Raw genomic sequence first — 214,022 nt, 5'->3', positions numbered from 1 at the left:
CGACCCGAGTACGTCCAGTACACGGGTCAGGGCCCGGCACGCCGAGAGCACGCACCTGACGCCGCGGGGCCGCCCTCCGGGCGACGGCGGGAATGCGACGACAGGGCCTAGGCGGATCATGGGCACACCTGACCGATCGGCGCAATGGATTCACTCGTGCGAGTGAAGTGGTGCATGCTTCGGCTTGGCCGTGCCGGGCAGCGCGCCATCCAGGAAAGGGGGGACACCGACCGAGCCTGGAGGACGCCGTGCCCGAGGGGACCGACAACGGATACGCCACCCCGGAGCGAGGCCGTGACGAGACGGCGGACGAGCGTGCCGACCGGCGCTGGGGCGAACTCATCCAGGAGGTGCGGGTCGCCCAGACCGGGGTGCAGATCCTCTTCGGCTTCCTGCTCACCGTCGTGTTCACCCCGCGCTACACCCAGCTCGCGCAGACCGAGCAGACCATCTACATCGTGACGGTCGTCCTCGGCGCCGCCGCCACCGGCGCCCTCATCGGCCCCGTCTCCTTCCACCGGATCGTCGCCGGCCGGCGCATCAAACCGGCGGCCGTGCTCTGGGCGGCCCGGCTGACCGTGGTCGGCCTGATCCTGCTGCTCGCCACGATGACCGCCGCACTGCTGCTGATCCTGCGGGTGGCCACCGACGACGGCTATGTGCCCTGGCTGGTGGCGTGCGTACTCGTCTGGTACCTGCTCTGCTGGTTCGCGCTGCCGGCCTGGATCCGCCACCGTCACGCCGGCGGGTGACGTCCACGACTGGCGCGAATGGTGGTGTTGCCGCTGAGGCAGGTGGTGCGCCAGCGTGACCTGCCATGGACCCTGACCACAGCAGTCCCGCCCCGCCCCTGACCCGCCGTCAACTCCTCGCCGCCACGGGCGCCGCAGCTGTCCTCGGCGCCGCGGCCACACCGACCCCCGCCGCCGCCCGAGAACGCGCCGCCACCGCCGCCGGCCCCGCCCTCACCTTCACCCGGGCCACCAACGGCTCGGCCACCCTCGCACCCGGCGGCGGCCCCCTGATCGCCGAAATCCAGAGTGGGCTGTGGTCCCTGCCCCGGGGCGGCGGCAAGGCGGTCCCCCTCACCCCGGCGGGACTGGAACCCAACCGGCCCACCTGTTCCCCGGACGGCTCCCTTGTCGCCTTCTGCGCCTACCGGGGCGGCGGCTTCCACCTGTGGACCATGCGCCCCGACGGCTCCGGCCTGCGACAGCGCACCCACGGCCCCTGGGACGACCGGGGCCCGGCCTGGTCGCCCGACGGCACCCGGCTCGCCTTCGGCTCCGAACGCGGTGGCGACCCCGTCACGGGCAGCCCCTACCGGGTCCACGTCCTCGACCTCGCCACCGGCGACATCACCCGCGTCACCGGTCTCTCCGGCCAGGACGGCCCCCTCCAGGACGGCGCCTGGGAGGACTTCGACCCCACCTGGTCACCCGACGGCACCCGACTGCTGTTCGTCCGCGCCAAGGTCGTCACCTCCGCCACCGGCACCGGCACCGGCGTCGAGTCCCGGACCATCGCAGCCGTCGCCGCCGACGGCAGCGGACCGGTCACCGTCGAACACACCGAGATCGAGGCCGCGCAGGTCATGACGCCCGCCCTCGCCCCCGACGGCCGCCGCCTCGCCTACCTGCGCACCACCGCCTCACCCAACGGTTCGTGCACCCTCGTCGTCGACGGCGCGCCGGTCCGCGTCACCGGCGACATCGCACCCGTGCCGCCGCGCTGGACACCCGACGGGGCCCTGCTGATCACCCTGGACGGACAGTTCACCCTGCTGCGCCCCGACCACCCCGACAGGCCCGACACCATCCCCTTCGAGGGGGTGCTCCCGGTCGACCGGCCGCGCTACCGCGTCAAGGAGTACGACCTCGGGGAGGCCCGGGTCCGGCCCGTGCGCGGCATCCACCTGCCCGCCCTGTCGCCCGACGGGCGGAGCGTCGCGTTCGCCGCCCTCAACGCGCTCTGGCTGGCCGGGACATCCGGCGGCCGCCCCCCGAAGCGGCTGCGGACGTCCCCGCCGACCCGCTACCTGCTCGCGCCCTCCTGGGCACCCGACGGACGGTCCCTCGTCTACGCCGACGACCGCGACGGCCTGCTCGGCGTGTACCGCCACGACCTCGCCACCGGCGAGGAGACCGCCCTCGCCACCGGCGGCCGTGTCATGCCCGCCCTCTCGCCCGACGGCCGGCGGCTGGCCTGCCTCGACCTGACCGGGCGCCTCGTCGTCCGCGACCTCGCGAGCGGCGGGGAACGCGTCCTGGCCACCCCCCTCGGCGGGGGCGGACTGCCCGGCAGGCCGTCATGGTCGCCCGACGGGAGGTACCTCGCCCTGTGCGACCGCAACCGTCTCGGCGCCCGCTTCCGGGAGGGTTACAACCTCATCCGCGTCGTCGACACCACGACCGGCGCCGACCGGCTGCACGCCGTCGCCCCGCACACCTCCATCGCCGACCGCTACGACTCCGGGCCCGTCTGGTCGCCCGACGGCCGCTGGATGGCCGTGATCGTCGAGTCCGCGCTGTGCCTGCTGCCCGTCGCACCCGACGGCACCCCGCGCGGTGAACCGCGCACCCTCACCACCGAACCCGCCGACCACCCCACCTGGTCCGGCGACTCCAGGACCCTCCTCCATCTCTCCGGCGCCCGTCTGCGTCTCCTCGACATCGCCGACGGCCACGCCCGCACCGTCCGCGTGCCCCTCGACCGCCACCGGACCACGCCCGCCGACACGGTCGTCCACGCCGGGCGGCTCTGGGACGGCACCGGCGACACCGTCCGGGAGGACGTCGACATCGTCGTCCGCGGCGGCCGTGTCACCGCCGTCGAACCTCACCGGGCCGGCCGCCGGGCCGCCCTCCACCGGGTCGACGCCTCCACCCACACCGTGCTCCCCGGCCTGTGGGACACCCACACCCACCCCTGGCACAGCACCTACGGCAGCCGCCAGGCCGCCGGGCAACTCACCTACGGCGTGACCACCGCCGTCTCCCTCGGCGGCTTCGCCTACGAACAGGTCCGCATCCGCGAGGAGGTCGCCGCCGGACGGCTCGCGGGACCCCGGCTGCTCACCACCGGTGAACTCCTCGACGGCGCGCGCGTCGCCTACAGCATGGGACGCGCCCACCGGACGAGGCCGGGCCTCAGGCGCTCCCTGGAACGGGGCGCCGCCCTCGACTGGGACTTCGTCAAGACCTACGTCCGGGCGCCCGCCTGGGTGATGAGCGAGGCGGCCCGCTTCGCCCACGAACGGCTCGGCGTGCGCACGGGAAGCCATCTGCTGTCACCCGGCGTCCAGCTCGGCCAGGATCTGACCACCCACCTCCAGGCCACCCAGCGCGCCGAGTTCGGGCACGCCATCACCACCACCGGCCGCGCCCACCAGGACGTGGAGGAGATCTACAGCGCCCAGGGCGTCGGCTTCTCCCTCATCGCCACACCCTTCACCGCGGCCCCGCTGCTCGGCGCGGACCCCTCCCTCGCCGACGATCCGCGGGTCACCGTCGTGATGCCCCCCTGGGACGCCGTCTTCGTACGGCAGTCCGCGGGCACCCCGCCGACGCCCGCCCAGCTCGCCGCGCTGCGCACCGAGACCGACGTCTACCGGCGGATCCTCGCGGCCGGCGGTCTGGTGGCCCTCGGTACCGACCAGCCGCTCGGCCCCGTCGGTCTCTTCCTCCACCTCGCCCTGCGCGCCCTGCACGAGGGAGGTCTGAGCCCCGCCGAGACCCTGCGCACGGCGACCGTCATGCCGGCCCGGCTGTTCGGTCTCGACGACCACCTCGGCACCGTCGAGCCGGGCAGACTCGCCGATCTGACCGTCGTCGACGGCGACCCCTTCACCGACTTCGCCAGCCTCGTGCGGACGGTGGCGGTCCTGCGGGGCGGCACCCACCACACCACCGAGGACCTGGTGGCCGCGTACCGGCCGACCGCACGCCGGGCGAGGGCCGCCGAGAGCGAGGCGCACTGGCTGGAGGTGGGCCGGCTGATGCGCAGGGACGGATGCTGCGACGCCCACTGAACGACCACGGTGCCGGGCGCCCGGACGGACGGTGTGGTCAAGCGCCCTGCCCGGCAGGCCAGGTGACCCGCACCAGTGCCGCGGGCGTCACAACCCGAAGCGTCGTGACCATGCGTCGATGTCCGCCGGGGTCGTGTTGCCCCCGCACACGACCAGGCCGATGCGGGCCCCCTCGCCGACCCGGTCCACGACCTGCCGGGCGGCCGGCAACAGACAGCCGGCGGCGGGTTCCGCCCACACCTTGGCGTGCTCGGCGAGGTCGAGGACACCGCGGACCGCCTCGGCGTCCGGCACGACGAGGACGTCCTCCACGAGCGCGGACACATGGTCGTACGTGAGACGGGAGGCGGAGGGCGCGCTGAGCGTGGTGACGACCGAGGAGAGATCGACGGTGACGGGCCCGCCCGCCGCCAGGGCCTCGCTCATACAGGTGGCACCCCCGGTCTCCACGCCCCAGACGCGGACCTCCGGGCGCAGCGCCCTGAACGCGGCGGCGACACCGGAGATCAGACCACCGCCGCCGATGCTGACGAGCACGTCCGTCACCCGCCCGGCGTCTCCCAGGGCCCCGGTGTCCTCGGCGAACTCCAGGCCGACGGTGCCCTGACCGGCGATCACCACTTCGTCGTCGAACGGATGGACGAGGGTGAGGCCCTCCGCCCGCATCCGCTCCGTGAGCGCGAACGCCTCCGCCATGCCGTCGGTGAGCCGCAGCGACGCGCCGGACGCCTCGACGAGGTCCGTGGACCGCCTGGGCGCCGTCCGGGACATCACCACGGTCGCCTTGATGTGCAGGGCCGCAGCCATGTGGGCCAGGGCGATGCCGTGGTTGCCGCCGCTCACCGCGATCACGCCGGCGGCCCGCTCCGCCTCGGTCAGCGACAGCAGCTTCGCGGTGGCGCCGCGGGCCTTGAAGGAGCCGGTGCGCTGGAGCAGCTCCAGCTTGGCGGTCACCGGTACGCCGAGGAGCTCGCCGAGCCCCGGGCTCGGTACCGTCGGTGTCCGCACGACATGATCCGCTATCCGCTCGGCCGCCGCCCGGATCTCGGAGATCCCGATCAACTCACCCACCCCGTTCCACGATGCGTGTCCGCCCCCGGCCGGGCCGACATACTGCCCCCGACCTTGATCCAGGATGGCACCGAGGTCAAGCGAGGTCGGGCGGCCGGGCCGTGGGCCGATCGCGGATCAGTAGGGTGGGCCCGGTACGGGCTTCGCACCAGGGCCCGGGGGGAGGCCGCCGTGTTGTTCGGGACGCGGACCGGATTCGGTCTGGAGTTCCCCGTCGAGCGGGACCCGGGGCTGGTGTGCGTCGATGTCTTCGTGGGCGGGCTCCATGTGAACACGTGGGACAACGCGTTCTACCCGCCCCTGCTGGTCAAGAAGTTGAGGGACGAGCTGAGCCGCTTTCGCGCGCCGACCGCGCCGCCGACGGGCTTCACCTCGCCCGCGGAGTCCTTCCGCATCGCCGAGGAGTGGCTGTACGGCGACGCCGGTACCGTGACCCGCTCCGGGGCGGATACGGAGGCGGGGGAGCGCCTCGCACGGTGGGAGTTCCTGGAGTGGGGCGAGTGCACGGACCAGGTGACGGCGTTCGCGTTCCCTGACGGAGACCAGGTGCACCTGGCCTGCCGGGTACGGGACGGCGGCGAGGCTCGTGGCGTCGAGGCCCGGTGCGACCCGACGGTGGTGTCGGTGAGCCGCACGGCGCTCGTCGAGACGCTGGAACGCGGCCTCGTCGTGGCCGAACGGGAGTGGGCCGCCCGGCTCGCCGCCACCAGTCCCCGCGGCCGCCGATGAGGCGCGCGTCCGAGCCGCCCGGCGCCCGCTCGGCTCACCCCAGGTGCCGCGCCCAGTCCGACGGCACGCGGCCCGCGGGCCCCGGTGCCGGCTGGTCCGCCGGGTGGCTGTGGGGTGGTGCCAGGTCGGGGCCCGACTCGTACATCTCGGACGTCTCGTAGTTCCAGAACCATGTCTCGCCGGGCTCGTAGCTCTGGACGAAGGGGTGCCCGGCGGCCGAGGCGTGCGCGGTGGCGTGCTTGGCGGGGGAGGAGTCGCAGCAGCCGATGTGCCCGCACTGGGCGCAGCGCCGCAGGTGGAACCACCAGCCGCCGGCGGCGTCGCACTCCACGCAGCCGTCCCCGCTCGGCGGTACGGCGGGATCGATCCCGGCAGGCAGGCTCATGACGTCTCCTCGGGCGCGTCGGATCCGGGCGCGTCGGTCTCGGGGGCGAGGGTGAGGTCGAGGTCCGGCGCGGGCGCCGTCAGCGGCAGGAACACCTGGAAGCGGGTGTCACCGGGTTCCGAGTGGACGTCGATGTGCCCGTGGTGCTTGTTGACGACGATCCGCCAGGAGATGTCGAGGCCCAGCCCGGTGCCCTGACCGACGGGCTTGGTGGTGAAGAACGGGTCGAAGATCCGGCCGCGGATGGCGGCCGGGATGCCCGGTCCCGTGTCCCGGAACTCGACGAGCAGCTGGTCGCGCTCGTCGCGGGCCGTGCGTACCGTCAGCGTGCCCTCGCCGCCGGTGTCGTTGATCGCCGCGACCGCGTTGTCGATGAGGTTCGTCCACACCTGGTTCAGCTCGCCCGGGTAGGCGGGGATCCTCGGCAGTGCGCGGTCGTACTCCTTCACCACCCGGATGCGCTCCCCGATCTTCCCCGACAGCATCAGCAGCGTGCTGTCGAGCAGTTCGTGCACATCGGCGTTCTGGTACGGGGCCCGGTCCAGCTGCGAGTACTGCTTCGCCGCGTCGACGAGCCGGCTGATCCGGGTCGTGGAGTCCTCGATCTCGTTCATCAGCAGCTCGGTCTCGACCGTGTAGTTGAGCCAGCGCACCGCCCCTTCGAGGGTGTGCTCGTCCACGGCCGTCGCGACCCGGTCCAGCCACGTGGTGTCGAGCCCGGCCTGCACGAAGTTCGGGGCGAGCTGCCAGCCGCCCGCGATGCCGTGGTCGTCGAGCCAGTCCGTCAGCTCGTCCTCCCGGTCGGCCGCCTCCAGGGGGCTGAGCGCAGTCGCCTTGGCGACCTGCTCGGCGGTCCGCTCCTGCAGCTCGACCAGCGACTCCAGGGTCTCGCGCCGGAACGGCCCCGAGGCGATGGCGCCAAGCTTGTGCCGCATCGCGGCCACCCGCTCCCGCAGCGCGGAGGTGGCCCGGACGGCCGCCGCGGCCGGGTTGTTCAGCTCATGGGTGAGTCCCGCCGACAGCGACCCGAGCGCCAGCAGCCGCTCCCGCTGACCGATGGTGCGCTGGGTGTTCTGACCGCCGAAGAACAGCCCCTCCAGCAGATGCACGGCCATGGGGAACCACTCGCGCATGATCTCCGCGAACGAGGCGGAGGGCAGGATGAAGAACCGCGACGGCTCGATGACCCGCATCGACCCCTTGTAGCGGGCCTGGTCGGCCTGGTCGCCCAGATACGCCTGGAACGCGCCCGCGTACACCCCGCGCTGCGAGGTGCGGTTGAGTTCCACGTCGTCGTCGCCGACCTGCCGCGACATCACCAGCGTGCCCTCCAGGAGCACGAAGAAGCAGGTCGCGGGCTCGCCCTCGCGGTAGACCCAGCCGGGTTCGAACCGCTCGACCCGGCCTTCGCGGCACAGCCGGTCCAACTGCTCGGGCGACAGCTTCTCGAACAGGAACAGGGTGCCGAGCTCCGCCCGGTCACAGGCCAGCGGCTGCCCGCTCACGACGGCACCCCAGGCGCCCGGGCGGTGCTCATGACTGCTCCAGATAACGGTGCACGAGCATGACGGCCATCGCTCCCTCTCCCACGGCGGACGCGACCCGCTTCGCGGACTCGTACCGGGCGTCCCCGGCGACGAACACGCCGGGCACATTGGTCTCCAGGTGGTACGGCGGCCGGTCCAGCTCCCATCCGGGTGGCGGACTCCCGTCCGCGGTCATGTCGGGCCCGGCCAGGATGAAGCCGCGCTCGTCGCGCAGGACCGTGCCGTCCAGCCAGTCCGTCAGCGGCTCGGCGCCGATGAACACGAACATCCACTGCGCGTCCACCAGTTCCTCGTGCCCGCTCGCGAGGTCCCTGAGCGTGAGCCGCTCCAGCTGGTTGGCGCCGTGCGCGGCCTCCACGACCGTGCCGGTGCGCACGAAGATGTTGGGGGTCTGAGCGAGCTGCTGGATCAGGTAGTGCGACATGGACGCCGTCAGCGACTCTCCGCGGACGAGGAGCGTCACCGACTTGGCGCCGCGGGACAGGTACATCGCGGCCTGCCCCGCCGAGTTCGCGCCGCCCACGATGTACACGTCGTGCCCCTGGCAGGCGGCGGCCTCGGTGAGGGCCGAGCCGTAGAACACCCCGCAGCCGTTGAGGTCGGAGCAGCCCGGCGCGTCGAGCTGCCGGTACGACACACCGGTCGCCAGGATCACGCTGTGCGCGGCGACCACGGAGCCGTCCGAGAACCGGATCGTGCGCGCCGCCCCGTTCACCTCCAGACCGCTGACCTCGCGGGCGGTGAGGATCTCCGCGCCGAACTTGGCGGCCTGCCGCCGGGCCCGGTCCGTGAGCTGGGCGCCCGACACCCCGTCGGGGAACCCGAGGTAGTTCTCGATGCGTGAACTCTGCCCCGCCTGGCCCCCGGTCGCCGACCGCTCGACGAGCAGGGTCCGCAGCCCTTCCGACGCCCCGTACACGGCCGCGCCCAGCCCGGCGGGGCCGCCGCCGATGACGACCAGGTCGTAGAACTCCTCGGCGGGTGTCGTCGCCAGCCCGACCCGCTCCGCCAGCTCCTGGTCCTCCGGCGCCACCAGCGGCGTACCGTCGGGGGTGACCACGAGCGGCAGCCGTCGCCCGTCCGCGCCGGCCGCGGCGAGCAGCCGTCGCCCCTCCGGCTCGTCGGACGAGAACCAGCGGTACGGCACCTGGTTGCGGGCCAGGAACTCCCGGACGCCCGAGGACCGCGCCGACCAGCGGTGCCCGACCACCTTCGTCGTGCCGACACGGGTCCGGTCGGCCGCCCGCCACGCCTGCAGCAGATCGTCCAGGACCGGATAGAGCTTCTCCTCCGGCGGGTCCCACGGCTTGAGCAGATAGTGGTCGAGGTCGATCACATTGATCGCGTCGATGGCCGCGCTGGTGTCGGCGTACGCGGTGAGCAGCACCCGGCGCGCCCCCGGATACACGTCCAGGGCCTGTTCCAGGAACTCGATGCCGTTCATCTGCGGCATCCGGTAGTCGGCCAGGACGACCGCCACCTGGTCCCCGCGCAGCTTCAGCTCCCGCAGTGCCTCCAGGGCCGCCTCGCCGGACTCGGCCCGCACGATGCGGTACGACTCGCCGTAGCGCCGTCGCAGATCCCGGGCCACCGCACGAGACACCCCCGGATCGTCATCCACGGTGAGGATCACGTTGCGCGCCGGGCCGACCGTCTGAGTCATATGCCTCCCACCCCGAACCAATCCACTCATCGTATGTTCGGATGTTCGGATTCGCTCGGTTTCGTGGGCGCGGCCCCGGCTCGCCGACCGCCCCTCAGGTCGTGCGTCCCGAGAGCACGCAGAACTCGTTGCCCTCGGGGTCCATGAGCACGACCCAGGTCTCGTCGCCCTGCCCGACGTCCGCGTGCCGGGCGCCGAGGGCGAGGAGCCGGGACACCTCCGCCGCCTGGTCCACGGGGCGGAAGTCGAGGTGCAGCCGGTTCTTCACGGTCTTGGCCTCCCGGACCGGGGTGAACAGCAGCCCCGGCAGGCGGTCGGGCTCCGGACGGATCTCGTACTCCTCGGGCGAGTCGTTCACGACCACCCACCCGAGCGCCTCGGCCCACCAGCGCCCGAGGGCCACCGGGTCGGCGGCGTCCACCACTACCTGCTCCCAGTTCAGGTCCATGCCGCGAGGGTAGTGAAGACTGGGCCCGTCAGCCTGATGAGACGAAGAAAGGTGGCCGATGTCGACGCGCCCGATCACCGCCGCAGTGGACGGTACGCCCGAGAGCCTCGCCGCACTGGCGTGGGCCGGCCGGGAGGCCGTACGCCGGGACGTACCGCTGCGGGTGGTGCACGCCTGGCAGTGGCAGCCGCACGAGGCGATCACCGTGGACCGGGACGGACAGGCCGGATGGGCGCGGGACGCGCTCGCCGAGGCCGTCCGCGGCGTCACCGGGCGGCACCCGGGCCTGGAGGTCTCGACGGACCTGGTCGAGGGGCCGCCGGTGGAGTCCCTGACCGCCGCGGCGGAGCACGCCGAGTCCCTGGTGCTCGGCTCGCGCGGCCACGGGGCGGTGGTCGGCTTCCTCCTCGGCTCCGTCGGACAGCAGGTCCTCGTCGACTCTCCGCGTCCCGTCGTGTTCGTCCGCGCGGGCGACGAGCCCTCCGCGGAGGCCGCCGGACGCGAGGTCGTCGTCGGCCAGCACGGCTCACCCGAGGACAGCGCCGCCACCCTGCGGTTCGCGTTCGAGACCGCGGCGGCCCGGGGCGCCACCCTGCGCGTCGTCCGCGCCTGGACGCTGCCGCCGCTGTACGCGTACAGCCCCGGCTCGCTGAAGCTGCTCGACGAGGCGGGCGGCCTCGAACCGTACGAGAAGAAGGCGCTGGCCGCCGCGCTCCAGCCGTGGCGCGAGCGCTTCCCCGGCGTACCGGTCACCGAACACGTCGAGATCGGCAGCGCCGGTCAGGTGCTGCTCTCCGTCGCCGGGCACGCCCAGCTGATGGTCGTGGGCCGCCGGGCCCGCCGCACGGCCGTCGGCGCCCGCATCGGCTCGGTGGCCCACGGCGTCCTCCACCACGCCCCGTGCCCGGTGGCGGTGGTCCCGCACGGGACGAGCGCCCAGGGGTGAGCCTCACATCGGCGTGACGTCGTCCACCGGCGGCGGCAGCACCGCGCGGGCCTTCGGCAGGACGTTGTCGATGTAGTCCTTCACGGCGATGTCCAGCCCGATGTCGTGCTGCGCCCGCTCCGACAGATACCAGCGGTGCTCCAGCAACTGGTGGTAGATCTCCGCCGGGTCCATCGAGCCGCGCAGCTCCGGCGGCACGGCCCGCACGGTCGGACGGAACACCTCGCGGACCCAGCGGTGGGCCAGCACCTCGGGGCGGGCGCCGAGGGGATCACCGGGGGCGTAGTCGTCCTGGGTGGCCATCCAGCTCTCCAGGTCGGTCAGCAGCCGGCGGGCCTGGTTCTCCTCGGTGTCCAGGCCCGTCAGCCGCAGCAGCTGCCGCTGGTGGTGACCCGCGTCCACCACCTTCGGCACGAAGGTGACCGTGTCGCCGTTGGAGGAGTGCTCGATCTGCATCTCGGCCACGTCGAAGCCCAGGTCGTTCAGCCGGCGGATCCGGCGCTCGATGTAGTGGTACTTCCCGGCCGGGTACACCGAGGTGCGCGTCAGCTCCTGCCACAGCCTGCGGTAGCGGGAGCAGATCTCGTTGCCGAAGTCGATCGGGTCGACCGACGGGTGCAGCGCCCCGGACGCCTCCAGGTCCAGCAGCTCCCCGCTGATGTTCACCCGGGCCAGGTCGAGGTCGTACTCCCGCTGCCCGGTACTCAGCTGCGGGTGCAGATCGCCGGTCTCGGCGTCCACCAGATACGCGGCGTACGCGCCCGCGTCCCGCCGGAACAGGGTGTTGGACAGCGAGCAGTCGCCCCACGCGAACCCGGTCAGGTGCAGCCGCACCAGCAGCACGGCCAGCGCGTCCATCAGCCGGTGCATCGTCGCCGGACGCATGGTCGTCTCGAACATCGAGCGGTACGGCATCGAACCCCCGAGGTGCCGGGTGATCAGCACCGGCTCCAGCGGATCGCCGGCGTCGTCGGTGCGGCCGGTGACCACGCCGAGGGCGTCCACGGCGGGGATGCCGAGCCGGTCCAGGTCCCGCAGCAGCTGGTACTCGCGCAGCGCGGGCCGCTCGGCGAGTTCCTTGACGGCGATCACCTCGTCGCCGGCCCGGGCGTAGCGCACGACGTGCCGGGAGATACCGCGGGGGAGCGGTACCAGGTGGTGCTCGGGCCACTCCTCCAGGGGCAGGTGCCAGGGCAGTTCGAGGAGCAGCGCGGGGTGTTCCGGATTGGTGGCGCTGATCTGCAGTGCCATGGGTCCTCTGCCTTCGTCTCACGGTCGTACGGGTGCGCGCGGTCGGGCGGAGTACCGCCCCCGCCGGAGCATCTCCGCATCTGAGGGACCGTTTCGTCAACAGAGAGTGAAGCAGAGACGTACACCGGCGGCACGGGCGGACGCGGCAGACGGCCCCCTCGTCACCGGCGGGGGCGGCGGAAGACGTCGTCGGCGTCGTCCCAGCCGGGCAGGTCCTCCGCCACCGAGCGGCGGGCGGCCCGCGCCGAGGTCGCGTACATCGCCTCGATCTCCGCCGCGTACCGCTGCACGATCGCGTCGCGGCGCAGCTTCATCGACGGCGTCAACATGCCGTTGGCGAGGTCGAACGGCTCGGGGAGGATACGGAAGACCCGGATGGACTCCGAGCGCGACACCGTGCTGTTCGCGGCGGCGATCGCCCGCAGCACCTCCTGCCGCAGCGCGTTCTCCTCCCGGGCCTCCGGGCCCATCAGTTCGTTCGCGGGGCCCAGCGCGCCCCGCCAGTGCGCGAGGAACTCCGGGTCGAGCGTGATCAGCGCGCCCACGCAGGGCCGGTTGTCGCCCACGACCACCGCCTGGTGGATCAGCGGGTGCATCCGCAGCTGCTCCTCCAGCGGCGCCGGGGCCACGCCCTTGCCGCCGCTGGTGATGACGATGTCCTTCTTCCGCCCGGTGATCGACAGATAGCCCTCGGAGTCCAGCCGCCCGATGTCCCCGGTGGACAGCCAGCCGTCCTGGAGAGCGGCCCGGGTGCCGGCCTCGTCGTTGACGTACCCCTGGAACACCGACGGTCCGTTGACCAGGATCTCCCCGTCCCGCGCCACTCGGATCTCGGTGCCCGGCAGCGGCCGGCCGACGGTGCCGAACTTCTCCCGGCCCACGGGCTGCGCGGTGATGCCCCCGGCGGTCTCCGTCAGGCCGTACCCGTCGTGCACGAGGATCCCGATACCGGCGTAGAACAGCGCGAGATCACGGTTGAGGGGAGAGCCGCCGGAACAGCCGCCGCGCACCCGGCCGCCGAGCGCGGCACGCAACTTGCGGTACACCGTCTTGTCGTAGAACGCGTGCTGGAGCCTCAGATCCATGCCGGGACCCGGCCCCGACGCGAGGCGCTGCCGCTCGGCGGCGAGCGCGTAGTCCTGCGCGGTGCGCACCGCGCGCTCGAACACGGCGCCCCGGCCCGCCTGCTGGGCCTTGCGCAGGAAGTTCTTGTAGATCTTCTCGAAGACGTAGGGCACGCCGTACAGGAACGTGGGCCGGAACGACAGCAGCGCCGCCGACAGCGCCCCCTCGCTCAGCTCCGGCTCATGGCCGAGCAGCATCCCGCCCCGCAGGCACATCCCCTGGATCATCAGGCCGTAGACATGGGAGAACGGCAGGAACGCGAGGATCGCCGGCTGCTCCCCGGGCGCCGCCGCGGTGTGCCGCCACCCGGCGAGCAGCACGTCGCAGGGGCTCGCGAGACTCCGGTGGGACAACGCGCAGCCCTTGGGGTGACCGGTCGTGCCGGAGGTGTAGGCGATCACCGCCGTCGAGTCGGGCATCACGAGGCGGCGCAACGAGTCCACCGTCGCGTCCGGCACGTCCCGGCCGGCGTCCACCAGCTGCGGCAGCGCGTCGGCGTCCAGTTGCCACACATGGCGCAGCAGCGGCAGCTCGGCGCACACCGAGCCGACGGTCATCACGCCCTGCTCGTCCTCCACGACCACGCCCACACAGGCCGCGTCCCGCAGGATCCACTCCACCTGGTCACGCGACGACGTCGGATAGATCGGCACGATCTCCGCGCCCACCGACCACAGCGCGACACCGAGCACCGTCCACTCGTAACGGGTCCGCGCCATCACGGCCACCCGGTTGCCCGGCCGGATCCCGGCGGCGACCAGCCCCTTGGCCAGGCTCACCACCTCGTCCCGCACCTCCGCCGAGCCGAGCGGCGTCCAGGTGCCCGGTGCGGCGGGGTCGCGGCGCGCGATCTGCGGCAGCGCGGGATCGCGTTGCGCCGTCTCGAACAGTGAGTCGGCGAGCCCCCCGGCCATGACCGGGGCCGCCGACGGAGCAAGGCCGAACGTGCTCATGCGCTGCTCCCCAGACCTTCCCTGCGCGCGATCCCGCCGACGGTGCGGCGACGGCGGTGATCGAACGTAGCGTACGGCGCCGACACACGCGCACGGAATGGAGAAGTCGTCGCCATGTGACGGAACGGGCGCGGCGCCCGCGCACCTCCGCACAACGGGCGGCGGACGTGATGTACGGCACGTGGGGGACCCCCGCCCGGACCCCTCGGCGGGAATCGTCGCTGCACACGGCTTGATCACGTCTGACCGGCGGTGATGGCCTCATCCGGCATCCCCCGCGGGTGTGGCACTGTGGTGCGCGCGAGCGCGGGAGTCGTCCCGCCGGCGTGGAGAGGTGGACGGTGCGCGAGCCCAACGTGATCGGGGACTGGCAGGAGTACGACGGCGACCTGGCCGGCCTGCGCGTGCGCGTCCACGGCCTGGAACGCGCCGAACCGCCGCGGGGCGGCGACGACGCCGCCGAGGGCCTGACGTACTTCCGGTTCCGGGTGACCGTGGAGAACCGCGGCACCGGCCACGTCGGCCTCCACCTGGAGGACGGGCAGCTCGACATCCGCACCGGCCCCGACGGCGAGAGCGCCTTCCTGGACTGGCGAAACTCCACGTTCATCGAGGGCTTCGACCTCTACCCGCTGCGCCGTGCCACGGCCGTCCTGTACGCCGCCGCCCCCGAGGCGCAGCTCCTCCAGCTCGACATCCAGGTCCAGCTCCGGGCCGACGAGGAGTGGACCGAGCGCTATCTGTGGTCCGGCGGCATCGGCGTCGACGAGGACCTCCTCGACCCGGCCTCCGGCACCGTCCGGGACAGCCTCGCCGGGCAGATCAGCGCGTTCCTCCACGAGGAGGCGGAGCGGGGCGCGGGCTGACCCTGCTGCGCTACCGCGTGCCGAGGCGGGCCTCGGGGGTCGGTATCCGTTCGAGGACGCCGCCCGCGAACACGTCGTACAGCGGCAGCGTCTCCAGATGGACGTAGCCGATGTGGCAGTCGCACACGGCCAGCGGGCAGAGGCGGGGCGCGAGGGCCGCACGGTAGGAGCCGTCGTACAGGTTGCCGAGCTCGTCCCGGACGAAGTGGCACCGTCTGACGGTCCCGTCACCGTCGACCGACACCACCGTCGAACCGGTACGGCACGCGCGGCCCCCCGACCGGTGCGGATGGCGGCTGAACGGGAACAACGGGTCCACGTCGGTCCAGAGCGCCGCCTCCTCGTCGGTGTAGGTGCGGCCTTCGGCGGCGTTCACCCACAGGTACACCTCCGCCGGCAGCTCCGCGCGCAGCCTGCGGGCCTCCGCCAGATGGTCCGGCAGCCCCACGATCCCCACACTGAAGCGGACCCCCATCGCGGTGAGCCGCCGGGTCTTGCCGAGGAAGCGCTCGTACGGTGTCTGACCCGGGTGGTACGTGCACCACAGCGCCACGGTGTCCCGGTCGGCCTGAGCCAGCCACTCCGTGCGGCAGCTGAGGTTCGTCTGGATCGCCACCCGGTCGATGTGCGGCTCGTGGGACAGCTCGACCAGTGCCCGCCGGTACCAGGACCGCGTCAGTCCCTCCCCCCACGGGGTGAAGAGCAGCGAGAGCCGGTCGCCGGTCTGCGCGCGCGCCCAGCCGGTGAACCGGTCCAGCGCCGCGCGGTCGGCCCGCAACTGCTCGGTCGTGTCGCGGCGCTTGGCGAACGGGCAGTAGGGGCAGTCGTAGTCGCACGAGGCGAGCGGGCCCCGGTACAGGAGGGTCAGGTCCATGGCGGCCGTCACTTCAGCTCGTAGTCGGCCATCGCGGCCCGAACGGCGGGGGAGAAGAAGTCGGGACCGATGGCGTCCGAGTGCGCCAGCCCCTCGTCGGACAGCTTCAGCATGTCCCCGCCCGTTTCGACGAGCCAGCCGCGCGCGGCCAGCCGCTCCAGCTCCACCGGGAAGTCGTCGTGCGGATCGGAGCCGAACCGCCGCCGGTAGTCGGCCACCGGCAACCCCTGCGCCTGGAGCAGCGACTGCAGCAGATGACGCCGCCGCGCCTCGTCCTCGTCGACCTCGCGGCCGTGCACGGCCCGCCCGAAGTCCTCCGTGGCGGTGTAGTCGTCGATGATCCCCCGGATCTCCCGCATGGCCACCGCGTAGTCGAAGGAGTAGTGCAGCCTCGACGTGTACGAACGGGCACCGCAGCCCAGGCCGATCATGCCGTCGGTCTGGCAGGCGTAGTCGTCCGGGCCCTGCGGCGGCGCGTCCGCGCGGCGGAACATCCGCATGGAGACCTGCTCGTACCCCTGGGCGAGCAGATGGTCGCGGCCCTCCCGGTAGCGGCGCAGCCGGGCCTCGTCCCAGTCGCGGTCCGCGATCGCGGGGTCGGCGTGCCGGCCCAGACCCGTCAGCGGCCGTACGTACAGCGGGTACAGATAGATCTCCTCGGGCCGCCAGGCGAGGGCCGAGTCCAGGGAGAGCCGCCAACTGGCCGCCGTCTGCCCGTCGATGCCGTAGATCAGGTCGATGTTGAGGACGGGGATGCCGGTGTCGCGGACGCGGGACAGCGCCGCCTCCACATCGGCACGCCGCTGCGGTCGTACGGCCGCGCGCGCCTCCTCCTCGACGAAGCTCTGCACCCCGAGGCTCAGCCGTGTCGTGCCCCGTGCGGCCAGCACGGACAGCCGGTCGGCCGTCGCCGTGGCGGGGGACGCCTCCACCGACAGCGGGACGGCCCGCAGGTCCGCGCCCATGTGCCGCTCGGCGATGTCGCAGAGCCGCTCCAGCTCGGCGGCCTCCAGGAAGGTCGGGGTACCACCGCCGAACGCGGCGTTCGCGAACCGTACCGGCTCCGTGTCGCCGAGCGCCTCCCGGACAGTGATCGCCTGCCGCTCCAGAGCGTCGAGGTAGCGCCCGGTCAGCCCGTCCGGGGCGCCGATCCGCGTGAACAGGTTGCAGAAGCCGCAGCGCACCTCGCAGAACGGTATGTGCGCGTACAGCGACAGGGCCGCCTTCGGCTCGCCCGCCCACAGGTCGGAAAGGAGCGGCCGGTCCGGGAGCCTCCGGTAGGCCGTCTTGTGCGGATAGGCGTACACGTAGTGCTGGTACGGGCGAACGGGGGGCGCGGTCACGGTCGCGGTCATGCGGACGGCTCCAGGAAGAAGTGGCTGTACGGGACGGTCCACACGGCCTCGTGGCCCAGCCGGTGCCCGGTGTAACCGTCGTCGCCGTACGTCGTCCCGTGGTCGGAGCAGACGACGGCGAAGCAGCGGCGCCGCGCACTCATGGCGGCGAACAGCCGTCCGATGTGCCGGTCGACGTACTCCAGGGCCGCCGCGTGCGTGGCCAGGCTGTCGCCCGCCTCGCGGGTGGCGCCCGGCAGGTGGAACCAGTTCGGCTGGTGCAGTGCCGAGACGTTCAGGAACAGGAACAGCCGCTGCTCCGGCGGCAGTCCCGCCACCACCTCCTCGGCGCGGGTCACCTGGGCCTCGAAGGACGTCGGGGAGGCGACGGAGAACTCCGGCTCCCAGTGGCTCTCCTGGAACAGGTTTGGCAGGACGCTGCCGAGCGCCCCCTGCTTGTTGAAGAACCCGACACCGCCGACGCACACCGTGCGGTAGCCGCGCTCGGCGAGCGCCGACACCAGGTCGGGGCCGTCGAACACGAAGGTATGGCCGGCGGTCGTCTCACTCCCGGCGAACCGGCTCGCGAACAGGCGGGGGTGCGGTCCCGGAGCCGCCGGGGTCGGCAGGAAGCCCGCGAACATCGCCTGGTGCGAGGCGTAGGTGAAGCTGCCGGGCGCGTGCCGCTTCTCCCAGACGCCGCCGGGCAGACGGGCGGTCAGGTTCGGCAGCCGGCCGGCGGCGGCGAGCTCCACCGCCACGTCGTACCGCAGGGTGTCGAGGGTGACCAGCAGCAGGTCGTCCCGGCCCACCACCTCGTTCATGTCGGGCGCCGGCTCGGCGTCGGCTGCGGGCAGCCGGGTGGGCAGGGCCGTTTCAGAAGGGTGCATGGTCTTTCCTCGCCTGGGGGTGGTGCGTGAGCGCCGACGGCGTCCGGTCCCGTACGGCCGCGATCTGCGCCGTGTAGGTGTCCAGGCCCTCCGCCGGGCCGCCCGGCAGGCCGGTCAGCCGGGGCAGCAGATCGCCGAAGGCGTTGACCTCGCCGACGGCGAAGCGGCGCCAGCCGATGGCCGGGAGCAGATCCACGCCGACGCTCAGGGTGCCCGGGAAGCAGGCGGCCGCCCGCTCGCAGATGTCGAGGGCCTGGCGCCAGCGGTCGCCCGCCGCGTCGACGACCGACGTCAGATCGCCCCGCGCGCCGCCGAGGTGGAGATTGGTCATGGGGAAGCGGCTGGTGCGGACCACGGCGTGGGTGGCCCGGCCCGCCACGACCAGCACGCGCAGATCGGCGGACCTGCCCTGCGCGGACGCCTTCGGCAGCCACCGCTCGATGTGCAGCCCGTCGGGTGCGAGCGCGTCGACGATCCCCGCGATGTCGCGTTCGTCGGTGTACCGGCGCACCCGCAGCGAGTTGTGCAGCCGGAGCGGGGCGCGCAGCCGGCCGTCCGCCGCCACCTCTACGGAGGTGGTCGCCCTGATCCGGCCGCTCGCCGACGACTCGACGGCCAGTACACCGGACGCCGACGAGCCGTGCGCCGGCTTCACGAAGACACGCGGCATGCCGTGCTCCCGCATCACCGCCCGTACGTCGTCCCAGCCGCGCACCGCCCTGGAACCCCCCGAGGTGGGCGAAGGCGGCACCGGGACACCCGCCGAGTCCAGCCGGGCGTGGCACAGCCGCTTGTCGAACAGCACCGCCAGCTCCGCCGGATCGTCCAGCCGCAGCCCGCCCCGCAACGACCCGACGGCGTCGAGGAAGCGTCCGTACCAGGTGGCCGAGCCCTCCACGCGCGTCGGATCGTCGACGCCCCGCAGCAGCCGGTCCACCTCGGCGTTCTCACCCGGCGAGTCCAGCCGCACGATCTCGTCGTCGGCGAACGCGTGGCCGCCGTCGCGCAGGACGTCCCGCCACTCGACGATCCGCGGCGTCCCCACGCCCGCGGCCTCGGCCGCCTGGACGAACAGCGCGACCCGGCGGTTCTCGCCGTTGCCGACGACCGCCCACCTGAACGGGCCCGCGCCCGCACCCCACCGACCGGACACACCGGCCCCCCTCACTTCGATCCCCCGAAACCCCGTGCCCCGCTCCGTTACTCGCCCACCGCGACGAAGCGCCAGACCGTGCCGTCGTCGTCCTCGTCGGAGTCCGCGTCGTCCGGGTCGACGTCGACCTGGACGCCCTCGGCCTCCAGGGAGTCGCGCAGGCGGTCGCGTATCGCTGAGCTGAGGTAGTTGTGGTGCAGGTCCAGCGTGGTGAGGTGGGTCAGCGGCTGCCCGGTGAGCAGCGCGGTCGCGCCGTCGTCGGTGAGCACGCCCATCGACACGTCGAGGACGTCGAGGCGGGCCACCACCGGGGCGGCGGCCAGCGCCCCGCAGATGTCGTCCTGTATCTCGCTGTTGCGCAGCGCCAGGTGCTTGAGGGCGGGCAGCCGGGTGCCCGCCAGGATGGGTGCCAGGTCGGCCACCTCGGAGTCACCGCCGTACTCGGAGGTGCCGAGCCACAGGTCGAGGTGGACGAGGGCCGGCAGATCACTCGCCGCCACACCGCGCACCGCCTCCGCGGGCATGCCGCCGGTCTCGACGGTCAGCTTCCGCAGCCGCTCATGGCGCAGCGCCGGGAAGACGAGGCCCTGACCGCCGCGCACACCGAACTCCTCCAGCTCCGTGAAGGCTTCGAGCAGCGGGCCGACGTCACCCTGGTTGATCCAGGAGATCTCGCACTCCTCCATCACGATGTCGCCGAGGAACAGCGCGCGCAGCGCGGGCAGCCGGTCCTTCGCCGCGACCAGGGCCTCGATCACCTGCTCGGGCCCGCTGTCGTACGCCTCGCTCCACGCGCCCACGACCAGCGCCCGCACCCTGGTGGTGTCGATCGCGGACAGGAACCGCGCGAACGCGTCCTCCCACGCCTCTTCGCTGTCGTACGTGTCCACGGCGACGGACCAGGCCACCTCGCCCGGAGCGGGCAGTTGACCGGTGCCCTCGGGTCCCTTCACCGAGTCGGGGAACTGGACGACGGGCAGGTCGTGGAACTCCCGCAAGTGGCTTCCGATGGTCATGTGTGCCCGCCCCTTCGTTCCATGTCGGTGGGCAGGATCCGGGCCCGTGCGCGGATCCCCCCGTTGCTCCCCGGGGCGCGCACGGCGCCGTCGGTAGGGGAGTTCTACCAAGCCCCTCTGACAACGCGGACAGCGGACCCCTCTCCTTGTGGACCAGGACCGTGAACAGGGGCTGACGCAGGCCGCGTCCGGGGCGATTGTCAGTGCCTGCCTCTACGGTCCCTTCCATCCGGAGCACAGCGAGTGCCCCGACGGGAGGGAGACCCATGTACCGGCAAGGAGACGTCCTCATCGTGCCGCTGGCGGAGACGGCCGTGCCCGACACGGCGCGTGACGCCGCGTCGGAACCGCGCGACGGACGGGGCCGGCTCGTTCTCGCCCTCGGCGAGGTCACCGGGCACGCCCACGCCGTCGTCGGCCCCGGCCGCCTGATCCGCGAGACGAACGCCTTCGGACCGATGCTGCTGCACGTCCCGGAGGGCGCCCGGGTCGTCCACGAGGAGCACGCCCCCATCTCCCTGCCGAAGGGCTGGTACCGGGTCGTCCGCCAGCGCGAGTACGTGCCGGGCTCGGTGCGGATCGTCGCCGACTGAACCGCGGCGGCGCAGGGGCAGGGCACAGGACATCGGGATCTGACGTGACATCCAGGAGGAACGGCGTGACGGAGCGGACGAATTGGCGTGCGGTGGCGGCGGGCACGGGGGCCGGCGACAGGGCACGGGCCGAGGCGGGCGTACGGCTCGCCTACCGGCGGGCCGGGCTGCCGGAGCCCGAGCGGATCGTGTGGGCCCGCTCGCCGCTGGAGGCGGTGCGCCTGCTGTCGGGCGCACCGGCCGAGAACGGCGAGGCGCTGACCGGCACCGGGCCGAGCGTCCGGGACGCCGTCCGCAACCGCCCGATCGCCGCAGCGCGCGACCTGCTGCACACCCGGCTGGGCCCGGCGGGCTGGAGCGACCACTGGCGGGCGACCGGCGCGGACCTGTGGGAGACCACCCTCCCGCTGGTGGACCGCGTCCGCACCGGCGTCGTCGAGGCGCTGGCCCCGTCCCCGTCGGAGGGCGGCCGCAAGGAGGAGAGCCGTCTTCGCCTCCTCCTGCTGGACGCGGTCCTCGGACAGCACGACGCGGCCTGGCTCCGCGCCTTCGACGACCCGACCGGAGCGGCCCCGGCCGACGGCCTCGACCGCCTCGACGGGCTCGCCGAGGTCGCCCGTACGGCGGGCTGGTGGTGGCCGTACGAGAAGGTCGCGGTCGTCGCCGAGCGTCCCACCGAGCTGCACCGGGACGAGGCGGGCCGACTGGACCGGGGCGACGGTCCCGCGCTCGCCTACTCCGACGGCTTCGCCCTGCACGCCTGGCGCGGCCTGCCCGTGCCGGGCGAGTTCCTCGACTCCCTGGCCGCCTTGACGCCCGAGCGGATCCGCGACGAGGAGAACGCCGAGCTGCGCCGCGTCATGCTGGAGCACTACGGCTACGACCGCTACCTGGAGGAGTCCGGGGCGAAGCCGGTGCACCGCGACGGGACGGGCGTGCTCTGGCGCGTGGAACTGCCCGGCGACGAGGACGTGGTGATGGTGGAGGTCGTCAACTCCACCCCGGAGCCCGACGGCACGAGCCGCACCTACTGGCTCCGGGTGCCGCCCACGACCCGCACGGCCCGCGAGGGAGTGGCCTGGACGTTCGGGCTCACCGAGGAGGAGTACGAGCCGCTGCGCCAGACCTGAGCGTGCCGTGCGGCTCCGGCCGGCCGCCCCCGGTCACTCGAACCGTGAAATGTCGCCCGCTCCCTTGCGGACGATCTCCGCCTCGCCGCTGGAGAAGTCGATCACGGTGGTCGGCTCGGTTCCGCAGTCCCCGGAGTCCACCACGGCGTCGACCTGGTGGTCGAGCCGCTCCTTGATCTCCCAGCCCTGCGTCAGCGGCTCCTCCTCGTCGGGGAGCAGCAGGGTGCTGGAGACCAGCGGCTCACCCAGCTCCGCGAGCAGGGCCTGGGCCACCCGGTGGTCGGGGATGCGCACACCGACGGTTCGCTTCTTCGGGTGGAGCAGCTTGCGCGGCACCTCCCGGGTGGCGGGGAGGATGAACGTGTAGCTGCCGGGCGTCGACGCCTTCACGGCGCGGAACACGTCGTTGTCGACGTGTACGAACTGGCCGAGCTGCGCGAAGTTCTGGCAGACGAGGGTGAAGTGGTGGCGGTCGTCGAGGCGGCGGATCGTACGGATCCGCTCGATGCCGTCACGGCTGCCCAACTGGCAGCCCAGCGCGAAACACGAGTCCGTCGGATAGACGATGAGCCCGCCCTGACGGATGGTCTCGGCCACCTGACCGATGGCGCGCGGCTGGGGGTTGTCGGGGTGCACGTCGATGTACTTGGCCATCTGCCGAGCTTATGCCTCCGCGGGGCCCGTCAGCGGACCCGCCGGGCCAGGACCTGTCCCGGCCAGGTGTCCCACAGGAACGGCTCGGTGGGCGTGAAGCCGTTGCGCTCGTAGAACGCGACCAGTTCACCCCCGCCGCCCGCCCAGCAGTCGACACGCAGCAGTTCCACACCGGCCCGCCGGGTCTCCTCGACGGCGTGGGCGAGCAGGGCGGCCCCGATGCCCCGGCCGGCTCGGCGCCGGTCGGAGACCAGCAGCCGGACGTACACCTCGGGCTCGTCGGCCGGCGCGATCGGCATGTGCGGGCTTGGCCCCGAGTCGAGGACCATCGCGCCGACGAGAGTGCCGTCCAGCTCCGCGATGTGCGGGGCGTTCTCCGTCATGTACCGCTCGATCCGCTCCGGCCCGTCGGGCCGTCGCGAGTACGGAATGGTGCCCCACTGCTCGGTGTTGCCCCGGGCGTTCATCCAGGCCACGGCCCCGTCGAGCAGATCCAGCACGGCCGGCGCGTCGGCGAGGCCACCCGGCCGTATCAGCAGTTCGTCAGTCAAGTCGTCCACACCGCAGAAGCTTAGACACTCGGACTTCACCGCCGCGCACCCGTTTTCACGAGGGCCGCCGACCGCCCTTTTCGGGGGGGCGCGGGGAACTGCGCGACCGGCCACGGAACATCCGCAGCCGATCCACGACCCACAGTCCCCTGCCCCCGCTCCCCGGTGGAGACCTACGCGCCGCTCTCCCGCAGCATGTCCTCACGCTCGACGATCTTCACGCGCTCGCGGCCCTGCGGCTCGCCCAGCGCCTTCTCGGCGGCGTCCAGCTTGTACCAGCCCTCCCACGTCGTGAAGCGCACCTCGCGCTCCGCGAGGAAGGCGTCCACGGCCTCCGGGGCGGGGGCGGCGGGCTCGTGCAGACGGCCGTTGGCGAAGTCGTCCAGCAGGTTGGAGACCGTCTCGTTGGCGTCGCCCTTGGTGTGCCCGATGAGGCCGACGGGGCCGCGCCGGATCCAGCCGGTGACGTACGTCGACTGGAGGTGCTCGCCGGTCTCCTGGATGACCCGGCCGCCCTCGTCCGGCACCGTGCCCGACTCGAGGTCCCAGGGCAGCTTGGGCAGCTTGTCGGAGAGGTAACCGACCGCGCGGTAGACCGCGGTGACGTCCCAGTCCTTGAACTCGCCCGTGCCCTTGACGTTGCCGGTGCCGTCGAGGGCGGTGCGCTCGGTGCGCAGGCCGACGACCTTGCCGTCCTCGCCGAGGATCTCGGTGGGGGACTCGAAGAAGTGCAGGAACAGCTTGTGCGGACGCTCGCCGATGTCGCGGATCGCCCAGTTCTCCAGGGTCTTGGCGACCATGTCGGCCTGCTTGTTGCCGCGCCGGGTCGCGATCGAGCCCTCGTCGTAGTCGATGTCCTCGGGGTCGACGATGACCTCGATGGTGGGGGAGTGGTCCAGTTCCCGCAGCTCCATCGGGGAGAACTTCGCCTGCGCCGGGCCGCGGCGGCCGAAGACATGGATCTCCAGCGCCTTGTTGGCCTTCAGCCCCTCGTAGACGTTCGGCGGGATCTCCGTCGGCAGCAGCTCGTCGGCCGTCTTGGCGAGGACGCGGGCCACGTCGAGCGCGACGTTGCCGACGCCGAGGACGGCGACCTTCTCGGCCTCCAGCGGCCAGGTGCGCGGGACGTCCGGGTGGCCGTCGTACCAGGAGACGAAGTCGGCCGCGCCGTACGAGCCGTCGAGGTCGATGCCGGGGATGTCGAGCGCCCGGTCGGCCGTGGCGCCCGTGGAGAAGATCACGGCGTCGTAGAAGGCACGCAGGTCGTCGAGGTTGATGTCCGACGGGTAGTCGACGTTGCCGAAGAGGCGGATCTGCGGCTTGTCCAGCACCTGGTGCAGGGCCGTGATGATGCCCTTGATGCGGGGGTGGTCGGGGGCCACGCCGTAGCGGATCAGTCCGAACGGGGCGGGCATCCGCTCGAAGAGGTCGATGGAGACACCGGGCTCGGCGGCAACGCCGGACTTCAGCAGCGCGTCGGCGGCGTAGATACCGGCCGGGCCGGCTCCGACAATGGCTACCCGCAGCGGGCGGGGCATGGTGAGGTTCCCTTCGAGCGGAGACAAGCGACTCGACGGCAACCCTAAACTAAGGCAACCCTTACCTGGTACGCGGGTCGGGTCTATGACCTCATAAGGCGATCTTATGGCATCAGGGTGACCCGGCGGACATCCGAGCGGACGTCTGAGCGGTGCTCGACCAAGGCCATGGCCATGGATGTGGACGCGATGTGTTTGCCCGCGCGGTGAACGGCAACGCGGATTCCATGAGCCGAACCAACAACGACACCAACGAGAGCACTTCGTCCGCCGAGACGGCCGCCGCCAAGGCGCGCCGGACCGCCGGCAAGGCGACCGCCCCGGCCACCGGGACCGCACAGAAGGCCGCCGACAAGGCGGGTGACACCGCGTCAGCCGCCAAGAACGGGGCCGGACGTGCGGCCGACACCGCGAACAGCGCCGTGCACAGCGCGGTCAAGGGTGTCGAGGTGGGCCGCCAGGCGGTCGTCCAGGCTTCCGGTCAGGTGGCCGCCACCGCCAAGACGGCGGTGACCGTCCTCGCCCAGCGCAAGCTCGTCGCCGCGGGCGTGGGCGCGGGGCTGACCGCGCTGACCGCCGCCTCCTACCTGGCCGGACGCCGGTCGGAACGCCATGTGCACGGCCCGCTGACCCGGCTCACCGGCGGACGCATCTGACCGCCACCCGCACAACGCGGTACGACGCCGCACTCCGCGGCGCAAAGCCGCACTACGCGGCATGACGCCGCACCCCGCGGCAGGCCGCGGTACGACGCCCGGGAGGCAGCGGGAGCGCTGCCTCCCGGGCGTCTGCACGACTCCGGCGCCTGCGCCGGGCGGTCGGACCTACCAGCGGCCCTCGACCTGGTCCTTGATCCGCCGGTCGTACAGGTCGCGGATCGCGGTGATCGTCTCGTCGGAGAGCGCCGGCAGCGCGGCCGCCGCCGCGTTCGCCCGCGCCTGCTCCGGCGTGCGGGCGCCCGGGATCACGGTGGTGACACCCGGCAGCTGGATGATCCAGCGCAGCGCCAGCTGGGCCGGGGTGAAGCCCTCGGGCGCCAGCCCGGCGAACTCCACCGCGGCCTCGACACCCGTCTCGTAGTCGACACCCGAGAAGGTCTCGCCCTGGTCGAAGGACTCGCCGTGCCGGTTGTACGTGCGGTGGTCGTTCTCGGCGAAGACCGTGTCCTTGGTGTACTTGCCCGACAGCAGCCCCGACGCCAGCGGCACCCGCGCGATGATCGCGACGCCCGCCTTCTCGGCCGCCGGGAGCACCTCCAGGAGCGGCTTCATCCGGAACGGGTTGAGGATGATCTGCACGCTCGCCACGTTCGGCCGGGCGATCGCCGTCAGCGCCTCCGCGCAGGTCTCCACGCTGACGCCGTACGCGGCGATGCGCTCCTCCTCGACGAGGGTGTCGAGCGCGTCGAACACCTCGTCCGAGGAGTAGACGGGTGTGGGCGGGCAGTGCAGTTGCACCAGGTCGAGACGGTCCACGCCGAGATTGCGGCGGGAACGGTCGTTCCAGGCCCGGAAGTTGTCCAGGACGTAGTTCTCGGGGATCTGCTCGACACGACGGCCCATCTTCGTCGCGACGAACACATGCAGGTCCTGCCGGCTGCGCAGGAACGTGGCGATGGTCTGCTCGCTGCGGCCGTCGCCGTAGACGTCGGCGGTGTCGAAGAAGGTCACCCCCGCCTCGGCCGCCGCCTCCAATACGGACAGGGCCTCCGTGTCGTCGACGTCTCCCCAGTCGGCGCCCAGCTGCCATGTACCGAGCCCGACCACGGACGCGTGCTGACCCGACCTACCGAATGCGCGTTCTTCCATGCGATCAGTGTGTCATCAGTTCCCCCTGCTCAGTGCGGGAAGGCACGCGGTAGGCGTCCCCCGAGCGGTGCCCACTGGACGGTCTCGGATTTCCCGCGCGAACGATCGTGACGAGGGGCCGTGCGGCCGGTTACCGTACCGGGCAGTAACCGGAGCGCATCCAGGAGGCCCCCATGCCGCAGCTCGAAGTCGCCGGAGCGAGCCTGACGTACGACGACGAGAGCCCTCGCGACGGCGACGGGGTGCCCCTGGTGTTCATCCACGGCTGGACGGCGAACCGCCACCGCTGGGACCACCAACTCGCCCACTTCTCCGAGAAGCGCCGGGTGATCCGGCTGGACCTGCGCGGGCACGGCGAGAGCACCGGCGCCGGGGTACGCACCATCGCGGAACTGGCCGACGACGTGCTGGCGCTGCTCGACCATCTCGAGGTCGAGCGGTTCGTCCTCGTCGGCCACTCCATGGGCGGCATGATCTCCCAGACCATCGCCCTCGCCCACCCCGACCGGGTGGAGCGCCTGGTGCTGGTCAACTCCATCGGCCGGATGACCTACAGCCGCGGCCGGGGCCTGCTCATGGCCGTCTCGACGCGGGTCCCGTTCAAACTCTTCGTCGCCGCCAACATCCAGCGCGCCTTCGCCCCGGGCTATCCGCGCGAGGAGATCCGCGAGTACATCCGCGCCTCCTCGGCGACCCCCCGCGAGGTGGTCATGACCCTGTACGGCGCCATGCGCGCCTTCGACGTCCTGGACCGGCTCGGCGAGATCAGGGTCCCCACCCTCCTCGTCCACGGCTACCACGACATCCAGCTGCCCGTCTCCCAGATGCTGCGCATGGCGAAGGCGTACCCGGACGCCGAGGTGCGCATCCTGGACGCCGGCCACGAGCTCCCCGTCGAGAAGCCGGCCGAACTGACCGCCACGCTGGACCGCTTCCTCACCGGAGCCCGCGTCTGACGCCCCCGTCTCGCCGCCCGCACCCGTGGGCGGCGAGACGCCCTGCGTGAACGGCCGTGCTCACACCGCCGGGCGCGACCGCGAGGGTCCCCGGCCCCGCAGACCGCCGAGCGACCGCAGCCACCTCGGTACCGCACCCACCACGGCCCTCGTCCTCGACAGCCGACCGATGTCCTCGGCGAGGGACAGCGCGGCCCCGGTCCACGCGAAGCCGAAGGACCACACCGACAGCCACTCGCACAGGTAGAGGGGCGTGATCGGCCAGTCCTCGCCGACACCGGTGGCGGCGGCCGCGCCGGCCAGCGCCATGAACACGAGGATCAGCACCCCGGCCGCCAGATACGGCCGCCGGACGTACGACCGGTCCTTGATGCCGGGCGCCCAGTACATCAGGAGACAGAACCCCGCCATCGACGCCAACAGCCCGACGGCGAACACCAGATGGAACACGGAGACCGTCAGCTGCCGGGGGTCCGCACCGGTACCGGGCGCCGTGGGGAAGAGGGCGACCCCGAGCGCGCAGCACCCGGCGATCGTGCCCATCACGTCGTTCAGCCGGTTGAAGCGGTAGATGACCAGGAACGTGCCGAGCGCGCAGAGGCTGCCCACGAAGACGTCCCGTGTGCTGGTGTGGTAGGCGCCGCTCATCGATCCGGGCCACACGTCGTCGAGGTCGCGGCCGTCCAGCAGCGCGGCGATCCCGTTGCCGAGCGGCAGCGCCAGGGGCAGCAGGACACCGATGATCCCGACCCCGAGGCGCAGCCTCATGACCGTGCGCGCGTCCTGATCGCGCTGTGCTGCCGCCACCCGGTCCCGCAGGGGCACGGGGGCGGTCCCGTCCGTGCTCACGGGCCACCTCCTCACCGAAAGGCGCCAGGCGAAGGGCTGTCCCGCCGTGCCCGCCCCCGGACGATGACCGGAAGCGGCCGAACGTAAACCCGAACACGGCCGGTGAGTTCGGTCGCTCAGCTGGTCAACTGGCGTTCGGCGGTGGCGAGTACCTCCGTCACACGCAGACCGAACGCAGCGTCGCACGGATGGGGCCGGCCGCCGCGGGCCGCGGCCAGCAGGGCGTCACCGGCCCGCACCAGCGCCGGTACGACACCTCCCTCGTCGGACGGGGGCAGGACGGTCGCCCCCGTCCGGCCACGGAACTCGGCGGTCGCCCCCGAGGCCGCGGGCGGCGCGGACAGGCTGAGCGTCACCGTGCTCGACGCCCCACCGGTGTGTCCGAGGACCAGATGGACCGTGTCCTTCGCCCCGCGTACGGCGGTGACCTGGTCGACGTCCCCGAGCACCGGCAGCAGCACCGACAGGGCGTGCGGGCCGACATCCCACAGGGCGCCTTTCTCCCGCCGCCACGGCGACGCCGCGAACGGGCTGTCGCTGTCGCCGTCGAACAGCGAGCCCAGCCACTCCGCGCGGGCAGTGAACCAGCCGCCGGTGGCGGCCTGCTCGGTGATCCACGCCTCGATCGCGGTCTGGAAGCGGGCGGTGAAGAAGACCACCGAGGCCACCTGGGCCCGCTCGACGGCCTCGACGACGGCCCGGCCCTCCGTGACGTCCGTGGCGAGCGGCTTGTCGAGCAGCAGATGACAGCCGGCCCGCGCGGCCCGCACCGCGAGCGGCGCCTGGACCGACGGCGGCAGGGCGACGGCGACCGCGTCCACATCGGCGAACAGCGCGTCCACGTCCTCGTACACCGGCAGCCCGCCGTGCCGGTCGGCGAGCGCCCTGGCCGCCTCCGGGCGCCGGCCCCACACCCCGGCGAGATCCAGCTCCCCGTGCGTGCTCAGCGCGGGGGCGTAGGCCATCTGCGCCCACGGTCCTGTTCCGAGCAGTCCGATACGCATGCCGTTGTCTCTCCTCGACGCGATGTGATCCGTGCCCCCTGCGGTCCGGTACCCGGGTGCCTCAGGGCAGTGCCTGCTCGGTCCAGATGGTCTTGCCGGTGGGGGAGTAGCGGGTGCCCCAGCGCTGGGTGAGCTGGGCGATCAGATAGAGGCCGCGGCCGCCCTCGTCGGTCGTCGCCGCGTACCGCAGATGCGGGGAGGTGTGACTGCCGTCCGTGACCTCGCAGATGAGGGTGCGGTCGTGGATCAGCCGGACGCGGATGGGCCCGCTGCCGTACCGGATGGCGTTGGTGACCAGTTCGCTGAGGATCAGCTCCGTGGTGAACACCAGGTCGTCCAGCCCCCATTCGGCCAGCTTCCGCGTGGCGTCCGCCCGGCACCGGCCGACCGCCGCCGGCTCGGCGGGCACGTCCCACTCGACGACCCGGCCGGCGTCCAGCGCCCGAGTCCGGGCGACGATCAGCGCGATGTCGTCGCTCGCGCGGCTCGGCGGCAGCGCGGCGAGCACGGCCCGGCACGTGCCCTGCGGTGAGGTGTCTGCCCCGGCCAGCGCCGAGCGCAGCAGTTCCAGACCGTCGTCGATGTCCCGGCCCCGGTCCTCCACGAGCCCGTCGGTGTACAGCACCAGCCGGCTGCCCTCGTCGAGGTCCAGCTCGGCCGTCTCGAACGGCAGACCGCCGAGCCCGAGCGGAGGACCGGCCGGTACGTCCGGGAAGTCGACCCGGCCGTCGGGGCGGGCCACCGCGGGCGGCGGGTGACCGGCCCTGGCGACGGTGCAGCGCCGTGACACCGGGTCGTAGATCGCGTACAGGCAGGTGGCGCCCGTGATCGGGGCGGAGCCGTCCTCCGCCTCGTCCTGGTCGATCCGGCTGACCATCTCGTCGAGCAGCCCGAGGATGTCGTCGGGTGGGAGGTCCAGCGCGGAGAAGTTGTGCACGGCGGTCCGCAGCCGCCCCATCGTGGCCGCCGCGTGCAGCCCGTGCCCGACGACGTCGCCGACCACGACCGCGACCCGGCTGCCCGACAGCGGCAGCACGTCGAACCAGTCGCCGCCCACTCCGGCCTGCGCGGGCAGATACCGGTAGGCGACCTCCAACGCGCTCTGCTCGGGCAGGCTGCGCGGCAGCAGACTGCGCTGCAGCGTCACCGCCATGGTGTGCTCGCGCGTGTAGCGCCGCGCGTTGTCGATGGAGACCGCCGCCCGGGCGACGAGTTCCTCGGCGAAGGCCAGATCCTCCTGGTCGAACGGCTCGGGCTTCTGCGAGCGCCAGAAGTTGGCGACACCCATCACCAGGGGCCCCACCCGCAGCGGCACCGTGATCAGCGAGTGGATGCCGTACTCGACGACCTGCGCCGACCGCTCCAGGTCCTGTGCCTGCCAGCCGGGCGACCTGCTGAGATCGGTCTCCAGGATCGAGTGGCCGCTCTCGATGCTGCGGGCCTGCGGGGAGGAGGCGACCAGGTCGATCTTCTCGCCCACGTTGTACAGGGGGGCGTCCTTGCGGATCCCGCTGAACGCCGTGCGCCGCAGGGTGGTGACCATCTCCGGTTCGTCCCCGCTGAGGGCCGCGGGCGCCAGGTCCACCGTCACGAAGTCCGCGAACCGGGGGACGGCCACCTCGGCCAGCTCCTCGGCGGTGCGGGTCACGTCCAGACTCGTGCCGACGCCCACCCCGGCGTCGTACAGCAGCTTCAGCCGGCCCCGCGCGGACTCCGCCCGGCCCGACAGGGCGCGCAGCTCGGTGGAGTCACGGAGTGTGGCGACGCTGCCGGACGGCTCGCCCTGGAGATCGGTGGGCCGCTGGTTGACCGCGAGCAGCCGGTCGCCCACCAGGTGCACCTCGTCGTTGGCGACCCGGCCCGAGGCCAGCAGGTCCGCCATGTGCGCTTCCAGGCCCAGGGTCGAGACGTCCTGCCCCTCGGCGTTCGCGGGCAGGTCCAGCAGGCGGTGCGCCTCGTCGTTGGCGAGGAGCAGCCGGCCCCCGCCACCGACGATCATCACGCCCTCCCGCACGGCGTGCAGCACGGCGTCGTGGTGCTCGTACATGCGTGTCATCTCGGACGGGCCGAGGCCATGGGTCTGCCGCAGCAGTCGCCTGCTGACCAGCGCCGTGCCCGCCGTGGCCAGCGCGAGCGCGGCGGCCGCCGCGGCCAGGACGAGCGGCAGCTGCTGCTCGGCGACCCCGCCCACCTTCTCGGTCGTGATCCCGGCCGACACCAGGCCCACGACCTTCCCGTCCGCGTCCTTGACCGGCACCACGGCCTGGACGAGCGGCCCCAGGGTCCCGGTGATGTCCTCGGTGAAGGACTCGCCCTTCAGCGCCGGTTCGAGGGTGCCGACGAACTTCTTGCCGATACGGTCGGGCTTCGGGTGGGTGTAGCGGATGCCGTCGGTGTTCATCACGACGATGAAGTCCACCCCCGACTGGATCCGCGCGGCCTCCGCCCTCGGCTGGAGCACCGCCGTCGGATCCTCGGAACTCAGCGCCTCCCGGGTGCCGGGCGCGTTGGCGAACGTCTCGGCCACGGCGAGCGACCGGTTGTGCGCTTCCTTGGTGCTGTCGTGCCGGACCTGGAGAACCAGCGCCACCACGGCCGAGACGACCAGCACCAGCACGATCACGACCTGCAGCAGGAACACCTGTCCGGCGACACTGCGTCCGCTCAGCGACGACCGCAGTCCCGTGAGGGGCCGCCACCGGGATCCCTCGGCATCGGCGGCGGATCCGTGCGGTACCCGCCGGGCGCCGTCGTCCCGGCCCTGCGCGCGCCGGCCATGGGGACGGCGGGTCGACTGAGCGCGGGATCGACCCAGGAGACGGACCATGTGCCCATGTCTACACTGCCCCGCGCCCGGAGGCGAGAGGGGGTCACACCCTGTGACCGGCGTTCCCGCCGACCGTAGGGCCGACCACGCGTCCGGCACGGCCGCGAGCGCCTCCGACATGCCGATTCCCATGAGTTTCCTGTGAATCCGTGAGTCGCTTGAACACACCGGCGTTCGGCTCCGTATAGGGCGGGGGTTTTATATGCCCGGACCGACCACGACGTTGTAGGAGTCACCGTGGGACGCACCACAAGGCGCAGACGCCCGACAGGAGCACGGCGGGCGACCTCCGCCGCGATCGCGCTGATCTTGGGCGGAGGCGGGCTCGTGGCCGCGAACGTCTACGCGTCGGCCACCGAGGACGGCGGCACCGAGGAGTCCGGCCAGTGGGCCAACTCCGCCGCCGCGACGATCGACTGCCCGGATGTCGGCAGTGAGCTGACCGACGTGCCCGAGGGCGCCCGGGGGGACGTGGACAACGAACTCGCCGCGCTCGACGGGCAGATAGCCGAGGCGTACCAGCGGCTGCAGAACTCCGCGCAGGCCCAGCGACAGGACGGCGGGTTCGCGGAGAACGCCATCATGAACCCGCTGAAGGAGAAGCGGGCCGCGACGATCGAGCGCATCGCGATCGCCATCGACCGCGTTGGGGACCGCCCGGACGGGCTCGACTTGCTCGCCGCCTGCACGTTGCGCGAAACCGGCAACGAGAACGGGGGCGGCCAGGGCGGCGGCGACCAGAACGGCGACGGCGACGGCCAGGGCCAGGGCGATCAGCAGGGCCAGCAGGGGCAGCAGGGCAACGGCGGCCAGGCCGGCAACGGCCCGGTGGCCGGCGACTTCGCCGACATCACCTCCGTCCAGCCGGGCGGACAGGGCGCGGCCCGGGGGCAGGACGCCTCCCAGGGCTCCTTCACCACCGCCTGCGGGGTGAACGCGAACGGCGTGTTCAACTCGGACAACGTCATCGTCGCCCCCGGCGTCAGCAACGGCGCCCACCACTTCCACGACTACGTCGGCAACCAGGCCAACAACGCCTTCGCCAGCGACGAGGCCCTCGCGGCCGCCGAGACCAGCTGCGAGAACCAGGACGACAAGTCCTCCTACTTCTGGCCGGTGCTGCGTCTGCAGAACGGCACCGTCGAGCAGGACGCCAACTCGCCCGGCGGCGGTATCGAGGGCAACGCCGGTGAGATCGTCACCCCCAAGGAGGTCACCATGACCTTCGTGGGCAGTCCTCGGGGCGAGGTCACCGAGATGCCGCGGTTGCTGCGCATCATCACCGGCGACGCCAAGGCGTTCGTCAACGGCCCGGCCAACGCCAACGCGTCCTGGAGCTGCACCGGGTTCGAGGACCGGCAGCTGAAGGACAAGTACCCGCTCTGCCCCGACGGCAGCGACGTGGTCCGGACGTTCAAGTTCCAGAGCTGCTGGGACGGCCGCAACATCGACAGCGCCAACCACCGCACGCACGTGGCCTTCGCCGCCGCCGACGGCAGCTGCCCCGGCGGTTTCCGGGCCATCCCGCAGCTCGTCCAGCGCATCGTCTACGACGTCGACGCGCCGAGCCTCCAGGACGGCGGCCGCACGACCCCGCTGTTCGCGGTCGACTCCTTCCCCGAGCAGGTCCACAAGCCGATCACCGACCACGGCGACTTCATCAACGTCTTCGACGAGGGCCTGATGCGCGAGATGGTCGACTGCATCAACGAGGGCCGCGAGTGCGACGCGGCGGACCTCGACGGCGACCAGGGCAACGGCGACGCCGGTGGCGACCAGGGCCAGGGCCAGGACGGCGAACAGCCCGGCGGCGACCAGGGCGACGGCGGCGACCAGAACCAGGACGGCGGCCAGGACCAGGGTCAGGACCAGGGCAAGCCGGGCAACCAGGAGGACCAGAACCAGGGTCAGGACCAGAACCAGGACCAGGACCAGGGCCAGGACGAGGACCAGGACCAGGACCAGAACCAGGGCGAGAAGGGCGACGTGGGCGAGCCCACCGACAAGACGGACGCGCCCGAGTCGGACACGCCCAAGACCCTCGTCTCGCCCAAGGCGACCCAGCGCGGAAAGGACGGCGGCGACAACAAGGCCGGGAACACGGGCGACGACCAGGCCGACGACCAGGGTGACGCGGCCGCCGATCAGACCCCGGCGGGGAACATCCCCTCGGCCGCGGGCGCCGGTCAGGCCGACGCCCAGGGGTCGCAGGGCTCCACGGGCTCCCAGTCGGCCACGGGCGACCTCGCCGACACCGGCGCCGAGATGTGGCCGGCCGCCCTCGGCGGTGTCCTCGCCCTCTCCGGTGTCGTCCTGCTCCGCCGAGTGCGCCGCGGCGCGATCCGCTGACGCGGCGCCGCTGACACCGCCGTCCGCCCCTCCGCCGTCACCGGGACCCGGTCACGGCGGAGGGGCGGGGTCACGGCCACCGGAACCCCCGGCGCGGCGGTGGTCACGAAAGCTCATCGATCTTCCTCGGGCGACCGGAATCGGCTGTCGCGCCATCTGGTTTCAGCCGTACACTGACAATTCGTAGGCATGCGGGTGAAGTTGACGGGGGGATCCGACATGTCCGGAGACCAGTACGGTCCATACGGAACGAGAGACCAGGACGGCTGGAGCCACAGCTACGTCGTCCCGCCGATGCCGTCCGCTCCGCCGCCCGGCCCGGCGGACCCCTGGCGCGCCGTCGGCGTGGGCCTGCTCAACCTCAGCGGTCTCGGCCTCGGTTACGCCCTCGTCCGCCGCCCCCTGCTGACGCTGCTGTGCTGGGTGGCCACCGGCATCCTGCTCTTCACGGTGTTGCCCGCCGACCCCGACGGCGTGTCCGGCACGACCCTCGTCGTCTACGGCCTGTTCCTCGTCCTCACCGCCGTCCACGGCGCCATGGTCGGCCTGCGCAACCGCCTGGTGTGGCCCGCGCGGTCGCCGCTCGCGATCGCGCTCGGCGTCCTGCTCCTCGGCGTCCCCGTCGCCGGCTCGCTGCTGTACGAGAGCGCGCGGGACGAGGCCACCGAGCAGATGCTCCTGGACCGCCTCGACACCGCCGACGACCTCGTGCGCAAGGCGTCCGGCGAGTCCTTCAGCACCACCCAGTCCGAGTACCGCAGGGCCCTGAGCGCCTACGACGACCTCAGCACCGACCACCCCGGCTCCCGGGCGGCCGAGAAGGTCCCGGACCGGCTGAAGACGTTCTACACGACGGTCGGCGCGCCCTACGAGGAGCAGGAGTACTGCGACGCGATCGCCCCGCTCGAGTACCTGCGCACGGTCCCGCAGACGGTGGGCAAGAAGGACCTCGGCTCCCTGACCACCTGGCCCGACGACCGGCTCGCGACGTCGCTGTACGAGTGCGCCTCCGGCACCCTCGCGAGCGGCGCCGGCGACTGGACCGACCACTTCCGCGACCTGCTGAACGAGTTCCCCGACTCGGAGCAGGCGGCGAAGGTCGAGCCCGAGGTCAAGACGGCCGTCGACAAGGCGATCAAGGCCGTGGGCGGCGACGACCCGTGCACCGCCGTGCAGCAGCTGGAGTCCCTCAGCCTCCAGGTCAAGGGCCTGCCCGGTGAGATGGCGGGCGTCGACAAGGCCCTCGCCGACCACGCCGCCCGCGCCGACCGGTCCGCGTCCACCGGTGTCTACGCCTGCGGTGTGTCCCAGTACGAGGACGGCGAGTTCGCCGACGCGGTGACCTCGATGAACGACTTCGTCAAGGCCAACAAGAAGCACAAGAACGCACCCCGCGCGAAGAAGATCGCGATAGCGGCCGAGATCGCGCAGGAGGTGCCGGCGGCGGGCAAGAAGCTGCCCACGACCCGCACCGGCGGCAGCATCACCGTCACCGTCAAGAACGACAGCCCCGACGAGATCCAGGTCATGTACACCGGCCCGGTGACCGGCACCTTCACCCTCAAGGGCTGCGGTGGCTGCACCAGCTACGACTGGAGCCGCACCCTCGACCGCAACTTCAAACCGTGCAGCGGCGGCAAGAACTACCCGCAGCGCACGATCACCCTCCCGGTCGGCACCACGTACTTCCTGCACAAGCCGAAGGGCGGCACGTCCTCCAGCCCCGCCTCGGACACCGCCAAGCTGCAGTCGGGCTACATCTACACCGAGTGCGCCTACGTGACCACGGGTCTCGGCATCAACTCGTGAGACGACGCGGGCGGTCGGGCGGCAGACCGGACGGCCGGCGGGGGCGGACTCAGCCGCCCCTGCGGCCCTCCACCCAGGAGGCCACGTCGTCGAGGTCCTTGGCGACGGCCCTGCGCACCGCACGGGCACCGACCCCGCCCAGCACCTTGGCCAGCAGACCGGCCACGGCACCGGTGGGCACCGCCGTGAACGTCATCCGGACGGTCGTCGCCGCGGGGCCGTCGCCCCGCAGCTCCCACTCGGAGACGTAGTGGGAGCCATGGGAGGCGGCCTCCACCACGAAGCGCTCCGGGGGTTCGCTGACGGTCACGTCCATCTCCTCGGTGGCGTCCCTGCCGAACATGCGGCGGGTCTCCCGCCACCGCGTGCCCACCCCGAACACCCCGCCGGTGAGGACCTCCACCCTGACGACCCCGCTCAGCATCCGCTCCATGCCGGCGAGGTCCGTCAGGGCCTCCCACACCCGCCCCTGCGACGCGGCCACCCGCCGCTCCACGACGACACTCCCGCTGGTCATGACCCCATGAAAACACCGGGCCCCGACAACCGCCCCAGGACGACGGCCGGCGCCCCCGTCCGGAGCACCCCCCTGCCCCCGAACTGAGGAGAAGCCGATGACCGAACGTCCCGAGGGTGCCCCGGCCGGCCCCCAGCCGCAGGACCAGCCGTCCGCGACCCCGTCCGGAGCGTCCGGCCCGCCCGGACAGCCCGGTCCGGAGCACCACGCGCAGCCCCAGCAGCCCGCACCGCACCAGACGCCCACGCAGACCCAGCTCCCGTCGGCGCCGAGCGCCTACCCGTACCCCCACCCCCAGTCGCCCGCCGGCTTCGGCCCTCCCGCCGCCTCCCCGCCCCCGCAGCAGAACCCCTACGGACAGCCGCAGCCCGCCGGCTACCCGCCCGCCGGCTACCCGATGGCCCCGCCGGCCCCCGGCTCGGGCGGCGCCGGGCGCGCCGTCCTCTGGGCGGTCCTGGGCGCGGTGGTCGCCTCCGCCGCATGGGCGGGAGGCGTCTTCCTCCTCGGCCGCGACGACGAGGCGGACCTGCGCGGCTACGAGGTCAAGTCGGAGCTGTGCCGGGAGGTGGACTACTCCTCGTTCAAGGACGAGTACCCGGAGGAGGACTCGAGCCCCGTGAACCAGTCCCTGGAGCACGAGGCCCTCGACCAGAGCTATTGCAGCCTCTCCCTGAAGAAGTCCTCCGCCTCCACCCTCTCCGACGCGTACTTCTCCGTGGAGCTGGAGCTGCACAAGAAGAGCGACCCGGGTCCCGAGTTCACCGCCCGGTGGGCCGAGTACGACCAGCGGTACAAGGACTACGAGGTGGAGAGGGTCAGCGGCTTCGGCGACGAGGCGTACCTGGTCACCGAGGACACCACCTCCGGCGACGACAGCAGCGGCAGCCGCTCGGCCACGCTCGCGGTGCGCGACGGGTGGGTGACGTACGAGATGAGCTGGAGCGCGTACGCGTCGTCCTACGACGACGACGTCACCCTGCCGGAGGTGGAGGAGGTCGCCGACTGGCTCAAGACCGACACCACCGCGACGTTGGAGAACCTCAGGGAGATCGACGGGGTGTAGCCCGGGAACGGCGGAACGCGGCGGAGGCGGGGGCGCGAACGCCCCCGCCTCCTTTCCCTCTCACCCTCACCCGGATCAGTCACCGGCGGACTTGGCGTACTCCTTGGCCATCTGCCCGGCGAAGTCGTAGACCACGCACTGCTCGTCGCCCACGACCCAGGCGTCATGGCCCGGCGGACAGACGAAGACGTCGCCCGGTCCCACTTCGCTCTCGCCGCCGTCGTTGTCCATGCGGATGTGCATGCGCCCCTGGGCGATGTAGCCGTTGTGGTGGACCTCGCAGCTGTCCGTGCCCGCGATCGGCGCGATCGACTCCGACCAGCGCCATCCCGGTTCGAAGACACCCACGGCGAAGTCGAGCCCCGTGAGGTGGACGGCTTCGAGGTGCCCCCGCGGGAAGTCCCGGCGTTCATCCGGCTTCTCGACCGTCTTGATCTCCAGCATGGCGGCTCCTTCCGTTCCGTCCCACCTCCCCATCGTCCGCCCGTCAAGCCGGGCCCGCCATCCGGGGGAACGGTGGTGCAGGAGATGCCCGGGTGATGGGAGGGCCGTCTAATGAGGGTCGGAGATCGTCGCAGGGAGAGAGATGCGCGCACGGCGTTCGCACCGCAGGGGCGGGGCCACGGGCAGGGCGACCGGTCTGCGGAGGCTCGGTGAGTGGTGCGCCCGGCACTTCGTGATCGTCATCGTCGCCTGGCTGGTGCTGCTGGCCGCACTCCAGGTCGTCAACCGCTCGTTCGGCGGCGACTACTCGGACAACTTCTCCCTCTCCGGCGTGCAGTCCCAGAAGGGCTTGGACGTATTGAAGGAGCACGATCCCGAGGCCGGCGGGTACAGCAGCCAGATCGTCGTCCACGACAAGGACAAGGCGCTGACCCAGCTCGGCTCCCAGATGTCCGACACGGTCGACGACCTGCAGAAACTGCCCCATGTGCTGTCGGTCCAGAACCCGCTCACCACGGCCTCCTCCCAGTCGTCCGACCAGTCGAGCCAGTCGAGTCAGTCGGACCAGTCGAAGCAGCCGAACGTCGGTCCGCTGTCCTCCGACCAGAAGACCGCGTACATCACCATCCGCTTCGACGTACAGCCGTCGACGCTCCAGGACAGCTACCTCCACGGTGTGGACGACTCCGTGCAGCCGCTGCGGTCGGCCGGCGCGGAGGTCGAGTACGGCGGTCCGCTCGGCGAACTGGCCCGGCCGGCCGCCGACGACCGGGTGAGCGAACTCATCGGCTTCGCGGTGGCGATCGTCGTCCTGCTGATCGGTTTCGGCAGTGTCATCGCGGCCGGTCTGCCCCTGGTGACCGCCCTGCTCAGCGTGATCGGCGGCCTTGCCTGCCTCGGCCTGCTGGCCGCCGCCTTCACCTTCGCGACGGTCTCCCCGACCCTGGCCACCATGATCGGCATCGGCGTCGGCATCGACTACGCGCTGTTCCTCATCACCCGCCACCGGCAGGCCCTGATGGACGGCGCCGACCCGGTGCGTGCCGCCGGCCGTGCCGCCGCGACCAGCGGCCACGCCGTCCTCGTCTCCGGCTGCACGGTGATCGTCGCCCTCGCCGGGCTGTACGCGTCCGGCGTGAGCTTCATCGGAAAGCTGGGGCTCGCCGCCGCGACGACCGTCGTCTCCGCGATCGCCGGCGCCCTCACCCTGCTCCCCGCACTGCTCGGCCTCATCGGCCGACGCATCGACCGCTACCACGTGCGCCGCCCCGTCGCGGAGACCGGCGTCCGGGAGGGCGAGGAGATCACCGGGACCTGGCACCGCTACGCCCAGCGCGTGGAGCGCCGCCCGTGGTGGTTCCTGTCGGCCGGTGTGGTGACCGTGGGGATCCTCGCGATCCCCGTCCTCTCCATGCAGCTCGGCCACATCGGCGACGGCGCCGACCCCACCTCCTTCACCGACCGGCGCGCCTACGACCTGATGACCGACGCCTTCGGGCCCGGCTCCAACGGTCCCCTCACCGTCGTCGTCGACCAGACGTCCGTCCCGTCCTCCGACCGGCAGTCGTTGCAGAGCACCGTGCAGAAGGACCTCGACGACGTGAAGGGCGCGTACGCGGTCACCCCGCTGACCCCCACCCAGGACGGGGACGTCCTGGTCGGCACGGTCTACTCCGAGCAGTCCCCGCAGAACGCGGACACCACGGACCTGGTGAACCGCCTCGTCGACGACACCCTGCCGGCCGCCGTCTCCGGCACCAGGGCCGAGGGGTATGTCACCGGCACCACGGCGTCCCAGGTCGACTTCCGCGACATCGTGGCGAGCCGGCTGGTCGTCATCATCGCCGTGGTCGTCGCCCTCGCCTTCCTGATCATCCTCGCCGTCTTCCGGGGCCCGCTCGTCGCGCTGAAGGCGGCGGTCCTCAACATCCTCTCCATCGGGGCCTCCTACGGCGTGGTCGTCGCCGTCTTCCAATGGGGCTGGGGCGGCCCCGCCCTGGGCGTCAACGGCAAGGTGCCCATCGAGAGCTATGTCCCGATGATGATGTTCGCCATCATCTTCGGTCTGAGCATGGACTACGAGATCTTCCTCCTGTCCCGTGTCCACGAGGTCTGGCAGCGCACCGGTGACGCCCGTGGCGCCGTCGCCCACGCCCTGGAGATCACCGCGCGCGTCATCACCTGCGCCGCCCTCATCATGGTCAGCGTGTTCGCCGCGTTCGTCGTGAGCGACAACATCGTGGTGAAGATGCTGGGTCTCGGCCTCGCCGTGAGCGTCCTGATCGACGCGACGGTCGTCCGCCTGCTGATGGTCCCCGCCGTGATGACGCTGCTCGGCCGTCACGCCTGGTGGACCCCCCGGTGGCTGGACCGCGTGCTCCCGCACATCGACGCGGAGGGGGAGACGGCCAAGCGGCCGGCCCCCGTGAAGCGGGGACCGACCGCCTGACCGATCTGTCGCAGAGTGAGGTGTCGCTCTGTCAGAAGGTCAGCTTCCAGCTGTTGATGTAACCGGTGTCGAGGCTCGCCACGTCCTGGACGCGCAGCTTCCAGGTGCCCGCGGCGGTCTCGGAGGACGCGTCCACCGTGTACGTCGCGACCACGTCGTCGGCCGAGTCCGAGGACGAGGAGTTCTTCAGCCGGTACTCCGTGCCGTCCGGGGCGACGAGGTCGATGACCAGGTCACCGCGCCAGGTGTGGACGATGTTCACGTCCACGGTGAGCGGGTTGGACGCGGCCCCCGCCCGGTTGACGTTGATCGGGGACTCGACGGTGGAGTTGTCGGGGATCTGGTAGTCGGCGGTGTTCTCGAACACCGACTGGTTCCCCTCCTCGTCCACCCGCCAGGCGAAGCTCGCCTTCCCGGTCTTGTCGGCCGCGTCCGTCACGGTGACGGTCGGCGTCCAGTTCCCGGCCGTGGTCGGGGTGCCCGAGATGCGTCCCGTGGCCGCGTCGATGGAGAGCCCGTCCGGCAGACCGGTGGCCGCGTACGACAGGGCACCGGCGTTGGTGGACGACGCCTGGACGTCCAGGGTGACCGCCTGCCCGGTCAGGCTGTACTGCGCGGCCGGCGGAACGACCGTCACCCCGTCGAGGATCCGGGACCCGACGTTGATCGCGGCCCAGGCGTTGGCGGTGTTGTTGTACGTCGGCGAGCCGAGCCCGTACAGGTCGGCGGCCGCGCGCAGGGTGTAGGTGCGCGCGGCGGCGTAGTTGGTCGCGGACACCATGTACGTGGTGAGCGCCCGGAACCAGATCTTCTCGGCGGCCTCCCGGCCTATCGGCGTCACCGGCAGCCCGTCGAAGGTCGGCGAGTCGTAGGAGACGCCGTTGACGACCTTCGCGCCGCTGCCCTCGGAGGCCAGGTAGAACCAGTGGTTGGCCGGGCCCGAGGAGTAGTGCACGTCGATGTTGCCGAGCGTGGAGGACCAGTAGTCCCGCGAGGAGCCGTCCTTGCTGGGCTTGTCCATGTAACGCAGCGGCGTGCCGTCGCCGTTGATGTTGATCTTCTCGCCGACCAGGTAGTCCCCGACGTCCTCGCTGTTGCCGGCGGCGAACTCCACGGCGGCGGCGAAGATGTCGGAGGTCGCCTCGTTCAACCCGCCCGACTCACCGCTGTAGACGAGGTTGGCGGTGACCGACGTCAGACCGTGCGTCATCTCGTGCGCGGCCACGTCGATGGAGGTGAGCGGGTTGGCGTTGCCCGACCCGTCGCCGTACGTCATGCAGAAGCAGCCGTCCTGCCAGAACGCGTTGACGTAGTTGTTGCCGTAGTGGACCCGGCTGTACGGGGCGACGCCGTCGTTGCGCAGGCCGTTGCGGCCGTGCACGTTCTTGTAGTAGTCCCAGGTCAGCGCCGCGCCGTAGTGGGCGTCCGCGCCGGCCGTCTCCAGGTTGCCGGTGGTCCCGTCGCCCCAGATGTCGTCGGAGCCGCTGAACAGGGTGCCGGTGCCGGACGAGCCGCGGTTGAGGTTGTACGTGCGGTGGTTGCCGCGGTCCGCGTCGGTCAGCGTGTACGACGACCCCGACTGGCTGGTGCCGAGCGTCACCGAGCCGCTGTAGCGGGTGTTGCCCGTGCCGGTGTGCACGGCCTCGTAGTCGAACAGCTTCTTGCCGGTCTGCGCGTCGGTGATGACGTGCAGCTCGCTCGGGGTGTCGTCGTGCTGGAACCCGCTGACGACGGTCTCGTAGGCGAGGGTCGGCCTGCCCTTGGCGGCCCAGACGACCTTGCGGACGCTGTCCGCCTCGGTCTTGGCGGAGCCCTCCTCCTTGGCCGCCTTGAGCGCCTGCTTCTCCGCCGCGGCCCTGCTGACCTCGGCGCTGAGGTCCGACACCTTCAACTGGGGCTTGTAGTTGCGGGTGACGCTCTCGATCGCGCCCGACTTCGACGCGTGGACGATGAGGTCGCCGCCGAGGACGGGCAGCCCGGCGTAGGTGCGCTCATAGCGGGTGTGCACGGTGCCGTCGGCGTCCTTGACGACGTCACGGACCCGCAGCTCCTCCTTGCCGCCCAGGTCGAGGCGGTCGGCGGTGCTGTCCGTGGCCTTCTCGGCCTTGCGGATGAGGGTCTCGCGCTGAGCGGGGGTCAGCTTCGCGGGCAGGGACCCGCGGTCGAGCTTGGCGGCCGCGGGACGGGCGGTGCCTTCGCCGCCGTCGCCACGGGCACTGGCGGGACCGCCGGGTACCGCCACCGCGAGCATCGCTGCCGCGACGACGACTGTGGCGAGGGCCGTTGTACGTCTGTGGGGGGTGGATCTCACGCGAACTCCTTTGCTGCGGCCGACGTTGGACGAACGGCCGTACGAAGGACCCGGCGCACGGATGGGGCGCCGGGTGGTGCAGGAAGAGCTGCGATGCGGGTGCGCGTGCTCCGTTGTGAGACGGAGTGGGCACAGAGTGACAGACGTGAACCGCTTATGTCAGGGGCATATCAAGTCTTTGGCCGGAAAGTGTTCGATTATCGAGTGGTCGTCGACGGGCTGACCACGGCCGACGTCCCATCGGCCCGGAAAGCGTTCGAGTGTCAGTCGTGGACCGGGGGCGGCTGCGGGCCGTCCTCCAGGGACTCCCCGTTCATGAGATGGGCGCGCAACCACTGCTCGGTGTGGTTCACATGCATCAGCGCGGCGGCGTGACTGAGCACGGCGTCACGGGTCGACAGGGCGTCGAAGATCGCCTCGTGCTCCGCGAGGGTCCGGCCCGATGCCTGGTCGTCGACGAGACCGCGCCAGATACGGGCGCGCAGCGTCCGGCCCGAGATGCCCTCCAGCAGGGTGAGCAGCGTCTCGTTGCCCGTGGCCGAGACGACGGCCCGGTGGAACGCCGCGTCGTGCGCGTTCAGCCGCTCGACGTCGTCGCGCGCCGCACGCATGGCGTCCAGGTGCCGCTTCACCTCCGCCAACTGCTCGTCGGTGATCCGGGTGGCGGCCAGGGAGGTGGCCACCGGTTCGAGGAGCCGGCGCACCTCCATCAGGTCCAGCAGCGCCGCCGAGTCGCCCTGGAGCAGCTCCACCGCGCCACCGAGACCTTCGAGCAGCAGGCTGGGCTGGAGGCTGGTCACATAGGTGCCGTCCCCCCGGCGCACCTCCAGGACACGGGCGACGGCGAGCGCCTTGACGGCCTCGCGCGCCAGGTTCCGGGAGAGGCCCAGCTGGGCCGCCAGCTCCGGTTCCGGCGGCAGCTTCGAGCCGGGCGGCAGCGCACCCGTCCGAATCAGATCACGGATCTGCTCAATCGCCTTGTCCGTCAGAGACAACGCCCACCCCTTCCGTCGCCGGAGTGTGCTCCGCGCTGTTCGGCGTGGGAACGTCCGGTCTGATCAGTCCCCGGGTGCGGAGGTCCTCCCAGAGACCGTCGGGCACGCCCCGACGGTAGAGGTCCACGTTGCGCCTGACCTGCTCCTCGTCCCTCATTCCCAGGGTGACGTTGATGATACTGGGATGGCTGAAGGGGAAGGCGATCGCGGCGGCGGGCAGCGTCGTACCGTGACGCTCGCAGACCTCGGCGATCTCCCGGGCCCGGTCGACCAGCTCCGGCGGGGCGTCGGCGTAGTCGTACTTCATGCCGGGGGCCGGGCGGTCCTCGGAGAGCAGTCCCGAGTTGAACACACCGACGGCGACCACGCTCTTGCCCAGCTCCCGCGCGGCGGGCAGCACGTCGTCCAGCGCTGACTGGTCGAGGAGGGTGTAGCGCCCGGCGAGCATGACGACGTCGGCGGCGGTCTCGCGCAGGAAGCGGGCGAGCATCGCCGACTGGTTCATACCGGCGCCGATCGCGCCGATGACTCCCTGGTCGCGCAGGTCGGCGAGGGCGGGCATGGCCTCGTCGGCGGCCTGCCGCCAGTGGTCGTCGGGGTCGTGCAGATAGACGATGTCGAGCCGGTCGAGACCGGTGCGCGCCAGGGTGTCCTCGAGGGAGCGGAGCACGCCGTCGCGGCTGAAGTCCCACTGCCGGCGCAGATCGTCCCGGACGACGAACCCCTCGCTGTCGACGCCCCGGGGCCGCTCGTTGGGCACGAGCAGCCGGCCCACCTTGGAGGAGACGACGTACCGCTCGCGGGGAAGGTGCCGCAGGGCGGCCCCCAGCCGCCGTTCGGACAGACCGAGCCCGTAGTGGGGCGCGGTGTCGAAGTAGCGGATGCCGCCGGCGAGGGCCGCCGCGACGGCGGCATCGGCGTCCTGGACCGGTGTGACCCGGTAGAGATTGCCGATGACGGAGGCACCGAAGCCCAGCTCGGTGACCTCGACGGAGGTGGGGGCGATCGTCCGGTCGCGCACGACGTGCTCCTGGGCGGTGAAGAGTGAATACGGGCGGTGAAGGGGAGCAGGGCGTTCGGGTCAGCGCCGGACGGCGGCGGAGCCACCGGCCATGAGCGCTTCGACCTCCGCGAGCGAGGCCATGGACACATCGCCCGGCGTGGTCATGACGAGCGCCCCGTGCGCCGTGCCGTAGGCGAGGGCGCGCTCCAGACGGACGGCGGTGAGCGGGCCGCCGAACGGTTCCGCACCGGTCACGCCGGAACGGCCGGCGAGCCGCTCGGCGGGCGGGGGCGGGGACAGCAGTCCGTGGATCAGACCGGCGGCGAAGGCGTCGCCGGAGCCGATGCGGTCCAGCACCTGCAGCCCGGGCAGGTCGGGGCCGGCCACGAAGCCGGTCGACGGCGACCAGGCAGCCGAGGACCAGTCGTTCACGCCCGCCGACGGTACCGCGCGCAGGGTCGTGGCCAGGACCCGCGCCGACGGCAGCAGTCCGGCCACCTCGGCGAGCGCGTCGGCCACCTCGTCCCGGCGGACCCGCACCGCTCCCGGGTACGGCCCGGCCAGACCGAGGGCCCCCACCACCACGTCGGCGTGCCGGGCGAGCCGCAGATCGACCTCGCGGGCCCGCCCGGCGCCGCCGCGGTCCGCCCAGAGGCTGGGCCGGTAGTTGGGGTCGTAGGAGACGGTGACCCCATGGCGGCGGGCGGCGGCCATGGCCTCGTCGGCGACATCGGCGGTGGTGTCGGACAGGCCCGCGAAGATGCCGCCCGTGTGGAACCACCGGGGACCGGAGGCGAACAGCGCGTCCCAGTCGATGTCGCCCGCGCGCAGCCGGGACACGGCCGTGTGCGCGCGGTCGCTGACGCCGAGGGCGCCCCGGATGCCGAAGCCGCGCTCGACGAAGTTCAGCCCGTTGCGGGCGGCGCGTCCGATGCCGTCGTCGGCCGCCCAGCGGATGAGCGAGGTGTCGACGCCGCCCTGGAGGATCAGATCCTCCACGAGCCGGCCCACCGCGTTGTCGGCGAGGGCGGTGACGACGGCCGTCCGCAGTCCGAAACAGCGGCGCAGCCCCCGTACGACGTTGTACTCTCCGCCACCCTCCCACACCTGGAAGGTGCGGGCGGTGCGGATGCGCCCCTCGCCCGGGTCCAGGCGCAGCATCACCTCGCCCAGGGCCACCACGTCGATCACGGGGCACCCCGTTCCACGGCCTCGGCGGTCAGCCGGCGTATTCCGTCGAAGTCGCGGCGCTCCAGCTGATCGGGGGTGGCCATCCAGCTGCCGCCGACGGCGAGGACCGCGGGGTGTGCCAGGTAGCCGGTCAGCCGGTCGAGGCCGATGCCGCCGGTCGGCACAAAGCGCGCCCCGGGGAACGGGGCGGCCAGCGCACGCAGCAGCGCGCTCCCGCCGAGCGGCTCGGCCGGGAACAGCTTGACGGTGTCGAGGCCCGCCTTCAGGGCGCGCATCAGTTCCGTCGCCGTGGCGATGCCCGGTACGACGGGCACTCCCAGCGCGCGGCAGCGCCCGACGACCTCCTCGTCGAGCCCGGGGGACACCACGAAACGCGCCCCGGCCAGCACCGCCCGCTCCGCCTGCTCGGCGGTGAGCACCGTCCCCGCGCCGACGACCAGACCGCCGTGGGCCGCCATCGTCCTCAGGACCTCTTCGGCGTCCGGCGTACGGAAGGTGACCTCGGCGCACCGGGCGCCGCCCGCGGTGAGCGCGTCGGCCAGGGGGCCGGCGGTGGCGGGGTCGGGCACGGTCAGCACCGGCAGGATCCGGCAGCCGTCGAGCACGGTCGCCGGGTCGTGACCGTTCATCGACCCAGCCATCCGCCGTCAACGGGCAGGATCGTGCCGTGCACATAGGCGGCGGCGTCCGACGCCAGGAACACCGTGGCGCCCGCGAGGTCGTCGGCGTCGCCCCACCGCCCCGCCGGGATGCGGTCCAGGATCGCCCTGCTGCGTGCCGGGTCGTCGCGCAGGGCCTGGGTGTTGTCGGTGGCGATGTAGCCCGGCGCGATGGCGTTGACGTTGACGCCGTGCGGCGCCCACTCGTTGGCGAGTGCCTTGGTGAGCCCGGCGATGCCGTGCTTGGCGGCGGTGTAGCCGGGGACGGTGATGCCGCCCTGGAAGCTGAGCAGCGACGCCGTGAAGACGATCTTGCCCCGGCCGCGGGCCACCATCGCCGCTCCCACCGCCCGGGTCAGCGCGAACTGGGCGCTCAGATTGATCTGGAGCACCGACTCCCAGTCGTCGTCGGGGTGTTCGGCGGCCGGGGCCCGGCGGATGGTGCCCGCGTTGTTGATCAGGATGTCCACGGGCCGCTCCCGCCCCGCGAGTTCCGCCCCCAGGGCGCGGACGGCCTCGGGGTCGGCGAAGTCGGTGCGGATCGCCTCGAACGTACGGCCCGCGGCGGTCACGTCCTTCTCCACCGCGCTTCCGGACTCCTCCAGTGAGGCGCTCACACCGACGACGTCCGCGCCGGCCTCGGCGAGGGCGCGTGCCATGGCCCGGCCGATGCCCCGGCGGGCGCCGGTGACGACGGCGAGTCGGCCGGTGAGGTCGAAGGGGTTCATGCGGTGGCTCCGTGGGTGGTGTCGGTGCAGTCGAGGAGGATCTTCATCACGTCGGCGCCGTTCTCCAGTGCGGCGAAGGCGGTGGGCGCCTGGGTGAGGGGGACGATCCTGCTGATCAGGTGGTGGGCGGGGACGGTGCCGTCGGCGACGAGGGTGACGGCCTTCTCGAAGTCGGAGCGGTGGTACAGGCGGGCGCCGACGAGGGTGAGCTCGCGCCAGAAGAAACGGTGCAGGTTCACCTCGCGGGGGCGGGGGTGGATGGCGACCAGGCAGAGCCGTCCGCGTGCGCCCAGGACGTCGACGGCGGTGTCCATGCCGCCCGCGGCGCCGGAGACCTCGAAGGCGACGTCGGCGCCCGCGCCCGCGGTCCAGCTGTCGGTCAGGGCGGCGATGTCGTCGGTGGCCGGGTCCCAGACGGCCAGCCCACACTGCTCGGCCAGGGTACGGCGGTGGGCGTTCAGCTCGATCACCCGTACGTCGGCGCCCGCAGCCCGGGCGACCAGGGCGATCAGCATGCCGACGGGGCCGCCGCCGACCACGACGACGTTCTCGCCTTCGGAGACCTCGGCCCGGCCGACGTCGTGGACGGCGACGGCGGTGGGTTCGACGAGTGCGGCCCGGTCGAGGGGGAGGGTGGGGGGCAGGCGGACGAGGGTGGTGGCGGGTACGGTCCAGCGCTGTTGCATCGCGCCGGGGGAGTCGATGCCGATGAAGTCCAGATGCCGGCAGATGTGCTGGTGACCGGCTCGGCAGGCGGGGCAGGTGTCGTCCCAGCGCAGGGGCATCACGGTGACCGCGTCGCCCGGCGCCCAGCCCTCCACGCCCGGGCCGACGCGCAGGATCCGGCCGGACATCTCATGGCCCAGGACGGCGGGTGCGGCGACGCGGGTGTCCATGTCGCCGTGGAAGATGTGCAGATCGGTGCCGCAGATCCCGACGAAGGCGGGGGCCAGCTCCACCTCGCCGGGTCCCGGCGGGACACTCGGTGCGGGGGCGGTGTCCAGGGTGCGGGCGGCCGTGTAACGGACGGCGATGGTCATGGTGTTCCCGAAGTTTCTACGGCGCGGACGCCGATGGTGAGCAGCAGGTTGGCGTAGGTGCGGACATCGGCGGTGACGACGGCGAGGGCCAGGTCGGGGGAGCGGGCGGCGTCGTAGAACGCGAACCGGTCGAGTGCCTCCACCGGGGCCGGTGCCAGACGGGCCCGGTACTCGGCGACGGCCGGCGGTTCCGGTTCGCCGTCGGGCGGCACCATCACCTGGGCCGACTCCACCGGCAGCGCGGTGAGCAGGACGTCGAGGACGGTGGTGACGTCCAGCAGACCGGGGGCCAGGTTGAGATGGACGGTCCTGGCGCGGTCGCCGGTGGCGGTGCTCGCCGGGTAGTGGCCGTCGGCGAGCAGGACGCGGGCGCCGTGACCGGCGCCGGCCAGCGCTTCGAGGATGCCGGGGTGCAGCAGCTCGGTCAGGAGCACGGTGTTCCCTCCCTTCTGTCGAGGGTCGGCGGTGGGGTGGGCGTCGGCGGGGGAGGGGCGTCAGGCACGGGCCGTCCAGACCGGGCCGTCGGGGTAGGCGTACTCCTTCAGCGAGGCGGGGTGCATCTGTGCGCTCAGCCCGGGAAGGTCCGGCGCGAGATAGTGACCGCCCTCGATGCGGACCGGGTCGACGAAGTGCTCGTGCAGATGGTCGACGTACTCGATGACGCGGTCCTCGGTCGTGCCGGAGACGGCGACGTAGTCGAACATCGACAGGTGCTGGACCATCTCGCACAGGCCCACCCCGCCCGCGTGGGGGCAGACCGGCACGCCGAACTTGGCGGCGAGCAGCAGGATCGCGATGTTCTCGTTGACGCCGCCGACGCGGGCGGAGTCGATCTGCACGATGTCGACGGCCTCCGCCTGCAACAGCTGCTTGAAGACGACCCGGTTGGCGATGTGCTCGCCGGTGGCGACCTTGATGGGGCCGACCGCCCTGCGGACGGCGGCGTGGCCGAGGATGTCGTCGGGGGAGGTGGGTTCCTCGATCCAGTACGGCTGGTAGGGCGCCAGGGCGCGCATCCAGTCGATCGCCTCCTGGACGTCCCAGCGCTGGTTGGCGTCCACCGCGACACGGATGCCGTCGCCGACCGTCTCACGGGCGGTGCGCATGCGCCGTACGTCGTCCGCCAGGTCCGCGCCGACCTTCAGCTTGATCTGGGTGAAGCCGTCGGCGACCGCCTCGCGCGCCAGACGGGCCAGCTTCTCGTCGGAGTAGCCGAGCCATCCGGGGGTGGTGGTGTAAGCGGGGTAGCCGCGCTCCAGCAGGCCGGCGATCCGCTCCTGGCGGCCCGGCTCGGCGCGGCGCAGGATCTCCAGGGCCTCGGCGGGGGTGAGCGCGTCGGACAGCCAGCGGAAGTCGACCTGGGCGACCAGCTCCTCCGGTGACATCTCGGCGAGGAAGCGCCACACGGGTTTCCCGGCCCGCTTGGCGGCGAGGTCCCAGGCGGCGTTGACGACGGCTCCGGTGGCCATGTGGATGGCGCCCTTCTCCGGGCCCAGCCACCGCAGTTGGGGATCGTGGACGAGGGTGCGGGCGAAGGCTCCGAGATCGCCGCAGACCTCCTCGACGGACAGGCCCACCACATGGGGTGCGAGTGCCGCGATGGCGGCGGCCTGCACGTCGTTGCCCCGGCCGGTGGTGAAGGCCAGGGCGTGGCCTTCCAGGCCGTCACCGGCGTCGGTGCGCAGGACGACGTAGGCCGCGGAGTAGTCGGGCTCGGGGTTCATGGCGTCCGAGCCGTCGAGGTGTTCGGAGGTGGGGAACCGCACGTCCAGGACGTCCAGCGCGGTGATGCGGGCGGATGAGGGCACGGGGGAGGACATGACGGCAACTCCTGTGAGGGGCAAGGGACTTGCTTCCCTTGCGACGAGACGGAACACGACTGGGTCGGGCGGCCGGCGACGGCCGCCGGGTTCACTCCTGGACCTTGCCGCCGGTGATGCGGGAGATGGCGAGGGCGACCAGGATGATCAGGCCGTTCAGGGCGCCGATCCACTGGGCGGGCACGCCGGCCAGGGTGAGCACGTTCTGGATCATGAAGAGCAGGAGGATGCCGCTGAACGCGCCGAACATGGTGCCCTTGCCGCCGTTGAGGCTGATGCCGCCGATGACGGCGGCGGCGAAGACGGTGAAGATATAGCCGTTGCCCTGCGCGGACGCGACGGAGGCGAGGCGCCCGGAGAGCATCAGCCCGGCGAGCGCGGCGAGCAGACTGCCGGTGACGATGACGATCCACAGCACCCGGTCGGTGCGGATGCCCGCCGCCTTGGCCGCGTCGACGTTCCCGCCGATGGCGTACAGCGACCGGCCGAAGCCGGTCCAGCCGAGTACGACGATCGCGACGGCGAACAGCACCAGACAGATCCAGATCGACGCGGGGACACCGAACCATTCGGCGGTGCCGAGGTAGAGCATCGACTCGGGCAGCTGGAAGAAGGTCTGGCCGCCGGAGATGCCGGTGAGGATGCCGCGCAGCACGATCAGCATGCCCAGGGTGACGATGAAGCCGTTCAGCCCGAACCGGATGATCAGCAGGGCGTTGACCACGCCGATGAGGGCGCCGACGGCGAGGGTGACGGGCACGGCCCAGGCGCCGGGGAGCAGTCCGAGCCCGTGGCCGGCGCCGGTGGGCACCACCAGCCAGGCCGCGACACCGGGCGCGAGACCCATGGTGGACTCCAGCGACAGGTCCATCTTCTTGACGATCAGGATCATCGTCTGGGCGAGGACCAGCAGCGCCATCTCGGACATCGTCTGGAGGACGTTGACGAGGTTGTCGGCCTGGAGGAAGACGGGGTTGACGATCTGTCCGACGATCGCGATGACCACGATGGCCGGGACCAGCGCGAGATCGCGCATCCTGGCCAGGGGGATCCGGCCGCCGAGCAGGGCGGTACGCCTGGCCCGTGGCGTGGTCGCGGCGGACTCCGCGAGGACGGTCTCCGGCAGCACGTCAGGCATGCAGGTCCACTCCTTCCATCGCGGCCACGAGTTCGTGGTCGTGCCAGCCGCGGGCGATCTCTGAGGTCACTCGGCCCTGGAACATCACCAGGACCCGGTCGCACATGCGCAGGTCGTCGAGTTCGTCGGAGGCGATGAGCACTCCGGTGCCGGTCTGTGCGGTCTCCTCGACCTTGCCGAGGAGGAACTCCTTGGAGCGCACGTCCACGCCCGCGGTCGGATTGATCAGCACCAGCAGCCGGGGATCGTCGGCGAGGGCGCGCGCCATGACGACCTTCTGCTGGTTGCCCCCGGACAGGGCGGAGACGGGCAGTTCGGGGCCCGGCGTCTTGATCGCCAGCTTCTCGATCATGGCCTCGGCGAGCCGGTCGCGTCGCACACGGCTCAGGAACCCGCCCCGGCCCAGCCGCTCGGGCACCGACAGGGTGGCGTTGTCGGCGACCGACATGTCCGGCACGAGACCCTGGTGGTGCCGGTCCTGGGGGACGAACCCGGCGCCGGCCGCGAGCGCCGCGGGCACACTGCCCGGCCGGGGCCGGCTCCCGGCGATCTCCACCTCACCCGCCCGCGCCGCCCGCAGCCCCACCACCGTCTCGGCGACCTCCGTACGCCCGCTGCCCGCGGCGCCCGCCAGCCCCACGATCTCGCCGGCCCCGACCCTGAGGGTGACGTCGTCGTAGCCGTCGCCCCGCAGGGCGCGGAGGCTCAGCGCGGCCGGGGCGGGGGCGTCGAGGGTGCCGGCCCGTTCCGCGCGCCGGTCGGTCGCCGCCTCGCCGGTCATGGCGGCGACGAGGTCGCCCCGGGCGAGGTCGGCGACGGGCGCCGTCACGATGTGCCGGGCGTCGCGGAACACGGTCACCATGTCGCAGATCTCGTAGATCTCCTGGAGGTGGTGGCTGATGAAGAGGAAGGTGACGCCCTGGCGTTGCAGGTCCCTGATCCGGCCGAAGAGACGGTTGATGGCCGCCCCGTCGAGCTGGGCGGTCGGCTCGTCGAGGACGATGAACCGCGCCCCGAAGGACAGCGCCCGGGCGATCTCCACGAACTGCCGCTGCTCCACGCTCAGTTCCCCGGCCGGGGTCTGCGGGTCGACGTCCACCGACCAGGTCGACAGCAGCTCCTGCGCCCGGCGACGGGTCGCCTGCCAGCTGATGAGCCGGCCGCGGGCCCGGTCGTGCCGGTTCAGGAAGAGGTTCTCGGCGACCGTCAGGGTGGGGATGATGGTCGACTTCTGGTAGACGCAGGCCACCTCGCGCCGCCAGGCGTCCCGGTCACTGAGCCGGGGGGCGGGCCGGCCGCCGAAGGTCACCGTTCCTTCGTCGGGGGCCTGAAGACCCGTGAGGACCGACACCAGGGTCGACTTGCCGGCTCCGTTGCGGCCGACGAGGGCGTGGGTCTCGCCGGGCCTGATGGTGATCCCGGCGCCGTCGAGGGCCACGGTGGGGCCGAATCGTTTGACTATGCCCGCCGCTTCGACGACGGGCGGGCCCTGCTGGGTCCGTCCGTCGTCCGCCGGGGCGGGCGCGGGGCTGACTGTCCGTTCCCCGTCGCTCATCACAACCGCCTTGTGTCGGTTAGCCGTTGGTGACTGGCAGGGCAGGTCAGCCGAGGTTGTTGCCCCACAGGGACGTGTCGTCGCTCTTGACGCTGGGCACGCCGCCGTAGGTGCCGCCGTCGGCGGTGACGAGCGGTGCGGAGAGCTGGTCCTCCAGCAGACCGTCACGGACCTGGATGATGGTGCTGTCGTGGTCGGTCCTGCCGGGCTTGAACGTCTTCCCGTCGATCGCCGCCTTGAGGTAGAACAGGGCGTACTTGGCGTAGAGGTCGGCCGGCTGGGAGACCGTGGCGTCGATCTTCCCGGCGGCGATGGACTTCAGCTCCTCGGGAATGCCGTCGTTGGACACGACGAACACGTGCTTCTTGTCCTTCGGGTCGACCAGCAGGCCCTTCTGCTTGAGGAGCTGGAGGGTGCCGGACAGGGCGAAGCTGGACTGCATGTAGACACCCTTGATGTCGGGGTGCTGGGTCAGCCGGGTCTGCAGCTTCTGCGCGGCGACCGCGCCGTCCCAGTTGGTGGCCTCGCCGAACACCTTGATGTCCGGGTAGTTCTTCTTCATGCAGTCGTTGAACGCCTCGGTGCGGTCACGTCCGTTGATGGAGGAGAGGTCGCCCTGGAGCATGACGACCTTGCCCTTGCCGCCCAGCTTCGTGCCCAGGTACTGGCAGGCCTTCTCGCCGTAGGCGCGGTTGTCGGCCCGCACCACCATGAACACCTTGCCGCTGTCGGGGCGGGTGTCGACCGTGACGACGGGAATCTTCTTCGCCTCCAGTTGCGCCAGCGTCGGCGCGATGGCGGCGGTGTCCTGGGGGGCCATCGCGAGACCCTTGACGCCCTGGCTGATGAAGGTCTGCGCGTTGGCGGTGAGCTTGGCGACGTCGTTCTGCGAGTTGGTGGTCTTCAGGTCCAGGCCCAGCTCCTTGGCGTACTCCGGCGTGTACTTGATGTACGAGTTCCAGAAGTCGGTGTCGGAGCGCGGGTAGTCGACGCCGACGAGCGGCTTGTCGCCCGACGACGCGGTGGTGGAGCCGCTGCCGCAGGCGCTGAGCAGCGCCAGGGCGGACAGGGCGGAGACGGTCGAACAGAGGACGGTTCTGAGTCTCATGGGGCTTCCCTCGCGCTGGTCCCGGAGTGGAGAGTAGAGATGGGATGTCTTTATAGGCGCGTCATGAGTCTGCTGTCTAGTCCTCGGCGCAACTCGGCGCAAAGTGCCAGCTAGGCGGTGCGTGTGGGTGAGAGGAGGGGGTTGCGGGCCCTAGATCCATCCCATCAATCCGGTGGCGGAGGGCCGCCGTCAGGAGATGGGATGGGGGCACGTCGAGAAGGGCCGGCGGACGCCCCCGCGCCGCCGCGGGCGGAGGGGCCGTCCCCTTCTCGGTGAACGCCACGACGAGCAGGCCCCCGGCGGAGCGGGCCGGGGGCCTGTCATGAGGATGTCGAGATCAGCGGGTCGTCCCGGTGTCCGCGAGGCCCCGGGGCGCGTCCGGCCTCGACGCGGTCAGCGGTCCGTGGCGACCCGCTGCGCGGTGGGCGTGCCGCCCATCGTGGTCAGCGTCGACCGGTACGCCTGCTTCTTGTTGCCGCCACGGTCGAACAGCAGCGGGTTCTCCCCGCTGCGCCAGGAGTCGCTGTCACGGATGCCCCACACCGTGATGCCGGTGCAGCGCGCCACGTTCAGACACGCCCTGACCGTGTTGGCGTACGCGTTCGGCGGGGCCTGCGCGATGTCCAGCTCGGTGATCTGCACGTCCACTCCGAGAGCGGCGAAGTTCGACAGCGTCGTCTGGAAGCTGCCGGGAGGGCCGCCGGCACCGAAGTGGGACTGGAGACCCACGCAGTCGATGGGCACACCGCGCGCCTTGAAGTCACGCACCATGCGGTAGACGCCCTGCGTCTTCGCGGCGTTCCAGTCCTCGATGTTGTAGTCGTTGTAGCAGAGCTTGGCCGACGGGTCGGCGGCCCGGGCCGTGCGGAACGCCGTCTCGATGAAGCCGGTGCCCAGCACGTCACGGAAGACCGAACTGCGCATCTGACCGCTGCCGCCGTCGGCGAAGGCCTCGTTGACCACGTCCCAGGAGTGGATGCGGCCCTTGTAGCGGTTCGCCACTGTGGTGATGTGGTTGTTCATCACGCCGCGCAGCGTGTTCGCGTCCCTGATGGCCTTGACCCAGTCGGGCAGCTGGGAGTGCCACACCAGGGTGTGACCGCGGACCTTCTGGCCGCGGGAGACCGCGCGGTTCACGATCTGGTCGGCGGAGCCGAAGGTGAACTGGCCGCGGTTGCGCTCGGTCGCGTCCCACTTCATCTCGTTCTCGGGGGTGACCTGGTTGAACTCCCGGTCCAGGATGCCGGTGTACTGGCCGTCCCCGAGACGGCCGGCGGCCACGGCTGTGCCGAAGTACCGCCCGGACTGGGCGGCCTGGGCCCCCAGCGTGCTGGCCCTGGGCGCGTCCGGTGCGCGCTCGGCGCCGTTCGCGGTGCCGGGTGTCACCAGGGCGACCACGGCCGCCACGCCCAACACCGAGGCCCGGCGTCGGCCCGGTCGTTTCAACGGCTTCATCGTTTCTCCTCGTACGGTCGGGTGCGGGTGCGGGTGATGGTGATGCGGGTGCGGAGACCTCACGGTGTGGACAGCTCGAACCGTGTGACGCGGACCGCGCCGCCCAGCGCCTGTGTGGCGTGGTTGAAGAGGGCGAACCGGTAGCCCATGAAGAAGCGCCAGTCGTTGCCCATCGTGAAGGTGGGACCCAGGCGGGTGAAGGTGACACCGTCGGTGCTGTAGGAGAAGGTGGCGGGCCGGGGCGCTCCGGGACGGATGTCGGCGTTCGCCCGCAGCCAGACGCGACCCCCGGGCGCGTTCGCGCTCGCCCTCTCCACGCCCCTCCCCGTCGTGTTCCAACTGCCGTCCATGGTCAGCCCGTCCACCATCACGAGCCGGGTCACGCCGCCGTCGCGCTTGAGCCCGATCCACGCGGAGGAGTCCCGCAGCAGCGCGAGTCCGGCCCGGTCGCCGTCGCGCATCGCCGAGTGGTCGAGCAGGACGGTCGCCGTCGAGGTCGGGCCCTGGATGCGGTGCGTGAGGGTGTTGCGCGCCCAGTACAGGTCGTTGGTGACCGTCGCCGTGCGCAGGGTCAGGCCGTTGTTCACCGACCACTTGGTGTTGTCCGGGTTGTGGTTCCACTCCCACTTCGGTTTGAGGGTCGTCCCGTCGAAGGTGTCCACGCCGATCATCGGGGTGACCTGGCGGGGCGGGGCGGGCACCACCGGGGCCGGATACGAGGTGCCCCACGCGCCGTTCACCAGTTGCACCACGGGCCAGCCGTCCGAGGTCCAGGTGATGGGCGCCAGCGCCGGTACCCGGCCGCCGGGGTAGGCGTCCACGAACGCCAGGTAGTACCAGGCGCCGCTCTGCGTCCGCACCAGCCCGCCCTGGTGCGGGACGCCCCCGCCGGGGATCGGCCCGCGCAGGTCGAGGAGGACCTGGCGCATGGTGTACGGACCGAAGGGGCCGCTGGACGACTTGAGGATGTACTGGCCGTTCGCGGGGCGGGTCAGGAAGATGTAGTACTGCCCGTTGATCTTGTAGAAGCGGGCGCCCTCCAGGGTGCCGACGCTCGACGGTGTCGTGAACACCTGCTGGGTCCGCACCTGGGTGCGGCCGTCGGGCGAGAGCTGCGCCACGTTGATCGTGGTGTTCCCGTACGCCACGTACAGGGTGTCGTCGGTGTCCACGAGCAGCCCGGCGTCGTAGTACGGCGTGTTGATCGTGGTGTGCCTGGTCCACGGCCCCTCGACGGCGGTGGCCGTGTAGATGTACGTCCTGGCGAAGTCGATCTGGCCGAGCCAGTAGAAGGTCCCGTTGCTCGGCCGGTGGGCCAGCGACGACGCCCAGATCCCGCGGACGTATCCCCGGCCGCCGTTCAGGTCGTACTTGGCGCCGAAGTCGAGGCTCGGCACGGAGTGGCCGGCGATCTCCCAGTTCACCAGGTCGTAGGAGCGCAGCACGGGGGCGCCCGGCGAGTAGTGCATCGTCGACGCCGAGGCGTAGTACGTGTCGCCGACGCGGATGACGTCGATGTCGGCGAAGTCCTGCCAGACGACCGGGTTGGTGAAGTTGGCCGCCGCGCCGTCCGGTGCCTCGGCGGCGACCGAGGGGGACGGTCCGACCAGCGGGAGGAAGGCGCCCGACGCCAGACCGGCGGCCGCGGTCAGCGCTTGACGACGGCCCCAATGGTGACGAGGGCATGACATATCCATGTCGGTCTCCTTGTGCGGCCGGGCCGGTGCGGACGGTGGGGGAACCGTGTGGGCCGGGGAGCGGGGGGTGGTGCCGGGTCGATGTGCGTTCGCAATATCGAACATCAGACGACTCATCGAGCACTCTGGATGATAGGAGCGCCAAGAAACGAGTCAAGACCTCTCGCATGATTCGGATTTGATCACGAAATATTTCGCTTGATCAGCGGTTGGAATCGGCCAGGAGTGGCGGGTGGTGCGTCTGTCGTGAGCTGTTGACATGTTCAGTCGCCTCTCTATGCTCCCGGACAATCGCTCGACGGTCGGAGTTGTTCGATCGTTAACAAGGCCGAATCTTGCGTAGACAAGGGAGTCGCATTGATCACCCGGACACAGATCCTCTTACGGCCCGCCGTTGTCGCGGTCCTGCTCGTCCTGACCCTGGCCGGCACCGCCCTGGCCGGCGGCCCCGGCGGGGGCGTCGCACTCGCGGCCTCCGAACCGGCCGCCGCCCCCGCCCGCGAGGCCGCCGGGAGCCCCGGCTGCGGCAAGGCACCCGGCCTGAACAGCGGCACGCACACGATCCAGAGCAGCGGCAAGAACCGGAACTTCATCCTGCGGGTCCCGGACGGCTACGACCGCAACCGCGCCTACCGGCTGGTCTTCGGCTTCCACTGGCTGGGCGGCACCTCCAACGACGTCGCCACGGGCCGCACCGTGGAGACCGGCACCTGGGCCTACTACGGCCTCCAGCGCCTGGCGAACAACAGCACGATCTTCGTCGCGCCGCAGGGCCTCAACAACGGCTGGGCCAACTCCGGCGGCGAGGACATCACCTTCGTCGACGACATGCTCCGGCGGATCGAGGGCGCCCTGTGCGTCGAGACCACCCAGCGCTTCGCCCTGGGCTTCAGCTACGGCGGCGCCATGTCGTACTCCCTCGCGTGCTCCCGCGCGAACGTCTTCCGCGCGGTCGCCGTCCAGAGCGGCGGCGTGCTCAGCGGATGCAACGGCGGCGGTCAGCGCATCGCCTACCTCGGCGTGCACGGCCTCAGGGACAGCGTCCTGAACATCTCCGGCGGACGGGCCATGCGGGACAGGTTCGTCAGGAACAACGGCTGCGCCGCCCAGAACCCGCCCGAGCCGTCGCAGGGCAGCCTCCAGCACCGGGTCACCACCTACTCCGGATGCGCTGCCGGATACCCGGTCGCCTGGGCCGCCTTCGACGAAGGGCACATCGCCGCGCCCCAGGACGGACGCGGCGGTGACAGCGGCTCCCGGACCTGGCTGCCGGCCGAGATCTGGAAGTTCTTCACCCAGTTCGGTCGGACCACCGCGCCCTGACCCGGGCGGGCCGGCCACGGGGGACCGGCCGGCCACGACCGGCCGGCGCCGGACGCCGTACGCGCGTCCGGCGCCGGTCGCGTCACGCCCTGGTGCAGGCCGTGCCGTTCAGGCTGAACGAGCCGGGCGAGGCGAAGGCGCCGCTGTAGGTGCCCTGGAAGCCGAACGTCTGGCTGCCTCCGGGGGAGATGCTCGCGTTGTGCGCCAGACCGCTCGCCGTGACGGAGCCCGACGACGGGGACACGGACGCGCTCCAGGCGCCGGTGATCTGCTGGCCGGAGGGCAGGGTGAAGGCGAGACGCCAGCCGTCGACGGGAGCCGACCCGGTGTTGGAGACGGTGACGTTCGCCGTGAACCCGCCCTGCCACACGTTCGTGGCGTACGACACCGCGCACCCGGCGCCGCCGCCCGGGCCACCCGGACCCCCGGGTCCGCCGCCCGTCTCGACGGTGGAGGAGAACGAGTTCACGGACAGCCCCGTGCCGTTCTGCCAGGGCTCGAAACCGGCCTGGACGCTCGTCAGGTACCAGTTGTTCTGCGCCATCCCGCGGGACACGGCCTGCCGGACGAAGTCCATCACGTCGAAGCTCCAGCTGCCGATGGCCGACGGGGCGACGAAGGACAGCACGTCGTTGGTGCCGTTGCCGCCCTGCCACACCTGCCAGCTGCGCCCGCCCACGGTGGCGGTGCCGACCTGGGAGCCGATGGGCTGGATCGGGCCCACCTTGTTGAGCCAGATCATGATCTCGGTCCGGTTCACCCCGTCGGTGCGGGGCGTCGGGTCCAGCCAGATGTCGTACGAGGCGTTGTAGACGGCGTCGCCGACATACCCGTACGAGATGCTGCTCGGCGCGCTGGAGATACGGGAGAGCTGCGCGGGGAGGTTCGTCCCCGGTGAGCAGTTGGTGTAGTGGCAGCCGTTGAAGACGGAGGGGTACGACTTCGGCGCGCCGTTGGTCGGGACGGAGCCGTCGGCCCGGCTGACCCGGAAACCGGAGCCCGTGGTCGTGACGCACTGGGGCTGGCTGGTGCCCCAGCGGTTGTTCTGGACGACGTAACGGCCCTGGATGACGGCTGAGCCGAACTGGTCGCAGACCGTGGTGTCGGCCTGGGCCGGTGGTGTGGCGGCGAAGAGCGCCACGACGGTGACGAGCGCGGTGACGAGCGCGCCCAACGGACCGCGCACGAAGCGCGGAAGACATGGTGACGGTCGCATGGGGGACCTCTTTCGGAGGTACGGCCGGGAAGGTGGGGTGACGTGGGCGCTCCGCATCCCCCGTGGTGGGAGCGCTCCCAATTCCTGTTCCGCTGAGGACTGTAGGAGCGAGGCCATGCCCCTGACAACCCTGGTGCGCCGGTTGGTCGTACCACGCCGGACCGCACCGGTGGGGACGGTCGGCCGTACCTGTCACCGGGCCCGCAGCGCGTCGAGCGCGGCGAGAGCCACATGGAGTTCCGTCCGTTCCTCCCCGGACTCCAGGTCGCGGCCGAGGAGCCGCTCGATGGTGCGCAGCCGCTGGTACATGGTCTCGCGGGCGAGACCGCCCCGGCGTGCGGCCGTCGTCTTGTTGCCGGCGGCGTCGAGGTAGTGGCGCAGCGTCGTCAGCAGGTCGGAGCCGTGCTGGGCGTCGTGCTCGATGAGCCTGCCGAGCTGGCGCTCGGTGTACTCCTGGATCCGGGTGTCCTGACGGAGCGCGTACAGCAGGCGCCGCAGACCGATGTCGGACAGCTCGTGGAAGGAGCGGCCCCGGGCGAGGGGCAAGTTGGGGGGAGTGGCCTCGGCGACGCGGGCCGCCTCGCGGAAGGAGCGGGCGGCGTCGGCCAGGTCCACGACCTCGGAACCCACGCTCACCACCGGCCGGGGCTCCCCCTCGGACGTGGAGTCGCACAGCTGCTCCACGACCGGGCGCCACGGCTGCGCGGGACGCAGGGCGAGCAGGACGCCGACGCGGCCGGGAGCCAGCTCACCCACGAGCCCCGCGACACCGGACGCCTGGAGCCCCTGGAGCAGCCGCGCCTCCGACTCATGGCCCCCGCCGCCCGCCGGGAGGTCCACGAGCACCGCGACGAACCGGCTCCGGTCGGCGGAGAGGCCCAGCGCCGCACAGCGGGCCCGGGCGTCCTCCGCCGAGCGGTGGCGCCGCTCGACCAGGTCGCGCAGGGCGCTGCGGTGCGCGGTGCGCTCCCAGGGAGTGGGGTGGATGAGACGGGCCACCGTCAGGGCCATGGCGGTCCGCTCCAGCACCGTGCGGTGCTCCGGTCCGAAGGCGGGTCCGTCCGGCCCGGCCGGCAGCATGGCCACCCGGCCCCAGCGCTCCCCCTGGTACTCGACGGGAGCGGTGAGCCAGCCCTCCGGCCCCTGCACCGCCGTGCCCTCGTCCGCCGCGGTGGCCCGGGAGCGGTGTTCCCAGCCGGTGAGCGCCTCCTCGACGGTGCCACCGGACGGCTCGCAGATCAGCGCCTGGTGCACCAGGTTCTCCAGGACGACCGTGCGGCCGCTCATCTCGGCCGCCGCGCGCACCACCTCCTCCGGCCCCGCACCGCGCAGGGTGAGCGCGGTGAACGCCTCATGGACACGCTGGGTGCGCCGCATCGCGTCCGCCTGGTTGCCGAGCAGCAGGGCGTGCACGACCTGGGTGACCTCCAGGAAGTTGACGTCCTTGGCGAGGGTGACGAGCGGCAGTTCCCGGACCCGGCAGGCGTCGACCAGCGCGTCCGGCGGGCGGTGGTAGCGGCGCACCAGTTCGATGACCAGCGCCGCGGCCCCGACGTCGGCCAGCTCGTCGACGTACCGGCGCACCCCGGCCGTGTCCTGCGGCAGCGGCATGCCGGTGGTCAGGACGAGTTCGCCGCCCTTCAGGAAGGACGCGGGATCGGTCAGCTCCGTGATGTGCACCCAGCGGACCGGCCGGTCCAGCCGCTGCCCGCCGGTCACGACCCGCGGCTGTCCGGCGGCAAGTACGGGAAGGGCCAGGGCGTCGGCCACGGTGAGCGGACGGGCGGGTCCCTCGGCGGCCGGATGGTCCTCGTTCACGGTGTCTCCATGGGGTTGCCGCCCCACCCCTGCGCGCGGGGAGTGCCCGGCCACTGTGACAAGCGTCGCTGACCTGCGCAAGAGCCGTCCGGCAGGAGAACAAGCGGACACGACCCAGTGGCGCTGACACAACGTCCGGATGTCGCGCCCCGTCCGGACACTTCGCGCGTTGGCGCCGATCGGGCCCCCCGAGATCCTCGAAGGGCCGCAGCAGACCATCGAGACCCAGGCCGGGAGACGAACATGACCGCACTGTCGCCGCACCTTCGCCAGGCCACACCCGTGGTGGCGGCCCGGGGCGAGGGCGTCCACCTCTACGGGGAGGACGGCCGCCGCTACCTCGACTTCACCGCCGGCATCGGCGTCACCAGCACCGGACACTGCCACCCCAAGGTCGTGGCGGCCGCCCAGGAGCAGGTGGCCACCCTCGTCCACGGCCAGTACACGACGGTGATGCACCGGCCCCTGCGACAGCTCGTCGAGAAGCTCGGCGAGGTGCTGCCCGCCGGCCTCGACAGCCTCTTCTTCACCAACTCCGGCAGCGAGGCCGTGGAGGCCGCGCTCCGCCTGGCCCGCCAGGCCACCGGCCGGCCCAACGTCATCGTCTGCCACGGCGGCTTCCACGGCCGCACGGTCGCCGCCGCCTCCATGACGACCTCCGGCACCCGCTTCCGGTCCGGGTTCTCCCCGCTGATGAGCGGTGTGGTCGTCACCCCCTTCCCGTCGGCCTACCGCTACGGCTGGGACGAGGACACCGCGACCCGCTTCGCCCTCAAGGAGCTGGACTACACGCTCCAGACGATCTCCTCGCCCGCCGACACCGCCGCGATCATCGTCGAGCCCGTTCTCGGCGAGGGCGGTTACGTGCCCGCCACCCGCGCCTTCCTCGAAGGACTGCGGGAACGCGCCGACCGGCACGGCTTCCTGCTCATCCTCGACGAGGTGCAGACCGGCGTCGGCCGCACCGGCCGCTTCTGGGGCCATGACCACTTCGGCGTCACCCCGGACATCCTCGTCACCGCCAAGGGCCTCGCCAGCGGCTTCCCGCTGTCCGGCATCGCCGCCTCCGAGGAACTGATGGCCAAGGCATGGCCCGGCTCCCAGGGCGGTACGTACGGCGCCAACGCCGTCGCCTGCGCCGCCGCCTGCGCCACCCTCGACGTAGTCCGCGACGAGCGGCTCGTCGAGAACGCCGAGGCCATGGGCAAGCGGCTGCGCCAGGGCCTGGAGGCGGTCGCCGACCGCACCCCCGGCATCGGCGACGTGCGCGGCCTCGGGCTGATGCTGGCCACCGAGTTCGTCACCGAGGACGGCGCCCCCGACCCCGAGACCGCCGCCCGCGTCCAGCGCGCCGCCATCGACGAGGGCCTGCTCCTGCTGCTGTGCGGCGCCTGGAACCAGGTCGTCCGCATGATCCCGGCGCTGGTCATCGACGAGACAGCGGTCGACGAGGGCCTCCAGGCGTGGGCGACGGCCGTGGAGGCCGGTACATCCGGAGCGGCGGAACGATGACCGACACCACCACGGCCCCGGAGCGGCAGGCGCCGGCCACCCCCGACCTGGAGCGGCTGGTCGCGCGGCTCGCCGGGACCGCGCCCGGCCTGCGGGTGGAGACCGGCCCTGGCTCCACCGGCCCCTACGCCTACGACGCCTCCAACTACCGGGTCCCCCCGCGGGCCGTGGTGTTCCCCCGTGGCGCCGACGACGTCGTCGCGGTGCTGCGCGCCTGCCGGGAGACCGGAGTCCCGGTCACCGCGCGCGGCGGCGGTACCAGCATGGCGGGCAACGCCGTCGGCCCCGGCGTGGTCCTGGACTTCTCCCGGCACATGAACCGGATCCTCGACATCGACCCGGTCGCGCGTACCGCCCGCGTCGAGGCCGGCGTCGTCCTCGACGCGCTGCGCAGCGCCACCGCCCTCCAGGGCCTGACGTTCGGCCCCGACCCGTCCTCGCACAGCCGCTGCACCCTCGGCGGCATGATCGGCAACGACGCGTGCGGCAACCGGTCGGTGCGCCACGGCCGCACCAGCAGCCACATCGAGGCCCTGGAGATCGTGACCGCCGACGGCGTACGGGCCGTCGCCGACCACCAGGGCCTGCGCGCGGCGGACCCGGACGACACGGCCGCGGTCCGACGTGTCGCGCGCCTGCGCGCCGACGTGCGCGCCCTGATCGACGCCAACCTGGCGCCGATCCGCACCGAACTGGGCCGGGTCCCGCGCCACGTCTCCGGTTACCAGCTGCACCACCTGCTGCCCGAGCACGGCTTCGACATGGCCCGCGCCCTGGTCGGTACCGAAGGCTCCTGTGCGGTCGTCACCGCGGCGACGGTCCGCCTGGTGGCGACCGCACAGGCCACCACCCTCCTCGCCCTCGGCTACGGCGACGTGGTCGACGCCGCCGAGGACGTCCCCGAGATCCTGCGCTGGAACCCCACCGCCGTGGAGGGCATGGACGAGGCGATCGTGGCCACCATGCGCGCCCGCCGCGGCCCGGACTCCGTGACGGGACTGCCCGAGGGGCGGGCCTGGCTCTACGTCGAACTCGATGGCGACGACCAGGCGGCGGTGGACACCCGCGCCGCCGAACTGCTCGACGTGCTCAAGGCCCAGGGCCGGATGACCGGCGGACGCGTCGTGCGGAGCCCCGGGGAGCGGCGCTCGCTGTGGCGGGTCCGCGAGGACGGCGCCGGGCTCGCCGCCCGGCTCGTCGACGGCGGGGAGTCCTGGCCCGGCTGGGAGGACGCGGCCGTCGCCCCGGAGAACCTCGCCGCCTATCTGCGGGACTTCCGCGCGCTGCTGGCCGCCCACGAGCTGACCGGGGTGCTGTACGGCCACTTCGGCGCCGGCTGCGTCCATGTCCGCATCGACTTCGACCTCGCCACCGGCCCCGGCCGGGCCGCCGCGCGCCGCTTCCTCGGCGAGGCGGCGACCCTCGTGGTCTCCCACGGCGGCTCCCTGTCGGGCGAGCACGGCGACGGGCGGGCGCGCGGTGAGCTGCTGGAGGTCATGTACAGCCACCGCATGATCCGGACGTTCGCCGCGTTCAAGGAGATCTTCGACCCCGAGGGGCTGCTCAACCCCGGTGTCATCGTGGACCCGGCTCCCCTCGACGCCGACCTCGCGCTGCACACACCGGCCGAGGTGCTGCCGGTCGAGACCCTCTTCACCTTCCCGCACGACGAGGACGGCTTCGCGGGCGCGGTTCGCCGCTGCGTCGGTGTCGGCCGCTGCCGCAGCGACGCGGGCGGCGTGATGTGCCCCAGCTACCGGGCGACGGGGGAGGAGAGCGACTCCACGCGGGGCCGTGCCCGGCTGCTCCAGGAGATGGTGCGCGGCGGGACCGTCGAGGACGGCTGGCGCTCCACCGAGGTGCGGGACGCCCTCGACCTGTGCCTGTCCTGCAAGGCGTGTTCCAGCGACTGCCCGGTGGGCGTCGACATGGCCACGTACAAGGCGGAGTTCCTGCACCACCACTACAAGGGCAGGCTCAGGCCTCGCTCCCACTACTCGCTGGGCTGGCTGCCGCTGACCTCGGCCCTCGCCGGCTACGCCGCCCGCCCGCTGAACGCGCTGCTGCGCGGCCCGGTCGGCAGGCTCCTCGCCCGCCTCGGCGGTGTCACCACCAAGCGCCGCATCCCGGCCTTCGCCTCCCGGCACGCGCTGCGGCAGGCCCTGCGCCGGGCGGGGACCGGTGAACCGGCGAAGACGCTGCTCTTCGTCGACAGCTTCACCCGGGCCTTCCGGCCCGAGGTCGCCGGGGCCGCGAGCCGAGTGCTCGCGGACGCGGGCATCCCCTGCACGGCGGAGGAGGGCCTGTGCTGCGGCCTGACCTGGGTCAGCACCGGCCAGCTGTCCGTCGCCCGCCGCGTGATGGCCCGTACGGTCGCCCGCCTCGACAACGGTGACGACCGCCCCATCGTCGTCGCCGAGCCCAGCTGCGCCGCCGCCCTCAAGCGCGACGTGCCCGAACTGCTCGGCACCGACGCCGCCCGCCGTGTCGCCGACCGCGTCCACACCCTGACCGGCGCGCTGACCGAGCTCGCCGAACCCGGCTGGACGCCACCGGAGCTGCCGGGGAACGTCGTCCTGCAGACCCACTGCCACGAGTACGCCACCTTCAAGGGCCACCACCCCCGCGACCTGCTCGGCCGCCTCGGCGTGGGGAAGATCGACGAGGCGGAGGGCTGCTGCGGACTCGCCGGCAACTTCGGCTTCGAGGCCGACCACTACGACACCTCGATGGCCGTCGCCGACCTCGCCCTGAAGCCCCGCCTCGACGCCGTCGACGCCCGGGGACCGGCCGTGGTCGTCGCCGACGGCTTCAGCTGCGCCACCCAGATCGACCATCTCGCCGGTGACCGGGGCGTCCGCGCCCTGCACCTCGCGGAACTGCTCGACCCCGCCGCCGACCAACCTGGAGGAACCCCATGACCGACACACCCACGCAGTTGTTCATCGGCGGCACCTGGGTCGACGCCGCCGACGGCGCCACCATGCCCGTCGACGACCCCGCGACCGGCGAGGTCCTCTGTCATGTCGCCGACGCCGGCCCGAAGGACGCCCGGCTCGCCGAGGAGGCCGCCGTCCGCGCCCAGGAGGAGTGGGCCCGCACGGCGCCCCGGGCGCGCAGCGAGATCCTGCGCCGGGCGTACGAGATCATCGTCGAGCGCACCGACGAGCTCGCCCATCTGATGACCGCCGAGATGGGCAAGCCGCTCGCCGAGGCCAGGGGAGAGGTGGCGTACGCCGCCGAGTTCTTCCGCTGGTTCTCCGAGGAGGCCGTCCGGATCGACGGCGGCCTCGGCACCCTGCCCGACGGCCGCAACCGCATGCTGCTGTCCCGCCGCCCGGTCGGTCCCTGCCTGCTGATCACCCCGTGGAACTTCCCGCTGGCCATGGGCACCCGCAAGATCGGCCCGGCGATCGCCGCGGGCTGCACGATGGTGCTCAAGCCGGCCCCGCAGACCCCGCTCTCCAGCCTGGCTCTCGCCGCGATCCTGAAGGAGGCCGGGCTGCCGGACGGCGTGCTGAACGTCGTCACCACCTCCCGTGCGGGGGAGGTGTGCGAACCGCTCCTGCGCGGCGGGCGGATTCGCAAGCTGTCCTTCACCGGCTCCACGGGCGTCGGCCGCCTGCTGCTCGCCCAGAGCGCGGACGCGGTGGTGCGCACCTCCATGGAACTGGGCGGGAACGCGCCGTTCATCGTGTTCGAGGACGCGGACCTGGACAAGGCCGTGGACGGCGCGATGGTCGCCAAGATGCGCAACATGGGCGAGGCGTGCACCGCCGCCAACCGATTCTTCGTGCACACCTCCGTGGTGGAGGAGTTCGGGCGGCGGCTGGCCGAGCGCATGGGCGCGCTGGTCGTGGGCCCCGGTACGCGCGACGGTGTCGACGTCGGCCCGCTGATCGACCGCAACGGCCGGGGCAAGGTCGAGGAACTGGTCGCCGACGCGGTGGAGCGCGGCGCCCGGGTGCTGGTCGGCGGCCGTACCCCGGAGGGTCCGGGCTGCTTCTACCCGCCGACCGTGCTCACCGATGTCGACCCCGGCAGCCGTCTGATGGACACCGAGATCTTCGGTCCGGTCGCCGCGATCCTCACCTTCGACGACGAGGACGAGGTGGTCCGCCGGGCCAACGACACCCCGTGGGGCCTCGTCGGCTACGTCTTCACCGAGGGCCTGGACCGCGCCCTGCGCGTCAGCGAACGCCTGGAGGTCGGCATGGTCGGCCTCAACACCGGCCTCGTGTCCAACCCGGCCGCGCCCTTCGGCGGCGTGAAGCAGTCCGGGCTGGGCCGCGAGGGCGGCCGGGTGGGGATCGACGAGTTCCTGGAGTACCAGTACGTCGCGGTGCCCGTGGGATGACGGCGGCGGGCCGGGACCCGGGTCCCGGCCCCGTACGGCTCCTCAGCGCAGGTGGCGGGCGGTGATCTCCGCCGCGGTGTCGGTCACCAGCCGTCCCAGCTCGGGAAGCCGGCCCGCGTCGAAGCGGGAGGCGGGCAGGGAGACGGCCACGGCCGCCAGCGGGACGCCGTCACCGTCCAGGACGGGAGCGGCGATGGCACAGACACCCTGGAGGTACTGGTTGTGGTTGACGGCGTAGCCGCGGTCCTTGACGCGGCGCAGCTCCGCGCGCAGTTCCCCGGCGTCGGTGATGGTCTCCTCGCCGTACCCCTCGAACCCGCCCGTCGCGAGCTCGTCGACATCGGCCGGGGGCAGATGGGCGAGGACCGCGTGCCCGGCGGCCGTGGCGTGCAGCGGCGAGGTGTCGCCGATGGCGTGGAAGGTGCGTACGGCGTGGTCGCAGTCGACGCGGTCGACCACGACCATGCCCTGGAGGGCGTCGGGCACCGAGAGGTGGATGGTCTCGTTGAGCGTGTCCCGGAGACGGATCATCGGGTCGCGGGCAGCGGCGAACAGGCTGGAGCCCTGCAGCGCAGCCGGTCGTACGGCGAGGACCCGTGCCCCGATCTCCCAGCGGGTGGTGTCCCTGCGATGCGCACGCAGCCAGCCGGCCTCGTTGAGAGTGAGCAGGGTGCGTTGCACGGTGGACTTCGGCAGGCCGAAGAGCTTCGTCAACTCCCCTACTGTGACCGGCTGATGCCGGGCGACCGCCTCCAGGATGCGCAGCGACCTGGTGACGCTCTTCATCTCCATCCGGTGCCCCCTCAGGTCGGTGAGGTCGTCGTGTCCATGTCCTGACCCCCTTCCGGGGTCCACTCAAGATCGTGCCGGATTCTAGCATGGCGTTCCACATTATGGCACGCGCACGCGTCGGCTGTCCGAGGTTCGGGTCGGCGCCGACGGGAGAGCGGGAATCCGGTGCCCTCGCGGCGATGGGCAGCGATGGCCCCGACCAGGCCATACCGTGCCGCGAGATGCGATCGCCCTGCGCCCGGCTCCCCCGGCCGGGCGCAGGGCGGTGGCTGTGTCAGACGCCCAGGCGGCGTCGCGCGATCTCCGCGGTCGTCTCGGTGACGAGCCGGCCCCACTCGGGGGTCCGCTCGGCGTCGTAACGGGAGTCGGGCATGGAGATGGCCACGGAGGCGAGCGGCGTGCCGTCCTCGTCCAGGACGGGCGCGGCGACGGCGCAGACGCCGGGCCGGAACTGGTTGTCGTTGACCGCGTACCCCTGGGTGCGGATCCGGTCCAGCTCGGCGCGCAGCTCGGCGGGGTCGATCGGGGTCGTGTCGCTGAAGCGCTCCAGGCCGCCCGCGAGGAGCTCCTCGACGTCCTGCTCGGGCAGGTGGGCGAGGATGGCGCGGCCCACGGCGGTCGCGTGCAGCGGCGAGAGGTCGCCGATCGCGTGGAAGGTGCGCACGGCGTGTGCGCAGTCGACGCGGTCGACCACGACCATGCCGTCCAGCGCGTCGGGCACCGACAGGTGGATCGTCTCGTTCACCTGGTCCCGCAGGCGCACCATGGGCTCGCGGGCGGCGGCGAACAGGCTGGAGCCCTGCAGCGCCGCCGGTCGTACGGCGAGGACGCGCGCCCCGATCTCCCAGCGGGTCGTGTCCTTGCGGCTGGCCCGCAGCCAGCCGGCCTCGGCCAGCGTGACCAGCGTGCGCTGCACGGTGGACTTCGGCAGGCCGAAGAGCTTCGTCAACTCCCCCACGGTCACCGGCTGATGCTGCGCGACGGCCTCCAGGATGCGCAGCGACCTGGTGACGCTCTTCATTTCCATCCGATTTCCCCCCGTTAATCCTCGGAATTTTCTGTGAACACCCTCTTGACTCCCCTTCGCGCCACTGTCATTGTCTGTGCCAGATTCTAGCACAGCGTTCCACATTGTGGCACGGCTCTCCAGATGAAAGCCCGAGGGCGAGCCGGAGCGACTCCGAGAAGCGGACGGATGCGGGCCGTGGGTCCAGGAGGACCAGCCCCCGTCCAAACCCACTCGAATCGAACATCCTCGCGTCGAGGCCAGCATGCGCCTCGATGGTACGAAAGGAAAGTCCTGTGTCTGCTGCCAGGAAGCGGGTCGCCGTCGTCGGCGTCGGAACGATGGGCAGCCAGGCCGCCTGGCGGCTGGCCGCCCGCGGCGCCGAAGTCGTCGGATACGACCGTTACGCCCCCGGCCACGACCGCAGCGCCGCCGGCGGCGAGTCCCGGATCTTCCGCAGCGCGCACTTCGAGGACTCCCGGTACGTCCCGCTGCTCAAGCACGCCGACACCCTCTGGGAGCAGCTCCAGCAGGAGACCGGCCGCGAACTGCGCCGCCTGACCGGATGCCTGCTCATGGGACCGACCGAGCACCAGCAAATGGCCACCGTCCTCGAGTCCATCGCCGAGCACGACCTCGACCACGAGGTGCTTGACGGCGAGGCCCTCGCCAAGCGGTTCCCGCAGTACCGGCTGGAGGAAGGCGACGCGGCCGTACTCGACCGCCGCGCCGGGTTCATCCGCCCCGAACTGACCATCCAGACCGCTGCCCGCCGGGCCGAGCAGCTGGGTGCCGTCATCCACCGCTACACCACGGTCCGTGAGATCGTCCCCGTCGCGAACGGTGTCGAGATCCGCACCGACGCCGGCACCGAGCGCTTCGACAGCGCCGTCGTCACCCCCGGCCCCTGGGTCAACGACCTGCTGCCCGACCTGCCGTGGGAGGTGGACGTCCGCCGCCTCGTCAGCGCCTGGTTCGTGCCCACCACCGACGCCTGGTTCGGTGAGGAACGCCCCGCGTTCATCCGCACCGCGCCCACCCACTGCTACGGCCTGCCCTCCCCGGACGGGGTGTCGGTCAAGCTCGGCCTGTCCCAGGCTCTGCACAAGCCCGCGGGCGACCCCAACCAGTTGGACCGGACGGTGCAGCCGGAGGAGCTGGAGATCTTCGCCGAGCTGATCGGCCGTCATATGCCGGACCTGCACCCCGACCCGACGCGCCTGTCCGTCTACATGGAGGGCTACACCGACAGCAGCCGCCCGCTCGTCGGCCCGCTGCCCGGCGCCGAGAACGTCGTCCTGCTCGCCGGGTTCTCCGGCCACGGCTTCAAGCTCTCGCCCGCCTTCGGCGACATCGCCGCCGACCTCGCGCTGGACGGCACCTCCGCCCAGCCCATCGACTTCCTGTCCACCGTCGACCGCGCCGCGGCCTGAGTCCGAACGAGGTAAACCATGACTCTGACCATCAGTACGCTCCGGGCGGAGCCCGGCCGGAAGACCCGCGGGAGCCTGCCCGCCGACCTCGGCACCACCACCGTGGAGGTGCCCGTGATCCTCATCAACGGATCGCGTCCCGGCCCCCGCGTCGTCATCACCGGAGGCGTCCACGGCGGCGAGTTCATCGGCGTCGACGCCACCACCCGCCTGGCCGGACTGCTGGAGCCGGACGACATCGCCGGCCAGGTGGTGATCTGCCCGGTGTCCAACCCTCCGGCCGTCTACGGCGGCAGGCTCAACATCTCCCCGCTGGACGGCGTGAACATCAACCGCGTCTTCCCCGGCGACCCGGACGGCGGCCCCACCGACCGGATGGCTGCCTGGCTGTTCGAGCACCTCATCGACGGCGCCGACTTCTACGTGGACCTGCACAGCGGCGGCATCGACCAGCACCTGCTCGACTTCGTCGGCTACCGCCTGACCGGCGACCCCGAACTCGACGCGAAGAACAGGGCCCTGGCCCACGCGGTCGGCTACGAGCGGGTCGTCTTCGGCACCACCCCCGAGGGCGGCAACAGCCACGCCGCCGCCAACCGGCGGGGGATCCCCGCGGTCCTGGTGGAGACCGGGCAGCTCGGCGACCGCGAACCCGCCACCGTCGACCGGCTGCTCGACGCCCTGTACCGGGTCCTGCACCACCTCGGCGTCGTCGAGGCGTCGGAGCGGGTGAAGCCGCCGACCGCCCGGCCGCGCGACTGGATGTGGACCGGCGAGGCGGCCTCCGAGACCACCGGCCTGTGGTACCCGGACGCGATCACCGGCGACGAGGTGACCGAAGGACAGACCATCGGCCGCATCGTCGACCCCGTCGACGGCACCGAACACAAGGTCACCGCCAACGCCACCGGAACGATCATCTACGGCATGAACGGGCTCACCGTCCGCCCCGGCACCGAACTCGCCGCCATCGCCACCCCGCACAACTGACCGGCCGGCGGCAACGGCTGCCCTTCGACCGGCCCACGGACCGCGTGTCCGCCCACAAACTCCACCCCCCCAACTCTCCCGAGCTGGTCCCCCATTGCGCTACTTCCAGGAGATTTGTCATGAGTAATCCCATGATCGGTCGCAGAGCGCTCCTGCGCGGAGCAGGCGGTCTGGCCGCCCTCGCCGCTCTCCCGTCCCTCTCCGCCTGCGGCACCGGCACCAGCCGGGTTTCGTCGGGCAGCGGCAAGGGCGGCGGCAAGACGGTGGTCGTCCGTGACAGCGGCGGTTCCTACGGCGCGGCTCTGCAGAAGGCGATCTACACGCCGTTCACGCGGGAGACCGGTATCCAGGTGAAGGTGCTGAACCTGGACGACGCCCCGCTGCTGGCGCAGATCAAGCAGGGCCGCCCGCAGTGCGACCTCATCAACAACTCGATGATGTCCCACCTCAAGTACCTGGGCCAGAACGCCCTGGAGATGCTGGACCACGACCGGATCAAGAGCGTGAAGAGCGCGAAGATCCCCGCCGCCCAGGTCACCGACCATGCCATCGGCAGCAGCTTCTACGGCCAGTGCATCGCGTACCGCACGGACGCCTTCGGCGGCCGCAAGCCCGAGTCGTGGGCGGACTTCTTCGACACCAAGGCGTTCAAGGGCGGCCGCGCGATGTGCAGCCCCGACGGCGACCTGCCCGAGCTGGAGTTCGCGCTGCTGGCCGACGGCGTCCCGATGGACAAGCTCTACCCGCTGGACGTCGACCGCGCCTTCAAGGTGCTGACCCGACTGCGGGGCGACATCAAGAAGTTCTGGGACAGTGGCCCGCTCCCCGGCGTGCTCCTCAGCCGCCAGGAAGTGACGATGTCCACCGTGTGGGACGGCCGGATCGCCGACCTGGAGAAGCAGGGCGTCCCGGTCACCAGGCAGCTGAACGGCATGCGCCGCCAGTTCCAGGGCTACGCCATCGCCAAGGGCGCGGCGAACGTGGACGCCGCCTACCTGTTGATGGACTTCTCGCTGCGGGCGGAGAGCCAGGCGAACCTGGCGAAGGCGTTCCCGTCGAACCCCTCCTCGCCGCTGGCCTACGCCAAGCTCACCGAGGACGAGCGCAACGCGCTCGCGGGTGCGCCGAAGTACTACGACAAGGGTTTCGACACGGATGTCGACTGGTGGCTGAAGAACGAGTCGGCCGTCACCAAGCGCTGGTTGGAGTGGGCTCGTGGCTGATTTCGGTGTCGCCGCACCGTCGGTGAAGGTGGCCGGCGCCAAGCCGGCCACCGCGAGTGGCAAGGCGCTGTCGGTGGTGGCTCTGCGCAAGACCTACGGCGATGTCGTCGCCGTGGACGAGGCGTCGATGGAGATCGCGGCGGGGGAGTTCGTCACCTTCCTCGGCTCCTCGGGCTCGGGCAAGACCACGACGTTGATGATGATCGCCGGTTTCTGCGAGCCGGACTCCGGGACCATCACCGTGGGCGGCCGGGATGTGACGAGGCTGGCGCCGCAGAAGCGGGGGCTGGGCTTCGTCTTCCAGCAGTACCTGCTCTTCCCGCACATGACCGTGAGTGAGAATGTCGCGTTTCCGTTGACGCTGCGGGGTGTGCCGAAGGACGAGATCCGTCGGCGGGTGGGGGAGACGCTGGAGATCGCGGGCCTGTCGGGGTTCGGCGGTCGTAAGCCGCGTGAGTTGTCCGGTGGGCAGCAGCAGCGTGTGGCGTTGTGCCGGGCGCTGGTCTACCGCCCGCCGGTCATCCTCATGGACGAACCGCTCGGCGCCCTGGACAAGAAGCTCCGTGACCAGCTCCAGATCGAGATCAAGTCCATCCAGCAGGAACTCGGCCTGACCGTCATCTATGTGACACACGATCAGGAAGAGGCGCTGGTCATGTCGGACCGGATCGCGGTGATGCGCAACGGTCTGATCGAGCAGTTCGACACCCCCCGCGAGCTGTTCGAACGGCCCAGGACCCCGTTCGTCGCGGACTTCCTCGGCGCGGCGAACTTCCTGCCCGGCCGAGTGGAGAAGCAGGACGGCGAGCACACCCTGGTCCGCCTGGACAACTCCGGTGGGCTGGTCAAGGCCCGCCGTCACCAGCTGGCCCCCGGCACCCAGGTGAAGGTCGCGGTGCAGCCGGGCCGGCTGCGGGCCAGCGCCGCCGACGACGGCTTCTGTACCGGCACGGTCGAGACCGCCACCTACGTCGGCACCCTGGTCCGCGCCGGCGTCCGCATCGACGGCGGTCAGGGACCGCTGGTGCGCCTGGAGGTCCCGGCCGGCCGCGGCCCGGTGGCCGGTGAGCGGGTCGGGATCACCGCCGACCCCGAGGACGTCAACCTCTTCCCCGAAGAAAAGGCAGGGTGAGCCATGGCTGCCACCCTCGCCGCGGGGGCACCCGCCCGCCCGCGCAAACTGCTGGCCTCGCGCCGGACCCGGGCCGGGATCCTCTACGCCCTGCCCGTGGTCGTGTATCTGCTGGTGCTGTTCGTCTACCCGATCTTCAGCACGCTCCTGCTGAGCCTGAAGGACGCGGACGGATCGTTCACGCTGCACTGGTACGCCGACGCCCTGACCGGCGTGAACCTGTCGGTGCTGTTCACCACCTTGCGGATCTCCGCCGAGACGGCGGTGCTGAGCCTGGTGTTCGGGTTCGTCCTGGCGCAGGCGATCACCCGTCTGAAGCCGATGTGGGCGGGTCTGGCGATGCTGGTCGTGGTCGTGCCGCACTTCGTCTCCGCGCTGGTACGCACCTACGGCTGGATCATCATGCTCGGCGACAAGGGCCTGGTGAACGAGACCCTGACCGCCATGTCCATCCCCGGCGCCCCCTTCCAGCTCCTCTACAACGAACTCGGCGTCGTCATCGGCACCACCTCGATGATGCTCCCCTACACGGTGCTGCTGCTGTACGGGGTCATGCGGGGCGTGGACCGCCGCCTCCTCGCGGCGGCCGCGAGCATGGGCGCGAACCGCGTGACGATCTTCCGCCGCGTCTACCTGCCCCTGGTCGCCCCCGGCCTGGCCAGTGCCGGACTGCTCAGCTTCATCCTCTCGCTGGGCTACTACATCACCCCGGCCCTGATGGGCGGACCCAACCAGACGATGATCGCCACCCTCATCAACCAGCAGGTCACCAAGGAGAACCAGTGGAACGGGGCCGCCGCGCAAGGCGTCATCCTGCTGGTCCTGACCCTGGCCGGACTGCTGCTGGTGAAGGTCGTCAGCTCTCTGGGGGCCAGCCGTAGGCGGAGGAACGGATCATGATGGAGCTGCGCAAGACCCTCACCGGCCGGATCGCCCTGACCGCGGTCGCCACCGTGATCCTGCTGTTCCTGGCCCTGCCCATCGTCGTCATCCTCGTCACCTCCTTCAGCAACAACGCCTTCGCCTCCTTCCCCCCCGAGGCATGGACGCTGAACTGGTACAAGGCCCTGTTCGCCGACGGCAGCAAATGGCCCGCCGCGCTCTCGCTGTCCGCCCTGGTCGCCGCCCTGAGCACCGTCTTCTCCCTCATCATCGGCGTCACCGCCGCCACCGCCCTGGTCCGCAGCGAACTCCCGCTGCGATCAGCGGTCTTCGCGCTGGTCCTCGGCCCCCTGCTCATCCCGCAGATCGTCACCGCGCTCGGACTGTTCCTGCTGTTCGAACCCGCCGCGATGCTCGGCAGCCCCATCGCCATCGCGCTCGGTCACACCGTGCTGGCCTCACCCATCGCGGTCCTCATCCTGATCGCCACCCTGCGCGGCATCGACGAACGCCTGGAGGACGCCGCCGCCAGCATGGGCGCCGGCCGCCTCACCATCGCCCGGAAGATCACCTTCCCGCTGGCCGCACCCGGCATGATCGCAGCCGCGATCTTCTCCTTCATCACCAGCTTCGACGAGTTCTACATCTCCCAGTTCCTCTCCTCCGTCGACACCGTCACCCTCCCGGTGCAGGTCTACAACTCCCTCACCTTCGAGATCGACCCCAGCGTCACCGCCGTCAGCGCCATCCTCATCGCCTTCGCCATCCTCGCGCTCGGCCTGGTCGCCCTGGTCCGCTGGCTCGGCTCCGGACGACAAGACTCCCTCCTCTCCGTGGAGAACACCGTCGGCGTCGCCAACCCCGGAGGTGAAGCCGTATGAATACCGCCGCCGCTCAGCCGATCGCGGCCACCGCTCAGCGGCACCTGCTGCTGAACATGACCGCCAACGGATCGCTCGGCGCCGAGGGGGACGACCTCCTCGTCGTCCGGCGCGGGGAGGGCCCGTACGTCGACGACACGGACGGCAGGCGCTACATCGACGGCCTGTCGGGGCTGTACTGCTGCCAACTCGGCTACTCCTACGGCCCCGAGTTCGCGGAGGCCGCCGAACGGCAGCTGCGCGAGCTGTGCTACAGCCCGCTGTGGACCGGTTCCGCGCACCCGACGGCGATCGAACTCGCCGAGCGGCTGTCCCGGATCGCCCCCGTCGACATCGAGCACACCTTCTTCTCGAGCGGCGGCGCCGAAGCCGTCGAGACCGCCTGGAAGATCGCCCGCCGCTACCACGCCCTGCGCGGGGAACCGGGCCGGGTCAAGGCGATCGCCCGGCGCGGCGCCTACCACGGGCTGACCGTCGGCACCCTGTCGTTCACCGACGACCCCGGCCTCACGGAGCCGTACGGGCCGCCGGCGATCGACACCCGCTTCGTGTCCAACACCAGCCGCTTCGGCCTGGCGCCGGAGTTCGCGGACGACGAGGTGTGGACGGCCTGGCTCCTCGCCGAGCTGGAGGCGACGATCCTGGCCGAGGGCCCGGAGACCGTCGCGATGCTCATCGCCGAACCCGTGCAGAACCGGGGCGGCTGCATCACACCGCCCCGGGGCTACTGGCAGGGACTGCGGGCGCTGGCCGACCGCTACGGGTTCCTGCTCGTCGCCGACGAGGTGATCACGGGATTCGGCCGGCTCGGGGAATGGTTCGGCGGCGACCGCTACGACGCCCGCCCGGACATGGTCACCGTCGCCAAGGGCATCACCTCCGGATACGCCCCCCTGGGCGCGACCCTCGTCGGTACGAAGGTCACCGACGTCATCAACCGGCCCGGCGCGGTCCTCAACCACGGCTACACCTTCGCCGGGCACCCGCTGAGCGCGGCCATTGCCCTGCGCAACCTGGAGATCCTGGAACGGGACCGCGTCCTGGACAACGTGCGCGCCCTCCAGGGCGACCTCGCCGAGCGCATGGCGGCCCTCAAGGACCTGCCGATCGTAGGCGACGTCCGTGGCACCGGGTTCTTCCACTCCTGCGAACTCGTCGGCGACCTCGACGACGGCGGCTTCAGCGACCTGGCCCGTGCCGATCTCATCGCCGACCTGATCCCGCGCCGGCTCCGCGAGGCCGGTCTCCTCGCCCGTGTCTACAACCGCTCCGCCCCGCTGGTCCAGATCGCGCCCCCGCTGATCAGCGACCGCGCGGTCCTCGACCGTATCGCCGCGATCATCGCGGGCGTCCTCGCCGAGGCGTCGGCCCGCATCTGATCCACATCCTGGAAAGGATCCCCATGTACTCCATCGGTCCCCTGACCGTCGCCCCGGGCGAACGCGCCCAGGGCCTGATCCCCGTCGGCACCAGCAGCTACGGCGTCGAACTCGGCATTCCGCTGATCGTCGTCAACGGCGCCCAGGACGGCCCCGTCCTGTGTGTGGACGCGGGCGTGCACGGCGACGAGTACGACGGGCAGGAGGCCATCCGGCGCGTGCTCGCCGAGCTGGACCCGGCCACCCTGCGCGGCACCGTCGTCGGCATCCCCTGCCTGAACACCCCCGCCTTCGAGGCCGCCGCCCGCGCCAGCGGCATCGACCACCTCAACCTCAACCGCATCTTCCCCGGCGACCCCGAGGGCTCGTACTCGCAGCGGCTGGCCGCCACCTTCGTCGAGCAGGTCGTCCCCGCCGTCGACGCCGTCGTCGACCTGCACACCGGTGGCGCCTACGGCGAGATCGCCCCGCTCGTCATCCTCCAGGGCGGCTACGAGGACCTCGCAACCGACCTCGCCCTCGCGGCCGGGCACGAGCTGGTGTGGAAGGGCGGCAAGTGGGGCGGCACCGTCCGCCACCCCGTCCTCGAGGCCGGCAAGCCCGCCATCACCATCGAGTGCGGCGGCGCCACCTACCGCGAGGCCAACGTCGAGCACCACATGAACTCGATCCGCAACATCCTGCGCAGCCTCGGCCTGACCGACGGCGAGCCGGAACTGCGGGACACCTACACGACCGTCTCCGGGACCTTCGCCCGCTCCGCCGCCGGCGGCTTCTTCGTCGCGCACGCCGAGCCGGGGGAGACCTGCAAGGAAGGCGACCTGATCGCCACCATCACCGACCACTACGGCACCACGCTGGAGGAGGTCCGCGCGCCGCAGGAGGGCATCGTGCTCTGGGTGCGCCGCATCCGCACCGTCCGCCCCGGCGACGAGGTCGTCATCTTCGGCGAGGTCCTGGGGGAGATACGGCCATGAGCACCTCACTTCAGCTGACCGAACTGCTCATCGACGGCAAGCAGGTCCCCGCCGCCGACGGCCGCTCCTTCACCGTCCTCGACCCGTCGAACGGCACGGCGATCGCCCAGGTGGCGCTGGGTGGCAAGGCGGACGTGGACCAGGCGGTGGCCGCCGCCCGCACGGCCTTCACCTCCCCCGAGTGGGCCGGGCTGCGGGCCGCCGACCGCGGCCGGATCCTGTACCGGATCGCGGAGGCCATCCGCTACCAGGGCGAGCGACTGGCCCGGCTGGAGAGCCAGGACGTCGGCAAGCCGCTCCGCCAGGCTCAGAACGACGTCGAGGCGGCGGCCCGCTACTTCGAGTTCTACGCGGGCGTCGCCGACAAGCTCGGCGGCTCGACGGTCCCGCTCGGACCGGGTCTGCTCGACTACACCGTGCGCGAGCCGATCGGTGTCTCCGGCCAGATCATCCCGTTCAACTACCCGCTCCAGAACACCGCGCGGGGCTCCGCCCCCGCCCTGGCCGCGGGCTGCACGGTGGTGCTCAAGCCGTCACCGGAGGCACCGCTCACCCCGCTGGAGATCGGCAGGATCGCCCTGGAGTGCGGTCTTCCCCCGGGTGTGCTGAACGTGGTTCCCGGTGACGGTGAGACCGGCGCGGCCCTCGCCGGGCACCCGGACATCGACCAGGTCACCTTCACCGGCTCGGTGCCCACCGGCATCAAGGTCGCCCAGGCCGCCGCCGCCAACGTGGTGCCGTCCGTCACCGAGCTGGGCGGCAAGTCCCCGGTCGTCGTCTTCGCCGACGCCGACTTCGACGCGGCCCTCGGCGCCGTCGCCGCCTCCGCGTTCGGCAACGCCGGACAGACCTGCTCGGCCGGTACCCGGCTGCTGCTCCAGCGCGGCGCCGAGGAGTTCCTGGAGAAGCTGGTCGCGCACGCCGACTCCCTCAGCGTCGGCCCCGGACTCAGCGACCCGGACGTCGGCCCCCTCGTCGCCGCACGGCAGCGCGACCGGGTCCTCGGCTACCTGGAACTGGCGCGCGAGGAGGGCGCCGTGGCACGGGCCGGCGGTGGCGCCCCCACCGACCCCGAGCTGGCCGACGGGTACTACGTCCGGCCGACCGTCCTGACCGGCGTGGACAACCAGGCCCGGTGCGCCCGCGAGGAGATCTTCGGCCCCGTCGTCACGGTCATCGAGTTCGACGACGCGGCCGAGGCCCTGGAGATCGCCAACGACAGCCCGTACGGCCTCGCCTCCTACGTCTGGACACGCGACATCGACAAGGCGATGCGCCTCGCCGAGGGCATCCGGGCCGGCCAGGTCTACGTCAACGCCACCGGCGTCGGCACCGGCGTCGAACTCCCCTTCGGCGGCTACAAGCACAGCGGCTGGGGCCGGGAGAAGGGCCTCGAAGGACTGGCGAGCTACCTGCAGACCAAGAACGTCTGCATCGGGTTCGGGCACCGGTCATGAGATACCGCACGCTCGGTGAGCGCGGGCCGACCGTCTCGGTGGTCGGCGTGGGCGGCAACAACATCGGCAGCCGCCTCGACGAGGACGGCACGAAGGCCGTCGTCCACGCCGCCCTCGACGCCGGGATCACCCTCTTCGACACCGCCGACATGTACGGCGGTGCCGGGGACCGGGGTGGCCTCCGCGGCGACGGCGAACGGCTCCTGGGCGCCGCCCTCAAGGGGCGCCGCGACGAGGTGGTGCTGGCCACCAAGTTCGGCATGGCGATGGGCCGCGACGCGGACCTGTACGGTCCGCGCGGCGCCCGCGCCTACATCCGGTACGCGGTGGAGGCGTCGCTGACCCGGCTCGGCACCGACCGGATCGACCTGTACCAGTACCACGAGCCGGACGGCGTCACCCCGCTGGACGAGACGGTCGCCGCGCTGACGGAACTGGTCGACGAGGGCAAGATCCTGCACGTCGGCTGCTCCAACCTCCCCGCCGAGCGGCTCACGGACGCCTTCGTGTCCACCCAGGCGTGCTACCACCTCCTCGACCGCGGCGCCGAACAGGACGTGATCCCGGCCTGTCTGCGCCACGGCCTCGCCCTGCTGCCGTACTACCCGCTGGCCAACGGCCTGCTCAGCGGGAAGTACCGGCGCGGTGAGCGGCCCCCGCCCGGCAGCCGCCTGTCCTGGCGGCAGGGCTGGCTCACCGACGCGGCCCTCGACCGCGTCGAGGCGCTCACCGCGTACGGCGCCGCCCGCGGCCTGACCCTTCTCCAGGTCGCGATCGGCGCCCTGGCGGCCCTGCCCGCCGTCGGCTCCGTCATCTGCGGCGCCATGACCCCCGAGCAGGTCACCGCCAACGCGGCGGCCGCCGACTGGATACCGAGCCCGGCCGACCTGGCCGAGCTGGACGCGATCGTCGCCCCCGGCGAACGCGTCGTCTGAAGCCCCCACTCCCCGAAGAATCCCCGCGAGATGAGGCTGAACACCATGCGAGAGATCGTCACCTTCGACGCCTACGCGACCTTGATCAACTTCGAGCTGGCCCCCACGACCCTGAAGGTCCTGGAGGACCGGCTGGACCTGGACAACCTGAATGTCGACGAGTTCCTCGACGACTTCCGCGTCATGCGCTTCCAGGCCGTCCTGGAGGCCTACCGCCCCTACCACGAGATCCTGCACTCCAGCCTGCGCAACGCCATGCGCCTGCACGGTCTGGAGTACCGCAAGTCCGACGGTGACGCCCTGGTCGAGGCCGTCCCCACCTTCGGGCCCTTCCCCGAGGTCCCGGACGCCCTGCGCGCCCTGAAGTCCCGCTACGAGATCGCGATCATCTCCAACACCGACGACAACCTGATCGCGCGGAACGTGGAGAACATCGGCGTCGAGTTCGACTACGTCATCACCGCCCAGCAGGCCGGCGCCTACAAGCCGGACCGCCAGACCTTCGAATACGCCTTCAAGACCATGGGCGTCGAACCCTCCCAGGTCATCCACACCGCGCAGGGCTGGGAGTACGACCACATACCCACCCGCGACCTGGGCCTGAAGCGCCGCGTGTGGATCAACCGCTACGGCCACCCCGGCAGCGCCGACTACCAGCCCTACGACGAGCTGCCCGACCTGTCGGGCCTGCCGAAGCTCCTCGGCTGCTGACCGAGGGCCGACGGCGAAACAGGACCGAGAACAGGACAGGACGCACGCCATGAAGCAGATCCCCTACTGGCTGGACACAGCTCCCGCCCGACCCGACCGTTCCGGAAAGGACCTGCCCGACGAGGCGGACGTGGTGGTGATCGGCGGCGGCCTCACCGGCCTGTCCACCGCGTACCACACCGCCCGCAAGGGCGCCCGGGTCGTCCTCGTCGAGAAGGACCAGGTCGGCGCGGGCGCCTCCGGGCGCAACGGCAGCATGTGCACCCAGGGCATCACCATCAGCCCCGCCGAGGCGCGCAAGCGCTTCGGCCAGGAGCGGGCCCTGGAGCTGTACAACGCCTTCCGCGAGGCCGTCGACGTCGTCGAGGAACTCACCAGGACCGAGGACATCGACTGCGACTTCCACCGGGCCGGGCGCCTCGGCGCCGTCTGCAAGCCCGGTCACTTCGACGGCCTGCGGGCCAAGCAGCGTGACCTGGCCGACAACTTCGGCCACGAGACGATCGTCCTCAGCAGGAGCGAACTCCGCGCCGAACTCGGCACGGACTACTACCACGGCGCCCTGCTCGACCCCGACAGCGCCGCCCTGCACGTGGGCAAGTTCGTCGGCGGCCTCGCGGACGCCGCCGAGCGCGCCGGCGCCGAGATCCACGAGCGCAACGCCGCCACCGGCCTCACCCGCCTGCCCGGCGGCGGCTTCGTGGTGGAGACCCTGCACGGCACCATCCGCGCCAAGCAGGTCATGGCGGCGACGGACGCCTACACCGACAAGTCGATGCCGTGGTTCCGCAAGCGGCTCATCAACGTCGGCAGCTTCATCATCGTCACCGAGCCGCTGGGGGAGGCACGCGCCAAGGAACTCATCCCCAACGGCCGTCTGCTGGTCGCCCACAAGAACGTCGGCCACTACGTCCGGCTCACCCCCGACAACCGCCTCGCCTTCGGCGGCCGGGCCCGCTTCGCGCCCTCCAACCCGGCCTCCGACGTCAAGAGCGGTGACATCCTCAAGCGGGAGATGACCGAGATCTTCCCGCAGCTGGCGGGGGTGCGCATCGACTACGTGTGGGGCGGCATGGTCGGTTTCTCCTGGGACCGCATTCCGCACGCGGGCGAGGCCAACGGCCTGTACTACTCCATGGGTTACTGCGGACACGGTGTCCAGATGGCCACGTACATGGGTCGCGCCGTCGCCGAGATGATGGACGGCAGGCCGGAGGCCAACCCGCTGCGCGGCTTCGGATTCCCGAAGGTCCCCGTCCCCTTCTACAACGGCACCGCCTGGTTCCTGCCGTTCGGCGGCGCCTACTACAAGGCGAAGGACCGCCTGCTCTGAGCGGGCGCCGACACCGGTGACACCACGGGGGCCTCGCGCGCGGCGACGCGCGAGGCCCCCGCGCACCCCGGACACCTCCGCGCCCCCCTGGACATCGCCATCGCCGTGGACATCCCCATGTCACCTCTGGACGCCCCTTGAGAGAAGGCCCGTGCACCCATGACCGCCGCCACCCGTAGCGAGCACGATCTCCTCGGCGACCGGGATGTTCCCGCCGACGCGTACTGGGGTGTCCACACCCTGCGCGCCACGGAGAACTTCCCGATCACCGGCATGCCGATCTCGGCGTACCCGCATCTGATCGAGGCGCTGGCCGCGGTGAAGGAGGCAGCGGCCCGCGCGAACGAGGAACTGGGCCTGCTCGCCCCCGAGAAGGCCGCCGCCATCGTCGCCGCGTGCCGGGAGATCCGCGAGGGCAAGCTGCACGACCAGTTCGTGGTGGACGTCGTCCAGGGCGGCGCGGGCACCTCGACCAACATGAACGCCAACGAGGTCGTCGCCAACCGGGCGCTGGAGCTGCTCGGCCACGCCAAGGGCCGGTACGCGTTCCTGCACCCCAACGAGGACGTCAACCTCGGCCAGTCCACCAACGACGTCTACCCGACCGCCGTCAAGATCGCGACCGTCTACGCGGTACGGGGCCTGCTCAAGGCCATGGCCGTGCTCCAGGACTCGTTCGCCCGCAAGGCGGTCGAGTTCCGTGACGTGCTCAAGATGGGCCGTACACAGTTGCAGGACGCGGTCCCCATGACGCTCGGGCAGGAGTTCTCCGCCTTCGCCGTGATGATCGAGGAGGACCGGTCCCGACTCGCCGAGGCCGTGGAGTTGATCCATGAGATCAACCTGGGTGCCACGGCCATCGGCACCGGTCTCAACGCGCCCGCCGGGTACGCGGAGTCCGCGCGCCGTCATCTCGCGGACATCACGGGGCTGCCGCTGGTGACGGCCGCCAACCTGGTCGAGGCGACGCAGGACTGCGGGGCGTTCGTTCAGATGTCGGGCGTGCTCAAGCGGATCGCGGTGAAGCTCTCCAAGAGCTGCAACGACCTGCGGCTGCTGTCGTCCGGGCCGCGCGCCGGCCTGAACGAGATCAACCTGCCTCCGGTGCAGGCGGGTTCGTCGATCATGCCGGGCAAGGTCAACCCGGTGATCCCCGAGGTCGTCAACCAGGTCGCCTTCGAGGTGATCGGCAACGACGTCACCATCACCATGGCCGCCGAGGCCGGCCAGCTCCAGCTCAACGCCTTCGAACCGATCATCCTGCACTCCCTGTCGGAGTCCATCACCCACCTGAGCAACGCGTGTGTGACGCTGGCCGAGCGCTGCGTCGACGGCATCACCGCCAACACCGAGGCGCTGCGCGCGGCGGTGGAGAACTCCATCGGCCTGGTCACCGCCCTCAACCCGCACATCGGGTACACGGCGGCCACCGACATCGCCAAGGAGGCCCTCGCCACCGGCCGCGGTGTCGCCGAACTCGTGCTGGAGAAGCGGTTGCTGCCCGCCGAGACTCTCGCCGACCTGTTGCGCCCGGAGGCCGTGGCCGGCCGGGGCCAGGTGCTGGCCTGACGGCCGCCGGCACTCCTACGACCGTTGGAAGGACCCATGAGACTGCGGGACGTCAATGCCGTGATCACCGGAGCGTCGAGCGGGATCGGGCAGGCGGTCGCCTCCCACTTCCGCCGTGAGGGCGCCACCCTCCTGCTGACCGGGCGGCGGCCCGAGCCGCCCGAACGCCATCCGGACGCCCTCTACTTGGCGGGAGACCTGAACGACGAGGAGTTCGTCGTCGATCTCGCCGCCCGCGCGCGGGATCACCTGGGCGACGTGGACGTGGTCGTCCTCTGCCACGGCCTCCAGCGGTCCGGCCCGCTCGCGGAGACTTCGTACGAGGCCGCACGCGACGTGCTCGACGCCAACCTTCTCAGCGCGTTCCTCGTCATGAAGCACCTGATGCCGCTGGCTCCCGAGCGGGGGTCGTCGATGGTGTGCGTCAGCTCCCGTCTCGGCATGGTCGGCATGCCGAACCAGACCCTGTACTCCGCCGCCAAGGGCGGCCTCATCGCGCTGGCCCGGGGTGCCGCCGTCGAATGGGCGGACCGCGGCATCCGCGTCAACGTCGTCGCGCCCGGTCTGACCATGACGCCGGTCATCGAGGCGTCCATCCAGCGGCGCCCCGACCCCGCCGCCTACCGGCGCTCCCGGGAGGACTCCATACCGATGGGCCGGCTCGCCACCCCCGAGGAGGTCGCCGACGCCGTCCTCTTCCTCGCCTCCCCGGAGTCGTCCTACATCACGGGCGCCGTGCTGCCGGTGGACGGCGGCTACACCGCCTTCTGAGCCCGCACCAGACCCGCCCTTCGGCCCCGAAGCCGGGCGCGAGCGTCGTCACCAGCCCGTGTCGTCCCACTGGTCCAGCAGGGTCTCGGCCAGGTCGTCGTCGGGCTCGGGCAGGCCGCCGTGGAGGGACTGCTCCGTCCAGATCACCTTCCCGCGGGCCAGGTACCGGGTGCCCCACCCCTGCGTGAACTGGGCCACCAGGAACAGCCCCCGCCCGCCCTCGTCGGTGTCGGCGGCCCGGCGCAGATGCGGAGAGGTACTGCTGCCGTCGGCGACCTCGCAGATGAGGCTGTCGCCGTCGCGCAGGAGCCGCAGCCGCCTCGGGGCGCTGCCGTAGCGGATGGCGTTGGTGACCAGCTCGCTGATCACCAGCTCGGTGGAGAACGCGAACTCCTCCAGCCCCCACTCCGCCAGCCGGCGGGCGACCTGGGCCCGGATCCCGGCGACGGCGGCGGGCTCCGCGGGGATGTCCCAGTCGGCGACCTGGGACGGGTCGAGCAGCCTGGACCGGGCGACGAGCAGGGCGATGTCGTCGCTCGGGCGCGCCGGCAGCAGGGCGTCGAGCACCGCCCGGCAGGTCTCCTCCGGTGTCCGGTCCGGCCCCGCCAGCGCGTCGTGCAGCAACGCGAGACCGGTGTCGATGTCCCGGCCGCGGTCCTCGATCAGCCCGTCCGTGTACAGGACCAGCCGCGAGCCCTCGGGCAGGGTGTACTCGGCGTTCTCGAAGGGCTGGCCGCCGCCGAGGCCCAGCGGCGGGGAGCCCGGCACCGGCATCCGTTCGACCGTGCCGTCGGGGTGCACCAGGGCCGGTTCCGGATGCCCGGACCGGGCCAGGGAACACCGCCCGGCGACCGGGTCGTAGATGGCGTACAGGCAGGTCGCTCCCGTGATTCCCTCACCGTCGCCGCTCTCCTCGCCGTCGACCCGGGTGACCAGCTCGTCGAGACGTCTGATCAGCTCGTCCGCGGCCAGGTCGAGGGACGAGAACGTGCGCACGGCGGTCCGCAGCCGGCCCATGGTGGCCGCGGCGTGCAGACCGTGCCCGACCACGTCGCCCACCACCAGCGCCACCCGTGCCCCGGGCAGGGGGATGACGTCGAACCAGTCGCCGCCGACTCCGGCCCGGGCGGGCAGATAGCGGTGGGCGACCTCGACGGCGGACCGCTCGGGCAGGGAACGCGGCAGGAGGCTGCGCTGCAGGGCCACGGCCATGGCGTGCTCGCGCGTGTAGCGGCGCGCGTTGTCGATGGCGACCGCGGCCCGGGCGGCCAGCTCCTCGGCGAAGGCCAGGTCCTCCTCCTCGAACGCGTCCTGCTCCGCGCGCCAGAAGCTGACCATGCCCAGCACGACACCGCGGGCCTGGAGCGGCACGGTGATCAAGGAGTGGAGTCCGGAGTCCATGATGCGCCGGGCCCGTTCGGGATCCTGGACGCGCCAGTCGTGGGAGGCGGTCAGGTCGGCGACGAGGACGGGCCGGCCCTGCTGGGCGCTGACGGCGACCGGGTTCTCGGGCGCGAAGCGGATGAGGTCCCCCGCACGGAAGAGCGGCCAGGACGACCCCTGGGCTCCGCACAGCGCCGTGCGGCGCAGCTCGGGACTCGGTCCGACCGGCTCCTCACCCTCCAGCACCGGATCCTGGAGGTCGACCGTGGCCACGTCGGCGAAGCCGGGGACCGCCACCTCGGCCAGCTCCTCGGTGGTGCGCACCACGTCCAGCGTGGTGCCGATCCGCACGCCCCCCTCGTACAGCAGCCGCAGCCGCTCCCTGGCCACGGCCGCCCGGCCCGCCAGGGCCTGGAGTTCCGTGGTGTCCCGCAGCGTGGCCACCCGGCCCCGTCCGCCGCCCTCCGGGTCGACGGGCCGGATGTTGACCGCCAGCAGGTGGTCGCCGGCCAGGTGGACCTCGTCGGTGACCACCCGGCCGGAGGCCAGCAGAGCGGCAGTGCCCGCTTCCAGGCCCAGGGCGGTGACCTGGCGCTGCTCCGCGTCCGCGGGCAGGTCCAGCAGGCGCCGTGCCTCGTCGTTGGCGAGGAGCAGCCGCCCGTCACCGTCGATGATCAGCACCCCCTCCCGCACCGCGTGCAGCACCGCGTCGTGGTGCTCGTACATCCGCGTCATCTCGGCCGGCCCCAGTCCGCGGGTCTGCCGGCGCAGCCGCCGCGACACCAGCGCGCTGCCGCCGGTGACGAGCGCGAGCGCACCGCCGACGGACCCGAGCAGGATCGGCATCTGACGCCGGACCACGGCGTTGACGTTCTTGACCGTGACCCCGACCGACACCAGACCGACGATGTTCCGTCCGCCCGTGTCGAAGACGGGGACCGTGGACTCCACGGCGAGCCCGAGGCTGCCCTCGATGTCCTGGGTGAAGGGCCGGCCGGCGGCCGCCTCCTTGCGCAGGGCGAAGACGTGCTCCCCGATCAGACCCGGGTCGGGGTGCGTCCAGCGGTAGCCGCGCGGATCGATCGCGACGACGAAGTCGACGCCGGTCAGCTCACGGGTCTCCTCCGCACGCGGCTGCAGCACGGCGGTGGGGTCGGCGGACTTCATGGCCTCGACCGTTCCCGGGGCACGCGCGAAGGCCTGGGCGACGCCCAGCGACACTCTGCGGGCCTCCTCCGTGCTCGACGTGCGGGCCTGGAGGACGAGCGCCACGCCCGCCGCGGCCGCGAACAGGACCACCAGCACCAGCTGCCACAGGAACACCTGACCCGCGACGCTGCGCGCGCTCAGCACGGAACGCGCGCGGGTCCCGGGCGGCCGGGTGGGCGACCTGCGTGACCGGTCCGGGTGTTCGGGCGGGGGCGCGGCAGCCGCCGTACGGGAACGACGACCGCCGGGCCGGTCGGTCGACCGGTCGAAGATGCTGGTCATGTCCACGGGATGTCCTTCCCGGTGCCCGGCGGGAGCCGGCGGTGCCGAGAGACGGTGTCGATCCGCCCCTGTGCCGTGTCCTCAGGACCGCACCCACTCCTGCCAGCGCTTGATCACGGCTTCCTTGTTCTCGACCCACCAGCCGATGTCCAGGTCGAAACCGGTGTAGAGGTGCTCCGGGGAGCTGGCCAGGTCCGCGGCGGCCCTGGGCAGGTACTTGTACGCGGCCGGCACCACCGGGCCCATGGGATAGAGCTCGGCGAGGGCGGCCTGCACCTCGGGGCGCAGGGCGAAGTCGATGAGCCGGTAGGCGGCGTCCGGGTGCCGGGCGCCGTGGGGGATGCCGTAGCCGTTGCTCTGCCGGCGGGCGCCGTTCCACTGGTAGGCGAGCGGGGCGCCCCGCTGGATGAGGTGGTTCGGGCGGCCGTGCCAGACCGTGGTGGCGGCGACCTGCCGCCGCTCCAGCAGCAGCCCCGGCGAGGCGCCGTCGCCCCAGAACCGGCGGACGGCGCCCTTGATCGTGTCCAGGGCCGCGAAGGCGCGGTCGACGTCGAGGGGATAGAGCCGGTCGGCGGCCACACCGTCGGCGAGGAGGGCGAACTCCAACTCGGGCGGGCCGCCCTCGGGGCTCTGCAGGGCCCGGCTGCCGGGGAAGACCCGGGTGTCCCAGAAGTCGGCCCAGGTCTCCGGTGCCCTCCCGCCGAACGCGTCGGTGCGGTACACCATGACGCTGGCCCAGTAGTTCTTGCCGACGCCGTGCGAGGTGAGCAGGGACTCGGCGATGCCGGCGTCGCGGGTGTTCTCCAGCCGGTCGTAGTCGATCTCTTGAGTGGCGTCGTCCTTCTCGAAGAGGGCCAGCGCGCTCATGTCGATGTCGATGAGGTCGAAGTGGGGGCCCTCCCGGATCTGGGAGAGGATCTCCGCGTAGGTCGGGACGTGGACCACGTCGACGCGGATGCCGGTCTCCTTGCTGAACGGCTCGTACACGGCCTTGCGGTGCGCCTCGCCGTAGGCGCCGCCGATGTCGCGGACGACCACGGTCCTGCTGTTCCCGGCTCCGCCGGAGTTCCGGGCGGTGGGGGGCCCGCACGCGGTGGCCGACAGGGCGGCGGCGCCCGCCGAGACGGCGCCGACGCCCCGCAGGAACGATCTTCGGTCGGTTCCGACGTCCTTCACCGTGTGCCTCCTGCGAAGCCGGGTGCGGTGCCCGCGGGACGGGACTGTTGGCGGGACGCCGCCGACGTTCGCGGCTGGGACGCGAGCCGGATCACGAGTCGGCCGGGGCGACGTGAGCCCGGTCACGTCATGGTACGGCCACCGACCTCACGCCCCTACGGCCGGGGCGCCGCCGACGCGATATCGTGACGGCCCCCGGCGACGGGTCACACCGCCACCAGCCGCCACTCCTGGCCGGCGCCGGCGCCGGTGCCGACGGGGCGCTGGACGACGCGGGCGCCCGCCTGCGTCGAGTCGCCGTCGACGCTCACGCACCAGCCGTTGCGCATGTTCACCAGCCGATGGTGGCCGTCGCCCGTGTCGACCAGCCTCCAGTGCTGGTTGTCGCTGCCGGCGTCGTGGTACTGGATCAGCTGGGCGCCCGGGCCGGAGCCGCCGGGGCTGTCCAGCAGCCGGCCGCTGTGGCGGGCGGCCAGCCGGAAGGAGCCGTCGGCCTCGGGCAGCAGCCGCCACTGCTGGTTGACGGCGCCGGACCAGCCCCACTGGATGATCCCGGCGCCGTCGGCGGTGCTCGCTCCGGGGACGTCCAGCACATGGCCGCTGTGCCGGTTGACCAGCCGGAAGTAGCCGCTGAGCAGGGACACGGTGATCTCCGTGCGCCGCCCGGCGGCCAGCGACACCTTCCTGGCGTGGGTGCCGAGGGACGAGGCCGCGACGGTCGCCGTGGTCGACACGGAGGCCATACCGCGCCGGCTGATCAGGGTGACGTCCTGGTCGACGGCGGAGGTGACGGACAGCGTGGCGGTCCGTGCGCCCAGGTCCCACGCCAGGCTGTGGACCCGGATGCGGCCACGGGCCCGCACCCCCGTGATCGTGCCCTTCGGCAGCTGGTCGGGAAGGGCCGGCAGCAGCTCCAGCACTCCGGGGCGGCTGTACAGCAGGGCCTCGGCCAGCACACCGGGGATGGCGTGGGCCGCGTCCGCGTTGTAGATGTGCAGATCGGGGTTGTGGGAGGTCATCAGGGACCTGAAGACCATGTTGTTGCCGAGGATCTTCCGCAGGTTGCCGTAGACCTGTACGCCGTCCTTCAGCCGGGCCCCCGCAAGGGCCCGGTGGAGGCTGCCGTGGGCGGAGACGTTCTGGTCGCCGCGCACCTCGAGGGCCCGCTCGGCCGGCCGGACCAGGGCGGGCTCGTCCTCGGGGTTGATCTCGTGCAGGGGCCAGGCCCCGTACAGGTGCTGGACGTGCCGGTGGTCGTAGCGGTCGGCGAGGCCCGGCCAGGACCACTCGGCCAGCGCCCCGTCGCCGTTGACCCGGTAGTCGGGGAGCTTCTTCAGCAGCGCCGTCCAGCGTGCGACGCCCTGGCCGCTGCCCTGCTCCACGCCGAGGGCGTCGGCGGCGTCGATCGCGGCCCGCAGCGCGTGCCTGCCGGCCATGATGTCGCCGGTGGCGTTCACCGAGAAGCAGACGCCGGTGTTGCCGGGGGAGTTCTCCATGGAGAAGGACGGCACGAAGACCGCCTTGCCGTTCGCGTCGGTCCGGGTGAGGAAGTCCTCGTAGAAGAGGGCCAGCTCCATCAGGGCCGGCCCGAGCCGGTCCCGCAGGAACGCCTCGTCGCCGGTGACCTCGTAGTACTCCAGCAGCGGATACAGCAGCCAGTCGGCGCCGCCCGTCCAGGTGTGGCCGGGGAAGCCGCCGCCGTCGAAGTGGAGCATGTGGCCGTACTCGCCGTCGGTACGGGAGGGGGCGAGGAAACCGCGGGCTCCGTAGAGGTTCCTGGCGTTGGTCCGCCAGTCGTCGAGCTGCCCGAGGACCAGGTCGAAGTAGCCCTGCATCGCCTCGGTGAGGTCGAGGATGTTGCCGCCGGCGACCTGCAGGTTGACATTGGCGTCGGTGGTGAAGTCGTCGGCCCAGGCCGCGCCCCAGGAACCCGCCCAGATGCCCGTGAGCCGGGGTGGCAGGATCCCGCTGGAGCTGAGGAAGAGGTAGCGGCCGGAGTCGTACAGCCGCTCGAGCAGCGCGATGTCGACGGCACTGCGGTCGGCGTTCTGCCGGGCGATCAGTTCACCGACGGACAGACGCCGGTCGGCGGCCGGGACGTCCAGGTCGAGCCGGGAGCGGTCGTAGAGGTCGGTGTGCAGGGCCGTGTGCCGTGCGAGCAGCGCCGCGTAGTCCGTGCCGAGCGCGGCAAGCCGGGTGTGCAGCGGCTCGGAGTCCCAGCCCGTGGACGACTCGTAGCGGCCCAGCTTCGTCAGCAGCAGCACCCTGGTCGCCTTGGCCACCGCGATCGTGGCACCGGAGACGGTGACCGTGGCGCCGGCGCCCGTGGCGACGACCCGGGTGACGCCCTCGTAGCCGAAGGCGCCCTGGCCCGAGGGGTAGGTGCCGCGCAGGTTCAGGTATCCGGAACCGTCGGCCACGGTGGCGCGCGTGGTGAAGCCGAGCCCGGCGGGGAGCCCGTCGAGTGCGGTGTGGACGCTGAGGGTCGTGTCGACGGTACGGCCGGGGGCGGGTGTCAGCTCATGGACGATCACGTTGTCGGCGCGGGAGACGAACGCCCGGCGCGTCCAGGTGCCGTACTGGTCGGTCCAGCTCGACCCCACCTCACCGGTGCGGAAGTCGGTGACCCGCCCGTAGTCGCGGACCGTCGTCATGCCCGGCGTGGCGATGCGCAGCTCGTACGCCGGGTGGTACGACTGCGTCCAGCGCAGGGACCAGCCCGCGGCGAAGTCCCGGTTGGCCCCCGCGTAGTCGCCCGCGAGCGCCTTGTCGCGAGCCCTTTCCAGCCGGCCGGAGAGCACCGGCGGCTTCACGTCACGCGTGCCGTTCGGCAGCACCAGGCGGTGGTGGTTGAGGACCACCTTCTCCAGGGTGGGCGCGCCGTACAGCACGGCGCCGTGCTCGCCGTTGCCGGTGAGGAAGCCATCGGTCCAGGAGGTGGCGGGGGAGGTGTCGTAGATGCCCCGCTCGGGGAGCGTGATCTGCGGTGGGACGGCCGCCGCGGCCCGGCCGGGGAGCACACCGCCGGGCAGAGCGGCGGCCCCGGCGGTCAGGGCGGTGGTGGCGAGGAAGGTCCGGCGGCCGAGGGGACTGCCCGACCCGGTGGAACCACGACGATCACGTGACGACATGGGATGAATGTATAGGCTGCCTCGCGGACGGTGTCCATACCTTCCGTCGAACTCGCGCGGTCGCCCGGAAGGTCGGTTGATCGATGGGATGAATACGGGCATCACGCTCCCGACTCGTGCAGCTACACCTCCGGCGACCGGACGGCCATGCTGACACTCAACCCGGCCACCCGCGCCTACGACGCCGAACGCTCCGCGGCGCGCGACCCGGTCCGTGTCCCGCGTCGGCGGGGATGCGCGACGTGCGGGTCACCGAGGTCGCCGGACTGGGGCAGGCCGCCTTCAGAGAGACCGCCGAGGTGCGCCGGCCGCGCCAGAACGTCTCGTTCGTGGGGTGGCGCGCCGGTTCCCGCTCGTGAGGGCTCACCCTGGCCCAGCCGGTCGGGGCCGGGGACGGCGCCGACCACCTCGTGGCGGCGACCCGGCGGATCACGCCCCGCCTCGTCGGCCGGCCCCCGGCGGCGCACAGCTCATCGGCCACGGGTCACACGGATTCGACGTCCGTGGTGGCGAGCTTCGCGTAGACCTCGGGACGCTCGCACCGGATCCGTTTCGCGAGGAGCACGCCGGTCGCGAACACGGCCGCCGCGGACGACCGCGTCGCGGGAACCGTCACCCTGCTCGTCGACAGGGCGACCGTCGCGGTCGTCGATCCCGGGATGGTCGCGGACCGCCGGCTCATCCTGGACCCGCTCACGGCGCACGGGCTCGCCCCCGAGGACGTCACCGACGTGGTCTTCAGCCACCACCACCCCGACCACACGCTGAACGCCGCCCTGTTCCCCGAGGCACGCTTCCACGACCACATGGCCATCCACCGGGACGACATCTGGGAGGACCGCGACGCCGACGGATATCGGCTCTCCCCGTCCATCACCCTGGTGACCACGCCCGGCCACACCGCCGAGGACGTCAGCACCCTGGTGACCGCCGACGAGGGCCTCGTGGTCCTCACCCATCTGTGGTGGACCGCCGAGGGGCCGGCCGACGACCCCTTCGCCCCCGACCGCGAGCGGTTGCGGGTGGCCAGGCAGAAGGTCCTCGCCCTCGGCCTGGCCCTCATGGTCCCCGGTCACGGGGCTCCCTTCGTGCCCTCGGAGTCGACACCCGTCTGACCTCGACGGCAGCGGGCGGCAGACGCGCGCCGCGCAACCGGTTGAGAGGGATGCGCGGCGGCGCGATGCTGGAGGGAAGCGCCCGTGGCGGGCGCGACAGCGCCGTGCTGCGAAACGGCACGAACGACGTCGGGGTACGCCCATGGACACCGAGCCCGACACGACCACACCCCACACGACCACAGGAGCGGACGGAACAGCCGAGGGAAGAGCCGAGGGAACAGCCGTACCCGACGACTTCGCGGTGGTCGTCGACGCCCGCGGAGTCGTCCTGGTGTGGAGCGCGGGAGCCGGGCGACTCCTCGGGTACGAGGCCGAGGAGGTGGTGGGCCGGCCGGCCGCCCACCTGCGGACTGCGAGGCTGCCCGCCGCGACGCGGCGCCATCTGGCCGCCGCGGAGCCCTGGACGAGCGACGTGGGGCTGCGCAAGCGGGACGGCGACCGCGTCATCGTGCGGCTCCGCGGCACACCCCTCTTCGACGGGCACGGCCGGACGCACTGGGTCCTCACCCCGGCGGCGGTGACCTACTCCGCCGGGCCGACCGACACGGAGCCCGCCGAACTGTGGGACCTCACGCTCGCACAGCTCCCGCTGCCCGTCGCCATCTACGACAGCGACGCCCGGTTCGTCACCTGCAACCAGGTCATGAGCCAGGCCATGGGGCTGAACCCGGACGAGATGCGGGGGCAGACGCTGTGGGAGATCTACCCCACCCCGCCCCTGGACGAGATCGACCGCCTCCAGCACCAGGTCGCGCGCACCGGAGAGATGGTCTACCGCGAGGAGCAGCCCTTCCGGGCCTCCGGTGAGGTCCGCGACCACGCCTGGTCGCTGTTCCTCTCCCCGCTGAAGGACCGGGCGGGCACCGTGCTCGGACTGTCGGCCCTGGTCATCGACATCACCGAGCAGTACTGGGCGCGCCGGCGCCTGGCCGTGCTGAACGACGCCAGCGTGCGTATCGGCAGCACCCTCGACGTGACCCGGACCGCCGAGGAACTCGCCGAGGTGGCGGTGAGCGGGCTGGCCGACTTCGCCACCGTCGACCTGCTGGAGTCGGTCGTCCAGGGACACGAGCCGCAGCCCATCCCCGGTGACATGCCCATCGTCTGCCGCCGTACCGCGCAGCGGTCGGTGCTCCGGGGCAACCCGGAGTCCGTGGTCGTCACGGGCGACATCGACGTCCACCCGCCCGGTACCCCGGCGGCGCAGGCGCTGATCACCGGCCGGGGCAGCTTCCACAGCGCGGGCGACCCGCTGCTGCGCGAGTGGCTGGCGGCCTCCCCGGGCCGCATCGACAACATGCGGCGATTCAAGATCCATTCGGTGCTGATGGTGCCGCTCCGCGCCCGGGGCGTCACCCTGGGCGTGATGCTCCTGCTGCGCCACCGCACCGAGGACGCCTTCCGCGAGGACGACCTGGTGCTCGCCGAGGAGATCGCCGCCCGGGCGGCGGTGAGCATCGACAACGCCCGCCGGTACACCCGTGAGCGGCACACGGCGCTCACCCTCCAACGCAGTCTCCTGCCCGAGCGGCTCCCCGAGGTGGAGTCGGCGGCCCTCGCCTACCGGTACCTCCCCGCGGGCCCGGGGGACGAGATCGGCGGGGACTGGTTCGACGTGATCTCCCTGTCCGGGGGACGAGTGGCACTGGTGGTGGGCGACGTGGTCGGCCACGGCGTGCACGCCTCGGCCACCATGGGGCGGCTGCGCTCCGCCGTACGGACCCTCGCCGACGCCGACTTCACACCCGACGAGCTGCTCACCCGGCTGGACGACCTGGTCATCCGCCTCGACCGGGAGGAGGGCCCGGACGCGCGGAGCGTGGCGGAGGGAGCCTCGGGCGAGGTCGGTGCCACCTGCCTCTACGCCGTCTACGATCCCGTCGCCGGCTGCTGCGACCTGGCGCGGGCCGGGCACCCGCCGCCCGTGCTGAAGCACGCCGACGGCACCGTGGAGGTCCTGGACCTGCCCGCCGGGCCCCCGCTCGGCCTGGGCGGACTGCCCTTCGAGGCCGCCCGCGTCGTCCTGCCCGAGGGCAGCACGCTCGCCCTGTACACCGACGGCCTGATCGAGGCGCCCGGCCGTGACGTCGACGTAGGACTCGACCTGCTGACCGAGGCGCTGCGCCGCCCCGCCGCCGATCTGGAGGAGACCTGCGACGAGGTGCTGCGCAAGGTGCGGCCCGACCCTCCAGCCGACGACATCGTCCTGCTCCTGGCCAAGACCGCCACCCTCGGCGCCGACCGGGTCCGCACCTGGGAGCTGCCCCTGGACCCCGCGGCCGTCGCCGGTGCCCGCCGGATGGCGGCCGAGCAGCTCGACGCCTGGGGGCTCGCCGAACTCGACTTCTCCACCGAGCTGATCGTCAGCGAACTGGTCACCAACGCGATGCGGTACGGCAACGCCCCCATCCGTCTGCGGCTCATCCGCGCCGACGCCCTCATCTGGATCGAGGTCTCCGACTCCAGCAGCGCCGCTCCCCATCTGCGGCGGGCCCGCGTCTTCGACGAGGGCGGACGCGGACTGCTGCTCGTCGCGCAGGTCGCCGAGCGCTGGGGCAGCCGCCAGACGTCCGCGGGCAAGACGATCTGGGCCGAACAGCCCCTGCCGGACGTGCGGAGCCCGGCGTAGGGGTGAACCCGGGGGCGAGGCAGGACGCTGAGTCGCCAACCGGTCGGCAGGGCCGCGACCGCCTCCCGCCGGACGACGAGCGGGAGGCGTCGGCCGATGGCCGGCAGAGGAACCGAGGGCCCCGGCGGGGCACCCGGCCGGCCGGTCGGGGCCCGGCCCTACAGATCGCGGCGTACGAGGAACGCCGACAGGGCCCGCAGTTCGTCTCCGGCCGTGCCCTGGAGCGGGACGTCCGCCAGCGCGGCCTCCGCCGCCGCGATGTGGGCGCGAGCCTCGTCCAGCGCCGCCGCCCGGCCGCCCGCGGCCTCGACGAGTGCGGCCGCCTCCGCCGGGTCACCTCCCGACGTCAGCAGCGCGGCCAGACGTCGTGCCTCGCGGGTGGGGGAGTCCAGCGCGGCCAGCACGGGGAACGTCTTCTTGCGCTCTCGGAGATCGTTGTGCACGGGTTTGCCGGTGACCTGCGGGTCGCCCCAGATGCCCAGGACGTCGTCGACGATCTGGAAGGCGAGCCCCAGTCGCCGGCCGGCCCGGTCGAGCGCGGCGACCGCGGACGGCGGACCGCCGCCGAGCAGCGCGCCCAGCGCGGCGGCGCAGCCCAGCAACGCGCCGGTCTTGTGCTCGGCCATCGCCCGGTATTCCGCCGCCCGCACCCGCTCCGGGCCCGTCCAGGGACGCTCGGCGAACAGCAGGTCGTCCGCCTGCCCGCGCACCAGGTCGCCCAGCGCCGCCGAGAGCATCCGCAACGCGGACGGGCCCGCGTCGGTGGCGGCGAGCGTCTCCACGGCCAGCGCGAACAGGGCGTCGCCGGCGAGGACCGCGGGCCCGGTGCCGTACGCCTTCCAGACCGTCGGGCGGCGGCGCCGGGCCGGGTCGCCGTCCATGATGTCGTCGTGCAGCAGCGAGAAGGCGTGCACCAGTTCCACCGCGACCGCCGCGGGAACGCCGGCCGTGCCGGGGGCGCCCACCGCCTCGGCCCCCAGCACGGCCAGGGCCTGCCGCACCCCCTTGCCGCCGGACGCGGCGGCGGGGGCGCCGCCCACCTCGCACCAGCCGAAGGAGTAGGCGGCCATCTCGCCCACCCAGGGGTGCGTCCGCCCGATCGCCTCCCGCAGCGCGGGCCGCACCGTCCCACGGCAGCGTTCGAGGACGAGGAGGACGTCGACCGGCGCCCGCAGCGCCGAGGAGACCGGCGTCACCGCGCGGCCTCCACCCGCACACCGTGCGCGGCCGGGTTCCGGACACCGGAACTCGCCTCGACCCGGACCCCGCGAGCCCGCCCACCGGACTCTCCCGGCTCCCGAGCACCGACTTCGTCGTGCGCGGGCACACCGGTTTCGACGTGCGTCGGCACGCCGAGGTCGTCGTGCGCCGCCGGGGTGAGGTCATGGTGCGCGGGCACACCGGTCTCTCCGTGCGCCGCCCGACCGGGGGCGTCGTGTTGCGCGGGCACACCGGTTGCTCCGCGCGTCGGCACGCCCAAGTCGTCGTGCGTCGGCCCGCCCAGGTCGTCGTGCGTCGGCACGCCGAGTTCGGTGTGTGCCCGGGCCACCATCTCCCTCGCGTGCCGTAGGCCGATCCGTTCCAACTCGCGGGCTAAGGCGGTCAGTTCGGTTGCCGTCTCGGTGTGGTCGCGGCCGAGGCGGGCCAGTGACTTCGCCAGCCCGAGCCGGGACAGTGCCTCACCGCGCGGCTCGCTCATCTCGCGGAACTCCGCCAGCGCCAGCTCGTACGTGTCCCGCGCCTCGGCGTAACGCCCGGCCCGGTAAAGGACGTTGCCCCGCATCTTGTGGTTGTACGCCAGCGCGCTGGACAGCCGCATCGCCCGGCAGGTGGTCTCCGCCTCCGACAGCAGGGCGAGCGCCCGCTCGACGTCCCCGTCCCGCGCCGAGACGATGTCGGCCAGCCCGCGCAGCGCCCACGCGTGGCCGCGCCGGTCGTCGGCGCTCCCGGCTATCCCCGCCGCCTCCTCGAACAGCGCGTACGCGGTGTCGTACTCGCCGCGCTGGCGGTGGATCTGCGCGATGCCCTCCAGTGCCCACACCGTGTGCCGGGCCTCGCCGCGCCGCCGGGCCTCGGCCAGCAACTGCTCGTGCAGCCGGGCGACGGCCTCGTAGTCGCCCTGGATCCTGCCCGTCTCGGCCAGCCCCGCGAGCGAGTAGCCGCGCACGACGACATCACCTCCCCGTTCGCCCATCTCGGCCGCGAGCCCCAGGAGCCGCCGGGCCAGTGCGAACGAACCCCGCTGACGGGCCAGGGTGCCGCCGCTCCACAGGGCCCAGGCCATCGCCCCCAGGTCACCCACCGCCCGGGCCGCCCGGTAGCTCGCCTTCCACGCCCGGTCGGCCTCCCCGATCTGCCCCAGCCGCCGGTGCGCCTCGGCCACCGCGAGCCCGGAGCGCGCCGCCTCGCCGTGCTCCCCGGCGCGCTCGGCCTGTCTCAACTGCCGGGTGCCGGCGGCCAGTACCTCGGTGAGAGAGGAGTTCACGGACAGGGTGGTCAGGGCGCCCTGGTATTCCGGGGCGAACGCCTTGCCGTACATGGTTGCCTTTCGTCCGAATGCACGCGATGCGGGCCGCCTCCGCGTATACACACCATCTCTACATGGCGTGTATACATGGCGTGTATAGAGCGGCTGAAATGAACCCTGGCCCGAGGGCCAGGGTTCATCCGCTGCTGATCAAGACGTCACGTCGGCGAGGGAGGTTGCCCGTGAGGCGTAGATCACCTCACGAGCCGGCGGCGGCCTCGGTCTCGGCCTTGTCGGCGGCGGCCGCGGCCTTCGCGATGGCGAGGAAGCGTCGGATCGTCTCGACCGGCATGTCGAGCCCCTCGGAGGCGGACTGCTCCGTGCCGAACATCTGCACCGCCTCGGCGACGGCCAGGGCCAGCTCGACCTCCGCCTTGCGTACCTTGGCCTCGGCCTTGTCCACGGTGTCGACCACCGCCAGCTGGCGGCGCTGCTTCTCCTGGAGCCTCTGCTTGCGGGAGGGGGTCTTCTCGGGGTGCTGCACAGTCATGACCAAGATCATAAGCGGTCGCCGCCACCCCCATCGCCCTCCCAACAAGGCTGCCAGCCCCAGGCGTTGAAGAGCGCTCCGCCCACCGTGGTGATCCCGTACGAGCGGACGTGACGCCACTCGTCCCGCGACAGTGCCGAGGCGTCGGTCTTCGTCAGCGGCAGAGCGAGCGGCGCGCGATCGAGCACCGTGAACCCCAGCTCGGCGAAGGCGTGGGCCCACGGTGGCGGAGCGCTGAACTCGTCGTCGTACCAGTCCCGGCGTTCGCGGGCGAAGGCGATCCAGGGGTGGTGCGCGTGACACAGGATGACGGACTCGCTCGTGCGTTCGACGATCGTCGCCGTGTGGAAGGAGCGCGGGTACGTCCGCTCCTCGATCTCACCGACCCGGCCCCCGGCCGCACGGGCCGCCGCGTGCAGCGCTGCCCGGAACGTCCGCGGGTCGGTTTCCGGCGGTGGCCCGTCCTGCGGCCGGAGGTACCCCGTGGCGCCTCGGGGCAGGGTGAACGCCGCTTCCTCGTGCCCGGTCATGGGGCGCATTCTGCCGAGCCGGGAGTCCGTCGGGCGAACGAGAAAAAATTCTTCCGCCCCGATGTCGAGAACCCGTGATCGGCTCCGTCCCCGGGGTGAAGGCGACCACAATGGATCGCACGAGCACCGAGGAGAGAGACCATGGCCAAGTACCTGTTGCTCAAGCACTACCGCGGCGCCCCGGCGGCGGTGAACGACGTCCCCATGGACCGGTGGACGCCCGAGGAGATCTCGGCGCACATGCAGTACATGCAGGACTTCGCGGACCGGCTGGAGAAGAGCGGCGAGTTCGTGGACGGCCAGGCACTCGCCCCGGAGGGCACCTGGGTCCGGTACGACGGAGAGGGGCGCCCGCCGGTCACCGACGGCCCGTTCGCCGAGACCAAGGACCTCATCGCCGGCTGGATGGTGATCGACGTCGACAGCCACGAGCGTGCCGTGGAACTGGCCGGGGAACTGTCGGCCGCCCCCGGAGCCGGCGGGAAGCCGATCCACGAGTGGCTGGAGGTCCGTCCGTTCCTGACCGCGCCCCCCACCATCACGGAGTGACCACCCGCATGGACGAGGCCCTGCTCCGCGACCTCACGCCCGGTGTGCTCGCCGTCCTCGTCCGCCGCGGAGCAGACTTCGCGGCGGCCGAGGACGCCGTACAGGAGGCGCTGATCGAAGCGCTGCGCGTCTGGCCCTCCGAGCCTCCACGGGACGCCAGGGGCTGGCTGGTCACCGTCGCCTGGCGCAAGTTCCTCGACGCGACCCGGGCGGAGACCGCCCGCCGCCGGCGTGAGGACCTGGTCGACGAGGAGCCGCCCCCCGGTCCGGCGCCGGCGGTGGACGACACGCTCCAGCTGTACTTCCTGTGCGCCCACCCGTCCCTCACGCCGTCGTCTGCGGTCGCGCTCACCCTGCGCGCCGTGGGCGGGCTGACCACCCGGCAGATCGCCCGCGCCTACCTGGTGCCCGAGGCGACCATGGCCCAGCGCATCAGCCGGGCCAAGCGAACCGTCTCCGGGGTGCGGTTCGACCAGCCGGGCGACGTCGCCACCGTGCTGCGCGTCCTCTACCTGGTCTTCAACGAGGGCTACTCCGGCGACGTCGACCTGGCCGCCGAGGCCATCCGGCTCACCCGGCAGCTCGCCGCCCGGATCGACCACCCCGAGGTGGCGGGCCTGCTCGCCCTCATGCTGCTCCACCACGCCCGGCGCGCGGCCCGGACCGCGGCCGACGGCAGCCTGGTGCCGCTCGCCGAACAGGACCGGAGCCGGTGGGACACGAAGCTGATCGCCGAGGGCGTCGAGATCCTCCAGCCGGCGCTCGCCCGCGACCGGCTCGGTGAGTTCCAGGCGCAGGCAGCCGTCGCCGCCCTCCACGCCGACGCCCCCACCGCCGAGGAGACGGACTGGGTGCAGATCGTCGAGTGGTACGACGAACTCGTCCGGCTGACCGACAGCCCCGTCGTCCGGCTCAACCGCGCCGTCGCCGTGGGCGAGGCCGACGGGCCACGCGCCGGGCTGGCGGCCCTCGCGACATTGGACGACTCCCTGCCCCGCCACACCGCCGTGGCCGCCCACCTCCACGAACGCGACGGCGACCCGACGACGGCGGCACGCCTGTACGCCGAGGCGGCCCGCAAGGCCCCCAACACCGCCGAACGCGACCACCTGACCCGCCAGGCGGCGCGGCTCAACACCGACGGCAGCCGCTGACGCAGCCCCCGCCACCCGTGATCCTGCCGTCAGCTCGGGGTCATTTCCGAGATCAGTGCCTGGACGCGGGTCTTGATCGCGTCGCGGATGGGACGCACTGCCTCGACGCCCCGTCCGGCGGGGTCGTCGAGCTGCCAGTCGAGGTACCGCTTGCCGGGGAAGACGGGGCACGTGTCGCCGCACCCCATCGTGATCACTACGTCGGACGCCTGGACGGCCTCGGTGGTGAGGATCTTCGGGGTCTCGGCGGAGATGTCGATGCCGACCTCGTTCATCGCTTCGACGACGGCCGGATTGACGGTGTCGGCGGGGGCCGAGCCGGCGGAGCGCACCTCGATGCGGTCGCCGGCCAGGTGGGTGAGGAACGCGGCGGCCATCTGGGAGCGGCCCGCGTTGTGGACGCAGACGAACAGCACCGACGGGCGCGCGGCAGAAGTGCTCATGGCAAGGGTCTTTCTCAGAGGCGACGCGGGTGGTCAGGAGGAGGCGAGTTCGGGTCGTGCGGGCGGGACGGCGGTCCCGGGTCGCGCCGGGACGGGGCGTGTGCCGTACACCGCGGTCACGATCCCGAGTCCGAGCGCGGCGCCGAGCAGCTGGGCGGCGATGTACGGGGCCACGGAGGCGGGCGCTATCCCGGCGAAGGTGTCGGTGAGGGCACGGCCGACGGTCACCGCGGGGTTGGCGAACGAGGTGGAGGAGGTGAACCAGTAGGCGGCCCCGATGTAGGAGGCCACCGCCGCCGGGGCGAGCGCGGCGCGGCCGATCCGGCCGAGGCCGAAGATCAGCAGGATCAGGCCCGCTGTGGCGACGAGCTCGCCGAGCCAGAGGTGGCCGGCGGACCGGTCGTGGGTGGAGAACTTCACCAGCGGCCTCCCGAACATCGCGTCGGCCAGGATCGCCCCGCCGATCGCCCCGCGATCTGGGCGGGCACGTACGCGGCGACTTCCCGCAGGGGCAGGCCGTCCCGCGTGCGGCGGCCCGTGAACCAGGCGGCGAGGGTGACGGCGGGGTTGAAGTGCGCGCCGGAGACGGGGCCGAGCAGCAGGATGAGCACGCCCAGACCGAAGACGGTCGCGAGGGAATTGGCGAGCAACTGCACGCCGACGTCCCGCGACAACTCGGTGGCCTGGATGCCGGAGCCGACCACCACCGCCACCAGCATCCCCGTGCCGATCGCCTCGGCGGCGACCCGGCGGCCGAGGGAGGCGTTCACGCGGTGGCCCCCGCGGGCTGCCCGGTGGTCAGGAACGCGGCGAGCTTGCCCAGGACGCCGGGCAGCACCCAGTAGTACACCCAGGTCCCGCGCCGCTCGCAGTCGATGAGGCCGGCCTGCCGCAGCAGCTTCAGGTGGTGGGAGATCGTCGGCTGGGACAGGTCGAAGGCCGGCGTCAGCTCGCACACGCAGACCTCGCCACCCTCCCCCCGCGAAGCGATCATCGACATCAGGCGCAGCCGGACCGGGTCGCCCAGCGCCTTGAAGATCCTCGCCAGGTCGGCCGCCTGGTCCTCGTCCAGCGGCGCGGCGGACAGGCCCGGGCAGCAGGCGGCGTCCGGGCCGATCACCTCAAGCTCTTGTTTCGACATGCCTCTATGTTGACGATTTTCGATTCAAGGCGCAAGGTTGAATCGATGAACGTCAATACAAGCCGTTCCGGGCGCCGCCATGCCCGTCATCCAGGAGTGAAGCCATGAGTGAGCAGTCCACCGACCTGCGCGAAACCGTCCGCCGGCGGTACGCCGCGGCGGCCGTGAAGGTCACCGTGGGCGGCACCGCCTGTTGCGGACCCGAACCCGTCGAAGCCGACGAGAACTTCGGCTCCACCCTCTATGCCGCCGACGACCGCGACGCCCTGCCCGCCGAAGCAGTCGCCGCCTCCCTCGGCTGCGGCAACCCCACCGCCGTCGCGGAACTCCGCGAAGGCGACCGCGTCCTCGACCTCGGCTCCGGTGGCGGCATCGACGTACTTTTGTCCGCCCGCCGCGTCGGCCCCACCGGCAAGGCGTACGGGCTGGACATGACCGACGAGATGCTCCGACTCGCCCTCGCCAACGCGGCGAAGGCGGGCGCGACGAACGTGGAGTTCCTCAAGGGCACCATCGAGGCCATCCCGCTGCCCGCGGACACCATCGACGTCGTCATCTCCAACTGCGTCATCAACCTGTCCACCGACAAGCCCGCTGTGTTCGCCGAGACCTTCCGCGTCCTCAAGTCGGGCGGTCGGATCGGCGTCTCCGACGTCGTCGCCGACGACACCCTCACCGCCGGACAGCGAGCCGAGCGCGGCGACTACGTCGGTTGCATCGCAGGCGCTCTCTCCTTCGCCGAGTACCGCGCCGGCCTGGAGGCGGCCGGCTTCACGGACATCGAGATCACCCCGACCCACGCGGTCGCCGACGGCATGCACTCCGCCGTCATCCGCGCGACCAAGCCCGCCACCGGCCCGGACAGCGTCAAGACGTCTGCCACGAGCTCGTGCTGCGGTGTCACCGACTGCTGCACCCCGGCCGAGCGGGCGACCAACCCGTCCGTCACGGTCAGCGAGGCCAAGAACGCCTCGGGCTGCGCTTGCACGACTGACGAGGTCTCCCTCGGCGGCAAGGACGGCTGACCCCGTACGGGTCACCCGTCGACCGACCCCGGACCCTCGGCGAACCTCGTCACGTCGCCGGGTGCCATGTCCTCGCGGAGCCGGACGAACCGTGCCGGATGGCGCCAGGCACCATGACCCTGGGCGGTGTCCACGGCCATCTCCGCCACCAGGTCCGGCTCGACGAGGACGACCTCCAGGGGGGTGCGTGAGCCCCAGGACGTCGTGAACCGCGTTCCCTCCCAGGGGTGCCCGGGGCGGGCCGCGGACAGCCGGGCGCCCAGGTCACGGACCGCCTCGGGGGACAACAAGGTGCTGCGGGCGACCAGCCGCAGGACTCCTTCGTGGTCGTAGCGGCCGAGGAGGACGCTCTGCGGGCGGCGCAGGGTGCCGGTCACGGCGCCCACGACGCCCTCGGCGGTGTCCCGGCGGCGGATCTTGTACCAGCCGCGCGTCCCCGGCAGATACCGCTGCCGCCGGCCCTTGGCCACGAGCCCCTCCACGCCGGGCACCCGCGTCCAGGAGGTCAGCCATTCCCGCGCGGTGGCCAGGTCGCACGTCTGAGGACAGAGAGTCCACGGGGCGGCGAGCCCGTGACCGGTGAACAGTTCCTCCAGCGTCGCGCGCCGTTCGTCGTACGGCCGGCGGAGGAGTTCCACACCGTCGGCCTGGAGGACGTCGAAGGCGATGAAGTGGGCGGGCAGCGACTCGGCCAGCCGGGCGGCGGTCCGCCCACCGGACGAGGCCCGGCGTTGCAGCGACTCGAAGGACAGCTCCTCGCCCGCCCAGACCACGACCTCGCCGTCGAGGACCCAGCCGTCCGGCAGCACCGCCGCGGCGGCGGCGAGGTCGGGAAAGCGGGCCTGGATCATGCTGCCCCGACGGGACTGGATCAGCACGGGGCCCGGCGCCGGCCAGGGCGTGAACACCAACGCCCGGTACCCGTCGAACTTGGGTTGCAGCACGAGACCGCCGGGCAGCGCCGTGGGCGGGGGCATCCGTTCCCGGGCCTGGGCCAGCATCGGCTCCACCGGCGGTCGCAGCACCATACGTCCGGTCTACGGCCTGCGCGCCCGCCCCGCGACCGGAACGACCCACGGGAAGAGCCGTGCCCCCGCCCCTCACGCGGCCTCAGGGCTTGCGGGCCAGCCCCCCGTGCTCACCGATGACCTCGGGAGCCGCGTCGTCGGGGTCCGGACGCCAGAGCGGGACCGAGACCACACCGGGGTCGACGAGCTCCAGGCCGTCGAAGTAGGCGGTGATCTGGTCGGGGGTGCGCAGGTTGTACGGGACGGCGCCGCTGCTGTTGTACGCCTCCTGGGCCTGCTCGAAGACGGGGTCGATGCCGAGGGAGCCGTCGTTGACGGAGAGGTAGCTGCCCGACGGCAGGGCCGCCATCAGTCGGGTGACGATGGAGCGGGCCTGGTCGTGGTCGGCGACGTGGCCGAGGATGTTGCTGAGGATGAGGGCGGTGGGCCGACCGAGGTCGAGCGTCTCCGCGGCGGCCTCGAGGATGCGGTCCGGGTCCAGCACATCGGCGTCGACGTACGCGGTCGCCCCCTCCGGCGTGGAGTAGAGCAGGGCACGGGCGTGCGCCAGGACCAGCGGGTCGTTGTCGACGTAGACGATCCGCGACTCGGGGGCGATGCCCTGCGCGACCTCGTGCGTGTTGTTCGCGGTCGGCAGCCCCGTACCGACGTCCAGGAACTGGCGGATGCCCGCCTCCGCCACCAGGTACGTGATGTTGCGCCGCAGGAACGCCCGGCTGCTGCGCGCGATGGTGACGATGCCGGGGAACACGGCGGTGTAGGCGTCGCCCGCCTCCTCGTCGACCGGGTAGTTGTCCTTGCCGCCCAGCCAGTAGTTCCAGATGCGGGCCGAGTGCGGCACCGACGTGTCGATCTTCTGGTGCGCCGCCGATCCGGGCGTGCTCGCGTGTTCGGTCATGAGTGGCGTCCGTCTTTCCACCGAAGCATTTGACGTTTCAACAGACAACCTACGCCCCGACACCCCCGCAGCGCACGTCAGTTGAGGATTCCGGATCCGTGTCAGGCGGCGGCATATTCCTCGGGCATCGCCGGCCGCTGTGCTTCGATGGGGCCATGAGCGATCTCGACGGCGGGGACCAGGAAGCGCGTTACCGTGCGCTGGACGAGGCGGTGACCCGGCTGTACGGGGAAGGGCGGTGGGGCGAGGCGCTGGCGGCGGTGACCGAAGCGGCCCCTCGGATACCCCGGCGGCGCGCGGACCTCGCCCATCTGACCGCCTGTCTGCTGGCCCTCACCGGGCGCCCGCGGGACGCCCTCGCGGAGTTGCGGGCCGCGCTCGGCGACGGTGCCTGGTGGAGCCCGGCGATCCTCGTCGAGGACGACGACCTGGCCGCCGTACGCGACCTGCCGGGCTTCGACGCCCTGGTGAAGGAGTCGACCGCGCGGCACGCCGCCGCCGGCGCCGTGCCGTTCCCGCCCCTCGTACGGCGCCCCCAGGGCTCCCCGCGCGGGGTGCTGGTCGCCCTCCACGGGGCCGACCAGGACGCGGCGCTGGCCGCGCGGCAGTGGACGGCGGCCGTGGACGCCGGGTTCGTGCTCGTCGCCGTCGACTCCTCCCAGCGGTCCACCCCGCTCTACCGCAGCTGGCCCGACGCCGGACTCGCCGTCCGCGACGTCACCGCCGCCCTCGCCGAGGTGGACGAGGCCGGCGGTTCACTGCCGCTGCTGGCGGCGGGCTTCTCGGCGGGCGCCCGCGCCGCCGTGCTGTGGGCCCTGTCCGACGCGCCCGTACGGCCCTCCGGATTCCTCGCGGTGGGCCCGGCGCTCACCCCCGCTCACCTCGACGGGGAACGGTGTGCGAGGGCCGCGCGGACGGACCTGCGTGGCCGGCTGCTGGTGGGGGAGCGGGACGACGACATCGCCCCCGAGGTCTTCGACGCCCACGCCCTGCTCACCGCCGCGGGCGCCGACGTGGCCCTGGAGACCGTCCCCGCTCTGGGCCACGACTTCCCCGAGGACTTCCCCCGGCGCCTCCCCGCCCTCCTGGACGCGCTGGTGTCCCCCCGCCGCCCGGCGCGGCCCTGAGCGCGAGACGCCGGTCACCGTGGCGGCCACCGCCGAACCGTGCCGCTACTTCAGTTCCGCGGCCGTGTAGTACCCGCCCGCCACCAGCACGTCCTTGTAGTTGCTCTTGTCGACGCTGGTCGGCTGGAGCAGATACGCGGGGACGGGCTTGGAGCCGTTGTTGTAGGCCCTCCTGCTGTTCAGGTTCGGCGTCTTGCCGTTGAGGACGTCGTCCACCATGTTCGCGGCGACCTCGGCGAGCAGCCGGAGGTCCTTGTAGACGGTCTGCGACTGCTCGCCCGCGATGATCGACTTCACCGAGGCGAGTTCGGCGTCCTGACCGGTGATCACGGGCAGGGGCTTGGCGGCGGAGCCGTAGCCGTGTGCCTTCAGCGAGTTCAGGACGCCGATGGAGATGCCGTCGTACGGCGACAGGACCGCGTCGACCGTGGCGCTGCGGTACGTCTTGGTGAGCACGCTGTTCATGCGCTTCTGCGCGGTCGGCCCGTCCCAGCGCAGCGTGGTGACCTGGTCCAGCTCGGTCTCACCGGACCGGACGACCAACTGCTTGGTGTCCAGGTACGGCTTGAGCAGGTGCATGGCGCCGTCGAAGAAGTACTTCGTGTTGTTGTCGTCCGGCGAACCGGCGAACAGCTCGATGTTGAACGGTCCCTTGCCGTCCTCCAGGCCCAGCTGGTCGATGATGTAGCGGGCCTGGAGCCGTCCGACCTGCTCGTTGTCGAAGGAGACGTAGTAGTCGACGTTCTTCGTGTCGAGGATCAACCGGTCGTAGGAGATCACCGGGATCCGCGCGTCGGCGGCCTTCTTGAGCACGCTGTCCATCGACTTGTTGTCGATCGCCGCGATGATCAGCGCGTCGACGCCCTGCTGGATCAGCTTCTCGATCTGGGCGACCTGCCGCTTGGGGTCGTCGTCGCCGTACACCAGCGTGGTCTTGTAACCCTTGGCGGCCAGGTCGTCCACGACGCTCTTGCCGTCGGTGAGCCAGCGTTCGGAGGCCCGGGTCGGCATCGCGACGCCGATGGTGCCGCCCTCGGAGCCGTCCGCGGAAGCCCCCCCGTCCTCCTGCCCGCAGGCGGACAGGGTGAGGGCGAGCGAGACGGCTCCGGCGATCGTGGAGAGGGCGGCTCTTCGGGTGTGCATGTGATCGTTCCTTGTTCTTCTCGTCGTTGAGAGCGGGACGGCGGGTCAGCCGTCGGTGCGGCACTGCCTGGGGAGGGCGGCGCGAGTCCGGCTCGGCCGCACCGTGGGGGCCGAGCTTCGGCAAGCGTGTTCGAGGCGCGGGCCACCCGGCATCCGGGGTCCGCCGGCTCCCGTGTTCCCTGTGCCGATGCGCACCGGTGCGTACGTCGGGCCGCGCCACGGTGTTCCGGCCACGTGGGGGCTGATTCCGGTGATGCGCAGGGCACTTGCCTTTCAAACCGTTCGATATGTCGTCACACGGTCGAATGTTTGCGTGACCATAGGGACACGGTGCGCATGATGTCAACGGGGTGAACAGGAACGGTTACAGAAAGGTGAAGAGTGCGGGGCCCCTGTTGCGCAAGGGGCGAGGGTCACTCGTGGCGCGAAAGGAGGCCGAAGCGGCAGAAACGGGGCCTCCGTTGGCGGAGACCCCGTGTCCTGGAACCGCTTGTCGCGACGACGGCTGGGGGGCCGGTCAGAAGATGCCCGGGCCGGGGGTGAGGATGCCCTTGGGGTCGTAGCGGTCCTTCCACGCCACCAGCCGTGGCCACATGGAGCCGTAGTGGGCCTGCCAGTCGGCCCGGGTGAACGGGCAGGCACCGTGCGGGTACCGGGTGCCGCCGACGGCCGCCGCCCGCTGGTAGAGCCGGTAGTTGCGGTCCGTCATACGGGACGTGAAGTCGGGGTCGGGACCGGGGCCGGCCGAGTCGGTCAGGACACTGACCAGCCACACCCAGGGGCCGCCCGCGTCACCGGGGAGCCGCAGCAGCGGCCGTCCGTAGGTCGAGCGGAGCATCGGGAACACCAGGCCGAAACCGGTGGGGCCCAGATCCTCCGGCGTCAGCGAGGGGAACACCGAGGAGACGAACTCCTCGACGGCGTCGTCCGGCAGGAACAGATCCAGCCACGGCTTGACCTTCGCGTCCCAGTCCAGGTTCGCCGCGAAGGAGTCGTACATGCGGGTGACCAGGAAGATGTAGTCGAGGAAGCCGTAGTCCTCGAAGGCCGCGCCGGCCGCGGCGGGGGAGAGGCCGCGCAGGAGGTGCGAGCCGTCGGGCACGTCGCCCGCGTCGTGGAAGACGGTGGCCCACAGCGTCAGCGGCTGGGCCGTGCCCGGCTGCGGAATGCTGCCCAGGGAGTCGAACTCGCCGCGGTTCGCCAGGATCCGGATGTCCCGGAAGAACGCCCCGATGTCCGTGTACCCGATCCGGTACGTCCGGGCCAGTTGCTTGGCGGGCACCAGATCGACGGTCGCCCTCGTGATCACACCGCACTGACCGAGTCCGGCGAGCGCCGCGTCGAACAGGTCGGTGTTCTGGGTGCCGGAGCACCGCAGCAGCCGTCCGTCGCCCGTGACCACCTGGAGCTGCCGGGCGTGGTCGACCTGGGCGCCCGCCCGGTAGGCCGACATCATCCCGATGCCGCCCATGGACAGCGTCCCGCCGACGGTGGTCCCGACGTAGCTGGTGATCGACGCCGGCCGGAGACCCCGCCGGAACGCCGCCTCGATCAGATCCCCCCACCGCACGCCCGCGTCGACGTCGGCGCTGTCGGTGCCGATCGAGTGGATCGTGTGCAGCGACTCCATCTCGATGACCAGCCCGCCGCTGACGAGCGGCTGGCCGTACATCGCGTGGTGCGCGCCGGCCGGCGCGGCCTTGATGCCGTGGGCCGAGCAGTAGGCGAGCATCTTCCGGATGTCCAGCACGGAGCCCGGCCGGAGCACCGCGCAGGGCGTCCTGACGAAGATGTTGCCCTGGTCGCGCGCGTTCGCCGCGAGGACGTCCGGGTCGAAGGTGAGGGTTCCGTCGAGGGCCGGGACCGCGGCGAACGAGGCACGGTCGGCGTCCTCGGCCCGGGCGACCCATTGCCGTCCGACCAGGTCGAAACCGGCCACGAGCGCTACGGTCCCGGCTCCCAGCCGGGACAGGAACCGACGTCTGTCGAGCTGACCTTGTTCTCTGCGTGACATACCAGCCTCCCTGGTGTTGGCGCGGCGGATCATCGGCACACCCCGCGGGAGTACCGGGTCGCATCTGCGGGTGACTCATCCGTTCACGGGCGGCGGTGGTGCGGCCTGGCCATGGGCGCCGCGAGGCGACGGAGTGCCGTGACCCGTGTCTCGCCGGGCCGGCGCTGCTCACTCATGGCGATCTTCCCCCTGAACTGTCCCCGGGCACATGATGGCCAAAGACCGCCGGTCGCGCGAGAGTTGAATCATGGTCGGCGACCGTTTTGCGGTCATTGGTGCGGTGATGTGTGAAGAAATCGCGGGGGAAGCGGGAGGCCGGGTGTCGACGCCGTGGTGAAATCACCTCCTGGACGGTGACGTCGCCGCGCGCTACGCCCGTCGTGAGGTCCTGTCGATCCACATCGACGACGCCAGGCACAGCAGCGCGATCGCGCACAGCACGAGGGGCACGGACCGTGCCCCCGCCCACTGGATCATCGCGCCCAGGGCGGGACCCGCGGCCACACCGCCGAGCATGGAGGCGGCGATCACATGGGCACTGGCGCTGCGCGCCATCGGCACCGTCCGGGTGAGCCAGGGCAGACCGGTGGGGAAGACGGGGGCGATGAACAGGCCCACGCCCGCGTACATGTAAGGGGCCAGGGCGGGCACCGTCGCCGCCGCCAGACAGACGGCCATGCCCGCGCAACTGATGTTGATGATGATGTGTTCCGGCCAACGGAGCGTCAGGGGGACCACCAGGAACCGGCCGACCGTCATCATCAGCCAGAAGACGGAGGTCGCCGAGGCGGCGAACGCCGAACCGTAGCCCACCGCCTCCAGATGCGTGGGTTCCCAGCCGCCCACCCCGGCCTCGACGCCCACGTGCAGGACGTACAGGACGACGAAGGCCAGCAGCAGGAACCGGACGCGGGCCCGGGCCGGGGACGCGGCCCGTCCGTCCGCCGGCCCGTCCGCCGCGGTCGCCGGCGCGGGGCTCCTGTCCCGCACACCGCGCAGGAACAGCAGCAGCGCCGCCGACACCACCCCGCAGCCCGCGAAGACGACCGTGTAGCGGTCCGAGCCCAGCAGACCGATCAGGGCGGGACCCGCCACCGCGCCGACACCGAAGAACGCGTTGAGGACATTGAGCATGGCGGTGCTGCGGGAGCCGAAGCCCACGGCGAACAACTGGTTGAGCCCGTAGTCGATCCCGCCGAAACCGAGACCGGCGAGGAACGCGGCGGCCAGCGCCAGGGGCCAGGCCGGGGCGAGCGCGAACCCGAGGGACCCGGCCGCCATCAGGGCGTACGAGACGCCCAGGAGGGTGCGGTTGCCGACCCGGTCGTGGACCCGGTTGAAGGCGAGCACACCGCCCACCCCGCCGATGAAGTGGGCGGTCAGCCCGACCCCGGCCGCGGCGGGCGACAGCCCGAACTCGTCGCGCAGCGCGGGGATCGAGGGGCCGTAGAACGACTGCAGCGCACCGATCAGGGCGAACCCCACACAGGACGCGACCAGGGCGGGCACACTGAACAGCCGCACCCGCGCGGCCTCCGCTCCCGTCCGGCGCTCATCCTCCTCGAGCGGGTGCCCCACCGCGCCCGTCGTCCGCTGGTCCGTCATGTGCCCGTCTTTCCTTCCTGCTCGTTGAAGCGGGCGACGATCTCGTGCGCGAACGCCATGATCGTTCCCTGGGGGCTGATGCCGGTGACGCCCGGGAGGACGCTCGCGTCACAGACCCGCAGCCCCTCGACCCCGTACGGCCTGCCGTACGCGTCGCACACCCCGCCCCGGTCGGCGTCGCCCATCCGCGCCGACGCCATGCCGTGCACCGACACCAGCTCCCAGTCGCCCGGCCGGACCCGCAGACAGAACTCCTCGACCTCGGACATCGCGGTGAAGGACGGCGCCGAGGACACCGGCGGCGTCACCTCCACGGCACCCGCGGCGAACAGCAGCCGCGCACTGAGCAGGAACGCCTCGCGCAGCGCGCTGTGGTCGACGGCCGTCATACCGTGCCGCAGCAGCATCCCGCCCCCGGGGAGGGCCCGCACGGTGGCGGTGCCGTGCAGCCGCACCTGGGTGGTGTAGACGCCCAGCCGGTCGAAGTCGGCGAGGAAACGCGCGACATCGGCGGGGGAGCGGCCCGCCAGCGCGGCGGCGAGCGCCCCCCGCGAGACGTTCGACGGCATCATCAGTACGCCCAGGTCGCCGAACTCCTTCAGCTGCGCGGTGAAGATCGTGCCGCGCTCCGCCGCCACCTCCTCACGGAAGCGCGCCACCGTACGCAGGTTGACGTGCAGCGCCAACTCCCGCCCCGCCCGGCGGTGCTGGATGCGGCTGCGCTGGAGCAGCGTGGGGGAGCCGAGCGGCCCCGCGGCGAGGAACACCGCCCGCGCCCGGTACACGGTGCGCACGCCGTCCGGGCCGGCCGCGAGGACCCCGCCCACCGTGCGGCCGTCGTGCAGCACGCGCAGCACCCGCGTGTCCGGGCGTATCCGGGCGCCCAGCGCCTCGGCCCGCGGCAGGTAGGTGACCGCCATGCTCTGCTTGGCGCCGGACGTGCAGCCGGTGGTGCAGCGGTTGCGGTGCGCGCAGCCCCGCACCACGCGGTGGGCGTGCTGCCAGCGCCAGCCGAGGAGGTCGGCCCCCGCCGTCAGCAGCCGCGAGTCACGGTTGTCCTCGGGGCCGCCATGGCCCTGGACGACGGTGCCGAGACGGCTGTTGACGGTCGTGAGGTGGGGCGCGAGGTCGGCCGCCCGGTAGCCGTCGAGGCCCGCGACCGCCGCCCAGCGGGCGAGGAGCGCGGGCGGCGGCTCCCAGAGCAGCCCCCCGTTGACCAGGGTCGTGCCGCCGACGGCGCGCCCCTCGCCGTACGCGATGGTCGGCGAGCCGAAGACCGGGGTCAGCCCGCCGTTGCGGTACAGGGTGCGCATGTTCTCGGCCGGGCTCGCCCCGGCGAGCCGCGCGGTGTCGGCGCGCGGCCCTTCCTCCAGGACCGTCACGTCGCGCCCCGCCGCGGCGAGTTCGAGCGCGGCCACGGCGCCACCGGCGCCCGAGCCGATCACGACCACGTCCGTGTCGACGGTACGGTGCCCACGGCCCAGGACCGCCCTCATCGCCGGCCCCCTTCCCCCGTACGACCGTCGAGCGCGCCCAGCAGCGCCAGCGCCGTGCTCGACCGCACCACCTCCGAGAAGCCCGGCAGCGCGGCCAGGGCCCGCATGCCCCGCCGGCCCTCCTCGCCGGTGGCGGCGCGCAGCGACCGCCCGCCGGAGGCGAGCCGGTACGCCAGCGGAAGCATCCGCAGCGCCGCCGCGTAACCGGCGCGATGGGTCAGCGGCAGCGTCCGCAGCGTCCCCAGGACATGGGCCTCCGCGGCGGCCCGGGCCGCGGGTTCGCCCAGGCAGGGGTACTGCCGCTGCCAGTACGAGCGCAGCCCGCTGGAGCGCAGCGCGGCACGCAGCAGCCGGGGCGCGGGACTCATCGGGGCCCCCTTCCCGCGGTCACCTTCTCCTTGACGAAGTCCGCGAGCAGCCGGGGCGCGCCCCGGCCGAGCACCGAGTCGAGGGCGTCCAGGAAGATCCGCGCCTCCTCCTCGCCCGCCACCAGCGGCGGGGACACGATCAGCGCGATGCTCCGGTTGGACCCGAAGAAGGTGAGGATGCCGTGGTCCCGGTAGAGCGCGGCGATCACCGCGCCCGTGAGCAGCTTGGCGAACGCCTGTGGGTCCCGGGCCAGTTCGACCGGCATCGCCTCCCGCACCGCCGCGGGCAGCCGGGGGCCCTGGCGCAGATACAGGCCGTGCAGGGCGCCCCGGCCCGCGGTGCCCGCGACCATCCCCGGATGCCGGGCGGCGAGATCGGCGAGCCCGGTGCCGAGGATTTCGCCGAGTTTGCGGGCGCGCCCCGGGAAGTCCTCCTCGACGGCGACCGACACCGCCTCCAGCGCCGTGGCCGTCTCCTCGCCGAAGCCGTAGTAGGTGGTGCTGTGCAGCGTGGCGTCCCGCAGGTTGTCGTACGCCTTGCGGAAGACGGGCTCGCGCGCGACGTACCCGGAGATCGACGACTTGCCGCCGCCGAACGACTTCGACGTCGTCAGCACGTCGGGCACCAGGCCGGGGTGGTGCATGAAGTGGAACAGCTCGCCCGTCTTGCCCCAGCCGGTGTACACCTCGTCGAAGACGAGGACGATGTCCCGCTCGGTGCACAGCCTGCGCACCTCGTACAGGAACTCGGCCGAGCACTCGCGCAGACTGGACGCGCTGAACGGCTCCAGCACGACCGCGTACACGTCGCTGCGGCCCCGCCCGTCCGTGTGCCGCTCCAGCGCCAGCCGGAACGACTCGATGTCCCCGTACGCGAACGCGTCCGTGCCCGGCAGCCGCGGATACTCGAAGTGGATCTCCGGGGACGCGGTGATGCTGCCCGCTCCCAGCAGCTTGCCGTGGAAGGCGATGTCCGTGTGCAGGACGGTGCCGCGCCGGCCGCCGTGGTACTTGTACGCGAGCTTCAGGGCGCCCTCCACGGCCTCGGCGCCCGAGTTCGGGAAGTACGAGATGTTCAGGTCGCCCGGGAGCAGCGCGGCGAGGTTGTGACCGAGCGCGGCGACGTACGGGGACAGGTAGTTCTTGTGGACCTCCATGCGCCGCGCCTCGCGGAAGCGGTCGCGTGCCCCGAGGATCCGGGGGTGGTTGTGGCCGTGGTTGAGGACCCCGACACCGCCGGTGAAGTCCAGGACGCGGCGTCCGTCGCGCAGCCGTATCCAGGCGCCCTGGGCGCTGTCGACGAGGTCGCGGCCGAAACCGAACGTGCCGATGAGGGAGACCTGGCTGCGGCTGACGTACCTGCCGTACAGGTCGTGGACCTGGGCGATGTCGAGGCGTTCGGCCTGGTCGAGGGTGAGCAGCTCAGGCACGGGACGCCTCCTCGGCCGGCGTCGCCGTGCGGCCGGTGCGCAGCCGGTCGGCGATGAGCCGGCCGGCCCTGCGGCCCTCCCGTACGGCGTAGTTGGTGCCCCGGTCCTCCGGGAACACCTGCGCCATGCTCGACAGGTACAGGCCGCCCAGCCGGGTCTCCAGCGGCGGCATCGCCCGGGTGTAGCCGGGCGTGATCAACGGCTGGGCGTACTCGGCGCGCCACACGTGGTGGGCGTCGACCCAGGAGCGGTCGAAGCCGGGGAACATCCGCCTCAGGTGCGGCAGGCTGTACTCGAAGACCTCTTCGTCGCTCATCCGGTACAACTCGGCCTCGGCCGGGAGGTACTTGGACAGGTAGACGACGTGCCGGCCGCCGTAGTGCGCCGGGTCGTCCATGTTGGTGTGCTCGATCACGCCGACGTAGGGGAAGGACGGGTCGTTGACGTTCAGCCAGTACGTGTCGGACAGCCTGCGGTTGTTCTCCAGGACCAGGCACACGTTCGCCAGGTAGCGGATGCCGCGCAACTGCCGGACCAGGGCCGGGACGGCGGGGTGCGCTGCCGGGCCCTCGGCGCCCTCCGGTTCAAGGAGGTCCGCCGCGAGCGCGGGCGCGGTGGTGAGCAGCACGTGCCGGGCGGGCAGGGCGTCACCGGCGCTGGTGCGCACGCCCGTCACCCCGGACGTGTCCATCAGCACGGAGTCCGCGGCGGTGCCGGTGCGGATCTCCACGCCCAGCTCGGCGAGGCGCTTGTGCAGCGCGGTCACCAGGGTCTCGCTGCCGCCCCGCAGGTAGTACAGGACCTCGCTGCCCGACTTGGTGCGGCTTCCGCCGCGCAGATGCAGCTTGGTCCACATCCAGGTCGCGCCGACCTCGTCGGCGTACGCGCCGAACTTCCCCTCCAGCAGGGGCCGCCACACCACCTCGTACACCCTGCGACCGCCGAGCGAGATCAGCCACTCCTTGGCGGTGAGGTTCTCCAGGGCACGCCAGTCGTCGACCCGGCCGGCGCGCAGCGCCATGACGCCGAGCCGCAGCCGGTCCAGGAGCGGCAGCGGCGCGAAACGCAGCAGGTCCAGGGGGCGGGAGAGCCGGTAGACGGAGTTGGCGTAGTACATGCCGGTGCGGGTGAGGTGCGGCTGGACCGCGTCGGCGACGCCCAGCCGGTCGCACAGACCGAGGATCTCCTCGTCCGAGTCGAACCAGTGGTGGTAGAAGCGCTCGATGCGCTTGCCCCCGCCGACGTCGAAACTGCCCGCCAGACCGCCCAGTTCCGGCTCCCGCTCCAGGACCGTCACCCGGTGGCCGCGTTCGGCCAGTTCCAGCGCGGCGGACAGACCGGTGAAGCCGCCGCCCACGACCACCGCGTCCCGGACGCCGTCGGCCGTCGTCTGTGCGTCCCGGCCGCGGGTGTGCCGGTCGTCGTGCCTGTTCGGCGTGTTCATGAGCGCTCCTTGACGTGCGCGGGCGAACCCTTCAGGGCCGGATTGCGGACCGAGTCGATGCGTTCCGTGACGAGATAGGGCGGGCGCCCCTGCACCTGCCGGAACACGCCGAGCAGGTACTCGCCCAGCACCCCGCAGGCCAGCGACTGCAACCCGAACGCGCCCAGCTGCGCGGCCTCCCGGGCGCTGCGCCGGACCACGCCGACACCGCCGGCCCCGAGCAGGGACGCGACACCGATGTACGTGGGAATGCGCAGCGGGAGGGCCGCCGAGCCCGAGAGGACTCCGGTACGGGACAGCGCCAGCATCTTGCGCAGCGTGTACTTGGTCGTGCCGGCGGCCCTGGGGTCGCGTTCGTAGGTGAGGCTCGTCTCGGGGAACCCGGTCCAGCTGATCTGGCCGCGCAGGAACAGCTCCTTCTCCCCGAGCGACGTCACGAAGTCGACGACCTCGCGGTCCATGAGGCGGAAGTCGCCCGTGTCGAGCGCGACGGGCTGGTCGCAGATCAGGGACAGCAGGCGGTAGTACAGAAAGGCGGTGGCCTTCTTCCGGCGGGTCTCGCCGTGCCGGGTGGCCCGGCGCGCCGACACCACCGACCAGCCCTTGAACCACTCCTCCGCCATGCTCGGGATGAGCTCGGGCGGATCCTGGAGGTCCGCGTCCATCAGGACGACGGCGTCTCCCCGGGCCTCGGCGAGACCGGCCAGGCACGCGGCCTGATGTCCGAAGTTGCGGCTGAAGCGGACCCCGCGGACCTGCGGGGACGACGAACCGGGCGGGGTGTCGGCGATGAGTTTCTGGATCAGCGCCCATGTCGCGTCGGCGCTGCCGTCGTCGACGTAGACGATCTCGTGGGGCAGGTCGCGCAGGGCGCGGGTCAGGCGCTGATGGGTGCGCCTGAGCACCTGTTCCTCGTTGTAGCAGGGCAGGACGACGCTGATGAGATACGAGCGCGGCGGTGCGCTGCTCGTCCGGTGCGTGGCGATGGGAACCCTCCTTGCGGTGGTGCGCGGAGCAGATCGGCGTGCGCTGTACGTGAGGGGGCGAACGGGGGCCGGGGAGGGTACGGGCGGTGCTCACAGGCTCTGGAGCAGCGCGAAGGGCGGTCTGGGCACGAGGTAGAAGTGGTCGCCCTCCACGACGTGTTCGCGGTGCGGGCCGACGGTCAGCTCGCTCCAGGGGCGGCGGTCGGCGTCGTCGTCCGCGTCCCCGACGATCGTCGTGACCGGGCACCGCAGGGGCGGATCGTCGGGCCGCGGGGTGTAGGAGTGGAACATCCGGCCGTCGTCGCGCACGTACGGCACGACCAGCTGCTGGAACTCCGGGTCCGACGCCAGCTCCGGGTCGGTGCCGCCGAGTTCGAGCAGCCGGGCGACCACCGCGGCGTCGTCCTCGTCCTGCTCCGCGGCGCTCTCCTCGGGGTCCGGGTAGGGCGCGTCGCGCGAGCCGGACGCCACGAGGTGCGCCGGGTGGACGCCGCGCCGCTCCAGACAGCGGGCCGTCTCCAGCGCGACGGCGGCGCCCATGCTGTGCCCGAAGAGGACGAGGGGCCGGTCGGCCAGCGGTTCGACCGCGTCCGCGATCGCGTGGGCGAGGCTCCGCAGGTCCAGGGCGGACGGCTCCCCGATGCGCTCGGCCCGCCCCGGGTAGCGCACGGAGTGCACCTCGAAGTCGGCCAGGCGCGCTCCCCAGTCCCGGAAGAACGCCGCCGACCCCCCGGCGTGCGGGAAGCAGATGAGGCGCCGGGCGGGGTCGGGGAGCGGGACGGGACAGTGCAGCCACAGGGCCCGGCCGGAGCGCGGCGGGCCGGGAGCGGGACGCCCGGCCGGGACCGCGGCGGGGGTGGGGGCGGGGGTGGAGGCGGGGGTGGAGGTCACTTCGCCGGCTCCTCCTGGGCGCGGTGGCGGCGGGCGCGCAGGGCGCGGGCGCGGCGGGCCGCGGAACGCCGGGCGTCGGCGTCGGGGTCGGCGGCGTCCGAGCCGCCGTCACGGATCAGGGCGACCTGCGCCGAGACGGTGGTGTGGCGGAACAGCGCGACGATCGGGGGCCGTGCGCCCGTGTGCCGCTCCAGGGCGTCCTGGAGCTGGAACATCGCCAGCGAGTGACCGCCCAGGTCGAAGAAGTTGACGTCGGCGGGCACGTCGGCGACCTTCAGGACCTCCGCCCAGGCCGCCGCGACCCCGGCCGACGGGTCACCGCCGGGCGCCCGCGGGGCCGTGCCGCCGCCGGGCGCCGCCTCGGCCGTGCCGCCGCCGGGTGTCTCCGCGGCGGGGCCGCCGCCGTGCGGCTCCTGCGTCCGTGAACGCAGAAGTGCTCGGTCGGCCTTGCCGTTGACGGTGCGGGGGAAGGAGTCGAGCACCTCGATCCGCGCGGGGACCATCGGCGCGGGCAGCGAGCGGGCCAGCTGCTCCCGCAGGTCCTGGGCGGCGGGCAGCGCGGGCGCGAGCACGAACCCGATGAGGGCGGTGCCCGGGGGGTCGGGCACGACGACCGCCTCACGCACCCCCGGCAGTTCGCACAACGCGGCCTCCACCGCGCCGAGTTCGATGCGATGGCCACGGATCTTGACCTGGTGGTCGCGGCGTCCCAGGAAGTCGAGGGTGCCCTCCTCGGTCCACCGGACGAGGTCACCCGTGCGGTACATCCGCGCCCCGCCCCCAGCGAAGGGATCGTCGAGGAACGCCTTCGCGGTGGCCTCGGGACGCCCGAAGTAGCCGTCGGCCACCCCGCAGCCCCCGATGAACAGCTCGCCCTCGGTGCCGCGCGGTACGGGCCGCAGCCCCTCGTCGAGGACGTACAGCCGCACGCCGGGCGCGGGGCCCCCGATCGTGACCGGTGCCGGCCCGCCGTAGCGGCGGTAGCTCGCCCAGACCGTCGCCTCGGTGGGGCCGTACTCGTTGACCAGCGCCACCGTGTGCGTGTGCAGCGCGAAGTGGCGTCGCATCAGGTCGGCGGGCAGGGGCTCGCCCGCCGTGGTCACCGTCTCCAGGGAGCGCAGCCGCCCGACGCCCTCCCGCTCGGCGGCGTCCAGCAGGACGGCGTACAGCGAGGGCACGCACAGCAGGTTCGTCACACCGTGCCGTTCGATCAGGTCCACCAGGCGCCCGGGGTCGCGGACCTCGTCGGACGCCGCCACGACCAGGTGCCCGCCGGCGGTGAGGGTGCCCCACAGCCCGGCGACGGAGGAGTCGAAGGCGAGCGGCGAGACGAGCAGGAAGACCGGCTTGCCCGGATAGACCATGCGCCGGGCGAGCGTCGAGGCGGCCAACTGCCGGTGCCCGACCTCGACTCCCTTCGGCTCGCCGGTGCTGCCGGAGGTGTAGATGAGGTAGGCGGGGTCGCCGCCGTCCACCTCGGCGGAGAGGGGTCCGCCGGTGGTCCCGGTGACGGAGGCGGGCCCCCGGGGGAGACCGCGCGCCGCGGGCCCGTCGGCGGCATACTCCATCGCGTGGGCGTGGGCGTGGGCGACCGCGCCGGCCGGCTCCCCGTCGCCGTCCTGGTCGTCCCCGGCGTCCACGGCGTCCCCGTGCGCCCGGGGAGCGCGTCCGGTCTCGCGCTCCCCGGTGGACGCGGCCATGTCCTCGACCCGCACCAGCGGCAGTCCGAGCCCGGTCAGACGGTCCGCGGCGGTCGCGCCGACCACGGCCGCGCCGACCCGGGCGTCGGTGAGGACACCGGCGATGCGCCGGTCGGGGTGGGCCAGGTCCATGGGGACGTACGCCGCCCCGGCCTTGAGGACGCCCAGCACGGCGGCCACCATCGCGGTGGACGGCTCCACGAGGACGGCGACACGGTCGCCCCGGCCGACGCCCGACTCGGCGAGCCGGTCCGCGACGCGCCGGGCCCAGGCGTCGAGCGCCCGGTAGTCGATGGTGCCGTCGCGGCCGCTGACCGCGGGGGCGGTGGGGGTGATCCGGGCGAAGCCCGCCACCAGTTCGTGCACCGGGGCCCGTCCCTCGCGCGGCAGAGGCGTGCCGGTGCCCAGCGCTCTCGTCTCGTCGAGCCCGGGCGCGGAGGTCGTGGGCGCCGACCGGTCGGCGAGCACATCGGTCTGGAGCCAGGTCGTCATCGGAACTCCTCTGCTGAGCGTCGGATCATGGGTGTGGGGGAGGGGGGCGGCCCGGGTGGCCGGCACGTGTCAGAGGCGGGCCGCGGGCCGTGGCGCGGGGCGCCGGGACAGGAACAGGAGCAGACAGGTGACGGCCAGGGTGACGGCGCCGAGCGACTGCCAGTAGAGCCAGCCCCGGCCCTGGTCGTGGAGCGCGACGAACAGTGCGCCGCCCGACAGCGCGCCGAGGGCCTCACCGAAGGACCAGCACACCTGGCGCAGGTTGAACGCCTCCAGCGTGGATCCGATGGGCAGCCCGGCGTAGGCGGTGCTCAGCATGGGCCCGAACGCCATCTCGGCCACCGAGAAGACGAGGACGGCGAGGATCGCGCCCACCACCGGTTCGAGTCCCGAACCGAGGGCCAGCATCGACCCGGCGAAGAGCAGGTTGGCGCCGCCGAGCACGGCGAAGGGCGTGGCCCCGCCCCGCATCAGCCGGCTGATCACCGCGGTGACCCCGGTCTGCAGGATCACGATCCAGAAGGCCGGTCCCGCGACGAGGAAGGAGCGCAGCGCGGCGGAGTCGAACCGCTGGGCCACGTAGAAGGCGAAGGCCGAGTAGAACTGCGCGTACACGAACGTGCCGAGGACGCCGGCCACGACCGTGCGCCGGATCGCGGGCGTCCTGACGACCTGGCGCAGCACCTTCCTGCCCACCGGCCACCGGCCGGAGGTCTCCGGCGGCCTGACCCCGCGCGGGAGACCGGGCAGCATGACGACCGCGGCCGCCACGTAGCACAGCGCCACGACGCCCATCAGTTTGTGCGGTTCCGCCGGTGTGTAGAGGGCGTTGGCGAGGAACGGGCCGAGCGCCGCGGCGCCGTTCACGGCGATCTGGAGGAGGGAGAAGACCCGGTTGCGGCCGATGTCGTCGTGGATCACCTCGGCGATGAGCACCCGCGAGTACAGGAAGTGCGCGCTCACCCCGAACCCGGCCAGGACGAGCAGCCCGCACAGCATCCAGTCCGCCCCCGCGAAGGGAAGCAGGCCGAAAGCGAGCGCCGACAGCAGGACGGACCCGACCATGCCCGGCGCGTAGGCGATCCGGCGCAGGCGGCGGGCCACGAGCGTGGCGGACAGGCCCGCCGAGGCGGTGTAGCAGAAGAGGCCGATGCCGACGATCGCGGTCCCGGAGCCGGGTGACCTGGCCGCGAGCAGCGGTCCGAGGACGGGGATGACGCTGTACAGGCCGAGGCTGCCCACGAGCGTCTCCGCCGCGAGTGCCGTGCGCAGCCGTCCCGTCGAGACGGTCCGCCCGCCCCCCGGCGCCTCCTCCCGCACCTCGTCCAGTGCGCTGCGAGTCATGGGGCTCCCTTCCGAGTGCGCCGCGGACCCAGGGAACGGGACCGCGAGGCAACATGTTGCCAACATTGGCACACTAAAGGCAACCTTGGGGGAAAGTCGACCGCACAGGAGGAACGGATGACAACTCCGCGTACCGCCGCCCACGGAACCTGGACCTCACCCGTCGGAGCGGCCGAGGCGGCCGCCGCCGAGGCACGCGTCGAGTGGACCGGCTTCGTCGGCGAGCAGGTCTGGTGGACCGAGGCCAGGCCCTGGGAGGGCGGGCGCACCGCGCTCGTCGCCCGCACACCCGACGGGGACGTGCGGGACGTCCTCGGACCGGAGTGGGACGTGCGGTCCCGGGTCATCGAGTACGGAGGGCGCCCCTGGCTCGCCCTCGGCGCGGACGTCTTTGCCGGCTTCGTCTTCACACACGGGGAGGACCAGCGGGTGTACCGGGCGGCGCCGGGGACCGAGCCGGTGCCGCTCACCCCGGAACCCGCGTTCCCCGCCGGGGCGCGCTACGCCGACTTCGCCCGTGTCGGCGAGGAGGTCTGGTGCCTGCGCGAGACGCCGGACGACGAGGCGGGCACCCGGGTCCACCGGGACATGGTGGCCCTGCCCCTGGACGGCGCCGCCGCGAAGGACCCGCGGGCGGTACGGATCCTCGCCGCGAGCCACCACTTCATGACCGGACCCAAGGTGTCGCCGGACGGGCTGCGGGTGGCCTGGATCGGCTGGAACCACCCGGACATGCCGTGGGACACCACGGACGTGATGTGCGCGCCCGTACGACCCGACGGCACCCTGGGCCCGGCCCGGCGGGTCGCGGGCGGTCCCGGTGTCTCCGTCGGCCAGGTCGAGTGGGCCCCGGACCGGCCGGACGTGCTGTACGTCCTCAGCGACCCGGACGGCTGGTGGAACATCCACGAGATCGGTCCCGACGGCGGCACCCGCAACCTGTGCCCCCGCGCGGAGGAGTTCGGCGAGCCCCTGTGGCGGATCGGCGCGCGCTGGTTCCTGCCGGCCGACGACGGACGGCTGTTCGTGGTGCACGGCACCCGCGACCGCCGGCTCGCCGTCCTGGAACGCGACGGCACCCTGCGCGACGTGCCCGCGCCCCACACCGAGTGGGCGGCGCTCGCCACCGACGGCCACCGTGTCGCCGGCACCGCGGCCGGACCCCGGCGGCGCTCCTCGGTGGTCCTGGTGGACTTCGACACCCCCACCGGCGAGCCCCGCCTCGACGTCCTGCGGGGCGCGGACCCCCGTGGCGACGACTGCGCGGAGTGGCTGCCGCACGGCCGTCACGAGGTGTTCCGCAACGCGGACGGCGAGGAGGTGCACGCGTTCGTGTACCTCCCGCACAACCCCGGGTTCACCGCGCCCGACGGCGAGTTGCCGCCCTTCCTGGTGCAGGCCCACGGCGGGCCCACCACGCGGAGCCGACTGGTGGTCAACCACGAGATCGCGTTCTTCACCAGCCGCGGCATCGGCGTCGTCGACGTGCAGTACGGCGGCTCCACCGGCTTCGGCAGGCCGTACCGCGAGCGGCTGCACGGGAAGTGGGGCGTGGTCGACGTGGCGGACTGCGCCGCCGTGGCCAGGGGGCTGATCGCCAGGGGGCTCGCCGACCCCGCGCGCATCGGCATCCGGGGCGGGAGCGCGGGCGGCTGGACGGCGGCGGCGTCCCTGGCGGCCGAGCCCGAGCTGTACCGCGTGGCGGGCATCTACTATCCGCTGCTCGACCCGGAGGAGTGGCGCGACCGGGGCACACACGACTTCGAGTCCCGCTACCTCGACAGCCTCCTCGGGCCGTGGCCCGAGGCCGCCGACCGCTACGCCGCGGTGTCACCGCTGCGCCGCGCCGACCGAGTGCGGGCCCCGTTCGTCATCCTCCAGGGCCTGGACGACACGGTCTGCCCACCGCGCCAGACCGAACGCTTCCTCGCCCGGCTGCGCGGCGGCGACGTCCCCCACGCCTACCTGGCCTTCCCCGGCGAACAGCACGGCTTCCGCAAGGCCGAGACGGTGACGGCCTGCCTGCACGCCGAACTCTCCGCCTACGGCCAGGTCTTCGGCTTCGAGCCCCCGGGGGTGCCCCGGCTGGAACTGTCGACGGCACCGGAGGGGTGAGCGCCGAGGCCGGGGTGCGGGGCGGGGCCGGCGGTCGGCGCGGTGGGGCGGGGGCCGACATCCGTGAGTCCGGCGCTTCGCGGCACGACGAGTCGGCCGGTGTCCGTGGGGGACACCGGCCGACTCGGCTACCGGCGGCGGGAGTTCAGGCCGGGTCGGGTGCCACCACGTGCCGGGCGACCCGCTTCGCCTCGCGCAGCACCGTCTCCCGGTAGCGCTCGCTCAGGCCCAGCACGGCGGGCAGCACCCGGCACTCCTCGACGCTTCCACCGGCGAAGGGCAGCGCGAGGCCCACCAGCGGCAGCACGCTCGCCGGACTCCCGTCGTCGAACAGCGCGCCCACCTCCGGGGCGGTGATCCGGCGCCGCCCGTCGACCGCGACCCCGACGAGAAGGGTGTCCTTGCCGTCGACGGTGCCGCGCGCCACGCCGAGCGTCTCGTGCGGGCCGTCCACGGCCGCCGCCACCTCGCGGCGGACCTCCTCGTACGACCGGTTGGCGCCCCACATGTCGAAGGCCCGGTAGAGCTCCACGTCCAGGGCCGGCCACTTGGCGAGGAAGTGGTCCATGTTGACGTCGAACTCGCGGAAGTTGGACGAGACGTCCCGGGCGTGCGGCAGATGCAGTCCGTACACGTCCTCCCCGCGCACGATCGGCACGCCCGCCGCGTGCACCCGGTACCCCCACTCCTGGTCCTCGCCGCCCCAGCCCCGGAACTCCTCGTCGAAGAACAGCTCGTGGCGCCGGACGGTCCCGGCGGGCACCGCGATGAACGCGCCCCAGACCAGCGTCCACGGCAGGACGAACGGATCGAACCGCCACCGCTTGTCGAGCCGGGCGCCGGACGAGGACTCCAGGTCCGCCAGCAGCGTCCGGTACTCGCGGTGCTCCGGCAGGTCGGACGTCTCGGCCGGGCGGTCCGACCGGCCGTCGAGACCCACGATCTGCCCCACCACGCAGACGTCCTGCCCGTCCGCGTAGTACCGCTCGTAGAGGGATTCCAGGCATCGCGGGGGCAGCGCCAGATCCGCGTCGAGGAACACCACGACCTCCCCGGACACCTGGCGCAGCGCCAGGTTCCGCGACCGGCAGAGGTTCCACTCCTCGTCCACCAGCACGGAGACGATGGTCAGCCGGTCCGCGTACTCCCGGCAGGCCGCGAGGTAGTCCTGCGAGTACTCCAGGGCCCCGACGACGACCTCGAACTCGGAGCCCGGCAGGGTCTGTTCGGCGAGCGCCGCGAGCGCGATGCGGAAGTTGCGCAGACGCTGCTTGTACGGGATCACGACGCTGAGCTTCGGACCGGCCATCGCATACCTCCTTGAACCCACCACAAGTTGGCAATATATTGCCAGAGCCTTGCCTCAATTGGCAATGCTTGGTTGGATCGAACCGGACCGGAGCGGGCCGGTATGGACCGGTACCGCGGGAGCGAGGGGAGAACCGTATGCACAAGGACACGATCGGGGTCGTGACGGTGACGCGAGGGCGTCCACGGCTGCTCCGGCGCGCCATGGCCTCCGTCCGCGCACAGGACTTCGACGGCCCCATCGAGCATGTCATCGTCATCGACGAACAGGACCCCGAGACGGTGGCGGCGGCCACCGCCGCCCCGACCCGCCCGGGACTGACGGTGACCGTGCACGAGCAGCCGCGCCCGGAGGCCGAGCGCGACGAGCCGCCGGGCGACAAGCGGCGCGTCTACCCGCGCCTGTCCCGCCTGTTCAACACGGGAGCGCGCATCTCCTCGGCGGACTGGATCGCGTTCCTGGACGACGACAACGAGTACGAGCCCCACCACCTGAGCAGCCTGCTGGAGTGCGCCCGGGAACACGATGTGCAGGTCGCCCACTCCGGAAGGACCCTGTGGTACGCCGACGGCACCCCCTACCTGGAGGAGGCGTGGCACACCGTCGACGACCCGGCCGAGGCCGCGCGGATCCACCGGGTCATGTGCGACAAGGGTGTCCGGATCCCCGGCACCAACATCCTGCTGGACCGCGCCGATCCGCGACGGCCCGGGGACGCCTTCCGCACCAGCAGCGTGATCCGGGCGGAGGATCCGGTCTCCCTGGTGGACCAGAGCGTGTGGCTGATACGCCGGGAACTGCTCCTGAAGCTGCCGATCCCGGAGACCTTCACCGAGGACGAGCACCTGGCCAACACCGCGCCCGACGACAAACTGCTGCGCACACTCCAGGACAACGAGGTCCCGATCGTGTCGACCGGGCAGCCCACCGTCCGCTACTACCTCGGCGGCGTCTCCAACAGGATCACCCGCCACCGGGAGACCGCGGCGGCCGAGTAGGCCGAACACGCCGAGTGGGCCGAACGGGCCGAGTGGGCCGAACGGGCCGAGTGGGCCGAATCGGCTCAGCGGGCCGAATCGGCTCAGCGGGCCGGCGGTGCGCGACGGAGCCGCGCGTCCCCCGACCATCCCGGGGCCGCGCGGCTCAGGCGTGCGCGGCGCCGCCGGGGGCGTGACCGTCCGGCCGGACGGGCTCGGGGCCCCGGCCCAGCACCAGCAGCACCGTCGCGAGGCCCGCGAGGAGCGCGCACGCCCAGAACACGCGGCCGTAGCCGACCCAGCCGATCACCGCGCCCGCGGTGGCGCCGCCCAGCATCACCCCGACCTGGAACGCGCCGGTGAACAGCGAGGAGGCCGCGCCCACGCGGTCGGGCATGGACTCCTGGAGGATGGTCACGGGGATGCTCAGCACCACCGCCATGAAGAAGGCGTTGAGCGCCTGGAGGGCGAGCAGCGCGACCTTGGACTCGGCCACCGGCAGCACCGCGAAGAACACCGTCGCGACACCGGCCGCGTACGTCACCAGGCGCCACTTGCCGATGCGCTCCGCGCGGGCGCCCAGATACATCATCACGGGGATCTCGATCGCCGAGGCGAGCCCGAGCAGCAGCCCCGTGAAGCCGGCGTCGTACCCGAGTCCCTTCGTCACGAACAGCGCGATGTCGATCTGGTAGACGCTGTTGACCGTCAGCAGCAGCATGGTGGCCACGAGCAGGAGCCACGAGGCACGTCCGATGCCGGAGAACGCCCTGCCCTTCGTCCCCTCCTGGGCGACGGGCGCGGGAGGCGGCTGGTGGGGCAGCAGCCACAGGCACAGGCCGGCCGCCAGGACGTACATCCCCGTCACCACCAGGTACAGGACCCCGAAGCCCTGGCTGTCGATCAGCAGGAACCCGATCGGGGGGCCGACGACCCAGGCCAGGGAGGTGAGGGCCCGCAGCAGGGAGTTGAAGAACGTGGCGTCCAGGGCCCGGGTCTCGGCGAACTCGCGTGTGTAGGCGAGCAGTTGCGGGAAGCAGGCGCTGCCGAGCGCGAAGAAGACGGCGCCGAAGAGGAACAGCAGGTAGTAGTCGCGGACGACGACGTAGGCGAAGGTGCCCACGGCGGACAGCAGGGTGCAGACGGTGAGCAGCAGACGCCGGTTGCCGATCCGGTCGGACAGCGCCCCGAACACCAGCCCGGACAGGACGCCGAGGATCCCCCTGCCCAGGAAGAACAGCCCGATCAGGAGCGGCCCGACACCGATCTCGTCGGACAGGAAGAGGCTGCCCGAGGTGCTCATCATGGCGCCGGACACCCCGATCAGCGCCGTGTTCGCGACCAGACCGGTGAGGGCGCCGTCCCTGGCCAGCCCCACCGCCCCGCCGTACAGCGCGCGGGCGCGGGTGCGGACGGCCTCCGTGAAGGGTCGTGCGCCGCGTTCGTCGGGAGACGTACTCACCGGTGGCTCCTCCGTCTGGCAAAAGTCGAGCACTTGATATTGCCAACCCTGCACACAGTAGGCAACAGTGGTGGCAAGTATTTGACAACGCGAGGAGGATCATGCGAGTCCTCATCACCGGCGGTGCCGGCTTCCTCGGATCCCATCTGTCCGACGCGCTGCTGAGACGGGGCGACAGTGTTGTCTGCGTCGACGACCTGTCGACGGGGCGTCTGGAGAACCTCCGGCAGGCACGGCGGAACCCAGCCTTCCGATTCATCCAGTGCGACGTCACCCAGGGGCTCGACGACCCCGGCCCGGTCGACGCCGTGGCCCATCTCGCCAGCCCGGCCTCCCCGCCGGACTATCTGCGGCGCCCCTTGCAGACACTGGCGGCCGGCAGCCGCGGCACCGAGCACGCGCTCGCCCTCGCCCGACGCCACGGCGCGCGTTTCCTGCTCGCCTCCACCAGTGAGGTCTACGGCAGCCCGGAGGTGCACCCGCAGACGGAGGACTACTGGGGGCACGTCAACCCGGTGGGGCCGCGGAGTGTCTACGACGAGAGCAAACGGTTCGCGGAGGCCCTCACCACCGCGTACCGCGGAGCCCTCGGCGTCGACACCGGGATCGTGCGGATCTTCAACACCTACGGTCCGCGCATGCGGGCGGACGACGGCAGGGTCGTCAGCAACTTCATCACCCAGGCGCTCGGCGGCGACGCGATCACCGTCTACGGCAGCGGCGAGCAGACCCGCAGCTTCTGCTACGTCGACGACCTGGTCCGCGGACTCGTCGCCATGCTCGACTCCGACGAGCCGGGGCCGGTCAACCTGGGCAACCCGGCGGAGTTCACCGTCGCCGAACTCGCCGACCTCGTACGCCGGATGACGGGGATCTCGGCGCCGGTGCACTACCGGGAGCTGCCGCAGGACGACCCGCCGCGCCGCCGTCCGGCCATCGAGCGGGCCGTCCGCACCCTCGGCTGGCGTCCCGTCGTCGACCTGGAGGAGGGGCTGCGGCACACGGTCGACTACTTCTCCGCGCGCTCCGGCGACGCGGCCGCCGAGGACCTCGCGGCGGTCGCCGGCCACTCCGCCGACCTCACGGTCGCCGGCTAGGGGGTGCGGGGCACAGGCGCCGCCGAGGTGTGCGACGACGACCTGCTCGTCATGGTCGTCGTCGCACACCTCGGCGGTCTCGGCCGAGCCGGGAGGCGGGGCCACCGGCTAGCCGAAGTCGTCGTGGTCGGAGAGCACCTGATCGATGATCCGCCGGTGGACGGCGGCCGTCCCGGGGTCGGTGTCGATGGCCCCGGACAGCACCAGCAGGGACTTCCACAGGGCCCAGCCCCGGGCCCGGGCCCACATGCCGCCGTCCTGCGCGACCGTCCGCCGGAACGCCTCGCGGCTGTCGCCCGAAAACATCGTCCACGCGATCACCAGGTCGCAGGCCGGATCACCGACCCCCGAGGTGCCGAAGTCGATGACGGCCGCCAGCTTGCCGTCCCTGACCAGCAGGTTGCCGCTCGCGATGTCCCCGTGGAACCAGACGGGCTTCCCGCGCCACTCGGCGGCGAGCGCGGCCCGCCAGACCTCGGCGGCCCGTTCGGTGTCGACGCGGCCCTCCAGGTCGGCGAGACAGCGGCGGGTCTCCTCGTCGTAGTGCGTCAGGGAGGCGCCCCGGTACCAGCTGTGCTCCCCGGCGAGCGGGCCGCCGGTGGCGTCGCAGCGTTGGAGGGCGAGGATGAAGTCCGCGACGGCGACGGCGAACTGCGCCATGTCGTCGATGCGTTCGGGGGCGGACGTCTCGCCGTCCAGCCAGCCGCGCACCGACCAGGGGAAGGGGTACCCCTCGCCCGGGAGGCCTCTGCCCAGCACGGTCGGGATGGCCACGGGCAGCGCGGGCGCCAGGCGTGGCAGCCACTCGCTCTCCTTGGCCACCGCGGGGACGTAGCCGGCGGCGGTGGGCAGCCGGACCGACATGTCGTCACCGAGTCGGTAGGTGCGGTTGTCCCAGCCGTCAACCTCCACCGGAACCACGGGTAAGTCGGCCCACTGCGGGAACTGACCGGCGATCAGCCTTGTGACCAGCGCGGCGTCGATGCCTGCGCGGCCGTCGGGGGGTGTCGAAACCATAGGGCGATGATCGCTCGAAACGGCATGTCTGTGCAACGGATTTGACACTTCCGTTCCCGGAGCGCTCCAGCAGGCTGGCAATGCATTGCCTTCAAGTTGCCAAGCGGGGCAAGATGGTAGGCAGTCCATCGACTGAAGGGTTTTCTCATGGCCACCGATTTCACGTTCGGAGATCCGGCGCTCTTCGGCGAGGTCTGGGCCGACGACTACGACGACAGCACCAGCCCCGACCCCACCCCCGCCGTCGACTTCCTCGCCCCGCTCGCGAAGGGCGGGCCCGCCCTCGAACTCGCCGTCGGCACCGGCCGGGTGGCCCTGCCGCTGGCCGCCCGCGGCATCCGCGTCGAAGGAGTCGAGGGATCCGCGAAGATGGCCGCGCGCCTGCGGGACAAACCCGGCGGCGAGGACATCCCCGTGACCGTCGGCGACATGGCCGACGTCCCCGTCAAGGGCCCCTTCACCCTCGTCTACCTCGTCTACAACACGCTGTTCAACCTCCTGGAGGCCGAGCGCCAGCAGGACTGCTTCCGCAACGTCGCCCGGGTCCTCGACGAGGACGGCGCCTTCGTGGTCGAGGCGTACGTCCCCGACCCGTCGTTCTTCGACCGTGGGCAGCGCGTCCAGGCCCTCTCGGTGACGGAGGACTCAGCCACCATCGAGGTGTTCCGCTTCGACCTGGCCGCCCAGCGCTTCCACAGCCAGAAGATCACCTTCGGCGCGGACGGCGTCCGTCTGCGCCCCCACGCCGAGCGCTACTGCTGGCCCGCCGAACTCGACGTGATGGCGGCCAACGCCGGCCTCCGCCTCGACCGGCGCGTGGCCGACTGGTCCGGCCGCCCCTTCGGCCCCGACAGCACCGGACACATCTCGGTGTACCGGCCCGAGCGATGACCCCGGGTGCGATCGCCCTGGTCACCGGGGCCAACCGCGGCATCGGACGGGAGGCCGCCCGGCAGCTCGCCCTGCGCGGGGCCCGGGTCCTCCTCGGCAGCCGCGACATCCGGCAGGGCGAGGACGCCGCCCGCGCCCTCGACCGCGAGGGCGTCCACGTCACCCCCGTGCCGCTCGACGTGACCGACACCCAGGGCGTCACCGACCTCGCGGCACGGCTGGAGAAGGAGCACGGCAGGCTCGACATCCTGGTCAACAACGCCGGTCACTTCCGCGGCGCCACCGCCGTCGACACCGACGCCCGGCTCGTCCGCGACATCCTCGACGTCAACGTGGTGGGCGCGGTCGCCGTGCTCCACGCGCTGCTGCCGCTGCTGCGCCGCTCCCCGGCGCCCCGCGTCGTCAACGTCTCCAGCACCACCGCCTCGTTCGGCCTCACCACCTCGGGGGCGGACCTGCCCGGCGACGCCTCGGCGCGCCTCGCGTACACCGCCTCGAAGGCCGCGCTGAACATGCTGACGGTCCAGTACGACCTCGCCTTCCGCCAGGACCCGGAGCTGCGGCACATCAAGATCAACTCGGTGTCGCCGGGCTGGACGGCCACCGCCATGAACGACTTCCGCGCCCCCCGCACCGTCCAGGAGGGCGCCCGCGCCCTCGTCGCGCTCGCCACCCTCCCCGACGACGGCCCGAGCGGCGGCTTCTTCGACGAACACGGCCCCCTGGCCTGGTGACCCCGCTCCGAGACACCGACGCAGTCAAGGAACCCCCGACCCACCCGAGAAGAGAGCGCCCATGAACGCACCCTGGACCACCGCCGAACCCCGCCGGCCCGAGACACCCGACGCCCCCGCCGACCGGCCGGCCCCCGCGCCGCCCGACCGGCCCGCCACCGCTCCACCCGCCCGGTCCGCCCCCGCGGCGGGCGCCCGCCCCACCGCACCCGCCGGTGACCGCGAGGCCGTACGGGACCGCGACCGGCGGCACGTCTGGCACACCTGGACCCCGCTCGCCGCCGACCGCTCCGCGCTGACCGTCTCGCACGGCGCGGGCCACCACGTGTGGGACATCGACGGCCGCGCCTACGTCGACGCCTCCGCGCTCAACTCCACCTGCGGCTACGCCCACCCCGACGTCCTGCGGGCCATCGTCGACCAGGCGTCCCGGCTCCACCACTTCGACCTCTCGGTCGCCGGCCACCGGCCCGCCGGTCTGCTCGCCGAACGCCTCGCCGGGCATCTCCCGGCCGACATGAGCAAGACGCTCTTCGTCAACAGCGGCTCCGAGGGCTTCGACGCGGCCCTGATGATGGCCGTCTCCTACTGGGCCCACCTCGGCCGCCCCCGCTCCCGGGTGGTCACCTTCGCCCGGTCCTACCACGGCGCCACACTCCTGAGCCGCAGCCTGTCCACGCTGCCCCGCAACCGGCACCTGCTGGCCGAGCCGCTCCCCGTCACCCGGGTCGAACTGCCCCGCGAGGCACGAGAGCTGCGCCACGCGGACGCACGGCCCGCCCTGCTCGCCGCCTTCGAGCAGGCCATCGGGCACGACCCCGACGACCTCCCGGCCGCCGTCGTCGTCGAACCGTTCCTCAATGTCGGCGGCGCCGTCGTGCTGCCGCCGGGTTTCCTGCGGGAACTGCGCGCCCTGTGCGACGCCACCGGCACCCTGCTGGTCCTCGACGAGGTCTTCACGGCGTACGGCCGCTGCGGCGCCATGTTCGCCGCCCTCCGCGAGGGCGTCACCCCCGACATCCTCGTCAGCAGCAAGGGCCTCAGCGGCGGATATGTGCCGATCGCGGCGGTCACCGTGCGGCAGCGCGTCCACGACACCTTCGACCGGGACCCGGTCATCGGCGGGCTCCGCTACGGACACACCACCTCCGGCCACGCCGTGGCCTGCGCGGCGGCGCTCGCCACCCTCGACGTCCTGGAGCGGCAGCGGCTGCCCGAACGGGCGGAACGGCTCGGTGCCGACCTGCTCCGCCGGCTCGCCCCGCTGGCCGACGCCCCCGGCGTGGTCGACGTCCGCGGACTCGGCCTCATCCTCGTCGTCGAGACCGCGTCACCGGAGCTGGTGACCGACGTCCTGGCCCGGGCCCGCGACAACGGGCTGCTGCTGCGCCAGGTCGGCGCGGCCGTCATGGCCGTACCGCCCCTGGTCATCGACGACGAGGGGGCCACGGCCGTGGTCGACGGACTGTACGAGGCGGTGTCGGCCGCAGTCGGCTGACACCGCCCCCTCAACTCAACCATCCGGCGACGGCGTCAGGAGACGCCGTCGCTGTACGCCGTGGTGTCACCGCTCAGCACCGCGCTCGGCCGCCCGTCGACGCCCACCGGGACCGAGCCGGTCACGGTGCACCGCTCCGCACGCCGGTCCATGTCGCCGTAGTCGAACACGGCGTAGTGCTGCGTGGCCCGGTTGTCCCAGATGGCCAGGTCGCCCTCGCTCCACCGCCAGCGGACGGTGTGCTCCGGGGTGGTGACGTACTCCTGGAGGACGCGCAGCACGTCCCGCGACGCCTGCGGGGAGAGCCCGACCGCCCGGCGGGCGAAGCCGCCCAGCAGGAGCGCGCGTTCACCGGTCTCGGGGTGGACGTGCACCGCCGGGTGCTCCGTCTCGAACAGGGTGGAGATGTACTCGCGGCGCGCGGCCACCGTGGCGTCCGTGTAGTCGGAGTCGTTGCTGTGCACGACCCGCAGCCGGTCGGCGAGCGCCCGCAGCGGCTCGGGCAGCGACTCGTACGCGGTCACGGTGTTGGCCCACATGGTGTCGCCGCCGAACGGCGGGGCGATCTTGTTGTGGAGGAACGCCAGCGCGGGCGGCCGGTCGACGAAGGTCAGATCGGTGTGCCAGTGGTTGGCGCGGGTGCCCTGCCGGGAGTCGATCTCCCTGACCTCGGGCCGGTTCTCCGGCGCCCGGTAGATGGGGTGACCGAGCGTCAGGTCGCCGAAGGCGCGGGCGAAGGCCGCCTGGCTCGCGTAGTCGAGCCGCTGGTTCCGCAGGAACACGACCTTGTGGCGGAGCAGGGCCCGGCGCAGTTCCGCCACGGTGGCCGCGTCCAGCGGGGCCGCCGCGTCCACGCCGCCTATCTCGGCACCGATGTGTCCGGCCAGCGGAGTGACGGTCATCCGGGCCGCTTGCACGGGGGTCATGGTCACGATGTGTGCCTTTCTGTCGGGGTCGGGTCTGCGTGGCTGTCGAGCCGAGGGATCGGACGGTCGGCTCCGGGTCACCGGGCCGGGGCCGCCTCCCGGGCGGTGAGGTCGCGCAGGAGGCCGGCCTGTCCGGCCAGCGAGCGGGCGGTCATCAGGTCCCGGACGGGGACGGGGACGCCCAGCTCCCGGCCCGCCCTGCGCGCGAGGCGGGTGGCCAGGAGCGAATCCCCGCCCAACTCGAAGAAGTCGGACTCCGCGCCGATGTCGCCGTGCCCCAGCAGCTCGGCCCAGAGCCGGGTCAGCAGGGAGACGGGGTCCTCGACGGGAGCGGGAGCGGGGACGGGAACAGGCGCGGGCGCGAGAGCCGGCGCGGGCGCGGACATGGCATGGGTCGCGGTCGTCGTCGTGACCGTCGCGGTGGCGGCCGTGGGCGAGGACGCGGGCGAGGCCGGTCCGGGTGCCGGCTGGTCCGCGGGGGCCGGGGGCGCCGTGACCGGCTTGCTGACGGACCGTGACGCGTCCGTCTGCGGCGCGGCCTCCGGGGCGATCCAGCGCGGGCCCGCGAACGGGTAGGCCGGCAGACGCACCCGGCGACGGGCCGGCCCGCACAGCGCGCGGCGGGGGAGGGGCTGGCCCCGGGTCCACAGGGTGCCGAGAGCCGTGAGCACCTCCTCCGCGGGGTGGGCCGTACGGGACGGGGAGAGCGGGACGGACGGGACACCGGCCGCCTCCGCGAGAGCGGACAGCACCCGGCCGGGCCCCACCTCCACCACCAGGGCGTCCGGGAAGCGCTCGGCGATCGACGCCATCGCGTCACCGAACCGCACGGTGCGCCGGGCCTGGTCGACGAACAGCTCGGGCCGGACGTCCGTGTCCGCGGGGACGAGGCGCCCGGTGACATTGGTGGCGAAGGGCACGACCGGCCTGCGCACGGTGACGGCGGCGAGCGCGTCGGCCAGACGCGGCAGGGCGGGCTCGACGAGCGCGGTGTGGAAGGCGCGCCGCGTGGCGAGACGGCGTACGAGGACACGGCCCGCGAGGCGCTCCTCGAACTCGGCCACGGCCTCGGCCGGTCCGGCGACCACACAGCCCTCGGCCGAGTTCACCGCGGCCAGTTCCAGGCCCAGCCCGGAGACGGCGAGGAGCTCGCGCGCCCGGGCCTCCTCGCAGCCGAGCGCGAGCATGGCGCCCTCCGGGCACTCCTGCATGGCCCGGCCGCGGACGGTCACCAGCCGTGCCGCGTCGCCGAGTTCGAAGACCCCGCCGACACAGGCGGCCGTGATCTCCCCGAGGCTGTGCCCGGCCAGCGCGGCGGGGGACACGCCGAGCGTGGTGAGCGCGGTGGCGGCCGCGTACTCGAAGGCGAACAGGACGGGCTGGGCCAGCTCCGTCTCGGCCAGCTCGGCGGCGGGGAACTCCGCGTCGAACAGCGCCCGGCGCATCCGCTCGGCGAGCGCCGGCTCGAACGCCCCGAGGCACTCGTCCAACGCGGCGGGGAAGTACGGCAGCGCCTCGGCGAGGGGCACGGCCATGCCGGGGTACTGGGTGCCCTGCCCCGGGAAGACGAGGACGACGGGGTCGGGTCCGGCCGCCGGGCGGGTGCCGCGCACCACGGCCGTGTTCCGGGTCAGCCGTCGGCCCACCTCGGCACACGTCCGGCCGGTCACCGCGAGCCGCTCCGGCAACTCCGCCCGCCCGGTCGCGAGCGTGGCCGCCACGTCAGCGAGGTTCGCGTCCTCCTCGGCCAGTCGTGCGCCCAGCCGGGCGGCCGAGCGGTCCAGGGCGTCGGGGTCGGCGGCGGACACCAGCACCAGGCGGGCACACTCGTCGGGCTCCTCCCGGACGGGCGCGGGAGGCGGCTGCTCGACGACGACATGGACGTTGGTGCCGCCGATCCCGAAGGAGCTGACGCCGGCCCGGCGCGGCTCGGGCCCGGTCCACGGCACGCACGCGGTGGGGACGTACAGCGGTGAACCGTCCGTCTCCAGCAGCGGGTTGAGACGGCTGAACCCGGCCACCGGCGGCACGATCCCCTTCTTCACCACCAGCAGCGCCTTGATCAGCGCGGCCACCCCGGCGGCGTTGTCGAGATGGCCGACGTTGGCCTTCAGCGCCCCGACCGCGACGGTGCCCGGACCCGCGCCCGCGCCGCTCAGCGCCGCCGACGCCGCCGACCACTCGATGGGATCGCCCACGCGGGTGCCGGTGCCGTGCGTCTCCAGATAGCCGATCGTGTCGCCGTCGACGTCAGCCGCGGCCAGCGCGGCCCGGATGACCTCCTCCTGACCGCCCACCGACGGGGCGTAGTAACCCGCCTTCGCGGCCCCGTCGTTGTTGATGGCGGTGCCGAGCACCACACCGTAGGGATCGGCGCCGTCCTCCACCGCGTCGGCGAGCCGGCGCAGGACGACGCACGCCGCCCCTGACCCGGCCACGACACCGTCCGCGTGCTCGTCGAAGGGCCGGCACCGCCCGGACGCCGAGTGGATGCCGCCCGGCACGGCGAGATAGCCCGCCTGCGGGTAGGGGACCCCGGCCGCGACGACGAGCGCCTGGTCGCAGTCACCGTTCAGCAGCGACTGCACGGCCATGTGCAGTGCCACCAGGGACGAGGAACAGGCCGTCTGCACGGCCACGGCGGGCCCCGTGAGCCCGAGCTTGTACGAGACGAGGCTCGCCATGAAGTCCGGCTCGGTGCCGTGGATCGCGTCCTCCAGGGTCAGCGGATCCAGCTCACCGCTCGCCACCATGGCGCGCAGATAGCCGCTGCCGCTGGCCGAGGCGAAGACAGCGGTCCTCGGCACCCGCCCCTCCCGTGCCGCGTCCCTGGCGAGGGGGGCGGTCCCGGCGTCCTCCAGGGCGGCCCAGGCGACCTCCAGCATCAGCCGGTGCTGCGGGTCCATCATCTCGGCCTCGCGCGGGCTGACTCCGAACAGCGTGTGGTCGAAGCGGTCGGCGTCGGCGAGATGACCGTGGACGGGGACGTAGTCGGGGTCGTCCAGCACCTCCTTCGGCACACCTGCCGCGAGGAGGTCGGACTTCTCGTAGCGCGTGGTCAGCACACGGCCTTCGGTCAGGGCCGTCCACCACGCGTCGAGGTCGGCCGCGCCGGGGAACCGGGCGGAGACACCGGTGACGGCGATGTCCAGGGAACGGTCACGAGTCATCAGAACCACCTTCGGCTTCGGGACACCCCGACAGGTTGCCAGCAAAGACAAGCCCGTGGCAATATCTTGTCAACTCTGGCAATCACTTGACCTTGTGTCGGTGGGCGGCGCCCTCGCGCCACGTCCCTACGCGAGGGAGTGCGAGTGCCGTGGGAGCAGCCGAGGGGAGTGGGACCGCTTTGCAACCGAACGCCGAGTGGAGCGCGGGGCGCCCGAGCACCGCGCCCGACGAGGGTCTGCACGAGACGTTCGCCCGCCTCGCCCGGGCCCGCCCGGAAGCGCCGGCCCTCATCGAGGGCGAACACACCGTCACCTACGGGGAGTTGGACCGCGTCGCCGACACATGGGCCGCGCGGCTCGCCGACGCCGGGGCGGGCCCCGGCGATCTGGTGCCGGTCCTGCTGCCGCGCGGCCGGCATCTCGTCGCCGCCCTGCTCGCCGTCCTCAAGACGGGAGCGGCCTACGCCCTGCTCGACCCCACCTGGCCCGAACAGCGCCTGGCCGGCATCCGCGGCCAACTGAACCCACCACTGGCCGTCACCGCCCCCGGCGCCGAACTCCCGCTCGGTGAACCGCCGCTGCGCCTGTGGACACCGCCGCCCTGGCCGCCGTGCGCCGAGGCCGCGCCCCCCGGATTCCGGCCCGTGTCCGTCCGGGGGACCGACCCGGCCTGCGTCTTCTTCACCTCGGGCACCACCGGCCGCCCCAAGGGCGTACTCACCCCGCACCGGGCCACGGCACGGCTCTTCCCGCCGGACGGCTTCGCCGCCTTCACCACCGACACGGTGATGCCCCTGGCCGCGGCCGTCTCCTGGGACGCGTTCTCCCTGGAGCTCTGGTCCGTCCTGCTGAACGGCGGCACCTCACTCGTCACCGAGGAGCCCTACCTGACACCCACCGCGCTGCGCGCCGGCGTGGCCCGCCACGGGACGGACACCGTCTGGCTGACCAGCAGCCTCTTCAACATGATCGTGGACGAGGACCCGGACGCCTTCCGGGGCCTGCGCCAGGTGCTCATCGGCGGCGAACGGCTCTCCGTCTCCCACGTCCACCGCTTCCTGCGCCGGCACCCCGACGTCGCCCTGATCAACGGCTACGGGCCCGTCGAGTCCACCGTCTTCACCACCACCCACCGCGTCACGGAGGCCGACTGCGACCTGCCCGGCGGCATCCCCCTCGGCCGACCGGTCCCCGGCACCCGGGTGTACGTGCTGGACCTGGACGGAACCCGCCCGTGCGCCGTGGGGGAGACCGGCGAACTGTGCGTCGCCGGCGACGGACTGGCGCTCCGCTACCTCGGCGCCCCCTCCCTGACCGAGGAGAAGTTCCGGACGCTGCCCCTCGGCCCGCACGGCGAAGGGGTACGTGTCTACCGCACGGGCGACCTCGTCGAGTGGGCCGGGGACGGGCTGCTGCACTACCGGGGCCGCGCCGACCGCCAGGTCAAGATCCGGGGGCACCGCGTCGAACCCGCCGAGGTCGAGCGGCAGGTGGAACAGCTGCTGCCCTCCGTACGCTCCTGCCGCGTCCTGGCCCGCCCCGACGGCTCCGGCACGAGCCTCGAACTGGTCGCGTTCTGCACGCCGACCCGGCCGGGCGACCCCCTGACGGACGCCCTCCCCTCGCTCCACGCCGCGCTGGTCCCCTACCAGCGCCCCGCCCGGCTCGTCAGCGTCCCCGGCTTCCCCACCACCGACCGGGGCAAGCTCGACGAACACGCCCTCCTGGCCCTGGCGGAGCCCCCGGATGCCGAGCCGACCCCGCCCTCCTCGCCCTCCCCGGCCGACGTGACGGCGGCGGACCCCGTCGTCCAGGCGGTGGCCGAGACCTTCGCCGCCGTTCTCGGCCGTGACTCCGTACCGCTCGACGTGCCCTTCACCGACCTTGGCGGCGCGTCCCTCGACGCGGGCCGGGTGTGCGCCCGGCTGGCCACCCGGTTCGGCCGCCCCGTACCGGTGGCGCAGTTCTACCGCCGTCCGACCGTCACGGCCCTCGCGGACTGGCTGCGGGCCACGGCGGACGCACAGGGCCGCGAGCCCACCGGGACTCGGCCCGCCCCGGACGGCACCACACCGCTCACCCCCATGCAGATCGTCTATCTGACCCGCCGACTCCTCGCCCCCGACGACCTGACCTCGCACTGCCTGCTCGCCTGGACCATCGAGGGCGAACCGGACCGGGAGGCCCTGCGCGCGGCCGTCGCCGACGTCCACCGACGGCACGAGGCCCTGCGCGCCGCCTACGTCGCGGACCCCAGCCCCTCGGCCGTACTCGTCGACATCCCGCCCCCCGACCTGGAAGAGCTGCCCGACCGACCCACCGTCGACGCCGCCGTCCGCTCCCTGCGCGCCGAACTCACCGACGCACTCGACCTGCCCGCCGGAGAGGTCTGGCGCACCGCGCTCGTCCGCGTCCCGGAGGCGGACACCACGGTGCTCGGCATCGTGGTCCACCACATCGCCTTCGACGGCTGGTCCGAGTCGGTCCTGGCCCGCGACCTCGGCAACGCGTACGCCGCGGCCCGCCGACCCGCCCCGGACACGCCGTCCCAGGCACCGCCGCCCCCCTCCCTCCACGACCAGCACCTCGAACGCACCCTGCACCGAACCCTGACCGACGACCACACCGGCACCGGCGAGGGAACCGGCACCGGCGCCGACGGAGCCACCGGGACCGAGTCCGCCGCACCTCGCGACCGTCTCGTGGCCGAGCTGACCGGCGTACCGGAGCTGCGCTGGCCGCCCGAGGCGCCCACATGGGACCCCGCCGGTCAGGAGCCGAGCCCTGAACCGGGGTCCGGCCCCGCGCGGGTGGAGGCATGGGCGAGCCCCTCGGCCCTTGGCACGGTCGACCGGCTGGCCGCCGACTGCGGCGTCACCCGCTTCGTCGCGCTGCTCGCGCTGTGGGCGCGAAGCGTCGCCGAGGTGACCGGGCAGCACGACTTCGCCGTCGGCGTCCCCGTCGCACAGCGCGACGGGGCGGGGCTGGAGGACGTCGTGGGGTGCCACATGACCACCCTGTGCCTGCGGTTGCGCGGCACCGCCCTCGACGGCGACACCGCGACGGCCCTGAGGGCGACCGGCGCCGTCACCGCGCGGGCCTTCGCCGCTCAGGACGTGCCCTTCGGCGATGTCCTCACCCTCGTCGACCCGCCCCGCACCGGCCGCCCTCCCCTCTACCAGGTCCTGTTCGCCCTGCAGGACAACCCGGCCCCGGAGCTCGACCTCCCCGGCCTGCGCACCACGTTCCTGCGCCAGCCTTACCCCGAGCTGCCCCTCGAACTCCACACCGAGTGCTGGCCCGACGGCGAGGGCGGCCTCCGTGTGGAGACGGCGTTCCGCCCGGAGGCCGTACCCCCCGCCGTGGCCCACTTGATCGCCGAACGCTTCGCGGAGCGCCTGGACCAGCTGGCGCGCCACGCCCCCCTGAACCCGTCGGACCCCAGCCGCCCCCGTCCGGCCCCGGGCCGGCCCCTCACCCGAAGGTCACCGTCATGACGGCCACCATCACCGCGCCCACCCCCCTCCTCGACCACATCGCCGACCCCGAGCTGCATGTCAGCGGCGACCCGCACGCGCTGTGGCGGTGGATGCGCGAGTTCTCCCCGGTGCACCGGCACGAGGCGGGGGAGCTGCCCGCCTTCTGGTCGCTGACCAAGTACGAGGACATCCGGGCCGTCTACCGCGACCCGGCCACCTTCAGCTCGGCCCGGGGCGTCCTGCTGCGCCCCGCCCGCCTCGGCGACGACCCCGGCGGCGGCCTCACCCTCGCCCTGTCCGACCCGCCGCGCCACAAGGAGCTGCGCTCCCTGATGGCGGACTGGTTCAGCACCCGTGCGGTGCGCGGCCTGGAGGAGACGATCCGCGTCACCGCCCGCAAGGTCGTCGCCCAAGGGCTCGAGCAGGGCACCGTCGACTTCGTCGACCTCGCCGGACGGCTCTCCCTCTCCGTCATCTCCGGTGTCATCGGCATCCCCGAGGAGGACCACGCCGACATCCACCGCTGGACCGACGAGGCGTTCGCCGCCCACACCTCCCTCGCCGCGCACCCCCAACTCATGGAGTACTTCATGGAGTTGGTGTACGCGCGGATGGCCGAGCCGACCGACGACCTGGTGAGTTCCCTGGTCAACGGAACCGTGCACGGCGAGCTGCTGTCCGAGCACGAGATCCTGCTCAACTGCGAGAACCTCATCGGCGCCACGGAGAACGGACGGCTCGCCCTGATCGGCGGCATGCTCGCCTTCCTCCAGCACCCCGCCCAGTGGCAGCGGCTGCGCGAGGACCGCGGCCTGCTGCCCGGTGCCGTCGAGGAGATCGTGCGCTGGACCTCCAGCGCCACGCACAGCATGCGCACCGCCACCCGGCCGGTCACCGTGCGGGGGCGGCACATCGAGGCGGGCGACCGGGTCGTGCTGTGGCTGCCCTCCGCCAACCGCGACGAGGACGTCTTCGACGACCCCTACCGCTTCGACATCGCCCGCCGGCCCAACCGGCACATCGCCCTCGCCTCCGGCGAGCACTTCTGCATCGGCAGCACACTCGCCCGCGCCGAGATGCGCGCCCTGTTCACCGAACTGCTCGACTCGACCGACGCGATCGAGCAGGCCGGCCCCGTGACCCGGGTGCGGTCGAACGCCGTCAACGGCCCCGCCGCCCTGCCCGTCCGCCTCACCCCGAAGAGCCGCGCCACCACCGGCCCCGGCCCGCGCTGAAGCACACCTCACCAGGAACTCACGAGCGCGACGGCCGCCGCCGCGCTCGGGGAAGCACCGGGACGTACCGCGAAACACCAGGAGACACATGCGACACGGTGACATGGAAGCCCCTGCCACGACGCGGGGGCGCCGGGCCCTGCTGATCGGCTGGCGCCCCGACGCCATCAGGGCCCTGCGACGCCTCGGGGCCGAGGTGACCTGCGTACTCGCCACCGGCGACGACACAGACGAACGGGCCCTGCTGCTCGACGACGCGCACACGGTGCCCGTACGGGACCCGTCGAGCACCGAGGAGACCCTGGCGGGCCTCGAACGGTTCGACCTGTCCGTCCGTGACTTCGACGTCGTGTGCAGCCAGTTCGAGTTCACCCTCGTCAACGCCGCGGTCGTGGGCGGCCGTCGCAGCGGGACGACACCGCAGGACGCCCTGGCCCTGCGCGACAAGGACCTGCAGAAGCGCCGCATCCGCGCGGCGGGCATCCCCGTCGCGGACTCCCGCCCCGTCGTCCACGCCCGCGAGCTGCGCGACTTCCCCCACCCGCGGGGTGTGCTCAAACCCCTCGCGAACTCCGCCACCCGGGGCGTCCACGCCTGGCACACCGAGGACGAACGCCTCGCCCTCGCCGAGCGGTTGGAGGAGTCGGGCAGCCTCGGGCCGTGGCTCGCCGAGGAATGGGTCGACGGCGCGGAACTGCATGTCGACGGCGTGGTCCGCGGCGGCCAGGTGGTGTTCACCTCGGTCGGCCGCTACGCGCAGAACGTGCTGGCCATCAGGGACGGCGGCATCGTTGCCTCCGTCATGGAGCACCCCGCCCACCGGTCCGACCTCTACGAGCGGGCGCACGCGGTGGCCGAGCAGGCCATGAAGGCGCTCGGACACCACGACGGCGTGTTCCACATGGAGGTGTTCGAACAGGGCGACCGGCTCGTCTTCGGCGAGTGCGGCGGCCGGATCCCCGGCGGCACGTTCGACGAGATGATCCGCCTCCAGCACGGCGTGGACCTCCACGAGGAGTGGGCGAGGGCCGTCCTCGGCCTGGCGCCGGCGGCGACCCCGGCACCCGCCGAGCAGTGGTACGGCGATGTCTTCCTGGCCGCCGACGCGGGCACCCTGCGGTCCTTCCCCGGCGCGGCGGAGGTCGCCGCACGCGCGGGCGTCCGCCACGTGGACCTCACCGCCCGCCCCGGGGACACGCTGATCAGCGGCAGGGAGGCGTCCTGCGCGTTCGTCGGCACGGCCGTCGTCGCCGGCCGGGACCCCGAGGAGACCGGGCGGCGGCTGCGGGACCTCGCGCACTGGTTCGCGGCGAACACCGAGGTGACACCGGGGCGGGGAGAACCGCCCACGACACAGGGAGCGTTCTGATGACGACCCGTACACTCACGCACATCTCCGCCCCGGCGGGCGTCGCTCCCAGCGACGGCTACACCCATGTGGTGACCGGGCCGGGCCGGGTCGCCGCCGTCGCCGGCCAGATGCCGTTCGACGAGAAGGGCGAGTTCGTCGGCACGGGCGACCCGGCCGCGCAGACCCGGCAGATCTTCCGCAACATGCGCGGCTGCCTGGCCGCCGCGGGCCTCACCTTCGACGACGTCATCAAGCTCACCTACTACGTGACCGACATCGCGCATGTGCCCGCCGTCCTCGCGGTGCGGGACGAGTTCATCGACACCGAACGCCCCCCGGCCAGCACCGTGGTCCAGGTCGTGGCGCTCTACCGCCCCGACCTGCTGCTGGAGGTCGACGCGTTGGCCCTGGTCCCCGACGACCCCACCGCCTGAACCCCACGGGCCCGGCCCGGCCCGGTCCCGGCGCCCACCCGCGCGCCCCGACCCCGTCCACCGGCCCCCCGCACACTCCTGGGAGCACCATGACCACCCTCTCTCCACAGCACGGCGCCCTCGCCGGTCCCGGTGAACCACCGCCCTTCGACCGGGAGTTGGCGACCCCGCTGACCACGATCCTCGACGCCCTTCCGATGCCGCTGACGGCGGACCTCGTCGCGGACCGGCGCCGAAGGTCGGCAACGGGCCGGCTGACCGACGACGAGATCCGCCGCGACGGGCGGTTCACCATCGAGGAACGCACCGTCCCCGGACCGCCCGGCGCCCCGGATGTGCCCCTGCTGATCTGCCGCCCCACCGCCACGACCGCTCCGTACCCGGCGATCTACCACACCCACGGCGGCGGCATGGTCGCCGGCAGCCACCGCAGCACCGAACTGGCCGGCGAACTCGACCGCGCCCAGGAACTCGGCATGGCCGTGGTCGCGGTCGACTACCGGCTCGCCCCCGAACACCCCGACCCCGCCCCGGTGGAGGACTGCTACGCCGGCCTCACCTGGCTGGCGGCCCACGCCCCCGACCTCGGCATCGACCCCGAGCGGATCGTCGTGAGCGGCAACAGCGCGGGCGGCGCCCTCGCCGCGGGGCTCTCCCTCCTCGCCCGCGACCGCCGAGGGCCGCGTCCGCGGGGCCAGTTGCTGCAGTTCCCCATGCTGGACGACCGGTGCGAGACGTTCTCCCACGCCCAGATGGAACGCGTGGGCCTCTGGGACGGTGCCTCCAACCGCTTCGGCTGGACGGCACTGCTCGGCGAGCGGCGCGGCACACCGGAGGTGTCCTGCTACGCGGCCCCGGCGCGGGCCGCCGACCTGTCAGGACTGCCGCCCGCGTTCATCGAGGTCGGCTCGGTGGAGGCCCTCCGCGACGAGGGCATCGCCTACGCCACCCGCCTCTGGCGGGCCGGTGGCCGGGCCGAACTGCACGTGTGGGAGGGCGCGTTCCACAGCTTCGACGAGTGGGTGCCGCACGCCGAGATCTCACGCGCCGCCCACCGCGCACGGGTGTCGTGGCTGCGCCGTACGCTGGCGACGCGGGACGAGGACCCCGCATGAACGCCAGGAACCACCGCACCACGGAGCCCGCCGTCCCCACCACCCGCCCGACTCCCGCACCCCCGACCCTGCTGCTGGTCGGCGGCGCCAACCCGCTTTCCTCCAGCATCGACATCGTCACGCGCGCCATCGAGGAGGCCCGGGTCCGCGGCTTCCGCGTCCACCTCGTCCACCGGGCGGCGGCACTCGCCCGGACGGCAGAGGTGAACGACCTGGCCGACGCCGTCTCCGCCGTCGAACCGGACGACCCCGAGGCGTGCGAGCGCTGGGTTGGCGAACGCCTCGCCGCGGGCGAACGGTTCGACCTTGTGCTCGGCCTCCGCGACGAGGTGCAGGAATCGGTGGCCCGCTGCGCGGCGTACGTCGGAGCGCCGGGCAACGGCGTGGACGCGGTGCGGCGCGTCCGCAACAAGGACGCCTGCCGGGCCGCGCTGGCCGCCGCCGGTTTCCGCCAGCCGGCGGTCCGGCTGTGTGGGTCGCGAGGAGAGGCCTCGGCGTTCCTGCGGGAGTCGCGGGGCCCCTGGGTGGTCAAGCCCCGGGACGGCATGGCCAGCATCGGCGTACGCAAGGTGCGCGACGCGACCGAGCTGCCGGCGGCCATCGCGGAACTCCCCGACCCGGAGGTGTTCCTGGTGGAGGAGTTCGTCGAGGGCCCCGAGTACAGCGTGGAGGGAGTGCTCCTGTCCACCGGCCCGAAGGTCCTCGCGGTGACGGCGAAGGAGACGCTCCCGCCGCCGCACTTCGTCGAGATCGCCCATGTCCTTCCGGCCGGGCTCCCGGAGGCCACCCGCGCGGAGATCGACCGCGAGGTGACGGCGGCGCTGACCGCGCTCGACCTGCGCTTCGGGGTGTTCCACGTCGAACTGTGGCTCACGGAGACGGGCGTGGTCCTGGGCGAGGTCCATGTCCGCCCCGGCGGCGACTGGTTGCACCGCCTGCTCCTGCACGCCATCCCCGGCCTGGAACTCTTCGGCCTCCTCTACGACGACCATCTCGGCCGCCCCGCGCGGACAGCCTCGTCCCTGGCGCCCACCCGGGGTGCCGCGGTGCGTTTCCTGGTGCCCCCGCCGGGCCGGCTCGCCGGCGTGGACGGATGGGAGGAGGTCGAGGCCCATCCGTCCGTCCTCGACGCGGGGCTGACCGCGGCTCCCGGTGACACGATCCGCCCGGTGCGCCAGTCGGGCGACCGTGCGGGCTTCATCGTGGTGGGCGAACGGACGCCGGCCCGGGCCCAGGCCCTCGCGGCGACCCTGGCCGAGTCCCTCCGCTTCCGCACGGCCGAACCAGGACCGCCCGCCCCGGACCTTCCACGGACCACCGCCCGGACGCCCGCCCTGCCCACCGCCCCCTGACCCTCGGGCGTCCACATCCCCGCTCGCCTGCGACGGCCACGGCCCGCCGGACCACCCGGCGGGCCGTAACGGCGTACGCACCGGCGACACGACGAACCCCGGCCTCCCCGCGCCGGGGAAGGCGGCGCGGGGAGGCCGGGGGAGTGGAGGCCCGGGGAGTGACGCGGGAAGGGCGCCGGCGCGGGCGCGGACCGAAGTCGCGGCTCAGGACGCCGTGTTGTTGCGCGACCTGCTGGCGTCCTCCAGTGACTCGGCGAGGATGCGCCAGATCTCGGCGGCCAGGTCGATGTTGGACTGCTGACGGGCCTGCTCGCCCAGCTCCTTGAGCCGGTGGATACCCTCCTCCTCGCGGCCCTCCAGAAGCATCAGGCGGGCGTCGAGGATGTGCAGGCGGACCTGGTCCCGGTAGGTGAGGCGCAGCTCGTGGCGGTGCAGTTGGTCGTGCAGCGAGCGCGCGTCGGCGTACCGGCCCTCCTCGAAGGCCAGATGGGTCTGCAGGGTGAGCAGTTCCTGGCGCAGCACCGGTGTGCCCACCAGGGCGAGGGCGCTGGCCGCCTCGTCGAGGCAGGCGCGGCCGCGTTCGGTCTGCGGGGGTGTGCTCTGCAGGTGCAGGGAGGCCGCGGCCAGCCGCAGGCGCGCCCACAGCGTCAGGTCGACGCTGCTGTCCAGTTCCTTCATGGCGCGTTCGAGGTAGTTCCGCGCGACCTCGTGGTCGCCCTGGCGGAACCGTACGGTGGCGGCCGACCACAGTGCCTCGGCGGCCAACGGATCGGACCGCCCTTCCACGAGCTGGACCAACTCGTCGACATGGGCCCGGGCGTCGGGCAGCCGACCGGCCTCCGCCTCCACCGAGACCAGGGTGAGCAGCGCGCCACCGGTGTCGGTGACGGACAGTCCGGCGCCCTTGGCGAGCTGGTAGGCGTTGACGGCGATGCCGAGCGCTCGCGTCACCTCACCCGTCGAGCGGAGTGAACGGGCGAGCTGGGAGCCGGCCCTGCACTGCAGCTCGGGCAGGGCGAGTTCGTCGGCGACCCGGACGAGCTCCTCCAGGCAAGCCTGCTCCTCGTCCCGTCGGCCGCGACGCTGCCAGTAGCGGGAGATCAGCCAGAGAGCCTGCCAGCGCAGGAAGGGCGCCTCCTCACGGACCTGGCCGAGCACGGCGATGAGGTTGCCGATGCCCTCGTCGCCGTCCGTGGACGTGGCGATGGACAGGGCCTGCGCCAGCGAACCACCGCTCGGCGGTGTGTCGAAGGCGGAGCGATCGACCCCCAGAACCTGGGCGAGGTAGGTCACCACCCGTTCCGTGGGCTGTCGTGCGCCCGACTCCAGGCGTGACAGATACCCGGTGGAGATTTCCGCGCCCGCGAGTGCGGCCTGCGAGAGACCACGCTCCACTCGCAGCTCTTTGAGACGTCGCCCGAAGGTCGGCTGTTCCAGCATATGAATCTCACTATCACTTTGCGTGCGGTGACAGGTATGCGGCTCCACCTCCCCCGCGACTCTCGGCGAGCAGCCAAAGCACTGATTTACCAGGGAGTCTAGTGCCATCCGGATCGACCCGGCAAGCAACTTGCCCGGCCGCTTGCCAATGCAATCGGAGGCTCCCCTTCGGTTTCTGGCACAAATTTGTCAATCGCTGGCAACTTGTTGCCAAGTGCTGTGCGGGCCCGTTAGGTTGGGCATCGCTTCGGGTTCCGTGGAGCCGCGAAGTCCGCACTCACCTGTGTTTCCGCAAGAGGAGCCGTTATGCACAAGCGTTTCCGCACCGTGTCCGTCGCTGCCCTCTCGTTGATCACTCTGGGGACACTGTCCTCTGTCTCATCGGGGGACATCGACTGGCCGAAGAAGGCGAGCGCTGTCACCCATGCCGCCGGTAGTGACGGCGACATTGACTGGCCCAAGGAGGAGAGCGCTTTCCCGTCTGCCTCGGCTGGCAATGACGGCATTGACTGGCCGTAACCACGGCCGGGCCACCCCTGCCGGGTCACCCGGTACGCAGGGTGAACGCCCGTCGGCCACGGCTCGTGGATGCCGACCGTCCGTATGACAACGATGCCGCCCCTTCAGCGGGAGGACCGCCCACCGGGGCCCGCGCCACACCCTCGACCGAGTGGCCGCGTGTCCTGTCCGGGCCGACCCCGCAGGCGCCTCATGACACAGGTCAGGCAAGCTTGTGCCTCCCGACCCGCTGTGTCACCGTGCCGGAGCGTCGAGCACACCTCCCGTCGGGCACCTGAGCGCCCGTCGGACACCTGAGCGGCCGTCAAGCCGCCGGCCCTGACGCCCTGTGCCGCGCCCGCACCCGTACCCGTATCCGTATCCGCACCCGACGCGCCGTGTCGCACGCGCGCCGCCCCGAGACACCGCACGGACGGGCCTGTTGAGCCCGGCGCTCCGACGTGCCGCGCTCCACCGAGCGTGTGCGCAGGCCACGCCCCTCGGCGAGCGCCTCGCCGGGCGCCGCCCCCGACGACGCGTCAGTCACGACGACGCGTCAGCCACGACGACGCCCGGTCCCTCCCGAGTGCCTCGTCCCGTCCGCCGGCCCGCGTCGGCGGACTCGGCGTGCCCGGCGCGTGAGCGGCACCCAGGCCCGCCGCCCGGACGCCACGGCACCGGCCGCGGCCGGGACCGAAGCCAACCCCCCATACGAACAAGACGCACATCGCCATCCATCACATCTGGAACTGGAGAGCGTTTTCATGACTCCGCATCTCACCCTCCCCCACGAACGGACATCGCTGCTCGGTGACGAGCAGATCGACTCGTTCCGGCGACTCGGCTATGTGATCCTGCCGGGCTTCCTGCCCGACGACCTCGCCGCCCGGCTGCGGAACGAGGCCGACCACTGGGTCGACTCGGGACTGCGGGAGAAGTCGATCGCCTCCTGCGTCGACCCCGCGACCCACGGTCTGCCGCCCGTCATGGAGCTGGAACTCGCGGCCCACGGCGAACTCCTCACGCACGCGCCGCTGCTGGACGTCCTCACCCAGCTGATGGGCCCGGACTTCGTCTTCCACCACCTGCACAGCGACCGGCAGAAGCCCGACCTGCCGGGCAAGAACTGGCACCACGACTACGAACAGCGGCCGCAGACCGACCGCGTCCACACCATGATCCACACGCTGCACTACCTGGACGGTCTCGACGACGACACCTCCTCCCTGGTCGTGCTGCCGGGTTCGCACCTGGAGGTCGCCGAGAAGAACGCCCGCGCCCATCTGGGCACCGCGGAACTGCCGGGCGAGGTCGTCATCGACCACCTGCCGCCCGGCTCCACCGTCGTCGTGCACTCCGCGCTGTTCCACGCCCGCCGCGCCCTGCCGGGCGGCCAGCGCGGCAAGGACCGCTACTTCGTCGACGCCTCCTACTGCCAGGTGGGCACCGTCTGGCCGCCGGTGAAGCCGTACTGGCGGCACATGCTGCGGCGCGCCCGGGCCCTCGGCCTCGACCGGGGCCGGCCCGAACTCTTCGCGGAGCGCCACTTCACGGAGTACGTCAGGTCCGCGTGAACGCCCGCCGTCCCGAACGGAGGAGGAACCCCATGCTGTACGCGGGAATCGCCTGGGACGCGGGCGGTTACGAGATCGAGGTGGTCGACGAGTCCGGCTCGGCGGCCGCGCCCCGGGCGCGGTTCGGCGCGGACCGGATCACGGACATGGCCGGGCACCTGCGCGGCTTCGGCCTGGAGCGGCTGGTCACCGTGGTGGAGAGCACCAACGGCATACTCGACGGCCGGCTCATGGCCGCCGGCCTCACGGTGTTCCGTGCCGACCCCCACCTCCTGCCGGCCCGACCGGAGTTCGGGTCGGTCCCGGCCGCCGAGATCGCCCGGGCGGCCGCCGCCGCCCCCTCCGCCCTGACCCGTCTGATACGCACCCGCGGCACCCAGACGGGCCGCGAGCCGGAGTTGGAGGCGTGGATCGCGGGCACGGCGTCCGAGGTGGCGCGGCTGACCGCCGACGGCCGACTGGTGAGCCACGGCGGGCGCGACCGCGCCGAGATCGCGCTCACCTTCGACGACGGGCCGCAGCCGGGCAACACCGAACGCGTCCTGGACGTCCTCGAACGCTACGGTGTGCCGGCGACGTTCTTCTGCGTCGGCATGAACGCCCGCGCCCACCCCGACATCCTGACCCGGATGCGGGAGCAGGGGCACGGGTTCGGCAACCACACCTGGTCGCACCCGTTCCTGCCGGAGCTGACGCGGTCCCAGCTCGGCGAGCAGATCGAACGCACCCAGGAGGCCATCGCCGAGGCGTCCGGCGGGCCCGCTCCGGCCCTGTTCCGGCCGCCTTACGGGTCGCGCACCCCGGAAGTGCTCGGCTGGCTCGCCGAGTCCGGACTGACGACCACCCTGTGGGACGTGGTGCCGGACGACTGGTCGATGCCCGGCACCGACACGGTCGCCCAGATCGTCCTCGACCAGGCGCGGCCCGGCTCCGTCGTCCTGCTGCACGACGGCGGCGGCGACCGCTCCCAGACGGTCGACGCGCTGCCCGCCATGATCGAGGGCCTGCTCGAACGCGGCTACCGGTTCACCCTCGTCGACGAGATGAGGGCGCGTGCCGAAGAGCAGGCACCGGTGGCGACCACGGCACCGGTGGCGTGAGACGACACCCGGGCCCGGCGGGGTGACACGCCGCCGGGCCCACGCCCAAGGGGCGGTACGGTTCTCGGCCGTACCGCCCCTTCCTGTCGGGGTCGTGCGGAGGTCACACCTTCCTCAGCCCCGCCGCGAGCGTCACGACCAGCAGGACGAGCAGCCCCGCGAGGGTCGTCCGCAGACCGATGGCCCCCGCGAACCAGCCGACGAGGACCGGGCCGATCAGCAGACCGCTGTAGGTCATGGTGTTGACCTTCGCCAGGGCGTGCGCCGCGCTCCCCGCGTCCAGGTCGTCGCCCCCGTGGCCGACGGAGCTGAAGATGACCGGCACGAGCACCGAGAGACCCAGACCGAACAGCGCGAAGCCCACGACGGCCGGCACCGGGTTCGGCGCGAGCACGACGACCGTGAGGCCGACGACGGCGATGCAGCCGCCCCGATAGACCAGGGCCCGCGCTCCGTACCGTGCGTGCAGGCGGTCGCCGACGAGCCGGCCCCCGGCCTCGCAGGCGCTGTACGCGATATAGGCGAGGGAGGCGGTGGCGAGGGTGGCGCCGAGCTTCTCGTGGAGGTAGATGCCGCCCCAGTTGCCGACGACACCGCTGCACACCAGGACGACGGTGCCCGTCAGCCCGAGCAGCAGCAGACGGGTGGACCACCCGGACAGCACGCCGACGCGGGTCCCCGTACCGGTCTCGTGCTTCTTCGCCTGGCCCGCCGGGGCCTTCCCCACGCGGTCGGCCCGGGCCGGGAGCAGATACCTGCCGCCCACGAGGGCAAGCGCGACCATGGCCGCGCCCACGGCGGCGTAATGGGCGGTGAGCGTGAAGCCCGCCTTGATGGCGGCGCCGCCGAGCAGGGAGCCCACGGCGGAGCCGATGCTCCAGGCCGCGTGGCAGCTGTTCATGATGTGCCGTCCGGTCTCCTTCTCCACGGCGATGGCGTGGGCGTTCATGGAGACGTCGATCAGTCCGTCGGCCGCACCGAACACCGCCAGGACGAGCACGAACCCGATGACGGAGTGTGTCGCGGACGGCGGGACGAAGGCGACGAGCGAGAGCGGCAGGGCAAGGGCGGCCACGCGTACGACCGGCGCGCTCCCGAACCGCGCGACCAGCGGACCCGTCGCCTGCATGGCCACCAGTCCGGTGAGGATGGGCACGATCAGCAACATGCCCAGCGCGCCCTCGGAGAGTCCGAACCCCGTCTTCCACAAGGGGATCTGCACGAAGTAGCTCGCGAAGACGAACCCCGTCAGGAAGAAGGGCGCCATCGATGCCCACCGCAGCCGGCGCGCGCCCGGCGCGTCGCGCACCGTCCCGCCCTGATCGGCTTTCGCCGTGTCCTCCTCGATCATGCGCTTCTCCGTCTCTGCCATGACTTCCCATCTCGTCAGCCGACTCCGACATGTTTGCCAGACCATTCAGGCACAGTGTTGCCAAGTTAGGCAACATTGGTTCAGACTCTGCGTATGGATGATTTGAAGTTCAGTGTCGTGATCCCCTACAAGCAGCGGCTGGACAACATCCGCCTCGTTCTGTCGGCGCTGGCCGAGCAGACGATGGACCACCGAGACTTCGAGGTCCTCATCGGCGCGATGGAGTACTCACCCGAATTCGTCTCCGTATGCAGCGAGTTCACCGACCGGCTCACCATCGTCTCGACCCTCTCCGCGGACGACTGGAACCTCTGCAAGGCCCGGAACCTGGCGATGCGCCATGCCCGCGGCCAGGTGACGCTCATCCTGGACGCGGACATGGTTCTGCCCACCCGCTTCCTCGACAACCTCTACGAGCGGCACTACGCGCACGGACAGAACGTGTGCGTCGTCGGACAGATGATCGGCTACGACGACATGGTCGAGACGGACATGGAGCACGTCGAACTCGCCCCCTTCAGCCACTACCGGCAGGTCCTCGCCGACCTGGAGGCGCAGGACCACGTCGTCATGGACGACCGCTGGAACCCGGACAACACCGTCGCCTTCAACCGTTTCCCCTGGGTCTACGCCCGCAGTGGTCTCGTCGCCGCCCCCACCTCCACCATCCAGCAGCACGGGATCACCTGGGACGAGGGCTTCCAGGGCTGGGGACCGGAGGACCAGGAGTGGGCCCTGCGCGTGGCCCTGACCGGAACCCCGATCGTCCTCGGCCAGGAGGTGTACGGACTCCATCTGCCGCATGTGCGCAGCGTCAAGGACAACGGCCGCACCGCGCAGCGCAACAACCGCTACTACCTGGCCAAGTGGCCGCGTCTGGAACTGGAACTCGCCCTGGCCTTCGGCTGGGAGGAGACCGCCCGGGTCCTGCCCGACGTACGGCGCGAACTGGAGGCCGTGGCCGAGGCGTTCGGTCCGCGCCAGGTCCTGGGCACCTTGCGCGGCACGGCGAACGGCCGGAGCCTCGTGGTCGTCGGCGCGGCGGTGGACCCCACGACACGGACCGCCGCATCGGACGTCGCCGCCCTGTTCGACGCCCACGCGGAGCTGACCGTGCTGCCGCTCGCCGGTTTCGCCCTGCCCCACCCCGACGGGGACGTCGACGAGTGCCACGTCCTGCCCCCGGTGGCACGGCTGAGCGCCCGCTACCGCGACGCCGTCCTGCGCGAGGCCGAGCGCGTTGCCGTCAAGGTGTCCTCCCAGGTGGACCAGGGTCCCGCCGCGTAGGCGAGACGGAACGAGGCCGGGGGCGGCCCCACCGGCGTGCTGCCCGGTGTCACGACGACTGCTGATCGGAGTACTCATGACGCTCGACACGGCCCTCAACTGGGCCGGGAACCTCACGTTCGGGGCCGCGCGCTGGCACCGCCCGCGCAGCGTCGACGAACTGCGCCGGACCGTGGCGAACTGCGCACGCATACGGGCCGTCGGCAGCGGCCACTCCTTCAGTGCCGTCGCGGACACCCGAGGCGACCTGGTCCGCCTGGACGCCCTCCCGTCCACCATCGAGATCGACCCCGACGCCTCGACCGTCACCGTCTCCGCCGGCCTGCGCTACGCGGACGTCATCTTCGCCCTGGAGCGCGCCGGGTACGCCCTCCCCAACCTGGCCTCGCTGCCGCACATCTCCATCGCCGGCAGCGTCGCCACCGGCACCCACGGCTCCGGCGACACCCAGCGCTGCCTCGCCTCCTCCGTCCGGGCGCTCCAGCTGGTCGGCTCCGAGGGCGATCTGGTCGAGCTGAGCCGGGACGCCGACCCCGACCTGTTCCCGGGCGCGGTGGTCGCGCTCGGGGCGCTCGGCATCGTCACCCGGCTCACCCTCGACATCGAGCCGAGCTACACGATGGCGCAGCGCGTCCGGGTCGACGTCCCGCTCGACGAGGTCGCCGCGCGCTTCGACGCCGTGTCCGGCGCGGCCCACAGCGTCAGCGTCTTCACCGACTGGGGCGGCGACGAGGCACAGGTGTGGCTCAAGCGCCGACTGGACCGCCCCGACAGCGGCTGGAGCGGCGGCCGCCCCGCCGACCGGCCGTTGAACCCGGTACCCGGTATGCCCCCGGAGTTCAGCACCGAGCAACTCGACGTACCGGGCCCCTGGTGCGAACGCCTGCCGCACTTCCGGCCCGAACTGACCCCCGGCGCGGGGGAGGAGCTCCAGTCCGAGTACTACCTGCCGCGCGCCGCCGCCCCCGCCGCGATCACGGCGCTGCGGGGCCTCGGGGAACGCCTCGCGCCGGCCCTGCACATCGCGGAGGTGCGCACGGTCCTCGCCGACGACCTCTGGCTGAGCCCCGCCCACGGCAGGGACTCCGTCACCTTCCACTTCACCTGGGTGCAGGACCTGGCCCGCGTCGAACCCCTCATCGCCGAGGTCGAGGACGCCCTGATGCCGCTCGGCGCCCGACCGCACTGGGGCAAACTGACCGCCCTCACCCCGAAGGACATCGCCGCGCTCTACGAACAGATCGGCGCCTTCGCCCAAATGACCCGGAAGTACGACCCGTCCGGCACGTTCCGCAACGACTTCACGGACGAACTCCTCGACACCGTCTGAGTCCCACCGGCCGAAGTCCCGACACGGGAGTGGCCCGCGGGGAACACCCCGCGGGCCGCTTCTGCGAACTCCGCCGTCACCAGCGGTCGTGCACCAGGTCCCGGATCCGGCGGTCGTAGAGCTCCTCGACCGCCTTCAGGGTCGCCTCGGGCAGAGCGGGCAGCCGGGCGGCCTCGGAGTTGGCACGGGCCTGCTCCGGCGTACGCGCCCCGGGGATCACCGAGGTCACTCCCGGCTGCTGCACCACCCAGCGCAGCGCGGCCTGCGCCGGCGTCGCCCCCTCGGGCACCAGCGCCGCGAATTCCGCCGCCGCCTCGACCCCCACCTCGTAGTCCACGCCGGAGAACGTCTCACCCACGTCGAACGACTCACCGCGGCGGTTGTACGTGCGGTGGTCGTCCGCGCCGAACACCGTGTCCCGGCGGTATCGGCCGGACAGCAGCCCCGAGGCGAGCGGTACACGGGCGATGATGCCCACCCCGGCCTCCCTCGCCGCCGGCAGCACCCGCTCCAGCGGCTTGCGCCGGAAGGCGTTGAGGATGATCTGGACGCTGGCCACATGCGGCCGGGCGATCGCCGTGAGTGCCTCTTCGCACGTCTCCACGCTCACCCCGTACGCCGCCACACGCTTCTCCTCGACGAGGGTGTCGAGGGCGTCGTACACCGCCTCCGAGGAGAAGACGGGTGTGGGCGGGCAGTGCAGCTGGACCAGATCGAGGGTGTCCACACCGAGGTTGGCTCGCGAACGGTCCGTCCAGGCGCGGAAGTTGTCCAGGGTGAACTCGGCCGGGTCCTGCCGGGCGCGCCGCCCCATCTTCGTCGCCACGAGGATGCCGGCGGCCCGGTCGGGGCCGAGCTGCCCGAGGAAGGAGCCGATGAGCCGTTCACTGCGCCCGTCCCCGTACACGTCCGCCGTGTCGAGGAGCGTCACCCCCGAGTCCACGGCGGCGGCGAGCACGGCCAGGGCCTCGTCCTCGTCCACCTCGCCCCAGTCCGCGCCCAGTTGCCAGGTGCCGAGTCCCACCACCGAGACACTGCGACCGAGCCTGCTCATCGCCCGCTGTTCCATGAGAACCACCTTGTGAAAGCCACTGTCGGGGAAAACCATTGCCATCAGTCTGGCAATCGACTTGCCAATACTCAATAAGTGCAGTCAACTTATTGCCAAGCAGTGCCCGTGGATGGCAACCCTGGACAGGAGGCGGCGTCGATGCACATCACCGGAACGACGGTTCTGCTCACGGGCGCGACGGGAGGCATCGGCCGCGCCCTCGCGCACCGGCTCGCCCGGGCGAACGCCGCGCTCGTGGTGACCGGGCGTCAGGCCGGTCCGCTGGAGAGCCTCGCGGCGGAGCTGGGCGCCCGCCCCGTCGTCGCGGACCTCTCCGACCCCGACGACGTGGCCCGCCTCGCCGACCAGTGCCAGGACGTCGACGTCCTCGTGGCCAACGCGGCTCTGCCGGCGAGCGGGGACCTCCTCGACTACACCCCCGCCCAGATCGAACGCGCCCTCACCGTCAACCTCATCGCCCCCGTCCTGCTGTCCCGGTACCTCGCCCCCGGCATGGTCGCCCGCGGGCACGGCCACCTCGCCTTCATCGGCTCCATGTCGGGCAAGGCCGCCACCCCTTACTCGTCCCTCTACACGGCGTCCAAGTTCGGCCTGCGCGGCTTCGCGCACAGCCTCCGCATCGACCTCCACGGCACCGGCGTCGGCGTCTCCCTCGTCCAGCCCGGCTTCGTGCGCGAGGCGGGCATGTTCGCCGCCACCGGTGCCGAGGTGCCCAGCGGCGTACGCACCGTCTCGCCCGAGGACGTCGCCGAGGGCGTCGTGCGCGCCATGGAGGAGGACCGGGCCGAACTCAACGTCGCCCCGCTCGACCTACGGCTGCGCTGCGCCCTCGCGGTCCAGTTCCCCGACCTCGCGGCCCGCTCCCACCGCCGCGCCGGCGACAACCCGGCGGTCCGGCAGGTGATCGAGGCCCAGCGCGCCTCCCGCTGACACACCGGCCCACCCCGGAAGGAACAGCACGCATGACCTGGCTGATCACCGGTGGCGCCGGTTACATCGGCGCCCACGTGGTGCGCGCGATGCTCGACGCGGGCGAGGAGGCCGTCGTCTACGACGACCTGTCCACGGGGATCGCCGAACGGGTGCCGGAGGGTGTCCCGCTGGAGGTCGGCTCGACCCTCGACGGTGGGCTGCTGGCGCGGGTGATCCGCGACCACGGTGTCACCGGTGTGGTCCACCTCGCGGCGAAGAAGCAGGTGGCCGAGTCTCTCGAACGGCCCCTGCACTACTACCGGGAGAACGTCGAGGGTCTGCGGGTGCTGCTCTCCGCCGTCACGGACGCCGGTGTCGCGTCGTTCGTGTTCTCCTCCTCGGCGGCCGTGTACGGGATGCCGGACGTGGACCTGGTCACGGAGGACACGCCGTGCGTGCCGATGAGCCCTTACGGCGGGACGAAGCTGGCCGGGGAGTGGCTGGTACGGGCCACGGGCCGGGCGACGGGCCTGTCGACGGCGTCCCTGCGCTACTTCAACGTCGCCGGGGCGGCGGCGCCCCACCTGGCCGACACCGGCGTGTTCAACCTCGTCCCCATGGTGTTCGAGAAGCTCACCGAGGCGTGCGCGCCGCGGATCTTCGGCGCCGACTACCCCACCCCCGACGGCACCTGCGTACGCGACTACATCCACGTCGTCGACCTGGCCGAGGCCCATGTCGCCGCCGCCCGGCGGCTGCGCGAGACGCCCGGCACCGACCTCACCCTCAACATCGGCCGCGGCGAGGGCGTCTCGGTACGGGAGATGATCGACCGCATCACCGCCCACACCGGCCACACTCTGTCGCCCGTCGTCGTGGACCGCCGTCCCGGCGACCCCGCCCGGGTCGTCGCCTCGGCGGACCGCATCGCCGCCGAGCTGGGCTGGAAGGCCCGTCACGGAGTCGACGACATGATCGCCTCCGCGTGGGAGGGCTGGCAGCACCACCACCCGACGGCCCCACGGCCCGAAGGCCGGGATACGGCACAGCCCCCGGACACGGCCTCACCCGATGTGCGATCCATGCGCGATCCATGAGGTGCCGGCGATAGGGTGGGCGCCGGAGGTGAGCTTGTGCCCACGGAGAACGAGCTGTTCAGCGCTGTGGACGCGCTGCTGGAACAGGTCGCCCAGGACGTCCTGCCGCCGCCCGCCGAGCGACGGCGGCTGCGCAGGGCCGCCGGGCTCAGCCAGGAACAGATCGCGACGGCCCTGGGCACCCGCCGGGAAGCCGTGGGCAACTGGGAGTCGGGCCGGACCGAGCCCCGGCCCCCGCAGCGCGCCGCCTACGCCCGCCTGCTCGAAACCCTCGCCGCACGCTTCCCCGCGCCCGACCCGGACGACACGGCATCGGACACGCCCCACCCGGACGACACGGCACCGCACGCGCCCGCCGCCGACGACACGGCACCGCAACAGGCCGCCCCCGAGACGCCCCCCGACCCGGAACCGGTCCCGCACACGCCCCCACCGCCCGCCTCCGCCCGGCCTCAGTCCACGGAGCCTCCGTCGGCCCCGGCGCCCCCGAGCCCCTCCTCCCGGTCGACGGTGACGGCGCCCGCGCCCCGCGCCGCGGCACGTGCCACGGGGCAGCGGTCGGCGCCTCGTGGCGCCCGGCCGTCGGCGCCGCGCGGCCCCGCGGCCAAGAAGGCGACGAAGACCGGCGCCCCGCAGCCGCCCGCCGTCGATCCCCGCTTCGAGAACGGCCCGCTGGCCGTCGTCGACTGCGAGGACGGCCGGACGCAGGCGTACTGCGTCGGCGGTCTCGTCCTGGACGTCCCCGCGAAGTCCCTGCCCGCACTGGTCGAATGGACACTGACCGAGGCGAGACTCGGCCAGGCCCGGCTGCACCGCAACGGCAGGGACGCCGACCCCCTCCTCGTCCTCACCCCCGCCGCGCTGGAGCGGTACGGCCTGCCCGCCGCCCTGTCGGAGGAGGAGCGTCGGGCCGGCCGGCTCAAGGACAGCCACAAGGCGGTCAAGCAACTCGTCCGCGCCGAATGGCGCCTCACCCAACGCGGCTTCGGCCCGTGGGCGCGCATCTACCGGCCGGCGGACGGGGCCAGGCGCCACTGCGTACAACTGTGCATCCCCGCCTGGCACGCCCTGGACGCCCGGGAATGGGACAGGAAGGACGCCCCGCTCCTGCCGGACATGCACCCCGCCGACCTCGCCCGCTACCTCGGCACGTACGCGGAGCGCGTCATGACGCCGCGGGGCACCACGGCGGTCACCGGCCTGGAGCTGATGACGGCACTGCGCCCGCCGACCCGCGCCGAGCGCGACGAGACGACCGGCGAGTGGCACAAGGCGTTCAACGCGGACGCCCTCACCCACGTGTACGACGTGGTGCCGTGCGAGGTCCCCGACGAGCACCCGGTCCTCAAGGGCGTCCACGCCCGCCACCACCTGCGGACACCGGCCGAGATGCTGATGGAGGAGCCGTACGACTGGTGCAGGCCGCTGACCGACGACGAGTGCATGCGGCCGTACCTCGTCGCCATCGACGTCAACATGGCGTTCGCGGCGGCCGCCAACGGCCTCACCGTCGGCCTCGACGGGCCCACCCACCTGACCGGCAACCCCAGGTTCGATCCGTCGCTGCCCGGCTCATGGCTGGTCGACCTCTCCCACGTCGACCTCTCCCGCGTCCGGATCGACGGCCGCACCGTCGACGCCGAGCGGCTTCCCTCACCGTTCACCCCGAAGGGCGACCGCCCGACCGGCCCCGCCTGGTACGCGACGCCGACCGTGGCGTACGCGGTGGAACTCGGCTTCGACGTGGCACCCGTCGAGGCGTACGTCCGCCACCGCACCGGCCGTTACCTCGACCCCTGGTACAAGCGGCTGCGTGACGCGTACGTGACGACGATGGCCGACCTCGGTGTCACCACCGCGATGGGCGGCCGGGAGTTCCTGGAGGCGATGGCCGCCGCACGGGACGTCGACCCGACGATGGCGCTGCTGGTGAACGCGATCAAGTCCACCGCGAAGGGCGGGATCGGCAAACTGCGCCAGCGCAGCCGGGGGCAGGTGCCGTTCTACGAGCCGTGGCCCGCGCTCGCCCGGGAGACCTGGCGCCCCGACATCCGGGCCGCCGTCCTCGCCAACGTCCGGATCGGCATCCACCGCAAGCTGATGAAGACCGCGGCGGCGGCCGGCCTCTACCCCGTGGCGATCGGCACCGACGCCGTCGTCTACCCCTCCACCGGTCCCGGTCCGCTCGACTTCCTGCCGTGCACGCCCGACGGCAGGCCCGTCCCCGGCACGTTCCGGCTGGGGATCTCACCGGGCATGGTCAAACACCAGGGCACCCGGACCGTGCTGTGGGCGGAGGCGCTGTTCGAGGAACACGGCGGGGTGTTCAACGTCGCCAACCTCATCAAGAACGACACCGCCGAGGAAGGGGAGTAGGCCATGCCGGAGTCGGTCGGGGCCGGTCTGGACCGTGCTCTGGAGGGGGCCTTCACCCGCCCCGTCCCCAAGTCGGCGCAGGCGCGGATGCGCTACCTGGTCAGGCAGTTGAAGGGCACGAAAGCCGTCGCCGAACTGCTCGGGGTGTCGCAGCGCACGGTCGAGCGGTACGTCGCCGGGAAGCTCAAGCGTCCCCGCAAGGACCTCGCCGACCGGCTGGAGCGCGAGGTCAGGAAGCGCTGGCAGCCGCAGGTGCGGGCCCGGGCCAAGCAGAAGGCGGCCTCCACCGACGGCCTGGTCCTGTCCACCCGTGCCCGGTTCGGCTTCACCGCCGCGCCGGGCACCACCGACGACGCCCGGGTCCGCGACATCACCCAGGCCCTGCCCCCGCACTGGGCGGCCCGCCTGTTCACCGCCCGGGACCAGGGCGCCACCGAACAGCAACTCCAGCGCATCACCGCCGACGGACTGGCCGAGACGTACTTCCGCGCCGGGGACACCCGCGCCCACGGCCTCGACGTACGGTTCACGGACGTGGAGCGCGTCGACATCGACCTGTGAGAGGCAGACCGCCCCCGATCGGTGCGACGGCCCTGCTCGAAGCCGTTCGCTGCCGTGCCGTGCCCCGGCTCACCCGCGCGGATGGATTCCTGCGCCCGGTGGGCGCAACGCCGCCCGTGGTGGCTGTCGCTGTCTGCGACCGCCGCCAGGCTGTCGCGCATGTCCACACCTCAACTGCGTCCGGCGGGGCGGCGGTACGGTGAACGCCGCCGCCGGTTCCCGGCGGTCAGGGCCGGTGCCGTCACGGCGACCGTCCTGGCGCTCGTCCTGGCCCTCCCCGGCACCGCGGCCGCGGCACCCGGCGACCTGGATCCCACCTTCAGCGGCGACGGCAAGGCACTCACCGGCTTCGCCGACGACGATCGCGCCCACGATGTGGCCGTACAGGCCGACGGGAGGATCGTCTCCGTCGGTTCGTCCGCCGACTACTCGCTGACGGAGGGCCGCTTCGCGCTCACCCGCCACAACGCCGACGGCACCCTCGACCCCACCTTCGGGGACGGCGGCCTCGTGACGACCCCCGTCAACAACATGGACCCGGACCTCCAGTGGAGCGAGGCCCAGGCCGTGGCACTGCAACCCGACGGGAGGATCGTCGTGGTGGGCAGCAGCTGGCGGGGCTGGGAGAACTGCTGCTGGTTCACGGTCGCCCGCTACCAGGCCGACGGCACCCTCGACGCGTCCTTCGGTGACGGCGACGGCAGGGTGTTCACCGACTTCGGGGGCCCCGACGAGGCCCGCGACGTGGCCGTGCAACCCGACGGCAAGATCGTGGTCGCCGGTACCAGCGGCGGCCGGGTCGCGCTGGCCCGCTACAACGCCGACGGCTCCCCGGACACGGCCTTCGGCGGCGGCGACGGCTCCGTGACCACCGACCCGGCACCGAACCTCGACGAGGGCGGCGACGGCAGCGCCCTGGCGCTCCAGCCCGACGGCAAGATCGTCGTCGGCGGCCAGGTCGGGACGACCCGTTTCGACTTCGCCGTCCTGCGCTACACCGCGAGCGGCGCCCTGGACACCACCTTCAGCGGCGACGGCATCGAGCGCACCGACTTCGGCGACTACGAGTCCGTCCACGGCCTCGCGGTCCAGCCCGACGGAAAGATCGTCGCCGCGGGCGGGAGCGGCGGCAGGTTCGCCCTGGCCCGCTACACCACGGGCGGCACCCTCGACACCAGCTTCGACGGCGACGGCAGGGTGCTCACCCCCGGCGGGGGCGGAGCCTCGGGGCTGGCGCTGCAACCGGGCGACGGCCGCATCGTCGTCGCCGGGAGCAACGGGCCCGGCGGCGACTTCGCCGTCCTGCGCTACAACCCCGACGGCAGCCAGGACAGCGGCTTCGGTACCGGGGGCGTGGCGACGGCGGACTTCGGCGGTGGCGACGCGGCCCAGGGCCTCGCCCTCCAGCCGGACGGGAAGATCGTCGCCGCGGGCTGGGGCGGACCCGACAACGACTTCGCCCTGGCCCGCTTCGAAGGCGGCGGCAGCGCCCCGCCGCCCACCGGTGTGGACCTGGCGGTCACCAAGTCCGGCCCGACCACGGTCAGCATCGGCGACCGGGCCACCTACACGGTGCGGGTGACCAACACCAGCACCACGACCTCCGCCACCGGCGTCGCCCTGTCCGACACCCTCAGCGGTGTCGCCGTCACCGTCGTCTCGGCGACCGCCGGCCAGGGGACCTGCACCACCACCGCGGGCGGCGCGAACTGTTCCCTCGGCACCCTCGCCCCGCAAGCGAGCGTCACCGTCACGGTCGCCGCCGAACCCCGCGCCACCGGCACCCTCACCGACCGCGCCACGGTCACCGCCACACAGACCGACCCCGCGTCCGGCAACAACACCGCGACGGCGGCCACCACGGTCAACAACGCACGAGGCTGCACCCGCGTCGGCACCAGCGGCAACGACACCATCACCGGCACCTCCGGCAACGACGTGATCTGCGCCCTCGGCGGCGACGACACCGTGAACGCGGGCTCCGGCAACGACACGGTCCACGGCGGTCACGGCAACGACCGCCTCGACGGCGGCTTCGGCGACGACACCCTCAACGGAGGCCCCGGCAACGACAACCTGATCGGCAACTACGGCACCGACAACCTGAACACCGTCGACAGCGTCCAGGGCAACGACACCGCCAACGGCGGCCCCAACACGGACACCTGCACCACGGACCCGGGCGACACCCGCCTCAGCTGCCCCTGACCCACCCGGCCCAAGTGACCCACGGCGGAGCGCCGTGGCCCGCCTCCCGGCGGCCACGGCGCTCCGTTCGCACATCCACCGACCCGTCAGGCCAGCCCGAACCGCTCGGCGTGCACCTGCCGCGAGGGAACCTCCAGCGCGCGCAGCGAGCCGAGCACGGCCGTTGTCATCGTCGGCGGACCACACACGTACACGTCACGTTCGGCCACGTCGGGCACGAGGGCCCGCAGGTTCTCCGGCGCGAACGGCGGGCTGCCCGCCGCGGTGCGGCCGGTGAGCAGATGCAGCCGCCCGCCGAGGTCGCCCACCAGCATGCGGACCTCGTCGGCCAGCACGGCGTCGTCCGCACTGCGCACCCGGTAGAGGACGACGACATCGCCGGCCGCTTCCTCCTCCAGCAGGGCGCGCACCGGCGTGATCCCCACCCCGCCCGCGATCAGCAGCGCTCCCGGACGCGTCCGGTGCAACGACGTGAACGCCCCGTACGGCCCCTCGACGAACGCGCGGCTCCCGACGGGTATGTGCCGCAGTCCGGCGCTGGCGCCGCCGACCGCCTTGGCGGTCAGCCGCAGCGTACGGCCGTCGGGCGCCGCCGACAGCGAGAACGGGTTGGCGAGCCACCAGTGGTTGTGCCCGGGGAACCGCCAGATGCAGAACTGCCCCGCCCGGGCCGGCAGTTTGTCGAGGTGACGGCCGGTGACGTGCACCGAGACCACGTCGTCCGACTCCGGCACCACGGCCGTCACCTCGAAGCGGTGGTAGGCGTTGCGCCACAGCGGCATCACGATCCGCCCGGTCACCAGCGCGCCGAACGCGAACAGCCACAGGGCCGACCAGTAGAACGTCGCGAACGCGGAGGACTTGAACGTCGTCGTCTCCTGCAGTTGGTGGACGAACGCCAGCCCCAGCGCCACGTACAACAGCAGGTGCAGGCCGTGCCACATCTCGTACCGCAGGCGCCGCCGGATCCGGCGGGCGGAGACCGCGGCGATCACGACGACGATCGCCGCGGCCAGCATCCCGAGCAGCGAGGCAGGGACACCGGCCAGGGCGAAGAACGTCTTCGGCATCGACGTGTCACTGAGCCGCGCGTAGCCCAGCACCACCAGCACGGCGTGGGTGAGGAGGGTCCACAGCAGGGTGAAGCCGACCCAACGGTGCCACACCGTCAGCCGGTCCATGCCGATGCGACGGTCGAGCCACGGCAGCCGGGCCACCAGCAGCAACTGGAACAGCATCAGCACGGCGGCTTGCAGACCGAAGAACTTGGCGACCGTGAGCACCCCGTTCTTGCCGGTCCCGGCGGTGAGGAACAGGGCCTCGACGATCACCACGTTGACGATGACGAACGTCCACAGCGCCCAGCGCGCCGCTGTGACCGGAGGTATGGTGCTCCGCCGCACCTGTGAGATCGTCGCCTCCACCGCTTCCCCTTTGGTTCATGTGAGGTACTCGTGCCCGGCGCACGGCGAAACCGCGGTGCCCCGAGCGTCCTAACCTGATACAGCCGCGATCACGGCACAATCCGGAACTTGACGTAATCGAAAGCTTTACGTGGCCCGCGCGCCCCGGCTCACCCGCGGGGGAGGAGCCAGGGCACCCCGGCGCGCCCTCGGACATGGGGCACCGACTCACTCCTCACCCTGCGGCCGATCCGGCCGCCCGTGGCCGGTACGCTGAGTGATTAATGTCTTAATCACAAGCCGTGACAGGGCAGTTGAGGTAGAGATGACGAGCTCGCGGGTCTGGCGGCGTCCCACCCTCGGTGCCGTGGCCGCACGGGCCGGGGTGTCCACGGCCACGGTGTCCAACGCCCTCAACGGCACCGGACGGCTGTCGGAGGCCACCAGGCAGCGCGTGCTCACCGCGGCGCGCGAACTCGGCCACGCCCAGGCCACCACGGCCCGTGCGCTGGCCCGCGGCAGCACGGGAGTGCTCGGTCTGACGGCCACGGCCTACGGCGACCTGCCCGTCTCGTACACCGAGATCCCCTACTACGCGCAGCTGACGCTGAGCGCGATGGCGGCGGCGCACGAGCGCGGCTACATGCTGATGGTGTTGCCGAACTCCCTCTCCCCGTGGATGTGGCTCACCATGCCGATGGACGGCGTCATCCACGTCGAGCCCCGCGCCGAGGACCCCGTGTGTTCCCTCCTGCGCGAGCGCGGCATCCCCATGGTCACCGATGGCCGGCCGCCCCGGCCGCACTGGAACGACGCGTGGGTGGACACCGACCACGAAACCGCGATGCGCCTCCTCCTCGACCACCTCACCGAGGCCGGCGCCCGGCGCATCGCGCTCACGCTGCCCCTCCACGACGACGGGTACCCGCGCCTGCTCGGCCGGGCCTACGCCTCCTGGTGCGCCGAGCACGACATGCCCGCCCTCGTGGAGGAGTACGCGCTGCCCGACTACTTCACGACGGAACGGGAGGCGGTCGGCCGGCTCCTCGACCGCGATCCCCGCCCGGACGCCGTCATCGGCGTCTACTCCGACTCCGGGCACAACATCCTCGCCGCCGCCCGGCACCACGGCCTGCGGGTACCCCGCGACCTGCTGGTGGCCTGCGTCAGCGAGGACCCCGACTACGCCACGACGACACCGCCCCTCACCACCGTCAGTCTCCGCCCGGACCGGCTGGGCGTCGAAGCGGTCGACCTGCTGATCTCCCTCATCAACGCCGGCGGCGGGGTGAACCGCCACCGGCTCGTCGAGCCGGTCCTGATCCCCCGCCGCTCCACCCGCCGCCCCCGGCCGACGGCCCGGCGAGGGGAAGCGGCCGGAGTGAGCCGGGGGCAGCTGCCCATGGAGGCGAGTTCGACGGGGGAGCGGTAGTCGGCCGAGACCCGGCGGGCGCAGTCGGCCGAAACCCGGCGGGCTGGGGACCGCGAGCTCCGGCGCTCGGGGTGGGGCGACGTTCGGCTCAGACGGCCATCGCCTCCTGGAGCCATCGCGACACCCGGTACGGCAGCCACCAGGCCAGCTCGTCGACCCGCAGGACGAGGTGCTCGGAGGAGAACTCGTCCAGGATGTCCGCGGGTACGTCCGTGTGGTGCCGGCCGCGGTCCAGCCCGGCGACGGCCTCCGCGTAGCGCGGCTCGTCGGCGGTGAACCGCCGCAGGTCCCCCCAGCGCCGGTCGCGGATCTGCAGGAACCCCGGTCCCTGACGCCACACCAGCTTGCAGAGGTAGTGCCGGGTCCGCCAGGCGTGGAGTGCGGCGTCGGCGTCGGCGGGCCCGGTGAGCGTGCGGGGCGGCTGCAGATGGGACAGGACCTTCCACAGGTGGTCCGCGCGGTCCGGCGGCAGGACCAGGTCCCAGTCGACCTGTACGGCACGGGCCGTCAGGTCCCGGACCAGGCTCAGCCGGTCGATCGCCGCGCGCGCGGCGTCCGGCCCCGGAGCGGAGAGGTCCACGGGGACGTCGAGTTCGACGAGGCGCGCGCCGAGGGACCACAAGGTCCTCGCGTCGTCGGGGTCGGCCGCGAGCGGGACACGGCCCAGGGACATGCCCGGCAGCGAACGGGCCTGCGTGTCGTGGTCTCGCCATGCGCGAACGGTCGGGGGCGGGGCGGGTGTCGGGGCCGGTGTAGGAATCGGTGCGCTTACGGGCATGCTCGGTCCTTGTCGGTGTCCGTGGCAGGGAACGGGGCGGGGCGGGGCGAAGGGCGGGGCGGTGTGATCAGGGCAGCGCGGGGGACGGGACGGCGGACGCCGTGGTCGCACGGTCCTCGTCGGGTTCGGTGGCCGACCGGGTGTGGACGTGGCGCATGTAGTCGAGACGCAGCAGGTCCTGGTTCACCGAGGCGGGCGCGATATGGACGTACTGGCCTGCGTCGGTGAAGGCCACGCCCTTCTCGGTCCACTCCTCCAGCAACTCCCGCACGTCCTCCGGGGTACGGTCGCCGAACTCCGGGTCGGCGGTGAGCTTGCGGTGCAGTGCCTTGGGGGAGTGCGGCTGGTCCAGCAGGCGGAAGGCGGCGACGGCGAACGGGTCGGTGAGCCGCAGGGTCCGCCAGGCGAAGGAGTGCCGCCGGCTGACGAGGACGATCTCGTCGCCCAGGTCGGTGTGGGTGAGCCGGGCGTCCGTGTGGTGCTTCTTCCACGCGCCGAGGGCGTCGTTGAGCCGGTTCACGGTCGCCGAGCCGATTCCGCGCTCGGGTGCCTGGAAGACATAGGCCAGATCGTGCAGTTCCTCTTCCGGCAGGTCGTAGGTGAACAGGTAGTGCTCTTCCGGCCGCAGACCGGTGAAGCCCAGCTCGGGCCGGTTGAAGTAGGGGCTGAACCGTTCGATCGCGATCCGGGCGGACAGGTCGACCGGAGGGTTGAGGTGTTCGAGCGCGGGAAGCTGCCGGATCACCGGCTCGTAGTCCTCCGCGGTCTCACCCGGGAAACCGTGCAGGTAGTTCCAGGACACGGAGAGGCCCGTCTCCGCCGCGTCCCGGAGCATCCGCACGTTCTGGCAGCCGCTGACGCCCTTGTCCATGAGGTCGAGGACCCGGCTGTTGAGGCTCTCGATGCCGGGCTGGACGTAGATGAGGCCGGCGTCGGCGAGCACCTGGAGCTGGGGGCGGCGCATGTTGGCCTTGATCTCGATGTGCATGCGCAGGTCGTAACCGCTGTCGATGATCCGGGGCAGCACGGTGGACAGGTACCGCATGTCCAGGATGTTGTCGACGACGTACATGTCGAGGACCCGGTGGCGCTCCGCCAGCTCCATGATCTCCCGGTAGAAGGTGTCCGGGCTCTTGCTGCGGAACTGCATGAACGAACCGTTCAGGCCGCAGAACGTGCAGTGGTGCTTCTCGCCCCACCAGCAGCCCCGGGCCCCCTCGACCACGAGCTTCGGCTCCACCCAGTTGCGGGCCACGGACGCGGCGAGGCGTTCGAAGTAGCCGCTGTAGTCGGGGGGAAGGATCGCCGCCGGGGGCAGGGGGCCGGTGGGCATCGGGTTGGCGACGGAGGTGCCGCCGTCGGCGCGGTGGCACAGCCCCGGGATGTCCGCGAACGCGGTGGCCGGGGCGTCCGGCGCCTGCCGCAGGGCCTGGAGCAGACGGGGGAACGCGTCCTCGCCCTCGCCGCGCACCACGAAGTCGACGAAGGGGAAGTTGCGGTGGACGGCCGCACCCTGTTCCGCGTCGCAGTTGGCGCCGCCCATGACCGTGACGATGCCCGGGGCGAGCCGTTTGATGTGCCGGGCCGCGGCCAGGGCCGCCGTGTTCTGCTGGAAGGTGGAGGTGAGGCCCACGACGTCGGGCGCGAGATCGGCCACCCGGCGCGCGATCTCCTCCACGAACTCCGGGACGATCTCGTGCAGTTGCTTGCTCATACGCATCCGCGAGGCGCGCAGCCTGCCGGTCATCACCTCGGTGAACTCGGCCGTCTTCCACGCCGGATCGTCGTACAGGGCACTGGAGAACACCCAGTCGCCGCAGCCCAGGAAGTACGAGGACAGCGCGAAGTACTCGTAGTCCTCGGCGGAGAACTCGGTGCGCTCGGTGATCCAGTCGGTGAACTCCAGGTTGGCGTGCAGCACCTCGCACGTCGCGCCCGGGACACGTTCGTCGACGCTGCGCTTGAGGATGCCCAGGGCCAGGGACGGCAGATCGATGGGCGACCAGGGCATGCTGAGCAGGAGGACACGCACAGTCGGCTCCTCGGAGGGACGGGACGACGGGGCAGGAGAAGGGCCGGTGGAACGGCGGGCAGGAGAAGAGCCGGCTGCGGCCGGACAACGGGCTGAGGGGGGCCGGAGGACGAGCCCGGCCGGCCCCGGTTCCACGGGGCCGGCCGGGTGAGGATCACTCCTCGTCGCCGCCCTCGTCCGCGTTGCGGAACGGGATGGTGATGGTGATGCCGATACCCGGCTTGCGGTTCTCCTCGTCGCCCGCGAGCGGGTCGTTGTGGATGATGTCCTTCTGCACGGTTGCCTCCTCGGTGATGTGAAGTGGTGCTGTGCGTCCGGCCCCGCTGGTGGCTCAGCGGGGCCGGGTTCCCCCCGTTGGCGCGGGGGGACGTCCGGTGGCGCGGTGCGCCGGGTCGGGAAGCCGGTCGCGCAGGAAGCCCAGGGCACGACGCAGGACGGCGACGTGCGCCGCGCCGTCGTAGCCGTCGTGCCCGGTGTCCAGCCACATGGCGTCGTACGGGACGCCCGCGGCCGCCAACGCGTCGAGATAGCCGCGGATCTGGCCCGGAGGGCACTTGTCGTCGTGCGTGGCACCGACGACGAGCAGGGGCGCGGAGACCTTCGCCGCGTAGGTGATCGGTGAGCTGGCCGCGTACCGCTCCGGAACCTCGTCCGGGCTGCCGCCGAACAGCTTGATGTCCAGGGCGCGCAGCGCCGGGGTGGTGGCGCGGTGCGCGGCGACCCAGTCGGCGACCGGTTTGACGGCGACGCCGGCCTGCCACAGCCCGGGACGTGAGCCGAGCGCGAGCAGGACGAGATAGGCGCCCCAGGACACCCCCCACAATGCACACGCGCCATCGGCGATCAGACCGGCGGAGACCAGGTCGGCGCGGACGGCGGCCAGGTCCTCCACCTGGGTGTGGCCCACCCCGGAGGAGAAGTCCCGCCGCCAGCGGGGCCCGTAGCCGGTGGAGCCGCGGTAGTTGACGCGGACCACGGCGTAGCCCGAGGCGACCAGCGAGTGCACGGTCGCGTCGTAGGCGTCCCGGTCGTGGTCGGCGGGCCCGCCGTGCACGAGGAACACGGCCGGGGGCGGCGTCCGGCCCTCCGTCCGGTCCACCGCCAGGGGAAGGCTCAGCAGACTGTGCACGCGTCCCCACCCGGTGGGAGTCCACCGGTCGGTGTGGTGACCGGGGACCACCGTGGACGGGGCGGAGGGAGGCAGCGCGAGCGGTAGGGCACCGGAGGGCGCCGAACCGGCCACCGTTCCCGGCGCCGACGGCTCCACCGCTCCCGGCATCGACGGGTCCGTCGTCGCAGGCGTCCTGCGCAGGACCGGCGGGTGTGCGGTGTCGGTCCACAGGTGGTCGACGGCCCCACCGGGGCGGGGCGCCGCGTCCAGCAGACTGCCGACCGGGGCCGGTACGACGGTCCGCCGCCGGGCGTCCAGATCCACGCGGTGCAGCAGGGAGCGGCCGTGCCGGTCCTGCCGCACCAGCACCGTCCGGGACTCCGGGTACCAGCGGGCGGTGATCTCCGTGTCGAAGGAGCACCAGGAGTGGGTGCGCAGTCCTCGGCCCGGTGCCCAGGTGGCGGGCGCGTACCGGTCGCCGAGATCCCGCACCAGCAGGAGTTCGGTGTGTCCGGGACGGGGTGAGAAGCCCTGGCACCACAGCCGGCCGGCCGGGCGGCCGGGGCCGGGCAGTTCGGCGACGAGCCGTCCGTCCCGGGTGAGGACGGTGACGGCCGCGGCGTCGTCGGCCGACGACGCCAGCGCGATCAGGGCACCGTCCGCACTGATCCCGCCCAGCCGGCAGGCCCGGCGTGTGCGCACCACCTCGCGCGCGACGCGGCCGCGTCGCCCGACGAGCACCGCCGTCTCCTGCCCCCGGCCGAACGCCGCCGCGGTCACGCCGTCCGCGGTCACGGCCAGCCCCCGCGGCTGTCCCGGCGGCGCGCCGGGCAGTCCCGGTAACCGGGGGCCGCCGTCGAAGTGCTGGAACCACCAGCGGCCCCGCCCGGCCGTGTCCTCCTCGAACCACCACACGTGACCGTCGGCGTCGATGGCCCGGTGGAACGTGCCGCCCGCGCTGTCGGTGACCTGCCGGGCCCGGCCGGTCGCACCGTCCCAGGTGAACACCTCGCAGCGCCCGTCGGCGTCCGCGGTGAACACCATGCGGTGCGGGGCGGTCGGGCACACGTCGGGCAGCGCGGTCACGAACACCTGGTAGGGGCCGGTCATGGGCGACGCTCCGCAGGCGTGCCGGCCGGCCGGCCGACCCCGCCCGCGCCCGAGGCCACGAGGGAACGCAGCACCTGCGGCGCCATCCGGTGCGTACGGACCGCGAGCAGCGCCAGGACCACGGCGCAGACCGCCGCGGGGAGCCGCGAACCGCCCCAGGTCACCAGGGCGGCCGCGACCGCGGGCGCCCCGGCGGCCGTCACGGCGGTGGCGGCTCCGAGTACGGCCCCGGTCCGCGACTGCAGCCCCGGCGGCACGGCGAGGACGGCCGCCGTGCCCAGGACCACGGTGATCACCGGCAACACCAGGCAGACGGCGGCGAAGCACACACCCCACAGCCACGGGCCTCCGGCCGCGCTCAGCGCGACGCACGGGGGCAGGAGCAGCCAGGTGGCCGAGGTCAGCGACCGCCGGGCCCCGAGCCGTCGCACCACGCGAGGTGCCAGCAGCGAGCCGACGAGACCGGCCGCGCCGGACACGGCCAGCACGCCGCCCGTCGCGGCACCGCCCGCGCCCGGGCCCAGGACGAACACCGCCGTGTAGAACAGCAGGGTCAGGCCCCCGCTCGCGACGGACGTCCACCACAGCACCAGCCGCAGCACGGGGGAGCGGAGCACCACCGTCAGACCGGCCCGCAGGGTGCCGGTGAACGCCGGCCGCCACGATCGAGCGCTGTCCCCGGGCTCGCCCGGCGGGGCCGCGTCGGCGTCCGGTGCCGTCGGTGAGGTCCTCGCGTCCGGCGCGTTCAACGGCGTCCGGAGGGCCAGCACGCCGAGTGCCGCCACCGCGTAGGAGACCGCGTCGACCACGAACGGCAGGGAGCGGCTCACTCCGAACAGGGCGCCGCCCAGCGCCGGTCCGGCCACCAGCGCGGCCTGATCGCCCGCCTGTACGTTGGCCACGGCCCGCGGCATGTCGTCCGGTGGAGCCAGCAGGGCCAGGGCGCCGCGCGCGGCCGTCTCGTACGCCGTCGCGCACAGCCGCTCCGTGAAAGCCAGGACCAGCAGGACCCACAACGGCGGGTGCCGCAGGCACGACAGGGCCAGTCCCGCCATCGCCACCGCCGCGATCACAGCCGCTGCGGTCATGACGCGGCGCCGGTACCCCCGGTCCGCCGGCAGGGCGACCAGCGGGCCGAGCGCCACCCCGGCCAGAGCGGCGGCGCTCGCGAACACGCCGACGACTCCGGGCCCGTGCCCCAGGTCCAGGAGCAGCAGCGGGAACACCAGCCCCGACGCCTGACTGCCGAGCCCGTCGACGGCGTTGACGCACCAGAACACGGCGAGGTCGCGCCTGGCGCGCGTGCGCCCCGCGCTGCCCTGGACGGCCCCGGGCGCGGAGGGCCGGGCGACCGGCGCCGACGACTCGCCGTCGACAGGACGACGTGTGCGGAACGCGTCGATGGTCCTCCACCCCCCTTGCCGCGCTGCGTCGCGCGCCCCGCCCGCCACGTGGAACGCATGCGACATGCGCATGCCAATGCAGGGGAGATGCGCCGACATCGGTGTTGATGCGTGAAAAATGTGCAGGAAGTGCGAAAGCGAGCAGGAGCCTAATCATCCCCGCCGAGCCCGAACAAGGGTCCTGGCGCCGTCCGGGCTCGGGTCGACGGGCCGGAATCAGCCGCCGCTTGAGCCGGGCGGTGCGGTGCCTGCCGTTCCGCTTGTACTGATCTGTCCGGCCGATCGCGCTCGACCGGGACGGCCTCGACACGTTGCGGTCGTGCATCGAGAGGGGGTTGGCCCCCCTCGGTCCTCGCACTGTGCGGAGCGGGGCCGTTGCGGCGCGCAACAACGGGGCGGCCCGCGTCCATGACTCGGGGCTCGGTGCGCGCCCGGCGCGCGCTCGGCGCCCAGGACGTGAACGCGCTTGCCCTGTGACTGCCGGGAGACGTCACATTGGCTGACAACATCTCCTGCCCCCCACCCCCGTCGACGCACAGATAGGCGGCTTCACTCGCCTGCGCCTGCGCCTGCGCCTGCGCCTGCGCCTGCGCATGGGCCGCGGGCGCGTTTCACAGGAAGCGGCGGATCGGGGTGACGGCCGCTTCCTTGGCGCGTTGGAGCCAGGCCCGTCGTCTCCATCGCGCGAGGTCGATGTCCACGCTGTTCTCCAGGTCCGCGTCGTAGTCGCGGTCGAGCGCGGCGGTGAACTCCTCGTCCAGGACGGCGAGCATGACCTCCTCGTCGTGGTCCATGGAGCGGCGGTTGAAGTTGGTCGATCCGATGAGGGCGGCGACCGAGTCCACCGTGATGATCTTGGCGTGCATCATGGTCGGCTGGAACTGGCGGATGTGCACCCCGGATCGCAGCAGCCGGGTGTAGTGGTGCTGGCCTGCGAGCTGACAGGCGCGCTGGTCGGTGTGGGGGCCGGGCAGCAGGATCTCGACGCGCACGCCCCGACGGGCGGTGTCGCACAGCAGGTCGATGAAGTAGGTGTCGGGGGCGAAGTAGGCGGTGGCGAGCCGGAAGCGTTCCTCGGCGGAGGTGAGCATGATCCGGATGAGGGTCTGCATGTCCTGCCAGCCGATGCTCGCGGACCCGCGGACGACCTGCACCACGGACGAGCCCACCTGCGGGTGTTCGGTGAAGCGGTCGCGGTGGTCGAAGAGTTCGTCGTGGCACTCCGCCCAGTTCTGCGCGAAGGCGGCGGCGATCCCGTCCACGGCCGGGCCCCGGACCTGGACGTGGGTGTCCCGCCACTCGGAGGGAGTGCGGGCGTCGCCGCACCACTCCTCCGCTATGCCGACGCCGCCGGTGAAGGCGGTGTGCTCGTCGACGACGAGCGCCTTGCGGTGGCAGCGGTGGTTCTGCTTGAACGGCGACAGCCACACCGGCTTGCGGAACCAGGCCACCTGCACCCCCGCGTCGCTCATGAGGTCCAGCAGTTGCCCCTCGATGTCCTTGGCGCCGAAACCGTCGAGGAGCAGCCGCACTCGCACGCCGGAGCGGGCCCGTTCGGCGAGGGCCGCGGCGAAGTCGCGGGCGATCTGACCCCGCCAGTACACGAACGTCATCATGTCGATGGTGTGGCGTGCCGAGCGGATCGCCCCGAGCATCGCGGGGAAGATCTCGTCGCCGTTGCGCAGCGGCACGAGCTCATTGCCTTCGGTCGCGGCGACGCCGATCAGCCGCTCCAGACGCCGGCGCAGACGCTGCTTGCGCGCCGCCGTGTCGGTCGCGCCGCCGGAAGCCGAAGGAGCCGATATCGGGTCGTAGAGCATTGCCACACCTCCTACTGACCCGTGACGCCCAGAACGCCACGGGGTGCCGGGCGAGCCCGAACAAGCGGATGCCCGCGCGGCGCCCCTTCACGCACCCGGCCGTCGGCGGCGAGGAGTCGAGCGTCCGAGCGCCGTCCCGCCGACCGCTTCAGTCCCCGCCGCCCCGCCGCCGGGCCCCCGGACCCGGCCGGGCCGTGACCTCCCTCGGCGTCAGCGCGGTGTGCTCGGTGGCGCACTCGACCACCACATGGACCGGCGCCCCGCAGTCGGAGTGCCGGACGTCGAGCACGGGCCCCGCCGGGTCGGCGGCATGGGTCTCGCCCCACTGGCGCAGCGCGATCAGCACCGGCCACAGATCCCACCCCTTGGGTGTGAGCCGGTACTCGTTGCGCGCGCGGCTGCCGGGCTCCCGGTAGGGGACGGTCGTCAGGATGCCGGCGGCCGTCAGCTTCCGGAGCCTGTCACTGAGGACGGCCTCGGACACCCCCATGTGGCGGCGGAAGTCCTCGAACCGGCGTACGCCGTTGACGGCGTCCCGCAGGATCAGCAGGCTCCACTTCTCACCGACCACGTCGAGCGTGCGTTGTACGGGACAGTTCTCCGCGCTCACCTCAAGCCACTCCATGGGCGTCATGGTAGGGACCCTGACTTCGTCATTGACAGTCAGAAGACATGACGGCTAACTTCGAGCTGACTTCGATATACGAAGTCAGCCGGGCATGGCGCGGCGGCAGCGGGAGGCAGGGGACTGTGGGGCGGACGCGTACGTACGAGTGGGAGGACCCCGAGCTGACGGCGGCCGCCGTGGGCCGTGTCTCCGGCCTGGAGTTCCTGCGCGACCTCAAGGAGGGCCGACTGCCCGCCCCGCCCGTCTCGGCGACCCTGGACATGGCGCTCGACGAGGTGGAGTTCGGCCGGGCGGTGTTCTCGCTGGTCCCGGGGGAGGAGCACTACAACCCGATCGGCAGTGTGCACGGCGGCGTCTTCGCCACCCTGCTCGACTCGGCGGCGGGCTGCGCCGTGCAGTCCACACTGCCGGCCGGCATGGCGTACACCTCCCTGGACCTGACGGTGAAGTTCCTGCGGCGTATCACCGTGGACACCGGGCGGGTCCGCGCCATCGGCACCGTTCTCAACGGCGGCCGTCAGACCGCGCTGGCCGAGGCGAGGCTCATCGACGGCAAGGACCGCCTCCTCGCCCACGCCACCAGCAGCTGCATGCTCTTCCCGCTCCCGCCGAAGCCGCAGACCTGAGGAACCGCCGACAGCGGGCGGCCCCGGGGTGAAAGAGGGCTACGCGTCGTCCCGCGTCCGGGAGCGCCGGGAGGCACGGCGGCGCAAGGCCAGCGGGAGCACGTACCAGCACAGGCCGAACCACAGCATCACCCCGCCGACGAGCATCTCGGCGAGGAGGCCCGGCACCACGAAACGCAGGATGAGCAGCAGGGTGCAGCCGATGGTCAGCGCGAGGAGGACCATGCCGCACATCATCAGGCGCCCGGCCGCCTCCACCAGATCGTCCTTCATCCGCTGACCGGACAGGATGCGGTGGAGGGAGACGGGCGCGATCAGCGCGCCGGTGGCCGCCGCGCCGAGCACGACGGTGGTGACGTAGATACCGCGGTCCAGCGCCTCCAACTCCCGGAACGACGGGGTGAACGCGACGCTGAGCAGAAAACCGAAGAGGATCTGCACGCCGGTCTGCGTGACGCGCGTCTCCTGCAGTATCTCGTTCCAGCGGCGGTTGACTCTCTCGTGTGCCGCTTCCGGTCCTTCGCCACCGGGCGCCGGGCCGCGCTGGTCGTGGTGTGCCCGGGAGGCGGTGTCCTGCCGCACCGGTTCGGCCGGCTGCTCGGTCGTGGCCATGGCGTCCTCCAAAATCGTGGGGGACACCGTCTGCCCGCTCGGGCCTTTTCCATGCTGGTCGGAGAGTCCGGCGAAGACACTGTGAATCGTGGGCCGTTCGGGGTACACGGGCCGGTATGGCACCCGAGAGTGATCACCCCATGCCCCCGCGGGTCGTACGTCAACTGCGCCGCGTCCGTGCCTTCTACGGGGCGGCGGCCTTCGGCTGGGCTGCCCTGGCCGCCTGGGAGGGATGGGAGCATCCCGGGAGCCGGCCCATGTGGCTGTCCGTGCTCTTCCTGGTGGTCTTCACCGGGCTGCTGACGATGACGAGCCTGTGGTTGCAGGGGCATCGGCGGGCCGACACCGTCCAGGTCCGCCCGGTCCCACCGGCCCGTCACAGCGGCGGTGTCCGGTTGCTCGGGGCCTCGGCCGCAGGTCGCGCGGCGGAGCGCTGACGACCACGTCGTCGCCCGGCCGCCCTGTCGCCTGAGCCGCCGCCGGGAGCGGCGGTTCCGGCGGTTGATCTCCGATTCCTCACGAAGCGGGACTCACCGTCCCTGTTGTCGTCGCCTCCGTCTAGGCTCCCCGCATGAGCACAACGGAGCCCGGCAGACGGGTGATCGACGGCCGCTTCGAACTCGTCGGGCGGCTTGGCGGCGGGGGAATGGGATGGGTCTGGCGGGCCCGCGACCTGGCGTTGCACCGCGAGGTCGCCGTGAAGGAGGTCCGCCCGCCCGACCCTGGCCTCGCCGAGTACGACCCGGAGGGCGCCCGCACCCTTCGTGAACGCGTACTGAGGGAGGCACGGGCGCTGGCCCGTGTCCACCACCCGAACGTCGTGACCATCCACCACATCGTCGACGGCGGCGAGGGCACCTACCCGTGGATCGTCATGGAGCTCCTCACCGGCGGCTCCCTCCAGGACCGCCTCGACCAGGGCCGCCTGGAACCGTCCGAGGCGGCCCGCATGGGCCGGGAAGTGCTCGACGCGCTGCGCGCCGCCCACGCGGTCGGCATCGAGCACCGCGACGTGAAGCCGGCGAACGTCCTGCTGCGCCCCGACGGGCGCCCCGTGCTCACCGACTTCGGGATCGCCGCCGTCCGTGAGGCCACCAGCCTCACCGCGACCGGTTCCGTCATCGGCTCGCCCGACTACATGGCTCCGGAGCGGGTCAGCGGCAAGGAGGGCGGACCGGCCTCCGACCTGTGGTCCCTCGCGATGATGCTGTACGTGGCCGTCGAGGCCCACCACCCCCTGCGCCGGGGCAGCACGCTCGCCACCCTCGCCGCGGTGCTCAGTGAGGACGTCCCGCCGCCCCGTCAGGCCGGCCCGCTGACCGGCGTACTGACGGCCCTGCTCGTCAAGGACCCGCTCGCGCGACCGGGAGCGGAAGAGGTGGACCGGATGCTCGCGGTCGCGGCGGGACAGGCCGCGCCCCCGGCGGCCGGCGGGGAACCGGCCGACGCCGTCCGGTCGTTCGGCCCGCCCCCCGGCTTCGGCCCGCCCCCGTCGTTCGGCCCGCCGCCCGGGGACACCTCCGCCACGTCCTACCGGATCGAACCGCCGTCCGGACCGGGGGCGTCCGGAACGGGGTCGTCCCGACCGGCCCCCGGGACCGGGACGTCCGGCGCGGGAGCACACCCGACCGCCGGTGGTGCCCCGCCGTGGAGCCCGACGAACCCGGGCGGCGCGGCCGTTGCCGACCTCGGTGTCGTCCCCCCGCCCGGCACGAAGGTCACGGGCGGACACCCCAGGCGCCGACGCCCCGTCCTCACCGTCGTGACCTCCGTCGCCGCGACCGCCCTGACGGGCGTCCTGGTGTGGACGCTGCTGCCCGACTCCGGCAGTGGCACGAAGGACCGGGGAGCGTCGGGGGTGCCCACCGCCACGGACAAGGGATCCGGTGCCACGGCGTCGGCGGACGGCGCCAAGGACGACGAGAAGTCCGACACGGCGGACGACGGCGGCTCGGCGAAGGCCGGTGACCTGCTCACCGAGGACGGCCTGCGGACCACCGCCGCCAAGTTCAAGGCGGTGATGGGCGGTTCGAAGGTCACCCGCTACGTCGTCTACCCCGAGTACGCGCTGGCCGAGGCACCCGTGAAGGGCAAGGAGAAGCTGTACGACAGCTTCAGCTACCGCGGCGGCGACGTGGCCGTGAAGGACGGCCCCGGCGGCACCATCACCAGCGGGGACGGCCCCGCCGACCTGGACGACTTCGCGTGGGACGCGGTACCGGGGCTGCTCCGCAAGGCCGAGAAGACCCTCGGCGTCGACGACCCCACGAGTCGCTACCTCGTCATCACCCCGCCCGGAGTCTTCGACAAGGAACCGACCATGAGTGTCTACCTCTCCAACGAGTACGGCAGCGGCTACCTCAAGGCGAACACCAAGGGGCAGGTCATCTCGACCTATCCGATGCAGGGCGGCTGACCCCCCGAGCCCGCCCGCCCGGCCACCACCGGGCGGGCAGTCGTACGCCCCGTGGTGAGGTCGGTACACCCACCGCGCCGCGCGTCCCACGACCTGAGGAGGGCCCGGGCCACCCCGCGTACCCTCGTCCCGTGTCAGCCTTCCGCCTGCATCGTGTCGCCGTCCTTGTCCTCGAAGGTGCCAAGCCGCTCGATGTCGGAATCCCCGCCCAGGTCTTCACGACTCGCGCGAGCATGCCGTACGAGGTGCGGGTGTGCGGGGCGGCACCTGGGCTGGTGACCGGCGGCGACGGCCTCGCGTACCACGTCGGCCACGGCCTCGACGCCTTGGCGTGGGCCGACATCGTCTTCGTCCCCGGCTACCGGTTCCCCGACCGGGACGACCCGCCGCGAGCCGTCGTGGACGCGCTGATCGCCGCCCATGAGAGGGGCGCGCGGCTCGCCGCCATCTCGACGGGCGCCTTCGCGCTCGCCACCACGGGTCTGCTCGACGGGAAGCGCGCCACCACGCACTGGCACTACACACGGGCACTCAAGGCAAGGCACCCCCTTGTCCGGGTCGACGAGAACGTGCTGTTCGTCGACGAGGGCAGCGTGCTCACCTCGGCGGGCGCCGCCTCCGGCATCGACCTGTGCCTGCACATCCTGCGCGGCGACCTCGGCGTGGCCGCGTCCAACCACGCGGCCCGCCGCCTGGTCGCGGCCCCCTACCGCAGCGGCGGCCAGGCCCAGTACGTGCCGCGCAGTGTCCCCGAGCCGCTCGGCGAGCGGTTCGCCGCCACCCGGGAGTGGGCGCTGCACCGGCTCGGCGAACCCCTCACCCTCGACACACTGGCCCGCCAGGCGGGCGTCTCGCCGCGCACGTTCTCCCGGCGTTTCGTCGAGGAGACCGGCTACACGCCGATGCAGTGGGTGATGCGCGCCCGTATCGACCTCGCCCGCGAACTGCTCGAACGCTCGCAGCGCAGCGTCGAACAGATCGCCGCCGACGTCGGGCTCGGCACCGGAGCGAACCTGCGCCTGCACTTCCAGCACATCCTCGGCACCACCCCGAGCGAGTACCGGCGCACCTTCACCCGGGGCGAGTGACCCGCCGGCGCGCCACCGACCCACCGACCCGGCCAATCCACCCGGCGCGGGACGCGACCCGGCCCCGGGGCTGCTTGGCGGGATCCTTTTGAACCATGGCGATACCGCCACTGTCAGTGCCGTCCGCCGCGGGCGAGCCTGGTGGCGAAGGGAAGGGACACCACTCATGACTCGCATCGCCATCAACGGATTCGGCCGCATCGGACGGAATGTGCTGCGCGCGCTGCTGGAGCGCGACAGCGCCCTGGAGGTCGTCGCCGTCAACGACCTGACCGAGCCTGCCACCCTCGCTCGGCTGCTCGCCTACGACAGCACGGCCGGCAGGCTCGGGCGCCCGGTGACCGTCGACGGGAACGTCCTCGTCGTCGACGGCCGCCGGATCACGGTGCTGGCCGAGCGTGAACCGGCGCACCTGCCGTGGGCCGAACTCGGCGTCGACATCGTCCTGGAGGCCACCGGCCGCTTCACCGCGGCGAAGGCCGCCCGCGCCCACCTCGACGCGGGCGCGAAGAAGGTGCTCGTCAGCGCTCCCTCGGACGGCGCCGACGTCACCCTCGCGTTCGGGGTCAACACCGACGCCTACGACCCGGACCTGCACACGATCGTCTCGAACGCCTCCTGCACCACCAACGCGCTCGCGCCGCTGGCCGCGGTCCTCGACGAACTCGCCGGTATCGAGCACGGGTTCATGACGACGGTGCACGCCTACACGCAGGAGCAGAACCTGCAGGACGGCCCGCACCGCGACGCCCGTCGTGCCCGGGCCGCCGGCGTCAACATCGTGCCGACCACGACCGGCGCCGCCAAGGCGATCGGCCTGGTGCTGCCGAACCTCGACGGCAAGCTGTCGGGCGACTCGATCCGCGTACCGGTGCCGGTGGGTTCGATCGTCGAGCTCAACACGACCGTCGCCCGCGAGGTGACGCGCGACGAGGTGCTCGCGGCGTACCGCGCGGCGGCGCAGGGCCCGCTCGCCGGCGTCCTGGAGTACTCGGAGGACCCGCTCGTGTCGTCCGACATCACGGGCAACCCCGCCTCGTCGATCTTCGACTCGGCCCTCACCCGGGTCGACGGCCGCCACATCAAGGTGGTCGCGTGGTACGACAACGAGTGGGGCTTCTCCAACCGAGTGATCGACACGCTGGACCTCCTCGCCACCCGCTGACGCCGCCCGGCAGCACACCTCGTACACCACGTGCTACGTCCGGACCGACAACGTCGACGCCCCGCACCGGGCCTTTCGGGCCGGTCTCAGGGCGACGTACGGAAGGGTCCCGACGCGCGGGCTGCCCCGCGTCGGGGCCCCGAGGGACGCCCCATACGGCGTGCGGCAGTTCCTGATGACCGACCCGGGCGGCAACCGCGTGCGCGTCGGCCAGCCGATCCGTGACGACCGGCACCACAGGCCCGCACCCGCGGAGACCTTCGCCCGGGCCCCGCACCACGCCCCGTGCGGCTCCTGCGCCTACGGGAGGGCCTGGCCACCCGCTCGACGCGCCCCGGCGTCCGGCTTGGTGCGTTCGGTGCGTACTCGTTGGGCGACGTCGCGGAGTTTGATGTTGTGGTGCTGGGAGATGCGGCGCAGTACGCCGAACGCCTCGTCCTCGCTCAGCCGGTGGCGCTCCATGAGGATGCCCATGGCCTCACCGATGGCGTGCCGTGTCTCCAGGGCGTCCTCGAGCTGGTCGATGGTGCGGGCGTCGGCCAGGGCGACGGCGGCGTGCGAGGCCAGCATCCACCCGGCGGTCTCGATGTCCCGGCCGAAGGCGCCGGGCTTGCGGGCGTACAGGTTCAGGGCGCCGAAGTCCTCGTCGCTGGTGTAGAGCAGTACGCCGGTCATGCTGCCGATGCCCAGGTCGCGGGCGTGGGCCGCGAAGCGCTCCCAGGCGGGCTCGGGCCGGGTCAGGTCCGCCATCCGGTAGAGGCGTTCGCCGTCCTTCCTGCGGGCGAGGTCGAAGCACGGCCCCTCGCCCAGCTCGCCCTGCAGCCGGTCGCACTCCCGCACCACGTCCCCGCAGGCAGCCAGGGTCACGGCCCGGCCCTTGCGCACGGCGAGGATCCCGGCCTCGTCACAGCCGTCGACCAGCTTCACCGCCGACGCCGCGATCTCGTCCAGCGTCGCCTGGACCGAGTCCTGGGCCAGCAGATTCCGCGCGAGCAAGGCCATCTGCTCGGCGTACTCCCGCCACTCCATACCCACCACCCACCTCGCCGTCGGTCCGGTCACAGTACCGCCCATGGCGTCCACCGAAGGTGGGGGTCCCCCGCCGCTCGATGTCCTCGGCGGAGGAGTACGGAACGAGCCGCCCCCGCCGCCCCTGTCACGCTGCCAGGTGGTGCGGCGGGAGTTCCCCGCGGAGCAGCGCGGTGCCCAGCGGAGTGAGGGAGTGCACGACCTGGGAGCCGGTGCGCCGGCTGTGCACGAGGCTGACCTCCCGCAGGGCGGTGAGGTGTTCGCTCGCCGAGGGCGCCGAGATGCCGAGACGCCGCGCGACCTCTCCCGTGGTCGCGGTGGTGTCCAGGGCGGCGAGCACTCGGGCGCGGGTCCGCCCGAGCAGGGTGGCCAGGGCCTCGGGGCGGCGGTCGCGGGTGACGGGCGGCGCCCAGGCCGGGGGATGGGTGACGGGGTAGGCCAGCACTTGCGGCAGGGACGGGTCGGCCAGGGCGATGGGGGTCCGCCAGCAGAAGTGGGAGGGGATCAGCCGCAGACCGCGCCCGTTGAGGTGGAGATCCCGGTTCTCCGGGTAGCGCACGTGCAGGACGGGCGGCCGCCAGTCCATCAGCGGGCGGAAGGACTCCAGCAGCCCCTCCACGCCCCGATCGCGCAGGACCCGTGTGCGCAGGGCCCGGTCGGCCTCCGTGGTGCCGGCCGCCCCGGTCCAGTCGGGCGTGATGATCGTGCGGTGCACCAGACGGAACGCGGTCGCGACCTCCTCCATACGGTGGGACTCGCCCCCGGCGAGACGGTGTGCCCAGCTCGGCAGTGGATGTGTCGTGGCCAACCGGTCCATCTCCTGGCGCAGTTGTGGCTTGGGCGTCTCCCGCAGCGCCTCCAGCGCGGCCTCCAGCCCGTCGGCCGAGGCGCCCGGGGTCAGGAAGTCGGGCCAGTAGCCCGCCGAGGCGGGCGCCAGGGTGGAGAGCATCCGTACCGGGGCCGCCAGCCGGCCCTCGGCCAGCCGGGCGCGGGCGTCGCGCCGCCAGGCGGCGAAGACCGGCAGTCCTCTGCGTGGCGCGGTCAACTGGTTCAGGCCCAGCAGGGTCTCCCAGACCGGGTCGGGCTCCCGGGCCAGATGAACCCGGGCCAGGTCCCTTTCGGTGAAGTGGATACGCAGCACTGTGTCTTCCCCCGTGTGTCGGTCGGCGTCGGGACACACGGACGGGCCTGTGGTGTGTCCTCGATGACGCGGGCCGCCCGTCGCGGCACGGAACGGGCGGCGCGGACAGCGGCGTCACCGCGCGCCTGGCGGGCGGTGACGACGGACCGCGTGTGCGGACTCCGGGGCGCGGATGCCCCGGCCGGTGTTGTCGTCCGGCAGCGGTCGGCCCGGACGCGGCGGTCACTCGGGCGGGCGGTCGTCTCCGATTCCGGCCGCGCGGAGGTCTTCGCTCCTGTCCGGCACACGGTTCACGCCGGAGAGCAGGCGTGTCTTCATACCGTCTTCCCCCTCGATCAACAGCCGAGACCGCACAGCTCGCCCGGTGGTCAGTCCGGCCGGCGGAGCGGTCCTCCCAGGGTCGTACACGGGACCCCGTTTGTCAGGAGACCAGCGGTGAGGAAAGTGCGCATGATCGGTGCAGTCGCGGACCATGATCGGTGCGGCCGCGGCCCCGGTCGCGGACGGCCCGCACCACGGCTTTTCGGCCCTGGCCGAAAGGGGGCGCGAAGGCTCCCCGAGGGGCGGCAGGCTTCGGTGCGGGACTGGACCGAAGTGAAAGGGCACACCCGGCATCCGTGGCGCATCCACCAGTTGAACGGTCCGGCAGCTGGACTCCCCGCGCGCGCATGCCCATGTCCTGACAAGGAAGGAACGCTCGCATGCGATTTCGATCGCTTCTCGCCACCGCCGGTCTGGCCGCGGCGATCGGCACGACCCTCGCGTCGCCGTCCGCCTCCGCCGCCTCCGGCTGCTGGCAGCACGCCGACGGCAACAGGTACTGGTGCGAGAACGTCTCCGGCGCGCCGGTGTACGGGTCGATCGGCAACAGCCGCCTGTACCCCAACCCCGATCAGGTCGTCGGCTACATGTTCTCCAACCCGAGTTGGTTCTACTGCAAGCTGGACGACCAGGCATGGGTGGGTGGGCCGCACCCGACGCGCTGGCTCAGGACCGTCGCCGACAACGGCGCGTACGGCTGGATGAAGGACACCGCCATCTACAGCGAGACGAACCCGGTGCGCGACTGCTACCCCTCCTGACACCACGGGCTGCCGCGCCGCGGGCGGCCATCCCCGATCCGGTGCGGCAGCCTGCCACGGCCGCCGCGCCGGATCGCCGCTGTCAGCGGATGCGGTGCTGCTTCCAGAAGGGCCCGAGGTTCTTGCCGGTGGCCGACTGCGCGGCCTTCTTGAACGCGGCGGTGGTGGAGACGCCGTACCAGTGGTCGTGGGCGTACCGCTTGAGGAGCCGCGCCATGGCCTCGGCCCCGAGGGTGCGTTCCAGGTCCGCGAGCGCGCAGGAACCGGCCGAGTAGACGAGATGGTAGTGACCGCGCTGCTCGGCCCAGCGGGCCATCGAGTCGGTGAGCGCGCTGCGGGCGTCCGGCCATTCGATGTCGGACCAGCACCCGCGGGTGTCCCACCCGTAGAAGTGCGCGTTGGCGTACTGGGCGAAGCTCTCGTCGAGCCAGGGCGCCCCGTACTCGTCGTTGCCGACGATGCCGTACCACCACTGGTGCGCCACCTCGTGGACGACGGCGCTGCCCTCCTTCTCGGTGCCGAGGAGGACCAGGCCGGGGTACTCCATTCCGCCGCCGAACTCCTTGGTCATCACGAGGTCGATCTCGCCGTAGGGATAGCGGCCGAACTCCTCGCCGAACCGGTCGACGGCGCGGACGCCCTCCTCGCGGGTCAGACGGACCCCCGCGGCGGGCGTGTTCGGAGCCCAGTACGACTTGACGCGCACGCCCCCGGGGGAGGTCGCCGTCGCCGCGCGGAACGGGCCGGACGCCCACGCGAAGTCCCGCACCCGGTGCGCGGCGCTGTGCGTGACGGTGCGTCCGGGTTTCCCTGCCTCGGTCCAAGTGCGGCCGGTCGCGGGTACCTTGAGGGCGGACGGGTGGTCGATGCGGACCTGGAAGTCGCCGGCCAGGCTGTAGTAGCTCTCGCCGATCGGCACATGAGGGTCGAGGTGCCACCCCTTGGCGTCGTGCACGGCCAGCACGGGCAGGGCGTTGCCCAGGAACCGGAACGCGCCCTCACGGCCGAACTGGTCGTTGCGCCGCGGCACCGTGAGGGACACGTCGAAGGCGATGCTCGCCCGCTTCCCGCGTGTCAGCGGTTTCGGCAGGGTGATGCGCAGTGCCGTGCAGTCCACCGTGAGCCGGCCCGGCGTGCCGCCGCGCACCTTGGTCACGGCGACAGGTGACGGTCTGCCCGGCTTGCCGCACCCGTCGACCCCGTTCCCCCACAGCCGCACGTACACCTCACGCAAGGGCCGCTCGGCGGCGTTGCGGAACGACACCCGCTGCCGGCCCCGCCAGTGGGAGCCGTCGGAGTCACCGCGCAAGGTCACGTCGTAGCGCGGACGATCTGGGGTCGCCGGGCGCCCGGTCCCGCTCCCGGGCTCGGCGCCGGTCCCGGCCGTCGTGGCACCCGCGGTCACGAACACGACGAGAAGAACAACCAGGAGACGACGTAAGGCCGTTGAGGGCTGTGGTGAGAGAGACGACATGCGAGCCGATCGTGCCACATCGCACGGCCCGCGCGCCCCCGGACCGCCCGAAGCGAGGAGGCAGGCTCCGCTCCGGGCGGGCGTCACCCCCGAAGCGTGCCGCCCCTGCCGTAGGGCGGGCGGGCCGGGGCCGCGCGCTTCCCCCTGCCGTACGGCGGGCGGGCCGGGGCCGCGCGCTTCCCCGGCCGCCGTGATCCACCGGGAGGGCACCGCGGGCCGGCTGTCGCGGGGGCGGGCTGCTCCGAGTGGATCCGACCAGCCCGTGAACACCCACTGCCTGGCAGCTCTCCGCCCACCCCACTTCGAGATCGCACCCTGACCCCCCATCCCTCTCGAACCGGAGCGAAACAGTCACCGCTCCGGTTCCCCGGTCACGTCTCGGTGGTCCCGCGTCTCCTACGATCCGCACCATGCGTTCCTGGCGTGGTTTCTTCACTGTGGGCGGGCGGCAGTTGTCGTACCTCGACTTCGGCGGCCCGGGAGTCCCGCTGCTCGCTCTGCACGGGCATTACAACGAAGCGTCGGCGTTCGCGCCGTTGGCCGCCGCACTGGCTCCGCGGTGGAGAGTGATCGCGCTGGATCAGCGCGGGCACGGAGAGTCCGACCGCGCCCCCGGTTACGAGCGGGACGACTACGTGGCCGACGTGGCTGCCTTCCACCGGCATCTCGGAGTCGGCCCGGTGGCGGTGCTGGGCCACTCCCTGGGCGGAGTGAACGCCTACCAGTTCGCCGCCCGGCACCCGGACAAGGTCAGCGCGCTGATCGTCGAGGACATCGGCGCGGTGGTGGACTGCGACTGGTCGTTCACCACACGGCTCCCCGGCGTGGCGCCGTCCCGGGAGGCACTGGTCGCGGCGCTCGGCACGACGGCCCCCTATCTGGAGTGTTCCTTCCGGCGGACGGACCGGGGCTGGGGGTTCTCCTTCGACACCGCCGACACCGTGGCCTCCCAGAAGGCCCTCACCGGCGATCACTGGCGCGACTGGACGTCGGTGTCCTGCCCCACGCTGCTGATCCGTGGAACGCGCAGCGACGAACTCGCGGCCGCCCACGCCAAGGACATGGCAGCCCGCCCCCGCTCCGGCCGTGTCCGCCTGGTCGAACTGCCCGCCGGTCACGTCGTCCACCAGGACGCCCCGGAGCAGTTCGCCGATGAAGTCGCCACCTTCCTCACCGGCCTCGGCTGACAAGCGGCGACACCGACCGCGCGGGACGGAAATGGGTTGCGGGGGTGGATCGTGACGCGAATGCTTCCACCATGAAGATGCACGCCAACCAGCTGACGGTGTCGCCCGAGACGGTGCGCGTGCTGGTGGAGCGGCAGTTCCCCGAGTGGCGGGGCCTGCCGGTGAGGAGCATCGCGGCGCAGGGCACGGTCAACGCCGTCTTCCGTATCGGCGATCGGCTCGCGGCCCGGTTTCCGCTGGAGCCCGGGGACGCGGAGACGACGCGGCGCCGGCTGGAGTCCGAAGCGGAAGCGGCTCGGGAGCTGGCAGGCCGGACGCGGTTCCCCACGCCCGAGCCGGTCGCGCTCGGTGAACCGGGGGCGGGTTACCCGCTCCCGTGGTCGGTGCAGACATGGCTGCCCGGCGTCGTCGCCGACGACGAGGACCCCGGCGAATCGCCCGCGTTCGCCCGTGACCTGGCCGATCTGATCGGCGACCTGCGGGCGATCGACACACGTGGCCGCACGTTCGCCGGCCCGGGCCGAGGCGGCGACCTGCGGTCCCACGACACGTGGATGGAGACCTGCTTCCGGCACAGCGAGCGACTTCTGGATGTCCCCCGCATGCGCTGCCTCTGGGCGACTCTGCGTGAACTGCCGCGAGGCGGGGCCGAGGACACCATGTCCCATTGCGATCTGATCCCGGGCAACGTACTCGTGTCCGCCGGCCGGCTCACCGGCGTGCTCGACGTCGGCGGCTTCGGACCGGCCGACCCGTCGCTTGACCTGGTGAGTGCCTGGCACCTGCTGGAGACCGGGCCGCGGAAGGTCCTCCGTGACCACCTCGGCAGCGACGAACTGGAATGGGAGCGAGGCAAGGCATGGGCTTTCGTGCAGGCGATGGGGCTGGTCTGGTACTACGTCACGACCAATCCCGTGATGAGCCGGACGGGCCGCCGAACCCTCGACCGCATCCTGACGGACGACAGCGCCTCCATACCCGGGCCGACATGCGCGTAGCGAACGGCTGCCCCCCTCAAGAGCGATCGGGCGGCGGGGGCAGTTCGTCGGCCTGTTGAGCCAGGTCCGGTGGGGTCAGAGGGGCCCCCAGGTCGCGGCGTGGTCCAGCAGATGGCGCTGGACCAGGGCTGCCGGGGGCGTCGGGGGCCCGGACGGGGTGACCAGGTAGAGGGTGTTCAGTGGTGGGACCTGGGTGTGGTGCAGCAGTTCCAGGCTGCCGGCCCCCAGGGCGGGATCGGCCAGGTAGCGGGGCAGTACCGAGATCCCCGCGTCGGCCACCACGGCGGCCAGCACCGCCCGCAGGTCGGGCACCACCACGGACACCGGATTCGGCGGCCGACGGCCGAACTCGCTCTGCCAGTACCGGCGGATGATGGGCAGTTCCTCGCCGTACGCCACCAGAGGCAGGTGGGCGAGGGCCGACCCCGGATCCTCGGCCAGCCACTCGTGGTCGAGCGAGCGGGCCGCGGCCGGTGTCCCCACGAGGACGAACTCCTCGTCCACGAACGGCATGGCCGCCAGTCCGCGCAGTCGCGCCGACGGCCGCACCGAGGACACCACCAGATCCAGATCCCCTTCGGCGAGGGCGGCGAGCAGCGGCTCCGCGAGCCCCAGCACGATCCGCAGCCGCAGACCGCCACGGGTCAGCGGGGCCAGCGCCGGGATCAGCCGGGCCGCGGTGAACTCGCCCGCCGCGGCCAGCCGGACCGTGCCCTCGCCGGACTGCTCGTCGGCGTCCTCCGCCAGGACGTTGCGCAGCTGGTCCATGGGCGAGGCGATCCTCCGGGCGAGCTCGTGCGCACGCGCCGTGGGCACCGCGCCGCGCCGGGAACGCTCGAACAGCACATGCCCCAGTTCCTTCTCGAGCCGGGCGAGTTGCCCGCTCACCGTGGGCTGCGAGACACCCAGAGCAGTGGCGGCGGCGGTCAGCGAACCCCGGCGGTAGATCTCCAGGAAACTCGCCAGCAGATCGAGGTCTGTCACGCAACCCACGTTACATAAGTTCCCTTATGGATCGCTGGTGACAGTGAACAGATTTCTGGGGAAGGTGGGTGTCGTCCCCCGAAGAGTTCCGAGGAGCCCCGGAAGAGCCCCGGAAGAGTCCCGAAGAGCCCCCGAAGAGAAGGAGCGATCCCGCCATGGCGAAGATCCTGATGATCATCTCGGCCGCCGACACCCTCACCCTGGCCGACGGAACGCCCCACCCCACCGGCTTCTGGGCCGAGGAGGTCGCGGCCTCCCACAAGGTCCTCGTGGACGCCGGCCACCAGGTGGACATCGCCACCCCGGGCGGCGTCCGCCCGACCGTCGACGCGATCTCGCTCGACGAGCGCGGCGGCGTGCAGGCGGCCGAGGGAGCCGCGTTCCGCGCCTACCTGGACTCCATCGCCGCCGACCTCGACGCACCGCTCGACCTGGGCACGGTCAAGGCCGCCGACTACGACGCGCTCTACCTCCCCGGCGGCCATGCCCCGATGACCGACCTGGCCGACAACCCGGCACTGGGCCGACTGCTCGCCGACGCCGACGAGCAGGGGCTCGTCATCGCGGCGCTCTGCCACGGCGTGGCCGGGCTGCTCAGCGCCACCAAGGCGGACGGCGCCTTCCTGTTCGCGGGCCGCAGCGTCACCGGCTTCACCAACGACGAGGAACACCAGGGCGGCGTCGGTGACGCCTCCCCGTGGCTGGTCGAAACCCGTCTCGCGGAGCGGGGCGCCGACGTCAAGACCGGCGCGCCGTGGTCCGACACCGTCGTCGCCGACGGCAACCTGATCACCGGCCAGAACCCGCAGTCCAGCGTCACCACGGCCAAGGAGGTCCTCGCCGCTCTCCGGAACGCCTGACCGGAACACAACGAAGACCCCCTCGCCGGCGGCAGGGGGTCTTCGTGTGTCATCCCCGTTCGCGCAGCCGCGTAGGCCACGCCGCGCCTCCCCCCTGCGCTCGATTCCGTCGCCATCTCACTTGAATCGATCGCGGATATCCGTCATCGTGCTCGAAACAAGCGCGGCGCTCTCGTTCGCGCAGGGGAGAGGTGGCGCATGGATGACATCGACCGGGCCATCCTGCGGGAGCTGCAGGTGGACGGGCGGATCCCCTATGCCGAGCTGGGGCCGAAGGTGGGCCTCTCGCCCTCGGCGGCGAGGCTGCGGCTTCAGCGGCTCATCGACACCAGGGCGGTGCAGGTCGTCGGAGTGACCGACCCGATGACCCTGGGACAGCAGACGATGGCACTGCTCGGCCTGCGCGTCGACGGTGACCCCCGGGCGGTCGCCGACGAGCTGTCCCGCCACGACGAAGTCGTGTACACGGTCCTCACGGCCGGTGGCTTCGACCTGTTCGTCGAGGTGGTGTGCTCCCAGCCCCGCGACCTCCTGGACTTCGTCAACGACGTCGTGCGGCCCGTCGAGGGTGTCGCGTCCGTGGAGAACTTCCCCTACTTCGCCATCCACACCCACCGCTTCCTGTGGCACGTCGACTGAAGCATCCGAGCGTTCGAGCCCCGACCGCCCCACCAGCGAAGGACCCCGCATGCCGCACGACGAGCACCGCACGATCGACTTCTTCACCGAGGGCGCCCTTCCCGTACCCCGCGTGGCACCGGCCGAGGCCGAGCGCATCGCCGCCGAACACCTCGGCATCACCGCTCGCGCGCGGGCGCTGGGCAGTCAGCAGGACGCCAACTTCCTCCTGCACGCCGACGACGGGACGCCCCCGGCGGTCCTGAAGATCGCCAACCCTGCCTTCGGCACCGTGGAGATCGAGGCCCAGGACGCGGCAGCCGACCTGATCGCCTCGGCCCACCCGGACCTGCGCGTCGCCACGGCCCTGCGCCACCCCGACGGCTCCCCGCGACGCACGACGGTGCACACCGAGAACGGTCCGGCCGTCGCCCGCGTCCTGCGCCACCTGCCCGGCGGCACGCTGTCCGGCCCCCGGCACCTGTCCCCGGCCACCGTGGCCGCCATGGGCACGATCGCCGGAAAGGTGAGCACCGCCCTGCGCGACTTCCGGCACCCGGGTCTCGACCGCGTCCTCCAATGGGACCCGCGGCACGCCGAGCGCGTCGTCGCCGAGCTCGCCGGATACATCGACGAACCCGACCGGCGCGCCGCCGTCCGCACAGCGACCGCGCAGGCATGGGCGGATGTCCAAAGGCTCGCGGACACCCTGCCGGTGCAGGCGGTGCACCTGGACCTCACCGACGACAATCTGGTCCGCCGCCCCGACAGCCGCCCGCCCCTCCCGGACGGGATCATCGACTTCGGTGACGTGACCATGAGCTGGGCCGTAGGCGAACTCGCCGTGTCACTGTCCTCGATGCTCCACCACGACGGGATCGAGCCCCACCACGTCCTGCCGGCCGTCCGCGCCTGCCACGCCGTCCGGCCGCTCTCCCCGCAGGAGGCCGACGCGGTGTGGCCGCTCGTCGTCCTGCGCGCCGCCGTCCTGGTGGCCAGCGGACGGCAACAAGCGGCCGTCGACGAGGACAACACCTACGCCACGGCCGCGCTCGACCACGAATGGCGCATATTCGAACAGGCCACCCGGCTGCCCCTCCCGGTGATGACCCGCCTCGTCAGAGACGCGACCGGCACCGCCGGCACGCCCGCCCGGACCACGCGGGTCGACGCACCGGGGCGCCCCCTGCTGCGGGACCTCGCCGCCGCCGACATCACCCTCCTCGACCTGTCCACCGACGCCGACTCCATGGACCACGGCGCCTGGACCGACACCGGCACCGAGGCCCGGCTGGTGACCTCGGCGCTCGCGGACGGAGCGGCCGCCGTCGCCACCCGCTACGCCCTTCCCCGGCTCACCCGGACACCGGCGCTGTCGGCGGTGTCCACCGCCACGGTGCCCACCGGCCTCGACCTCTGGCTCGGCCGGGACGGCGTCCTCCAGGCGCCCGCCGCGGGGAAGGTCCTCGCCGCGGCGCCGGGCAACGTCGAACTGAGCTACGGCGCAAAGACGCTGTCGCTGTCGTTCGCCCGCGACGTCACGTCCCTGGTCACCACCGGTGCGACGGTGGAGGCGGGCGAGGACCTCGTCCACCTCGGCTCCGGGGCCTCCGTCCACGTCGCGCTGCGCGACGCCGACGGCCCCGCCGTCCCGCGCCTGGTCCGGCCGGAGTACGCCGCCGGCTGGCTCGCCCTCACCGCCGACCCCGCCCCGCTCCTCGGCCTCCCGGCCGAGACCGGCCGTACGCGCGAGGGGGACCTGCTCGACCGGCGGGACGCCGTGTTCGCCACCGTGCAGGAGCACTACTACGCCAACCCCCCGCGGATCGAACGCGGTTGGCGCCACCATCTGCTGTCCACCGACGGCCGGTCGTACCTCGACATCGTCAACAACGTCACCCCACTGGGCCACGCCCACCCCCGGGTCGAGCAGGCCGTCTCCCGGCAGCTGCGGCGCCTCAACACCAACTCGCGCTTCCACTACGCCTCCGTCGTGGAGTTCACCGAGCGCCTCGCCGCCCTCCTCCCCGACCCCCTGGACACGGTGTTCCTCGTCAACTCCGGTTCCGAGGCGGTGGACCTGGGCCTGCGCCTGGCCATCGGAGCCTCCGGCCGGCACGGCGTCGTCGCGCTGCGCGAGGCGTACCACGGCTGGACGTACGCCTCCGACGCGGTCTCCACCTCGCTCCAGGACAACCCCAACGCCCTGGCCACCCGCCCGAACTGGGTGCACACCGTCGACTCGCCCAACTCCTACCGCGGCCGCCGCCGAGGGGCGGATGCCGCGCGCTACGCTCCCGAGGCCGTCGCGGCGATCGACGAACTGGCCGCCGCCGGCCGCCCGGCGGGGGCGTTCATCGGCGAGACCTTCTACGGCAACGCCGGAGGAGTCCCCCTCCCCGACGGTTATCTCGCCCAGGTGTACGCGGCGGTACGGCGTCACGGCGGTCTGGCCGTCGCCGACGAGGTCCAGGTCGGATACGGCCGCCTGGGACACTGGTTCTGGGGCTTCGAGCAGCAGCGGGTCGTCCCCGACATCGTCTGTGTCGCCAAGGCCATGGGCAACGGACACCCCCTCGGCGCCGTCATCACGTCCAAGGCGGTCGCGGACCGGTATCGCGACCAGGGCTACTTCTTCTCCTCCACCGGCGGCAGCCCCGTCTCCAGCGTCGTGGGCCTCACCGTCCTGGACACCCTGCGCGACGAGGACCTCCAGGGCAACGCGGCGCGAGTCGGCGGCCATCTGAAGAGCCGGCTGGAGGCACTGGCCGACCGCCACGGCATCATCGGCGCCGTCCACGGCTCGGGTCTCTACCTGGGCCTCGAACTCGTCCGGGACCGCGTCGGCCTGGAACCCGCCACGGAGGAGACCGCCGAACTCTGCGACCGCATGCTCGACCTCGGTGTGATCGTCCAGCCCACCGGCGACCACCTCAACATCCTCAAGATCAAGCCACCGCTGTGCATCGACACCACCGCGGCCGACTTCTTCGCCGACATGCTCGACCTGGCCCTCACCCAGCTCGGCCACTCCGGCTGACACCACGCTCCGGTGGAGGAGGGCAGCCCCCGCAGCGCGGCACGCTGCGGGGGCTGCCCCCTTCCCGGGAGGTCTCCCTGACGGAGGTCTCCCGCACACCGGGCGGGCCGGTTACGCAGCCAGAGAGGTCCACTTCTGGTTGTTCTGGCCGTTGCAGGTCCACAGGACCAGCCGGGACCCGTTCGCGGTGGCGGCCCCGCTGACGTCGAGGCACAGCCCGGCGTTGACGTTACGGATCGATCCGTCGGCCTGGGCGGTCCACTTCTGGTTGTTCTGGCCGTTGCAGGGCCAGATGATGACCTGCGTGCCGTTGCTGGTGCCCTGGTTGTTGGCGTCCAGGCACTTGTCGCCGAAGACGCGGATCTCGCCCCCGGCCCAGGTGGTCCAGAGCTGGTTGGCGGCCGTGTGGCAGTCCCAGATCAGCGTCGCCGTGCCGGCCGCGGTGCTGCCCCCTTCCACATCCAGACAGCGGCCGGACCCGGTACCGCGCAGGCGTGCCGTGGTGGAGGACAGAGGGCTGCCGCCGCTCACCTTGAACACGGCGACACCGTGCGCCGGGACGCTCGCGGAGATCTGACCGGACGTGCTGGACGTGCCGCCGGTCCACAGGTCGGTGAGGGTGAACGATCCGCCGGTGAGGCCGACTTGCGCGGCGTTGGTGGTGATCGTCGCGGTGCTGCCGCCCCGGTTGAACAGTCCCACGGCGACCGAGCCGTCCGAGAGGGGCTTGGCGAAGACCTCGGTGGCGCCGTCGTCACGGACCCGGCGTCCGCCCGCGCCCAGCGCATCCTGGTTCACCGCCAGCAGGCGCGGGTTGCGCAGGATGGCGCTGACGTCGGCGGACATGGTGCGGATGTCGTTGCCGGCCATGAGCGGGGCACTCATCAGCGCCCACAGGGCGAAGTGGGAGCGGGACTCCGTCAGTGACAGGCCGGGGCGGCCGACGACCAGCATGTCCGGGTCGTTCCAGTGTCCCGGGCCCGACTGCGCGGCCAGCGGCGCGGTGATGTCCAGGACGTTGCCGACGCCCATCGGGTAGCTGTTGGTGTTGTTGTTCTGCCAGATGTCGAGGAGATCCTCGGTCGTCCGCCACATGTCGGCGATCTGGCCCCAGTTGTACTTGTCGCCCGTGGGCGCGTGGAAGCTGTTGGAATTGATGCTGTAGACGATGGGGCGCCCGGTGGCGCGCAGGGCGTCACGCATGGTGGTGAACTGCGCGATCTGCTCGCTGAGGGTGCCGCTGCCGGAGCACCAGTCGTACTTGAGGTAGTCCACGCCCCATGAGGCGAACGAGGCGGCGTCCTGGGCCTCGTGCCCCTTGCTGCCGGTGGAGCCCGGGTAGGTGCCCACGCCCTGGGCACACGTCTTCTCGTTGGGTGCCTGGTAAATGCCGAACTTCAGGCCCTTGCTGTGGATGTAGTCGCCCAGCGCCTTCATGCCGCTGGGGAACTTGGTCGGGTTGGCCCGGAGGTTGCCCGCGCTGTCACGCTGCGGGTCGAACCAGCAGTCGTCGACGACGACGTACTGGTAGCCGGCGTCCTTCATACCGGAGGACACCATCGCGTCCGCGGCCTGGCGGACCTGCGCCTCGGTGATCCCGCAGCCGAAGCTGTTCCAGCTGTTCCAGCCCAGGGGCGGGGTGAGCGCGGGACTGCCCGGCGCGGCCTCGGCGACCGTACCGGCGGAGGCGGTGACGCAGGCGGTGAGCGTCAGCGTGGTGGCTGTGAGCAGACGTAGCAGTCGTGTGTGCAGGGGGGCCATGAGAGGGGGGTCCTTCCTTGCCCGCACAGCGCGAGCCGCTGTGCGGGCCTCGGGGGCACGGTCATGAGCTCGGGATCACAGGCGCCCGGTCAGCGCTGCAGGGTGAGCAGGCCCGGCCGGTACGGCAGCTTGGCGTAGTCCGTGCCAGGCGGGGTGTTGGGGTCCCTGCCCTGGTAGAGGAACTGCAGGTTGCAGGGGTCGATGGTCATGGTCTGGTCGGGGTTGTTGCGGACCAGGTCACCGTGGCTGATGTCGTTGGTCCAGGTGGCACCGCTGTTGGCCTTGCCCGCGAAGGGGTTGGACTCGGTGGCGGCCTGCGGGGTCCACGGGCCGTTCAGGCTGGAGGCGGTGAACGAGCGGAAGAAGCGCTGCTCCGTCACACCCCGGGCCTCGACGATCATGAGGTACTGGTTCTGGCCCTGGACCTTGTAGACCTCCGGCGCCTCGAACAGGTTCTTCTCCGTGTCGGTCATGACCGTCGTGTACGACGAGCCGAAGCTGCTCGGGAAGTTCCCGAGCGGCATGGTCGACTTGAAGATGCTGCCCTTGTCGTTGGCGAAGAACAGGTACATGTTCTGGTCGTCGGCGATCAGGGTCGGGTCGATCGGGCCGCCGACGGGCAGGCTGCCGGTGAACAGCGGCTGCGGCGCGGACCAGCCGTTGGGATTGGTGGGGTCGCTCGACGTGCGGTAGGTGAAGGGCCAGGCGGTACCCCACCCGTTCGAGGCCAGCACCCAGATGTTCTTGGTCGCCAGGTAGAACAGTTTGGGCGCCACCGCGGACGAGCTCATCGCGGTCTGGCGGGCCGTGGCCATCTCCGACCAGTTGGTGAAGGGAGCGAAGCCCATCGAGTGCCAGTTGCCGTCGGAATACGTGGCATAGACGAGGTTCTTCCCGTTGACCTTCGCGGTGGTGAAGTCCTTCAGCGAGGACCACCCGTTCGCCGGCTGCGCGAGCGGACCCGTCGAGGCCCACCGGTACGTCGACGGCAGAGCACACGAGTTGGGCGTCCCGGACAGGCCGGTCCACTTCTGGTTGTTGCCGCCGGTGCAGTTCCACAGCTGCACCGCCGTGCCGTTGGCCGTGGCGCCGCCGCTGACGTCCAGGCACAGCCCGGACTCCACGGCGACGACCGTGCCGTCGGGGTTCACCCGCCACTGCTGGTTCGTACCACCGTTGCAGGACCAGATCACCGGCCGGGTACCGGCCGTGGTGGCGTGGTTCGGGACGTCCAGGCACTTGTTGCCGTAGACGGTCAGCTGGTTGCTGTCCGTCAGCGTCCACCGCTGGTTGGTCCCGCTGTGGCAGTCCCAGATCTGCAGGTTGGTGCCGTCGGTCTGACTGGCGCCCGGCACATCGAGACACCGGCCGGAACCGGTGCCGCGTAAGGCGCCGGTGCTGGCCGCCTGAGCCGGGCCGGGGTTGGCGACGAGCGTCGCCGCCGAAGCGACCAGGACCGCGAGCGCCACGGGCAGGTGCCTGCGACTGAACGTAAGTCTGAGCACGTGGACCTCATTCCTTGTGGGGGAGCGGACCCGGACGGCCCGCTGACGGGCCGTCCGGACCGAAGGAGCTGCGACCAGGCAAAGACGTTCACAATGCCGAACCCTGGTCGGGGTGTGCGGCGGACGATGCGGGGCGGGGAGCGAGGGAGTCCTCGTTCCGCTGCGGACTCAGTTCTGCACGATGCGCCACCGGTTGTCGTTGGTGCCGTCGTCCGCGTCCTGGATGGCGAACGCGCCTACAGCGGTGGAGTTGTTCGCGATGGCGAGCAGCTTGCCGCTGTTGACGTTGCGGATCTTGTAGGTCCCGTCTCCCTGGTCGAGCAGCGTCCACCGGTGGTCGGCGGTGCCGTTGTCCGACCACTGCAGCACCGTCGCGCCGTCCGCCGTGGACATGCTCTGGACGCCGAGCACCTTGCCGCTGTGGACGTTGCGGAAGCGGACCGCGCTTCCGTCGGTGATCATGGTCCAGTCGTGGTCGGCGGTGCCGTTGTCCGACCACTGCAGGGCGCGGCCACCGTCGGCCGTGGACATGTTCTGGATGCCCAGCAGCAGACCACTGGCCACGTTGACCAGACGGACGGTGCCGGTGGCGTTCCAGTAGACGGTGTAGTTGTGGCCGTGCGCGTCGTGGAACGGGCCGAGGTTGACGGTGGAGCCGTTGGCGGTGGCGGTGAAGGCCAGCGAACTGCTGCTGGTCCGCGTGATCGAGGACGTGTTCAGTGTCGGCAGGGAGCTGAGCGAGGTGTCGCCGTAGTTGCCGGACAGGACGACGGGGCCGTAGGTGACCGCGGCCACGTTCGCGTTGTCGTTGGCCGCTCGCATCACGACCCGCATGGGCAGGCGGACGGTGACCGTGTCGCCGGAGGTCCAGGAGCGGCTCAGGGTGGCGTAGCTGCCGGGGTTGGTGGCGATGTTCTGCGCGACGCCGTTGACGCTGACGGTGGCCCCGGTGGTCCAGCTCGGGATGCGGATGCGCATCGCCCACGTCCCGCTGACGCTGCCGGTGACCTGCAGGGTCGTGGTGTCGCTGACGGGGTAGGTCGTGGTCTGGGTGACCGTGATGCCGCGCTCGGACCAGTTCAGCACCGACGGCACGAACATGTTGACGATCAGGGTGTTGTCGCTGCGGAAGTAGATGGAGTCCATCAGCCTGGTGTGCATCTCCAGGCCCGTGCCCTGGCAGCACCAGAACGTGCCGTAGTCGGTGCTCCACGTGCCGCCGCCCCACGCCGGGCCCACACCGCGGCGGCCGCCCGGCTTGAGCGGGGTGAAGTAGGTGACGTGGCCGTGGTCGTCGGCCGGGTTCTGCTGGCCGATCATCTGGTTCAGCCATGCCCGCTCGTAGTAGTCGAACAACGCGGCCCGGTTCGGGTCCAGCGTGAACAACTCCCTGGTCAGGGTGAGCATGTTGAAGGTGTTGCAGCTCTCACACGTGTCGTTGTTCAGGTAACCGGCGATGGCGTCCGGGGCGCGGAAGTGCTCCGCCTGGCTGTTGCCGCCGATGGCATAGGTGTGCGCGTCGACGGTGATGTTCCAGGCGTTGGTGGCGATGTCCCGGTAGCGGGTGGTGCCGGTCGCCTTGTACTCCCGGGCCGCACCGATCCACTTGGGCACCTGGGTGTTGGCGTGCAGTCCGCTGAGCCGGTCCTGGTTGGCGGCGAGCGGATCGAACACCGCGGCGTGGTCGAACCGGCGGGCCGCCGTGAGCCACCGGGCGTCATTGGTCTGCTGGTAGAGATCGGCCAGCACGGTGTTCATGCCGCCGAACTCGGTGCCCAGCATGGCCTGCATCTGCTGGTCGGTCAGCCGGCCGGTACGCCAGTCGACCCAGCCCGCCAGAGCGAGCAGCACATCACGCGCCTGCGTGCTGCCGATCAGACGCCACACGTCCAGCAGGCCGGCCATGGTCTTGTGGATGGTGTAGTACGGCACGTTGCCGTTGTTCAGGGTCCGCTGCTCAAGAGCGGTGAAGTCGGACTCGGGATAGCCCGACAGATACCCGGCGTTGAAGCCGGCGGCGCTGTTGTTGGCCTGGCACTTGGCCAGCTCCGCGACCATGTAGGTGGCCTTGTCACGGCAGACGGTGTCCCCGGTCACGGCGTACAGCTGCGCCCATGCCGTCAGGAAGTGCCCCTGCACGTGGGTGCGGAAGGGGAACGTCGGAGCGTCCCAACCGCCGGTGGCGGCCGCGCCGTTGGTGGACAGCTTGTGGTTGGCGCGGAAGTTGTACAGCAGCCGGTCCACATCGACGAACCGCAGATAGTTGCGCGTACGGTTCTGGTTGTCCAGCCACCGGCTCGCGGTGAGCCGGACCTGGTCGAGCGCGAAGGGGTGAGCGGAGACCCCGATGTCGGCCCTCGCGGGAGGAACGGCCGCCGCGTGGGCGGGAGACGCGCCGAGGAGGGAACCGGTGGCAGAGGCGGCCACGGTGGCCCCGGCCACTTGCAGGAGGCGCCGTCTGCTGAGAGAGGAGGACATCTCGGACCTTTCGATGGAAAGGGGCGGTCAGGCCCAGGGGGTGGCCACGGTGAAGGAGCTGTCGGCGCGGAACGTGTCGGTGTCCTGGTAGAGGTCCACGCGCAGCGCGTAGTCGTAGTGGCGCAGGTAGCGGCCGGGGTAGTTGTACGACTCCAGGCGCACGGAGCCGGAGGCGGTGCCCGGCCGGGCGCAGTACGTGGCGTCCTTGGCGAAGACGGCGGTGCCGTCGTTGCTGTCGAAGCGGATCCGGTAGTCCCAGTGGCGCATGTAGCGGCCGGAGGAGTCGCGGAACGAGTAGCAGTTGGCGTCGGCGAGGCCGGGCACCACGGTGAAGGTGGCGCTCTGCTTGACGGCGGTGGTGCTGGAGGACGTCACCGGGTCGATGTAGCCGAGGCTGTCGGAGCGGACCACGGCGTACCGGTCGGGGTAGTTGACCGAACGCAGCGACCTGGTGGTGTTCGTGGGCAGGGTGACACCGCCGGGGACCGTCTCCTTGAGGACCGTCAGATGGCGCGCGAAGCCGGTCAGGCCCGGCAGTTCGGTGCGCGGGGTCCAGGTGGCGAAGTTGTCGTAGCTGTCGCTGTACCAGTACTTACCGGCGCTGTAGCCGTCGTAGAAGATGCGCCAGCCGCCGTTGTCGAGCGGCACCAGGGCCGGGCCCTCGACCCAGCTGCCGAATCCGGCCCAGTCGCCCGTCTTGCGCATGGTGTAGGGGCCGGTGAGGCTGGAGGCGGTGGCGTACTCGATGTACTTCGTCGTCTCGTTCTTGGTGAACGCGTGGTAGGTGGAGCCGACCTTCACGATGAAGGTGTCGATGTAGTTCGGGCCGATTCCGGACAGCTGGGTGGGCGCCGACCAGGCGGTCAGGGCGGAGTTGGTCGCCGTGAGCTTGTACGCCGTGAAGTTGGTGGCCGTGCTCGCCGTCGTCAGGGACACGATGATGTTGACGCTGCCGTTGGTGTCGATGAACCACTCGGGGGCCCAGGTGCGGGTCAGGCCGCTGATCGGGATCGTGTAGTTGTACAGGAACGTCCAGTTCACCCGGTCGGTGCTGCGGGCGAACCCGATCGTGTTCCCGGTCCAGTTGGTGGTGTAGGTGATGTAGTAGAAGCCGTCGGTGTGCTTGAAGACGCTGGGGTCACGGATCAGGCCGGACGGCGGGGTGTAGGCGGGGCCCTTGCGCAGGGTGAATCCGGTGGCGTCCGGCGAGTCGTACACATACATGTTCGACTCGCTGGAGTTGGTGAACGCCGTCATCGTGTAGCGCGTGGCCTGCCCGGCCGGCGGGGCGGCGGCAGAAGCCGTGCCCTGAAGGGCGGGGATGCCCAACAGGGCGAGCAGGAGCGGCCCCAGCAGGGCGAGCAGTGTTCGTGCGGGTCTCTTCAACTCTTCCTCCGGGCAGGCCGAACCGCTTGGCTGATCGTCGTAGCGAGACACCTCATCGTTCGAAATAGCGAACAATGTGCGGTAGTTCGAGCAGAAGATAGATTTGGGGCGAGGTGACGTCAATGTTTCTGACGGGTACGTCTTCGGTTTCGTCAGACATGGCATGTCTGCCGGGGGTACAAGGGTGATATAGCCGCCCAGAGCGCCGATTTGGCCGTCGGGGGATTCGCTTTCATCCTCTGACGCGCGGCGGCGGCTTCGAACGTCGGCGACGGGGGCGGCGCGGATGACTCACTCCTGGTCGGCGAGGTCGCCGAGGCGCACGGAGGAATGCGTGCGGAACAGTGAGTCGGCGGGGACCACCAGCACGGCGAAGGGGAGGCCCCCGCAAGCGGGCGGCCTCCCCGGGTGGACTCTCGGAGATCAGAAGCGACCGGCCATCCCCGGGATGCCCGGGGGAGTCGGCAGCGGCAGCGGGTTCGGGGCCGTGCGCTCGTCAGCGCCCGGAGCGGCCTTGCAGGTCACGTCCTTCGCGGGGAGCTTGCCGGTGGTCAGGTAGCTGGTGGCCGTCTTGTCGGCACACGACTTGGTGCCGTAGATGCCGTGCCCGACACCACCGGCGACCGTGACCATCCGCGAGCCCTTCATGGCGTGGCGCAGACCCTGACCGCTGGTCAGCGGCGTCTGGGAGTCCCACTCGTTCTGGAGGATCAGCGCGGGCACCTTGTTGTCCACCTTGGTGGCGGGCTCGCTGCCGTTCTTCTTCCAGAAGGCGCACGGCTTGATGTGGGAGGCGAAGTCGCCGTACAGCGGGTACTTGGCCTTGTCCTGGATCGCGTCCTTGCGGTACTGCTCGGGATCGCGCGGCCAGGCGCGGGTGTCGGCGCAGACGACGGCCCAGAAACCGGCGTCGCCGTTGTCGGCGGGCACGGTCCGGCCGAAGGATGGCGGAACGGGCTCGGGCGCCTTGGCCTGCCGGCCGGCGGACGTGGGGGCGCCGTCGGCGGCCTTCTTCAACTCGACGACCGCTTCTGCGGCGTCGCGCGTGCCGAAGAACATGGCCCGGAGACCGGAGCGGATGTCGTCACCGGTCAGCAGCGTGCCGTCGAGGTCGATCGGCTTGCGGTCGGCACGGGCGACGAGGTCGTAGAAGGTCGTGCGGACCGCATCGGGAGTCGCGCCCAGCTTGTAGGTGGCATGCCGTGCGGCGGTCCACTCGGTCCAGCGGGTGAAGGCGGGTTCGGCGCCCTCCGCCCACACCTGGATCATCCCGCGCCACACCCGGGCCGGGTCGACGGCGCTGTCGAGCACGAAGCGGTCGGTCCGCTTGGGGAACATCTGGGTGTAGACGGCGCCGAGGTAGGTGCCGTAGGAGTAACCCAGGTAGGAGATCTTCTTCTCGCCGAGCACGGCGCGGATGACGTCCATGTCCCGGGCGGTGTTGCGGGTGGTGATGTGGCGCAGCTTGTCACCCTGCTTCTTGTCGCACTTCTCGGCGACGGTCCGCGCCCACTTCACGTCCTTGTCGAACGTCTCGGCCCTGTACGGCCGGTCCCAGTTCCGCTCCTTGGACGTCAGACCGCAGCCGACGGGGGAGCTCCGGCCGATGCCCCGCGGGTCGAAGCCGACGAGGTCGTACTTGTTCTTCACGGCCTTCGGCAGTTCACCGGCCATGAAGTACGGCATCTCGACGCCCGTCCCGCCCGGACCGCCCGGGTTGAGCAGCAGCACCCCGCGCCGTTCCTTCTTGGTGCTCGTCTTCAACCTGGATATCTCGAGGTCCAGCTTCTTGCCGCCCGGTCTGCCGTAGTCGAGCGGCACCTTGATCGTGGCGCACTGGAGGGAGGCGGGCAGCGTCTTGTCGCAACGGTGCCAGGAGGGCTTCTGCTTGGCGTAGGAGCGCAGCGGGTTCTCCGCGGCGGAGGCCGTGGCGGGGGTCAGCGCGGCGACCAACGGGGTGACGGCGCTGACCGCCAGGAAGAGAGCTGTTCGGCTGTGACGCACGTGTGTGGGGTCCTTGGGTCGATGCGTACGGGACGCACCCACCCTCCCTCGCGCGGGGCCGCGAGTTGATCCCCCTGCAAGGCAGTGTTCGTCCCACCGTGGACGGAGGGATGCCGAGGCAGATCATGCTGGAGTCGGACAACCGCGAGCGGCTCTTCACCCTCCGCGTCACAACACGGCGTACGACGCCGCCCCCCACCCCCTCCCCTCAGCGCAGCCGACGCGCGCGCAGCACGAGGTCGTCGGTGTGGTGGGCGCCGGCGCCTCCCTCGGGGACCAGACGGGGCCGCTGCTCGTTCACCTCCGTCTCCCAGTCGTCGTCGAGGAGTTCGCCGACCATCGACGGCCACACGTAGTCCGCCGGATCGAAGTCGCCGCTCTCATGGGCCTGCCGGTTCTCCATGCCCGCGTGGTGGACGAGCAGCAGCACGCCGCCGGGCGCGACCGCCGCGAGCAGTGCGCGCTCGGCCGCGGCGTCCGGGGTGCGCAGCAGGGCCGGATACTGCGCGGACACCAGGTCGAAGGAGGCCGGCGGGAGGGCCGCCCGGGTGAGTTCGGCGTGCGCCCAGCGAACGGTGACGCGGGCGTCCCGTGCGTGCCTGGCCGCCCGCTCCAGCGCCACGCCCGAGACCTCCAGCCCGGTCACGTCCCAGCCGGCGCGCGCGAGCCAGATGGCGTCCGCCCCCTCGCCGCAACCGACGTCCAGGGCTCGCCCGGGGGTGAGATCCGCGACCTCGGCCACGAGGGCGCCGTTCGGCCGGCCGCTCCACAACTGCTGCCGGTCGGCGTAGCGGTCGTCCCACTCGGCGCGCACCGCGGGGTCGCCGACATAGGCGCCGGGAGACGTCAGGTCGTCGGACATGAGCGGGGCTGCCGCGCTGTTGTCAGTCATGAGGCCACCGTGGTCCACCGCGTCCCGGATCGGCCACTTCTGTTGCCGGTCCGGCAAAAGGGGGCCCGTCCCCGAGGCCCGTCATCCCAGCGCCGTCCCAGAGGCCCCTTGTTCTCGCAGGTCGGGGGCGGTGGGACGGTCCCACTGTCCCAGGAGGGCGGGAGTTGTTGCCGACGCGTTCCCCGGTGTTCTGCAATCGGCGCATGCCGCACACGTCACCGGCTGAACGGATGACGACGCGCGGTCTGTTCAGCGGGGTCTCGGCCTGTCCAGCGCGGCGCTGGGTCCCCGCCCGTACCTGTCACACACCAAGGAACCCATGTGAAGAAGTCCCGTATCGGCCGCGTGGCCGCGGCCTCGGCCGTGCTGATCGGCAGTGGCGCCATCGTCTTCGTCCCCGCGTCAGCGGCCTCGGCCACCGAGGACGACTGCGACGGCATCGCCGTCATCGGCCGTTTCCGCGCCGTCGAGTCCGGAGCCTCGTTCGACTTCCGGGGCCGCCGCGTCGAGTTGCAGAACGAGTCGGCGCTCGACCGCTACAGCCGCGCGGAGATCAAGTCCGGCCGCAGGGCCGGTGACCGGCTCTGGGTCGACCGCAGCTTCCGCTCGTTCCCCGACTTCAAGGGCGTCGTCAGCGACCAGCAGGCGAAGAGCGACGGCTGGAAGATGTGCGGCCCCTACACCGGCAGCCGTACGCAGTCCGTCTACAACTCCAACTACGCGGCCCGCGCCTGCGGCGAGTTCGACGGCATCACCAAGTGCGGCAAGTGGTGGGTGGACTGACCCGCACCGGGCGGTGGGGCACCGAACGGCGCCCCACCGCCTGACCGCATTCCGCTCTAGTGACCCAGCACCTCGCCGTACTTGACGGCCCCGTTGGGGAGCGCGAAGCCGAACGGGGTCAGTGACTTGCCCAGCGGGTACGTCTCCTCGGTGCTGCTCGGCACGAACCAGACACCGCCCGACCTGGGCTCACCGGCGTTCTCCCCGGGCGCGCTCACCGCTGTGTCCCACAGGCCGTCGCGGTTGTGGTCGCCGACGGTCACCTGCGCGCCGAAGCGGTCGCCGGCCTCGGCCGTGCCTGGCATGTTGGGGGTGCTCTGGCTGCGGGCGAGACCCCCGTACGGACCGTTCTCCGTGCCGTTCATGACGACGTACCCGCCCGCGTCCTTCACGGTGCCCACATCCTCACCGGGCACGCCGACCACCAGCTCCGGGCGGTCGTCGCCGTTCAGATCGCCCGCGGACAGCGCCGCGCCGAAGTCGTCCCCCTCCTCCGCGGCACCGCCGACCCCGGGGTTCGACTGAGTGAGGCAGACGCTCTCGGTGCCGAACCGCGCGGCTTTCGACCCCTTGAGCAGGAGCACCGCCCCGCCGAGCCGGTCCTCGCAATGCGTCGTCTCCGACTCGGGGTTGGGCTGGACGAGGCCGACCGCGAGGTCGTCGGTACCGTCCCGGTCGAAGTCGGCGGCCGCGAGCGCGCTGCCCCGGTCGGCGTCGGCCCACCACTGGGCGGGCCCGGCCTTGTCGTCCCAGCGCGTGATGAAGGTGCCGGCGTCGTCCAGGGACTGCCAGGTGGTGGCGAGGTCGTCCCGGCCGTCACCGTCGAAGTCACCGGTGGTCAGGTCGCGGGTGCGGCCGCCCATGCCGTAGTTGCGCAACGTGGTGGTGGTCACCGGGTCGGCGGTCAGCGGGCCGGGGCGGAAGCGGAGCGCGCCGCCCTCCTCGTCGTTCTCGCCGTACGCGAGGTCCGTGTCGCCGTCGCCGTCGTAGTCACCCGCGGCGAGGGTGCGGCCGATGCCGCTGTACTCGGAGGTCCCCCGGGCCACCGTGGTGCCCTTGATGTTCCACTCCGAGCCGTCCAGGACGGTGATGGTGCCCTCGTCCTTGAGCTGGTCGGAGGTGAGCGACTCGCCGCTCGCGCCGACGACGAGCTCGAAGACGCCGTCGCCGTCCACGTCGGCGGTTGCCAGGGAGGAGCCGAAGCGGTCGCCCGCCTCGGGCGTGCCGGGTATGCCGGTCTCCGCCTGGCTGATGACGCCGCTGGACTGGCTCGGGCTCTGCGGGCCGCCGAAGATCACGCTGATGTAGCCGGCCTTGGCCTTGCCGTCCACCGTGGCGTCGGGCATGCCGACCGCGATGTCCACGTATCCGTCGCCGTTGAAGTCGAACCGGGCGGCCGTCGCGGCAGCGGCGCTCCCGGCGAGCGGCAGGGTCAGGCCGGTTGCGGTGAGTGCCGCCACGGCGGCGGTGGCGGCCAGGGTGCGTGCGCGCACGGTGAACTCCCATGGTCGGAGGTCGAAAGCGGGAAGGTGTACGGGGGTGTGACGCACGAGGTGTACGAAGGGTTGTGTGAAGGTGACCGCCCGGCCAACACGGTCTCCGGCGGTGGGAGTTCGTCCGCGGGATAGCGTGCGGGTATGACGATCACTGGGAAGCCGCGTGTCCTCTACCGGCAGGGGACCGGGTTCTGGCGGATGACGGCCAAGTGGGTCCTGGTCTTCGGGGCCCTGTACCTGCTGGACGGCGGACTCCTCCGGTCGTGGGCAGACGCCCTCGTGTGGCCGATGATCGGGATCTTGCTCTGGGCCCCCTTCGGGGTCGGCGTCGTCTGGTACCCGAGGAAGGACCAGCGGATCGTGCTGACGACGCGTGAACTGCGGCTGCGGCGCAGGCGGTTGCCGATGGAGAAGGTGAACCTGCTGCACGTGGCGCGGCTGTGGCTGGAGGGTCGGTCGACCGCGGACGACCAGCCGGTGCCGGAATGGCCCCGAGTTGAGCGGGCGGTGTGGGTGCCGTTGCAGGACGGCCGTGCCCTGGGCGTGGAGTTCCGGGACCCGGCCGCGTTCGCCAAGGTCTTCGGCGCCTTCGCGGTCGCGGCGTGCGGCGGCCCGGACGTCGTCCGCGCGAGGGCGGCCGCGGCGACCTACCCGGAGCCGCGCCCGATGCGAGCCCGCCCGGGAGACGACAGCGGCTCCTGGACGGACCTCCTGGACGTCTTCGGCTGACGACCGGACGCGCGCGGCACGGGGCGGCGCGCGTCCGGCGAGAGGGGACTCCGTCCTCAGCGCCACGGGCGAGGCAGCGAGGCGTTGGTGACCGGCAGCGTCCGGTGCCCGCCCGCCACGGAGAGACCGACGGCACCGTCACCCGACGGCACGGTGCCTCCGGCCGTGCTTACGCCTCGGCGTTCGGCGCGCGGTCGTAGGTGAGGAAGAGGACGCCGCTCTCCAGCGCCGTGTGGTCGGCGAGCCGCCAAAGCCGGGGGTCGAAGGCGGTGGTGCGGGAGAACAGGGGTATGCCGTTGCCGACGGTGAGCGGGCTGAGCTTGACGATCAGCCGGTCGATCTCCGGGTAGAGGGCGCCCGCCAGTTCCGCTCCGCCGAGCAGCCAGATGTCCTTGCCGTCCTCCTGCTTGAGTTCCCGGACCTTCGCCGCGGGATCGTCGGCGACGAGTTCCACGGCCGGGGCGGGCGCCTCGGTGAGCGTCCGTGAGAAGACGAGGTGACGCAGGTGCGGATAGGCGTCCGGGACACCGGCCGCCAGCCCGATCTCGTAGCTCTTGCGGCCCTCGAGGACGGTGTCGAAATGGGTGCCCTCAGCGGTGATGCCCAGCGCCTCACGGGCCCCGGCGGGCAGGGTCTCGGGGTAGGCGGTGGCCAGGTGCTGGATGTAGTCCGGTGCGATCGGCCAGAAGCCGTCGGGGCCGGTGGGGTCCGCGCCGTCCGGCCCGGCGATGAAGCCGTCGAGGCTGGAGGCGATGTAGTACACGAGCTTGCGCATGAGTTCCCTTCGTCGGGTGGCTGTCTTGTCCGCGGTGCTTGCCGTTGGTCGCACCGTTCGGGAGGTCACGTCGTGGGGGAGGCCCACTCCACGAACTGGACGACCACGCCGTTGGGGTCGGTGATCTGGAAGAGGCGTTCGCCCCACGGCTCCTCACGCAGCGGCATGGTGATATCGACGCCCGCGGCTCGGAGCCGGTCCTCTTCACGGGCGATGCCCTGGTCGAGGGTGAAGGCGAGGATCACCCCGCCGGCGCGCTGATCACGCTGGTCGCTCGGCAGGATCTCCAGGCCGCGCCGCAACAGGACTATGTCGGCGGCGGCGTCGGGGCGGCTGAGTGAGGAGAACCCGTCGGCGGCCATCTGCTCCTCGTAGCCGAGATGGGTGGTGAAGAAGGAGCGGGACGCGCCCACGTCGTCGACGGTGAGGGAGACGGTGGAAGCGGTGATCTGCATGCGGGTTCCTTCGGGTTCGTCGCGCGACGGAGTGAAGCAGGACCGACGTAAACTTACGTTGGACGTAAGATTATATGAGACGCAGCAGTGTGGTCAACATATTTTTACTACGAGGGTAAGATTGCTCTCATGGGTACCGAGAGCACAGGACTGCGCGAGTCCAAGAAGCGCGAGACACGGCAGCTGATCTCCGACCACGCGACGCGCCTGTTCATGGCGCAGGGCTTCGAGTCGACGACCATCGCGGAGATCGCCGCCGCCGCCCGTGTCGCCAAGAAGACCGTGACCAACTACTTCCCGCGCAAGGAGGACATGGCCCTCGACGACCAGGACGCGTTCGCGGCGAGTCTGGCCGAGGCCGTGGCGGCCCGTCGCGCCGGGGAGTCGGCCCTCGGTGCGCTGCGCCGTACCTTCGAGGCGGGCGTCGCCGCTCAGGACCCGGTGCTCGGCTTCGCCGGCCCGGACTTCTCCCGGATGATCCACGAGAGCCCGACGCTCTCGACCTGCCTGCGCGCGCTGCACGACCGGCGAGAGGAAGCCCTCGCCGCCGCGCTCGCCGAGGCCACCGGTCGCTCACCCGACGACATCACCGCGCAGGCCGCCGCGGCCCTCCTCGCGGCGGTGCACCGTGTCCTGTTCCGCCGCATCCAGGAGCTGACCCTCGCGGGCCGGCCGAACGACGAGATCGCGGCGGTCGTCACGGACGAGGCCGGCCAGGCGTTCGACCTCCTCGAACCGGCCCTCGGGCACTACGCGGTGGCGTGAGCCCCACCTCAGGTGCTGGTGCGACACCACGGACCGGGCAGGCGGAAATCGGGTTGCCGTCCCGGCGCAGAAGGCCGAACGATGGCGCACTGTGACGCACACCGATGAGAAGCCGCTGTTCGACACCACCAGGCCGGTCGCGCTCGTGACCGGCGTCGGCCGGACCGCCGGGATCGGCGCAGGAGTCGCTCGACGCCTCGCCGAGACGGGCTGGAACGTCGCCTTCACCTACTGGACGCCGTACGACGCTCGCATGGCCTGGGGTGCCGAGAGCGACGCGGCGAACACCATCGCCAGGGCCCTGGAGGAACGGGGCGCCGACACGGCGGCGATCGAGGCGGACCTCGCCGATCCCGAGGCCCCAGGGCGGGTCTTCGACCATGCTCAGGCCCGTCTGGGCGACATCACCGCGCTGGTGATGTGCCACTGCGAGTCGGTCGACTCGGGCCTGCTCGACACCACACTGGAGAGCTTCGACCGCCACTTCGCGGTCAACGCGCGCGCCACCTGGCTGCTGATCCGTGAGTTCGGCCGTCGCTTCCGGGGGACGCCGGGAACAGGCCGGGTGATCGCCCTCACCAGCGACCACACCGTCGGCAACCTGCCCTACGGGGCGAGCAAGGGCGCACTCGACCGCATCACCCTGGCCGCCGCCCACGAACTCGCCCACCTCGGGATCACGGCCAACGTGATCAACCCGGGCCCCATCGACACCGGCTGGATGTCCGACGACATCCGCGACCACGTGCTGCGCCAGACACCCCTCGGGCGTCTGGGCAGCCCCCAGGACACCGCTCACCTGGTGGAGTTCCTGTGCTCACCGCAGGGCCAGTGGATCAACGGCCAACTCCTGAAGAGCAACGGCGGCTTCGCCCCCTGACGAGCCGGCCGACGTGAGCGCGGAGAAGCCCCCCGGCGGGGTAGAGGGCGCATCCGCCGCCGGACCTTCACCGGCCCCGGTGGGACGCCGCACGGTCGGCGAGTCCACCTCCTCCGAGCGGCCCCGTGGACTCCACGGGCCCCCCGGCCTCAAGGCGTCGCAGCACGCGGCGGGCCACGCGCGCGGTCACCGGCGGCAGAGCCGCCCGCACCGGTTGGGTCAGTCGCAGCCAGGCCGGTGCGTACACGGCCGTACGACGGCGCTCCACACCGTGGACCAGCCGGGCGGCGACCGTGTCGACGGGGTACACCCGCCGGGCCGGCGGAGGCATGTGGGCGCGCAGTTCGCGCAGGGCGACATGCCGGTCCGCGTCGCGGATCATGTCCGTGTCGGTCCAGTTGAGGTAGGCGATGCCCACCCCGACGCCCCGATGAGCGGTCTCCGCCCGCAGGGAGTGCCCAAGGGCCTCGACCCCCGCCTTGGACGCGCAGTAGGCGCTCATCAGGGGGGCGGCACCGATCGACGCGAGCGAGGCGATCTGGAGGAAGTAGCCCGCCGTGTCGATCAAGTCCGGCAGGAACGCCCTGGCCGTGTTGGCGCTGCCGATGAGGTTGACCTCGATCACGCGGTTCCAATCGGCCGGGTCCGAGGCCAGGAACGGACCGCCCTCGGCGACGCCCGCGTTGGCCACCACGACGGAGGGGCGTCCGAGACGGGCCCGCACGGTGTCCGCCGCGGAACAGAGTGCGGCGAGGTCGGTGACGTCGACACCTACGGTCAGGGCCGGGCACGCCAGGGACGCGGCCACCGCCTCCAGGGCGGCCTGCTCATGGCCGAGGAGCGCCACCCGGGCACCGCGACGGGCCATCTCCCGGGCCATCGCCGCGCCCAGACCACGGGCGGCTCCCGTGATGACGACGGTCCGGTCGGCGAGCGGGCTCCTGCACACGGGCTCTCCTCCTTGTCCTCCCCGACGTGGCTGGACGTCTCGGCAGCGGCTCCTTCCGTAGGCGCGTGGGGCGGTCGGCGCGTGTCAGCGCGGGGTTCCGGTGCGGTCGCGGTGGCTGAGGAGCCGCTGGGCCTGAGCGAGGCCGGGCGGGCGGCGGCGGTGGAGCGCTGCCCGTGCCGCGTTGGCCCCCGGTGCGCCGTGCACACCGCCACCCGGGTGAGCCCCCGCCGAGGCCAGGAAGAGGCCCGGGACCGGGGTCTCGGGACGACCGGTACCGGGGAGGGGGCGGAAGACGAGCTGCTGGTGGATCGCGGTCGTGCCGCCGTTGAGGGCGCCGCCGATCAGGTTCGCGTCGAGTTCCTGGAGCGTCGGCGGAGCAAGGATCCGGCGGGCGCGGATCCGGGAGCGGAAGCCGGGCGCGAACCGTTCCACCTGGCGTTCGACGCGGTCGGCCATGAGCTCCCGGTCCGCGCTGTTCCAGCGGCCGCTGATGCCCTCGTCCCCGGCGTCGCCGGTGATGTCGTGGGGGATGTGGGTGTAGGCCCAGGCCGATTCGGTGCCCTGGGGTGAGCGGGAGGCGTCGGCGGTGCTCATCTGGCCGAACAGGAGGAAGGGCCGGTCCGGGACCTGCCGCATGGCGATCTGCGCGGCGAAGCGGGTGAGTTCGTCCAGGCCGTCCGCGAGGTGCACGGTGCCCGCCCGGGACGCCTGCTCGGCCTGCCAGGGCACCGGCCCGTCGAGCGCCCAGTCCACCTTGTAGGTCGCGAAGTCCAACTGGAAGCGGCGCAGATCGTCCAGGAGCTGCGCGGGCAGGTGCTCGGGCTCGACGAGTTCGCCGTACAGCGCGGGCACCGACACGTCCGCGAGCACCGCCCGGCGTGCCGTCACGGTGTCGCCGGCCGCCGTGCGCACACCGACCGCCCGGCCGCCGCGGACGAGGATCCGCTCGACGCGCTGCCCACAGCGCACCTGTCCGCCGTGTGCCTGAAGACGCCGTTCCAGGGCCCGGGTGAGCATGCCGGAACCGCCCGCCGGAACGGGAAAACCGTACGTCTGTCCCAGCATGGCCATCAGCCAGCCGAAGCCGCCGCTGCCCGCTGACTCCGGGGCGAGGTCGGCGTGCAGGGCGTTGCCGGCCAGCAGCAGCCGGCCGCCCTGACCGCGGAACTCCTCTTCGCCCATGCGGCGGACCGGGAGCATGAGGGTCCGTGCCGCCCGCAGCCCGCCCGCGGCCCGTAGCCGCATGGCCAGCCGTGCCCCGGCACGGACCGGCGGGAACGGGGTGAACAACGCGGCCAGCAGATCGGGGCCCAGGCGTCGCCACAGCTCGTGCAGCCGCCGCCAGGCGGTTCCGTCGCCCGGTGCGAACGCTTCGAGGGACGCGGCGGTGGTGTCGAGGTCGCGGTCCAGAACAGCGCAGCTGCCGTCGGTGAGGGGGTGCGCCAGCACACTGGGTGCGTGGCTCCACCGCAGCCCGTGATCCTCCAGGCCCAGTGCGGCCACGACGGGGGAGGCGGCCGCGAGGGGGTAGAACGAACTGAAGAGATCATGGACGAACGCCTGGTCGAGTCCTCGGTCGTGGCGAACGGCACCACCGGGCTCCGGCTGCTCCTCCAGCACCTCGACGCTCCACCCGGCGTCCGCGAGCACGTTGGCGGCGACCAGGCCGTTGGGACCCGCGCCGATCACCACGGCGTCAGGCATGGCCCGCCCCCTGCGCTCGCGACACCGTCGGCACGTCCCGGGTGCCCGGTCGTGTCCGGCCGTCCTCCGCCTCCACCAGCCGGGCGAGCCGGGCGAGCATGGCGCGGTGCCGCAGCTGGATGAGTACCTCGAACCCGGCGTTGTGCAGCCTGCCGCCCGCTCCCCGCAGCGGGTGCTCGTCCACGATCACCAGGCAGTGCTCGCCCCAGGGCCGCAGCTCGATCGCGATCCGCGCCGTGCCCAGCAGGCCCGCGTGGGCCTCCAGCTCCAGGCAGACCTCTTTCTCGCAGTGGCGGACGACCGTCTCGTTGGACAGCCGTACCGGACCGACCGGCACCTCGAAGCGGAGCGCCGCCCCCACCTGGGGCCACTGTCCGCTCACAGGACGCGACCGCGCGGCTCCCACCACCCACTCCGCGTACCGGTTCGCGTCGGCGAGGACGTCCCACACGGCCCCCGGGCTGACTCGGATCAGACGATGGCGAACGGCCACGGACACCTCCATGCGTAGACCGGACTCCCCCGGGGTCAGACCCGAGTGCCCCACGCGCCACAAGGCACGCCCCCTCCGCGGTGGCCCAAAGGACAATTTTGGGTCGCGTCCGCTTTCCGTAGCGTGCGCCCCATGAGAAAACGCCTCATCACCTCGGCCACCGCGGCAGCGGCGGCGGTCGCCGTACTGTTCACCGCGGCACCCGCCACCGCCTCCATCCACAAGACCAAGCCCAAGTCGTGGAACTGCGGCTTCGACGACGCGTGCACCAAGAACACCCGCAGCGGGCCCGGCTCGGCGAAGGTCTACCGCTGGTACCTGGGGGACTTCGAGGACACCCTCATCCGCGTGGGCAACCGCAGTTACGGGCTCGAGCACATCAAGCGCGGCGGCTCCACCGGCAACAAGGCCAACCACCCTTACGACGGCTACGCGATGCGGCTGTGGGACAAGGCGATCAACAACTTCGCCAAGGGCAGCAAGGGCAAGGTCAACGCCGTCTCCACCACCCACACCCACAGGTACGGGCGCGGGAAGAAGAAGCGCACCATGTGCGTGGTCACCATGGAACGCGACCTCAAGCTCAACGGCACGAACTACGGCCGGACGGGAATCTGGACCGCTTACTGGGTCAAGGGGCACGTAGGCTGGAAGGGCTGTAAGAAGGGCTGACCGGGCAAGGGGGCGCGGGGTGAATCCCTGGCACGAAGGGGACCGGGTCGTGCCCACGGTCCCCACCGAGAATCCGAGCGATCTCGTGGGCCAGATCGTCATGATCACCGCTCACGACGATGTCCTGGTCGACTTCGAGGACAGCAGCGGCGGCTACGCGCCCGGCGAGCTCGCCCCCGCCCCCCGCACCGCGGAAGCCCTTGCGTCACTGAGCGCGACCCTGATCCCCTACCGACGCCTCCCCGCGGGGCTCGCGGAGCTGGTCACCGCCACACCCGAGGACATCCAGGCCGTCGCCTTCGCCGCCCTGAGCGCGGACCAGGTGCAGGCCGAAGGCCCGGAAGGGCGGCGCCTGCGCCTGCTCGACCTCCGCGAACGCCGCGCCGACTACGACCCGCCCACCCCACCCCCCGCCCCCGCGCCACGCGACGGTGACTGGTACGACGCCGCGTGCCCGCCGCCCGCCGCAGCACCCCCGTACGCGCACCTCGCCTGGGCCCTGCGACAGACCTGCCGCTTCGCCGGCGCCCAGGGCGACCTGCCCGTACTCCTGGGCTGCGAGACCTCCCCCGCCTACGACACGGCCGACCTGCTGATGTCCTACCGCGCCCGCACCTGGCGTGTGCGCCTGCCGCTGGTCTGGCCGGAGCCCGCCGACGACGCCGACTGCCCCCTGCACCACCTCGCCTTCCGCCTCGACGAGCTGTTCACCGACGGTCGGAGCCTCACGGAAACCCCGCCCCGTCGCCGCCGCCCTGGCCTCCCGTACACGGACGGCGATGTCATCCATCCCTTCGGTACCGCGGCGAGGTGGGCATAGACCCGCCGAGGCGGGGCACTTGATGGCCTGCTGGGTCGGCCGTGAGCTGTCGCAGCAGTGCGCGGATGGAGCAGCCGGTTCCCTGAGGTGCGGCCGGCCGTACCTCAGGAAGGGCTATGAGGGAGAGGTATTACGTGATTACTCCTGCGGAGAAGGAACTGCGGACCGCATTGGCGCGCTTCGCCGAGGCGCGTATCGAACATGACGTGCTCCCCACCGGCCGCACCAGCCGGGCTCTCGAGGACTCCACGTACACCCTGTGCGTCATGACCGGAGCCCGCACCATCGACCAGGCTCTGCAGGCGGCCGACGACATGCTGGAGCAGTACCGCGCGAGCCGTGCGACCGTCTCCCGCGAGGACGAGACGCTGGCCGCCTAGGCCCAATGCCGGTGACTTAAGTGGTTTTGTCTCGTTGTCGTTCGTGTGGCGAGGGTGGGGCAGGCCAGGACGCCTGCGGGTGAGCGGTTGTCGGACC

171 protein-coding genes and 3 pseudogenes are annotated in these 214,022 nt (G+C 72.2%); 79 read left to right on the top strand and 95 right to left on the bottom strand.

The features are described from left to right. The first annotated feature begins 248 nt into the window (after window positions 1–248). Window positions 249–752 (top strand): DUF6328 family protein, encoded by a 504-nt coding sequence (locus ACZ4Z2_RS22870; RefSeq protein ID WP_468078486.1) that lies wholly within the window; start codon window positions 249–251, stop codon window positions 750–752. A gap of 65 nt (window positions 753–817) precedes the next feature. After that, window positions 818–4,030 carry an amidohydrolase family protein gene (locus tag ACZ4Z2_RS22865; protein ID WP_468078485.1) on the top strand — a complete coding sequence of 1,071 codons (3,213 nt, stop codon included), beginning with the start codon at window positions 818–820 and terminating at the stop codon, window positions 4,028–4,030. 87 nt (window positions 4,031–4,117) lie between these two features. On the opposite strand, the gene ACZ4Z2_RS22860 is transcribed toward ACZ4Z2_RS22865, so the two are convergent. Then, on the bottom strand, window positions 4,118–5,092 hold the full coding sequence (locus ACZ4Z2_RS22860) for a pyridoxal-phosphate dependent enzyme (RefSeq protein WP_468078495.1): 975 nt from the start codon (window positions 5,090–5,092) through the stop codon (window positions 4,118–4,120). Window positions 5,093–5,272: 180 nt separating this feature from the next. Here ACZ4Z2_RS22860 and ACZ4Z2_RS22855 point away from each other — a divergent pair, with 180 nt between their 5' ends. After that, window positions 5,273–5,830, top strand: coding sequence for a hypothetical protein (locus ACZ4Z2_RS22855; RefSeq protein WP_468078484.1), 558 nt, complete (start codon window positions 5,273–5,275; stop codon window positions 5,828–5,830). A 34-nt stretch (window positions 5,831–5,864) separates the two neighbouring features. Here the strand turns inward: ACZ4Z2_RS22855 and ACZ4Z2_RS22850 are convergent, their stop codons facing one another. The 4 genes from ACZ4Z2_RS22850 to ACZ4Z2_RS22835 all read right to left on the bottom strand — a co-directional run bounded on the left by ACZ4Z2_RS22850 (window position 5,865) and on the right by ACZ4Z2_RS22835 (window position 9,873). Beyond that, on the bottom strand, window positions 5,865–6,215 hold the full coding sequence (locus tag ACZ4Z2_RS22850; RefSeq protein ID WP_468078483.1) for a UBP-type zinc finger domain-containing protein: 351 nt from the start codon (window positions 6,213–6,215) through the stop codon (window positions 5,865–5,867). Further along, window positions 6,212–7,720, bottom strand: a complete 1,509-nt coding sequence (locus ACZ4Z2_RS22845) for an ATP-binding protein (RefSeq protein WP_468078482.1) — start codon at window positions 7,718–7,720, stop codon at window positions 6,212–6,214. The genes ACZ4Z2_RS22850 and ACZ4Z2_RS22845 overlap by 4 nt, the downstream gene beginning before the upstream one ends. Window positions 7,721–7,748: 28 nt before the next feature. Then, window positions 7,749–9,425 (bottom strand): NAD(P)/FAD-dependent oxidoreductase, encoded by a 1,677-nt coding sequence (locus tag ACZ4Z2_RS22840; RefSeq protein WP_468078481.1) that lies wholly within the window; start codon window positions 9,423–9,425, stop codon window positions 7,749–7,751. A gap of 94 nt (window positions 9,426–9,519) precedes the next feature. Next, window positions 9,520–9,873: a VOC family protein gene (locus ACZ4Z2_RS22835; protein ID WP_468078480.1), complete on the bottom strand. Its 354-nt coding sequence runs from the start codon at window positions 9,871–9,873 to the stop codon at window positions 9,520–9,522. A 58-nt stretch (window positions 9,874–9,931) separates the two neighbouring features. Between ACZ4Z2_RS22835 and ACZ4Z2_RS22830 the strand changes: the two genes are divergently transcribed. After that, entirely contained in the window at window positions 9,932–10,819 is an 888-nt protein-coding gene (locus ACZ4Z2_RS22830) for a universal stress protein (protein WP_468078479.1), read from the top strand. Window positions 10,820–10,822: 3 nt separating this feature from the next. Here ACZ4Z2_RS22830 and ACZ4Z2_RS22825 read toward each other — a convergent pair whose 3' ends face one another. Beyond that, a complete protein-coding gene (locus ACZ4Z2_RS22825; RefSeq protein ID WP_468078478.1) occupies window positions 10,823–12,070 on the bottom strand; it encodes a DUF4032 domain-containing protein in 1,248 nt (415 codons plus the stop codon). A gap of 161 nt (window positions 12,071–12,231) precedes the next feature. Next, window positions 12,232–14,148, bottom strand: a complete 1,917-nt coding sequence (locus ACZ4Z2_RS22820; RefSeq protein WP_468078477.1) for an AMP-dependent synthetase/ligase — start codon at window positions 14,146–14,148, stop codon at window positions 12,232–12,234. A 341-nt stretch (window positions 14,149–14,489) separates the two neighbouring features. Here ACZ4Z2_RS22820 and ACZ4Z2_RS22815 point away from each other — a divergent pair, with 341 nt between their 5' ends. Next, entirely contained in the window at window positions 14,490–15,014 is a 525-nt protein-coding gene (locus ACZ4Z2_RS22815) for a hypothetical protein (RefSeq protein ID WP_468078476.1), read from the top strand. A gap of 10 nt (window positions 15,015–15,024) precedes the next feature. On the opposite strand, the gene ACZ4Z2_RS22810 is transcribed toward ACZ4Z2_RS22815, so the two are convergent. From ACZ4Z2_RS22810 to ACZ4Z2_RS22790, 5 genes are read right to left on the bottom strand one after another with little or no spacing between them, the layout of a single operon-like run. After that, window positions 15,025–15,888 (bottom strand): STM4011 family radical SAM protein, encoded by an 864-nt coding sequence (locus ACZ4Z2_RS22810; RefSeq protein WP_468078475.1) that lies wholly within the window; start codon window positions 15,886–15,888, stop codon window positions 15,025–15,027. 8 nt (window positions 15,889–15,896) lie between these two features. Beyond that, window positions 15,897–17,243 (bottom strand): STM4012 family radical SAM protein, encoded by a 1,347-nt coding sequence (locus ACZ4Z2_RS22805; RefSeq protein WP_468078474.1) that lies wholly within the window; start codon window positions 17,241–17,243, stop codon window positions 15,897–15,899. Continuing rightward, window positions 17,240–18,046, bottom strand: a complete 807-nt coding sequence (locus tag ACZ4Z2_RS22800) for an STM4013/SEN3800 family hydrolase (protein WP_468078494.1) — start codon at window positions 18,044–18,046, stop codon at window positions 17,240–17,242. Before ACZ4Z2_RS22800 ends, ACZ4Z2_RS22805 begins: the two co-directional genes overlap by 4 nt. Before the next feature lie 52 nt (window positions 18,047–18,098). Further along, window positions 18,099–19,265 carry an STM4014 family protein gene (locus ACZ4Z2_RS22795; RefSeq protein WP_468078473.1) on the bottom strand — a complete coding sequence of 389 codons (1,167 nt, stop codon included), beginning with the start codon at window positions 19,263–19,265 and terminating at the stop codon, window positions 18,099–18,101. Window positions 19,266–19,312: 47 nt separating this feature from the next. Further along, a complete protein-coding gene (locus ACZ4Z2_RS22790) occupies window positions 19,313–20,281 on the bottom strand; it encodes an STM4015 family protein (protein WP_468078472.1) in 969 nt (322 codons plus the stop codon). 266 nt (window positions 20,282–20,547) lie between these two features. Here ACZ4Z2_RS22790 and ACZ4Z2_RS22785 point away from each other — a divergent pair, with 266 nt between their 5' ends. Continuing rightward, window positions 20,548–20,874 carry a hypothetical protein gene (locus ACZ4Z2_RS22785; protein ID WP_468078471.1) on the top strand — a complete coding sequence of 109 codons (327 nt, stop codon included), beginning with the start codon at window positions 20,548–20,550 and terminating at the stop codon, window positions 20,872–20,874. A gap of 65 nt (window positions 20,875–20,939) precedes the next feature. Further along, complete coding sequence (locus tag ACZ4Z2_RS22780; RefSeq protein WP_468078470.1) at window positions 20,940–22,004, top strand: DUF6745 domain-containing protein; 1,065 nt, start codon at window positions 20,940–20,942, stop codon at window positions 22,002–22,004. Between the two features lie 33 nt (window positions 22,005–22,037). Here the strand turns inward: ACZ4Z2_RS22780 and ACZ4Z2_RS22775 are convergent, their stop codons facing one another. The 3 genes from ACZ4Z2_RS22775 to ACZ4Z2_RS22765 form a co-directional block, all read right to left on the bottom strand. Continuing rightward, window positions 22,038–22,658, bottom strand: a complete 621-nt coding sequence (locus ACZ4Z2_RS22775) for an L-threonylcarbamoyladenylate synthase (RefSeq protein ID WP_468078469.1) — start codon at window positions 22,656–22,658, stop codon at window positions 22,038–22,040. A gap of 29 nt (window positions 22,659–22,687) precedes the next feature. Beyond that, window positions 22,688–23,218, bottom strand: coding sequence for a GNAT family N-acetyltransferase (locus ACZ4Z2_RS22770; RefSeq protein WP_468078468.1), 531 nt, complete (start codon window positions 23,216–23,218; stop codon window positions 22,688–22,690). 164 nt (window positions 23,219–23,382) lie between these two features. Continuing rightward, a complete protein-coding gene (locus ACZ4Z2_RS22765; RefSeq protein WP_468078467.1) occupies window positions 23,383–24,747 on the bottom strand; it encodes an FAD-dependent oxidoreductase in 1,365 nt (454 codons plus the stop codon). A 191-nt stretch (window positions 24,748–24,938) separates the two neighbouring features. On the opposite strand from ACZ4Z2_RS22765, the gene ACZ4Z2_RS22760 reads away from it, so the two are divergent. After that, window positions 24,939–25,403 carry a hypothetical protein gene (locus tag ACZ4Z2_RS22760; protein WP_468078466.1) on the top strand — a complete coding sequence of 155 codons (465 nt, stop codon included), beginning with the start codon at window positions 24,939–24,941 and terminating at the stop codon, window positions 25,401–25,403. Window positions 25,404–25,571: 168 nt separating this feature from the next. Here the strand turns inward: ACZ4Z2_RS22760 and ACZ4Z2_RS22755 are convergent, their stop codons facing one another. Further along, a complete protein-coding gene (locus ACZ4Z2_RS22755; RefSeq protein ID WP_468078465.1) occupies window positions 25,572–26,555 on the bottom strand; it encodes an aldo/keto reductase in 984 nt (327 codons plus the stop codon). Window positions 26,556–26,728: 173 nt separating this feature from the next. Here ACZ4Z2_RS22755 and ACZ4Z2_RS22750 point away from each other — a divergent pair, with 173 nt between their 5' ends. Next, window positions 26,729–27,511 carry an alpha/beta fold hydrolase gene (locus tag ACZ4Z2_RS22750; RefSeq protein WP_468078464.1) on the top strand — a complete coding sequence of 261 codons (783 nt, stop codon included), beginning with the start codon at window positions 26,729–26,731 and terminating at the stop codon, window positions 27,509–27,511. Window positions 27,512–27,571: 60 nt separating this feature from the next. Here the strand turns inward: ACZ4Z2_RS22750 and ACZ4Z2_RS22745 are convergent, their stop codons facing one another. From ACZ4Z2_RS22745 to ACZ4Z2_RS22735, 3 genes are all read right to left on the bottom strand, one after another. Then, on the bottom strand, window positions 27,572–28,360 hold the full coding sequence (locus ACZ4Z2_RS22745; RefSeq protein ID WP_468078463.1) for a hypothetical protein: 789 nt from the start codon (window positions 28,358–28,360) through the stop codon (window positions 27,572–27,574). Window positions 28,361–28,476: 116 nt separating this feature from the next. Then, window positions 28,477–29,364 carry a Gfo/Idh/MocA family protein gene (locus tag ACZ4Z2_RS22740; protein WP_468078462.1) on the bottom strand — a complete coding sequence of 296 codons (888 nt, stop codon included), beginning with the start codon at window positions 29,362–29,364 and terminating at the stop codon, window positions 28,477–28,479. A gap of 61 nt (window positions 29,365–29,425) precedes the next feature. Beyond that, entirely contained in the window at window positions 29,426–32,191 is a 2,766-nt protein-coding gene (locus ACZ4Z2_RS22735; RefSeq protein WP_468078461.1) for a SpoIIE family protein phosphatase, read from the bottom strand. A gap of 327 nt (window positions 32,192–32,518) precedes the next feature. Between ACZ4Z2_RS22735 and ACZ4Z2_RS22730 the strand changes: the two genes are divergently transcribed. After that, window positions 32,519–34,540: a DUF1996 domain-containing protein gene (locus ACZ4Z2_RS22730; RefSeq protein ID WP_468078460.1), complete on the top strand. Its 2,022-nt coding sequence runs from the start codon at window positions 32,519–32,521 to the stop codon at window positions 34,538–34,540. A gap of 219 nt (window positions 34,541–34,759) precedes the next feature. Then, entirely contained in the window at window positions 34,760–36,349 is a 1,590-nt protein-coding gene (locus ACZ4Z2_RS22725; RefSeq protein WP_468078459.1) for a hypothetical protein, read from the top strand. 49 nt (window positions 36,350–36,398) lie between these two features. Here ACZ4Z2_RS22725 and ACZ4Z2_RS22720 read toward each other — a convergent pair whose 3' ends face one another. Beyond that, window positions 36,399–36,866 carry an SRPBCC family protein gene (locus ACZ4Z2_RS22720; protein WP_468078458.1) on the bottom strand — a complete coding sequence of 156 codons (468 nt, stop codon included), beginning with the start codon at window positions 36,864–36,866 and terminating at the stop codon, window positions 36,399–36,401. Between the two features lie 97 nt (window positions 36,867–36,963). On the opposite strand from ACZ4Z2_RS22720, the gene ACZ4Z2_RS22715 reads away from it, so the two are divergent. Further along, window positions 36,964–37,929 (top strand): Rossmann-fold NAD(P)-binding domain-containing protein, encoded by a 966-nt coding sequence (locus ACZ4Z2_RS22715; protein ID WP_468078457.1) that lies wholly within the window; start codon window positions 36,964–36,966, stop codon window positions 37,927–37,929. A 75-nt stretch (window positions 37,930–38,004) separates the two neighbouring features. On the opposite strand, the gene ACZ4Z2_RS22710 is transcribed toward ACZ4Z2_RS22715, so the two are convergent. Continuing rightward, window positions 38,005–38,373: a cupin domain-containing protein gene (locus ACZ4Z2_RS22710; RefSeq protein WP_468078456.1), complete on the bottom strand. Its 369-nt coding sequence runs from the start codon at window positions 38,371–38,373 to the stop codon at window positions 38,005–38,007. A 142-nt stretch (window positions 38,374–38,515) separates the two neighbouring features. Between ACZ4Z2_RS22710 and ACZ4Z2_RS22705 the strand changes: the two genes are divergently transcribed. After that, window positions 38,516–40,822, top strand: coding sequence for an MMPL family transporter (locus tag ACZ4Z2_RS22705; RefSeq protein ID WP_468078455.1), 2,307 nt, complete (start codon window positions 38,516–38,518; stop codon window positions 40,820–40,822). Between the two features lie 31 nt (window positions 40,823–40,853). Here the strand turns inward: ACZ4Z2_RS22705 and ACZ4Z2_RS22700 are convergent, their stop codons facing one another. The 14 genes from ACZ4Z2_RS22700 to ACZ4Z2_RS22635 all read right to left on the bottom strand — a co-directional run bounded on the left by ACZ4Z2_RS22700 (window position 40,854) and on the right by ACZ4Z2_RS22635 (window position 57,516). Further along, window positions 40,854–43,133, bottom strand: coding sequence for a M4 family metallopeptidase (locus ACZ4Z2_RS22700; protein WP_468078454.1), 2,280 nt, complete (start codon window positions 43,131–43,133; stop codon window positions 40,854–40,856). Window positions 43,134–43,396: 263 nt separating this feature from the next. Next, on the bottom strand, window positions 43,397–44,128 hold the full coding sequence (locus ACZ4Z2_RS22695; RefSeq protein WP_468078453.1) for a FadR/GntR family transcriptional regulator: 732 nt from the start codon (window positions 44,126–44,128) through the stop codon (window positions 43,397–43,399). Continuing rightward, window positions 44,103–45,149, bottom strand: coding sequence for an aldo/keto reductase (locus ACZ4Z2_RS22690; RefSeq protein WP_468078452.1), 1,047 nt, complete (start codon window positions 45,147–45,149; stop codon window positions 44,103–44,105). Before ACZ4Z2_RS22690 ends, ACZ4Z2_RS22695 begins: the two co-directional genes overlap by 26 nt. A gap of 60 nt (window positions 45,150–45,209) precedes the next feature. Next, window positions 45,210–46,322: a PfkB family carbohydrate kinase gene (locus ACZ4Z2_RS22685; RefSeq protein WP_468078451.1), complete on the bottom strand. Its 1,113-nt coding sequence runs from the start codon at window positions 46,320–46,322 to the stop codon at window positions 45,210–45,212. After that, entirely contained in the window at window positions 46,319–46,951 is a 633-nt protein-coding gene (locus ACZ4Z2_RS22680; protein WP_468078450.1) for a bifunctional 4-hydroxy-2-oxoglutarate aldolase/2-dehydro-3-deoxy-phosphogluconate aldolase, read from the bottom strand. The genes ACZ4Z2_RS22685 and ACZ4Z2_RS22680 overlap by 4 nt, the downstream gene beginning before the upstream one ends. Continuing rightward, window positions 46,948–47,709 (bottom strand): SDR family oxidoreductase, encoded by a 762-nt coding sequence (locus ACZ4Z2_RS22675; RefSeq protein ID WP_468078449.1) that lies wholly within the window; start codon window positions 47,707–47,709, stop codon window positions 46,948–46,950. Before ACZ4Z2_RS22675 ends, ACZ4Z2_RS22680 begins: the two co-directional genes overlap by 4 nt. Then, window positions 47,706–48,749 (bottom strand): zinc-dependent alcohol dehydrogenase, encoded by a 1,044-nt coding sequence (locus tag ACZ4Z2_RS22670; protein ID WP_468078448.1) that lies wholly within the window; start codon window positions 48,747–48,749, stop codon window positions 47,706–47,708. Before ACZ4Z2_RS22670 ends, ACZ4Z2_RS22675 begins: the two co-directional genes overlap by 4 nt. Next, window positions 48,746–49,183, bottom strand: coding sequence for an RbsD/FucU family protein (locus ACZ4Z2_RS22665; RefSeq protein WP_468078447.1), 438 nt, complete (start codon window positions 49,181–49,183; stop codon window positions 48,746–48,748). The genes ACZ4Z2_RS22670 and ACZ4Z2_RS22665 overlap by 4 nt, the downstream gene beginning before the upstream one ends. A gap of 60 nt (window positions 49,184–49,243) precedes the next feature. After that, a complete protein-coding gene (locus ACZ4Z2_RS22660; protein ID WP_468078446.1) occupies window positions 49,244–50,569 on the bottom strand; it encodes an L-fuconate dehydratase in 1,326 nt (441 codons plus the stop codon). 91 nt (window positions 50,570–50,660) lie between these two features. Continuing rightward, window positions 50,661–51,695: an ABC transporter permease gene (locus tag ACZ4Z2_RS22655; RefSeq protein ID WP_468078493.1), complete on the bottom strand. Its 1,035-nt coding sequence runs from the start codon at window positions 51,693–51,695 to the stop codon at window positions 50,661–50,663. Between the two features lie 4 nt (window positions 51,696–51,699). Beyond that, window positions 51,700–53,262: a sugar ABC transporter ATP-binding protein gene (locus ACZ4Z2_RS22650; protein ID WP_468078445.1), complete on the bottom strand. Its 1,563-nt coding sequence runs from the start codon at window positions 53,260–53,262 to the stop codon at window positions 51,700–51,702. A 46-nt stretch (window positions 53,263–53,308) separates the two neighbouring features. After that, the gene (locus ACZ4Z2_RS22645; protein ID WP_468078444.1) at window positions 53,309–54,370 is read right to left on the bottom strand and encodes a sugar ABC transporter substrate-binding protein; all 1,062 of its coding nucleotides are present in this window, start codon (window positions 54,368–54,370) and stop codon (window positions 53,309–53,311) included. A gap of 393 nt (window positions 54,371–54,763) precedes the next feature. After that, window positions 54,764–55,825 carry a glycoside hydrolase family 10 protein gene (locus ACZ4Z2_RS22640; RefSeq protein WP_468078443.1) on the bottom strand — a complete coding sequence of 354 codons (1,062 nt, stop codon included), beginning with the start codon at window positions 55,823–55,825 and terminating at the stop codon, window positions 54,764–54,766. A 59-nt stretch (window positions 55,826–55,884) separates the two neighbouring features. Continuing rightward, window positions 55,885–57,516, bottom strand: a complete 1,632-nt coding sequence (locus ACZ4Z2_RS22635) for a glycoside hydrolase family 43 protein (RefSeq protein ID WP_468078492.1) — start codon at window positions 57,514–57,516, stop codon at window positions 55,885–55,887. Between the two features lie 363 nt (window positions 57,517–57,879). Between ACZ4Z2_RS22635 and ACZ4Z2_RS22630 the strand changes: the two genes are divergently transcribed. Next, entirely contained in the window at window positions 57,880–58,845 is a 966-nt protein-coding gene (locus ACZ4Z2_RS22630) for a CE1 family esterase (protein ID WP_468078442.1), read from the top strand. 82 nt (window positions 58,846–58,927) lie between these two features. Here ACZ4Z2_RS22630 and ACZ4Z2_RS22625 read toward each other — a convergent pair whose 3' ends face one another. Continuing rightward, window positions 58,928–60,061: a GH12 family glycosyl hydrolase domain-containing protein gene (locus tag ACZ4Z2_RS22625; protein WP_468078441.1), complete on the bottom strand. Its 1,134-nt coding sequence runs from the start codon at window positions 60,059–60,061 to the stop codon at window positions 58,928–58,930. 192 nt (window positions 60,062–60,253) lie between these two features. Continuing rightward, complete coding sequence (locus ACZ4Z2_RS22620) at window positions 60,254–61,879, bottom strand: PucR family transcriptional regulator (RefSeq protein ID WP_468078440.1); 1,626 nt, start codon at window positions 61,877–61,879, stop codon at window positions 60,254–60,256. A gap of 243 nt (window positions 61,880–62,122) precedes the next feature. Here ACZ4Z2_RS22620 and ACZ4Z2_RS22615 point away from each other — a divergent pair, with 243 nt between their 5' ends. The 3 genes from ACZ4Z2_RS22615 to ACZ4Z2_RS22605 are packed head-to-tail and all read left to right on the top strand — an operon-like array spanning window position 62,123 to window position 67,748. Next, the gene (locus tag ACZ4Z2_RS22615) at window positions 62,123–63,391 is read left to right on the top strand and encodes an aspartate aminotransferase family protein (RefSeq protein ID WP_468078439.1); all 1,269 of its coding nucleotides are present in this window, start codon (window positions 62,123–62,125) and stop codon (window positions 63,389–63,391) included. Then, on the top strand, window positions 63,388–66,312 hold the full coding sequence (locus ACZ4Z2_RS22610; RefSeq protein WP_468078438.1) for an FAD-binding and (Fe-S)-binding domain-containing protein: 2,925 nt from the start codon (window positions 63,388–63,390) through the stop codon (window positions 66,310–66,312). Before ACZ4Z2_RS22615 ends, ACZ4Z2_RS22610 begins: the two co-directional genes overlap by 4 nt. Continuing rightward, window positions 66,309–67,748 carry an NAD-dependent succinate-semialdehyde dehydrogenase gene (locus tag ACZ4Z2_RS22605; protein ID WP_468078437.1) on the top strand — a complete coding sequence of 480 codons (1,440 nt, stop codon included), beginning with the start codon at window positions 66,309–66,311 and terminating at the stop codon, window positions 67,746–67,748. Before ACZ4Z2_RS22610 ends, ACZ4Z2_RS22605 begins: the two co-directional genes overlap by 4 nt. Before the next feature lie 42 nt (window positions 67,749–67,790). On the opposite strand, the gene ACZ4Z2_RS22600 is transcribed toward ACZ4Z2_RS22605, so the two are convergent. Together ACZ4Z2_RS22600 and ACZ4Z2_RS22595 are read right to left on the bottom strand one after the other, a co-directional pair. Continuing rightward, window positions 67,791–68,534 (bottom strand): IclR family transcriptional regulator, encoded by a 744-nt coding sequence (locus tag ACZ4Z2_RS22600; protein ID WP_468078491.1) that lies wholly within the window; start codon window positions 68,532–68,534, stop codon window positions 67,791–67,793. Window positions 68,535–68,814: 280 nt separating this feature from the next. Beyond that, window positions 68,815–69,561, bottom strand: a complete 747-nt coding sequence (locus ACZ4Z2_RS22595; protein WP_468078490.1) for an IclR family transcriptional regulator — start codon at window positions 69,559–69,561, stop codon at window positions 68,815–68,817. A gap of 281 nt (window positions 69,562–69,842) precedes the next feature. Here ACZ4Z2_RS22595 and solA point away from each other — a divergent pair, with 281 nt between their 5' ends. The 14 genes from solA to ACZ4Z2_RS22525 all read left to right on the top strand — a co-directional run bounded on the left by solA (window position 69,843) and on the right by ACZ4Z2_RS22525 (window position 85,219). After that, window positions 69,843–70,979 carry an N-methyl-L-tryptophan oxidase gene (solA, locus tag ACZ4Z2_RS22590; protein ID WP_468078436.1) on the top strand — a complete coding sequence of 379 codons (1,137 nt, stop codon included), beginning with the start codon at window positions 69,843–69,845 and terminating at the stop codon, window positions 70,977–70,979. 18 nt (window positions 70,980–70,997) lie between these two features. Then, window positions 70,998–71,969, top strand: coding sequence for a succinylglutamate desuccinylase/aspartoacylase family protein (locus ACZ4Z2_RS22585; RefSeq protein WP_468078435.1), 972 nt, complete (start codon window positions 70,998–71,000; stop codon window positions 71,967–71,969). A 119-nt stretch (window positions 71,970–72,088) separates the two neighbouring features. Further along, the gene (locus tag ACZ4Z2_RS22580) at window positions 72,089–73,192 is read left to right on the top strand and encodes an ABC transporter substrate-binding protein (protein ID WP_468078434.1); all 1,104 of its coding nucleotides are present in this window, start codon (window positions 72,089–72,091) and stop codon (window positions 73,190–73,192) included. Continuing rightward, complete coding sequence (locus ACZ4Z2_RS22575; RefSeq protein WP_468078433.1) at window positions 73,185–74,324, top strand: ABC transporter ATP-binding protein; 1,140 nt, start codon at window positions 73,185–73,187, stop codon at window positions 74,322–74,324. Before ACZ4Z2_RS22580 ends, ACZ4Z2_RS22575 begins: the two co-directional genes overlap by 8 nt. Window positions 74,325–74,327: 3 nt before the next feature. Continuing rightward, the gene (locus ACZ4Z2_RS22570) at window positions 74,328–75,224 is read left to right on the top strand and encodes an ABC transporter permease (protein WP_468078432.1); all 897 of its coding nucleotides are present in this window, start codon (window positions 74,328–74,330) and stop codon (window positions 75,222–75,224) included. Continuing rightward, window positions 75,221–76,087 carry an ABC transporter permease gene (locus ACZ4Z2_RS22565; RefSeq protein WP_468078431.1) on the top strand — a complete coding sequence of 289 codons (867 nt, stop codon included), beginning with the start codon at window positions 75,221–75,223 and terminating at the stop codon, window positions 76,085–76,087. Before ACZ4Z2_RS22570 ends, ACZ4Z2_RS22565 begins: the two co-directional genes overlap by 4 nt. Continuing rightward, a complete protein-coding gene (locus tag ACZ4Z2_RS22560) occupies window positions 76,084–77,466 on the top strand; it encodes an aminotransferase class III-fold pyridoxal phosphate-dependent enzyme (protein ID WP_468078430.1) in 1,383 nt (460 codons plus the stop codon). The genes ACZ4Z2_RS22565 and ACZ4Z2_RS22560 overlap by 4 nt, the downstream gene beginning before the upstream one ends. 23 nt (window positions 77,467–77,489) lie before the next feature. Next, window positions 77,490–78,443 carry a succinylglutamate desuccinylase/aspartoacylase family protein gene (locus ACZ4Z2_RS22555; protein WP_468078429.1) on the top strand — a complete coding sequence of 318 codons (954 nt, stop codon included), beginning with the start codon at window positions 77,490–77,492 and terminating at the stop codon, window positions 78,441–78,443. Continuing rightward, window positions 78,440–79,900, top strand: coding sequence for an aldehyde dehydrogenase family protein (locus ACZ4Z2_RS22550; RefSeq protein ID WP_468078428.1), 1,461 nt, complete (start codon window positions 78,440–78,442; stop codon window positions 79,898–79,900). The genes ACZ4Z2_RS22555 and ACZ4Z2_RS22550 overlap by 4 nt, the downstream gene beginning before the upstream one ends. Further along, on the top strand, window positions 79,897–80,835 hold the full coding sequence (locus tag ACZ4Z2_RS22545) for an aldo/keto reductase (RefSeq protein ID WP_468078427.1): 939 nt from the start codon (window positions 79,897–79,899) through the stop codon (window positions 80,833–80,835). Before ACZ4Z2_RS22550 ends, ACZ4Z2_RS22545 begins: the two co-directional genes overlap by 4 nt. Before the next feature lie 45 nt (window positions 80,836–80,880). Beyond that, window positions 80,881–81,546, top strand: coding sequence for a haloacid dehalogenase type II (locus ACZ4Z2_RS22540; RefSeq protein ID WP_468078426.1), 666 nt, complete (start codon window positions 80,881–80,883; stop codon window positions 81,544–81,546). Between the two features lie 49 nt (window positions 81,547–81,595). Next, window positions 81,596–82,879 (top strand): NAD(P)/FAD-dependent oxidoreductase, encoded by a 1,284-nt coding sequence (locus tag ACZ4Z2_RS22535; protein ID WP_468078425.1) that lies wholly within the window; start codon window positions 81,596–81,598, stop codon window positions 82,877–82,879. A gap of 159 nt (window positions 82,880–83,038) precedes the next feature. Next, on the top strand, window positions 83,039–84,448 hold the full coding sequence (aspA, locus tag ACZ4Z2_RS22530) for an aspartate ammonia-lyase (RefSeq protein ID WP_468078424.1): 1,410 nt from the start codon (window positions 83,039–83,041) through the stop codon (window positions 84,446–84,448). Between the two features lie 36 nt (window positions 84,449–84,484). Then, window positions 84,485–85,219: an SDR family NAD(P)-dependent oxidoreductase gene (locus ACZ4Z2_RS22525; protein ID WP_468078423.1), complete on the top strand. Its 735-nt coding sequence runs from the start codon at window positions 84,485–84,487 to the stop codon at window positions 85,217–85,219. 48 nt (window positions 85,220–85,267) lie between these two features. On the opposite strand, the gene ACZ4Z2_RS22520 is transcribed toward ACZ4Z2_RS22525, so the two are convergent. The 3 genes from ACZ4Z2_RS22520 to ACZ4Z2_RS22510 form a co-directional block, all read right to left on the bottom strand. Next, entirely contained in the window at window positions 85,268–88,093 is a 2,826-nt protein-coding gene (locus tag ACZ4Z2_RS22520; RefSeq protein ID WP_468078422.1) for a SpoIIE family protein phosphatase, read from the bottom strand. Between the two features lie 81 nt (window positions 88,094–88,174). Then, the gene (locus tag ACZ4Z2_RS22515) at window positions 88,175–89,269 is read right to left on the bottom strand and encodes an ABC transporter substrate-binding protein (RefSeq protein WP_468078421.1); all 1,095 of its coding nucleotides are present in this window, start codon (window positions 89,267–89,269) and stop codon (window positions 88,175–88,177) included. A 206-nt stretch (window positions 89,270–89,475) separates the two neighbouring features. After that, window positions 89,476–92,400: a glycosyl hydrolase family 95 catalytic domain-containing protein gene (locus ACZ4Z2_RS22510; RefSeq protein ID WP_468078420.1), complete on the bottom strand. Its 2,925-nt coding sequence runs from the start codon at window positions 92,398–92,400 to the stop codon at window positions 89,476–89,478. 233 nt (window positions 92,401–92,633) lie between these two features. Here ACZ4Z2_RS22510 and ACZ4Z2_RS22505 point away from each other — a divergent pair, with 233 nt between their 5' ends. The 3 genes from ACZ4Z2_RS22505 to ACZ4Z2_RS22495 all read left to right on the top strand — a co-directional run bounded on the left by ACZ4Z2_RS22505 (window position 92,634) and on the right by ACZ4Z2_RS22495 (window position 96,147). Next, window positions 92,634–92,759, top strand: a complete 126-nt coding sequence (locus tag ACZ4Z2_RS22505; RefSeq protein ID WP_468078419.1) for a hypothetical protein — start codon at window positions 92,634–92,636, stop codon at window positions 92,757–92,759. A gap of 186 nt (window positions 92,760–92,945) precedes the next feature. Next, entirely contained in the window at window positions 92,946–93,515 is a 570-nt protein-coding gene (locus tag ACZ4Z2_RS22500; RefSeq protein WP_468078489.1) for an MBL fold metallo-hydrolase, read from the top strand. A gap of 142 nt (window positions 93,516–93,657) precedes the next feature. Continuing rightward, complete coding sequence (locus tag ACZ4Z2_RS22495) at window positions 93,658–96,147, top strand: SpoIIE family protein phosphatase (RefSeq protein WP_468078418.1); 2,490 nt, start codon at window positions 93,658–93,660, stop codon at window positions 96,145–96,147. Between the two features lie 158 nt (window positions 96,148–96,305). On the opposite strand, the gene ACZ4Z2_RS22490 is transcribed toward ACZ4Z2_RS22495, so the two are convergent. From ACZ4Z2_RS22490 to ACZ4Z2_RS22475, 4 genes and pseudogenes are all read right to left on the bottom strand, one after another. Beyond that, window positions 96,306–97,343 (bottom strand): polyprenyl synthetase family protein, encoded by a 1,038-nt coding sequence (locus ACZ4Z2_RS22490; RefSeq protein WP_468078417.1) that lies wholly within the window; start codon window positions 97,341–97,343, stop codon window positions 96,306–96,308. 323 nt (window positions 97,344–97,666) lie between these two features. Next, window positions 97,667–98,686, bottom strand: a pseudogene (locus ACZ4Z2_RS22485) (tetratricopeptide repeat protein); the annotation flags it as partial. 187 nt (window positions 98,687–98,873) lie between these two features. Continuing rightward, window positions 98,874–99,164, bottom strand: coding sequence for a hypothetical protein (locus ACZ4Z2_RS22480; RefSeq protein WP_468078416.1), 291 nt, complete (start codon window positions 99,162–99,164; stop codon window positions 98,874–98,876). Window positions 99,165–99,172: 8 nt separating this feature from the next. Further along, window positions 99,173–99,694 (bottom strand): hypothetical protein, encoded by a 522-nt coding sequence (locus ACZ4Z2_RS22475; RefSeq protein WP_468078415.1) that lies wholly within the window; start codon window positions 99,692–99,694, stop codon window positions 99,173–99,175. 141 nt (window positions 99,695–99,835) lie between these two features. Here ACZ4Z2_RS22475 and ACZ4Z2_RS22470 point away from each other — a divergent pair, with 141 nt between their 5' ends. Both ACZ4Z2_RS22470 and ACZ4Z2_RS22465 read left to right on the top strand, forming a co-directional pair. Next, window positions 99,836–100,243: a YciI family protein gene (locus ACZ4Z2_RS22470; protein ID WP_468078414.1), complete on the top strand. Its 408-nt coding sequence runs from the start codon at window positions 99,836–99,838 to the stop codon at window positions 100,241–100,243. A gap of 8 nt (window positions 100,244–100,251) precedes the next feature. Next, window positions 100,252–101,397, top strand: a complete 1,146-nt coding sequence (locus ACZ4Z2_RS22465; protein WP_468078488.1) for an RNA polymerase sigma factor — start codon at window positions 100,252–100,254, stop codon at window positions 101,395–101,397. A gap of 29 nt (window positions 101,398–101,426) precedes the next feature. Here ACZ4Z2_RS22465 and ACZ4Z2_RS22460 read toward each other — a convergent pair whose 3' ends face one another. The 3 genes and pseudogenes from ACZ4Z2_RS22460 to ACZ4Z2_RS22450 form a co-directional block, all read right to left on the bottom strand. Next, window positions 101,427–101,840, bottom strand: coding sequence for an arsenate reductase ArsC (locus ACZ4Z2_RS22460; RefSeq protein ID WP_468078413.1), 414 nt, complete (start codon window positions 101,838–101,840; stop codon window positions 101,427–101,429). A 33-nt stretch (window positions 101,841–101,873) separates the two neighbouring features. Then, window positions 101,874–102,610, bottom strand: a pseudogene (locus ACZ4Z2_RS22455) (aquaporin). After that, entirely contained in the window at window positions 102,607–102,981 is a 375-nt protein-coding gene (locus ACZ4Z2_RS22450) for an ArsR/SmtB family transcription factor (protein ID WP_468078412.1), read from the bottom strand. The pseudogene ACZ4Z2_RS22455 and the gene ACZ4Z2_RS22450 overlap by 4 nt, the downstream one beginning before the upstream one ends. Before the next feature lie 104 nt (window positions 102,982–103,085). Between ACZ4Z2_RS22450 and arsM the strand changes: the two genes are divergently transcribed. After that, window positions 103,086–104,006, top strand: a complete 921-nt coding sequence (gene arsM / locus ACZ4Z2_RS22445; protein WP_468078411.1) for an arsenite methyltransferase — start codon at window positions 103,086–103,088, stop codon at window positions 104,004–104,006. Between the two features lie 11 nt (window positions 104,007–104,017). On the opposite strand, the gene ACZ4Z2_RS22440 is transcribed toward arsM, so the two are convergent. Together ACZ4Z2_RS22440 and ACZ4Z2_RS22435 are read right to left on the bottom strand one after the other, a co-directional pair. Continuing rightward, window positions 104,018–105,034, bottom strand: coding sequence for an ATP-dependent DNA ligase (locus ACZ4Z2_RS22440; protein WP_468078410.1), 1,017 nt, complete (start codon window positions 105,032–105,034; stop codon window positions 104,018–104,020). An 82-nt stretch (window positions 105,035–105,116) separates the two neighbouring features. Next, on the bottom strand, window positions 105,117–105,932 hold the full coding sequence (locus ACZ4Z2_RS22435; RefSeq protein ID WP_468078409.1) for an SAM-dependent methyltransferase: 816 nt from the start codon (window positions 105,930–105,932) through the stop codon (window positions 105,117–105,119). A gap of 155 nt (window positions 105,933–106,087) precedes the next feature. Here ACZ4Z2_RS22435 and ACZ4Z2_RS22430 point away from each other — a divergent pair, with 155 nt between their 5' ends. After that, window positions 106,088–107,059, top strand: coding sequence for a serine aminopeptidase domain-containing protein (locus tag ACZ4Z2_RS22430; RefSeq protein ID WP_468078408.1), 972 nt, complete (start codon window positions 106,088–106,090; stop codon window positions 107,057–107,059). Window positions 107,060–107,104: 45 nt separating this feature from the next. Here the strand turns inward: ACZ4Z2_RS22430 and chvE are convergent, their stop codons facing one another. The 11 genes from chvE to ACZ4Z2_RS22375 form a co-directional block, all read right to left on the bottom strand. Continuing rightward, a complete protein-coding gene (gene chvE, locus ACZ4Z2_RS22425) occupies window positions 107,105–108,202 on the bottom strand; it encodes a multiple monosaccharide ABC transporter substrate-binding protein (protein WP_468078407.1) in 1,098 nt (365 codons plus the stop codon). Window positions 108,203–108,719: 517 nt separating this feature from the next. Continuing rightward, window positions 108,720–110,216 carry an FAD-binding protein gene (locus ACZ4Z2_RS22420; RefSeq protein WP_468078406.1) on the bottom strand — a complete coding sequence of 499 codons (1,497 nt, stop codon included), beginning with the start codon at window positions 110,214–110,216 and terminating at the stop codon, window positions 108,720–108,722. A 369-nt stretch (window positions 110,217–110,585) separates the two neighbouring features. After that, entirely contained in the window at window positions 110,586–111,821 is a 1,236-nt protein-coding gene (locus ACZ4Z2_RS22415; RefSeq protein ID WP_468078405.1) for an MFS transporter, read from the bottom strand. Continuing rightward, window positions 111,818–113,317 carry an FAD-dependent oxidoreductase gene (locus ACZ4Z2_RS22410; RefSeq protein ID WP_468078404.1) on the bottom strand — a complete coding sequence of 500 codons (1,500 nt, stop codon included), beginning with the start codon at window positions 113,315–113,317 and terminating at the stop codon, window positions 111,818–111,820. The genes ACZ4Z2_RS22415 and ACZ4Z2_RS22410 overlap by 4 nt, the downstream gene beginning before the upstream one ends. Beyond that, the gene (locus ACZ4Z2_RS22405) at window positions 113,314–113,685 is read right to left on the bottom strand and encodes a hypothetical protein (RefSeq protein ID WP_468078403.1); all 372 of its coding nucleotides are present in this window, start codon (window positions 113,683–113,685) and stop codon (window positions 113,314–113,316) included. The genes ACZ4Z2_RS22410 and ACZ4Z2_RS22405 overlap by 4 nt, the downstream gene beginning before the upstream one ends. Continuing rightward, window positions 113,682–115,115, bottom strand: coding sequence for an aspartate aminotransferase family protein (locus ACZ4Z2_RS22400; RefSeq protein WP_468078402.1), 1,434 nt, complete (start codon window positions 115,113–115,115; stop codon window positions 113,682–113,684). Before ACZ4Z2_RS22400 ends, ACZ4Z2_RS22405 begins: the two co-directional genes overlap by 4 nt. Next, on the bottom strand, window positions 115,108–116,559 hold the full coding sequence (locus ACZ4Z2_RS22395; protein WP_468078401.1) for an NAD(P)/FAD-dependent oxidoreductase: 1,452 nt from the start codon (window positions 116,557–116,559) through the stop codon (window positions 115,108–115,110). The genes ACZ4Z2_RS22400 and ACZ4Z2_RS22395 overlap by 8 nt, the downstream gene beginning before the upstream one ends. Then, the gene (locus ACZ4Z2_RS22390) at window positions 116,556–117,488 is read right to left on the bottom strand and encodes a glycosyltransferase family 2 protein (protein ID WP_468078487.1); all 933 of its coding nucleotides are present in this window, start codon (window positions 117,486–117,488) and stop codon (window positions 116,556–116,558) included. Before ACZ4Z2_RS22390 ends, ACZ4Z2_RS22395 begins: the two co-directional genes overlap by 4 nt. 147 nt (window positions 117,489–117,635) lie before the next feature. Then, window positions 117,636–118,436 carry a thioesterase II family protein gene (locus tag ACZ4Z2_RS22385; RefSeq protein ID WP_468078400.1) on the bottom strand — a complete coding sequence of 267 codons (801 nt, stop codon included), beginning with the start codon at window positions 118,434–118,436 and terminating at the stop codon, window positions 117,636–117,638. After that, window positions 118,433–120,628 carry a non-ribosomal peptide synthetase gene (locus ACZ4Z2_RS22380; RefSeq protein WP_468078399.1) on the bottom strand — a complete coding sequence of 732 codons (2,196 nt, stop codon included), beginning with the start codon at window positions 120,626–120,628 and terminating at the stop codon, window positions 118,433–118,435. The genes ACZ4Z2_RS22385 and ACZ4Z2_RS22380 overlap by 4 nt, the downstream gene beginning before the upstream one ends. Window positions 120,629–120,697: 69 nt before the next feature. Continuing rightward, window positions 120,698–121,972, bottom strand: coding sequence for an MFS transporter (locus tag ACZ4Z2_RS22375; RefSeq protein WP_468078398.1), 1,275 nt, complete (start codon window positions 121,970–121,972; stop codon window positions 120,698–120,700). 117 nt (window positions 121,973–122,089) lie between these two features. Between ACZ4Z2_RS22375 and ACZ4Z2_RS22370 the strand changes: the two genes are divergently transcribed. Further along, window positions 122,090–124,087 carry an alpha/beta hydrolase family protein gene (locus ACZ4Z2_RS22370; RefSeq protein WP_468078397.1) on the top strand — a complete coding sequence of 666 codons (1,998 nt, stop codon included), beginning with the start codon at window positions 122,090–122,092 and terminating at the stop codon, window positions 124,085–124,087. A gap of 145 nt (window positions 124,088–124,232) precedes the next feature. On the opposite strand, the gene ACZ4Z2_RS22365 is transcribed toward ACZ4Z2_RS22370, so the two are convergent. Next, window positions 124,233–125,396: a glycosyltransferase family 2 protein gene (locus tag ACZ4Z2_RS22365; RefSeq protein WP_468078396.1), complete on the bottom strand. Its 1,164-nt coding sequence runs from the start codon at window positions 125,394–125,396 to the stop codon at window positions 124,233–124,235. Between the two features lie 137 nt (window positions 125,397–125,533). On the opposite strand from ACZ4Z2_RS22365, the gene ACZ4Z2_RS22360 reads away from it, so the two are divergent. Next, on the top strand, window positions 125,534–126,394 hold the full coding sequence (locus ACZ4Z2_RS22360) for a glycosyltransferase family 2 protein (RefSeq protein WP_468078395.1): 861 nt from the start codon (window positions 125,534–125,536) through the stop codon (window positions 126,392–126,394). A 145-nt stretch (window positions 126,395–126,539) separates the two neighbouring features. Here ACZ4Z2_RS22360 and ACZ4Z2_RS22355 read toward each other — a convergent pair whose 3' ends face one another. Further along, window positions 126,540–127,835, bottom strand: coding sequence for a sugar efflux transporter (locus ACZ4Z2_RS22355; protein WP_468078394.1), 1,296 nt, complete (start codon window positions 127,833–127,835; stop codon window positions 126,540–126,542). Between the two features lie 101 nt (window positions 127,836–127,936). Here ACZ4Z2_RS22355 and ACZ4Z2_RS22350 point away from each other — a divergent pair, with 101 nt between their 5' ends. Next, on the top strand, window positions 127,937–128,932 hold the full coding sequence (locus ACZ4Z2_RS22350; RefSeq protein WP_468078393.1) for a UDP-glucuronic acid decarboxylase family protein: 996 nt from the start codon (window positions 127,937–127,939) through the stop codon (window positions 128,930–128,932). A gap of 108 nt (window positions 128,933–129,040) precedes the next feature. Here the strand turns inward: ACZ4Z2_RS22350 and ACZ4Z2_RS22345 are convergent, their stop codons facing one another. Then, window positions 129,041–129,949: an aminoglycoside phosphotransferase family protein gene (locus tag ACZ4Z2_RS22345; RefSeq protein WP_468078392.1), complete on the bottom strand. Its 909-nt coding sequence runs from the start codon at window positions 129,947–129,949 to the stop codon at window positions 129,041–129,043. A gap of 147 nt (window positions 129,950–130,096) precedes the next feature. Here ACZ4Z2_RS22345 and ACZ4Z2_RS22340 point away from each other — a divergent pair, with 147 nt between their 5' ends. From ACZ4Z2_RS22340 to ACZ4Z2_RS22330, 3 genes are all read left to right on the top strand, one after another. Then, the gene (locus ACZ4Z2_RS22340) at window positions 130,097–130,840 is read left to right on the top strand and encodes a class I SAM-dependent DNA methyltransferase (RefSeq protein WP_468078391.1); all 744 of its coding nucleotides are present in this window, start codon (window positions 130,097–130,099) and stop codon (window positions 130,838–130,840) included. After that, complete coding sequence (locus ACZ4Z2_RS22335; RefSeq protein WP_468078390.1) at window positions 130,837–131,574, top strand: SDR family NAD(P)-dependent oxidoreductase; 738 nt, start codon at window positions 130,837–130,839, stop codon at window positions 131,572–131,574. Before ACZ4Z2_RS22340 ends, ACZ4Z2_RS22335 begins: the two co-directional genes overlap by 4 nt. A gap of 61 nt (window positions 131,575–131,635) precedes the next feature. Next, entirely contained in the window at window positions 131,636–133,072 is a 1,437-nt protein-coding gene (locus ACZ4Z2_RS22330; RefSeq protein WP_468078389.1) for an aminotransferase family protein, read from the top strand. A gap of 35 nt (window positions 133,073–133,107) precedes the next feature. Here the strand turns inward: ACZ4Z2_RS22330 and ACZ4Z2_RS22325 are convergent, their stop codons facing one another. Together ACZ4Z2_RS22325 and ACZ4Z2_RS22320 are read right to left on the bottom strand one after the other, a co-directional pair. Further along, window positions 133,108–133,998, bottom strand: a complete 891-nt coding sequence (locus ACZ4Z2_RS22325; protein ID WP_468078388.1) for a TauD/TfdA dioxygenase family protein — start codon at window positions 133,996–133,998, stop codon at window positions 133,108–133,110. A 77-nt stretch (window positions 133,999–134,075) separates the two neighbouring features. Next, window positions 134,076–137,168: a type I polyketide synthase gene (locus ACZ4Z2_RS22320; protein WP_468078387.1), complete on the bottom strand. Its 3,093-nt coding sequence runs from the start codon at window positions 137,166–137,168 to the stop codon at window positions 134,076–134,078. A 179-nt stretch (window positions 137,169–137,347) separates the two neighbouring features. On the opposite strand from ACZ4Z2_RS22320, the gene ACZ4Z2_RS22315 reads away from it, so the two are divergent. The 6 genes from ACZ4Z2_RS22315 (at window position 137,348) to ACZ4Z2_RS22290 (ending at window position 146,134) form a co-directional block, all read left to right on the top strand. Further along, window positions 137,348–140,665, top strand: a complete 3,318-nt coding sequence (locus ACZ4Z2_RS22315) for an amino acid adenylation domain-containing protein (protein WP_468078386.1) — start codon at window positions 137,348–137,350, stop codon at window positions 140,663–140,665. Next, entirely contained in the window at window positions 140,662–141,882 is a 1,221-nt protein-coding gene (locus ACZ4Z2_RS22310; protein ID WP_468078385.1) for a cytochrome P450, read from the top strand. The genes ACZ4Z2_RS22315 and ACZ4Z2_RS22310 overlap by 4 nt, the downstream gene beginning before the upstream one ends. Before the next feature lie 88 nt (window positions 141,883–141,970). Then, a complete protein-coding gene (locus tag ACZ4Z2_RS22305; protein WP_468078384.1) occupies window positions 141,971–143,251 on the top strand; it encodes an ATP-grasp domain-containing protein in 1,281 nt (426 codons plus the stop codon). After that, window positions 143,251–143,667: a RidA family protein gene (locus tag ACZ4Z2_RS22300; RefSeq protein ID WP_468078383.1), complete on the top strand. Its 417-nt coding sequence runs from the start codon at window positions 143,251–143,253 to the stop codon at window positions 143,665–143,667. The genes ACZ4Z2_RS22305 and ACZ4Z2_RS22300 overlap by 1 nt, the downstream gene beginning before the upstream one ends. An 89-nt stretch (window positions 143,668–143,756) precedes the next feature. After that, the gene (locus ACZ4Z2_RS22295; RefSeq protein WP_468078382.1) at window positions 143,757–144,782 is read left to right on the top strand and encodes an alpha/beta hydrolase; all 1,026 of its coding nucleotides are present in this window, start codon (window positions 143,757–143,759) and stop codon (window positions 144,780–144,782) included. Then, a complete protein-coding gene (locus ACZ4Z2_RS22290; RefSeq protein ID WP_468078381.1) occupies window positions 144,779–146,134 on the top strand; it encodes an ATP-grasp domain-containing protein in 1,356 nt (451 codons plus the stop codon). The genes ACZ4Z2_RS22295 and ACZ4Z2_RS22290 overlap by 4 nt, the downstream gene beginning before the upstream one ends. A gap of 204 nt (window positions 146,135–146,338) precedes the next feature. On the opposite strand, the gene ACZ4Z2_RS22285 is transcribed toward ACZ4Z2_RS22290, so the two are convergent. Next, window positions 146,339–147,574, bottom strand: coding sequence for a helix-turn-helix domain-containing protein (locus ACZ4Z2_RS22285; protein WP_468078380.1), 1,236 nt, complete (start codon window positions 147,572–147,574; stop codon window positions 146,339–146,341). Between the two features lie 1,262 nt (window positions 147,575–148,836). Here ACZ4Z2_RS22285 and ACZ4Z2_RS22280 point away from each other — a divergent pair. Both ACZ4Z2_RS22280 and ACZ4Z2_RS22275 read left to right on the top strand, forming a co-directional pair. Continuing rightward, window positions 148,837–149,646, top strand: a complete 810-nt coding sequence (locus ACZ4Z2_RS22280) for a phytanoyl-CoA dioxygenase family protein (RefSeq protein WP_468078379.1) — start codon at window positions 148,837–148,839, stop codon at window positions 149,644–149,646. Window positions 149,647–149,678: 32 nt separating this feature from the next. Next, window positions 149,679–150,746, top strand: coding sequence for a polysaccharide deacetylase family protein (locus ACZ4Z2_RS22275; RefSeq protein WP_468078378.1), 1,068 nt, complete (start codon window positions 149,679–149,681; stop codon window positions 150,744–150,746). A gap of 103 nt (window positions 150,747–150,849) precedes the next feature. Here ACZ4Z2_RS22275 and ACZ4Z2_RS22270 read toward each other — a convergent pair whose 3' ends face one another. Next, on the bottom strand, window positions 150,850–152,118 hold the full coding sequence (locus tag ACZ4Z2_RS22270; protein WP_468078377.1) for an MFS transporter: 1,269 nt from the start codon (window positions 152,116–152,118) through the stop codon (window positions 150,850–150,852). Between the two features lie 93 nt (window positions 152,119–152,211). Between ACZ4Z2_RS22270 and ACZ4Z2_RS22265 the strand changes: the two genes are divergently transcribed. Together ACZ4Z2_RS22265 and ACZ4Z2_RS22260 are read left to right on the top strand one after the other, a co-directional pair. Continuing rightward, complete coding sequence (locus ACZ4Z2_RS22265) at window positions 152,212–153,405, top strand: glycosyltransferase (protein ID WP_468078376.1); 1,194 nt, start codon at window positions 152,212–152,214, stop codon at window positions 153,403–153,405. Between the two features lie 76 nt (window positions 153,406–153,481). Further along, window positions 153,482–154,735: a D-arabinono-1,4-lactone oxidase gene (locus ACZ4Z2_RS22260; RefSeq protein ID WP_468078375.1), complete on the top strand. Its 1,254-nt coding sequence runs from the start codon at window positions 153,482–153,484 to the stop codon at window positions 154,733–154,735. A 76-nt stretch (window positions 154,736–154,811) separates the two neighbouring features. On the opposite strand, the gene ACZ4Z2_RS22255 is transcribed toward ACZ4Z2_RS22260, so the two are convergent. Beyond that, window positions 154,812–155,813: an aldo/keto reductase gene (locus ACZ4Z2_RS22255; protein WP_468078374.1), complete on the bottom strand. Its 1,002-nt coding sequence runs from the start codon at window positions 155,811–155,813 to the stop codon at window positions 154,812–154,814. A 132-nt stretch (window positions 155,814–155,945) separates the two neighbouring features. Here ACZ4Z2_RS22255 and ACZ4Z2_RS22250 point away from each other — a divergent pair, with 132 nt between their 5' ends. From ACZ4Z2_RS22250 to ACZ4Z2_RS22230, 5 genes are all read left to right on the top strand, one after another. Then, window positions 155,946–156,737 (top strand): SDR family NAD(P)-dependent oxidoreductase, encoded by a 792-nt coding sequence (locus ACZ4Z2_RS22250; RefSeq protein WP_468078373.1) that lies wholly within the window; start codon window positions 155,946–155,948, stop codon window positions 156,735–156,737. 32 nt (window positions 156,738–156,769) lie between these two features. Further along, entirely contained in the window at window positions 156,770–157,816 is a 1,047-nt protein-coding gene (galE, locus tag ACZ4Z2_RS22245; RefSeq protein WP_468078372.1) for a UDP-glucose 4-epimerase GalE, read from the top strand. Window positions 157,817–157,852: 36 nt separating this feature from the next. After that, entirely contained in the window at window positions 157,853–160,192 is a 2,340-nt protein-coding gene (tap, locus tag ACZ4Z2_RS22240; RefSeq protein WP_468078371.1) for a telomere-associated protein Tap, read from the top strand. A gap of 3 nt (window positions 160,193–160,195) precedes the next feature. Then, entirely contained in the window at window positions 160,196–160,753 is a 558-nt protein-coding gene (tpg, locus tag ACZ4Z2_RS22235) for a telomere-protecting terminal protein Tpg (protein WP_468078370.1), read from the top strand. Between the two features lie 159 nt (window positions 160,754–160,912). Next, complete coding sequence (locus ACZ4Z2_RS22230) at window positions 160,913–162,961, top strand: calcium-binding protein (RefSeq protein WP_468078369.1); 2,049 nt, start codon at window positions 160,913–160,915, stop codon at window positions 162,959–162,961. An 86-nt stretch (window positions 162,962–163,047) separates the two neighbouring features. Here ACZ4Z2_RS22230 and ACZ4Z2_RS22225 read toward each other — a convergent pair whose 3' ends face one another. After that, window positions 163,048–164,364, bottom strand: coding sequence for a ferredoxin reductase family protein (locus ACZ4Z2_RS22225; RefSeq protein ID WP_468078368.1), 1,317 nt, complete (start codon window positions 164,362–164,364; stop codon window positions 163,048–163,050). Between the two features lie 325 nt (window positions 164,365–164,689). Between ACZ4Z2_RS22225 and ACZ4Z2_RS22220 the strand changes: the two genes are divergently transcribed. Continuing rightward, window positions 164,690–165,796, top strand: coding sequence for a LacI family DNA-binding transcriptional regulator (locus ACZ4Z2_RS22220; RefSeq protein WP_468078367.1), 1,107 nt, complete (start codon window positions 164,690–164,692; stop codon window positions 165,794–165,796). A gap of 88 nt (window positions 165,797–165,884) precedes the next feature. Here the strand turns inward: ACZ4Z2_RS22220 and ACZ4Z2_RS22215 are convergent, their stop codons facing one another. The 7 genes from ACZ4Z2_RS22215 to ACZ4Z2_RS22185 all read right to left on the bottom strand — a co-directional run bounded on the left by ACZ4Z2_RS22215 (window position 165,885) and on the right by ACZ4Z2_RS22185 (window position 174,675). Then, window positions 165,885–166,469 (bottom strand): DUF5825 family protein, encoded by a 585-nt coding sequence (locus ACZ4Z2_RS22215; RefSeq protein ID WP_468078366.1) that lies wholly within the window; start codon window positions 166,467–166,469, stop codon window positions 165,885–165,887. 172 nt (window positions 166,470–166,641) lie between these two features. Beyond that, entirely contained in the window at window positions 166,642–168,606 is a 1,965-nt protein-coding gene (locus tag ACZ4Z2_RS22210; protein WP_468078365.1) for a RiPP maturation radical SAM C-methyltransferase, read from the bottom strand. A 154-nt stretch (window positions 168,607–168,760) separates the two neighbouring features. After that, window positions 168,761–168,883, bottom strand: coding sequence for a hypothetical protein (locus ACZ4Z2_RS22205; protein ID WP_257234620.1), 123 nt, complete (start codon window positions 168,881–168,883; stop codon window positions 168,761–168,763). Between the two features lie 54 nt (window positions 168,884–168,937). Continuing rightward, the gene (locus tag ACZ4Z2_RS22200) at window positions 168,938–170,827 is read right to left on the bottom strand and encodes a S9 family peptidase (RefSeq protein WP_468078364.1); all 1,890 of its coding nucleotides are present in this window, start codon (window positions 170,825–170,827) and stop codon (window positions 168,938–168,940) included. Continuing rightward, window positions 170,824–172,302, bottom strand: a complete 1,479-nt coding sequence (locus tag ACZ4Z2_RS22195; protein ID WP_468078363.1) for an MFS transporter — start codon at window positions 172,300–172,302, stop codon at window positions 170,824–170,826. The genes ACZ4Z2_RS22200 and ACZ4Z2_RS22195 overlap by 4 nt, the downstream gene beginning before the upstream one ends. A 539-nt stretch (window positions 172,303–172,841) precedes the next feature. After that, window positions 172,842–174,050 (bottom strand): phospholipase D-like domain-containing protein, encoded by a 1,209-nt coding sequence (locus ACZ4Z2_RS22190; protein WP_468078362.1) that lies wholly within the window; start codon window positions 174,048–174,050, stop codon window positions 172,842–172,844. A 148-nt stretch (window positions 174,051–174,198) separates the two neighbouring features. Then, window positions 174,199–174,675, bottom strand: a complete 477-nt coding sequence (locus tag ACZ4Z2_RS22185) for a winged helix-turn-helix transcriptional regulator (protein ID WP_468078361.1) — start codon at window positions 174,673–174,675, stop codon at window positions 174,199–174,201. A gap of 125 nt (window positions 174,676–174,800) precedes the next feature. Here ACZ4Z2_RS22185 and ACZ4Z2_RS22180 point away from each other — a divergent pair, with 125 nt between their 5' ends. After that, on the top strand, window positions 174,801–175,304 hold the full coding sequence (locus ACZ4Z2_RS22180) for a PaaI family thioesterase (protein ID WP_468078360.1): 504 nt from the start codon (window positions 174,801–174,803) through the stop codon (window positions 175,302–175,304). 39 nt (window positions 175,305–175,343) lie between these two features. Here ACZ4Z2_RS22180 and ACZ4Z2_RS22175 read toward each other — a convergent pair whose 3' ends face one another. Further along, complete coding sequence (locus ACZ4Z2_RS22175) at window positions 175,344–175,916, bottom strand: DUF6328 family protein (protein ID WP_468078359.1); 573 nt, start codon at window positions 175,914–175,916, stop codon at window positions 175,344–175,346. Window positions 175,917–176,032: 116 nt separating this feature from the next. On the opposite strand from ACZ4Z2_RS22175, the gene ACZ4Z2_RS22170 reads away from it, so the two are divergent. From ACZ4Z2_RS22170 to ACZ4Z2_RS22150, 5 genes and pseudogenes are all read left to right on the top strand, one after another. Next, the gene (locus tag ACZ4Z2_RS22170) at window positions 176,033–176,353 is read left to right on the top strand and encodes a hypothetical protein (protein WP_468078358.1); all 321 of its coding nucleotides are present in this window, start codon (window positions 176,033–176,035) and stop codon (window positions 176,351–176,353) included. A 134-nt stretch (window positions 176,354–176,487) separates the two neighbouring features. Then, the gene (locus tag ACZ4Z2_RS22165; protein ID WP_468078357.1) at window positions 176,488–178,332 is read left to right on the top strand and encodes a serine/threonine-protein kinase; all 1,845 of its coding nucleotides are present in this window, start codon (window positions 176,488–176,490) and stop codon (window positions 178,330–178,332) included. A 131-nt stretch (window positions 178,333–178,463) separates the two neighbouring features. After that, window positions 178,464–179,420: a GlxA family transcriptional regulator gene (locus ACZ4Z2_RS22160; RefSeq protein WP_468078356.1), complete on the top strand. Its 957-nt coding sequence runs from the start codon at window positions 178,464–178,466 to the stop codon at window positions 179,418–179,420. A gap of 166 nt (window positions 179,421–179,586) precedes the next feature. Continuing rightward, the gene (gene gap / locus ACZ4Z2_RS22155; protein WP_468078355.1) at window positions 179,587–180,585 is read left to right on the top strand and encodes a type I glyceraldehyde-3-phosphate dehydrogenase; all 999 of its coding nucleotides are present in this window, start codon (window positions 179,587–179,589) and stop codon (window positions 180,583–180,585) included. A gap of 19 nt (window positions 180,586–180,604) precedes the next feature. Continuing rightward, window positions 180,605–180,868 (top strand): annotated as a pseudogene (locus ACZ4Z2_RS22150) (VOC family protein); the annotation flags it as partial. Between the two features lie 17 nt (window positions 180,869–180,885). Here ACZ4Z2_RS22150 and ACZ4Z2_RS22145 read toward each other — a convergent pair. Together ACZ4Z2_RS22145 and ACZ4Z2_RS22140 are read right to left on the bottom strand one after the other, a co-directional pair. Then, window positions 180,886–181,614, bottom strand: a complete 729-nt coding sequence (locus ACZ4Z2_RS22145) for a GAF and ANTAR domain-containing protein (protein WP_468078354.1) — start codon at window positions 181,612–181,614, stop codon at window positions 180,886–180,888. A 127-nt stretch (window positions 181,615–181,741) separates the two neighbouring features. Further along, entirely contained in the window at window positions 181,742–182,755 is a 1,014-nt protein-coding gene (locus tag ACZ4Z2_RS22140; RefSeq protein WP_468078353.1) for an ArsR/SmtB family transcription factor, read from the bottom strand. Between the two features lie 701 nt (window positions 182,756–183,456). On the opposite strand from ACZ4Z2_RS22140, the gene ACZ4Z2_RS22135 reads away from it, so the two are divergent. Continuing rightward, window positions 183,457–183,837 carry a hypothetical protein gene (locus tag ACZ4Z2_RS22135; RefSeq protein ID WP_468078352.1) on the top strand — a complete coding sequence of 127 codons (381 nt, stop codon included), beginning with the start codon at window positions 183,457–183,459 and terminating at the stop codon, window positions 183,835–183,837. Between the two features lie 82 nt (window positions 183,838–183,919). On the opposite strand, the gene ACZ4Z2_RS22130 is transcribed toward ACZ4Z2_RS22135, so the two are convergent. Next, the gene (locus ACZ4Z2_RS22130) at window positions 183,920–185,311 is read right to left on the bottom strand and encodes a M1 family metallopeptidase (protein ID WP_468078351.1); all 1,392 of its coding nucleotides are present in this window, start codon (window positions 185,309–185,311) and stop codon (window positions 183,920–183,922) included. 410 nt (window positions 185,312–185,721) lie between these two features. Here ACZ4Z2_RS22130 and ACZ4Z2_RS22125 point away from each other — a divergent pair, with 410 nt between their 5' ends. Further along, entirely contained in the window at window positions 185,722–186,498 is a 777-nt protein-coding gene (locus ACZ4Z2_RS22125; RefSeq protein ID WP_468078350.1) for an alpha/beta fold hydrolase, read from the top strand. A 71-nt stretch (window positions 186,499–186,569) separates the two neighbouring features. Continuing rightward, on the top strand, window positions 186,570–187,496 hold the full coding sequence (locus tag ACZ4Z2_RS22120; protein WP_468078349.1) for an aminoglycoside phosphotransferase family protein: 927 nt from the start codon (window positions 186,570–186,572) through the stop codon (window positions 187,494–187,496). Between the two features lie 75 nt (window positions 187,497–187,571). On the opposite strand, the gene ACZ4Z2_RS22115 is transcribed toward ACZ4Z2_RS22120, so the two are convergent. Next, on the bottom strand, window positions 187,572–188,480 hold the full coding sequence (locus ACZ4Z2_RS22115) for a LysR family transcriptional regulator (RefSeq protein WP_468078348.1): 909 nt from the start codon (window positions 188,478–188,480) through the stop codon (window positions 187,572–187,574). 155 nt (window positions 188,481–188,635) lie between these two features. On the opposite strand from ACZ4Z2_RS22115, the gene ACZ4Z2_RS22110 reads away from it, so the two are divergent. The 3 genes from ACZ4Z2_RS22110 to ACZ4Z2_RS22100 all read left to right on the top strand — a co-directional run bounded on the left by ACZ4Z2_RS22110 (window position 188,636) and on the right by ACZ4Z2_RS22100 (window position 192,998). Beyond that, window positions 188,636–189,340 (top strand): type 1 glutamine amidotransferase domain-containing protein, encoded by a 705-nt coding sequence (locus tag ACZ4Z2_RS22110; protein ID WP_468078347.1) that lies wholly within the window; start codon window positions 188,636–188,638, stop codon window positions 189,338–189,340. A 198-nt stretch (window positions 189,341–189,538) separates the two neighbouring features. Then, on the top strand, window positions 189,539–189,979 hold the full coding sequence (locus ACZ4Z2_RS22105) for an Lrp/AsnC family transcriptional regulator (RefSeq protein ID WP_468078346.1): 441 nt from the start codon (window positions 189,539–189,541) through the stop codon (window positions 189,977–189,979). Between the two features lie 49 nt (window positions 189,980–190,028). Further along, window positions 190,029–192,998 carry an aminotransferase gene (locus ACZ4Z2_RS22100; protein WP_468078345.1) on the top strand — a complete coding sequence of 990 codons (2,970 nt, stop codon included), beginning with the start codon at window positions 190,029–190,031 and terminating at the stop codon, window positions 192,996–192,998. A 111-nt stretch (window positions 192,999–193,109) separates the two neighbouring features. On the opposite strand, the gene ACZ4Z2_RS22095 is transcribed toward ACZ4Z2_RS22100, so the two are convergent. The 6 genes from ACZ4Z2_RS22095 to ACZ4Z2_RS22070 form a co-directional block, all read right to left on the bottom strand. Further along, a complete protein-coding gene (locus tag ACZ4Z2_RS22095; RefSeq protein ID WP_468078344.1) occupies window positions 193,110–194,759 on the bottom strand; it encodes a glycoside hydrolase family 27 protein in 1,650 nt (549 codons plus the stop codon). Window positions 194,760–194,848: 89 nt separating this feature from the next. Beyond that, a complete protein-coding gene (locus tag ACZ4Z2_RS22090) occupies window positions 194,849–196,264 on the bottom strand; it encodes a non-reducing end alpha-L-arabinofuranosidase family hydrolase (protein ID WP_468078343.1) in 1,416 nt (471 codons plus the stop codon). A gap of 168 nt (window positions 196,265–196,432) precedes the next feature. Next, window positions 196,433–198,742: a beta-L-arabinofuranosidase domain-containing protein gene (locus ACZ4Z2_RS22085; protein ID WP_468078342.1), complete on the bottom strand. Its 2,310-nt coding sequence runs from the start codon at window positions 198,740–198,742 to the stop codon at window positions 196,433–196,435. A 27-nt stretch (window positions 198,743–198,769) separates the two neighbouring features. After that, entirely contained in the window at window positions 198,770–200,128 is a 1,359-nt protein-coding gene (locus ACZ4Z2_RS22080) for a glycoside hydrolase family 43 protein (RefSeq protein WP_468078341.1), read from the bottom strand. 423 nt (window positions 200,129–200,551) lie between these two features. Further along, the gene (locus ACZ4Z2_RS22075) at window positions 200,552–202,132 is read right to left on the bottom strand and encodes an alpha/beta hydrolase (protein ID WP_468078340.1); all 1,581 of its coding nucleotides are present in this window, start codon (window positions 202,130–202,132) and stop codon (window positions 200,552–200,554) included. Window positions 202,133–202,340: 208 nt separating this feature from the next. Beyond that, entirely contained in the window at window positions 202,341–203,024 is a 684-nt protein-coding gene (locus ACZ4Z2_RS22070) for a class I SAM-dependent methyltransferase (RefSeq protein ID WP_468078339.1), read from the bottom strand. 321 nt (window positions 203,025–203,345) lie between these two features. Here ACZ4Z2_RS22070 and ACZ4Z2_RS22065 point away from each other — a divergent pair, with 321 nt between their 5' ends. Next, window positions 203,346–203,807, top strand: coding sequence for a hypothetical protein (locus ACZ4Z2_RS22065; RefSeq protein ID WP_468078338.1), 462 nt, complete (start codon window positions 203,346–203,348; stop codon window positions 203,805–203,807). Window positions 203,808–203,863: 56 nt separating this feature from the next. Here the strand turns inward: ACZ4Z2_RS22065 and ACZ4Z2_RS22060 are convergent, their stop codons facing one another. Further along, the gene (locus ACZ4Z2_RS22060) at window positions 203,864–205,300 is read right to left on the bottom strand and encodes an FG-GAP and VCBS repeat-containing protein (RefSeq protein ID WP_468078337.1); all 1,437 of its coding nucleotides are present in this window, start codon (window positions 205,298–205,300) and stop codon (window positions 203,864–203,866) included. Window positions 205,301–205,444: 144 nt separating this feature from the next. Here ACZ4Z2_RS22060 and ACZ4Z2_RS22055 point away from each other — a divergent pair, with 144 nt between their 5' ends. Next, complete coding sequence (locus ACZ4Z2_RS22055) at window positions 205,445–206,032, top strand: hypothetical protein (protein WP_468078336.1); 588 nt, start codon at window positions 205,445–205,447, stop codon at window positions 206,030–206,032. A 169-nt stretch (window positions 206,033–206,201) separates the two neighbouring features. Here ACZ4Z2_RS22055 and ACZ4Z2_RS22050 read toward each other — a convergent pair whose 3' ends face one another. Both ACZ4Z2_RS22050 and ACZ4Z2_RS22045 read right to left on the bottom strand, forming a co-directional pair. Further along, window positions 206,202–206,807: a dihydrofolate reductase family protein gene (locus ACZ4Z2_RS22050; protein ID WP_468078335.1), complete on the bottom strand. Its 606-nt coding sequence runs from the start codon at window positions 206,805–206,807 to the stop codon at window positions 206,202–206,204. A gap of 65 nt (window positions 206,808–206,872) precedes the next feature. Continuing rightward, window positions 206,873–207,262: a VOC family protein gene (locus tag ACZ4Z2_RS22045; RefSeq protein ID WP_468078334.1), complete on the bottom strand. Its 390-nt coding sequence runs from the start codon at window positions 207,260–207,262 to the stop codon at window positions 206,873–206,875. Window positions 207,263–207,391: 129 nt separating this feature from the next. Between ACZ4Z2_RS22045 and ACZ4Z2_RS22040 the strand changes: the two genes are divergently transcribed. Together ACZ4Z2_RS22040 and ACZ4Z2_RS22035 are read left to right on the top strand one after the other, a co-directional pair. After that, window positions 207,392–208,027: a TetR/AcrR family transcriptional regulator gene (locus tag ACZ4Z2_RS22040; RefSeq protein ID WP_468078333.1), complete on the top strand. Its 636-nt coding sequence runs from the start codon at window positions 207,392–207,394 to the stop codon at window positions 208,025–208,027. A 91-nt stretch (window positions 208,028–208,118) separates the two neighbouring features. Continuing rightward, window positions 208,119–208,907: an SDR family oxidoreductase gene (locus ACZ4Z2_RS22035; protein WP_468078332.1), complete on the top strand. Its 789-nt coding sequence runs from the start codon at window positions 208,119–208,121 to the stop codon at window positions 208,905–208,907. A 67-nt stretch (window positions 208,908–208,974) separates the two neighbouring features. On the opposite strand, the gene ACZ4Z2_RS22030 is transcribed toward ACZ4Z2_RS22035, so the two are convergent. The 3 genes from ACZ4Z2_RS22030 to ACZ4Z2_RS22020 form a co-directional block, all read right to left on the bottom strand. After that, the gene (locus ACZ4Z2_RS22030) at window positions 208,975–209,856 is read right to left on the bottom strand and encodes an SDR family oxidoreductase (RefSeq protein WP_468078331.1); all 882 of its coding nucleotides are present in this window, start codon (window positions 209,854–209,856) and stop codon (window positions 208,975–208,977) included. Window positions 209,857–209,940: 84 nt separating this feature from the next. Continuing rightward, window positions 209,941–211,560: a phytoene desaturase family protein gene (locus ACZ4Z2_RS22025; protein WP_468078330.1), complete on the bottom strand. Its 1,620-nt coding sequence runs from the start codon at window positions 211,558–211,560 to the stop codon at window positions 209,941–209,943. Continuing rightward, entirely contained in the window at window positions 211,553–212,053 is a 501-nt protein-coding gene (locus ACZ4Z2_RS22020; RefSeq protein ID WP_468078329.1) for an SRPBCC family protein, read from the bottom strand. The genes ACZ4Z2_RS22025 and ACZ4Z2_RS22020 overlap by 8 nt, the downstream gene beginning before the upstream one ends. 132 nt (window positions 212,054–212,185) lie before the next feature. Between ACZ4Z2_RS22020 and ACZ4Z2_RS22015 the strand changes: the two genes are divergently transcribed. The 3 genes from ACZ4Z2_RS22015 to ACZ4Z2_RS22005 all read left to right on the top strand — a co-directional run bounded on the left by ACZ4Z2_RS22015 (window position 212,186) and on the right by ACZ4Z2_RS22005 (window position 213,925). Next, the gene (locus ACZ4Z2_RS22015) at window positions 212,186–212,725 is read left to right on the top strand and encodes a hypothetical protein (protein WP_468078328.1); all 540 of its coding nucleotides are present in this window, start codon (window positions 212,186–212,188) and stop codon (window positions 212,723–212,725) included. Between the two features lie 49 nt (window positions 212,726–212,774). Continuing rightward, entirely contained in the window at window positions 212,775–213,545 is a 771-nt protein-coding gene (locus ACZ4Z2_RS22010) for a hypothetical protein (RefSeq protein ID WP_468078327.1), read from the top strand. A 134-nt stretch (window positions 213,546–213,679) separates the two neighbouring features. Then, the gene (locus ACZ4Z2_RS22005; RefSeq protein ID WP_468078326.1) at window positions 213,680–213,925 is read left to right on the top strand and encodes a DUF5133 domain-containing protein; all 246 of its coding nucleotides are present in this window, start codon (window positions 213,680–213,682) and stop codon (window positions 213,923–213,925) included. Window positions 213,926–214,022: the final 97 nt, after the last annotated feature.

The organism is Streptomyces sp. NPDC030183 (assembly GCF_055573455.1).
Note: the sequence above shows the minus strand (reverse complement) of the source record. Positions and strands in the feature narration are given on the sequence as shown.

Bases quoted from the DNA above. Each gene is read 5' to 3' on its own strand.
- ACZ4Z2_RS22185 (WP_468078361.1), bottom strand. From the start codon at position 174,675: ATGGAGTGGCTTGAGGTGAGCGCGGAGAACTGTCCCGTACAACGCACG.
- ACZ4Z2_RS22230 (WP_468078369.1), top strand. From the start codon at position 160,913: ATGTCCACACCTCAACTGCGTCCGGCGGGGCGGCGGTACGGTGAACGC.
- ACZ4Z2_RS22070 (WP_468078339.1), bottom strand. From the start codon at position 203,024: ATGACTGACAACAGCGCGGCAGCCCCGCTCATGTCCGACGACCTGACG.
- ACZ4Z2_RS22300 (WP_468078383.1), top strand. From the start codon at position 143,251: ATGACGACCCGTACACTCACGCACATCTCCGCCCCGGCGGGCGTCGCT.
- ACZ4Z2_RS22440 (WP_468078410.1), bottom strand. From the start codon at position 105,034: ATGGTGCTGCGACCGCCGGTGGAGCCGATGCTGGCCCAGGCCCGGGAA.
- ACZ4Z2_RS22345 (WP_468078392.1), bottom strand. From the start codon at position 129,949: ATGGTTTCGACACCCCCCGACGGCCGCGCAGGCATCGACGCCGCGCTG.
- ACZ4Z2_RS22850 (WP_468078483.1), bottom strand. From the start codon at position 6,215: ATGAGCCTGCCTGCCGGGATCGATCCCGCCGTACCGCCGAGCGGGGAC.
- ACZ4Z2_RS22680 (WP_468078450.1), bottom strand. From the start codon at position 46,951: ATGAACGGTCACGACCCGGCGACCGTGCTCGACGGCTGCCGGATCCTG.
- ACZ4Z2_RS22605 (WP_468078437.1), top strand. From the start codon at position 66,309: ATGACCGACACACCCACGCAGTTGTTCATCGGCGGCACCTGGGTCGAC.
- ACZ4Z2_RS22755 (WP_468078465.1), bottom strand. From the start codon at position 26,555: ATGGAAGAACGCGCATTCGGTAGGTCGGGTCAGCACGCGTCCGTGGTC.
- ACZ4Z2_RS22835 (WP_468078480.1), bottom strand. From the start codon at position 9,873: ATGGACCTGAACTGGGAGCAGGTAGTGGTGGACGCCGCCGACCCGGTG.
- ACZ4Z2_RS22650 (WP_468078445.1), bottom strand. From the start codon at position 53,262: ATGAGCGACGGGGAACGGACAGTCAGCCCCGCGCCCGCCCCGGCGGAC.
- ACZ4Z2_RS22750 (WP_468078464.1), top strand. From the start codon at position 26,729: ATGCCGCAGCTCGAAGTCGCCGGAGCGAGCCTGACGTACGACGACGAG.
- ACZ4Z2_RS22765 (WP_468078467.1), bottom strand. From the start codon at position 24,747: ATGCCCCGCCCGCTGCGGGTAGCCATTGTCGGAGCCGGCCCGGCCGGT.
- ACZ4Z2_RS22050 (WP_468078335.1), bottom strand. From the start codon at position 206,807: ATGCGCAAGCTCGTGTACTACATCGCCTCCAGCCTCGACGGCTTCATC.
- ACZ4Z2_RS22640 (WP_468078443.1), bottom strand. From the start codon at position 55,825: ATGAAGCCGTTGAAACGACCGGGCCGACGCCGGGCCTCGGTGTTGGGC.
- gap (WP_468078355.1), top strand. From the start codon at position 179,587: ATGACTCGCATCGCCATCAACGGATTCGGCCGCATCGGACGGAATGTG.
- ACZ4Z2_RS22645 (WP_468078444.1), bottom strand. From the start codon at position 54,370: ATGAGACTCAGAACCGTCCTCTGTTCGACCGTCTCCGCCCTGTCCGCC.
- ACZ4Z2_RS22550 (WP_468078428.1), top strand. From the start codon at position 78,440: ATGAGCACCTCACTTCAGCTGACCGAACTGCTCATCGACGGCAAGCAG.
- ACZ4Z2_RS22535 (WP_468078425.1), top strand. From the start codon at position 81,596: ATGAAGCAGATCCCCTACTGGCTGGACACAGCTCCCGCCCGACCCGAC.
- ACZ4Z2_RS22505 (WP_468078419.1), top strand. From the start codon at position 92,634: ATGCGCGACGTGCGGGTCACCGAGGTCGCCGGACTGGGGCAGGCCGCC.
- ACZ4Z2_RS22570 (WP_468078432.1), top strand. From the start codon at position 74,328: ATGGCTGCCACCCTCGCCGCGGGGGCACCCGCCCGCCCGCGCAAACTG.
- ACZ4Z2_RS22195 (WP_468078363.1), bottom strand. From the start codon at position 172,302: ATGCGCATGTCGCATGCGTTCCACGTGGCGGGCGGGGCGCGCGACGCA.
- ACZ4Z2_RS22265 (WP_468078376.1), top strand. From the start codon at position 152,212: ATGGATGATTTGAAGTTCAGTGTCGTGATCCCCTACAAGCAGCGGCTG.
- ACZ4Z2_RS22670 (WP_468078448.1), bottom strand. From the start codon at position 48,749: ATGACCATCGCCGTCCGTTACACGGCCGCCCGCACCCTGGACACCGCC.
- ACZ4Z2_RS22310 (WP_468078385.1), top strand. From the start codon at position 140,662: ATGACGGCCACCATCACCGCGCCCACCCCCCTCCTCGACCACATCGCC.
- ACZ4Z2_RS22170 (WP_468078358.1), top strand. From the start codon at position 176,033: ATGGCACCCGAGAGTGATCACCCCATGCCCCCGCGGGTCGTACGTCAA.
- ACZ4Z2_RS22635 (WP_468078492.1), bottom strand. From the start codon at position 57,516: ATGTCATGCCCTCGTCACCATTGGGGCCGTCGTCAAGCGCTGACCGCG.
- ACZ4Z2_RS22145 (WP_468078354.1), bottom strand. From the start codon at position 181,614: ATGGAGTGGCGGGAGTACGCCGAGCAGATGGCCTTGCTCGCGCGGAAT.
- ACZ4Z2_RS22810 (WP_468078475.1), bottom strand. From the start codon at position 15,888: ATGGACCTGACCCTCCTGTACCGGGGCCCGCTCGCCTCGTGCGACTAC.
- ACZ4Z2_RS22320 (WP_468078387.1), bottom strand. From the start codon at position 137,168: ATGACTCGTGACCGTTCCCTGGACATCGCCGTCACCGGTGTCTCCGCC.
- ACZ4Z2_RS22715 (WP_468078457.1), top strand. From the start codon at position 36,964: ATGACCGAACGTCCCGAGGGTGCCCCGGCCGGCCCCCAGCCGCAGGAC.
- ACZ4Z2_RS22330 (WP_468078389.1), top strand. From the start codon at position 131,636: ATGAACGCACCCTGGACCACCGCCGAACCCCGCCGGCCCGAGACACCC.
- ACZ4Z2_RS22510 (WP_468078420.1), bottom strand. From the start codon at position 92,400: ATGTCGTCACGTGATCGTCGTGGTTCCACCGGGTCGGGCAGTCCCCTC.
- ACZ4Z2_RS22705 (WP_468078455.1), top strand. From the start codon at position 38,516: ATGCGCGCACGGCGTTCGCACCGCAGGGGCGGGGCCACGGGCAGGGCG.
- ACZ4Z2_RS22380 (WP_468078399.1), bottom strand. From the start codon at position 120,628: ATGACGACCTGGCTCCAGACCGATGTGCTCGCCGACCGGTCGGCGCCC.
- ACZ4Z2_RS22415 (WP_468078405.1), bottom strand. From the start codon at position 111,821: ATGACGGACCAGCGGACGACGGGCGCGGTGGGGCACCCGCTCGAGGAG.
- ACZ4Z2_RS22475 (WP_468078415.1), bottom strand. From the start codon at position 99,694: ATGACCGGGCACGAGGAAGCGGCGTTCACCCTGCCCCGAGGCGCCACG.
- ACZ4Z2_RS22365 (WP_468078396.1), bottom strand. From the start codon at position 125,396: ATGGCCGGTCCGAAGCTCAGCGTCGTGATCCCGTACAAGCAGCGTCTG.
- ACZ4Z2_RS22555 (WP_468078429.1), top strand. From the start codon at position 77,490: ATGTACTCCATCGGTCCCCTGACCGTCGCCCCGGGCGAACGCGCCCAG.
- ACZ4Z2_RS22045 (WP_468078334.1), bottom strand. From the start codon at position 207,262: ATGCAGATCACCGCTTCCACCGTCTCCCTCACCGTCGACGACGTGGGC.
- ACZ4Z2_RS22360 (WP_468078395.1), top strand. From the start codon at position 125,534: ATGCACAAGGACACGATCGGGGTCGTGACGGTGACGCGAGGGCGTCCA.
- ACZ4Z2_RS22130 (WP_468078351.1), bottom strand. From the start codon at position 185,311: ATGTCGTCTCTCTCACCACAGCCCTCAACGGCCTTACGTCGTCTCCTG.
- ACZ4Z2_RS22420 (WP_468078406.1), bottom strand. From the start codon at position 110,216: ATGTCACGCAGAGAACAAGGTCAGCTCGACAGACGTCGGTTCCTGTCC.
- ACZ4Z2_RS22625 (WP_468078441.1), bottom strand. From the start codon at position 60,061: ATGCGACCGTCACCATGTCTTCCGCGCTTCGTGCGCGGTCCGTTGGGC.
- ACZ4Z2_RS22175 (WP_468078359.1), bottom strand. From the start codon at position 175,916: ATGGCCACGACCGAGCAGCCGGCCGAACCGGTGCGGCAGGACACCGCC.
- ACZ4Z2_RS22280 (WP_468078379.1), top strand. From the start codon at position 148,837: ATGACTCCGCATCTCACCCTCCCCCACGAACGGACATCGCTGCTCGGT.
- ACZ4Z2_RS22370 (WP_468078397.1), top strand. From the start codon at position 122,090: ATGACAACTCCGCGTACCGCCGCCCACGGAACCTGGACCTCACCCGTC.
- ACZ4Z2_RS22295 (WP_468078382.1), top strand. From the start codon at position 143,757: ATGACCACCCTCTCTCCACAGCACGGCGCCCTCGCCGGTCCCGGTGAA.
- ACZ4Z2_RS22285 (WP_468078380.1), bottom strand. From the start codon at position 147,574: ATGCTGGAACAGCCGACCTTCGGGCGACGTCTCAAAGAGCTGCGAGTG.
- ACZ4Z2_RS22250 (WP_468078373.1), top strand. From the start codon at position 155,946: ATGCACATCACCGGAACGACGGTTCTGCTCACGGGCGCGACGGGAGGC.
- ACZ4Z2_RS22100 (WP_468078345.1), top strand. From the start codon at position 190,029: ATGCCGCACGACGAGCACCGCACGATCGACTTCTTCACCGAGGGCGCC.
- chvE (WP_468078407.1), bottom strand. From the start codon at position 108,202: ATGCACACCCGAAGAGCCGCCCTCTCCACGATCGCCGGAGCCGTCTCG.
- ACZ4Z2_RS22340 (WP_468078391.1), top strand. From the start codon at position 130,097: ATGGCCACCGATTTCACGTTCGGAGATCCGGCGCTCTTCGGCGAGGTC.
- ACZ4Z2_RS22560 (WP_468078430.1), top strand. From the start codon at position 76,084: ATGAATACCGCCGCCGCTCAGCCGATCGCGGCCACCGCTCAGCGGCAC.
- ACZ4Z2_RS22375 (WP_468078398.1), bottom strand. From the start codon at position 121,972: ATGACTCGCAGCGCACTGGACGAGGTGCGGGAGGAGGCGCCGGGGGGC.
- ACZ4Z2_RS22660 (WP_468078446.1), bottom strand. From the start codon at position 50,569: ATGTCCTCCCCCGTGCCCTCATCCGCCCGCATCACCGCGCTGGACGTC.
- ACZ4Z2_RS22740 (WP_468078462.1), bottom strand. From the start codon at position 29,364: ATGCGTATCGGACTGCTCGGAACAGGACCGTGGGCGCAGATGGCCTAC.
- ACZ4Z2_RS22830 (WP_468078479.1), top strand. From the start codon at position 9,932: ATGTCGACGCGCCCGATCACCGCCGCAGTGGACGGTACGCCCGAGAGC.
- ACZ4Z2_RS22165 (WP_468078357.1), top strand. From the start codon at position 176,488: ATGAGCACAACGGAGCCCGGCAGACGGGTGATCGACGGCCGCTTCGAA.
- ACZ4Z2_RS22585 (WP_468078435.1), top strand. From the start codon at position 70,998: ATGACTCTGACCATCAGTACGCTCCGGGCGGAGCCCGGCCGGAAGACC.
- ACZ4Z2_RS22215 (WP_468078366.1), bottom strand. From the start codon at position 166,469: ATGTCCCTGGGCCGTGTCCCGCTCGCGGCCGACCCCGACGACGCGAGG.
- ACZ4Z2_RS22260 (WP_468078375.1), top strand. From the start codon at position 153,482: ATGACGCTCGACACGGCCCTCAACTGGGCCGGGAACCTCACGTTCGGG.
- ACZ4Z2_RS22335 (WP_468078390.1), top strand. From the start codon at position 130,837: ATGACCCCGGGTGCGATCGCCCTGGTCACCGGGGCCAACCGCGGCATC.
- ACZ4Z2_RS22480 (WP_468078416.1), bottom strand. From the start codon at position 99,164: ATGACTGTGCAGCACCCCGAGAAGACCCCCTCCCGCAAGCAGAGGCTC.
- ACZ4Z2_RS22450 (WP_468078412.1), bottom strand. From the start codon at position 102,981: ATGTCGAAACAAGAGCTTGAGGTGATCGGCCCGGACGCCGCCTGCTGC.
- ACZ4Z2_RS22615 (WP_468078439.1), top strand. From the start codon at position 62,123: ATGACCGCACTGTCGCCGCACCTTCGCCAGGCCACACCCGTGGTGGCG.
- ACZ4Z2_RS22865 (WP_468078485.1), top strand. From the start codon at position 818: ATGGACCCTGACCACAGCAGTCCCGCCCCGCCCCTGACCCGCCGTCAA.
- ACZ4Z2_RS22825 (WP_468078478.1), bottom strand. From the start codon at position 12,070: ATGGCACTGCAGATCAGCGCCACCAATCCGGAACACCCCGCGCTGCTC.
- ACZ4Z2_RS22350 (WP_468078393.1), top strand. From the start codon at position 127,937: ATGCGAGTCCTCATCACCGGCGGTGCCGGCTTCCTCGGATCCCATCTG.
- ACZ4Z2_RS22470 (WP_468078414.1), top strand. From the start codon at position 99,836: ATGGCCAAGTACCTGTTGCTCAAGCACTACCGCGGCGCCCCGGCGGCG.
- galE (WP_468078372.1), top strand. From the start codon at position 156,770: ATGACCTGGCTGATCACCGGTGGCGCCGGTTACATCGGCGCCCACGTG.
- ACZ4Z2_RS22125 (WP_468078350.1), top strand. From the start codon at position 185,722: ATGCGTTCCTGGCGTGGTTTCTTCACTGTGGGCGGGCGGCAGTTGTCG.
- tpg (WP_468078370.1), top strand. From the start codon at position 160,196: ATGCCGGAGTCGGTCGGGGCCGGTCTGGACCGTGCTCTGGAGGGGGCC.
- ACZ4Z2_RS22840 (WP_468078481.1), bottom strand. From the start codon at position 9,425: ATGACTCAGACGGTCGGCCCGGCGCGCAACGTGATCCTCACCGTGGAT.
- ACZ4Z2_RS22410 (WP_468078404.1), bottom strand. From the start codon at position 113,317: ATGAGGGCGGTCCTGGGCCGTGGGCACCGTACCGTCGACACGGACGTG.
- ACZ4Z2_RS22305 (WP_468078384.1), top strand. From the start codon at position 141,971: ATGCGACACGGTGACATGGAAGCCCCTGCCACGACGCGGGGGCGCCGG.
- ACZ4Z2_RS22055 (WP_468078336.1), top strand. From the start codon at position 205,445: ATGACGATCACTGGGAAGCCGCGTGTCCTCTACCGGCAGGGGACCGGG.
- ACZ4Z2_RS22735 (WP_468078461.1), bottom strand. From the start codon at position 32,191: ATGGTCCGTCTCCTGGGTCGATCCCGCGCTCAGTCGACCCGCCGTCCC.
- ACZ4Z2_RS22725 (WP_468078459.1), top strand. From the start codon at position 34,760: ATGTCCGGAGACCAGTACGGTCCATACGGAACGAGAGACCAGGACGGC.
- ACZ4Z2_RS22775 (WP_468078469.1), bottom strand. From the start codon at position 22,658: ATGGCCAAGTACATCGACGTGCACCCCGACAACCCCCAGCCGCGCGCC.
- ACZ4Z2_RS22275 (WP_468078378.1), top strand. From the start codon at position 149,679: ATGCTGTACGCGGGAATCGCCTGGGACGCGGGCGGTTACGAGATCGAG.
- ACZ4Z2_RS22720 (WP_468078458.1), bottom strand. From the start codon at position 36,866: ATGACCAGCGGGAGTGTCGTCGTGGAGCGGCGGGTGGCCGCGTCGCAG.
- ACZ4Z2_RS22495 (WP_468078418.1), top strand. From the start codon at position 93,658: ATGGACACCGAGCCCGACACGACCACACCCCACACGACCACAGGAGCG.
- ACZ4Z2_RS22600 (WP_468078491.1), bottom strand. From the start codon at position 68,534: ATGAAGAGCGTCACCAGGTCGCTGCGCATCCTGGAGGCGGTCGCCCGG.
- ACZ4Z2_RS22820 (WP_468078477.1), bottom strand. From the start codon at position 14,148: ATGAGCACGTTCGGCCTTGCTCCGTCGGCGGCCCCGGTCATGGCCGGG.
- ACZ4Z2_RS22110 (WP_468078347.1), top strand. From the start codon at position 188,636: ATGGCGAAGATCCTGATGATCATCTCGGCCGCCGACACCCTCACCCTG.
- ACZ4Z2_RS22120 (WP_468078349.1), top strand. From the start codon at position 186,570: ATGAAGATGCACGCCAACCAGCTGACGGTGTCGCCCGAGACGGTGCGC.
- ACZ4Z2_RS22220 (WP_468078367.1), top strand. From the start codon at position 164,690: ATGACGAGCTCGCGGGTCTGGCGGCGTCCCACCCTCGGTGCCGTGGCC.
- ACZ4Z2_RS22465 (WP_468078488.1), top strand. From the start codon at position 100,252: ATGGACGAGGCCCTGCTCCGCGACCTCACGCCCGGTGTGCTCGCCGTC.
- ACZ4Z2_RS22395 (WP_468078401.1), bottom strand. From the start codon at position 116,559: ATGAACACGCCGAACAGGCACGACGACCGGCACACCCGCGGCCGGGAC.
- ACZ4Z2_RS22460 (WP_468078413.1), bottom strand. From the start codon at position 101,840: ATGAGCACTTCTGCCGCGCGCCCGTCGGTGCTGTTCGTCTGCGTCCAC.
- ACZ4Z2_RS22085 (WP_468078342.1), bottom strand. From the start codon at position 198,742: ATGTCCTCCTCTCTCAGCAGACGGCGCCTCCTGCAAGTGGCCGGGGCC.
- ACZ4Z2_RS22190 (WP_468078362.1), bottom strand. From the start codon at position 174,050: ATGCTCTACGACCCGATATCGGCTCCTTCGGCTTCCGGCGGCGCGACC.
- ACZ4Z2_RS22710 (WP_468078456.1), bottom strand. From the start codon at position 38,373: ATGCTGGAGATCAAGACGGTCGAGAAGCCGGATGAACGCCGGGACTTC.
- ACZ4Z2_RS22790 (WP_468078472.1), bottom strand. From the start codon at position 20,281: ATGACCATCGGAAGCCACTTGCGGGAGTTCCACGACCTGCCCGTCGTC.
- ACZ4Z2_RS22435 (WP_468078409.1), bottom strand. From the start codon at position 105,932: ATGACCGAACACGCGAGCACGCCCGGATCGGCGGCGCACCAGAAGATC.
- arsM (WP_468078411.1), top strand. From the start codon at position 103,086: ATGAGTGAGCAGTCCACCGACCTGCGCGAAACCGTCCGCCGGCGGTAC.
- ACZ4Z2_RS22520 (WP_468078422.1), bottom strand. From the start codon at position 88,093: ATGACCAGCATCTTCGACCGGTCGACCGACCGGCCCGGCGGTCGTCGT.
- ACZ4Z2_RS22040 (WP_468078333.1), top strand. From the start codon at position 207,392: ATGGGTACCGAGAGCACAGGACTGCGCGAGTCCAAGAAGCGCGAGACA.
- ACZ4Z2_RS22025 (WP_468078330.1), bottom strand. From the start codon at position 211,560: ATGCCTGACGCCGTGGTGATCGGCGCGGGTCCCAACGGCCTGGTCGCC.
- ACZ4Z2_RS22015 (WP_468078328.1), top strand. From the start codon at position 212,186: ATGAGAAAACGCCTCATCACCTCGGCCACCGCGGCAGCGGCGGCGGTC.
- ACZ4Z2_RS22610 (WP_468078438.1), top strand. From the start codon at position 63,388: ATGACCGACACCACCACGGCCCCGGAGCGGCAGGCGCCGGCCACCCCC.
- ACZ4Z2_RS22290 (WP_468078381.1), top strand. From the start codon at position 144,779: ATGAACGCCAGGAACCACCGCACCACGGAGCCCGCCGTCCCCACCACC.
- ACZ4Z2_RS22595 (WP_468078490.1), bottom strand. From the start codon at position 69,561: ATGAAGAGCGTCACCAGGTCGCTGCGCATCCTGGAGGCCGTCGCGCAG.
- ACZ4Z2_RS22800 (WP_468078494.1), bottom strand. From the start codon at position 18,046: ATGAACGAGGTGGTGGGCCGGGACGACCTGCTGCTGGTCACCCTCGAC.
- ACZ4Z2_RS22135 (WP_468078352.1), top strand. From the start codon at position 183,457: ATGCGATTTCGATCGCTTCTCGCCACCGCCGGTCTGGCCGCGGCGATC.
- ACZ4Z2_RS22540 (WP_468078426.1), top strand. From the start codon at position 80,881: ATGCGAGAGATCGTCACCTTCGACGCCTACGCGACCTTGATCAACTTC.
- ACZ4Z2_RS22200 (WP_468078364.1), bottom strand. From the start codon at position 170,827: ATGACCGGCCCCTACCAGGTGTTCGTGACCGCGCTGCCCGACGTGTGC.
- ACZ4Z2_RS22805 (WP_468078474.1), bottom strand. From the start codon at position 17,243: ATGACCGCGACCGTGACCGCGCCCCCCGTTCGCCCGTACCAGCACTAC.
- ACZ4Z2_RS22095 (WP_468078344.1), bottom strand. From the start codon at position 194,759: ATGGCCCCCCTGCACACACGACTGCTACGTCTGCTCACAGCCACCACG.
- ACZ4Z2_RS22580 (WP_468078434.1), top strand. From the start codon at position 72,089: ATGAGTAATCCCATGATCGGTCGCAGAGCGCTCCTGCGCGGAGCAGGC.
- ACZ4Z2_RS22565 (WP_468078431.1), top strand. From the start codon at position 75,221: ATGATGGAGCTGCGCAAGACCCTCACCGGCCGGATCGCCCTGACCGCG.
- ACZ4Z2_RS22430 (WP_468078408.1), top strand. From the start codon at position 106,088: ATGAGCGATCTCGACGGCGGGGACCAGGAAGCGCGTTACCGTGCGCTG.
- aspA (WP_468078424.1), top strand. From the start codon at position 83,039: ATGACCGCCGCCACCCGTAGCGAGCACGATCTCCTCGGCGACCGGGAT.
- ACZ4Z2_RS22525 (WP_468078423.1), top strand. From the start codon at position 84,485: ATGAGACTGCGGGACGTCAATGCCGTGATCACCGGAGCGTCGAGCGGG.
- ACZ4Z2_RS22270 (WP_468078377.1), bottom strand. From the start codon at position 152,118: ATGGCAGAGACGGAGAAGCGCATGATCGAGGAGGACACGGCGAAAGCC.
- ACZ4Z2_RS22325 (WP_468078388.1), bottom strand. From the start codon at position 133,998: ATGACCCCCGTGCAAGCGGCCCGGATGACCGTCACTCCGCTGGCCGGA.
- ACZ4Z2_RS22785 (WP_468078471.1), top strand. From the start codon at position 20,548: ATGTACCGGCAAGGAGACGTCCTCATCGTGCCGCTGGCGGAGACGGCC.
- ACZ4Z2_RS22105 (WP_468078346.1), top strand. From the start codon at position 189,539: ATGGATGACATCGACCGGGCCATCCTGCGGGAGCTGCAGGTGGACGGG.
- ACZ4Z2_RS22405 (WP_468078403.1), bottom strand. From the start codon at position 113,685: ATGAGTCCCGCGCCCCGGCTGCTGCGTGCCGCGCTGCGCTCCAGCGGG.
- ACZ4Z2_RS22545 (WP_468078427.1), top strand. From the start codon at position 79,897: ATGAGATACCGCACGCTCGGTGAGCGCGGGCCGACCGTCTCGGTGGTC.
- ACZ4Z2_RS22675 (WP_468078449.1), bottom strand. From the start codon at position 47,709: ATGAACCCCTTCGACCTCACCGGCCGACTCGCCGTCGTCACCGGCGCC.